Here is a 219,318-nt window from a genome sequence, read left to right on the forward strand (position 1 = left end):
GTGGCATCCGCCCCGGCCGCTGCCGGCCCGGCGCCCACGGCCACGGCCGGCGGTGGATCCGGCCCGGCGCCGGCATTGCCCAGCCCGGCGCCCCTGCCGGCCGCCGAGGCGCCAGGCGCCAGTGTCTTCGACAGCCTCACCAGCAACCCCTGGTTGCTGCCCGGCGCCGGCCTGCTGGCGCTGGCACTCGGCGGCCTGGCGGTGTGGCGGTTGCGCGGCCGGCCGAAGGCGGCCAGCGAGACCTCGTTCCTCGAGAGCCGCATGCAGCCCGATTCGTTCTTCGGCGCCAGCGGCGGCCAGCGGGTGGACACCCGCGACGGCAGCAACAGCAACGCCAGCTCGATGGGCTACTCGCTCAGCCAACTCGACGCCATCGGCGATGTCGACCCCGTGGCCGAGGCCGATGTCTACCTCGCCTACGGCCGCGACCTGCAGGCCGAGGAAATCCTCAAGGAAGCCATGCGCGCCACGCCCGACCGGCTGGCGGTGCGCACCAAGCTGCTGGAGGTGTATGCCAAGCGCCGCGACACCAAGGGCTTTGAGCTGCTGGCCACCCAGTTGTATGCGCTGACCAAGGGCACTGGCGCCGATTGGTCACAGGCCCAGGCCCTGGGCCTGCAGATCGACCCCGACAACCAGCTGTACCAGCCTGGCGGCCACCCCGAGGAGATCATCCTCGATGGCGAGCGGGTGGTCGTGGAGCCGCTCAGCGCCACCACGCAGCCGCATTCCATCCTGGCACCGTCGACCGAGGTGATGCCTGATTCGGAGCTGCCCCAGCTGACCGATCTGGACCTCGACCTGAACCTCGACCTGCCCGACGGCGGCGACAGCGCCCGTGCGATGCAGGCCACCCAGCCGCTGGTGCCCAGCGCCCAGCGCCCGGGCGACCTGAGCCTGGACTTCGACGAAGAGCCCACGATGCCGGTGCGGCGCAAGCAGCCGCCGGTCACGCCGGACCTGGACCTGGATTCGCTCACCATGGATCTGGACGACGGTCCGACCATCAGCCAGCCGACCATCAGCGAGCCCACCGTCAACCTGGGCAAGCGTGGTGGCGACACCACCATCGACTTTGGTGATTTCGACACCACCGACCGTGGCCCGCTGGCCGGCCCGACGACGGTGTCTTCCGGCAGCCTGGACGACGACCCCCTGGCCCGCAAGCTGGAACTGGCCGAGGAGTTCCGCCAGATCGGCGACCTGGAAGGCGCGCGCGACCTGCTGGAAGAAGTGGTGGCCAAGGCCGGCGGCACGCTGCGCGCCAAGGCCCAGGCCATGCTCGACGCCCTGAACTGATGCCGCGCCTGGCCCTCGGGGTCAGCTACCGCGGCGGTGCCTACCGCGGTTGGCAGAGCCAGCCGGGCGGGCAGACGGTGCAGGACGCGCTGGAGGCGGCGCTCACCGCCTTCGTCGACCAGCCGGTGACGACGGTCTGCGCCGGCCGCACCGACGCCGGCGTGCATGCCTTCAACCAGGTGGTGCACCTCGACAGTCCGGTCGAGCGCGGGCCCTTCAGCTGGCTGCGTGGAACCAACCGCCATCTGCCGGCCGACATCGCCCTGCAGTGGGCGCAGCCGGTGCCCGATGACTTCCACGCCCGCTTCCACGCCCGCGGCCGGCGCTACCGTTACCTGCTGCTGGAATCGGCGATGCGCCCGGCGCTGGAGGCCGGCGCCGTCGGCTGGACCTTCCGGCCGCTGGATGCCGAGGCGATGCGCGCCGCGGCGGTGCTGCTGGTCGGCGAGTACGACTTCTCGTCGTTCCGCTCGTCGGAATGCCAGGCGAAGAGCCCGGTGAAGACCCTGCGCGCCATCACCATCAACCGGCGCGGCCCGTACTGGCGCTTCGACTTCGACGGCTCGGCCTTCCTGCACCACATGGTGCGCAACATCATGGGCTGCCTGGTGGCCGTGGGCAGCGGCCGCCAGCCGCCGGGCTGGCTGGGCGAGGTGCTGGCCGCCCGCAACCGCGATGCCGCCGCGCCCACATTTGCCGCCGACGGCCTGTACTTTGCCGGGCCGTACTACGATGCGGCGCTGGGCCTGCCCGAGCACACGCCAGCGATGGACTGGCTGCCCTGAGCAACGATGAGCTTCCACCCCCGCACCCGCATCAAGATCTGCGGCCTCACCCGTGAGGCCGACGTGGACGCGGCCGTCGAGGCCGGCGCCGACGCCATCGGCTTCGTGCTGTATGCCAAGAGCCCGCGCGCCGTCAGCGTCGACCGCGCCGGTGAACTGGCCCAGCGGCTGCCGCCCTTCGTCACGCCGGTGTGCCTGCTGGTCAATGCCGATGCGGCCCTGCTGCAGGCCACGCTGGCGGCGGTGCCGAATGCGCTGCTGCAGTTCCACGGTGACGAAAGCCCGGCCGACTGCGAGGCGGTGCATGCCCGGACTGGACGCCCCTACTTGCGGGCCGCGCGCATGGCGCCGGGCTTCGCTTTGCTAGACTTCGCGGCTGCGCATCCCCACGCGTCGGGCATCCTGCTCGATGCCCACGTCGACGGCTATGGTGGGGGTGGAAAGGCATTCGATTGGTCGCTCATTCCCGCCCGCGTGCCCCGTCCGGTCGTTTTGTCTGGTGGGTTGCACATTGCCAACGTGATCGATGGCATCACGCAGGTGCGGCCCTGGGCGGTTGACGTCTCGTCTGGCGTCGAAGTCGCCAAGGGCCTGAAGGATGCGGCGCTGATGCGCCAGTTCTGCGATGCAGTGCGCGAGGCCGATGCCCGCATTGCCGACGCAGACAGCTGAACCACCCATTGCCCGGCCACTGAGCCGGGCCCGAAGGACACCCATGCTGGACTACCAACAACCCGATGCCCGCGGGCATTTCGGGCCGGTCAACGGATTGAACTACGGCGGCAGCTTCGTCGCCGAGACCCTCACCCATGCGCTGGACGAGCTGAAGGCTGCCTACGCCCACTACAGCCAGGATCCGGCCTTCATGGCCGAGTACCGGCATGAGCTGGCGCATTTCGTCGGCCGGCCCAGCCCGGTCTACCACGCCGCCCGCATGAGCCGCGAGATCGGCGGTGCGCAGATCCATCTGAAGCGCGAGGATGTCAACCACACCGGCGCGCACAAGGTCAACAACACCATCGGCCAGGCCCTGCTGGCCAAGCGCATGGGCAAGCCGCGGGTCATCGCCGAGACCGGCGCCGGCCAGCACGGCGTGGCCACCGCCACCATCTGCGCCCGCTACGGCATGGAATGCGTGGTCTACATGGGCAGCGAAGACGTGAAGCGCCAGAGCCCCAACGTCTACCGCATGCACCTGCTGGGCGCCCGTGTGGTGCCGGTGGAAAGCGGCAGCAAGACGCTGAAGGACGCGCTGAACGAGGCCCTGCGCGACTGGGTGACGAATGTGGAGAACACCTTCTACATCATCGGCACCGTGGCTGGCCCGCACCCGTATCCGATGATGGTGCGCGACTTCCAGCGGGTGATCGGTGATGAATGCCTGGTGCAGATGCCGCAGCAGATCGCCGAACTCGGCGGCCCCGCCGGCCGCCAGCCCGATGCGGTGATCGCCTGCGTAGGCGGTGGCAGCAATGCCATGGGCATCTTCTATCCGTACATCCCGCACGAGAACGTGCGCCTGATCGGCGTCGAAGCCGCCGGCCTGGGGCTGGATTCCGGCAAGCATTCCGCCAGCCTGAGCGCCGGCAGCCCGGGCGTGCTGCACGGCAACCGCACCTACCTGCTGCAGGACGCCAACGGCCAGATCACCGAGACACATTCGATCTCCGCCGGCCTGGACTACCCCGGCGTCGGCCCGGAGCATGCCTTCCTGAAGGACATCGGCCGGGCCGAGTACGTGGGCATCACCGACGACGAGGCGCTGAGCGCCTTCCACCGCCTGTGCCGCACCGAGGGCATCATCCCGGCGCTGGAGTCCAGCCATGCGGTGGCCTACGCGATGAAGCTGGCCGCCACCATGCGCCCCGACCAGCACCTGCTGGTGAACCTGAGCGGCCGGGGCGACAAGGACATCGGCACCGTGGCCGACCTGTCCAATGCCGATTTCTATTGCCGGCCGTCCTGCAAGGGCCAGTCGGTCAAGGGTGGCGTGCAGAACATCGAGGTGCTGCGATGAGCCGCATCCAGTCGACGCTGGCCACGCTGCTGGCCCAGGGCCGCAAGGCGCTGATCCCCTACGTCACCGCCGGTGACCCGTTTTCCGATGCCACCGTCGAGATCATGCAGGCGCTGGCCGATGGCGGCGCCGACATCATCGAACTGGGCGTGCCCTTCAGTGACCCGATGGCCGACGGCCCGGTGATCCAGCAGGCCAGCGAGCGGGCGCTGGCCCGCGGCATCGGCCTGACCCAGGTGCTGGGCTTCGTGCGCGACTTCCGCCGCCACAACACCGCCACGCCGGTGGTGCTGATGGGCTACGCCAACCCGGTGGAGCGCTACGACCAGACCCACGGGGCCGGCCGCTTCATCCGCGATGCGGCCGAGGCCGGCGTCGACGGCCTGCTGGTGGTCGACTACCCACCGGAGGAATGCGCGCAGTTCTCGGCCGACCTGGCGGCGGCCGGCATGGACCTGATCTTCCTGCTGGCGCCCACCAGCACCGAGCAGCGCATCCGCGACGTGGCACGGGTGGCCACTGGCTATGTCTACTACGTGTCGCTGAAGGGCGTCACCGGCGCCGGTCACCTGGACACCGACGCGGTGGCCGAGGCGGTGCCACGCATCCGGGCGCATGTCAAGGTGCCGGTTGGGGTAGGCTTCGGCATCCGTGACGCGGTGACGGCCCAGGCCGTGGCCCGGGTGTCGGATGCGGTGGTCATCGGCTCGCGCCTGGTGCAACTGCTGAACGAGGCGCCGCGGGCGCAGTCGGCAGCGGTGGCCAAGGGCTTCATGGCCGAGATCCGCACCGCACTCGACACGCTGTGAACTTGCTGGAGAGCACCTGATGAGCTGGCTGGAAAAACTGCTGCCACCGAAGATCCAACAGACCGACCCGACCGAGCGCCGCTCGGTGCCCGAAGGCCTGTGGGTGAAGTGTCCGGCCTGCGAGACGGTGCTCTACAACACCGACCTGGCGCAGAACGTCAACGTCTGCCCCAAGTGCGGCCACCACCACCGCATCGGCGCGCGGGAACGGCTCAATGCCTTCCTCGATGCCGAGGGCCGCTGGGAAATCGGCCAGGAGGTGGTGCCGGTCGACCCGCTGAAGTTCAAGGACAGCCGCAAGTACCCCGAGCGTCTGAAGGACGCGCTGGAAACCACCGGCGAGACCGATGCGCTGGTGGTCTTCGGCGGCGCGGTGATGAGCGTGCCGCTGGTGGCCGCCTGCTTCGAGTTCGACTTCATGGGCGGCTCGATGGGCTCGGTGGTGGGTGAGCGCTTCGTGCGGGGCGTGCATGCCGCGCTGGAGCAGAAGGTGCCCTTCGTCTGCTTCACCGCCACTGGCGGCGCCCGCATGCAGGAAGGCCTGTTCAGCCTGTTCCAGATGGCCAAGACCAATGCCGCCCTGGGCCGGCTGGCCAAAGCCAAGCTGCCCTACATCAGCGTGCTGTGCGACCCCACGATGGGCGGCGTGTCGGCCAGCTTCGCCTTCGTGGGCGATGTGGTGCTGGCCGAGCCCAAGGCGCTGGTCGGCTTTGCCGGCCCGCGGGTGATCGAGAACACCGTGCGCGAGAAGCTGCCCGAAGGCTTCCAGCGCGCCGAGTTCCTGATCACCAAGGGCGCGATCGACCAGATCGTCGACCGCCGGCAGCTGCGGCCGACCATCGCCAGCATGCTGGCCATGCTGCAACGCCAGAGCGCCGACGCCGTCAGCTGAGGCCCGCCGCGCCGCATCCACCGGGCCCTGCGTGGGCCCGCTTTCTTTTCCGAGGCCGCTCGTGACCCTGCCCACCACGCTGGACCAATGGCTCGCCCACTGCGAGCAGCTGCACCCCAAGACCATCGACATGACGCTGGAGCGGGTGGCCGCGCTGTGCCAGCGCCTGGGCCTGCAGTTCACCGTGCCGGTGGTGGCGGTGGCCGGCACCAACGGCAAGGGGTCATCCTGCGCGATGCTGGAAGCCATCGCCCTGCAGGCCGGCTACCGCGTCGGCCTGTACATCAAGCCGCACCTGGTGCACTTCAACGAGCGCTGCCGCATCAACGGCGAGATGGCTAGCGACGCGCTGCTGCTCGAGCACTTCCAGGCGGTGGAGGCGGCGCGCCAGGGCATCACGCTGACCTGGTTCGAGTACACCACCCTGGTCATCATGCGGGCGCTGTCGCAGGCGCCGCTGGACCTGGTGATCCTGGAAGTGGGCATGGGCGGCCGGCTGGACGCGGTGAACGCGGTGGACTCGGACGTGGCGCTGATCACCAGCATCGCGCTGGACCACACCGAGTTCCTGGGCGACAACCGCGAGGCCATCGGCCGCGAAAAGGCCGGCATCATGCGCGCCGGCCGGCCCGTGGTGGTCAGCGATCCGCAGCCGCCGGCCAGCCTGCAGGCCCGCGCCACCGAACTGGGCGCCGACCTGCGCCAGCTGGGCGTGGACTTCAACTTCCAGGGCGACAAGCAGCAGTGGGGCTGGCGCGGCCGCAGCACCCGCTTCAACGGCCTGGCCTACCCGGCGCTGCGCGGTGCCAACCAGTTGCTCAACGCCGCCGGCGTGCTGGCGGTGTTCGAGGCGCTGCGCGACCGCCTGCCGGTCAATGCCCAGGCGGTGCGCAACGGCCTGGCGATGGTGGAATTGCCCGGGCGCTTCCAGATCGTGCCGGGCCAGCCCACCCTGGTGCTGGATGTGGCGCACAACCCGCAGTCGGTGGCGGCGCTGGCGCTCAACCTCGATCAGATGGGTTTCTACCCGGCCACGCATGCGGTGTTCGGCGCCATGCGCGACAAGGACCTGGCCACGCTGCTGCCGCACCTGGCGCCGCTGGTCGACCACTGGCACCTGACCGACCTGCCCACGCCCCGCGCCGCGCGCGCCCAGGAGCTGGCGGCACTGGTACAGGCCGCGGCGGGGGGGCGCACCGTCACCATCCACACCCACGCCAGCCCCGATGCGGCGCTGAAGGCGGCCGCTGCGTCGGCAGACCCCGCTGATAGAATCGTGGTCTTCGGATCGTTCTTCACCGTGGGCGGTGTGCTGAAAGACGGCTTGCCCCGTCTGGCGGCCCGGCATCTGGGCTGACAACAAGCCCCGGCGCCGGCCCCGGCGGCCGCAACACCCCTTCACCACCACCGGCTGCGGCCCCTGCCCGCATGGGTCTGCTGTCCCTCTTCCAACGCCAATTCGACGCCGCGGCCGATGCCCCGGCGGCCGAGCCCGATGCCGTCGCGGCGGCCCGCACCCGCGCCCGCCGCCGGCTGATCGGCGCGGCCGTGCTGCTGGGCATCGGCGTGGTGGGCTTCCCGCTGCTGTTCGAGACCCAGCCGCGGCCGGTGCCGGTGAACATTCCCATCGAGATTCCGCGCAAGGACGGCGCCCCGCCGCTGGCCCCGCCCGGGCCCAGCCCGGCGCTGTCGGCCGCATCGGCTGCGGTGGTGGTCCCGGATGCCGAAGCCCCGGCGGCCCGGCCGGCCGAGATCACCGAGCGTGCCGCCGATGCCGGCCGCGAGATCCCGCCGCCGGCCTCGGCGCCCGCAGCGCGCGAGACCGCGGTGGCTGCCGCACCCAAGCCGGCCGTGCCGGCGTCCAAGCCCGCCGCGGCACCCTCCCGGCCTGCACCGGCCACCAATGACGGTGCCCGCGCCGAAGCCCTGCTCAACGGCCAGGCCGCCACGCCGCCAGCCAGCGCCCCCGCGGGCCGAACCGTGGTGCAGGTGGGCGCCTACACCGAGCCGGCCAAGCTGAAGGAAGCGCGGCAGAAGGTCGAGCAGCTGGGCTTCAAGACCTACACCCAGGTGGTGGAGGTCGATGGCACCAAGCGCACCCGGGTGCGGGTGGGGCCGTTCGCCACCAAGGCCGAGGCCGACAAGGCCGCCGCCCGCATCAAGGCCAGTGGCCTGCCGGCGGCCATCCTCACGTTGTGACGGCCACTGCCATGCCCGCGCTCGGCTGGGTCGACTGGACGCTGCTGGCGGTGCTCGGCCTGTCGGTGGTGGTGGGCTTGTGGCGCGGGCTGGTGTTCGAGCTGATGTCGCTGGTGGGCTGGGTGGTGGCCTATGTGGCCGCGCAGCTGTACTCGGCCCAGGTGGCGCCGCACTTGCCGATCGGCCTGCCCGGCTCCGCCTTGAACCTGGGTGCCGGCTTCGCGCTCACCTTCATCGGCGTGCTGATCGCCTGGACGCTGCTGGCCCGGCTGGTGCGCCTGCTGGTGCATGCCACGCCGCTGACCCTGGTCGACCGCAGCCTGGGCGCCGCCTTCGGCCTGCTGCGCGGCGCCGTGCTGCTGCTGGCCGCGGCCACCATCGTCACGCTGACGCCGGCAGCGCGCAGCCAACCCTGGCAGGATAGCCAGGGCGCCGCCCTGCTGCGGGTGGCGCTGCAGGGCATCAAGCCGGTGCTGCCGGCCGAGGTGGCCCGGCACTTGCCGGCCTGAGCCACGTCCCCATCTGCTGTCCCTTCGCCCACGGCGCCCTCCATCTTTCCCAGCCTCCAGGACTCTCCACCATGTGCGGCATCGTTGGCGTGATCTCCAAAGCGCCGGTCAACCAGCTCATCTACGACGCACTGTTGCTGCTGCAGCACCGCGGCCAGGACGCGGCAGGCATCGTCACCATGCAGGGCACGCAGTGCTTCATGCACAAGGCCCGCGGCATGGTGAAGGATGTGTTCCGCACCCGCAACATGCGGGCGCTGCCCGGCCCGGTGGGCCTGGGCCAGGTGCGCTACCCCACGGCTGGCAATGCCTTCAATGAAGAGGAGGCGCAGCCTTTCTATGTCAACGCGCCCTACGGCATCGTGCTGGTGCACAACGGCAACCTGACCAATGCCCATGCGCTGAAGACCGAGCTGTTCGACATCGACCGCCGCCACATCAACACCGGCAGCGACACCGAGGTGCTGATCAATGTGCTGGCCCACGAGATGGAGCGCAGCGGCCGCGACGTGCCGCTGACGCCCGAGCTGGTGTTCCGCGCGGTGCGGGCGGTGCACCAGCGCATCCGCGGCTCGTATGCGGTGATCGCGCTGATCGCCGGCTACGGCCTGCTGGCCTTCCGTGATCCGTACGGCATCCGGCCGCTGGTCTACGGCGTGGCCGAGGGCCCGGACGGTCCGGAGATCATGGTGGCCAGCGAGACCGTGGCGCTGGAAGGCACCGGCCACACCACCGTGCGCGACGTGGCGCCCGGCGAGGCCCTGTTCATCGACCTGGACGGCAAGGTGCATGCCCAGCAGTGCGCCGAACAACCGACGCTGCACCCCTGCATGTTCGAGTACGTGTACCTGGCGCGGCCCGATTCGGTGATCGACGGCATCTCGGTCTACCAGGCGCGGCTGAACCTGGGCGAGACACTGGCCCAGCGGGTGATCAACACCATGCCGCCCAGCGACATCGACGTGGTCATCCCCATCCCCGAGAGCAGCCGGCCCAGCGCCATGCAGCTGGCGCAGAAGATCGGCAAGCCCTACCGCGAGGGCTTCGTGAAGAACCGCTACGTCGGCCGCACCTTCATCATGCCGGGCCAGCAGGCGCGCAAGAAGAGCGTGCGCCAGAAGCTCAATGCCATCGGCGTGGAGTTCAAGGGCCGCAACGTGCTGCTGGTCGACGACAGCATCGTGCGCGGCACCACCAGCAAGGAGATCGTGCAGATGGCCCGCGAGGCCGGCGCCCGCAAGGTCTACATGGCCTCGGCCGCGCCACCGGTCCGTTATCCCAATGTCTACGGCATCGACATGCCGACCTCGGAAGAGCTGATCGCCCACAACCGCACCGTCGAGGAGATCCGCCAGTTCATCGGTGCCGACGCGCTGATCTACCAGGACGTGGACGCGATGAAGCGGGTGGTGGGCGCGCTGAACCCGGCCATCGTCGGCTTCGAGGCCAGCTGCTTCGACGGCCAGTACATCACCGGCGATGTCAGCGTGGCCGACTTCGCCGCCATCGAGGCCCAGCGCACCGCCGCCCGCAAGGACGACGAGGACAGCAACGACCGCACCCGCCTGACGCTGCAGAGCCGGGCCGAGCCCGCCTGAGCCTGCCTCAGTCCCTGACACCGACCATGAGCGACCACGATCCCGAAGCCGCCCGCATCGCCCGCGCCCGGCTGCCCGACGGCCTGCGGCCCGAGACGCTGGCGGTGCGCACCGCCATGGCGCCCAGCCAGCATGGCGAGAACTCCGAGGCGCTGTTCCTCAGCACCGCCTTCGTCCAGCCCGATTCCGAGACCTCGGCCCGGCGCTTCGCCAACAACGAGGATTTCACCTACGGCCGCACCAGCAACCCGACGACGCGCAGTTTCGAGGCACGGCTGGCGGCGATGGAAGGCGCCGAGGCGGCCATCGCCACCTCCACCGGCATGAGCGCGATCCTGCTGCTGGTCATGGGCCTGCTGAAGGCTGGCGACCATGTGGTGTGCTCGCGCTCGGTGTTCGGCTCCACCATCGGCCTGCTGGGCAAGGAGTTCGGCAAGTTCGGCGTCGAGACCACGTTCGTCTCGCAGACCGACCTGGCCGAGTGGCGTGCAGCGCTGAAACCGACGACCAAGCTGCTGTTCGCCGAGACGCCCACCAACCCGCTGACCGAGGTGTGCGACATCGCGGCGCTGGCCGAGATCGCCCATGCGCACGGCGCGCTGCTGACGGTGGACAACACCTTCTGCTCGCCGGCGCTGCAGCGCCCGCTGGCCCTGGGCGCGGATCTGGTGATGCATGCCGCCACCAAGTACCTGGACGGGCAGGGCCGGGTGATGGCCGGCGCGCTGGCCGGGCCGAAGAAGCTGATCGTCGACGTGTTCGGGCCGACCCTGCGCACCGTCGGCATGACGCTTGCGCCGTTCAACGCGTGGGTGGTGCTCAAGGGCATGGAGACGCTGAACCTGCGCATGAAGGCGCAGAGCGAGGCCGCGCTGGCAGTGGCCCGCTGGCTGGAGGCGCACCCTGCCGTCAGCCGGGTGCACTACCCCGGGCTGCCCTCGCACCCGCAGCATGCGCTGGCGATGGCCCAGCAGAGCGGCCTGGGCGGCGCGGTGGTGTCGTTCGATGTGAAGGCCGATTCACCCGAGGCCGCCCGCGCCGCTGCCTTCCGCGTCATCGACAGCACCCGGGTGCTGAGCATCGCCACCAACCTGGGCGACACCAAGTCCATCATCACCCACCCGGCCACCACCTCGCATGGCCGGCTGACCGAGGCGCAGCGCCAGGCCGCCGGCATCGGCCAGGGCCTGGTGCGCCTGGCCGTCGGCCTGGAGCATGTGGACGACATCACCGACGACCTGCAGCGCGGCCTGGGGCTGTGCTGAACCATTCCTGACATGACCCAGCCCACCGTCCGTACCCGCATTGCCCCGTCGCCCACCGGCTTTCTGCACCTGGGCACGGCCCGCACCGCGCTGTATTCCTGGGCCTATGCGCGGCACCACGGCGGCCAGTTCGTGCTGCGCATCGAGGACACCGATGTGGCCCGCAGCACGCAGGATTCGGTCGACCAGATCCTGGCGTCGATGCGCTGGCTGGGGCTGAGCTACGACGAAGGCCCGGTCTACCAGATGCAGCGCCTGGCGCGCTACCACGCGGTGGTGAACCAGATGCTGGCTGCCGGCACCGCCTACAAGTGCTGGTGCAGCCCGGACGAGCTGGACGCGATGCGCGAGGCGCAGAAGGCCCGCGGCGAGAAGACCGGCTACGACGGCCGCTGGCGCCCGGCACCGGGCAAGGTGCTGCCCGCGGTACCCGACGGCGTGCAGCCGGTGGTGCGCTTCGCCAACCCGCCCGACGGCATCGTCACCTGGAACGACCTGGTCAAGGGCCCGATCAGCATCAGCAACACCGAGATCGACGACCTGATCATCCTGCGGCCGGATGGCGTGCCGACCTACAACTTCGCCGTGGTGGTCGACGACTGGGACATGGGCATCACCCATGTCTTCCGCGGCGACGAGCACATCAACAACACACCCTGGCAGATCAACATCTTCAACGCGCTGGGCGCGCCGCTGCCGCAGTTCGGCCATTGCCCGGTGATCCTGGGCGAGGACGGACAGAAGCTGAGCAAGCGCCGCGGCGCCGTCAGCGTCACGGCCTACGAGGAGAACGGCTACCTGCCCGAGGCCATGCTGAACTACCTGGCCCGCCTGGGCTGGAGCCATGGCGACGAGGAACTGTTCAGCCTCGACCAGATGGTGGCCTGGTTCGACGGCAGCCACCTCAGCAAAAGCCCGGCGCAGTGGGATGCCGCCAAGCTCAGCTGGGTGAATGCCCACTACATCAAGCAGGCCGACGATGCCCGACTGGCCGGCCTGGTGGCGGCGCAATTGGCCGGCCGCGGCGTGCAGGCGCCGGCCGATGCGCGGCTTGCGGCGATGTGCGCGCTGTTCAAGGACCGCTGCAACACCACCGTCGACCTGGCCGACTGGCTGCAGATGTATTTCGCCCCGGTCACGCCCAGTGCCGACGACTTGGCTGCCCACCTGACCGACGCGGTGCGCCCGGCGCTGGTGGGCCTGCGCGACCGGCTGGCCAACCTGGCCGATGGCGCCTGGGACAAGGCTGCCATCGCCCAGGCGCTGAAGGACACCCTGGCCGAGCACAAGCTGAAGATGCCGCAACTGGCCATGCCGCTGCGCGCGCTGCTGTGCGGCCGCACCCAGACGCCGTCGGTCGATGCGGTGGTGGCACTGTTTGAACGCCGGACCGTGCTGGAGCGCTTGCAGCACGTTTGAAAGCTGTGCTATAGTCATGGACTCGCTTGAACAGCAACAGGTGAAACCTGTGGGGGTATAGCTCAGCTGGGAGAGCGCTTGCATGGCATGCAAGAGGTCAGCGGTTCGATCCCGCTTACCTCCACCAACTTCAAGTTGATGGCGCTGTTCAAACGATGTCGTGAATTCAGTCCCCTTCGTCTAGAGGCCTAGGACACCACCCTTTCACGGTGATTACAGGGGTTCGAATCCCCTAGGGGACGCCAGATACACCGCCCGCCAACCGGCAGCGGTGGCAAGCAAAGAGCACTTCGGTGCTCTTTTTTGTTTCTGGCGGCGCTGTCGCCGGCGGGCTATCGCCGCACCGCGCGGCGTGCACCATGGGCGCACCCCTCCACTGCCGCGCAGGTGCCCCATGTCCGACACGTCCATCCTCGATCTGCCAGCCCTGGTCGACGACCTGTTCCGCCTGCTGCGGCTGAAGACCACGCCGATCGCGATGCAGCTGTTCGAGCGCGTCGACGACATGCTGGCCGTGCCCAAGATCCGCCGGCCCAAGGGCACCGTGCACACCACCGACCAGATCGTCGGCCAGGCGGCGCGCCTGGGCTTCACCGTGGGCATCACCGTCGACGACCTGGTGGGTCAGCAGTGCGGTGCGGTGATCGGCCTGGCGCCGCAGGACGCCAGCTTCCAGGCGGGCAAGGCCTTCGCCGGCGTCTGGTTCGCCACCGAGGCGGACGCTGCGGCCCACCAGAAGGCGATGACCTGCGTGCCGCATGGCCGCTACACCGCGATGGCGGCGTCGCCGCTGGCCGCCGGCCGCCTGCCGGCGCCCGACATTGCCCTGGTCTATGCCAACCCGGCGCAGATGATCCTGCTGGTCAACGGCCTGCAGTGGGCCGGCTACAAGAAGCTGGAATGGGGCGCAGTGGGCGAATCGGCCTGCGCCGACAGCTGGGGCCGGGCGCTCGCCACCGGCGAGCCCAGCCTGGCGCTGCCCTGCTTTCCCGAACGGCGCTACGGCGGCGTGCCCGACGACGAACTGCTGATGGCATTGAAGCCGGCGCAGCTGGCGCAGGCGGTGGAGGGCCTCAAGCGTCTGTCGGCCAACGGCCTGCGCTATCCGATCCCGCCTTACGGCGTGCAGAACGACGTGCGCGCCGGCATGGCCGCCAGCTACGGCGCGCGCTGACGCAGGGCAGGGCTCAGGTTTGGAGGGTGGCGGCCGATAGCCAGAAGGACGCCACCTGCCAATCCAGCCCCGCCATGTCCACACTGCAAGCCCTGCACTTCTCCGACGCCGGCCTGCTGCCAGCCCTGCAGCAACTGTCCGACGCCGACATCGACACGCTGGAGTTCGGCGTCATCGGCATCGACGCGTCGGGTGTGGTGCGCCGTTACAACGCCTTTGAGTCCCGCCTGGCCGGGCTGTCATCGCAGCGCGTTCTGGGCCATCCGCTGTTCACCGTGGTGGCGCCCTGCATGAACAACTTCATGGTGGCGCAGCGCTTTGTCGACGCTGCCACCGCGGCCCTGCCGCTGGACGTGACCATCGACTACGTGCTGACGCTGCGCATGCGCCCGGTCAAGGTCAAGCTGCGGCTGCTGGCCACGCCGGGCGAGGGCATGCGCTACGTGCTGGTGCTGCGCCCGAGCTGAGCACCGCGCCATGGACGATCAGACGTCACAGGACCACGAGGCGCTGCTGCAGTTCCTGTACATGGCCCCGATCGGCCTGGTGCAGGCACGGCCGGACGGCGAGATCCTGATGGTCAACCCGCTGTGCGCCCAGCTGCTGATGCCGCTGGTCCCCGACGGTTGCCTGGACAACCTGTTCACCGCGCTGCAGGCGGTGGCACCCGACCTGGCGCACCGTGCGGCCAGCTTCCAGGACACCCATGGCCTGGTGTGCGAGGCGATGCAGCTGCCCATCGGCGCCTGCACCGATGGCGCCGCCGGACCGCAGGTGCTGTCGCTGACCCTACTCAAGCTCGACAGCGAGCGGCTGATGGCGGTGCTCAGCGACATCACCCAGGCGGTGCAGCGTGACCGCGCCCTGCGCCACAGCCAGGCCTGGATCCACTCCATCGTCAGCAGCATCAACGACTACGCCCTGCTGCCGCTGGACGCCGAGGGCCGCATCTCGGCCTGGAACGCCAGCGTCGAGCGGCTGACCGGCCACGGCAGCGACCAGGTGCTGGGCCGCCCGCTGGCGCTGTTCTACCCGGACGGCCAGCTGCCGCCGCAGCGCCTGGCCGACCGCCTGCTGGAGGCCGATCTGCACGGCTGGACGCTGGACGAAGGCTGGCGCATGCGCGCCGATGGCAGCCGCTTCTGGGGCAGCTGCCTGATCGCGCCGCTGCACGCGCCAGGCGACCAGCGGCCGGACGAGCGGGCCTACAGCCTGATCATCCGCGACATCACCGACCGCCGCGAGGCCAACGAGGCATTGCGCCGCTCGGTGCTGTGCGACCACCTCACCGGCCTGGCCAACCGCCGCGCCTTCTTCGAGGCGGCCGAGCTGGAACTGCACCGCTGGCAGCGCCAGCCGCGGCCGCTGGCCCTGGTGGCCTTCGACGCCGACCACTTCAAGCAGATCAACGACCGCCACGGCCATGCCGCCGGCGATGCCGTGCTGCGCCACCTGGCGGCCGGGCTGGGCGCCACCTTCCGCAACCTGGACCTGGTGGCCCGCAGCGGTGGCGAGGAATTCCTGGTGCTGCTGCCCGGCACCAATCTGGACGGCGCCCGGGCTGCGGCCTGGCGCCTGTGCCAGGCGGTGGCCGACCGGGAGGTGCTGGTCGACGGCGTGCCGATCCGCTGCACCATGAGCGCCGGCGTGGCGGCCATGGACGCCGAGGTGGATGGCCTGGACGCGCTGATCAAGCGCGCCGACCTGGCGCTCTACCAGGCCAAGGCGCTGGGCCGCAACCGTGTCGAATGCTGGCAGCCCGGCCTGCGGCATGCCGCGCTGGCCGCCCAGGCTGGCTGACGGACCGCCCGACCCATGGCACCGGAGCAGGTGGCCTACGAGGCCTTGGTGGAGTTCCTCTACCGGGCACCGATCGGCCTGCTGCAGGCGCGGCCCGACGGCGAGGTCACGATGATCAACCCGATGTCGGCCCAGCTGCTGATGCCGCTGGCGCCAACCGGCGACCTGGGCAACCTGTTCGACGTGCTGGCGCCGGTGGCGCCGACGCTGCGCGGCCTGGCCGCTGCCCACACCACGCCAGGCAGCGTGGTCTGTGACGGCCTGCGCCTGCCGCTGCCCGCCAGCGATGGCCGCGCGCTGCAGACGCTGGCGCTGAGCATCACCCGGCTGGACGCAGGCACGCTGATGTGCAGCCTCAGCGACGTGAGCCACACCGTGCGCGAGGAGCAGCACCGCCTGGCCCGCCAGCTGCACGACGTGGGCCGCATCGACGCGCTGACCGCGCTGCCCAACCGCGCGGTGGTGCGTGAGCGCATCGCGCAGGCCCTGGCTGCGCAGGCCGATCCATCCGGCGTGCAGCTGGCGGTGCTGTTCGTCAACGCCGATCGCTTCAACCAGATCAACCTCGCCCACGGCACGGCCGTGGGCGATGCGCTGCTGCGCCAGATGGCCCAGCGCCTGGGCGCCACGCTGCGTCCGGGTGATGCGGTGGGGCGCGCGGTGCCACCGGCGTCCACCGCGGCCCGGCTGGGTGGCGACGAGTTCGTGGTGGTGCTCGAGGGCCTGCGCGGCGCCGACGATGTGCAGCGCGTGGCTGCACGCCTGGTGCAGACGCTGTCGCAGCCCTATGCCATCGACGGTCTGGTGCTGCACCTGGGTGTCAGCGTGGGCATCAGCCTGGGCGGCTCGGTGCCCGGCGCCGATGCCGACAGCGTGCTGCAGGATGCCGGCATCGCGATGCGCGAGGCCAAGCGTGCCGGCGGTGCGCGCCATGCGGTGTTCGATCCGGCGATGAAGGTGCGCGCCACCTACCGCGGCCTGGTCGAGACCGAACTGCGCCAGGCGCTGGACCGCGGCGAACTGTTCGTGGTGTACCAGCCCATCGTCTGGCTGGGTGACCACGACGGCGCCGGTGTGGGGGTGGAGGCGCTGGTGCGCTGGCAGCACCCGCTGCGCGGCATGGTGCCGCCGCCGGCCTTCATCGAGATCGCCGAGCAGACCGGCCTGATCGGTGCGTTGGGTGGCTTCGTGCTGGAGACGGCCTGCCGTCAGTTCATGGCCTGGCGCCAGACCCTGGGGCCGCTGGCGCCGCAGGGCCTGTCGGTGAACCTGTCGCGGGCCCAGCTGTGCGAGCCGCACCTGGTGGTGCAGGTGCAGCGCACCCTGGAGGGCAGCGGCATGCCGCCGGGGGCGCTGCAGCTGGAGGTGACCGAAAGCCTGGCCGCGCAGGACGACGCGGTGCGCCAGCGCCTGCAGGCGCTGAAGGCGCTGGGCCTGACGCTGGCGCTGGACGACTTCGGCACCGGCTATTCGTCGCTGTCCAGCCTGCACCAGCTGCCGGTGGACCTGGTGAAGATCGACCGCTCCTTCGTCAGCCAGCTGGAGACCAGCGCCCACCACCGCGCGCTGGTCAAGGCCACGGTGGAGGTGGCGCAGAGCCTGGGCATGGGCACGGTGGCCGAGGGCATCGAGACACCCGGCCAGGCCCGCGTGCTGCAGGCCCTGCAGTGCCAGAAGGGCCAGGGCTACTGGTTCGGCCGGCCGATGCCCGCCGCGGCGCTGGCCGAGTGGCTGGCAGCGCGCCAGGGCGCTGGCACCACAACGGCGGTCACGCCGCCGGTGGCCGCCACACCGGCGGTCACGCCGCCGGCTTGAGCCCCAGCAGCCGCATCGCGTTCTCCTTCAGGATCAGCGGCTTCACCTTGTCCTTGTAGCCGGCCTCGTCGAAGTCCTTCATCCAGCGCTCGGGCGTGATCAGCGGGTAGTCGCTGCCGAACAGCATGCGGTCCTTCAGCAGGGTGTTGCCGTACTGCACCAGCTGCTGCGGAAAGTACTTCGGGCTCCAGCCGCTCAGGTCGATCCACACGTTGGGCTTGTGCAGCGCCAGGCTCAGCGCCTCGTCCTGCCAAGGCCAGCTGGGGTGGGCGATGACGATCTGCATGTCGGGGAAGTCGATCGCCACGTCCTCCAGCAGCATCGGGTTGCTGTTCTGCAGGCGCAGGCCGCCGCCGCAGCGCATGCCCGAGCCGATGCCCGAGTGGCCGCTGTGGAAGATGGCGGGCAGCTTGTACTCGGCGATCACCTCGTACAGCGGCCAGGCCATGCGGTCGTAGGGCAGGAAGCCCTGCACCGTGGGGTGGAACTTGAAGCCCTTGACGCCGTGGCTCTCGATCAGGCGCCGCGCCTCGCGCGCGCCCATCTTGCCCTTGTGGGGATCGATGCTGCCGAAGGCCATCATCATGTCGCTGTTCTTCTGCGCCGCCTCGCAGATCTCCTCGTTCGGGATGCGGCGCCGGCCGAGCTGGCTCTCACTGTCGACGGTGAACATCACCAGGCCGATCTTCTTCTCGCGGTAGTAGGCCACCGTCTCCTCGATGGTGGGCCGGCGGTTGCTGCCGAAGTACTTGTCGGCCGCGCGGTCGTACTCCTCGCCGTAGTTGTCGAACGGGTTCCAGCACGACACCTCGGCATGGGTGTGGATGTCGATGGCGATCAGGTCGTCGATCTTCATGGCGGGCCTTGATGATTAAGAATTGGAAGCAAAAGCAGGGCGTGAGCGCTGGCGCTGCCGGATTCTGCGCTGCTTGATCTGGGCGAAACTTCGGGTTTGCCCTAATCATTCAGTTCATGAATTGAACTATCTTAGTGCCACTCCATAGCCTGGCGCCTCGATGAGTCCTGACTTCACTCCCGTCACCGGCCTGCTGGCCTCGCTGGACCTGCTGGCCATCAGCCAGGCCGATGCCGTGCTGCACATCCAGCTCAACCGGCCGGCCAAGCGCAATGCCATCAGCGACGGCCTGGTGGCGCAGATCCACACCGCCTTCGTCAACCTGCCCGAGACGGTGAAGGCCGTGGTGGTCAGCGGCGCCGGCGCCCACTTCTGCGCCGGGCTGGACCTGTCGGAGCTGGTCGAGCGCGACATGAAGGGCGCCATCCTGCACTCGCGCTCCTGGCATGCGGCCTTCGACGCCATCCAGTTCGGCACCGTGCCGGTGGTGGCAGTGCTGCACGGCGCGGTGGTGGGCGGCGGGCTGGAGCTGGCCGCAGCCTGCCAGATCCGCGTGGCCGAGGATTCGGCCTACTTCGGCCTGCCCGAGGGCCAGCGCGGCATCTTTGTCGGCGGCGGCGGCTCGGTGCGCATTCCGCGGCTGATGGGCACGGCCCGCATGACCGACATGATGCTCACCGGCCGCGTCTACGACGCCGACGAGGGCGACCGCGCCGGCCTGGTGCAGTACCGGGTGCGCGACGGCGAAGGCCTGGCCAAGGGCATCGCGCTGGCGCAGAAGATGGCGGCCAATTCGCCGATGACCGCCTTTGCGGTGATGCATGCGCTGCCGCGCATCGTCGAGCAGTCGCCCAGCGAGGGCCTGTTCACCGAATCGCTGATGGCTGCCGCCGCCAGCAACACGCCCGAGGCGCAGGCACGGCTGCGCGCCTTCCTGGAGGGCAAGGCCGCGAAGGTGACGAAGTCATGAGCAACGCCAAGTACCGCGATGCCAGCGTCGGCGGCTGCGTCAGCGCCACGGCCGAGCACCGGCCGGATGGATCGCTGGTGCTGCGTTCCACCGAGCCGCTGCGCTGGTTCCCCGACCGCCTGACCGACGCGCTGGAGCAGTGGGCCGCCGAAGCGCCCGACCGCACCCTGGTCGCCCGCCGCGGGCCCGACGGCCAGTGGATCCGCATCAGCTATGCGCAGATGCTGCAGCGTGCCCAGGCCGTGGGCCAGGCGCTGCTGGACCTGGGGCTGTCAGTGGACCGGCCGCTGGCCATCCTCAGCGAGAACGACCTGGAGCACTTCACCCTGGCCATGGGCGCGATGTGGGCCGGCGTGCCGTATGCGCCGGTGTCGTCGGCCTATTCGCTGGTGTCGCAGGACTACGGCAAGCTGCGCCACATCCTGGGCGTGGTGACGCCGGGGCTGGTGTTCGCCTCCGATGCCCGCTTTGCCAAGGCCATCGCCACCGTGCTGCCGGCCGATGTGCCCGTCGCGCTGACCGACGGCGCCGCGGAGGCTGCGGCCGACGGCCCGCTGGCCGGCCGCCGGGTGCTGGGCTTCAACGCGCTGCTGGCCGCCGAGCCGGGCGCCGCGTTGGCCGCAGCCCATGCGGCCGTCGGCCCCGACACCATCGCCAAGTTCCTGTTCACCTCGGGGTCCACCAAGGCGCCCAAGGGCGTGGTCAACACCCAGCGCATGGTCTGCGCCAACCAGCAGCAGGTGCGCCAGTGCATGGCCTTCCTGGCCGAGGAGCCGCCGGTGCTGGTCGACTGGCTGCCCTGGAACCACACCTTCGGCGGCAACCACAACATCGGCATCACCGTCTACAACGGCGGCACGCTGTACATCGACGACGGCAAGCCCACGCCCAAGGGCATTGCCGAGACGCTGCGCAACCTGCGCGAGATCGCGCCCACGGTGTACTTCAACGTGCCCAAGGGCTTCGAGGAGATCGCCAGCGCGATGGACACCGACACGGTGCTGCGCGACAGCCTGTTCAAGCGCTGCAAGGCCTTCATGTTCGCCGGCGCCGGCCTGGCCCAGGCGGTGTGGGACAAGCTCGACGCCCATGGCGAGGCGGCGGTGGGCGAGCGGCTGCGCATGGTCACCGGCCTGGGCATGACCGAGACGGCGCCGGCCTGCATGTTCGCGGTGGGCACCGACACCCGCTCGGGCCACATCGGCCTGCCGGTGCCGGGCGTGGAGGTCAAGCTGGTCAAGGACGACAGCACCGGCGGCAAGCTGGAGATCCGCTTCAAGGGCCCGAACGTGATGCCCGGCTACTGGCGCGCGCCCGAGCAGACGGCCGATGCCTTCGACGACGAAGGCTTCTACCGCACCGGGGATGCGGGGCGCCTGATCGACCCCGACGACATCCAGAAGGGCGTGTTCTTCGACGGCCGCACCGCCGAGGACTTCAAGCTCAGCACCGGCACCTTCGTCAGCGTGGGGCCGCTGCGGGCCAAGATCATCGCCGCCGGCGACCCGCTGGTGCAGGACGCGGTGATCACCGGCATCAACCGCGACGACGTGGGCGCCATGCTGTTCCCGCGGCCCGATGAATGCCGCAAGCTGGCCGGCCTGGGCGACGATGTGCCGCTGCCCGAGGTGCTGCACCACCCGGTGGTGCGCTCGCGCTTCCAGCAACTGGCCGACCGGCTGTGGCGCGACGCCACCGGCAGCGCCAGCCGGGTGGCCAGGCTGCATGTGCTGGCCGAGCCGCCGTCCATCGACAAGGGCGAGGTCACCGACAAGGGCTCGATCAACCAGCGCGCCGTGCTGCAGCACCGTGATGCGCTGGTGCAGGCGCTGTACGAGGGCACGGCGGCTGACCCCTTCCTGATTCTTCCGAACAAGGGCTGAGGAGCGACGATGAACATCCAGGGACAAAGCGCCATCGTCACCGGCGGTGGCTCGGGGCTGGGCGAGGCGGTGGCCCGCGCATTGGCCGCCGGCGGCGCCAAGGTGGCGGTGCTCGATGTGAACGCCGCCAACGCGCAGCGCGTGGCAGCCGACATCGCCGGCATCGCCTGCATCTGCGATGTGACCAACAGCGAATCCGTCACCGCCGCGCTGGATGCCGCCACTGCCGCGCACGGCGTGCCGCGCATCGTGATGAACATCGCCGGCATCGGCACCGCCAAGCGCATCATCGGCAAGGATGGATCGCCCGCGCCGCTGGAAGACTTCGAGCGGGTGGTGAAGATCAACCTGATCGGCACCTACAACGTGGCCCGCCTGACGGCCGCCCGCATCGCCGCCACCGAGCCGCTGGACGACGCGCTGAACAGCGGCGAGCGCGGCGTGATGGTCAACACCGCCAGCGTGGCCGCCTTCGACGGCCAGGTCGGCCAGGAGGCCTACAGCGCCAGCAAGGGCGGCGTGGTCGGCATGACGCTGCCGCTGGCGCGCGACCTGGCGCAGTGGGGCATCCGCGTCTGCACCATCGCTCCGGGCATCTTCGCCACGCCGCTGCTCCAGCAGTTGCCGGAAGCCGTGCAGCAGAGCCTGGCCGCCAGCATCCCGTTCCCCAAGCGGCTGGGCGACCCGGGCGAGTTCGCGTCGATGGCACTCGAGATCGTGCGCAACGGCCACCTGAATGGCGAGGTCATCCGCCTGGATGGCGCGCTGCGGATGGCGCCGAGGTGAGCAAGGTTCACGTCCACCGGGTCGAGGTCTGCTTCGGCGACTGCGACCCGGCCGGCATCGTGTTCTTTCCCAACTTCAGCAAGTGGATGGACACCGCCAGCCTGGCCTTCTTCATGGCCTGCGGCATTCCACCCTGGCGCGAGCTGGTGAAGACCCGCGGCATCATCGGCACGCCGCTGCTGGAGATCCACACCAAGTTCATCCAGGCGGCCACCTACGGCGAGACGCTGGAGGTGCACACCAGCATCGAGTCCTGGGCTGCCAAGACCTTCCGCCAGCGCCATGTCATCAAGCGTGGCGACACATTGATCTGCGAGGGCACCGAGGTGCGTGCCTTCTGCGTGCGCGATGCCGACAACCCCGACCGCATCCGCGCCATCCCGGTTCCCGACGACATCAAGGCCCTGTGCACTTGATGCCCACCTGAAGCCCCCCAAGGAGACATCCACCATGACACCGTTCCGCAAGACCCTGGTGGCCGCCGCCACCGCCATCGCCAGCCTGACCGCCGCCGTGCCCGCACTGGCCGACATCACCGTGGGCATCTCGCTGCCGCTGACCGGGCCGGCCTCGGGCCTGGGCATCCCGATGGCCAACTTCTTCAAGCTGTTCCCGGCCACCATCGCCGGCGAGAAGCTCAACGTCATCATCCTCGATGACGCCACCGATCCCACCAAGGGCGTGCAGAACGCCAAGCGTTTCGTCACCGAGGACAAGGTCGACATCATCATCGGCTCTGCCGCCACGCCGGTGGCCGGCCCGATGGCCGCGGTGGCCGCCGAGAGCGGCACGGTGCAGCTGGCCGCCAGCCCGGTGGGCCTGCCGCCCGGCGGCGATGCCTGGACCTTCCGCCTGCCGCAGAGCAACGACGTGATGGCCCATGCCATGGTCAACCTGATGAAGAAGCAGGGCATCAAGACCATCGGCTTCCTGGGCTACACCGATGCCTATGGCGAGCTGTGGCTGAAGGCCATCACCGCCGAGGCCGAGAAGAACGGCATCAAGATCGTGGCCACCGAGCGCTTTGCCCGGGCCGACACCAGCGTCACCGCCCAGGCCCTGAAGCTCACCGCCGCCAACCCGGATGCGATGCTGGTGGTGGCTTCGGGTTCGGGTGCGGCCATGCCGCACAAGGCCATCGTCGAGCGTGGCTACAAGGGCAAGATCTACCAGACCCATGCCGCGGCCACGATGGACCTGATGCGCGTGGGTGGAAAGGACGTGGAAGGCTCGTTCGTGGTCTCCGGCCCGGCCATGGTGGGCGACATCCTGCCCGACAGCCACCCCAGCAAGAAGCTGGCGAAGGACTTCGTCGCCCGCTACGAGAAAGCCTACGGCAACAACACCGCCAACCAGTTTGCCGGCCATGCCTATGACGCGCAGATCGTGCTGGAGAAGGTGGTGCCGGTGGCCCTGAAGAAGGCCAAGCCCGGCACCAAGGAGTTCCGCGCCGCGCTGAAGGACGCCATCGAGACCATGGGCCCCACGCCCTTCGCCCACGGCATGATGAACTGGACCAAGGACAACCACTGGGGCTACACGCTGGACACCGGCGTGATGCTGGTGGTGAAGAACGGCGATTGGGCGTTGGCGAACTGAGCCCACCCCCTACCGGCTTCGCCGGCCCCCTCAAGGGGGCGACGCCAGCGGCCCGGCGAAGCCGGTTCCGCGGCGTCCGTTGGGTTTCGGCGGCGCGGATCAACCGTCGGCGCGCAAGAACAAGGCAGTGATGGACTTCTCGATCGCAAGCATCCTGGCGCTGGACGGCGCCACCAATGGCGCCATCTATGCGCTGCTGGCGCTGGCCACGGTGCTGGTGTTCGCGGTCACGCGGATCATCTTCATCCCCCAGGGCGAGTTCGTCGCCTTCGGCGCGCTGACGCTGGCCATGCTGCAGCAGGGCCTGGTGCCGGGCACGGTGTGGTTCCTGCTGGTGATGGCCGGCGTGGCGGCGGTGGCCGAGCTGGCCGCCGGCCTGAAGGCCCATCTGCCGCCCACCCGGCTGCTGCGCCGGCTGGCCGGCATCGTGGTCTACCCGGTGGCCATCTCGCTGGTGGCGATCTGGGCCGCGCCGCTGAAGCTGCCGCTGCTGCTGCAGGCCTTGCTGACGCTGGCCCTGGTCACGCCGTTCGGCCCGCTGATCTACCGCCTGGCCTACCAGTCGCTGGCCGATGCCAGCGTGCTGGTGCTGCTCATCGTGTCGGTGGGGGTGCACTTCGCGCTGCTGGGCCTGGGCCTGTTCTTCTTCGGCGCCGAGGGCTTCCGCAACCCCAGCTTCTGGGATGCGCGCTTCAGCATCGGCCCGCTCACGCTGAGCGGGCAGACGGTGATCATCTTCCTGGCGTCGGTGGCACTGATCGTGGCGCTGTGGCTGTTCTTCGAGCGCACCTTGCAGGGCAAGGCGCTGCGGGCCACCGCAGTCAACCGGCTGGGCGCGCGGCTGCAGGGCATCTCGTCGGATTCGGCCGGCTCGCTCACCTTCACCGTGGCCGCCTTCATCGGCGCGCTGTCGGGCCTGCTGATCGGCCCCACCACCACCGTGTTCTACGACAGCGGCTTCCTCATCGGCCTCAAGGGCTTCGTGGCGGCGGTGTTCGCCGGTCTGTCCAGCTACCCGCAGGCGCTGCTGGGCGCGCTGGTCGTCGGCCTGCTGGAGAGCTTCGGCTCGTTCTGGGCCAGTGCATTCAAGGAAGTGATCGTGTTCGGTTCCATCCTGCCGGTGCTGTTGTGGCGCAGCCTGCGTGACCCGCATTCGGAGGAGCACTGACATGCAGGCGCTCCACCGCTACGGCTTCTACGGCTTTGCAGCGCTGATGCTGCTGGTGCTGCCGCTGCTGCCGCTGCCGCCGTTCTGGGTGACGCAGCTCAACATGATCGGGCTCTCCAGCATCGCTGCGCTGGGCCTGGTGCTGCTGACCGGCGTGGCCGGGCTCACCTCGTTCGGCCAGGCGGCGTTTGTCGGCGTCGGCGCCTACACGGCCGCCTTCCTGGCCACCAAGCTGGGCATCTCGCCCTGGCTGACGTTGCTGGTCGGCATCGGCCTGAGCGTGGCCGTGGCCCTGGTGCTGGGTGCGATCACGCTGCGCATGTCGGGCCACTACCTGCCGCTGGCCACCATCGCCTGGGGCCTGGCGCTGAACTACACCATGGCCAACATGGACTTCCTCGGCAAGTACGACGGCCTGATGGGCGTGCCGCCGATCACCGTGGCCGGCCTGGCGCTGAACGACGGCAAGGGCATGTATGTGCTGATCTGGGCGTTTGCGCTGGCCGCCGCGCTGGCCGCGCTGCACCTGCTGGACAGCCGGCCCGGCCGCGCCATCCGGGCATTGAAGAGCGGCACCACCATGGCCGAGGCCATGGGCATCTCGACCTTCCGCTACAAGCTGGTGGTGTTCGTGCTGGCGGCCATCCTGGCGGCCCTCTCGGGTTGGCTGTACGCGCACTTCCAGCGCACCGTCAATCCGTCGCCCTTCGGCATCAACAAGGGCATTGAGTACCTCTTCATGGCGGTGCTGGGCGGCGTGGGCCATGTCTGGGGCGCCTTCCTGGGCGCGGGCGTGGTCAAGCTGGTGGAAGACCAGCTGCAGGTGCTGTTGCCCAGGCTGATCGGCACCAGCGGCAACTTCGAGGTCATCGTCTTCGGCATCGTGATGATCGTGGTGCTGAAGTACGCGCCGGAGGGGCTGTGGAGCTTTGTCGCCAAGCGCTTCCCCAAGCCGGCGCGGCAGAAGGACTGGGCCGACGCACCGCCGCTGCCCGCACGCAGCAAGCCGCAGCGCGGCGAGCTGCTGCTGCAGGTGCAGGCGGTGCGCAAGGAGTTCGGTGGCCTGGTGGCGGTCAATGACATCAGCTTCGACATCCGCGCCGGCGACATCGTCGGCCTGATCGGCCCCAACGGCGCCGGCAAGAGCACCACCTTCAACCTGATCACCGGCGTGCTGGGCCTCACCAAGGGCGCTGTGCGCTTCCGCGGCCAGCCGGTGGGGGGGCTGTCGTCGCGGCAGATCGCGCAGGCCGGCATGTCGCGCACCTTCCAGCACGTCAAGATGATCCCGGAGATGACGGTGCTGGAGAACGTGGCCCTGGGCGGCTACCTGCGCAGCCGCAGCGGCACGCTGAAGGCCATGCTGCGGCTCGACCGCAGCGAGGAGCGCGGCCTGTTCGCCGAGGCCGAGGCGCAGCTCCAGCGCATCGGCATGGCCCACCAGATGCATGAGCTGGCCGGCAACCTGGCCCTGGGCCCGCAGCGGCTGATGGAGATCGCCCGGGCGCTGTGCACCGACCCCGCGCTGCTGCTGCTGGACGAGCCCGCCGCCGGCCTGCGCCACCAGGAGAAGCAGGCCCTGGCCGGCGTGCTGCGCCAGCTGAAGGCCGAGGGCCTGTCGATCCTGCTGGTCGAGCACGACATGGACTTCGTCATGGGCCTGACCGACCGCATCGTGGTGATGGAGTTCGGCACCCGGCTGATCGAGGGCACGCCGGCCGAAGTGCAGGCCAGCCCCATCGTGCGTGCCGCCTACCTGGGGACTGAACACTGATGACCGCGCCTCTCTTGCAAGTGCAGGGCCTGCACGCCGGCTACGGCCGCGCCGAGGTGCTGAGCGGCCTGGACTTCCAGCTGGCCCAGGGCCAGGTGGTCACCATCATCGGCCCCAACGGCGCCGGCAAGACCACCACGCTGAACGCGCTGATGGGCGTGCTGCCCAGCCGCGGCCGGGTGGTGTTCGACGGCACCGACCTGGCCGACGTCACGCTGGAAGAACGGGTGATGCTGGGCCTGGCCCTGGTGCCCGAGAAGCGTGAGCTGTTCGGCACCATGCCGGTGGAGGACAACCTGATCCTCGGCGGCTACCGGGCGATGAAGCGCAAGGTGCCGAACTGGCGCAGCGCGCTGGAGCGGGTCTACACCCTGTTCCCGCGGCTGCAGGAACGCCGCATCCAGCTGGCCGGCACGCTGTCGGGTGGTGAGCGTCAGATGCTGGCGGTGGGCCGGGCGCTGATGTCGGATCCCAAGCTGCTGATGCTCGACGAGCCCAGCCTGGGCTTGGCGCCGCTGGTGGTGCGCGAGATCTTCCGCATCATCGAGCGCCTGCGCGAGCAGGGCGTGTCGATCCTGCTGATCGAGCAGAACGCCCGCGCCGCGCTGGAGGTGGCCGACCACGGCTATGTGCTGGAGACCGGGGCGTTCTCGGTGCAAGGGCCGGCCAGCGACCTGGCGACCGACCCGCGGGTGATCGAGACCTATCTCGGCAGCGCACGCAAGTCCGCCTGAGGACACCCGCTGATGTGGACCTACCAGGCCCCGGTGGCCGACATGCTGCACCTGCTGACCCGGGTGCTCGATGCGCCCGCCAGCTGGGCGGCCCAGCCGGCGTTGGCTGACCTGGACGCCGACACCGCGGCAGAAGTGCTGGCCCAGGCCGGCCGCTTTGCCGGCGAGGTGCTGGCGCCCACCAACGCGGCGGGCGACCAGCAAGGCTGCACCTGGTCGCCTGCGGGCGTGACCACGCCGCCGGGCTTCCGTGCTGCGTACCGGGCCTTCGTCGATGGCGGCTGGCCGGCGCTGGCCTGCAGCTCCGATGCCGGTGGCCAGGGCCTGCCACAGGTGCTGAACATGGCGTTGTTCGAGATGCTGGCCGCCGCCAACCATGGCTGGACCATGTACCCCGGCCTGCTGCACGGCGCGTATGAGGTCGTGCTGCACCATGGCACGCCCGAGTTGAAGGCGCTGTACCTCGACCAGCTGGTCAGCGGTGAAGCCCTGGGCACGATGTGCCTGACCGAGCCGCAGGCCGGCAGCGATCTGGGCCTGGTGCGCACGCAGGCGACCGTGGTCGCTGGCGAGGCGGCCAACGGCGTGCCGGTGCAGGTGTCAGGCAGCAAGATCTTCATCAGCGGCGGCGACCACGACCTCACCGTCAACATCGTGCACCTGGTGCTCTGCCGGCTGGCTGGCGCGCCGGCGGGCACCAAGGGCCTGAGTCTGGCCCTGGTGCCGAAGCTGCGGCCCGATGGCGCGCGCAACACCGTGGTCTGCGACGGCATCGAGCACAAGATGGGCATCCACGGCAGCGCCACCTGCCAGATGCGCTTCGATGCCGCCGACGGTTGGCTGATCGGCGAGCCCCACCGTGGCCTGGCGGCCATGTTCCTGATGATGAATGCCGCCCGCCTGCATGTGGCGATGCAGGGCGTGGGCCACCTGGAGGCGGCCACCCAGAACGCCTGGCGCTATGCCAACGAGCGGCTGCAGATGCGCGCCGCCGTGCGCCCGGCTGATGCTGTTGCAGCGCCCGGGCCCGACCCGATCGCCTGGCACCCGGCGATGCGCCGCACGCTGTGGACGCTGCAGGCCCGCACCGATGGCTGCCGCGCCATTGCCTACTGGTGCGCGCTGTTGCTCGACGAGGCCGAACACCACCCCGATGCCGCCCGCCGCGCCACCGCCGCCGGCCATGTGGCCATCCTCACGCCGGTGGCCAAGAGCCTGTTCACCGAGCTGGGCCACCGCAGTGCCGACGAGGCGCTGCAGGTCTGGGGCGGCTACGGCTATGTGCGCGACTACGGCATCGAGCAGACGGTGCGCGACAGCCGCATCGCCATGGTCTACGAAGGCACCAACGAGATCCAGGCCATCGACCTGGTGCAGCGCAAGCTGCTGGACGACGGCGGCGCCCGCGCCCGCGCGCTGATGGCCGACCTGGCCGCCGAGGCCGCGGCCTGCCGCAGCCGGCCGGCGCTACAGCCGTTTGCCGATGCCCTGGCCCAGCAGCTGGCGCTGTGGGAGCAGGCGCTGCAGGCCCTGCAGGCCGGCCGCAGCGCCGATGCCGAGCACCCGCTGCGCGTGGCCGACGATGTGCTGGCCGGCGTCGGCCATGCGCTGCTGGCCTGGGCCTGGGCGCGCATCGCCCGCACGGCGGTGCAGGCCCCTCAGCCCGCGGTGCCTGGGGCCCGGTCGGCCGACCAGTGGCTGCAATCGGCCACCTTCGGCCTGCAGTGGTTGCTGCCGCAGGCCCAGGTGCACTGGCAGCGCGCCACCCAGCCCGGGCTGGCGCTGCCCTTCCTGGCCGCTTGATCGCGCATGCCCACGATGCCGCGCCGCGCACCGCTCGACCAGCCCCCTGAGGCCCGTGCCGCCATGCCGGTGGCACCGTCGACGCGGCGCACCGCAGACCAGCCGCTGTCCCTGGGCGTGCTGTCCGATGTGCTGGGCTACCACGTGGCCCAGGCCGCGGTCACCACGGTCGACATGTTCGAGCGCCACATCGGCCAGCCCTATGGCCTGCGCAAGGTGGAGTACTCGCTGCTGCTGCTGCTGCTGGCCAACGGCCCGCTGACGCCCAAGCGCCTGGGCCAGGCGTTGGCGCTGTCCGGCCCCAACCTCACGCTGCTGCTCGACCGCCTGCAGGACCGCGATCTGCTGCGCCGCGAGCGCAGCGCCACCGACGGCCGCAGCCAGAACATCGTGCTGACCGAAGCCGGCCGCAGCCTCACCCAGGCCGCCGGCGAGGCGGCAGCCCCGATGGAGCGTGAATTGGACGACCGGCTCAGCCGTGCCGAGCGGCTGATGCTGATCGAGCTGCTGCGGAAGGTGGCAGGCCGGTAGTCTTCACCAAGGGGCTCGGCCGATGCCCATGACGCGGCGGTACCACTCGTGGAAGTGCTGCATGCCGTCTTCCATCGGGCTCTGGTAGGGGCCGGCCTCGTCATCACCACGCTCCATCAGGGCGCGGCGGCCGGCGTCCATGCGCAGGGCGATCTCGTCGTCCTCGACGCAGGTTTCCATGTAGGCGGCCTGCTCGCTCTCGATGAACTCGCGCTCGAAGGCGGCGATCTCCTCGGGGTAGTAGAACTCCACCATGTTCACCGTCTTCTGCGGCGCCTTGGGGTACAGCGTGCTCACCACCAGCACATGCGGGTACCACTCGACCATGATGTTCGGGTAGTAGGTCAGCCAGATCGCGCCCTGCTTGGGCGGCTGGCCGTTGCCCAGGGCCAGCACCGCCTCGTGCCAGCGCTTGTAGGCCGGCGAGCCGGCCTGGCGCAGTGAGTCGTTGATGCCCACCGTCTGCACCGAATGGTGCGGGCTGAACTCCCACTTCAGGTCGTCACAGGTGACGAAGCGGCCCAGGCCGGGGTGGAACGGGCCGACGTGGTAGTCCTCCAGGTAGACCTCGATGAAGGTCTTCCAGTTGTAGTCGCACTCGTGCACATGCACCTTGTCGAGCACATAGCCGGTGAAGTCCAGGTCGGCCTTGGGGCCCACCTGGCCCAGCTCGGTGGCGATGTCGCGGCCGTTGTCCTCGAACACCATGCCGTTCCAGGTGCGCGTCTTGTAGCGCTGCAGGTTCAGGCAGGGGTCCTGCTGGAACAGCGGGGCGCCCAGCAGCTCGCCGGTGGTGCTGTAGGTCCAGCGGTGCAGCGGGCAGACGATGTTGCCGCCGCTGTGGCCCGGCGCGGTGTGGCGGGTGTTGCCGCGGCCACGCAGCATCAGCGCCTGGCGGTGGCGGCACACATTGCTGAGCAATTCCACGCCGTTGGCGGTGCGCACCAGGGCGCGGCCTTCGCCTTCCTGGGGCAGGGCGTGGTAGTCGCCCACCTCGGGCACGGCCAGTTCATGGCCGAGGTAGCGCGGCCCGTGCTGGAAGATCAGTTCCAGCTCGCGCTTGAACAGTTCGTCCGAGAAATAGGTGGTGACAGACAGTTGCGACCGCTCGGACCGCTCGTCGAGTCGGTGCGTGCGTGCAAGAGCTTCGAGTCTGGTGCTCAGGTCCGACATGATCCCCGGGATCTCCAGCGTGGATGTCAAGGCCCCCCACCCGGTGGCCCCGCGGATGGGCATGGTCAATGCTGATGAAAACGGCCGCCCCATGGGGGCAGCCGCGCCGCGGATTGTAGCCGTCGACTGTCGCCGCACGGCGACAGGGCGTGTCTAGAATCAATGCTCTGCCAAGAAGTGCGCCCTTTCCCGGGCCACCCGTCCATGCCCCCTTCCGCGCCGCCCGCCGACGACACCAGCCCGCCCCGCGACGCCCCGCGCTACGAGGACGCCCTGGCCGAGCTGGAGCGGCTGGTCAGCGCGATGGAAGGCGGCCAGCTGCCGCTGGATGCCCTGCTCGACAACTACCGCCGCGGCGCCCAGCTGCTCGACCTGTGCCGCGCCCGGCTGCAGGCGGTGGAGCAGCAGGTCAAGGTGCTGGAAGACGGCCAGCTCAAGGACTGGGTGACCGAATGAGCCAGATCGCCTTCGAGACCTGGGTGCAGCAGGAGCTGCAGCGCGTGGAGGCTGCCCTGTCGCGCTGGGTGCCGGCCGACGCACCCGCCGGCCTGGGCCTGGCCATGCGCTACGGCGTGCTCGACGGTGGCAAGCGCCTGCGGCCGCTGCTGGTGCGCGCCGCCTGCGAAGCGGTGGCCGGTGACCTGGCCGCCGCGCTGCGCGCCGCGGTGGCGGTGGAGCTGATCCACGCCTACTCCCTGGTGCACGACGACATGCCCTGCATGGACAACGACGTGCTGCGCCGCGGCAAGCCCACGGTGCATGTGCAGTACGGCGAGGCCGCGGCCATGCTGGCCGGTGACGCGATGCAGGCCCTGGCCTTCGAGGTGCTGACACCCGACGACGGCGATGCCGAGACCATGCCACCCGCGCTGCAGGCCCGGCTGTGCAGCCTGCTGGCCCGCGCCGCCGGCCATGCCGGCATGGCCGGTGGCCAGGCCATCGATCTGGCGTCCATCGGCAAGCCGCTGGCCGAGGACGCGCTGCGCGACATGCACCGCCGCAAGACCGGCGCCCTGCTGCAGGCCAGCGTGCTGATGGGCGCGGCCACCGGCGGCTGCAATCCAACCGCCCATGCCGCGCTCAGCGACTACGGCGCCGCCCTGGGCCTGGCCTTCCAGGTGGTCGACGACATCCTCGATGTCACCCAGTCCTCGGCCACGCTGGGCAAGAGCGCCGGCAAGGACCTGGACGCCAACAAGCCCACCTATGTCACCGTGCTGGGCCTCGACGAGGCCCGCCACCAGGCCCAGGCCCTGCACCAGCAGGCGCTGCAGGCGCTGTCACGCGGCGGCCTGGCCGACGCCGAGCACCTGCGCCTGCTGGCCGACATGGTCGTCGACCGGCACAGCTAACAAGGTTCCCCGCATGCCATCCTCCCTGCTGAACACCCTGAACGAGCCGGCCGACCTGCGCCGCTTGTCGCGTGGCGAACTGGGCCGGCTGGCCAACGAGCTGCGTGATTTCGTCATCCACAGCGTCAGCAAGACCGGCGGCCACCTGTCGTCCAACCTGGGCACGGTGGAACTCACCATCGCGCTGCACTATGTGTTCAACACGCCCTGGGACCGCATCGTCTGGGACGTGGGCCACCAGACCTACCCGCACAAGATCCTGACCGGCCGGCGCGAGCAAATGCCCACGCTCAAGCAGCTGCACGGCATCAGCGGCTTCCCGCGGCGCGCCGAGAGCGAGTACGACACCTTCGGCACCGGCCACTCGTCCACCAGCATCTCGGCGGCGCTGGGCATGGCCCATGCGGCCAAGGTGAAGGGCGAGCACCGCCGCGCGGTGGCGGTGATCGGCGACGGCGCGCTGACCGGCGGCATGGCCTTTGAGGCGCTCAACCACGCCGGCGCGCCGCACGGCGTGGGCCCGGCCGACCTGCTGGTGATCCTCAACGACAACGACATGTCGATCAGCCCGCCGGTGGGCGCGCTGAACAAGCACCTGGCGCGGCTCATGAGCGGCAATTTCTACAGCGCCGCCCGCGAGGGCGCCAAGAGCGTGCTGAAGAACACGCCGCTCTACGAGTTCGCCCGCCGGTTCGAGGAGCACACCAAGGGCATGGTCGTGCCCGGCACCATCTTCGAGGAGCTGGGCTTTACCTACGTCGGCCCGATCGACGGCCACGACCTGGACGCGCTGATCCCCACGCTGGAGAACCTGCGCGACAAGAAGGGCCCGCAGTTCCTGCATGTGGTCACCAAGAAGGGCTACGGCTACAAGCTGGCCGAGAACGACCCGATCAACTACCACGGCCCCGGCAAGTTCGACCCCAGCGTCGGCATCACGCCGCCCGCCAGCGCGCCCAAGATGACCTTCACCCAGGTCTTCGGCCAGTGGCTGTGCGACATGGCCGCGGCCGACGAGCGCCTGGTCGGCATCACCCCGGCGATGCGCGAAGGCTCGGGCATGGTCGAGTTCGAGCAGCGCTTCCCCAAGCGCTACCACGATGTCGGCATCGCCGAGCAGCATGCCGTCACCTTCGCCGGCGGCCTGGCCTGCGAGGGCCTCAAGCCGGTGGTCGCGATCTACAGCACCTTCCTGCAGCGCGGCTACGACCAGCTGATCCACGACGTGGCGCTGCAGAACCTGCCGGTGGTGTTTGCGCTCGACCGCGCCGGCATCGTCGGTGCCGATGGCGCCACCCATTGCGGCGCCTACGACATCGCCTATGTGCGCTGCATCCCCAACATGGCGATGCTGACACCCTCCGACGAGGACGAGTGCCGCAAGGCCCTGTCCACCGCCTTCGCCCGCAACCACCCGGTGGCCGTGCGCTACCCGCGCGGCGCCGGCATCGGCAAGCGGCCCGAGGCCAACCTCGACACCCTGCCCTGGGGCAAGGGCGAGCTGCGGCGCAGTGCCGGCCCGCAGCCGGCGCTGGGCCGGCGGGTGGCCATCCTGGCCTTCGGCACGGTGCTGCATGCGGCGCTGGCCGCCGCCGACAAGCTGGACGCCAGCGTGGCCAACATGCGATTCGCCAAGCCCATCGATGCCGACCTGGTGCTGGAGCTGGCGCGCACGCACGACGCCTTGGTCACGGTGGAAGAGGGCTGCCTGCCCGGCGGCGCCGGCAGTGCGGTCGGTGAATGCCTGGCCGCGGCCGGCGTCAGCATGCCGCTGCTGCACCTGGGCCTGCCCGACGAGTTCCTCGAGCATGGTGACCCGGCCAAGCTGATCGCGCTGGTGGGGCTGGATGCGGCCGGCATCGAGGCCTCGGTGCGCAAGCGCTTCGGCGCCGGGCTGTCGCTGGTCAAGCCTGCCGTCAACGATTGATGCGGCACGCGCCGGTGCTGCAGTGAGCCTCGCCACCGGGCTGATCGACGCCCAGGTGCACGACGCCGTGGCGATGCGGCGTGCGCCGGCATCGCTGCTGCAGCTGGCGCTGATGGACGCGCGCAACCGCACGCTCGGCTGGCTGTCGGCCTTCGACGACCTGCAGTTCCAAGCCGTCTTCGATGGGTTCGACCCGCCCTGGTGGCTGGCCGGCCAGGCGGGCTGGACCCAGGAATTCTGGGTGGCGCGGCATGTGCAGCGCGGCCGCGGCGAAGCGGCCGACCCCGGCGGTTTGCGGCTGGCCTCGGTGCACCCGCAGGCCGATGCCTGGTTCGACCCCGCGGCCAGCAGCCGCGCCACCCGCTGGCAGGCCGGCGGCCCCGATGCCGAGACCTTGCGGCAGTACCTGGCCGACACGCTGGACACCACGCTGGATCTGCTGGACAAGGCCGGTGATGGCGACGAGGCCCTGCATGTCTACCGCCAGGTGCTGCACCACGAAGACCGCCTGGGGGAGCAGCTGGCGGTGCTGGTGCAGGCCCTGGACCTGGCGCCCGAGCGCCAGCAGGCGCTGGTCGAGCGCGGCCTCTGGCCGGCCCTGCCCAGCCGCGCCCGGCGCGAGCCGCTGGTGCTGGGCGGCCAGCGTTTCCAGCTCGGCTCGCCACCCGGTGGCTTCGTGCCGGCTGGTGAGCGCTGGGCGCATGCGGTGCAGGTGCCGGCGTTCGAGATCGATGTGCAGCCGGTGTGCTGGTCGCAGTTCGCCGAGTTCGTCGACGATGGCGGCTACGACGAGCGCCGCTGGTGGAGCGAGGCCGGCTGGGATCAGCTGGAAGCCAGCGGCCGCCGCGCACCGCGCTACGTGGAGCAGGTGTCCGGCGGCGTGCTGGCGCGCCGCGGCGGCCGGCTGCAGCGCCTGCCCGGTGCGCAGCCCGCGCTGCATGTCAGCGCCCACGAGGCCGAGGCCTGGTGCCGCTGGGCTGGCCGGCGGCTGCCGTCCGAGGCGGAATGGGAACTGGCGGCCACGCTGGCCGGCGCGCGCGGCTTTGCCTGGGGCGAGGTGGCCGAATGGGTGGCGGGCAGTGCCCGCGCCTACCCGGGCGGTGCGGCCTGGCCAGCCGATGCCGCCGCCAACCGGGTGCAGCGCGGCGCCAGCGCCTGGGGCAGCCCGCGGCTGCGGCATGCACGCGCCCGTGAGGCCGTGGCCGCCGGGCGCGACGAGGGTTTCGTCGGCTTCCGCAGCTGCGCGGTCTAGCGCCGCTGCAGCCCGGCGCTATTTCTCGACCAGGCCTTCGCGCACCGCCAACCGCACCAGCGAGGTGACGCCGGCCACGCCCAGCTTGGCCATCACCCGGCTGCGGTAGGTGTCCACCGTCTTGGGCGACAGGTGCAGCTGCGTGCCGATGGCCGCGCTGCTGAGGCCGTTGACCACCATGGTGACGATCTGCCGCTCGCGCGGCGACAGGATCGCGAACGGATCGGCCGGCGCGTCGTTGGTCAGCGCCTGCAGCGCCAGGTCGGCCACCTGCGGGCCGAAGAAGCGGCGGCCGGCGGCCACGGTGTCGATGGCCTGCAGCAACTCGGCCGCGCCCGCGTCCTTCAGCACGTAGCCGGCCGCGCCGAGGCGCACCGCCTCGGCCACATGGCGGGGCTGGGCCGACATGGTGAGCACCACGGCCCGGACCGGCGATTCGCGCTTCTTCAGCTCCTGCAGCACCTCGAAGCCGGAGCGCTCGCCCAGGCCCAGGTCCAGCAGCATCACCTGCGCCTGCTGCTGCTGCGCCTCGACGACGGCTTGCGTGGGGTCGCTGCTTTCGCCGACGACCTGGTGGCCGGCGGTCTCCAGCAGGGCGTGCAGGCCGTCCCGCAGGATCAGCTGGTCGTCGACCAGGTAGATGCGGGTCATGGCCGGTGTCCTTCCATGTTGGCCCGAGCGCGTTGCGCAGTGCGCATATGGTGTTCCCTGGAAATGGCAGGCGTCCGTTGCGCCTGACACGACGATACCAAATGCAAGCGCCGTTGATCCGAATTGAAGCAATGCGCGGGAAAACGCGGGCTTGGTGATGGCACCACGCCACGGTCTGATGCGTGCCAACGATGCCGGCTGCCCCTGGGCAACGGCCAGATCCCTGTCCCGCACCTGGCGGGCAATTCCAAGACCCCTGCTGATGAGACCGTCGACTCCCCTGCGCACCACCCTGGCCGCCGCCTGCTGGCTGGCCTGCGCCACCGCCCCGGCCTGGGCTCAGACCGAGACCGTGGTGGTCACCGGCTCGCCGCGTGCCCAGCGGGTCATGGACGCGCCGTTTGCCATCACCAGCATCGATGCCACCGCCTTGCGCAATGCCGGGCCGATGGTCAACCTGTCCGAGGCCCTGGTGGCCGTGCCCGGCCTGGTGGTGAACAACCGCAACAACTACGCGCAGGACCTGCAGATCAGCGCCCGCGGCTTCGGCGCCCGCGCCGGCTTCGGCGTGCGCGGCCTGCGCCTGTACACCGACGGCATCCCCGCCACCATGCCCGACGGCCAGGGCCAGGTGGCCCACTTCGACCTGGCCGGCGCCCAGCGGGTGGAGGTGCTGCGCGGGCCGTTCTCGGTGCTCTACGGCAACAGCTCGGGCGGCGTGATCGCGCTGTTCAGCGCCCCGGTCACCCGTGCCGAGGCCGAGCTGGGCGCCGATGCCGGCAGCTTCGGCCTGCGCCAGGCGCGTGCCAGCGTGGCCGCACCGCTGGGCCAGGGGTTCGACCTGCGGGCCAGCCTGTCGACGCTGGAGACCGATGGCTTCCGCCCGCAGAGCGCGGCCGACCGCCGCCTGGCCAATGTGCGCCTGGGCTGGCAGGGCGCCAGCGACCGCGTCGTGCTGCTGGTCTCCGACCATGCACAGGATGCGCAGGATCCGCTGGGCCTGAGCGCAGCCGATCTGCGTGCCGACCCGCAGGGCACGGCCGCGGTGGCCACCCAGTTCAACACCCGCAAGACCATCGCCCAGACCCAGGCCGGCGTGAACTGGCGCCACCAGTTCGCCGACGGTGGCGTGCTGCGCGAGAGCAGCCTCAGCCTGCACAGCGGCCAGCGCAGCGTGGTGCAGTACCTGGCCATTCCCGCAGCCACCCAGGCCAATGTGCGCCACGGCGGCGGCGTGATCGACTTCGACCGCCGCTACGAGGGCGTCGAAGCCCGTCTGCAGTTCGGCTGGCCCGGCGTGGACGCGGTGGCCGGCGTGGCGCTGGAGCGCCAGACCGACGACCGCCTGGGCTACGAGAACTTCACCGGCACCAGTGCCGCGCCCACCGCGCTGGGCGTGCAGGGCCGGCTGCGCCGCGACGAGACCAACACCGCCGAGAGCCGCGATGCCTTCCTGCAGGCCGACTGGGCGCTGGGCCCGTCGCTCAGCGCCACCGCCGGCGTGCGCAGCGGCCGGGTGGCCATCGACGTGAACGACCGCTACATCAGCGGGCTGAACGGCAACGACAGCGGCAGCCTGCGCTTCGACTACACCAACCCGGTGCTGGGCCTGCGCTACACCGCCGCGCCGGGCTGGGTGCTGCATGCCAGCGTGGCGCGCGGCTTTGAATCGCCCACCCTCGGCGAGCTGGCCTACAGCGCCGACAACTCCGGCTTCAACAAGACCCTGCAGGGCCAGACCAGCCGCCAGGCCGAGCTGGGCAGCAAGTGGCGCAGCGCGGCGCTGGACGTGGACGCCACGGTGTTCGTGGTGAACACCGACGACGAGATCGGCGTGCGCAGCAACACCGGCGGCCGGTCGTCGTTCCAGAACGTGGGCCGCACCAAGCGCCATGGCGCCGAGCTGGCCACCACCTGGCGGCCGGCCACCGGGCTGAAGCTGCAGGCTGCGCTGTCGTGGCTGCAGGCCGAGTACGCCGATGGTTTCAGCACCTGCACGTCGGCGCCGTGCCCCACCACGGCCAATCCGGCCGTGGCGGTGCCCGCGGGCAACCGCATCGCCGGCACCCAGCGCGCCCTGGCCTGGGCCCAGGCGGCCTGGCGCACCGGCCCGCTGGGCGGCGAGTGGGCGCTGGAATGGCGGGCCACGGCCCGCACCATGGCCAACGACCTGAACACCGCCGCCGCGCCGGGCCACGCGCTGGCGCACCTGCGCTGGTCGGGCCGGCTGGCGCTGGGCGCGGCCGATTCGCTGGAACTGCTGGCGCGGGTGGACAACCTGTTCAACCGCGACCATGTCGGCAGCGTCATCGTCAACGATGGCAACGGCCGCTTCTACGAGCCCGGCGCCCCGCGCAGCCTGCTGCTGTCGGCGCGCTGGCAGCACCGGTTCTGAGGCGCAGGGCCATGCAGCGGCGTCACCTGTTGCTGGCGGCCGGGGCGCTGCCGTGGTCGGCAGCCCTGCAGGCCGCGGCGCCGCGGGACCAGTTCGACGGCGACCCCTTCCAGTCCTTCCAGTGGCCCGAGCTGAAGAAGGAATTCCTCGGCCCGCGCGCACGCACGGTGTTCGATGCCCGCGTCAAGGTGCAGGGCCCGGCCTTTGCCGAAGACCCGATGAACGTGCCGATCACGGTGGCGACCGACCTGCCCGGCGTGCAGCGCATCGTGGTGCTGGTCGACCGCAACCCGATCCGCAAGGTGCTGGAGCTGCAGCCGCTGGCCGCCCAGCCGGCGGTGAGCTTCCGCTTCAAGCTGGAGCAGGCCTCGCCGGTGCGCGCCCTGGTGCAGACGGCCGACGGCCTGTGGCATGTGGGCGGCACCTGGGTCGATTCGGCCGGCGGCGGCTGCACGGTCTCCGGCGCCACCCGGGCCGACGGCAGCTGGTCGCAGACGCTGGGCCAGGTCAGCGGCCGGGTGTTCGCAGGCCTGGCCAGCACGCCCGGCGGCGACGCCGCGGCGCGGCTGCGTGTGCGCATCATGCACCCCATGGACACCGGCCTGGTCGGCGGCATCCCGGCGTTCTTCGTCAGCAGGCTCAGCGTGCGCGATGCCGTTGACCGCGAGCTGCTGCGCATCCAGACCTTCGAGCCGGTCAGCGAGAACCCGGTGTTCAGCTTCGACTTCGCCAAGGCCCCGCCCGGGCCGCTGCGCATCGTGGGTGTCGACAACAACGGCAACCGCATCGACAGCAAGGTGGATTGATGCGCCGCTCGATCGTCCCAGGCGCGCTGGTGCTGTGCGCCTCGCTGCTGGCCCTGCCCGCGCCACAACCGGTGTCGGCGCAGCAGGCGCCGGCCGGCCCGCCGCAGGTCAACATCGCCCGGCTCGACTACGGCCTCAAGGCCCGCGCCCTGGCCGATGGCGTGTACGTGGTCGAAGGCGCCAACGCCGACTTCACGCCCGCCAACGGCTGCAACATCATCAACACCGGCTTCATCACCACCGGTGCCGGCGTGCTGGTGATCAACACCGGCACCAGCCGGCTGTATGGCGAGCAGCTGCGCGCGCTGATCGAGCGGACCACGCGCGAGCCGATCGTGCAGGTGCTGCATCTGAACCTGCACCCCGACTACTTCCTCGGCAACCAGGCCTTCGCCAACGTGCCCATCGCCGCCACCGCCGCCACCCGCGCCGGCATGCAGCGCGAGGCGGCCAGCTACGAGACCAACCTCTACCGCCTGTGCGGCGACTGGATGAAGGGCACCGAGGCGCGCCTGCCCACCCAGACCATCGGCCCCGGCCCGCTGCGCATCGGCCAGCGGGAGTTCGAGCTGCGCGAGTACCGCGGCCACACCGCCAGCGACCTGGTGCTGGTCGACAAGACCAGCGGCGTGGCCTTCGTCGGCGGCCTGGTCTTCGCTGACCGCGTGCCCACCACGCCCCATGCCGACCCCAAGGCCTGGCTGGCCACGCTGGACACCCTGGCCGGCCTCAAGCCGGGCACGGTGGTGCCCAGCCACGGCCCGGTGCACACCGGCCTGCGCGGCCTGCAGCAGACGCGTGACTACCTGCAGTGGCTGGACGGCAGCTTCAGCCGCTGGGCCGCCCTGGGCTGGGAGATGAACGAGGTGCTGCGCGCGGCGCCGCCGGAGGCCTTTGCCCGCTGGGCGGCCTGGCCGGCCGAGTACACCCGCAACGTGGCCCACCTGTACCCGGGTTATGAGCGGGCCGTGCTGCAGCGTTCCAAGGGGCCCTGAGCCCCAGCGTCGGTCGCCGGCTGCCACAGCGCCGCCGCCGCCCTGTGCAAAGCTGGAACAGCCTGACTCGGGTTGACCCTGGAATTCGGTGCCGTCGTGGCACCCCGGTGCGGTGGCACGCTTTGTGCCGGGAATTCTTCCTGAAGCACCGGGCCCTGTCACCCGGTGTGACAACCCTCCCGGAGGAGACCACCATGAAACTGAAGCTCTTGAGTCTGCTTGTTCCCCTGTGCCTGGCGTCGATGGGCGCCCAGGCCGCCACCCCGCCGGTCACCGACCGCATGATCGAGGGCGACGCCAGTTCCACTGGCGACGTGCTCAGCTGGGGCATCGGGCAGGAGGGTCAACGCTATTCGCCGCTGAAGACCATCCACACCGGCAACGTGGCCAAGCTGCTGCCCGTGTGGAGCTTCAGCTTCGGCGGCGAGAAGCAGCGCGGCCAGGAAAGCCAGCCGGTCATCCACAACGGCAAGATGTTCGTCACCGCCAGCTACAGCCGCATCTTCGCGCTGGACGCCAAGACCGGCGCCAAGCTGTGGAAGTACGAGCACCGCCTGCCCGACGGCATCATGCCCTGCTGCGACGTGATCAACCGTGGCGCGGCGCTGTACGGCAACCTGGTGATCTTCGCCACGCTCGATGCCCAGCTGGTGGCCCTGAACCAGGACACCGGCGAGGTGGAGTGGAAGGAGAAGATCGACGACTACGCCGCCGGCTACAGCGCCAGCGCCGCGCCGCTGATCGCCGGTGGCCTGCTGCTGACCGGCGTGTCCGGCGGCGAGTTCGGCGTGGTCGGCCGCGTCGAGGCGCGCGACCCGAAGACCGGCAAGATGGTCTGGGTGCGCCCGGTGGTCGAAGGCCACATGGGCAAGAAATTCGACAAGGACGGCAACGCCAGCGACAACGGCGTGTCCGGCACCGCCGGCAAGACCTGGCCTGGCGACCTGTGGAAGACCGGCGGCGCCGCCACCTGGCTGGGCGGCACCTACAACAAGAAGACCGGCCTGGCCTACTTCGGCACCGGCAACCCGGCGCCCTGGAACAGCCACCTGCGCAAGGGCGACAACCTGTACTCCACCAGCACGGTGGCCATCGACATCAAGACCGGCCAGATCGTCTGGCACTACCAGAACACGCCGAACGACGGCTGGGACTACGACGGCGTCAACGAGTTCATCACCTACGACGACGGCGCCGGCAACATCCTGGGCGGCAAGGCCGACCGCAACGGCTTCTTCTACGTCAACGACGCCAAGACCGGCAAGCTGGTCAACGCCTTCCCGTTCGTCAAGAAGATCACCTGGGCCTCGGGCATCGACCTGAAGACCGGCCGGCCGAACTTCACCCCCGACGGCCGCCCCGGCGACCCGACGGCCGGTGCCGACGGCAAGAAGGGCAACGTGGTGTTCGCCGCGCCCAGCTTCTTGGGCGGCAAGAACCAGATGCCGATGGCCTACTCGCCGGAGACCAAGCTGTTCTACGTGCCGGCCAACGAGTGGGGCATGGAGATCTGGAACGAGCCCATCACCTACAAGAAGGGCGCGGCCTACCTGGGCGCCGGCTTCACCATCAAGACGCTGTCCGACGGCCCGATCGGCGCGCTGCGCGCGATCGACCCGAAGACCGGCAAGATCGTCTGGGAAGCACCGAACAACGCGCCGTTGTGGGGTGGCGTGCTGACCACCGGCGGCAACCTGGTCTTCTGGGGCACGCCGGAAGGCTTCCTGCAGGCGGCCGATGCCAAGACCGGCAAGATCCTGTGGAAGTTCCAGACCGGTTCGGGCGTGGTGGCCCCGCCGGTGACCTGGAGCGAAGGCGGCGAGCAGTTCGTGGCCGTGGCCTCGGGCTGGGGTGGCGCCGTGCCGCTGTGGGGTGGTGACGTGGCCAAGAAGGTCAACTACCTCGAGCAGGGCGGCTCGGTCTGGGTCTTCAAGATTCCGAAGTGATGCCCTGACCTGCAGCGGCCCGCGTGGCCGCTGCCCAACCCCGCTGGCACAGGCCGCCCGAGGGCGGCCTTTTCATGCCCGATGTCCAGCCAACCCCCGGAGATTTCCGATGTTCCAAGCCAAACAACCCCGCCGTGTGTTCCTGCTGCGCGCAGCCGCTGTCTCCAGCGTGGTCGCTGCCGGCAGCGCGCAGGCACAAGCCAAGGTCGACGAGGCCGACGAGACCGCCGTCGGCCTGGGCTACAAGCACGACACCACCAAGGTCGACACCAGGAAGTACCCCCAGCACAAGCCCGACCAGAAGTGCAACAACTGCGGCTTCTGGCAGGGCAGCGCCAGCGATGCCTGGGCCGGCTGCGCGATGTTCGGCCGCAAGCAGATCGCCGCCAACGGCTGGTGCGTGGCCTGGAAGAAGATCGGCTGAGCCGGCGCGGAGACAGCCTGGCGCTGAACGGCTGAACTGGCCGGCCGGCCGCCTGTTGATCCGGAGTTTTCCCCACACCCGTGTAGGGAACATTCGCACCGTGGGATCAGTTGTCCCCACAGGAGGTGCACCGGATGGAGTTCTTTCGTTACCACGGCCCCTGGTCCCCAGGTGTGCGGCTGTTCCGCCGGCGGCTGTTCGCCACCAAGGCGCTGATCATCTCGGCGATGTTCCTGGTGCCGGTGGCCACGCTGGGCTGGAGTTATCTGGCCGACAAGGCCGCGGCCATCGGCTTCTCGGCCAAGGAGCGGCTGGGCGTGCGCCACGCCCAGGCGGCGTTGCCGCTGCTGCAGGCCGCGCAGGACCTGCGCCTGCAGGCCGTGCTGTCGGCCGCTGCCGGCACTGCCGCACCCGGCTGGGCGCCGGCGCAGGCCGCATGGCAGGCCGCGCTGCAGCAGCAGGCCGTGGTGGAGGCCGAGCTCGGCCCTGCGCTGGGCACGGCCACCGCGCATGCCGCGCTGCAGGCGGCTGCAGCCGATGTGGGCTGGCAGGCCGGGCAGGCGGATGCCGTGATGGCCCGGCACACCGCGCTGGTGGATGCGGTGCTGGCGCTGATCGGTCACGCCACCGACGGCTCCAACCTGACGCTGGACCCCGACATCGACAGCTACTACGTGATGGACGCGGCCCTGTTCCGCCTGCCGGCGATGCTGGAGATGGCCCAGCGGCTGCGCGGCGCGGCGGTGCTGGCCGGCCAGACCGGCAGTGCCTGGCCGGCGCAGCAGCGCACCGCGCTGGAAGCCGCCGCCGTGCATGCCCACCATGCCGACAACCTGAAGGCCGGCCTGGACAAGGCGCTGGCCGCCAGCCCTGAACTGGCCGAGCCGCTGCGCACCGCCGACTGGCTGGGCCCGGTGCAGGCGCTGGTGGCCAGCACCCGGCAGCAGGTGCTGGCCGGTGCCGAGGCTGGCGCCGACCTGGCCCCCACCGCCGCCGGGCAGGCCGTGCTGGCCGCCCAGCTGCAGGCCAACCTGGGCCTGCTGCAGACGCTGGACCAGCTGCTGGCCACCCGCGTGGCCGGCCTGGAGCGCCAGCGCGCCGCCACGCTGGCCACGGTGGTGGTCTCGCTGTCGCTGGCCGCCTACCTGTTCTATGCCTTCTTCCTGGTCACCCGCGGTGGCATGCGCGAAGTGCGGCGCCATCTGGCGGCGATGACCGGCGGTGACCTCACCACCCAGCCCCAGCCCTGGGGCAATGACGAGGCGGCGCACCTGATGCAGTCGCTGGCCGAGATGCAGGGCGCGCTGCGCCGGATCGTCACCGAAGTGCGGTCCGCCTCCGACAACCTGGTGCATGCCAGCAGCGACATCGCCAGCGGCGCTGCCGACCTGAGCAACCGCACCGAGCAGGCGGCGGCCCGGCTGCAGCAGTCGGCCGCGGCGATGGCGCAGGTGGCCGGCGTCGCCCGCGACACCGCCCAGGGCGCCGAGCAGGCCGCCAGCCTGTCCACCCGCAATGCCGACGCTGCGGTGCGTGGCGGCACGGTGATGGCATCGGTGGTCGAGATGATGGCGGGGCTCGAGGCCTCGTCGGCGCAGATCAGCGACATCGTTGCCACCATCGACGGCATCGCCTTCCAGACCAACCTGCTGTCGCTGAACGCGGCGGTGGAGGCGGCGCGGGCCGGCGCGTCCGGCCGCGGCTTCGCGGTGGTGGCGTCCGAGGTGCGCGGTCTGGCCCAGCGCGCCGCGGCGGCTGCAGGCGAGGTGCGCCGCCTGATCGGCGACAGCGTCGGCCAGGTGGCTGCCGGCGGCCAGGTGGTGCAGCAGGCCGGCGCGTCGATCAGCGAGGCATTGCACAGTGCCCGCCAGATGGATGCGCTGCTCACGCAGATCGCCAGCGGTGCCCGCAGCCAGTCGGCCGGGGTGGACGACACCGCCCGGGCCGTGGCCGCGCTGGATGCGCTGACCCAGGCCAACACCACCCTGGTGGAGCAGACGGCCGCCGCCGCCGCGGCCCTGCACGACCAGGCCGGCGAGCTGGCCACCAAGGTGGCCAGGTTCAAGCTGCCGCAGCCGGCCTGACGCGGCTGCCGGGCGGCGCGGTCCGGGGCGGCCGGCGCCGACAATCGGCGGCATGCAACGACCCGCCCTGCCGCGCCGCAGCCCGCCCCTGGACCTGCCCCGCCTGGTGATGCGCCGGGCCAGCCTGGTGGGCGTCCTGGTGCTGCTGCTGGCCCTGGTGCTGGGCCTGGCCCGCATGGGCGATGACATCGACGATGAGGTGGATGCGGCGATGACCCTGGCCGCCGCCATGGCCCGCCTGGGCCAGCTGGGCCAGACCGATGACCGCAGCGCGCTCGAGGCGCTGCGTGCGCTGCAGGCCGGGCACCCGCTGCGCCACCTGTCGCTGCAGGTGCATGCCCAGGATGGCCGGCTGCTGCTGGGCCCGCCACCGGCCGCGCCCGCGCCCGCACCGCTGCGCTGGCTGCTGCAATGGCACCAGGACTGGCTGTCGGTGCCCGATGACCGCCGCGTGGCCTGGCCGGTGCAGCGTGCCGATGGCAGCCGCTGGTCGGTGTCGCTGGCGGCCTCGCATGACAGCGAGCGGCACGAGGCCCTGGTCAGCCTGCTGGGCATGCTGGGCCTGCTGCTGCTGGCCGTGGCCGGGCTGCTGGCGGCCATGCACTGGAATGTGCGCCGCGCCTTCGCGCCGCTGGGCCGGCTGCTGCAGGCGATTGCCGGCATCGAAGGCCACGACGCCCGCCAGGTGCAGGCCCTGCCGACCATGCCCACGCGTGAGCTGGAATCGCTGGCCGCCGCACTGCGCCACCTGGGCGCCGCGCTGGACGAGGCCGAGGCCCAGCGCCGCCAGCTCAGCCAGCAGGTGCTGACGCTGCAGGAGGATGAGCGCGCCCGCCTGGCGCGCGATCTGCACGACGAGTTTGGCCAGCGGCTCACCGCGCTGCGGGTGGACGCGGCCTGGCTGTCCCGCCGCGTTGCCGGTGATGCCGCATTGCAGCAGGTGGTCGACGGCATGGCCCAGCAGTGCGGCCTGGTGCAGCAGGACATCCGCTCGCTGCTCGGCCGGCTGCAGCCCTTCGGCCCGGCCGCGCCCGGTGCCGCGCCGGCCGAGAGCCTGGCCAACGGCACCGACCTGCTGCAGGCGCTGGTGGACAGCTGGCAGGGCAGCGGGCCCGAGCCCGGCCTGGCCTGCCGGCTGGAGCTGGCCTGGCTGGCCGCCGATGGCCAGCCGCAGCCCTGGCCCGCGGCCGATGCGGCGGCGCTGTGGCTGCCGCGCCCGCTGTGGCTGGCCGTCTACCGCATCAGCCAGGAGGCGCTGACCAACGTGGCCCGCCATGCCGGCGCGCAGCGGGCCGGCCTGCGGCTGCAGCTGCAGGGCGGGCGCCAGCCCGGTGCGCCGCTGCAGCTGCACTGGCAGGCCTGGGACGATGGCTGCGGCCTGCCGCCGCAGGCCACCGCCACCACGCCCCGCGCCGATGCCGTGCTGCCGCGCGGCAACGGCCTGGCAGGCCTGCAGCAGCGGGTGTGGGCGCTGGGCGGCGAGCTGCGCTGCACGGCCTGGCAGCCCGGCAGCGCCCGGCCCGGCCTGTGCCTGGCGGCCAGCTTCGACACCCGGCTGCTGCCGCCGCCACAGACCGCCTGACCCGCCACCGCCCCGTCAGAACGTCAGCCGCAGCCCTAGCCACAGGCTGCGCGGCGCACCGGGCGCAACGAACAGCGCGTCTTCCTCGCTGCCGGTGAATTTGCCACGGGCGTCGAACACCGTCTCGGCCAGCGCGCCGTAGGTCTCGTAGCGCTTGTCCAGCGCGTTCGTCACCCGCGCCACCACGCTGAGCGCCGGCGTGGCCTGCCACTGCAGGCGCAGGTGCAGCAGGGTGTGGCCGGGGATGGAGAGGCGGTGCACCTCGGTGGCGCCGTCTTCCAGCAGGCCGTCCTCATTGCCCTGCACGCCGCGTGACGAGACGATCTGCATGTCGGCCCCCACGCGCAGGCCGCGGCCCAGGGCCCAGTCGGCGCCCAGCTTGGCGCTGTGGCGCGGCAGGCCGGCCATCCTGGTGCCCGGGGTGATGGTGACGTTGCGTTCGCCCATGCGCAGCAGGCCGTGGGCCTGGTAGGTGGCCTGCAGGTGGCTGTAGCTGGCGGTGACGGCTACCGGGCCGTACTGCGCCTGCCAGGACGTGTCCAGCCCCTGGTGCCGGGTGCGCTGGAAGTTCTGGAAGTAGCCCAGCTGGCTGACCGCGCTGACGCTGCGGAAGACGATGTCGTCGCGGTTGTCGGTGCGGAACAGCGCCAGCTCCAGCCGCTGCCCCGGGGCCGGCCGCCAGCGCAGGCCGGCCTCCAGGCTGGTGGCGCGCACCTGCTTCAGGTAGGGGTCGCTCTGCAGGCCCACCGGCAGGCGGCAGGGTTCGTCGGGATCGGCGCAGCCCAGCTCGATGACGGTGGGCACCCGGGTGTTGCGCGCCAGGTTCGCAAACACCGCCAGGCCGGTGCCCACCTGCTGCGTGATGCCCAGCGCCGGGTTCAGGCTGGTGTAGGTGAAGCTCTCCTTGGGCTTGGCTTCCAGCACGCCGGTGTCGTCGTCCACCGTGGTCAGGGTGTTGCTGACGCGGCTGCGGTTGGCGCGCAGCGTGGCGGTGACATGGGTGCCCGGCGCCAGCTGCCAGGTGTCGGTGGCATACAGGCCCAGGTGCAGGCTCTTGCCGGTGACCGAGGCGCTGAGCTCGGCCTCCTCATCGCCGGCCAGCACGCCGCGGCTGGCATCGAAGCGGCCTTCCTGCTCCAGCTGGCGGTAACGCACGCGGCTGGCATCCACGCTGGCGCCCACCTGCCACTGGTGCGCGCCGCTGCGCCGGGCCAGGCTCAGTGCCGCGCCCCAGGCCGACTGGCGGGTGGCGGTGGTATTGAGCGAGGCGTTCTCGTCGGGCACCAGCGGGTCGAAGTCGTCCGCGCCGTCGCCATTCACCGTGTCGCGCCGGCTGTTGCGGGCATAGGCCAGGGCCTGCAGGCGGCTGCCGGCAGCCAGCTGCTGGCTGAGGTTGAACGTGGCCTGGGCCAGGCGGTTCTTCGTGCGGTCGGGGTGGGTGAAGACGGCGCTGCGCGAGGTGGCGTACAGGTCGGGCGTGCGGTTGCCGTCCTCGTCCAGCGTGGCGCTGGGCAGCAGGCCGTTGCCCACCAGGGTGGCGCTGCCACCGAGCAGGCCCACGCTCCAGTCGGTGCCGCCCTGGCTGCGGCCCAACCTGGCCAGCACCAGCGCCTGCCTGCCGGGCGACTGGTCGCGCCAGCCGTTCTCGTCGAACACCGTGCCGCCCACGTAGCTGTGCCAGCCATCGGCATGGCGCTGGCCCAGGCCCACCTCGGCGCGCTGGCGGCCGTGGCTGCCGAAGCCCGCCTCGGCGCGCAGGCCCTCGGCGCTGCGGCCGTCCACCGTCTCCAGCACGATGGCGCCGCCCAGCGTGTTCAGGCCGAAGCTGGGGTTCGCCCCAGGCAGCACGGTGAGCGACTGCAGTGCGAACTCGGGCACCATGTCCCAGTTGATGACATCGCCGAAGGGCTCGTTGATGCGCACGCCGTCCAGGTACACCGACAGCCCCTGCGACGCGCCCAGCAGGCCCGAGGCGCGGTAGCCGCGGTAGGTGAGATCGGCCTGGAACGGGCTGCCCTGGATGTCGTTGACCTGCATGCCGGGCAGGCGGCGGGCCAGGAAGTCGGTCATGTTGTCGCCCTGGGCCTGGTCGAGCGCGCCGCGGCGCACCGTCTGGCTGGCATAGGGCAGCAGGTTGCGGTCGACGCCCAGGCCGGCCAGGGGCGAGGTGCCGATCACCTCCACCTGCGCGGTGGGGGCGTTCTGGGCGGACACGGTGGCGGGCCCGGAAGCGGTGATGGCTGCAATGGCGGCCAGGGCGGTGTGGCGCAGGCGTGGGAACATCAGGAACTGTCTCCTCGTTGTGGTGTTGGAAAGCTGGTGATGCCTCTGCAAAGCATGGGCCCGGGCACCCGGGAAAACTTCCCGATCTGTGCTGGGGAAATCCGGGGATGACAGTGCACGTGATGCTGGTGGACGACCACGCCGTGGTGCGTGCCGGCTACCGCCGCCTGCTGGAGCTGGAGCCCGATTGCGTGGTCAGCGCCGAGTGCGGCGACGGCGATGCCGCCTATGCCCTGCTGCAGCAGCGCCAACCGCCGCCGGTGGACGTGATCGTGCTCGACCTGTCGATGCCCGGGCGCAGCGGCTTCGACCTGCTGCGCCGCATCGCACTGCGCTGGCCCACGCTGCGCCGGCTGGTCTTCAGCATGCACGACAGCCCGGCCATGGTGGCCCAGGCCCTGGCCGCCGGGGCGGATGGCTTCGTCACCAAGAGCAGCCCGCCCGAGGTGCTGGTGGCCGCGCTGCGCCGCGTGGCCGCGGGCGAGCAGCGGGTGCTGTCGCCCGACATCGCCGACGCACCCGCCCAGCCGGCGGCGCAGGCGCCGCACCTGGCCCTGTCACCGCGCGAGTTCCAGGTGCTGCAGGGCCTGCTGGCCGGTGACGCGCTGGACGTGATCGCCGAACGCCTGCACCTGAGCGCCAAGACGGTGTCGAACCACCAGACGCTGATCCGGCAGAAGCTGGGCGTGGGCAATGCGGTGGAACTGCTGCGCTATGCGCAGCTGCACCGCTTGTTCTAGCGGCGCGCGGCCCGCGGCTTCGCGGCCAGACAAGCGGCACTTCCTGTGCGGGCCAGTCGGTTGGCGCGCGGTCACCTAAGGTCACGGCACGGGTTCCGGGCTGCGCTGTGCAGCCTGGCGCGCGCGGAGTCGGCGCATCGATCCCGATGCCCGGTCCCAGGCAACCACATGACGCTCGCAGGAGCATGGAGACGCACGCAATGGCCAAGCTGAAAGCGCAAGAGGAATATGTTCAGATCGACGACATGCCGTGGGCGCCGTTCCCGGATGCGTTCTCGAAGGGCGGCATCACCTGGCGGCTGCTCTATGTCTCGCCCGAGGCCGGCACCTGGACGGCCGTCTTCGCCTGCCCCGCGGGATCCTCGTTCAACGCCCACTTCCACACCGGGCCGGGGGAGTACTTCCTCTACGAGGGCCGGATGGACGTGCGCGGCGGCAAGGCCGCGGGCGGGGACACGGCGGTGGCGCCTGGCTACGGCTTCGAGTCCTCGGGCGCGCGGCACGACAAGACGCAGTTTCCGGTCGACAGCGCCTTCTACATGACCTTCTCCGGCCCGCTGGCCTTCATCAACCCCGATGCGTCGGTGATCGCCAACATCGGATGGGAAGAGGCGCAGGGCGCCTGGCAGGCCCATGTCGACGCGCACAGCGCTGCCCGCAACGCCGCCTGATGCCGCTGCCGGCCGCCGCCACCCAACCGCGGGACGGCGGCCGCTGCCCAACCCCGGGCCGACCACGGCCCCCAGCACCGCCATGTCCTGATGCCCAAGATCATCCACACCATGGTCCGCGTCCTCGATCTCGCGCGGTCGATGCGCTTCTACGCCGACCTGCTGGCCCTGCGCGAGGTGCACAGGCTGGACTTTCCGGACTTCGCGCTGGTGTACCTGCGCAACGATGAGAACGATGTCGAACTGGAGCTGACGCTGAACAAGGGCCGGGCGGAGCCCTACACCCATGGCACGGGCTATGGCCACATCGCCGCCGTGGTGGACGACGTCAACGCCGAACGCCATCGCCTGCGGGCACTGGGCCACGCGCCCGGTGACGTCAACGAGTTCAAGCGCGGCGACGAGCTGCTGGCCCGCTACTTCTTCATCCAGGATCCGGACGGCTACAAGATCGAGGTGCTGGAGCGCCACGGCCACTATCGCTAGGCGACCGCTGCCATACTTGGCCGACACCAGGGCCGTCCAAGACAGCGCGGTGCCAGCGTCGCGGCGCAACAGCGACGGGAACGCACCGCCCAACGGAGACAAGGCATGCATGCTGAACCCCGAGACGATGGCAGCCCCGGCACACGGCGGTGGTCGACGGCCGACGTGTGCCGGTCCGACACGACCGATGCCTGGCAGTCGGCGCTGAACGACAACTACGGTCACTGGCAGGTGACGCAGTCTGTCGGCGCGCAGTTCGCCGCCAGCACCCGCAACCGCGACTTCAATGGCGTGCGTGTGGTCGAGTGCGTGTGCGACCCCTGCACCGGCCGCCGCCTGCCGCAGTTCATCGACCGCGACCCGCAGCCCTACATCGGCGTCCAGATCACCAAGGCCGGCCGCGAGCGGTTCCACCTGGGCGGGGAGGACATCAGCCTGGGTGCCGGCGATCTGGTGATCTGGACCAGCACGCAGGCCGCCGAGTTCACGGTCATGGAGCGGCTGCACAAGGTGTCGCTGGTGCTGCCCTGGTCCGACATCCAGGAGCGGCTGCCGCGCGGCACGCGCTTCAACGGCACGGTCATCGACAGCCGCGTGGGCATCGGTGCGGTGCTGTACTCGCATGTGGACAGCCTGGCGCGCCAGCTCGACCTGTTCACCCAGACCGACCATGCCGCGGTGCGCCGGGCCACGCTGGAGCTGCTGACCGCCGCCATGAGCCACCGGGTGGAAGCACCCCAGCGCGGCCTGGCGATGCGCTACCTCAAGCAGTTGCAGGACTACATCCTGGCGAACCTGCAGGACGAGCAGCTGTCGCCGACGACCGTGGCCACGGCCAACAACATGTCGCCGCGCTATGTGCACATGCTGTTCGCGCAGATCGGGGTGAGCGCGTCGTCGTGGATCCGCCAGCAGCGCCTCGAGCGCTGCCGCGATGACCTGCGCAGCCGCACCTACCGGGACTGCAGCGTCGCCGAGATCGCCTACACCTGGGGCTTCGCAGACCCGTCGCACTTCACGCGCATCTTCAAGCAGCAGTTCGGTGTCGGGCCCCGCGCCTACCGCGAGGCCCAGCCGCGCTGATCAGCCCGCGGTGAAGGTCTGCACCGCGATCCTGCCCTTGCGGATCACGAAGGTGTCGGTCGCCTGGTTCACGAAGGGCTTGGCCTCCCACACCAGGTAGGCCACATCGCCGTCGACCGCCTGCGCGCTGATCTTGAAGGCCTCCCAGAACCCCGGCTTCACCGACTTCAGGAAGCCATCGAAGAAGCCCCGGATCTCGGTGGTGCCCCGGTACTGCTTGTCGTGCGTCAGGATCACCGACGCCGCCGTGTAGTCCTTCATGATCTCGTCCAGACCCTTGGCGAAGGCACCCAGATGGTGGTCCAGCACGGCCTTCGTCGACGGTGTCGCCGCCACGGCGGCCGCGGGCGTGCCCAGCAGCGGCAGCGCAGCCAGCGCCAGCGCGCCTTGCGCGAGCACTTGGCGCCGCGTGTCTTGCAGCGGCAGCGTCGAGGATGGGGTCCTGTCGGTCATGGCTTGTCCTCTGCCAGTGCGGTGAAGGTCTGGATGTGGATCTTGCCGTCGCGCACCAGCAGCGTGTCGGTCGCCATCGCGATGAAGGGCCTGGCTTCCCAGGCGAGGTAGGCCACCTCGCCGCGCACCGCCTGGCGCTGGATCTTGAAGGCCTCCCAGAAGCCCGGGCGGATGCTCTTCAGGAACTCTTCGAAGAAGCTGCGGATGCCGGCCAGGCCGGTGATCGTGCCGCTCTGCAGGACGATGCTCGACTGCTCGGTGTAGTCGGCCACCAGCGCATCGAGACCGAGCGCAAAGGCGTCCAGATGGCTCTCCAACACTTCTTGCGTGCTGCGCACGCGGGATGGTTCCGGGACTGCTGGCATGCTGAGGTTCCTTGTCGTCGGCGCCCCCGCGGGGCCGGTGCGACGCACGATACGCAAGCCCCTGGCGGCACACTGCCGCGCCAGCGAAACCCGGCTTGACCAGCAGCGCAGGCCGCCGGTGCCGGGCTCACTCGCCCTTGCTCGCCAGCCCCAGCCGCTCCACCACCACCCGCTCATGCTCGTACGCCGCACGCAGCGCGCGGCCGTAGTCCTCGGGCGCCAGGTACGCCGGCTCCTGGTCATAACGCGCCAGCTCGGCGACAAACGCCGGGTCCTGCATCGCGGCGCGGAAGGCCTGGTGCAGCACCTGCACCACGTCGGCCGGCATGCCCGCCGGGCCGGCCAGGCCGTAGGGCGACATGGCCACGATGTTGTGGCCCAGTTCCTTCAGCGTGGGCACGGTGGGCCAGCGCTTCGTGCGCTGTTCGCCGAAGGTGACCAGCAGCCGCAGCGTGCCCGCGTCGACGAACGGCGCAAAGCCGTTGCTGTTGACGCCCACCATCACCTGGCCGGCGGCCACGGCCACCATCTGCTCCGACGTGCCCTTGTACGGCACGTGGATGTAGCTGAGGCCGCGCTTGCCGAACAGCTCGTCGATCACCACATGCGGCGTGGTGCCGGCGCCGTTGGTGGCGATGGACAGCGCATTCGGGTGGGCCTTGGCATGGGCGAACAGGTCGTCCAGCGTCCTGAACGGGCTGGCCGCCGGCACCACGATGCCGAAGGTGACGCCCGAGAGCTGCAGGATCGGCGTGGTGTCGCGGATCGGGTCCCACAGCACCTTGCGGGTCCAGGGCGCGCGCAGCACCGTCTGCGGCAGCTGGGCCAGGGTGTAGCCGTCGGGCGCGGCCTGCTGCAGGATGGGCATGGCCAGCGTGCCGCCGGCGCCGCTGCGGTTCTCGATCAGCACCTTCTGGCCCAGGCGCCGGGCGGCGCCCTCGGCCAGCACCCGGAAGGTGAGGTCGGTGGCGCCACCGGCCGGCCAGGGCAGCCACAGCGTGACCGGCCGGGTGGGAAAGCGCTGCGGCGCCTGCGCCAGCGCGGCGCCCCAGGCGGGGCCGAGGGACAGTGCGCCCAGCAGGCCCATCAGCTGGCGGCGGTGGTTCAGTTCCATTCAAGCAACTCCAGTGTCGTCTTGCCGCCGGCCAGGAAGGTGGAATTGGCCGGCTCGGTGCGTTCCAGCTTCACCAGGCCCACGCCCTTGCAATACCACTCGGTGGTGGTCAGCGGCATGTCCTTGAAGCCCACCACCGGATCGGCGAACAGCTTCATCACCGCCGTGCCCTGCACGCGGATGCAATCGCTGAAGCTGCCGGCGCGGGTGGTCAGCTTGTCGCCCAGCGCCTCGATGCGGTAGGTCATGGGCACCGGCTTGTGGGTGTGGCGGATCTCGGGCGGAAAGTCGGCATTGCGGCGCAGCAGGTAGGTGGTGGTGGGGGCCTGCCAGCTGGTGCCCACGGCCAGCGGCATCTTCAGCACGAAGCGTGGTGCCTTGTCGGGTTCGGGCGCTTCCTGCAGGTCGGTCTTGCTGGCCACGCGGTAGATGCCGCTGTCGTCGGCCCGCAGCCAGTAGTCGATGCCGCTGTCGCTGCGGCGGCGCCAGGCGCTGCCGCTCTCGAGCTGGTCGCTGCCCAGGGCGCTCAGCACCAGCGGCTCGCGCTCGACGGTGTTGTTCTCCCATTCGGTGACCTGCTCGTACACCCAGCGCTTGCCCGCCTCCAGCGGAAAGTAGGAGGTGCTGGCCGGTGGGCCGCCGCATCCGGTCAGTGCAAGTGCGGCCAGCCAAGCGGCCGCCGCGGAACCGGCTCTGCCGGGCCGCTGGGGGCGCCCCCCTGGGGGGGAGCGCCGCAGGCGCTTCGGGGGGGAGCTCATTTTTCCGGTAGCTGCGGTGCGGGCATGTCGCGGATCTTGACGGCCTGCTCATCAGCACCCGGCCGCAGCCAGCCGATGCCCTTCTTGCCGGCCTTGGGCTCGGCCGTGCCCATCTGGCTGATGCCCTGGCGGGCCTTCTTCATGCTCTCGTTGAGCAGGGCATGCAGGTCCTTGGTGTAGGCCAGCTTGTAGGCCCGCGGCTGGGCGATGGGCTTGCCCTTGTCGATGGCGTTGACCCAGATGTACAGCGCGCCGGCGGTCTTGCTGGTGGGCTCCTCGATCACCACCGCCAGCAGGGCAAAGCGTTCGGGCAGGGCATCGGGCGTGGGCCAGCCCGACAGGTTGTGCACCACGTCGTCGCCCCAGAAGTACAGCACGGTGACGCCGGCCACCAGCAGGGCCTTCATCCACGCCGGCCAGCGCGACCACAGCAGCGCCAGGGCGCACAGCAGCACCAGGGCGGAGAACGCAAGGATCAGGGCAAGGGACATGGCAGGGTCAGATCCGTTCCACGATGGTCTTCGGCAGCGTGTTGATGTTGGTGACGCCGCCATCGGGCAGCAACGTGAAGCGGGCGGCGGTGGCCTCGTCGCCCTTGCGGGCCACGGTGACCTGGCCGTAGTACACGATCTCGGCGCGCGGGTTCACCTTGACGATGCTCACCGTCACATCCACCGGCTTGCCGTCCTTGCTCTCGTAGTAATGGGCGTTGACGGTGTACTCGCCCGGGGCGATGCCGCGCAGCGTCACCACCTCCTGGTTCAGCGGGTTCACCACCTGCTTGCCGTTGACCACGATGCTGTCGTTGGCCAGGCCGCGGTCGTCGCGGTCCAGGTGCATCAGGCCAGCCTCGCGGGCGCGGAACCACACCAGGTTGCCGCCCGGGTCCTGCACCCAGGCATCGATGTCGTTGGGATTCAGGTCGGGCCAGCTCACCGTGATGATGTACTCGGCCTTGGCCGGGATGTCGCCGGCCTTCAGCGCCTTGGGGTTCATCGCCAGCAGCGCCACGATGAAGCAGAAGACGAACGCGATCAGCATGTTGAACAACATGTCATAGAACGGGTCGACCTCGGCTTCGCGGGTGCGGCGGCGGCTGCGCATGGCTCAGGGCTTGGGCGTGGCGCCGATGTGCAGGCCGGCGCGCTGGCAGTCGGCGACGAAGGCATCGGCATACCGGTCCAGCCGCGTCAGCTGCAGGCCCAGCAGGATGTTGCCCACCAGGCCGACCATGGTTGTCAGCAGCGCAATCCCCAGACCCTGCGTCAGGCTCTTCAGCAGGTCCTGGCTCTGGCTGGCGTCAAAGCTCTGGATGTTGCCGATCTGCAGCGCCAGCACCGAGAAACCGATCACCTTGCCCAGCAGCCCCAGCTTGAGCTGGATGCCGTTGACCCACCAGGCGGTGTGGTGCGGCGCCTGCGCCAGTTCCACCAGCAGGTCCAGCGGTGCGTTGTCGTCCACCGGCCGGGCGCGCAGGGCGGCCAGGTATTCGGCGGCCCAGCCCTCGCCACTGGTGGATGTGGCAACAGCGTGCAGCAGCCGGCGCTGGCGCTGCAGCTCGCGGCTGCGCGCGCCGCACCACAGCGTGCTGGCGAAGAACACCACGATGATCACCAGCGTGATGCCGGTGGGGTCGCTGCTCAGCAGCAGCGCCCACACGCCGCGCATGCCCAGCAGCCAGCTGCCGAACAGCAGCAGCCCGCCCAGGGCCAGCCATTCGAACCAGATCGGTTCGATCTGCAGGCCGTGCGGCCGGTCCGGCGTGCGCGCCGGCAGCGCGTTGGGGTGGGGGCGGTTGAAGAAGGCCATGGTGTGGAAACTCAGCCGCCGCGTTTGGTCAGCTGACCGAAGCCGCGCTGCGGGTCATAGCCCCAGGCCGCCAGGAAGAAGCACAGGGCCAGCGTTCCCAGCACGATGAACGGCGACATGCCGGGGTCCTTGTCGTACAGCGCAAAGCGCATCCACTCCACCGCGTGGGTGAACGGGTTGAAGCGGGCGATCTGGTAGACCCAGGCCGCGCCGGACTCTTCCAGCTTCCACAGCGGGTAGAGCGCGGTGGACATGAAGTACATCGGGAAGATCACGAAGTTCATCGTGCCGGCAAAGTTCTCCAGCTGCTTGATGTGCACGCTCAGCAGCAGGCCCAGCGCGCCCAGCATCAGCGCCGACGACACCGCGGCGGCCAGCACCATCGGCGTGTTGGGTCCGATCACCGGCAGCGTCGTGCCCAGTGCCCAGGCCACCAGCACGAAGGCGGCGGCCTGCGCCAGGCTCAGCACCGCGGTGGCGGTGAGCTTGGCGAACAGGATCCACCAGCGCGGCAGCGGCGCGGTCAGCAGCAGGCGCATCAGGCCCATCTCGCGGTCGTAGACCATGGCCAGGCTGCTCTGCATGCCGTTGAACAGTAGCACCATGCCCACCAGGCCGGGCGCGATGTAGACGTCGTACGGGATGTAGGTGTCGTAGGGCTCGTTGATGGCCACGCCGAACACGTTGCGGAAGCCCGCGGCAAACACCGCCAGCCACAGCAGCGGCCGCACCAGGGCCGACACCAGCCGGCCGTACTGCCGCGCGAACTTGAGAAGCTCGCGCAGCACGATGGCGCGCAGCGCCTGGAGTGCGTGGCTCATCGGGTTTTGCAGAGCTTCTCGGGTGCGTCGGCGCCGATGGCGTCGAGGTTGTTGGTCGGGTGCAGGATGCCCTCGGCCGGCGCGCTGGCGATGACGGCCTGGCCATCGCCCAGCAGCAGCGGCTGGCGCAGCTGGCCGTCCCAGGGGCGGAAGCTCATCGCCACGCCCTTGCTGCCGTCGAGCTCGGCCTTGGCCAGCGCGGTGGCGAAGGCGGCCGCGGGCCCGATCTTGGGGAGTTTGGGTGCCGCCACCGCAGCAGCGATCAGCGCCTTGCCGCCCAGCCAGGCTGACCAGGCATGCGCATCCATCGGTCGGCCTGCGGCGCGGGTGAGCCGGCGGGTGACCTGCGGTGCGCCGAAGCGCTCGTACTTGGCCGACCAGGCCATCGCCACCAGGCCGCCATCGCCCACCACCGGCCGGGGCAGGGCGGTGCGGTAGGGCAGGTTGACGGCGAACTCGCCGTCGGCGTCGACCACCCACACCACGTCGTAGGCCGCGCCGCCGCTGGCGGTGCCGGTCAGCAGCGCGGGGTTGGCCAGGTCGCGCTCGCGCGGGTCGGCCGACAGCTTGAAGGGCTTGCGGCCCACCAGCTTGAGCCCATAGCGCTGGATGGCCGCCGCCGCCACCGCGCCGCGTTCGGCATCGGCCGGGTCCTGGCTGACCAGCAGCAGCACGTGGCGCCAGTTGCGTGTCACCAGGGTCTGGGCGATGGCGTCGGCGCGCATGCGCTCGCTGGGGCCGATGTGCAACAGGTTCCTGCGGCAGTCGACGCCGCGCAGGCGGTCGGCAGCGGTGTAAAGGTTGAGCACCGGCAGCTTGCTGCCGTCGGCGGCGGCCAGCGTCCAGTCGGCCGGCAGGTCGGTCAGCAGCGCGGCGGCGCCGGCCTTCTCGGCCGCAGCGGCGGCGGCCCGGGCGGCGGCGGCATCGGCCACCGGCACAGTGTCCAGCGCCAGGCTGGCGCCAGCGGCGTCCAGTTCCAGCTTGCCTTCCTTCAGCGCCACGGCCACCGCATCGGCTGCCGGGCCCGACGGGTGGCCCGGCACGCCGCGCTCCAGCCGGCTGCGCGTGAGCCGCGGGTCGTCGGCCGGCACCAGCAGCACCGCCTTGAAGGCGGCGGCCTGGGTGGCGGTGGCTGCCAGGGTCAGCAGCGCGGCAGTGGTGATCCTGGCGAGCTTCATTCGACGATGACGACGCTGTGCGGCACGCGGCCCACCTTCACCGTCTTGGTGGCCTTGGCGCTGGCCACATCGACGATGCTCATGTCGTCCGACAGGCCGTTGACCACGTAGAGCGTCTTGCCGGCCTTGTCCAGCGCCACGCCCCAGGCGCGCTTGCCCACCAGCACCAGGTCGGTGGTCTTGCGGCTGGCCACGTCGACGAAGGCCACATGGTTGGCCTTGCCCAGGCTGACGAAGGCGCGCGTGCCGTCGCGCGCCATGGTGATGCCCACCGGCGTGATGTCGGCCGCGCGGGCGCCCTTCACGGTGAACTTGATGGTGTCCAGCACCGTCTGCGCCTTGGTGTCGATGACGGTGACGCTGGCGTCCAGCTCGTTGGTCACCCACAGCTGGGCGCCGTCGGGTGTCAGCGCAAAGCGGCGCGGGCGCTTGCCGGCGGGGATGTTCTTGGCCACCTTGCCGCTGGCCAGGTCGACCACATGCACCAGGCTGGCGACTTCCGACGTGACATAGGCCGTCTTGCCGTCGGGCGACAGCTTCACGCCTTCGGGCTCTTCGCCCACCTTGATGGCGCCGGTGCGCTTGCCGCTGGCCACGTCGACGATGCCCAGCTCGGCGTCTTCCTCGTTGGTGACGTACAGCGTCTTGCCGTCGGCGGTGACGTCGAAAATCTCCGGGTCGCTGCCCAGGGCCAGCAGGCGCACGCGCTTGCGTGTGGCCAGGTCGATCAGGTCGGCCTGGCCCGAATCACCGCAGGCCACCAGCAGGTGCTTGCCGTCGGGCGCGATCTGCATGTGGCGCGGCCGCTTGCAGGTGGCCACGGTGCCGGTGACGGTCTGGGTCTTCAGGTCGACCAGGGCCAGGGCGTTGTCCTTCTCGCTGGACACCCAGGCCGTGCCCTGGGCCTGGGCCAGGGTGGCGGTGAGCAGGGCAGCCGCCAGGGCAGCGCGGTGCAGGGGCAAGGGCAGGGCAAGGGGCATGGTGTCTCCGGACAGGTTCAGGCAGTGGCGCGGATGAAGGCTTCTTCGAGCGTGCCGCCGCCCAGCGCGGCGGCCACGGCGGCTGGCGTGCCATCGGCCAGCAGCCGGCCCCTGTGCAGCACCAGCACCCGGTCGGCGGCCTCGGCCTCTTCCACCAGGTGGGTGGCCCACAGCACGCTGCTGGCGCGGGCGCGCACATCGTCATGCAGGCGCTGGCGCAGGTCGCGCCGGCTCTTCGGGTCCAGGCCGACGGTGGGTTCGTCCATCAGCAGCAGACCGGGGCGGTGCAGCAGGGCACGCACCAGTTCCACCTTGCGGCGGTTGCCGCCCGACAGCTCGCGCACCGCGCGGTCCAGGTCGGTGGCCAGGCCGGCGGTGGTGCAGTCGTCGGTGATGCGCTGGGCGGCCAGCGCGCGCGGCAGGCCGTGCAGGTCGGCATGGAAGCGCAGGTTGCGCGCCACGCTCAGGTCCAGGTCCAGCGACATGGCCTGGAACACCACGCCGATGTGGCGCAGCGCCGCCACCGCCTGGTGGCGCAGGTCGTGGCCGTCCACCTGCACCTTGCCGCCGTCGGCGGCGAACAGGCCGGTCAGCACCTGGAACAGCGTGCTCTTGCCCGCGCCGTTGGGCCCCAGCAGCGCGGCAAAGCAGCCGGGCTGCAGCGTGAACGACAGGCCGTCCAGCGCGGCCCGGGCGCCGTAGCGCTTGGTCAGCTGGTCGATCTGCAGGCGCGGGCCGGCGGTGCTGGGCGTGGGATCGGTCATCGGGCTGCGGTTGTAGCCGCTGCGCCGCCGCCTGCCCATCTGCGGAATGCCCTTGCTTGCTCCAGGCCCGCACACCCGATCACAGCTCGATCTCCATGCCGTCGTAGGCCAGGGCGATGCCGTCTTCGGCCCAGGTGGTGCCGCCGTCGGGGTCGGGCGTGTCGGCAAACAGCACCTTGTGGCGGGCCGGCATGTCGCGCAGCAGCGCCAGCCACGGCGGCGTGCCGACCGCGGCGCCGTCCCCGGGCAGCAGGTTGTCCAGCAGCAGGCAGTCGGCCTCGCGCATCCATTCGAACTCGGTGCTGCCGATCTGCGACAGGCCCGGCGCGCAGAACACCCGCTGGCCGGTGGCCAGGTCCTGCACCGCCAGCGCGATGCTGTCGCCCACCTGCGGTGACTCGCCGCGCGCCGTGGATGCCAGGTGCGGCGGCAGCGGGCTCTGCGTGGCCACCGCGGTGAACTGCAGGCTGGGCATGCCTTCCACCCGGAAGGCCGCCACCCGCCGGTCGCCGGCCACCGGCACCACCCGCCAGTGCACGCTGCAATAGTGCTGCAGCACCGGCAGCACCGGGAGCGCCGTGGTCAGCTGCTCGAAGACGGCTGGCGTGGCGTACAGGTCGATCGGCGCGCCGTCGCGCAGGCTCAGCAGGCCGCCGACATGGTCGACCTGGGCATCGGTCAGCACCACGGCGCGCACCTCGGGCTCGGGCAGGCCGAGGTGGCTGTCCAGCCGCAGGTCGCTGTCGAGCTGGTGGGCCACGCCGGGCGACATGTTGACCAGCACCCAGCGGCCGCTGCCGTTGCCGATGGCCATCACGCCGCGCTCGCGGGTGGAGCCGGCAGGGCTGCCCGGTGCCCGGCGCCGGCGCAGGCTGCTGCCGCCCCGCAGGATCACGATCTTCATGACCGCTGCGTCGGTTGTGCCCGCACCCGCGGTGCGCCGCCCCGTGGCGGGATTGCGGCAAGATGGCTCATGGTTGCACGCCCCTCGGTGTTGTTGTGTTCCGCCGGCTGGCCCGCCGGCGGCGCTTTGGCCGCAGCGCTGCAAGACACATGCCGCCACCGCCGCAGTCCCTGCAGCCCGCGCCTGGGCGACCGGCCGCCGGCCTGCGCCAGGGGGTGTGTGACAGCCTGCCTCCGGAGTGTTCCGTGCTGACACAGGGGCAACCCTTGGTTGGCGGGATTGCGGCGTACCGCCCCATGGCGCAGCGGCTGGCACGGTGGCTGGCCGCCGGCCTGGGCCTGCTGTTGGCCGGGCTGGCCGCTGCGGCCGGTTGCCCTGGCCCAGCGCTGCGCCTGCAGCCGCTGGCGCCCGGCGTGTGGTGGCTGCCCGCAGCCACCGGCGACAGCACGCCGGCCAACCGCGGCCAGGTGTCGAACATCGTGCTGGTGCGCGATGGCCATGGCGCTGCGGCCCGGCTGTGGGCCCTGGGCAGCGGGCCCAGCCCGGCCTTCGGGCGGGCGCTGGCCTGCCAGGTGCGCCGGCAGCTGGGTGCATCGGTCACCGATGTGGTCAGCCCCTGGGCCCATCCCGAACTCGTGCTGGGCGTTGCCGGCCTGCCCGGGCCGTTGCGCCACTGGGCCCACGATGCGGTGGCCCAGGCCATGGCTGCCCAGTGCCCGCACTGCGTGGAGCGGCTGCGCCAGCGCCTGGGCCCGGCCGCTGCCGACCTGGGTCGCGACCCGATCCGCCTGCCGGACCACCGCCTGCAGGGCGAACAGGGCCGGCTGGGCCCGCTGCACTGGTGGCGCCTGCCGCGCAGCGATGGCCGCTGGGTGACGGTGTGGCGCACCGCACCGGCCGGCGCCGCGCCGATCTGGCTGGCCCATGGCCTGCTGCAGGGCAATGGCCCGCCCGATGGCCGCGATGCCGACCTGGCACTGCTGCAGCAGTCGGCCAGGCACCTGGCCGGTTTGGCTGCGGACGACGGGCCGGGCGTGCGTTTCGTGCCCGAGCAGGGCCCGCTGCTGCCGGCCGAGGCGCCGGTGTTGCATGCCGCCTACTGGGCCGGCCTGTTGGACACCGCCCGCGCGGCGGTGGAGCGTGGCGACGACGAGACCGCCCCGCCACCCGGCTGGCCCGGTCTGCAGCGCGGCTGGCAGGCCGCGCCCTGGCATGCCGTCAACTGGCAGCGTGCCTGGCGGCAGGTGGAGCCGGCGGTGCTGGCGGCGCCACCGGCTGCGCCGGCCAGCCGGCCCTGAGCAACGGCTACCTGGGCAGGTTCCAGCGCAGCTTGCGGTAGATGGTGTTGCGGCTGATGCCCAGCCGTTTCGACGCCACCGAGATGTTGCCGCCGGCCTCGTCGACGGCGCGGCGGATGGCGTCGATCTCCATCTCCTCCAGTGACTTCGGCGCGCTGGCCGTCTCGCCGGACCAGCGCGGCGCGGTCGGCTCGGCCGGCGCCACTGGCGCCAGGTCGGCCGGCGGCATGGCGGCCACGGCAGCAGCCTGTGGCGGCAGCACCACCGGCGCGGCGGCAGCGGCCGCCACGCCGGGCGCAGCCTGGGCCGCCAGCGCTTCGTCGAGGAAGTCGTCCGAGAGGTGCTCGCGGGTGATCACCGGCTCGCTGGCGGCCATCACCGCCGCAGTGCGCAGCACGTTGAACAGCTGGCGCACATTGCCCGGCCAGTGGTAGTGCTGGAACAGCTGCAGCACCTCGGCATTGGGTTGCAGGTGGCGGCCGCGGCCGGCCGGCTCGGCCAGCTGGTCGAGGATGCGGCGCACCAGGGCCAGCAGGTCGCTGCGCTCGCGCAGCGGCGGCAGGCGCACGGCCAGGCCGTTGAGGCGGTAGAACAGGTCCTCGCGGAACAGCTTCTGGTCGATCATCTCGCGCAGGTTGCGGTGGGTGGCGCAGATGATGGACACATCCACCGCCACGCTCTTGCTGCTGCCCAGCGGCGTGACCTGCCGCTCCTGCAGCACCCGCAGCAGGTGGGCCTGCAGGGCCACCGGCATGTCGCCGATCTCGTCGAGGAACAGCGTGCCACCGTTGGCCTGCACGATCTTGCCCACCGCGCCCTTGCGGCGCGCACCGGTGAAGGCGCCGTCTTCATAGCCGAACAGCTCGGCCTCGATCAGGGTCTCGGGGATGGAGGCGCAGTTCACCGCCACGAAGGGCTGCTTGGCGCGGGCCGAATCGACGTGGATGGCGCGGGCCAGCAGTTCCTTGCCGGTGCCGGTCTCGCCGAGGATCAGCATCGGGATGTCGCGGTCGAGCACGCGGCGGATCTTGTCGATCACGCTGGCCACCTGGGCGTCGCCGGTGCGCAGCTGGGCCAGGCCGCCGGCCGGTGCCGCGCCGCCGCGGGCAGGGGCCTCGGGCCGCGAGGTGGCTTCGGCCGCCGGGCTGTGCACCGTGCCGACCGAGGGCTCCTGCGCCGTGCTGCCCGACACCGCCTCCGACAGGCTGGCCCACACCGGCCAGTTGAAGCGGGCATGGATGTGGAACTGCCGGCCACCGTTGAGCTGCACCGGCATCGGCGTGGCCAGCGGGCTGCGGAAGCGGTCGACCAGCGCGCCCACCGTGGTGCCGAACAGCGTGGTCAGGCTGTGCATGCGCAGCGCCGCGCCACTCAGGCCCAGCTGCTCCAGCGCACCGCGGTTGGCGCCCACCAGCTTGCCGTCGGCGGCCACCGCCAGGATGCCCTCCATCAGCGTGCCGATGAACTCGACCCGGCTGTGGAAGTGCAGCCGCATCACGTTGCGGTAGTCGTCGGTCAGCCAGTGGTTCTCGATCATGCGCGCCGACATCTTCACCAGCGCCATGGTGTGCTGGTGGAAGCTGCGGTGGTCGCCGGTCACGTCCAGCACGCCCAGGATGTTGCCGCGCGGGTCGAGGATGGGCGCGGCCGAGCAGGTGAGGAAGTGGTTGGCGTGCATGTAGTGCTCGTCGGCATGCACGAGCGTGGGCACCTCCTCGATCAGCGCGGTGCCGATGGCGTTGGTGCCCTTGGTGCTCTCGCTCCAGTTCACGCCCGGCTGCAGCGCCACCTTGCTGGCGCGGGCCAGGAAGTCGTCGTCGCCGATGCTGTGGATGATGGTGCCGGTGGCATCGCACAGCACCACCATGCTCTCGGTGTTGACGATCTGCTCGTAGAGCATCTCCATCACCGGCGCGGCATGGTCGTGCAGGCGCAGGTTGCGATCGCGCACCACCGCCAGGTCGCTGCGGCCCAGCGGGTTGTGGTCGGGGCGTTCGATGCGCGACACGCCCAGGGCGGCGCAGCGCTCGTGGCTCTGGTCGATGGTGTCGACATGGTCGGGGCCGAGCTTCAGGCCGGAGGCGATCGGCCGCACCGGCTCGTCGCCACCGCGGCGCACACCCACGCCACCCACAAATGCCGAATGGAACGGCCCTCGCATGCTGTCACCTCCTGGGCCGTCCGTGGACGGCTTGTCTCCATGGGCCGGCGCTGCTGGCGCCTTGGCTGCCCGTTTGTGTTGGCGCCCGCCGGCCTGTGCTGGCGGTGCGCCACTGTCGCGATCGCAAGAGCCGGGCCGCGGCCGAGTGCTTCAAGTTCGCACACTGCCCGCGTCTGGCGGCGCCGATGGTACGTCCGGCAGGCCGGATCGTTCGAAAACTCAGCAACCCGGTCGGGCATCGCCCGCATCGGCGGGCGTGTCGCTGACCGGACATTCCGTGGCACGCCGATTGCAGTCAATGCCGCCAAAGCTGTTTCAACCCTGGACGGAGACAACCCCATGACCCACCGCTGTACCCTGTTGCCGCGCCGCCTGGCGCACACGGCCGTGCTGGCCGCGCTGACCCTGGCCGCCGGCCTGGCCGCTGCCCACGGCGATGTCACGCCGCAGGCGGTGGACACCAAGGACCTGCCGCCGCTGGGCGAGCAGTGGCGTGCGGAGAACCCGTACCGGCAGAACGACAAGGCGATCAAGGTGGGCACCTCGGCCTACAACCAGAACTGCGCCCGCTGCCACGGGCTGGAGGCCATCTCCGGCGGCATCGCGCCCGATCTGCGCAAGCTGGACAACGACTGCGCCAGCCTGAAGGACGCCAAGAAGAAGGACGCCTGCATCAAGGAGATCGACGACTACTACGTGGCCAGCGTGCGCCGCGGCAAGGTGCGCAACGGCGCGGTCTACATGCCGCCGTTCGAAGGCATCCTGAACCAGGAAGCCACCTGGGCGATCAAGGCGTACCTGGAAACCCGCCGCGAGAAGCCGCTGTGACCCGCCGCCGCGTGCTGCTGGCCGGCGCTGCGGCGCTGGCCACCTCGGCCCTGCCGGCGCTGGCCCAGGACAAGCCCGCGCTGCAGCGCATCCGCGAGCGGGGCAGCCTGGTCGTCGGCGTCTACAACGAGATGCCGCCCTTCCATGCCGGCGGGCAGGGCATCGACGTGGCCCTGGCCGGCGCGCTGGCCCAGGCGCTGGACGTCAAGCTGTCGCTGCTGCCGTTCAATGCCGGCGAGGACATGAACGACGACCTGCGCAACATGGTGTGGCGCGGCCACTACCTGGGCTTCGGCCCGGCCGATGTGCTGCTGCACGTGCCGGTGGACCGGCCGCTGATGGCGGCCAACCCGCGTGTCAGCATCTTCGCGCCCTACTACCGCGAGCGGGTGATGATCGCCCGCGACCTGGCCAAGGTGCCCAGGCTGGAGAGCCTGGCCGACCTGGGCAGCCAGAAGATCGCCGTGCCCGGCCAGAGCCTGGCCGGCTGGCTGCTGATCGGCGCCGACGGCGGCAAGTACCGCGACCAGCTCAACACCCGGCTGAAGGACGGCACCGAGGCCGCGGCCCTGCTGCAGCGCGGCGAGGTGGCGGCCGCCGCCGGCCATGCGTCGGAGCTGGAATCGGTGCTGGCGGGCGATGCCCGCTATGCCATCGAGCCGCTGCCGTCGCCGCGCATGAAGGACGGCTGGGTGATCGGCCTGGCGGTCAAGAAGGAGAGCGACGACCTGGCGCGGGCGCTGCAGGCCGCCGTCAACACGCTGGTCGACAACGGCGAGATGGGCCGCTTCTTCGCGGCCGGCAAGGTGTCCTGGCGCAAGCCTTGAACTGGCCCCCCCCGAAGCGCCTGCGGCGCTCCCCCCAGGGGGCGCCCCCGGCGGCCCGGCAGAGCCGGTTCCGCGGCGGCTGCTTGGTCACCCCGGCGCCGTGGATCGAGCCAATCGGTCAACTCAATTGTTGCTGATCGCGCGCACTTCCTCGATCGAGGTCAGGCCGGCCAGCACCTTCAGGATGCCGTCCTGGCGCAGGGTGCGCATGCCTTCCATCATCGCGGCCTGCTGCAGCTGCTCGGCCCGGGCGCTGGTCTGGATCAGGTGGCGCAGCTCGCGGCTGACCACCAGCAGCTCGTGCAGGCCCACGCGGCCGGCGTAGCCGCTGTTGTCGCAGTGGCTGCAGCCGGGCGCGTGGTGGTGCATCAGCTGGCCGTCCACGCCGAAGCGCTGGGTCCAGTCGGCCAGCAGCGCATCGCCGTCGGGGCGCTGGTTGGCATCGGGGTAGCTGAACAGGTAGCCGTCCACCAGGCCCTGCAGGTCCTCGGGCGTGGCCGGGCGGTGGGTCACGCAGTGCTTGCACAGCCGTCGCACCAGCCGCTGGGCCAGCACCGCCAGCAGACTGTCGGCAAAGCTGAACGGGTCCATGCCCATGTCCAGCAGGCGGGTCACCGTCTCGGGCGCGCTGTTGGTGTGCAGCGTGCTCATCACCAGGTGGCCGGTCAGGCTGGCCTCCACCGCCATGCCGGCGGTCTCGGCATCGCGGATCTCGCCGACCATCACCACGTCGGGGTCGGCACGCAGGAAGGCGCGCAGCGCCTTGGCGAAGGTCCAGTCGATCTTCGGGTTCACCTGCACCTGGCGCAGGCCGGGCTGGGTGATTTCCACCGGGTCCTCGGCCGTCCAGATCTTGCGCTCGGGGGTGTTGATGTGGCCCAGCGCGGCATGCAGGGTGGTCGTCTTGCCGCTGCCGGTGGGCCCCACGCACAGCACCATGCCGTAGGGCCGCTCGATGGCGGTGCGCAGCTTCTCCAGCGTGTCGGGCTGCATGCCCATGCCTTCCAGCGGCAGCGTCTTGGCGCTGGCCAGCAGGCGCATCACCACGTCTTCCAGGCCGTTGGCCGTGGGGATGGTGGCCACCCGCAGTTCCAGCTTCTGGCCCTGCATCCAGCGGCCGAAGTTGATCTTGCCGTCCTGCGGTTTGCGGCGCTCGCTGATGTCGAGGTCGCACATGATCTTGATGCGGGCCACCAGCGCGCTGCGGTAGGTGTGCGGCAGCTCGATGTAGGGCTTGAGCACGCCGTCGCGGCGGAAGCGCACCTGCACCTTCTGCGTGCCGGGCTGGCATTCGATGTGGATGTCGGAGACGCCGCCCTGCTTGGCCTCCATGATCATGGTGTTGATCAGCCGCACCAGCGAGTTGTCGCTCTGCTCGATGGGCGTCTCGTCCTCGCGCGTGCCCGGTGACTGCTCCTGCTCCAGGTTGGCCAGCAGCTTGTTGGCGTTGTCGCCGCCGTCCAGGTCCAGCGTGAAGGCGGCGGCCAGATCGGCCGACGGCTCGATCGCATCCTTGCCCAGGCGCAGGTAGACGCGGTCGATGGCCATGGCCAGCGTGCCGGCCCGCGCCAGCACCGGCAGCACCTTGCACTGGGCGCTGAACTCGATCTCGTCGATGGCCATGCGGGCCGACGGGTCCTCCAGCGCCACCACCAGGCGGCCGGCGCGCATCATCAGCGGCAGGGCGGTCAGCCGCCGGGCGGCAGCCAGCGGCAGCCGCAGCGCGGCCTCGTTCTCCACCGGGAAGGCCGCCACGTCGACGATGGGGTAGCCCATCTTGCGCGACAGCGCAGTCTGCAGGTCGGCACGGGTCACGATGCCGCGGCTGACCAGCAGTTCGCCCAGCGGCAGGCGGCGGTCGGCCGACTGCAGCTTCAGCGCCTCGCCCAACTGGGCCTCGGTGATGAAGCCCAGGCCCACCAGCGCCTCGCCGATGCGCACCATCGGCATCTTGGCCTGCTGGTCGATGGCCTTGGCCAGGTGCTCGGCTGTGGTGATCTGGGCGGCCGTCAGCATGTCGCCCAGCGATGGCGGGCGCGCCACCCGGGCGCTGGGAAGCTCGTCCAGCGCCATCGGCGCGGTGTCCGGTTCGTCGCTGGCGGGTCGCGCGCCGCCAGCCGGTGCCACGTCCACCGCCACCAGCATCGGCCGCGGATACAGGCTGCGCAGCAGGCGGCCGCTGGCGTCGATGGGGCTGAAGGTGAACAGGCCCAGCGGCTTGTCGATCAGGCCGACGCTGGACAGCGTGGTCTCGGTGCCGTCCTTGAAGCGCAGGCGGTAGGGCTGCAGCAGGTTCTGCGGCAGCAGCGGGGTGGTGTCGTCCAGCCGGGCGCCGTCGGCCATCGGCAGCGGCTCCAGCGGGCGCAGCAGGCTCAGCCGGCGGAACTGGGTGAAGCGCAGCGTCAGCGGGTTGCGCCCGGGCGGGATCAGGATCTGCACCTGGCCGGCGTCGGGATCGAAGGCGACCAGGCGGCCGGTGTTGACCTTGCCGTTGGGGCCTTCCAGCTCGCAGGGCTCATGCTCGCCGGTGGCCGGGGGCGCGGCGTAGCCGACGCTCGGCGGGGCCGGCCAGGGCAGGCTGGCGATGGCCGCCCGCAGCGGCCCCGGGGCGATGGGTGGTGGCGGCTCGGCACCGAGCGGCACCAGCGTCAGCGGCGGCAGGGATAGGTCGGACATGGCGGGTTCCTGGCACAGACAGCTGCCCCACGCCACCGGGGCCGCGGCGGCATGTCAGCCGTTCCATGCTAGGTGCCGGTGCCTGCGGCCATCGCCTGAACAGGCGGGCCGCAGCCGGTCAGTTCGCCGTCACGTGCATGCCGTCACATCCGCGCCGGCAGCGCGGTGACGATGCCGGGGAACAGCCAGATCAGCGTCACCGCCAGCACCATCAGGAAGAAGAAGGGCAGTGTCACCTTGGCCAGCCAGCTGATCTCGCGCCCGGTCATGCCCTGCAGCACGAACAGGTTGAAGCCCACCGGCGGCGTGATCTGCGCCATCTCGACCACCAGCACGATGAAGATGCCGAACCAGATCAGGTCGATGCCGGCCTTCTGCACCGTGGGCAGGATCACGCCCATGGTCAGTACCACCATGCTGATGCCGTCGAGGAAGCAGCCCAGCACGATGTAGAACACCATCAGCACCGCCAGCAGGGCCACCGCCGAGAGGTTGAGGCTGCCGATCCACTCGGCCAGGTGGCGCGGCAGGCCGATGTAGCCCATGGCCAGCGTCAGGAAGCTGGCGCCGGCCAGGATCAGCGCGATCATGCAGTACAGCCGGGTGCCGCCCATCAGCGAGTCCCGGAAGGTAGCCCAGCTCAGCGAGCCCTGCAGCGCCGACAGCACCAGCGCGCCCAGCACGCCCACGCCCGCGGCCTCGGTGGCGGTGGCCACGCCGGTGTAGATGCTGCCCAGCACCGCGGCGATCAGCAGCACCACCGGGATCAGGTGGCGGCTCTCGTGCAGCTTCTGCGCCAGGGTCATCGGCGCGTCGGCCGGCGGCACCTTGGCCGGGTTCAGCAGCGCCCACACGCCCAGGTAGCCGGAGAACAGCCCGGCCAGCAGCAGCCCCGGCAGCACGCCGGCCATGAACAGCTTGGCGATCGACACATCGGCCGACACGCCGTAGACGATCATGATGATCGACGGCGGGATCAGCAGGCCCAGCGTGCCGGCGCCGGCCAGCGAGCCGATGGCGATGCTGTCGGGGTAGCCGCGGCGCTGCAGCTCGGGCAGCGTCATCTTGCCGATGGTGGCGCAGGTGGCCGCGCTGCTGCCCGAGACGGCGGCGAAGATGGTGCAGCCGATCACGTTGGTGTGCAGCAGCCGGCCGGGCAGGGCCTGCACCCAGGGCGACAGGCCGCGGAACATGTCGCTGGACAGCCGGGTGCGGAACAGGATCTCGCCCATCCAGATGAACAGCGGCAGCGCGGTCAGCGTCCAGCTGCTGCTCGATCCCCAGATGGTGACGGCCATGGCATCGCCGGCCGGGCGGCTGCTAAACAGCTGCATGCCGATCCAGGCCACGCCCGACAGCGTGAGGCCGATCCACACGCCGCTGGCCAGGATGGCGAACAGCGCGCCCACCAGCAGCACGGTGATGGCGATGTCATTCATTGCGCAGCGGCTCCGCAGAGGCCGGCTGGCTGCGCTGGCCGCGCCATTCCAGCACCAGTTCATCGAGCAGGGCCACCGTCAGCACCAGGGTGCCGGCGGCCATGCCCAGCTGCGGCAGCCACAGCGGCGTGGCGTCGTTGCCGGTGGAGATGTCGTTGAAGGCACGGCTCTGCCAGACCAGCCGCGCGCTGTAGAAGGCCAGCAGCCCGGCCAGGCCGCTGGCAGCGGCCAGGGCCCACAGCTCCAGCGCCCGCCGGGTGGTGCCCTGCAGGGCGCTGAGCAGCAGCGTGACGCGGATGTGCTCGCCCCGCTTGAGGGTGTGGGCCAGCGCCAGGAAGCCGGCACCGGCCATCAGGTAGCCGGCATAGGCATCGGTGCCGGGCAGGTGGAAGCCCAGCGAGCGGCCAGCGATGCCCAGCATCACCATCGCCAGCAGGGCCACCATGCACAGCGCGGCGAGGGCCGCGGCGCCGTCGTACAGCAGGTTCAGCGCGCGCCGCATGCCGGCACAGTCACTTCATGAAGGCGTCGACCAGCGACTTGCCCTCGGGGCCGGCCTTGTCCAGCCATTCCTTCAGCATCGTCTCGCCGACCTTCTTCATGTCGGCCTTGAGCTGCGGCGTGGGCGGCACGATGGCCATGCCGTTCTTCTTCAGCAGGTCCAGGTACTCGGTGTTCTTGGCCTTGCTGGTGGCCCAGCCGCGGGTCTCGGCATCGGCGCCGGCCTTCATCACCGCGGCCTTGGTGGGTGCGTCCAGCGCGTCGAAGGCGGCCTTGTTGACCAGCACCGCGTTCTTCGGCAGCCAGGCCTGGGTGTCCATGTAGAACTTCAGGTGCTCGTAGGTCTTGGTGTCGTAGCCGGTGGCACCGCTGGACATGTAGCTCTCGACCACGCCGGTGGCCATGGCCTGGCTCAGCTCGGCCTGCTGGATGGTGACCGGCTGGGCGCCCACCAGCTCGGCGATGCGGCCGGTGCTGGGGCTGTAGGCGCGCCACTTCACGCCCTTGAGGTCGGCCGCGCTGCTGATCGTCTTCTTCGCGAAGATACCCTGCGGCGGCCACGGCACCGAATACAGCAGCAGCATGCCCTGCTCGGCCAGCTTCTTCTCGAGCAGCGGCTTCTGCACCTTGTAGAGCTTGGCGGCCTCGTCGTAGCTGTCGGCCAGGAAGGGCAGGCCGTCGGCGGCGTAGACCGGCCACTCATTGCTGAAGTTGGCCAGCAGGATCTCGCCCATCTGCGCCTGGCCGCCCTGCACCGCGCGCTTGATCTCGGGCGCCTTGAACAGCGAGGCGCCGGCATGCACGGTGATCTTCAGCTTGCCGGCGGTGGCCTTGTCCACGTCGGTGGCGAACTGCGCCAGGTTCTCGGTGTGGAAGTTGCTGGCCGGATAGGCCGACGGCAGATCCCATTTCACCTGGGCCTGGGCGGTGCCGGCCAGCAGGCTGCCGAAGCAGGCCAGGGCCAGGAGATGGCGGCGGAGGGGGCGGCAGACGGACATCGGGCGAACTCCTGTGGTGGATGTGCGGTGGGGCCAGAGCATATCGGCATCCACAGGTGCACGAGCCGTGCCAGCCGCCGTGGATACTGCGCGCTGCTGCATTCCCAGGCCCCGCGATGTCCCTGCTTCCCCCTTCCCGCTGGCAGTTCTGGATCGACCGCGGTGGCACCTTCACCGACATCGTCGGCCGCCGCCCCGACGGCACGCTGGCCACGGCCAAGCTGCTGAGCGAGAACCCCGGGCAGTACGCCGATGCGGCGGTGGAGGGCATGCGCCGCCTGCTGGGACTGGGCCCGGACGAAGCCATCACGCCCGACCGGGTGGCCAGCGTGAAGATGGGCACCACCGTGGCCACCAATGCCCTGCTGGAGCGCAAGGGCGACCGCACCGCGCTGGTGATCACCCGCGGCTTCGGCGATGCGCTGCGCATCGCCTACCAGAACCGCCCGCGGCTGTTCGACCGCCACATCGTGCTGCCCGAGCTGCTGTACAGCGCCGTGGTCGAGGCCGACGAGCGGCTGGATGCCCAGGGCCAGGTGCTGCAGCCGCTGGATGCGGCCGCGCTGCGCGTGGCGCTGCAGCCGCTGTTCGAGGCCGGCATCCGCGCCTGCGCCATCGTCCTGCTGCACGGCTGGCGCAACCCGGCGCATGAGCTGGCCGCCGCCGCCGTGGCCCGGGCCATCGGCTTCAGCCAGGTCAGCGTCTCGCACCAGGTCAGCCCGCTCATCAAGCTGGTGCCGCGCGGCGACACCACCGTGGTCGATGCCTACCTCAGCCCGATCCTGCAGCGCTACGTGGACAGCGTGGCCAGCCAGATGCCGGGCGTGCCGCTGTACTTCATGCAGAGCTCGGGCGGGCTGACCGAGGCCCACCGCTTCCAGGGCAAGGATGCCATCCTGAGCGGCCCTGCGGGTGGCATCGTCGGCATGGTGCGCACGGCGCTGGCGGCCGGGCACGGCAAGGTGATCGGCTTCGACATGGGCGGCACCAGCACCGATGTGAGCCACTACGCCGGTGTCTTCGAGCGGGCCTTCGACACCCAGGTGGCCGGCGTGCGCATGCGCGCGCCGATGATGGCCATCCACACCGTGGCCGCCGGTGGCGGCTCGGTCATCGCCTTCGACGGCGCCCGCCTGCGGGTGGGGCCCGAATCGGCCGGCGCCCACCCCGGCCCGGCCGCCTACCGCCGCGGCGGCCCGCTGGCGGTGACCGATGCCAACGTGCTGCTGGGCCGCCTGCAGCCGGCGCACTTCCCGGCGGTGTTCGGTGCCGATGGGCAGCAGCCGCTGGATGGTGAGGTGGTGCGCCGGCAGTTCGACACGCTGGCCGCACGCATCGCCCAGGCCACCGGCCGACCGGCCACCGCCGAGATGGTGGCCGCCGGCGCGCTGCAGATCGCCGTGGCCAGCATGGCCAATGCGATCAAGCGCATCTCGGTGGCGCGCGGCTACGACGTCACTGCCTACACCCTGCAGTGCTTTGGCGGTGCCGGCGGCCAGCATGCCTGCGCGGTGGCCGATGCGCTGGGCATGCAGCAGGTGCTGATCCACCCGCTGGCCGGCGTGCTGTCGGCCTATGGCATGGGCCTGGCCGACCAGATCGCGATGCGCGAAGCCTCGGTGGAACGGCCGCTGGACGCTGCCGGCCTGCAGGCCGCCCGCGAGCGCCTGGTCACGTTGACCGACGCCGCGGTGGCCGAGGTGCAGGCCCAAGGCGTGCCGCCCGACCGCATCCAGCCGGTGCAGCGCCTGCTGCTGCGCTACCAGGGCACCGACACCGCGCTGGCCGTGCCGGTGTCGGCCGACAGCACCATCGCCAATCTGGTGGCCGGTTTCGAGGCGGCCTACCGCCAGCGCTTCGCCTTCGGCATGCCGGGGCGCGCGCTGGTGATCGAGGCTGCGTCGGTCGAGGCCATCGGCGCAGCTGAAGCGGTGCCCGATGGACCGGCGGCCACCGTGGCCTTGCCGCGCGACGCCACGCCGCTGGCCACGGTGCGCATGCACTGTGCCCTGGACGACGGCAGCGCCGAGGCCTGGTGTGATGCCGGGCTGTTCCGGCGCGAAGCCCTGACGCCTGGCGCCCGCGTCGCCGGCCCGGCGGTCATCACCGAGGCCAACGCCACCACCGTGGTCGAGCCCGGCTGGGCCGCCACCGCCACCGCCCGGGGTGACCTGCTGCTGCAGCGGCTGCGCCCGCGGGCGCAGCGCCAGGCGGCCGGCACCCAGGCCGACCCGGTGATGCTGGAGGTGTTCAACAACCTGTTCATGAACATCGCCGAGCAGATGGGCCTGCGGCTGCAGAACACCGCCCACTCGGTCAACATCAAGGAGCGGCTGGACTTCAGCTGCGCGCTGTTCAGCGCCGACGGCGCACTGATCGCCAACGCGCCGCACATGCCGGTGCACCTGGGCAGCATGGGCGAGTCGATCAAGACGGTGATCGCCCGCAACCCTGCCATGCAGCCGGGCGATGTGTACGTGCTGAACGACCCGTACCACGGTGGCACCCACCTGCCCGACGTGACGGTGGTGACGCCGGTGTACCTGGACGATGCCGCCACCTGCCCGCAGTTCTACGTCGCCAGCCGCGGCCACCATGCCGACATCGGCGGCAGTACGCCCGGCTCGGTGCCGCCGTTCTCGAAGACCATCGACGAGGAGGGCGTGCTGATCGACAACCAGTTGCTGGTGCGTGGCGGCCGCCTGCTGGAAACCGAGCTGCGCACGCTGCTGGCCAGCGGCCCCTGGCCGGCCCGCAACCCCGACCAGACCATCGCCGATCTGCGGGCCCAGATCGCCGCCAACGAGAAGGGCGTGCAGGAGCTGCGCGCGATGGTGGCGCAGTGGGGCGAGCCCACCGTGACCGCCTACATGCAGCACGTGCAGGACAACGCCGAGGAATCGGTGCGCCGGGTGATCACGGCGCTGAAGGACGGTGCCTTCACCCTGCCGATGGACAACGGCGCGCAGATCCAGGTGCGGCTGACGGTGGACGCGGCCCGCCGCGCCGCCACGCTCGACTTCACCGGCACCAGCGCGCAGACGCCCGACAACTTCAACGCGCCCAAGGCGGTGACGATGGCGGCGGTGCTGTACGTGTTCCGCAGCCTGGTCGACGACGACATCCCGCTGAACGCCGGCTGCCTGAAGCCGCTGCAGGTGATCGTGCCCGACGGCTGCCTGCTGAACCCGCGGCCGCCGGCAGCGGTGGTGGCGGGCAACGTGGAGACCTCGTCCTGCGTGACCAATGCGCTGTACGGCGCGCTGGGCGTGATGGCCGCCAGCCCCTGCACGATGAACAACTTCACCTTCGGCAATGACCGCCACCAGTACTACGAGACGATCTCCGGCGGCTCGGGCGCCGGGCCCGGCTTCGACGGCACCAGCGTCGTGCAGACCCACATGACCAACAGCCGCCTCACCGACCCGGAGGTGCTGGAACTGCGCTTCCCGGTGCGGCTGGACAGCTACGCCATCCGCCCCGGATCGGGTGGCGCCGGCCGCTGGCGCGGTGGCGATGGCGGCGTGCGCCGCGTGCGCTTCCTGGAGACGATGACCGCGTCCATCCTCAGCAACGGCCGCCACCATGGCGCCTTCGGCGGCGACGGCGGTCAGCCCGGTGCGCCCGGCATCAACCGGGTGGAGCGGGCCGACGGCACGGTGGAGGCGCTGGACTACATCGGCTCGGTGACGGTGCAGCCAGGGGATGTGTTCGTGGTCGAGACGCCCGGTGGTGGCGGATGGGGGCAGGCATGAGCGTGCAGCGGGTGCTGGTGACGGGCTTCGAGCCCTTCGGTGGCGAGACGATCAACCCGTCGTGGGACGTGGCGCAGGCGCTGCACGGCCAGGTGCGCGGCGGCGCCACCATCACCGCGGTGCAGCTGCCCTGCGCCTTCGCCACGTCGTTGCCGGCGCTGCGCGCGGCCCTCCGCCGCCACCGGCCGCAGCTGGTGCTGAGCCTGGGCCTGGCCGGCAGCCGCTCGGCCATCAGCCTGGAGCGGGTGGCCGTCAACCTGTGCGATGCCCGCATCCCCGACAACGCCGGCGCCCAGCCGGCCGGCACGCCGGTGGTGGCCGGCGGCCCGGCGGCCTGCTTCACCCGCCTGCCGGTGAAGGCGCTGCTGCAGCGGCTGCAGGCGGCGGGCCTGCCGGCCGAGCTGTCGCTGAGTGCTGGCAGCTTCGTCTGCAACCAGGTGATGTACGGCCTGCTGCATGCCTTGCGCCGCCAGCCCGGCGTGGCCGCCGGCTTCATCCACCTGCCGCCGCTGCCCGCGCAGGCCGCCGCCCATCCGGGCAGCCGGCCGCTGGCGCTGGCCGACCAGGTGCGCGCGCTGGAACTGCTGGTGGATGCGCTGGTGCCCGGCCTGGACGAATTGCACATTCCTGGCGGCCGCACCGACTGACCGGCGGCTGACAGCCGTCAAGTCCCCGCACCAGCTGGCCGATATGGCGAAGACCGGTGGACAGCCGCGGCCTGCGGCCGTGTCCGGCCGGCCATCCACACCACCGCCATTGGAGTTTGCCCATGAAGAAGTTCGCCCGCTGCCTGTCCCTGGCCATTGCTGCCGCCGTGCTGTCCGTTCCGGTTGCCGCCGAAGTGAAGAACGCCACCAAGGACGAAGCGCTGGCCATGATCAAGAAGGCGGTCGCCCACTACAAGAAGGTCGGCAAGGACAAGGCCCTGGCCGACTTCAGCGCCAAGGGCGGGCCGTTCACCGACCGCGACCTGTATGTCTACACCGCCGACCTGACCGGCAAGGTCACCTCGCACGGCGCCAACGAGAAGCTGCTGGGCCGCGACCTGATGCAACTGAAGGATGCCGACGGCAAGCTGTTCATCGTCGAGATCCTGGACAAGGCCAAGGCCGGCAAGACGGGCTGGACCGACTACAAGTGGGTCAACCCGGTCAGCAAGGACATCGAGCAGAAGTCCGCCTACTGCGAGCCGCTGGATGCCCAGGTGATCTGCGCTGGCGTCTACAAGTGAGCGGCCGGCCGACTGACCGGACGAGGAGGTGCTGATGTCGAGCCAACTCACGGTGTCGCAGCGGTTGTCGCTGGGATTTGCGGTGCTGGCGCTGCTGCTGCTGGCGGTGTGCGCGGCGTCCTGGTTGACCGTCAACCGCACCCAGGACATGGTATCCGGCGACTTGCGGCAGGCGCAGGACCGGCTGGCCCGCGCCAACGAGATGGTGCAGCTGGTCTTCGAGCAGGATCTGCATCTGCGCCAGGTGGGCCTGGTGACCGATCCGCCGACGATGGAGCGCCATGCCACCCTGGTGCGTCAGGCTGGCGAGAAGCTGGAGAAGATGCTCGATGCCCTGGGCAACGAGCCGGACCTGAGCACCGCCGAGAAGGCGCTGCTGGGCGAGGTGCGCAGCCTGCACGACAAGAGCAAGCCGGTGCTCAAGCGGGCGATGAACCTGGCACTGATGGTGATGCAGGAGGATGCCGCCAAGGTGATCACCGGCCAGCTCGACCAGTTGTCGCAGCAGCGGCGGGACCGGCTGCTGGCCTTCAACACGCTGCAGCGTGAGCAGGCCAGTGCCGCGGAGGCCCGCATCGGCGCCAGCAGCCGCCATGCGTCGGTCGCGATGCTGGTGGCCGCCGTCGCCGGTGTGCTGCTGGCCGCAGTGGCCGGCGTGCTGTGCACCCGCTCGGTGGTGCGGCCGCTGCAGGCCGCGGTGCAGGCCGCGCAGCAGCTGGCCGACGGTGACCTGCGGGTGCGCCTGGACAGCAGCCGTCGCGACGAATTCGGCCAGCTGCTCGGCGGCATGAACCGCATGGCCGAATCGCTGCGCGGCGTGATCGGCACGATGCGCAGCTCGGCGGAGTCGGTGCGCAATGCCTCGGCCGAGATCGCCGCCGGCAACCACGACCTGTCGTCGCGCACCGAGCAGCAGGCCAGCAGCCTGCAGTCCACCGTGTCGACGGTCGCCGAGCTGGGCGCCTCGGTGCGCCGCAATGCCGAGGCGGCCCAGCAGGCCACCCGGCTGGCGGCCGACGCCTCCGGCGTGGCCAGCCAGGGCGGTCAGCGGGTGGGCGAGGTGGTCAGCACCATGGACGAGATCAGCCAGTCGTCCAGGCGCATCGCCGACATCGTCGGCGTGATCGACGGCATCGCCTTCCAGACCAACATCCTGGCATTGAATGCCGCGGTGGAGGCAGCGCGCGCCGGCGAGCAGGGCCGCGGCTTTGCGGTGGTGGCCGGCGAGGTGCGCAGCCTGGCCCAACGCAGCGCCGGCGCGGCCCGCGAGATCAAGACCCTGATCAGCGCCAACGTCGAGAAGGTGGAAAGCGGCACCCGCCTGGTGGCCGATGCCGGCAGCACCATGTCGGACATCGTGCAGTCGTCCGAGCGGGTGGCGGCCATCATCAGCGAGATCAGCCAGGCCACGCAGGAACAGGCCAGCGGGCTGGAGCTGGTCAGCGGCGCCGTGCAGCGCATCGACGAAGCCACGCAGCAGAACGCGGCGCTGGTGGAACAGAGCGCGGCTGCCGCCAGCAGCCTGCAGGACCAGACCGTCCGTCTCAACGAGGCGGTGGGCGTGTTCCAGGTCGCCGATCAGTCCTCGGACCGGTAGGCGCGCCAGCGGTCCAGCGCCTGGCGCATCACGGCCTGCTGGTCGCGGAAGCGCCGGCAGCCGCCGCAGGCCAGCCAGTGCAGCCGCAGGGACAGCGCTTCCAGCGCGTCCAGCGGCCGGTCCTGGCTCTCCAGCACCAGGCGGGTGACGTCGCGGCAGCTGCGGCGGATCTTCATGGCGGGCTGGGGCGGGGCAAGGTGTTCAGGTCGGCTGGGCGCTGTTGAACCAGCGCTGCTGCAGGCATTCCCGCAGCCGCAGCCGCGCCCGGTGCAGCAGCACCCACAGGTTGGTCGCGGTGATCTGCAATTCCTTGCAGATTTCGTCGGTGCTCAGCTCCAGCCACTCGCGCATCATGAACACCCGGCCCTGTGCCGGCGGCAGGTGGTCCATGCAGGCCTCCAGCACCTCGAAGAACTGGCGCTGGCCCAGGTGCGCCTCGGGGCTGCCCCAGTCGGGCGGCATGGCGCGCCAATGGTGGCCTGCGGCGCTGTCGAACAGGCTCTCGTCCAGGTCCTCGCCGTCGTCGGTGGTCAGCACCGTGGCCTCGCGGGCATGGCGGCGCAGCTGGTCGACGACCTTGTTCTTCAGCACCGCCACCAGCCAGGTCTTGAGCTGGCTGCGGCCGGCAAAGCTGTGTGGCTTCTCCAGCGCGGCCAGCAGGGTCTCGCTGACGGCGTCCTCCGCCCAGGCGTCGTTGCGCAGCTGGCTGCGGGCAAAGCGCAGCAGCTGCGGGCGCAGCGCCTCCACCTGGGCGGCGAAGTCGACGCCGTCGTTCATGCCTGCGCCCAGTCCGCCGGCTCCAGCACGATGGGCTGGCCGTGCGGCGTGCGGTCGGCGGCGTGGTCCCAGGCGCGGGCGCAGCGCGCCAGCTCATCGGCCTGCGCGGCGCCCTTGGCGGCCACCAGCGTCTCCAGCGCGGCCAGCCAGTGGTGGTAGTAGGTATCGCCCAGGTCGGCATCGCCGGCGGCCTGCGCAGCGGCGATCTGCGCCGACAGCGCCGCGGCCCATTCCGGCCAGGTGAACAGGCCCTGCTGGTGCAGCTGCAGCACCATCGCGAAGGCCTGGGCCATCCAGGGTTCGGCGAAGACCGGGGCGCTGTCGTCGCCCAGCGGCAGGCCGGGGCAGCTGGCCAGATCCATGGTCATGCAGGGTCTCCGTCGTCGGGCTGCAGGTAGCTCTCCCAGGCATCCACCGACACCTGCAGGCCCGGCTGGGCCTCGGGGCCCCACAGCGTGGCGCCGTCGAACACCACGGTGTACAGCCACTGCGGCTGCTCGCCCCGGCCCTGGGCGTTGGTGTCGGGGAACACATGGGCGCCATGCAGCCGGGCGATGGTGCCGCGCCGGCCCTGCGCATAGCCGGGCAGCCGGCTGTGGTGGTCGACATGGCCGGCCCGGGTGCGCACCGCATCGCCCACTGCAAACCGGGCCGGACCAGGCGCCGGGCGATCGGTGGGCGAGCCCTTGGCCAGCACCGCCGGCACGGCATCGGCCAGCAGCTTGCGCGGCAGCGGCTTCGGCGGGTGCAGCAGCCGGCCGGCGGCCACTTCATCGGCACCCACCAGGCCGCGTTCGGCCATCAGGCGTTCGATGCCCGCCAGCCAGATGCGGTAGTAGCTGAGCCGGGCGTAGTCGGGCATGGTCTCGCGGGCCGAGCGGCTCTGGTCGATGTTCCAGGCGCCGGTGGCGCCCATGGCGAGGGTCAGGGCCAGGGCCTTGGGCTCGAAGGCTTCGTGCCAGAACTCGCCTTCGGCCTCGGGTGTCACCGGGCCATGACCGGGCTGGCCGCCCAGGTCGGCGTGGAATGCGTAGCTCATGCCTGCGGGCTCCTGGCCAGGCCGGTGCCGATCATCGAATCCCGCGTCACCAGGTCGGCCAGCTGGTCCTCGGTCAGCCCGTCGGTGCCCGCCGGCCGCTGCGGGATGACGAGGTAGCGCACTTCCGCCGTGCTGTCCCAGATGCGGCACTGCGTGGCCTCGGGCAGCTGCACGCCGAAGTCGGCCAGCACGCCGCGTGGGTCTTTCACCGCCCGGCTGCGGTAGGGCGCGCTCTTGTACCAGGTGGGCGGCAGGCCCAGCACGGTCCAGGGGTAGCAGCTGCACAGGGTGCAGACCACCAGGTGGTGGGTGTCGGGCGTGTTGAACACCGCCACCATGTGCTCGCCCTGGCGGCCGGTGTAGCCCAGGCTGGCGATGGCGGCGGTGGCATCGGCCTCCAGCCAGGCGGCAAAGGCCGGGTCGGCCCAGGCCTTGGCCACCACCCGGGCGCCGTTGCGCGGGCCGATCTTGGTCTGGTAGGTGTCGACCAGCACATCCAGCGCGGCCGGATCGATGTAGCCCTTCTGGGTCAGCACCGTCTCCAGCGCGCGCACCCGCAGGTCCATGGCGTCGAGATGGCTCATGCCATCGGCGTGGTCATGATCGTGGTCGTGGCTCATGGCAAAACCCTCAGAACGCGCCCGTCGGCGTTGTCAGTCAGCAAGTAGAGCAGCCCGTCGGGCCCTTGACGCACATCGCGGATGCGCTCGTTCAGGGACTGCAGCAGGCGTTCCTGCGCCACCACCTTGTTGCCGTCCAGCGTGATGCGCACCAGCGCCTGGCCACGCAGCGCGCCGATGAACAGGTTGCCCTTCCAGCCGGGGTAGCGGTCGCTGGTCAGGAAGGCCATGCCGCTGGGGGCGATCGAGGTGGGCACCCAGTGGGCCTGCGGCGCCACCACGTCGGCCCGCTCGGTGCCGTCGCCGATCTTGGTGCCCAGGCCGTAGTTGCGGCCGAAGGTGATCACCGGCCAGCCGTGGTTGCCGCCGCGCTGCACCAGGTTCAGCTCGTCGCCGCCCTGGGGGCCGTGCTCGGTGGCCCACAGGTCGCCGGTGGCGGGGTGGATGGCTGCGCCCTGCACATTGCGGTGGCCCCAGCTCCAGATCTCCGGGCGGGTGCCGGCCCTGCCCACCAGCGGGTTGTCGGCCGGCACCTTGCCGTCGGCCTCGATGCGCACGATCTTGCCCAGGTGGTTGTCCAGCGTCTGCGCATCGTCCTTGCGGCTGAAGCGGTCGCCCAGGGCGATGAACAGCCGGCCGTCGCTGCCGAACACCAGGCGGCTTCCGAAGTGCAGCTTGCTGGCCACCTTGGGCAGCTGGCGGAACACCACGGCCACCTCGGCCAGTCGCTCCGCACCCGGGGCGCCGTCCAGCCGGGCGCGGGCCACGGCGGTGCCGTTGGCGTCGCCGTCGGCGGCGGCCTCGCTGTAGCTCCAGTAGACCAGCCGGTTGCTGGCAAAGCGGGGGTCGACCACCACATCGAGCAGGCCGCCCTGGCCCTCGGCCACCACCGGTGGCAGGCCGGGCAGCGGCGGGCCCAGCTTGCCGTCGGCAGCGATCACCCGCATGCGGCCGGCCCGCTCGGTCACCAGCATGCGGCCGTCGGGCAGGAAGGCCAGGCCCCAGGGGTTGACCAGACCATGGGCCACCACGGCCACCTTGGGCGCATTGCCCTGCGCCGCGGTCAGCGCCGGGGCCAGCAGGCCGGGCGTGGCCAGCAGGGCCAGGGCCTGGCGGCGTGTGGTGGTGGCGCGGGGGGATGGCATCGGCGGTCTCCGGGGCAAGGTCAGGACAGGGAGGATGTGGGGGCGAAGGCGGCTTCCACCACCATCTGCAGGCGCTGCTGGCCCTGGAATTCATCCAGGTTCAGCCGGTAGGCCAGCTGCACCCGCGCGGGCAGCGGCTCGGCATGGCCGAACCAGATGGCGTCGCGCAGCGTACCGGCATGGCGCACCCGCAGCTTCAAGTGCTTCTCGCCGACCAGGCGCTGCTGCAGCACGTCCACCTCGTCGCAGAACACCGGCGCCTCGAAGCCCTGGCCCCAGACCTGGGCGTCCAGCGTGGCCACGGTGGCGGTGTTGAACCACTCGCCGCCCAGCGGGCCGTCGGTGGCCACGCAGCGCTGCAGCGCGGCCGGCTGCAACGCCTCGGCAGCCACTTGCTGCAGTGCGCTGGCGAACAGCGGCCAGTCGGCCTCGGCCAGGGTGCAGCCGGCGGCCATCGCATGGCCACCGAAGCGCAGCAGCACGCCGGGGTGGCGCTTGCTGACCAGATCGAGCGCATCACGCAGGTGGAAGCCGGCGATCGACCGGCCCGAACCCTTCAGCAGCCCGTCCTGCCCGCGCGCCAGCACGAAGGTGGGCCGGTGCAGCCGGTCCTTCAGCCGCCCGGCGACGATGCCGACCACGCCTTCATGGAAGTCGGGGTCGAACAGCACCAGCGCGGGCGGTGTCTCCTGTCCGGCGGGCTGGCGGGCCAGCAGCGCGTCCAGCAGCACCTCGGCCTGGGTGGCCATGTCGGTCTGCACCTCGCGGCGCTGGCGGTTGATGGCGTCCAGCGCCTGGGCCAGCTCGCCGGCGCGGGCCGGGTCGTCGGTCAGCAGGCACTCGATGCCCAGCGTCATGTCCGACAGCCGGCCGGCGGCATTGATGCGCGGGCCCAGGGCAAAGCCGAAGTCGAAGGCGGCGGCCCGTGCCGGCACCCGGCCGGCAGCGGCGAACAGCGCCGCCACGCCCGGTTGCATGCGCCCGGCGCGGATGCGCTTCAGGCCCTGCGCCACCAGGCGGCGGTTGTTGTCGTCGAGCTTCACCACATCGGCCACCGTGCCCAGGGCCACCAGGTCGAGCAGGGCATCCAGCCGCGGCTGCTGGTCGGCGGCGAAGGCGCCGCGCGCGCGCAGCTCGGCCCGCAGCGCCAGCAGCACATAGAACACCACGCCCACGCCTGCCAGGGCCTTGCTGGCGAAGCCGCAGCCGGGCTGGTTGGGGTTGACGATCACATCGGCGGCGGGCAGCTGCACCGTGCCGTCGGCGCCCAGCGCAGGCAGGTGGTGGTCGGTCACCAGCACCTGCAGGCCCAGCGCGCGGGCATGGGCCACGCCGGCGCTGCTGGCGATGCCGTTGTCCACCGTCACCAGCAGCTGCGGCGGCGTGGCCGGGGTCTGCGCCAGGGCCAGATCGACGATGGCCGGCGTCAGGCCGTAGCCATGCACCAGGCGGTCGGGCACCACGTACTGCAAGGTGTCGGGTGCGGCGCCCAGCAGGCCCAGGCCACGCAGGGCCACGGCGCAGGCGGTGGCGCCATCGCAGTCGTAGTCGGCCACGATGCAGATGCGCCGGTGTGCGGCGATGGCATCGGCCAGCAGCACCGCGGCCTCGGTGGCGCCTTGCAGCTGCGCAGGCGGCAGCAGCCGGGCCAGGCCGTCGTCCAGATCGTCGGCGCTGCGCACGCCACGGGCGGCGAACAGCCGGGCCAGCAGCGGGTGCACGCCGGCCTGTTCCAGGGCGAAGGCGACGCGCGGCGGAACGTCGCGCCGGGTCAGGGTCTGCGGCGGCACGTCCCGGCGCTGCAGCGTGGGGCTGGTCACAGCGCCTCCAGCACCGCGGTGGCCGACGGCGGCTGCCAGCGGCCGGCCAGGCGCTGCCACAGGCCCTGCCGGGCGGGCATGAAGGTCTGCGCGAAGCGTTCGCCGCACAGGGTGAGCCGCACGTCGCCACCGGCGCGGGCCAGGGCGTCGATCGGGCCGGCGTCCAGCGCCCGCCAGGCCTCGCACCAGGCGGCCCAGTCCTCGTCCAGCGCGGGCTGGCGCAGGCGGTCGTCCACCTGCGCCGAGGGCGGCGGGGAGGCCCCGTCGGGCAGGCGGCCGCAGTGGCTGAGCCAGACGCTGTTGACCGTGGGCAGGCCGGCAGCCTCGCGCGCATCGTTCAGCGGGTGGGTGTAGAGCAGCATCTGCACCTCGTTCTGCAGCCGGCGGATCAGCCGCGCATCGCCGTGGCCGGGCAGCCAGCGGTCGATGTTGCGGCCGACCACGCGGTCCAGCGCGGCGGTGGCCAGGCCGTCGAACAGCGGGTGGCTGGCCAGCCATTGCAGCGGGCCGGTCGGGTGCAGGGTGAAGCCCTCGCTCTCGAACAGGGGGCGCACGGCGTCGAGCAAGCCGCGTGATGCCGCGTCGTCCAGCTGCAGGGCCCAGGGGGCCGTCAGGCTGACCTGGTCGGTGCCCACGTGCAGGTGTACAGGCGTCAGCAGGCCCCAGGGCTGGCTGGCGTCCAGGCCCAGCGCGGCGGCCTGGCGGGCAGCCAAGGGCAGGGCGGCATCGGGACCGGCTGGCCAACCCCAGGCCGTGGCCAGGGCCTGCTCATGCGGCGGGTTCAGGCTGTGGGCGTCGCTGCCCAGGCGTTGCCCCGGCTGCAGCCGGGCCAGCAGCTTCTCCAGCCGCGGCAGGGCCAGCGACTGCAGGGCCTGGTGGCCTGCCTCGGAGACAGTGCCGGCGAAGGGGACGATCAGGTGCATGTGCGACGCATTATCCGGGCCGGGCTCTGGCCGGCGCCGCGGCGGGCCCACTGTTAGCATCCCGCGCCTATGGCTTCTTCCCCTGGCCGGCCCGCATGAACTGGCCCTATGAATGGCAGATCGGCTGGCGCTACACCCGCGCCGGTCGGGTCGGTCGGCGCAACGGCTTCATCTCCTTCATCTCGCTGGTGTCGATGCTGGGCATCGCGCTGGGCGTGGCGGCGCTGATCATCGTGCTGAGCGTGATGAACGGCTTCCAGAAGGAAGTGACCGACCGCATGCTCAGCGTGGTGGCCCACATCGAGGTGTTCGACGTGCAGGGCAATGCCCTGGCCGACTGGCGCGCCACCGCCGCCGCCGCGCAGAAGAACCCCGCCGTGGTGGCCGCCGCGCCCTTCATCACGCAGCAGTCGCTGATCGCCCGCGGCGACGAGATGCGCGGCGCCATCGTGCGCGGTGTCGACCCGGCCGAGGAACTGAAGGTGACGCCGCTGGCCGCGCAGATGGCCCAGAGCGGCCTGCTGGGCCAGCTGCAGCCCGGTGCCTGGCGCATCGTGCTCGGTGCCGAGCTGGCACGCCAGCTGCGCGTGCGGGCCGGCGACAGCGTCACCCTCGTGGCACCGGGCGGCCAGGTGACGCCGGCGGGCACGGTGCCGCGGCTCAAGAGCTTCACCGTGGCCGGCACCTTCGACGCCGGCCACTACGAGTACGACAGCGGCCTGGCGCTGATCCATGTGGAGGACGCGGCCCGCCTGTACCGGCTGGACGGCCCCAGCGGCGTGCAGCTGAAGCTGGCCGACCTGCACCAGGCCCGCGCCGTGGCCCAGCAGCTGGTCGACAGCCTGCAGCCCGGCCTGCTGGTGCGCGACTGGACCCGCACCAACCGCAACTGGTTCGACGCGGTGCAGCTGGAGAAGCGGCTGATGTTCATCATCCTGACGCTGATCGTCGCGGTGGCGGCGTTCAACCTGGTCAGCACCCTGGTGATGACGGTGACCGACAAGCGCGCCGACATCGCCATCCTGCGCACCCTGGGCGCCAGCCCGCGGTCGGTGATGGGCATCTTCGTTGTGCAGGGTGCGGCCAGCGGGGTGATCGGCACGCTGTCGGGTGTGGCTTTCGGCCTGCTGGTGGCGCTGAACATCGGCACCCTGGTGCCGGCGCTGGAGCGGCTGCTGGGCGTGGCCTTCCTGCCCGGCAGCATCTACGTGATCAGCCGCATGCCCAGCGACCCGCGCATGAGCGACGTGCTGCCGATCACGCTGATCTCGCTGCTGCTGGCCTTCCTGGCCACGCTGTACCCCAGCTGGCGCGCCAGCCGCGTCAATCCGGCGGAAGCCCTGCGCTATGAGTGAGCCTGTGCTGCGCTGCGAAGGCCTGGGCAAGCGCTTCACCGAAGGCGGGCTGGATGTGGCCGTGCTGCAGGGCGTGGGCCTGCAGGTGGCGGCCGGCGAGACGCTGGCCATCGTCGGCGCCTCGGGCTCGGGCAAGAGCACGCTGCTGCACCTGCTGGGCGGGCTGGACGCGCCCAGCACCGGCAGCGTGCACCTGATGGGCCGCGACCTGGCCACGCTGGGCCAGGCCGAACAGGGCGCCTGGCGCAACCGCCACCTGGGCTTCGTCTACCAGTTCCACCACCTCCTGCCTGAGTTCACCGCGTTGGACAACGTGGCCATGCCGCTGCGCATCCGCCGCGACAGCGTGGCCAGCGCGCAGGCGGCGGCGCGCGAGGCGCTCACCGCGGTGGGCCTGGCCGCCCGGCTGGACCACCGGCCGGCGCAGCTGTCGGGCGGCGAGCGCCAGCGCGTGGCCATCGCCCGTGCGCTGGTGACGCGGCCGGCCTGCGTGCTGGCCGACGAGCCCACCGGCAACCTCGACCGCAGCAGCGCCGACGCCGTGTTTGCGCTGATGCTGCAGCTGGCCCGCGAGCGCGGCACCGCCTTCGTGCTGGTGACGCATGACAGCACCCTGGCGGCCCGCTGCCAGCGCGTGCTGCGCCTGGAGCAGGGCCGGCTGGAACAGCCCACGGCGGCCTGACGGCCTGTCCACCGTCGGGACGATGCAGGGCGCACCGGCGGAACGCCGCTCGGTGCAAATTGGCGGCCTGTGCCACGCCACGCCAGGAAACGCCCATGTCCTGCCTCATCGATCCGCCGCTACAACCTGCCAACCGAACGGTCCGCGAGCCCGCCCCGTTCGGCCCCATCGTGCTGGCCAGCGGCATGGGCCAGGGGCCGACACCGCTGGCCGCCTTCGATGCCGCCTTGCGCGACACCGGCGTGGCCAACTACAACCTGATCTGCCTGTCGTCGGTGATCCCGCCGGGCGCGCAGCTGCAGCGCGGGCGCTGGCACACGCCGCCATCGGCCTGGGGCCAGCGGCTGTACGTGGTGATGTCGCAGATGCGTGAGGAGCGGCCCGGCCACAGCGTGCATGCCGGCATCGGCTGGGTGCAGGAGCCGCGAAGCGGCGCCGGCCTGTTCGTCGAGCTGCATGGCGACGATCCCGACCGGCTGCAGCATGATCTTCAGCGCACGCTGCAGGCGATGCAGGCCGGCCGCGGTATCGATTTCGGCCCGGTGCACACCGAGATCGCCAGCGCCACCTGCCACGACCAGCCGGTGTGCGCGCTGGCCATCGCGGTCTACGGCAGCAGCCCATGGTGAGCCAGGCCGCCGACGCCGCGCCGCTGCGCAGCGCGATGGACCGGCTGCATCAGACGCTGTGGTTCGAGGCGCTGGGCCTGGTGCTGGTTGCACCGCTGCTGGCCTGGACCACCGGCGGTGACGCGGTGGAGTCGGTGGGCCTGCTGGTGGCGCTGTCGCTGCTGGTGATGGCCTGGGCGGCGATCTACAACACGCTGTTCGACCGCTGGGAGTGGCGCCGCCACCGCCGCGTGGCCAGTGACCGCCCAGCCAGCCTGCGCACCCTCCACGCGATCGGTCTCGAGGCCACCGTGGTGCTGATGAGCTGCCCGCTGATCATGGTCTTCACCGGCCTGGACTTCTGGCCGGCCCTGGGCCTGGACCTGGCCCTGAGCGCCGTGTACGCCGCCTACGGCTGGGTCTTCCATTGGGGCTATGACCGGCTGCGGCCGGTGGGCGGCTGAGACGCACCGGCGCACGCCGGGCTGCGAGCGCCCTTGCACCCGCGGTGGACAGGGCGCCATGCCCGGTTCAGCCGATTGACAGCGTGACCGGCAAGCGCACACTGCCCCGCACCCCAACACCACGGCCCGCGAAACGGGCCGGTCAACGAGGAGAACCGCATGCTGTTCGATGTCTTGAAGCACTCCGCCATTGCCGTTGCGCTGTGCGCTGCCGGCATGGCCGTCGTCTCGGCCCAGCAGGCCGATGAGCGCCCGTTCGCCATCGAAGGGCGCACCTTCGTCAACCAGGGCGCGTTTATCGCCGCCGGCCACCGCTGCGGCACGCCGCAGCATGACGACGAGCGCATGTCCGAGGTCGACCGGGTGCTGGCCGCGCACAAGGCCAAGCTGCAGAAGTGGGCCAAGCCCGGCGATCCGACACCGCAGGCCGCTGGCGGGGTGATCAATGTGTATGTCCACGTGATCACTGCCAGCAACGGCACCGGCGCACCCACGTCGCAGCAGATCACCAACCAGATCAATGTGCTGAACCAGGCCTACGGCGGGCAGTGGACGTTCAACCTGGTGCAGACCACGGTCACCGCCAACACGGCCTGGTACACGATGCAGCCCGGCACCACCGCCGAGCGCGACGCCAAGAACGCGCTGCGCCAAGGCACCGCGGACGACCTGAACATCTACCTGGCCAACATCGGCGGCGGCCTGCTGGGCTGGGCCACCTTTCCGTCGGACTACACCCGCAGCCCGATGATGGATGGCGTGGTGGTGCTGACCGCGTCGCTGCCGGGCGGCAGTGCTGCGCCCTACAACCTGGGGGACACCGGCACCCATGAGGTGGGCCACTGGATGGGCCTGTACCACACCTTTCAGGGCGGCTGCGCGCGGCAGGACACGGGCGGTGACGGCGTGGCCGACACGCCGGCCGAGAAGTCACCCGCTTACGGCTGCCCGACAGGGCGCGATTCCTGCAAGAACCTGGCAGGCCTCGACCCGATCAGCAACTTCATGGACTACACCGACGATGCGTGCATGAACACGTTCTCGAATGGGCAGTTCAGCCGCATGGCGACCGCCTTCGCCAGCTACCGCGCGGGCAAGTGAGCCGCCTCAGCGCGGCGGCTGCCAGTCCACCAGCGGATTGCGGCCGTCGTCGCAGACCCAGGCCACCACCCGCCAGCCCGGTCGCAGCCGACCGGCTGCCGTGGTGATGCGCGCCCAGTCGGCAGCCTGGAACGGCTGGCCGGCCAGCATGAACCAGCGTGCCGCATCGCCCTGGCCGGGATGGCGGATGCGCACGGACTCGGTGGTGTCCCAGTCGGTGCGGATCTGCAGGTCGGTGTGGTCGCTGTGCCGGCTGTAGCGCAACACGCGCCCGTCGTACGAGGTCAGATGATCGCGCGGGCAGCCCGCCTCATCCGGTGGTCGCGACCGCGGCGCTGCGTCGCCCGCTGGCTGCGCCTGCGCGGCTGCGGTGGCCAGCACCACGGCCAGTCCGCAGGCGGCGGCGCGGCGCGGCGTCAAAGAACCCGTCCGAACCACCACACGCTCAGGCCGGCGGCCAGCACCACCAGCAGGGCGCCGGCGGCCGCGAACAGCGCGCTGACCTCGGTCTCCTTGGTCTCCACCACCAGCCGGCTGGAGAGGCCCTGGTAGACCTGCTTCAGGTCCTCGGCCGTGCCGGCGTAGAAGTAGTTGGCACGGGTGGCGTTGGAGATGGCCTTCAGCGTCTCCTCGTCCAGCTTCACCCGCATGCTCCAGCCCTCGAAGCCGATGGTCTCGCCGGCCTTGGTGCCGATGCCCACGGTGAACACCTTCACGCCGCGCTCGGCCGCCATCTTGGCGGCTTCCATCGGATCCGGCCCGGTCGTGCGCTGGCCATCGGTCAGCAGGATCACCGCAGCCGATCCGTAGCTGCCCGGCTCCACCGGCTCGAACGGCTTCCTGGCCTTCTTCTCCTCGGGTGAGGCCGGCATCGCCCGCGCGCCGGTGATCTGGCTCAGGTCGATGCCTTCATCCGGGAAGATCGTCGCCAGCGACAGGATCAGGCCCGAGCCGATGGCCGTGGCCCGCTGCATCTGGAAGCGGTCGATGGCCGCCACCACGTCCTCGCGGCTGACGGTGGGGGCCTGCACCACCGCGGCCGTGCCGGCGAAGCTGACCACGCCCACCCGCACCGAGCGTGGCAGCCCGGCGACGAAGGCCTTGGCGGCCTCCTGCGCGGCCACCATGCGGTTGGGCTTCACATCGGTGGCGCGCATGCTGCCCGACACATCCATGGCCAGGATGATGGTCTGGTCGCGCGCCGGCAGCTTGAGCTTGACCACCGGCCGCGATGTGGCGAACAGCAGCAGGCCGACGGCCAGCAGCAGCAGCAGCGGCGGCACATGGCGGCGCCAGCCCGGGCCGCTGCCCAGCGCCTGGCGCACGATGGCCACGCTGGCCAGCCGCACGCTGTTCTTCTTGCGCCGCGCCAGCAGGCGCAGGTACAGCAGCACCAGCGCCGGCAGCAGCAGCAGGGTCCACAACCAATCGGGCCAGAGCAGGGTCATGGCGGTTCCTCGGGTTCAGGCCGCAGCCGGCGTGCGCAGCGCCGCCGGCATGCGGTGGCCGCTGACAGCCCGCCCGCGCTGGCGGCGCAGGGCCACGTAGCGCAGCAGGGCGGCCAGCAGGTCTTCGTCGGTGGCCAGCTCCAGCACGTCGACGCCGGCGCTCTGCAGCTGGTCGCGCAGGGCTTCCTCGTGCTGCGCAGCCATGGCCTCGAAGCGTTCGCGGAAGCCGGCGTCCTGGGTGTCGACCAGCAACTGCTCGCCGGTCTCGGCGTCCTCCACCGTCAGCAGGCCGATGTCGGGCAGGGCCAACTCCAGCGGGTCGACCAGGCGCACCGCCAGCACCTCGTGCCGGCGCGCCAGCCGGCCCAGCGGCGTGGCCCAGCCGGGGTCGCTGATGAAATCGCTGACGACGAACAGCAGCGACCGGCGCCGCACGATGCCCTCGGCCCGGCCCAGCAGGTCGGCCAGCCGGGTGGGCGCGGCCGTGCCGCCCTGGCCGCGGGGTGCCGACGCCGGCGGTTGGCGCATGCGGGCCAGCAACTGCAGCACCTGGCTGCGGCCCAGGCCGGGCGGGACCACCACCAGCCGCAGACGCGCATCGGCCGCGCCGGGGTGGTACAGGATGGCGCCGACCCGGTTGCCGTGGCGGGTGAGCAGCCGGGCCAGCGCGGCCACGAAGCCTTCGCTGAGGCCCAGCTTGGTCTGGTCGGCCGAGCCGAAATCCACGCTGCCCGACAGGTCGAGCAGGAACCAGGCGGTCAACTCCCGGTCCTCGGTGAACTGGCGCACATGCGGCACCTGCAGCCGGGCGGTGACGTTCCAGTCGATGTGGCGCACGTCGTCGGCATGCTGGTACTCGCGCAGGTCGGCCAGGTCGAGCCCGGCGCCCCGCCACAGCGTGCGGTAGTCGCCCTGCAGCAGGCCGTCGAGGCGGCGCAGCACCGTCCATTCCAGACGGTGCAGCAGCGGCTCGGCAGCGCTGCTGCCGGTGGCGGCTGGGGTGGCGGTCGTGGCCACGGCGGTCAGGTCGATTGGTGCTGCAGCGGCTTGTCAGGCAAGGGCAGCTTGGCCATCACCTTGGCAATCAGCGCATCGGCGGTCAGGCCCTCTGCCAGCGCTTCGTAGCTGAGCACCATGCGGTGGCGCAGGCAGTCGGCGGCCAGGTCGCCCAGGTCTTCGGGCAGCACATAGCCGCGCCCGCGCATGAAGGCCAGCGCCCGCGCCGCTTCCACCAGGGCGATGCTGGCGCGCGGGCTGGCGCCGTAGCTGAGGTACTTGGCCAGATCGCCCAGACCGTGCTTGTCGGGCCGGCGGGTGGCGCCCACCAGCTTCACCGCGTACTGGATCAGACTGGGGTCGACATACACCTGCCGACACTGCTGCTGCAGCTCGGCCAGCTGGGTGGTGCTGGCCACCGGTGTGGCGGCCAGTGGCGGGCCGATGACGCGTTCGACGATGACGAACTCTTCCTCGTCGCTCGGGTAGTCGACCAGCACCTTCATCATGAAGCGGTCGACCTGGGCCTCGGGCAGCGGGTAGGTGCCCTCGGTCTCGATCGGGTTCTGGGTGGCCATCACGATGAAGGGCGCGGGCACCTTGTGCGTCTCGCCGGCAATCGTCACCTGCCGTTCCTGCATCACTTCCAGCAGCGCGCTCTGCACCTTGGCCGGCGCGCGGTTGATCTCGTCGGCCAGCAGCAGGTTGGCGAACACCGGCCCCAGCGTGGTGCCGAACTCGCCGGTCTTCTGGTTGTAGATGCGCGTGCCCACCAGGTCGGCCGGCACCAGGTCGGGCGTGAACTGGATGCGCTTGTAGCTGCCGCGCAGCGTGCCCGCCAGGGTGCGCACCGTCAGCGTCTTGGCCAGGCCCGGCACGCCCTCGACCAGCAGGTGGCCCTGGGCCAGCAGGGCGACCATCACCCGCTCCAGGAAGCGGTCTTGTCCGACGACGACACGCTTGACCTCGTAGAGGATGCGCTCCATCAGCTGGGCGGTTTCGGCGGCGATGACGGGTGGGTTGGACATGGCGTGGCAGTCAGGTCAGAAAGGAGGCAGGCCGGCGCCGGCGGCGGCGTTCTCGATGGGCACGGCAAAGCCGATGCCGATGAAGGTGCGCTGTTCGTTCGGGTTCATGATGGCGGTGACGATGCCCACCACATGGCCGTCCATGGTGATCAGCGGCCCGCCGGAATTGCCCGGGTTGGCCGCCGCGTCGAACTGGATCAGGTTGGTGAGGATGCGGCGTCCCTCGGGCGAGCGGAACTCCCGCTTCAGGCCCGAGACCACGCCTTGCGAGGCCGATGGCCCGATGCCGAAGGGGAAGCCCACCGCCATCACCGCCTCGCCAGGCGCGAGGCCGCTGGTCGAGCGCATGGTGGCGGCATGCAGGTCGTCGGGGATGGTCAGCGCCTGCAGCACCGCCAGGTCGTTCTCGGGCATCAGGTTCACCACCCGGGCCTCGCTCTGGCTGCCGTCGGAGAAGGTGACGGTGATCTTGGCCGCGCCGTCGACCACATGCAGGTTGGTCAGGATCAGGCCCTTGTCGACGATGACCACGCCGGTGCCGACACTGCGGCCGCCGTGCGGGTCGGCATCCTCGCTGTCAGGCGCGGGCACCACCGGTTTGCCGCCCTTGGCCGTCTTCTGCAGCGGTGCAGATGCGGCCGCAGGCGGTTCGCCCACCACCCGCACCACCGACGGCAGCACGGCCTCGTACGCCGCCAGGCCAGGCGCCTGCAGCGGCTCCTTGGCGATGGACTCGCGCAGTGCGGCATCGATCTGGTCGATGCCCAGCGGGCGCTGCACCTTGGCTGTCCAGGCCGGCCAGCCAGCGATCAACATCGCCAGCACCAACCCGGTGGCCCACAGCCAGCGCTCATGCCGCAGCAGCCGCTGTCGCCATGTCGGCCGGGCCGATGGCGGAACGTCGGCTGGTGGCATGTCGGACGCGGGCGGGCGGCCGGCGGCAGCCGCTGCGAGCGGCGCAGCCGGTGCCGGCGCAGGGCCGGCGGCGCGGGCAGGGGATCGGCTGTAGATCGAGGGGCGTGCCATCGTCACCGGCTCCGGCAGCCGCCAGCGGGCCACCTGCACAACACCCTATCACGGCCAGCCGGCGTCTGCAGCCGCACGGAGATGCCGACGCGGTGCTGCATCATGGGGGGCATGACGCCGGTCTGGATCGACACCCATTGCCATCTGGACGCGCCGGAGTTCGATGGCGACCGTCCCGCGGTGCTGGCCCGCGCCCGCGCCGCCGGCGTGGCCCTGCAGGTGCTGCCAGCGGTGATGGCAGCCCACTTCGACACCGTGCGCGCGATGGCCCATGCCCACGGTCTGGCCTACGCGCTGGGCATCCACCCGTTGTACGTGGACCGCAGCGTCGACGCCGACCTGGACATCCTGGCCGACGCCCTGGCCCGCCACCGAGACGACCCGCGCCTGGTGGCGGTGGGCGAGATCGGGCTCGATCACTTCGTGCCCGGGCTGGATCTGGTGCGTGCCGAGCGCTTCTACCAGGCGCAGCTGCGGCTGGCGCGGGATGCGGGGCTGCCGGTCCTGCTGCATGTGCGGCGCTCGGCCGACGGGCTGCTGAAGGGACTGCGCCGCATGCCGGTGCCTGGCGGCATCGCGCATGCGTTCAATGCCAGCGATGCGCAGGCTGCGGTGTTCGTGGCCATGGGGTTCCGCATGGGTTTTGGCGGCGCCATGACCTTCGAGCGTTCGCTGCAGATCCGCCGTCTGGCCGGCAGCCTGCCGGCCGACCGGCTGGTGCTGGAGACCGACGCGCCGGACATCCCGCCGCACTGGCTGTACCGCACCGCGGCGCAGCGGGATGCGGGCGAGGCCACCGGCCGCAACGAGCCGGCCGAGTTGCCGCGCATCGCCCACACGCTGGCCGGGCTGCGCGGCTGGAACCTGGCGGAGACGGCCGCCGCCACCAGTGCCAACGCGGTGGCGGCGCTGCCGCGGCTGGCCGGTCTGCTCAGTCCCGCGCGCGCGGCGTGATCGGGGTCTCGGGCACCGGGTAGCCGGCAGCGCCGAAGGTGGCGACGATGGCCTTGTGGGTGTCGAAGTACACCTGCCAGTAGTGGTTGTTGTGGGTGTAGGGCCGCACGCACAGCAGCGGGCCTTCGGGCGAGAAGCCGGTGATCTCGATGTCGGGTGCGGGCGTGGTGGCCACGTTGGGGATCAGCGTGATCGAGGCCTTCAGCCGGGCGATGGCGTCCAGCGGGTCGACGCTGTTGGCCACCTTGGCCATGCAGTCCACCCGGCGGTAGGGCAGGGTGGTGTAGTTCTGGATGCTCTCGGAGAACACCTTGTTGTTGCCGACGATGGTCATCACGTTGTCGGGTGTGATGATGGTGGTGCCGAACAGGCCCACCTCGTGCACCGTGCCGGTGACGCCGCCGGCCTGCACGAAATCACCCACCTTGAACGGCCGCAGCACCTGCATGAACACGCCGGCGGCAAAGTGCGTCAGCAGGCCGCCCCAGGCGGTGCCGATGGCGAGACCGGCGCCGGCCAGCAGGGCGGCGAAGCTGGTGGTCTTGACGCCGAAGATGTCGAGGATGGCCAGCACCAGCACGACGTTCAACACCACGTTGAAGATCGAGCGAAGGTAGTTGGCCAGCGTGGCATCCACCTTCTTGCCGCGCTCCAGCGCCGCGCCCACCGCGCGCAGCACCAGGCCGATCAGCCAGCGGCCCACAATCCAGGCTGCCAGCGCGCCCAGGATCTTCAGCCCGAAATCCGCGCCCTGCGTGGTCAGAAAAGTGACGATGGTCTCGACGTTCATGCGCAATCACTCCTGTCTGTTGTATGGCCTCCCCCTCGGGCGGCGCGCGATGATGGCACCGGCTCCGGGCCGATTCAACCAGCAGCATCCAGCCCCATGCCGCTGAACGCCGTTCAACTTGGGGATGGTGCGGTGCAGCACAGCCGTGCCAAGCCGCCGCTGCAGGGCCTGGCCGCGGTGGCCGGGCCGGACACCCGCCTACTGCTGCTGGGCAGCTTTCCCGGCGTGGCTTCGCTGGCGGCGCAGCAGTACTACGGCCACCCGCGCAACCAGTTCTGGCCGCTGCTGTCGGCCATCTGGAACCTGGACCTGGTGGCGCTGCCCTATGCCGCACGGTTGGCAGCGATGCAAGACCGGGGGCTGGGCCTGTGGGATGTCCACGCCAGCTGCCACCGGCAGGGCAGCCTGGACAGTGCCATCCGCGGTGCTGTCCCGAATGACCTGCCTGGCCTGGCCGCGCGCCTGCCGAAGCTGCAGGCCATCGCCCACAACGGCGGCGAATCGGCGCGGGCGATGCGGGTGACGGCGGCGCTGGGCCTGCCGGTGCACCGGCTGCCGTCGAGCAGCCCGGCCAATGCCAGCTGGTCGTTCGAGCGCAAGCGGGCGTCCTGGGCCGCGGTGTTCCACCAGCACGGGCTGGCATGATGACCAAGAAGACACAGACCCACCTGGCCGGCGCCACCATCAGCGAGTTCGATGGGGTGCGCTACCTGCACCTGGGCACCGATTGGGTGCAGGGTGCGATGCGCATCCGCAGCCCGCGCAAGCTGGAGCTGGAGTACATCCAGCGCATGATGGCCTGGCTGCTGTGGCGGCCCAGCGATCAGCTGGGCCAGGGCCATGCGGTGCAGCTGGGCCTGGGCGCCGGCGCCATCACCCGCTTCAGCCACCAGGTGCTGCGCTGGCGCACCACCGCGGTGGAGATCAACCCCAGCGTGGTGGCCGCCAACCGGCTGTGGTTCCAGTTGCCGGCCGACGATGACCGTCTGCAGGTGGTCGAGGCCGACGCCGCCCGCTGGGTGCTGGACGATGCCCACCTGCAGACGGTGGACGCCCTCTGTGTCGACCTCTACGACCACGAGGCCGCCGCACCGGTGCTGGACGACGAGGACTTCTACCGCGCCTGCCGCGGCCTGCTGGCGCCGGGCGGGCTGATGGCGGTGAACCTGTTCGGCCGCGACAGCAGCTTCGACCGCAGCGCGGCCCGGGTGGCCGCCGCCTTCGGCGCCGACCAGCTCTGGCAGCTGGCGCCGACGGCCGAGGGCAACACCATCCTGGTGGCCGGCCGCGACGTCGCGGTGCCCGACCGCGAGACATTGACAGCCCGGGCGGCGGTGATCGAGGCGCGCTACGGCTTGAAGGCCGGAAAGTGGCTGCGATTGTTGCGGCCGTATCAGGCGCATGGGGCTTGATGGCGGTATGGGGCTCGTTGCGGTCTGAGGTTCTGCGCGATCGCGCCGGGCCGGGAGGGCCTGCTTTGCTCCATGTCCCCCGTCCTACACGCCGCAAGCGGCGCATAGGACTCCGCCTTCACTTCCGCAAAGCAGGCCCTCCCGGCCCGGCGCTCAGGCACCACTGTGACCTTCGCCGCGCGCGGAGACGGTGGCTGGACGAGGGCGTCGGGTATCTGGCCGACGTAAGTATTGGGAGGAGGGCCGGAGGCCCGGGGGACATGGAGTCGGCCAGGTACCCGGCGGCCTCGGCCTCGCGCCAAACAAGGCATGGCCGCTACGAGCCCACACGCGTCACTCCCCCGAGACCTTCCCCCGCAGCGCCTTCACCTGCCCGCGCTGCACCTTGCCCTCGACCCGCCGCCGTTGCGATCCCCGGGTGGGCTTCGTGGCGCGCCGGGTCTTGGCCACATGGGCCGCATCGGCGATCAGCGCGGCCAGCCGTGCCAGCGCATCGGCCTTGTTGCGCTCCAGGCTGCGGTGGTCCTGGGCCTTGATGACCACCACGCCATCGCTGCTGATGCGCTGGTCGCCCAGGGCCAGCAGGCGTGCCTTCAGCGCGTCGGGCAGGCTGCTGGCATGGATGTCGTAGCGCAGGTGCACCGCGTTGCTCACCTTGTTGATGTTCTGCCCGCCCGCGCCCTGGGCGCGGATGGCGTTGAACTGGCACTCGTCCTCGCGCGGGTGGCCTGACGGGGCTGGCATCATCGACGCCTGGTGGCGTGTTGACAGGGACAGGAGCGGCGCATGTTCGGTGTGATGGACTACGGGGCCTTCGTGGTGGCGGTGATTGTGTTCCTGGCCATCCCCGGGCCGGGCAACCTGGCGCTGGTCACGTCCACCGGCAAGGGCGGGCTGACCGGCGGGCTGGCGGCCACGCTGGGCGTGATCGCCGGCGACCAGGTGCTGATCTGGCTGGCCGTGGCCGGCATGGCGGCGCTGCTGTCGACCTCGCCGTTGCTGTTCTCGTCGGTGCAGTGGCTGGGCGCGGCCTACCTGGCCTGGCTGGGCTGGATGATGATCACCGCCAAGCCGGGCGACAAGCCGGTGCTGCAGATCCGCGCCGGCCAGTACTTCCGCCAGGCGCTGATGATCACCCTGCTCAACCCCAAGGCCATCGTGTTCTACATGGCCTTCTTTCCGCTGTTCGTCGACCCGGCGCGCCACCAGGGCCTGCTCACCTTCGGTGTGATGGCGGCCACGGTGGCGGTGCTCACCTTCCTGTACGGCGCGCTGGCGGTGGGCCTGACGCTGCACTTTGCCGAACGGCTGCGCGCCAACCCGGTCGCCACCCGCTGGCTGAACCGGCTGGCCGGCACGCTGCTGGTGGGCTTCGGCATCAAGCTGGCACTGTCACGCTAACCTGCACAGGGGGTGGACCCGCTGGGCCGCCGCCGGCTTTCGTGTCAGCATGCGGGCGGAGGTGAGCGATGCAGAACCTGATCTACCTGATCATCATGGCGCTGGCCGGTGGCGCCGGCTGGTATGCCGGCAGCTGGAAGGGGCGTGACGCGGTGGAGGCCGTGGCCAAGGCCAAGGTCGTGGCCGAGGAAGCGGTGGCCGCGCGCGACAAGATCGAGCGTGACCTGAAGGCCAGCCAGGCCGACCTGGTGGCCAAGTTCGAGCAGGCCCAGCAGGCCCGCGATGCCAACCATGCCAAGGTGACCGACGAGCTGAAGACCGCGCTGGCCAACAGCGACAAGACCGTGGCCGATCTCAAGCGCACACGCGACGGCAAGCAGACGCAGATCCGCCAGAACACCGCGCTGATCGACAACCCCGCCACCAGCGCCGCCGAGCGTGACCGCCTGCTGGCCGAGAACAGGCGGCTCAGCGACGAGGTCGCCCGCCAGCAGGCCCAGATCGCCGGCTTCGAATGCGCCAAGGTGCCGGTGCCCGACAAGCTGCTGTCGCCGCTGCAACGGAGCTGACGCCATGGCCCGCCGCACCATCCCGTTCCTCACCGTCCCGTCCGCCCTGCTGGCCCTGCTGGCCCTGCTGCTGGCCGGCTGCGCCCCCACCGTGCCGGTGGTGGTGGCGCCGGTGCAGTGCCCCGACGCCGACGCCGTGCTCACCCAGCGCTGCAGCGCGCCGCAGGCCATACCCGACGGCGCCACCTACGGCGCCGTGCTCGAGCTGCACCAGGCCGACCGCAAGGCCCTGCGGGATTGCGCCGAGCGGCATGCCGCGCTGGTGCAGTCGGCACTGAACTGCCGCAAGGCGGTGCAGGACTACAACGCCTCGCTGGACGAGGTGAACCGCCGCATCGCCAACAAGCCTTGAGCGCGGTGCCGGCCGGCGCCGCCGGCAGGGCATAGGATCGGGCGTCTCTCCAACGCCCACGGATCCCATGGCCACCAGCCTGCTTGTCCTGCTCGACGACATCGCCAGCGTGCTGGACGACGTGGCCACCATGACCAAGGTGGCCGCCAAGAAGACCGCCGGCGTGCTGGGCGACGACCTGGCGCTCAATGCCCAGCAGGTGGCCGGCGTGCAGGCCGACCGCGAGCTGCCGGTGGTGTGGGCGGTGGCCCGCGGCTCGGCCATCAACAAGGTGATCCTGGTGCCGGCGGCGCTGCTGATCGCCACGCTGGCGCCCTGGCTGATCACGCCGCTGCTGATGCTGGGCGGTGCCTACCTGTGCTTCGAGGGCGTGGAGAAGCTGGCGCACAAGTACCTGCACAACCCGGCCGACGATGCCGCCGAGCGCGCCGCGTTGAAGCAGGCGCTTGCTGACCCGACGCTGGACCTGGTGGCGCTGGAGAAGGACAAGATCAAGGGCGCGGTGCGCACCGATTTCATCCTGTCGGCCGAGATCGTGGTGATCTCGCTGGGCACGGTGGCCGATGCGCCGCTGGCCCAGCAGGCCGCGGTGCTGGCCGGCATCGCGCTGGTGATGACGGTGGGCGTCTACGGCCTGGTGGCCGGCATCGTCAAGCTCGACGATGCCGGACTGTGGCTCACCCGCCAGGCCAGCGCGGCGCAGCAGGCGCTGGGCCGCGGCCTGCTGGCCTTTGCGCCCTGGCTGATGAAGGCGCTCAGCGTGGTCGGCACGCTGGCGATGTTCCTGGTCGGCGGCGGCATCCTCACCCACGGCCTGCCGTGGCTGCACCATGCCATCGAGGGCCTCACCGCCGGCGCCGGCGCGGTGGCCGGCTTCCTGGTGCCGCTGCTGGCCGATGCGCTGGTGGGCGTGGCGGCCGGCATCGTGGTGCTGGCCGCGGTGATGGCGGTGCAGCGGATGCGTGGCGCGGCGCCGGCGCACTGATGCGGCGCGGTCAGCGCGCTGCGGCCACCGCCTGGCCCAGTTCGATCACCGCCAGCGCGTAGTAGCTGCTCCAGTTGTAGCGGGTGACGGCATAGAAGTTCTGCGTGCCGGCCACATGGCTGGGTGCGGCGTCGCCGTTCTGCAGCTCCACCAGCGCCATCGGGCCAGGGTGGGCGGCACCGGCGGCGTCCAGCACCGCACCGCGCTCGGCCATTTGCGCCGCGGTGAAGCTGGGCAGGATGTCGGGCGCCAGCAGGGCGGCGCGGTCGGCGGTGTCGACCGGCGGCTTCACCGCGTGGTGCGTGGGCATGCCGCGCTGCCAGCCGTGCTCGGCCAGGTAGTGGGCCACGCTGCCGATCACGTCGGCCGGGTTGTTGGCCATGTCGATGTGGCCATCGCCATCGAAGTCGACCGAGAACCGGTTGATGCTGCCGGGCATGAACTGCCCCAGGCCGATGGCACCGGCGAACGAGCCCTTGATCGACGTGGGCGCGACCTGCTCGGTGTGCGCCAGCCGCAGGAACTGGCCCAGCTCGTCGCGGAAGAAGTCGCTGCGGTCCTTGCGGCCCTTGGGGAAGTCCAGGCTCAGCGTGGCCAGTGCATCCAGCACCCGGAAGTTGCCGGTGACGCGGCCATAGAAGGTCTCCACGCCGATGATGCCCACCACGATGTCGGCCGGCACGCCGTAGCGCTCGGCCGCGGCATCCAGCCAGCGCTGGTGCGTGGCCCAGAAGGCCACGCCGGCGCGCACCCGCTCGGGCTCGATGAAGCGGGCGCGGTAGGCCGCCCAGTTCTTGGCCGTGCCGGCCGGCGGCGGCATGATCAGCCGCGCCACCGCCGGCTGGTAGCGGGCCTGGGCCAGCTGGGCACGCACCCAGTCGGGCGCCAGTCCATGCTGCTGGGCCAGCTGGTCGGCCAGGGCCATGGCATCGTCGCGCCGGCCGTAGGTGACGGCATCGGGCGCGTTGTCCGACTGGATCTTGGGGCTGGAGACGCGGCGCTGCGCCGCCTTGGACGGCTTGGCGGCTGGCGTGGCCTTGGCGGCCTTGGCCGGCCGGGCCTCGCCCCGCACCGCCGGCGAGCTGACGGCCTGGGCCGCCACCGGTGCCGCCGGCATGGCCCCCAGCGTCAGCGCCAGGCTGGCGATGGCCACGGCCCGGGTGGTGGAGCGGCGGGCGGTGGCGGCAGGCGGGACGGCGGGCATGGGCCGGATTATCCGGCGGCCGACCCGCGCAACCGGGCGGCTTCGGCCGACACCCGGGCCCACCAGCGCCGGTCGGGCAGCTGCGCCTGGGCACCGGGGGCATAGCGCCAGCGGTCCAGCGCGTCCAGCGTCTGCGCCAGGGCTTCGCCGCCCGGGCCGTGGCGGTCGCGCACCATGGCGGCCAGGGTGCGCGGCGGGTGGTGCGGCTGGGCATCGACGCCGATGCCACGCAGCCGCGCCGCCAGCAGGCCCTGCAGCCGCTGCCAGGGATCCTGCCGGCGGCGGTCGATCCAGGCCCACACCGCGCCGGCGCTGGCCGCCAGCGACAGCACGATCACCAGCGCCCGCGCCACATCGGCCCAGTCGGGCTGGCGCACGCCCAGCTTGGCCAGCAGGTCGAACTGCCGGGTGCGCGAGTAGCCCATCACCCACTGGTTCCAGCGGCTGTCCAGCAGCTCCCAGGCGCGGCGCAGCTGCGTGGCCAGCGCCGGGTTCATGCTTTGCAGCGCGCCGGCCACCAGTCCCGGCTGCGGCGGCAGCTGGCGGCTGGCGCGCACCCGCTCCGGCGCGACGGCGGCGGTGGGGTCGGCCCGCTGCCAGCCGGCGCCGGGCAGCCAGTACTCGGCCCAGGCATGGGCATGGCTCTGCCGTACCACCCGGAAGCCGTCCGCATCGGGCGGCTCGGCGCCCTGGTAGCCGGTGACCACCCGCGCCGGCACGCCCAGCGCCCGCATCACCACCACGAAGGCGGTGGCGAAGTGCTCGCAGAAGCCTTCGCGGCGGTCCAGCCAGAACTCGTCGATGGCATCGCGGCCGTAGAGGCCCGGCTGCAGCGTGTACACATAGTTGGCCTGGCGGATGTGGGCCAGCACCGCCGCGGCCAGGGTGCGGGCGTCGACATCGCCCAGCTGCGTCCGCAGCTGCCGCGCCCAGGCCACGGTGCGCGGGTTGAAGCCGTCGGGCAGGTCGCGCAGCGCGGCCAGTTCATGCGGCGGCAGCTGCTGGCCATGGCTGAAGTAGGGCCAGGCGCGGGTGCGCAGGCGCAGGCGTTCACCCACCAGCCGGTCGGTGTGCCACAGCAGGTCGGCGCCCTGCCACAGCACCCAGTCGGGCAGCTGCTGCTGCATGCCGGCATCTGGCGGTGTGGCCTCCAGCAAGGGCAGCAGCGGCAGGCGGATCGGCTCGAGCATCAGCTCGTAGTCGACCGGGTTGCCGGCAGGGCGCAGGTCCGGCGGCCGCTGCAGGTTGCGGCGGGCTGCGAAGATCGACGGCTGCCATTCGGTGCCGTCGAAGCGCGACAGCACCGGGCCGCGGAAATACAGCGCCTCGTTCGGCGGCTCGGCACCGCTGAAGCGGATGCGGAAGGCGATGGTCTCGTCGTTGGCCAGGTCGGCCACACCGCCCAGGCGCAGCGTGCCCGACAGGCCGGTGCGGCCACCGGCATCCTGCGGCAGGCCCCACAGCGGGCCGAAGCGCGGGAACAGCACGAACAGCGCCACCATCAGGGGCAGGCCCAGCAGCGCCGAGCGTGCCGCCACCGCGGCGGCACGCCACAGCGGCGGCTTGCCCACCGGCATGTGGGCCAGCACCAGGGCGGTGAGCAGGCCCCAGGTGGCCACCCCCATGTGCAGCGCGGTCAGCAGCGATTGCGAGTACAGGCAGTGTGTCAGCACCAGGAAGAAGCCGAGGAAGAAGATCACCATCGCGTCGCGGCGGGCGCGCAGCTCCAGTGTCTTCAGCGCCATCAGCACCACCAGCAGGGTGACGCCGGCCTCCTTGCCCAGCAGGGTGCGCTCGGTCCAGGCCGTCAGACCGATGGCCAGCGCCAGCACCGCGGCCACCTTCCAGCGGCTGGGCAACTGGCCGCTGGACAGCGCCAGCTGGGCCCGCCATCCCAGCACCACCACCGTCAGTGCGCCGCACCAGGGCGCCAGGTGCAGCAGGTGGGGCAGCACCGTCCAGCCGATCAGCACCAGCTGGAACAGGGTGTCGCGGGTCTCGCGCGGCCACTGGCGCCAGGTGCCCAGGCGGGCACGCAAGGCTTGGCGGGGCAGGGGGGTGGCGCTGTCGGCCATGGTCAGCCCCGCGCTGGCGACCACAGCGCCAGCGCCTCCAGCGCGCTGCGCCGCTGGCCCTCGCCGCTGGCCTGCGGCAGCTCCTGCCCGGGCAGGCGCAGCCCGAAGCCCAGGCCGCTGCGCTCGGCCGCCAGCACCCAGGCCGCCAGGCGCGACAGCCGCGCCTCGGCATCCAGTGCGCCAGTGGCGGCGTAGTCCAGCACCAGGGCCTGGGCGGCACTGGCGCTGGTGTCACGGCTGACCAGCTCGCCGGTGCGGGCCACCTTCTTCCACACCACCTGGCGCAGCGGGTCACCGCGGCGGTAGGCGCGCACGCCTTCAAATTCGCCGCCGGTGCCGCTGCGGGCCTGCAGCTCATGGCCGCCGCTGGGCTGGCCGGGCGGCAGCGGCTGGGCCGGTGTCTCGGGCGCCGGGTAGACCAGGGCGGTGGCCGCCGGCCGCCACACCGTCCAGGCGCGGAACAGGCCCAGCGGGAACTGCGTCTCCACCCGCAGCGTGGGCAGCGGGTGCCGGCCGCGCCGCGCCGGCGTGAAGCGCAGCCGCATCAGCGTGCTGCCCTGGGCCGGCACATCGCAGTGGGCGATGCCGGCCTGGCGGTCGCCGTACAGGCCCAGGCCGACGGCATGGCGCTCGCCGCCGGGGTTGTCCAGCACCACCTCCAGCGTCGCCGGCTCGCCGGCGAAGACCGGCGGTGGCGGCTTCACTCGCAGCTGCAGCCGGCGCAGGTTGCCGTGGGTCTGGTGCATGGCGGCCAGCGCCGCGCCGCCGAGCAGGAAGGTCAGCGCATAGCCCAGGTTGAGCTGGTAGTTCACCGAGGCCAGCAGCATCACCAGCAGGGTGATGCAGAAGCCCCAGCCGGCCTTGGTGGGCAGGATGTAGAGGTTGCGCTGGGTCAGCACCCAGCTGTCGCTGCGCGGCAGCCGGTTCTCGAACCAGCGCCGGACACGGCCGCGGATCACGGGATGCCGACAGCTTCGATCATGGCCCGCACCTGCTCCACCCGGCCGCGGCCGGCGCTGCCCACCGGCACCAGGCGGTGCGCGGCGGTCTGCGGCAGGATGGCCTGGATGTCGTCGGGCGCCACGTAGTCGCGCTGGGCCAGCAGGGCGCGGGCGCGGGCGGCGCGCAGGATGGCGATGCCGGCGCGCGGGCTCAGGCCCTCGGCAAACCACTGGCCTGACCGTGTGGCGGCGATCAGCGCCTGCAGGTAGTCCAGCAACGCGTCCGACGCATGCACCTGCTGCACCGCCGACTGCGCCAGCACCAACTCGGCCGGCGTCATCACCGCGCCCAGGCTGGCCACCAGGTGGCGGCGGTCCACGCCGGCCAGCAGCGCCCGCTCGCTGGCCCGGTCGGGGTAGCCCAGGGTGATGCACATCAGGAAGCGGTCGAGCTGGCTTTCCGGCAGCGGATAGGTGCCGAGCTGGTCGCTGGGGTTCTGGGTGGCGATCACGAAGAACGGCTTGGGCAGCGGCCGGGTCTCGTTCTCCACCGTCACCTGCTGCTCTTCCATCGCCTCCAGCAGCGCGCTCTGGGTCTTGGGGCCGGCGCGGTTGATCTCGTCGGCCAGCAGCACCTGGGTGAACACCGGGCCGGGGTGGAAGCTGAAGGCTTCCTTGCTGCGCTCGAACACGCTGACGCCGATCAGGTCGGACGGCATCAGGTCGGCGGTGAACTGCACGCGGGAGAACTTCAGCCCCAGCGAGACCGCCAGCGCATGCGCCAACGTGGTCTTGCCCACGCCTGGCAGGTCTTCGATCAGCAGGTGGCCACCGGCCAGCAGGCAGGCGATGCAGTCGGTGATCTGCGGCTCTTTGCCGACGATGACCGTGCTAATCTGACTTGTGAGCCGCGCCAGGCGCTGCGCAAGGTTGGAATCAGCCATCGGCGGCACCATACCGGAAATCATTTCGAGACAACGATGTCCACTGCTTACTACAGCCACGCCGAGTGCCGTTTGCACGACATGGGCGATGGCCACCCCGAGTGCCCGCAGCGGCTGGACGCCATCGCCGACCAGCTGCTGTCCTCGGGGCTGTCGATCGCGCTGGACCAGCGCGAGGCGCCGCTGGCCACGCTGGAGCAGGTGGAGCGCGCCCACTCGGTCAACTACGTCACCCAGCTGCGTGAATTCATGGAGCAGGTGCAGGCCAGCGGCGAACCGCGCCACCTGGATCCGGACACCGTCGTCGGCCCCGGCACCTGGCGCGCCGCGCTGCGCTCGGCCGGCGCGGCCGTGGCGGCCACCGAGGCGGTGGTGCGCGGCGAGGTGGAGAACGCCTTCTGCGCCATCCGCCCGCCCGGCCACCATGCCACGCGCAGCGAGACCATGGGCTTCTGCTTCTTCAACAACGTGGCCATCGCCGCCCGCCATGCGCTGGACGTGCTGGGCCTGGAACGCGTGGCGATCATCGATTTCGACGTGCACCACGGCAACGGCACCGAGGACATCATTGCCGGCGACGAGCGGGTGCTGATGGCCAGCTTCTTCCAGCACCCGCTGTACCCGGGCAGCGGCGCCGTGCCCATGGGCACCAACATGGTCAATGTGCCGGTGCCGCCGTACACCCGCGGCATGGCGGTGCGCGAGCTGATCGACGTGATGTGGATGCCGCGGCTGGAGGAGTTTGCGCCGCAGATGCTGTTCATCAGCGCCGGCTTCGACGCCCACCGCGAGGATGACCTCGGCCAGCTGGGCCTGGTGGAGGCCGACTACGAGTGGATCACCCGCCGGCTGAAGGACGTGGCCGACCGCCATTGCAACGGCCGCATCGTCTCCTGCCTGGAGGGCGGCTATGCGCTGAGCGCGCTGGGCCGCAGTGTCGTGGCGCATGTGCGGGTCCTGGCCGATGTCTAGCCCCCTGCCGATGGAGTGCGCCGCGGCATGAACGGCGTCGACTCCTTCCCTGAACTCATCACCGCCCTGACCCGACCGACCGCCCTGCTGGAGCTGGGGCTGTTGGTGGGGTGTCTGGGCGTGGCCTGGGCCATCTGTGCGCTGCTGCGGCCGAAGGACGCCCCGCCCGACCCGGATGGCGTCGACACCGCGCAGGCCGCCCAGGGCGGCATCTGGTTCGGCCGCCGCGGCTTCGACGGTGCGCTGTTCCCAGTGCTGGCGCTGGCGCTGGCGGTGGCCGCGCGGGTGCTGATGCGCGACCACATCCCGGTGGCGGTGTTCAAGGTGGCGGTGCCGGTGCTGCTGAGCCTGGCGCTGATCCGCGTCTCGGTGCGGGTGCTGCATGCGGCGTTTCCGGCGTCGGCCGTGGTGCGGGCCTTCGAGCGCACGCTGAGCTGGGGCGTGTGGATCGCCGCGGTGCTGTGGACCACCGGCCTGCTGCCGGTGCTGCTGACCGAGATGGAGGCCATCAGCTGGAAGATCGGCGGTGCGCCGGTGTCGCTGCGCAGCCTGATCGAGGGCGGGCTCAGCGCGGTGGCGGTGCTGCTGGTGATGCTGTGGCTGTCGGCCACCATCGAGCAGCGCCTGCTGCGCGCCAGCAGCATGCACCTGAGCGTGCGCAAGATTGCCGCCAACGCCACCCGGGCCATCCTGCTGCTGGTGGGCCTGCTGATCGCGCTGTCGGCCGCCGGCATTCCGCTGGGCGCGCTGGGGGTGATGGGCGGCGCGGTGGGCGTGGGCATCGGCCTGGGTCTGCAGCGGCTGGCGGCCAACTATGTGTCGGGCTTCGTGATCCTGGCCGAGCGCAGCCTGCGCATCGGCGACACGGTGCGGGTGGATGGCTTCGAGGGCCGCATCAGCGACATCACCACCCGCTACACCCTGATCCGGGCGGCCAACGGGCGCGAGTCCATCGTGCCCAACGAGATGCTGATCACCCAGCGGGTGGAGAACTTCTCCTATGCCGATCCGAACGTGGCCATCAGCACCCTGGTGCAGGTGGCCTATGGCACCGATGTGCCGGCGCTCACGCCGAAGCTGCAGGCGGCCATGGTCACCGTGCCGCGGGTGCTGAAGGTGCCGGCGCCGGCCGTGCAGCTGAGCAACTTCGCTGCCGACGGGCTGGAGCTGACCCTGGTGTTCTGGATCGGCGACCTCGAGAACGGCCAGGGCAATGTGCGCAGCGAGGTCAACCTGGCGGTGCTGAACCTGCTGCAGGCCGAGGGCATCGAGATCCCGTTCCCGCAGCGGGTGGTGCGCGGCCTGCCACCGGCCGGCCCCGCCGCGGCGGCCGAGGCGGCTGGCTGAGCCTGCCTCAGGCCGCCACCGGCAGCAGCGGAATCCGGCCTGCCGCGCTGCGGCGGGCCAGCAGGTCGAACCAGTCGACCAGCGGCGACGGTTGCCGCTGCAGGCTGGCCAGCGCCGAGCCCACCAGATCACGCAGCGCCGGCAGGCCATGTGCGGTGTAGGCCGCCAGCAGCGCATCGCCGGCATCGGCCAGGCTGCCGATGTCGTGGCGGCTGTCAAAGTCGTAGGCGATGGGCTTGAGCCGGCCGGTCTCGGTCACGACCAGCGGGTTCACCAGGTCGGACAGGCGGCGCGGGGCGTCACCGTCGGCGCAGCGGGCCAGCAGCGCGGCATAGGCCTCCCGCTGCTGCCACAGCCGCTGCGCCGGTGCCAGGTCGCACTGCACCAGCACGTCGGGCGCCAGTTCCTGCTGCAGGGCCAGCATCACCAGGTACAGCCGCTGCAAGTCGACCGGGCTGCAGAAGCGGTTGCTCTCCAGCTGCTGGGCGCGGCCGGCGGCGGCCACCGGCCGCACCTGCAGGGCGCGTGCGCCGCGGGCCACCAGATGCTCGGCCAATTCAGGCAGGTCGGGCAGGGCCTCGCGGGTGACCGACACCGCTGCCGCCACCGGCCGGCCACGGTCGGCCTGGCGGGCCAGGGCGTCGCTCGCGCGGGCGAAGGCATCGCTGCGGCCACGCAGCCGGTTGTGCACTGGGGCCAGGCCATCGAAGCTGATGGCGATGCCGTCCAGACGGTCGAGCACCGCGTCATGCCGCGGGCCGTGTCGGCCGTCGGCCAGCAGGCCGTTGCTGATCAGGGTGACGCGCAGGCCGGCATCCTGGCTGGCGGCCACCAGCTCACCCAGCTGCGGGTGCACCAGGGGCTCGCCGCCCGACAGGCTGACCTGGTCGTAGCCCTGGGCACGCAGCCAGGGCAGGGCGGCGCGCCACGTCGCCGCGTCCAGCCCGGGCCCCTGCTGCGGCGACGAGCTGGAATAGCAGTGCGCGCAGGCCAGGTTGCAGGTCAGCGTGGGGTGCAAGTGCACCACCCGCCCGGGCAGGAAGCCCGAGCGGGTGGGCTGCACCGGCTCAGAAGCCGGCGCCACGGGCCACCTGGTTGATGACCTTGCCCTGCAGCTCGTCGACCTCGAAGCCGACGCGCACATGCCAGCGGTCCCAGTCGATGATGCCGTAGGGGAACACCTCCAGCCCGGCCACGCCGCGCTTGCGGAACATGTCCAGGTCGGGCGTCTTGTCGGTGAAGTAGTCGATGCAGATGCCCACCGCGCAGGGGTTCCAGCGGTGCATCACCAGGCCGTCGATCAGCAGCCGATCGGTCAGCCGGGTGATGGCGGCATCGGTCAGCTTGTAGCTGGCCAGGCGGGTCGACAGACGCTTGGCCAGATCCTTGGCCGGGGGGTTGGCAGTTGCCATGGTGCGCTCTCCTTCGGGTTGCAGGGTGCAGGCCCTGCACCGGCCCGGTTGGGCGGCACAAAGCCTGGCTGCAGCTTAGGGAGCGCACCCGCGGTGGCCATCCACCGCGCGGGCGAGGGAACGGCGCGCCGGTCCCTCTTCAAGCGGAGGTTCAGCCCGCCACCACCGGGATGCCGGCGATCTTCGCCTTCCATTCCTTCGGGCCGGTGTCGTGCACGCTGGTGCCCTGGCTGTCCACCGCCACGGTGACCGGCATGTCCTTCACGTCGAACTCGTAGATGGCCTCCATGCCCAGGTCGGCAAAGCCCAGCACCTTGGCGCCCTTGATGGCCTTGGCCACCAGGTAGGCCGCGCCGCCCACGGCCATCAGGTAGGCGCTCTGGTGCTTGCGGATGGCCTCGATGGCCACCGGGCCACGCTCGCTCTTGCCGATCATCGCGATCAGCCCGGTCTTCGCCAGCATCATCTCGGTGAACTTGTCCATGCGGGTGGCGGTGGTGGGGCCGGCCGGGCCCACCACCTCGTCGCGCACCGGATCGACCGGGCCGACGTAGTAGATGACGCGGTTGGTGAAGTCCACCGGCAGCGGCTCGCCCTTGGCCAGCATGTCCTGGATGCGCTTGTGCGCGGCATCGCGCCCGGTCAGCATCTTGCCGCTGAGCAGCAGGGTGTCGCCCGGCTTCCAGCTGGCCACCTCGGCAGGGGTCAGGGTGTTCAGGTCGACCTGGCGGCTCTTGTTGTAGTCGGGTGCCCAGGTCACGTCGGGCCACAGGTCCAGGCTGGGCGGGTCGAGGTAGACCGGGCCGCTGCCGTCCAGCACGAAGTGGGCATGGCGGGTGGCCGCGCAGTTGGGGATCATCGCCACTGGCAGGCTGGCGGCGTGGGTGGGGTAGGTCTTGATCTTGACGTCCAGCACCGTGGTCAGGCCGCCCAGGCCCTGCGCGCCGATGCCCAGCGCGTTGACCTTCTCGTACAGCTCGATGCGCAGTTCTTCCAGCTTGTTCGACGGGCCGCGCGCCAGCAGCTCGTACATGTCGATGTCGTCCATCAGCGCTTCCTTGGCCAGCAGCACGGCCTTCTCGGCGGTGCCGCCCACGCCGATGCCCAGCATGCCCGGCGGGCACCAGCCGGCGCCCATCGTCGGCACCGTCTTGAGCACCCAGTCGACGATGCTGTCGCTGGGGTTGAGCATCTGCATCTTGCTCTTGTTCTCGCTGCCGCCGCCCTTGGCGGCCACGGTCACGTCCACCGTGTTGCCCGGAACCACCGTCATGTGGATGACGGCCGGCGTGTTGTCCTTGGTGTTCTTGCGGGCGAAGATCGGATCGTCCAGCACGCTGGCGCGCAGCACGTTGTCGGGGTTCAGGTAGCCCTGGCGCACGCCCTGGTTCACCACATCCTCGATGCTGCCGTTGAAGCCCTCCCAGCGCACGTCCATGCCGATCTTCAGGAACACGTTGATGATGCCGGTGTCCTGGCAGATCGGCCGGTGGCCGGTGGCGCACATCTTGGAGTTGGTCAGGATCTGAGCGATCGCATCCTTGGCCGCCGGGCTCTGCTCACGCGCGTAGGCCCGTGCCAGGTGGGCGATGAAATCGGCCGGGTGGTAGTAGCTGATGTACTGCAGCGCGGCGGCCACGCTCTCGATCAGGTCGGCTTGGCGGATGGTGGTGGTGTTGAGGCTCATGGCAGAGAGCGCCGGCGTGGCGCCGTGGTCAACAAGGGAACTTTGCAGTGTAGAACGCACACCCAGGCGGTGGCCTGACATGTCCGACCGGGCTTCTACACTGGCGCGCGCCGCAGCCCGCGCTCTCAGAACACGAACAACACCGCCTGCATGAGCCCGCTCGCCCTCGTCGTCCTGCTGCCGCTGCTGCTGGGCACCACGCTGTGCTGGGCCGCGGGCCGCGCCGGCACGCCGGCCGCGCGGCGCGCCACGGCCTGGCTGGCGGCCGCCGTCACCGGCGCGGCGCTGGCGCTGCTGCTCGGCCAGGCCGGCGCGGTGTTCGGCGGCCAGGTGCTGCTGGCGCAGGCCGAGTGGCTGCCAGCCCTGGGCCTGAACCTGGGCCTGCGGCTGGACGGCCTGGCGCTGATGTTCGCGCTGCTGATCACCGGCATCGGTCTGCTGATCATCCTGTATGCCGCCTGGTACCTGCATGACGATGATCCGGCGGGCAAGTTCTACAGCCTGCTGATGCTGTTCATGGCAGCGATGCTGGGCATTGCGCTGTCGGACAACCTGTTGCTGCTGGTGGTGTTCTGGGAGCTGACCAGCATCTCGTCCTTCCTGCTGGTGGGCTACTGGGGCCACAAGGCCGAAGCCCGCGCCGGCGCCCGCATGGCGCTGGCCGTCACCGGCGGCGGCGGCCTGGTCATGCTGGCTGGCGTGCTGGTGCTGGGCCACATCGGCGGCAGCTACGAGCTGTCGGTGCTGCTGCAGCGTGGCGCCCAGGTGCAGGCCCATGCGCTGTACCCGGTGGCGCTGGGCCTGATCCTGGTGGGCTGCTTCACCAAGAGCGCGCAGTGGCCGTTCCACTTCTGGCTGCCCGAGGCCATGGCCGCGCCCACGCCGGTGTCGGCCTACCTGCACTCGGCCACCATGGTCAAGGCCGGCATCTTCCTGCTGCTGCGGCTGTACCCGGTGCTGGGCGGCACCGCGCTGTTCGAGGGCGTGGTGGCCACCGTGGGCCTGGCCACCATGGTGTTTGGCGCCTATGTGGCGGTGTTCAAGCACGACCTGAAGGGCCTGCTGGCCTATTCCACCATCAGCCACCTGGGGCTGATCGTGTTCCTGATCGGGCTGGACACCCCGCTGGCCGAGGTGGCGGCGGTGTTCCACATCCTCAACCACGCCACCTTCAAGGCCGCGCTGTTCATGACGGCCGGCATCATCGACCACGAGACCGGCACGCGGGACATGCGCCGCCTGGGCGGCCTGCTGAAGTTCATGCCCTGGACGGCCACGCTGGCGATGGTGGCGGCGGCGTCCATGGCCGGCGTGCCGCTGTTCAACGGCTTCCTGTCCAAGGAGATGTTCTTCACCGAGGCGGTGGCGGGCCAGGCCAATTTCGCCTTCGGCCTGCTGGTGCCGGTGGCCGCCACGCTGGGCGGCATCTTCTCGATGGCCTATTCGCTGCGCTTCATCCACGACGTGTTCTTCAACGGTCCGCCGGTCAACCTGCCCAAGCCGCATCCGCATGAGCCGCCCTGGATGATGAAGGCGCCGGTGGGCCTGCTGGTGGTGCTGTGCCTGGTGGTGGGCCTGCTGCCGGCGGCCACCTACGGGCCGATGGTGCACCTGGCCGCCACTGCAGTCCTTGGCACGGCGCCGCCGGCCTACACCCTGGCCATCTGGCACGGCTTCAACCTGCCGCTGGGCATGAGCGCGGTGGCCCTGGTGGGCGGCGTGGCGATGTACTGGGCGCTGCAGCGCCGCTTCCACCTGCACCTGCACCACCCGCGCGGGTTCACCGGCCGGCTGCTGTTCACCCGGGCGATCGACGGCCTGTTCAGCCTGGCAGGGCGTCTCACGGCCCGGCTGGAGATCCAGTCGCTGCAGCGCCATCTGGCCTGGACGCTGGGCTTCGCGCTGCTGCTGGCCATCTGGGCCTTCACCACCGGGCAAGACAGCGCGCCGGCCACCGGCACCCGCCCGCTGTTGCCGGCCACGCTGCCGGCGGTGGCGGCCTGGTTGCTGCTGCTGGCCGCCGGCGGCGCGCTGGTGCTGGGCCACCACCAGCGGCTGCGGGCGGTGGTGCTGGTGGGGGTGGTCGGCCTGGTCACCTCGCTGGCCTTCGTCGGCCTGTCGGCGCCCGATCTGGCGCTGACCCAGCTGTCGGTGGAGGTGGTGTCCACCGTGCTGCTGCTGATGGGCCTGGCCCTGCTGCCGCCGACCACACCGCGGGAATCGAGCGCGCTGCGCCGCTGGCGCGATGCCACGCTGGCCATCGGTGGCGGCGCCGGCATGGCCTGGCTGAGCTGGCTGCTGATGACCCGCGGCCATGATTCGATCAGCTGGTTCTTCCTCGACAAGTCGGTCTCCGAGGGCGGCGGCACCAACACCGTCAACGTGATCCTGGTCGACTTCCGTGGCTACGACACCTTCGGCGAGATCACCGTGCTGGGCATCGCCGCGCTGGGCGTGCTGGCGCTGATGGACCGCTGGCGGGTGCGCCGGCCCACGGCCGACGCCGACGGCCGGCCCTGGGGCTTTGCCCCGCCGCCGCTGCTGCTGCAGACCGCCGCCCGCCTGGTGCTGCCGCTGGCCATCGTGGTCAGCCTCTACATCTTCTGGCGCGGCCACAACCTGCCGGGCGGTGGCTTCATCGCCGGGCTGCTGACGGCGGTGGCGCTGGTGCTGCAGTTCATGGCCATGGGCCAGCAGCGGGCCGAGGCCCTGCTGCACGCGGCCGGCGGCCAGCGCTTCGTGCAGGCCGTGGGCATCGGGCTGGGCATCGCCTGGCTGACCGGCATCGGCGCCTTCGTCTTCGGCCGACCGTTCCTCACCAGCGCCTTCGGCCACCCGGTGGTGCCACTGCTGGGCGAACTGCCGCTGGCCACCGCGGCGCTGTTCGACCTGGGGGTCTACATCACCGTGGTGGCGTCGACGCTGCTCACGCTGTCGGTGCTGGGCGCCGCCAGCAAGGAAGGGCAGCGACCATGATCTCGATGGAATTCCTCTTCGCCACCGGCATCGGCTTCGTCACCGCCTGCGGCATCTGGCTGCTGCTGCACGGGCGCAGCTTTCCGGTGGTGCTGGGCTTGGGCCTGCTGGGCTATGCGGTCAACGTGTTCATCTTCGTGATGGGCCGGCTGTGGCAGAACGCGCCGCCCATCCTGGGCCAGGACGGGCGCGCCATCGCCGACCCGCTGCCCCAGGCCCTGGTGCTGACCGCCATCGTGATCGGCTTCGCCACCACCGGCTTCGTGATCGAGCTGGCGCTGCGCAGCCGGGCCGAGAACGGCAGTGACCACGTGGACGGGCGCGAGCCCGGCCACCCGTCTCGTTCTGATGGGCGCGAGCCCGGCCAGCCGCCGGAGGCGCCCAAGTGACCGGGCTCGCCCAGCACCTGCCCGTGCTGCCGGTGCTGCTGCCGGCCGCCACCGCCATGCTGCTCTTGCTGCTGGGCGATGGCGGTGGTGGCAGCGGCGTGGGTGGCCATGGCCACCGCCGTCTGCTGTGGGCGCGCCGGCTGGCCCTGCTGTCCACAGCCCTGGGCCTGGGCCTGGCCGTGCTGCTGCTGCGCCAGGCCGACACCGGCGCGCTGGCGGTCTACCGGCTGGGCGACTGGCCGGCGCCGTTCGGCATCGTGCTGGTGGTCGACCGGCTGTCGGCGCTGATGCTGGTGCTGACCAGCGTGGTGGCGCTGCCGGTCCTGGTCTATGCCAGCGGCGGCTGGGACCAGCACGGCCGCTACTTCCATGCGCTGTTCCAGTTCCAGCTGATGGGCCTGAACGGTGCCTTCGTCACCGGCGATCTGTTCAACCTGTTCGTGTTCTTCGAGGTGCTGCTGATCGCCAGCTATGTGCTGATGCTGCACGGCGGCGGTGCCGAGCGGCTGCGCACCGGCCTGCACTACGTGGTGCTGAACCTCTGTGCGTCGGCGCTGTTCCTGATCGGCGTGGCCATGGTCTACGCCCTGACCGGCACGCTGAACTTCGCCGATCTGGCGCTGCGGGTGCCGCAGGTGCTGGGGCCCGATGCCGCCATCCTGAAGGCTGCGGCGCTGCTGCTGCTGGTGGTGTTCGGCTTCAAGGCGGCGCTGGCGCCGCTGTCGCTGTGGCTGCCGGCCACCTATGCCGCGGCCAGCCCGCCGGTGGCCGCGCTGTTCGCGATCATGACCAAGGTCGGCGTCTACGCCATCCTGCGGGTGCACGGCGTGGTGTTCGGTGATTTCACGCCGGCCGGGCCGGGCGATTCGGCCGCCCTGGTGGCCCAGCCGGTGCTGCTGCCGCTGGCGCTGGCCGGCAGCGTGGTGGCGGTGCTGGGTGCGCTGGCGTCGCACACCTTGCCGCGGCTGGTGGCCTGGCTGACGGTGGCCTCGGTGGGCACCATCCTGGCGGCGCTGGGGCTGCATGGCGTGGCCGCGTGGTCGGCCGGCCTGTTCTACCTGCTCAACAGCACGCTGGTGGTGGCCGGGCTGTTCCTGCTGGCCGAGCTGGTGGCGGCGCAGCGGGGCGAAGCCGGTGGCCGGCTGGAGCCGGCGTCTGCGGTGGCACAGCCGGTGCTGCTGGGCGGGTTGCTGCTGCTGGCAGCAGCCAGCGCGGCCGGCCTGCCTCCGCTGCCGGGCTTCATCGGCAAGGTGATGCTGCTGCAGGCGGCCTGGGGGCAGGGCGCCGCGGTGGCGCTGTGGGTGGTGGTGCTGGGCGTGGGCTTCCTCACGCTGCTGGGCCTGGCGCGGGCCGGCAGCGTGCTGTTCTGGCATGTGCGGCCCGACCTGCCGGCCACCACCGCCGGCGGCAGCCCGCGCATGGTGGGGGCCACGGTGGCGCTGGTGGCCGCCAGCGTGCTGCTGAGCCTGGCCGCCGCGCCGGTCACCCGCTACACCGATGCCACTGCGCGGCAGCTGACCGACCGCGCGGCGTATGCCCGCGCGGTGCTGCCCGAGCTGGGCGGCGAGCGGGCGGTGACGGTGCGGCCCTACACCGGTGAGCGACCGTCCGCCGCAATACCGCCTGCTGCGGGAGCCAGCCGATGAAGCCGACCGGCGTCTGGCCCCGTCCGCTGCTGTCGGCCCTGGTGGCGGCCAGCTGGCTGCTGCTCAATCAGAGCCTGTCGCCGCCGCAGCTGATCACCGCCGCGCTGCTGGCCTGGGGCCTGCCGCGGCTGCTGCACGGCTTCCTCGGCCCGGCGGCGCAGGTGCACGCCTGGGGCACCGTGCTGCGGCTGATCGGCCTGGTGCTGTGGGACATCCTGGTCTCCAACATCGCCGTGGCGAAGCTGGTGCTGCTGCCCGGCGCCCGGCCGCAGCCGCTGTGGGTGCCGGTGCCGCTGGACATCCAGCACCCGGTGGCGGTGTCGCTGTTTGCCACCATCATCACCACCACGCCGGGCACGGTGTCCTGTGTGGTCGACCTGGCCGGCCGGCAGATCCTGGTGCATGCGCTCGATGGTGCCGATCCGGCCGCCATGGCGCAGCAGATGAAGCAACGCTACGAACAGCCGCTGCGGGAGATCTTCGAACCATGATCCTCGGATACGCCCTCGACCTGGCCACCGGTGCGGTGGCCCTGGCCATGCTGCTGTGTGGCTGGCGCCTGCTGGCCGGGCCGTCCCTGCCGGACCGGCTGCTGGCGCTGGACACCCTGGCCATCAATGCGGTGGCGCTGGTGGTGCTGCTGGGCCTGCGCTGGCAGACCGGCCTGCTGTTCGAGGCGGCGCTGATCATCGCGATGCTGGGTTTCGTGTCCACCGTGGCGGTGGCGCGCTTCGTCACCCGTGGCGACGTGGTGGAGTGATGGCGATGCACGACCTGCCCTTGTGGCTGGAAATCGGGCTGTCGATGCTGCTGCTGGTGGGCGGTCTGTTTGCGCTGGTGGGATCGGTGGGGCTGCTGCGCTTCCCGGATTTCTTCATGCGCCTGCATGCGCCCACCAAGGCCACCACGCTGGGCGTGGGTGGCCTGCTGCTGGCCAGCATGGTGGCGGCCTGGTGGCGCGGTCAGACCGGCGCGCCCGAACTGATGATCACGCTGTTCCTGTTCGTCACCGCGCCGGTGTCGGCCAGCCTGATGGCCAAGGCCGCCATCCATCTGGGCCTGGCCTCGCGGGCCGGTGCCGCGCCGGTGGATGCCGACCCGGCGCCGCCGCCGCGCTGACCGACCGGCTGCATCCGATGCCCTGGACGGCGATCAAGGCGCGGCTGCGCCGCCTGCTGCCCGAACCCGACACCCTGGCGCAGAACCGCTGGCTGCGCTGGCTGGGCCCGGCGCTGCACCACCCGCGCCTGTGGCACATGAGCCGGCGCGGCATCGCGCTGGGCGCCGCCATCGGGGTGTTCTTCGGTTTCCTGATCCCGCTGGCGCAGATCCCTGTGTCGGCCGCCTTCGCCGTCGCGCTGCGCGCCAATGTGCCCACCGCCGTGGCCAGCACGCTGGTGACCAACCCGATCACCTTTCCGCCGGTGTACTACGCCGCCTGGAAGGTGGGCGGCGCGATCCTGGGCGAGGCCGGGCCGGCACCCGGTCGTGCGCAGGCCGAACCCCCGCCCGCCGAGGCCAGCGGCAACTGGCTGCAGCGCACCTGGGCCAGCCTGCAGCGGGTGGGCAAGCCGCTGGTGCTGGGGCTGGCGATCTTCGCCTGCGGCTTCGGGCTGCTGGTCTACCTGCTGGTGCACCTGGGCTGGCGCGCCCAGGTGCGCTTCAAGCGCTGGCGGCGCACGCGGGCGGCGGCCCGCTGAGGGCTGTCCGGCGCCGTCAGCGCCGGGTGGCGGCCGGCTTGATCAGCACCACCATCAGCGTCACCACTGTCAGCGGCGCCACGAAGCCCAGCATCGCTGCCGAGAACGGCTGTGCGGCGCTGTGCTGCTGGGCCTGCAGCACCAGCCAGGTCACATAGGCGGCGTAGTACGCCACGAACAGGCCACCCTCCCAGCGGGCGATCTCGCGGCCGCTGACGAACACCGGCAGGCAGGCCAGGGCCACGGCCACCATCACCCACAGGTCGAAGGCCATGGCCGCCGGCGGCACCGGCAGGCCGCTGCCCGAGGCCAGGCCGGCCAGGCCCAGGCAGCCCAGGATGTTGAACACGTTGCTGCCCACCACATTGCCCACGGCGATGTCGCGCTGGCCACGGATGGCCGCCATCACCGAGGTGGCCACCTCGGGCAGCGAGGTGCCGGCCGCGACGATGGTCAGGCCGATGACGAGGTCGCTGACACCCAGCGACTTCGCGACCGTGACGGCGGCGGTCAGCAGCGCCTGCGAGCCGGCCACCAGCAGCACCAGGCCGCCGACGATCAGCACGAACTGCGCCGGCAGCTTGGCGTCCCAGTCCTGCGGTGCAGCGGCGGCGGGCAAGTCGTCGGTCTGCGCTGCGGCCTGCGCCGTCTGCGCCCGCGACTGGCGCACCAGGAACACGGTGTAGCCCACCTGCAGCGCGAGCAGCAGGGCCGCGTCGCCCAGGCCCAGCCGGCCGTCCAGCGCCATCACCAGCAGCAGCACCGAGACGCCGATCATGATCGGCACCTCCTGGCGGATCAGCTGGCGGTCGACCACCAGCGGCGTGATCAGCGCCGCCACACCCAGGATGAACAGCACGTTGAAGATGTTGCTGCCCACCACGTTGCCCACCGCCAGGTCGGCCTGGCCCTGCAGGGCGGCGCCCACCGACACCGCCACCTCGGGTGCGCTGGTGCCGAAGGCCACCACCGTGAGGCCCACCACCAACGGCGACAGGCCGAACGACAGCGCCAGCTTGGAGGCACCGCGCACCAGCAATTCAGCCCCGGCCACCAGGCCCACCAGGCCGGCGATGAACAGGCCGGCGGTGACCAGCATGGTCAGTGCGAGCCCGGCTGGGCGGCCGGATGCATGATCCGGTCGGCCAGCGCGATGGCCAGCGCCGAGAACAGGAAGGCGACGTGGATGATCGTCTGCCAGAGCAGCACCTTCTCGGTGTAGTTGGCGGCGTTGATGAAGGTCTTGAGCAGGTGGATGGAGCTGATGCCGATGATGGCGGTGGCCAGCTTGACCTTCAGCACCGAGGCGTTCACATGGTCCAGCCACTCGGGCTGGTCGGGGTGGCCGTCGAGCCGCAGGCGGGAGACGAAGGTCTCGTAGCCGCCGATGATCACCATGATCAGCAGGTTGCTGATCATCACCACGTCGATCAGCGCCAGCACCACCAGCATGATGATGGTCTCGTTCAGCGCCTTGATCGGCTGGTAGCCGGTGATCTTGCCGTCGGGCCCGAAGATCGGCGCGGCCTGGTAGCCGGTGCTGGTGACCAGCGTGGCCAGCGCATCCTGGTTGCCGAAGGCGGCCTCGATCAGGTGCACCAGCTCCAGCCAGAACTGCCAGACATAGACGCCCTGGGCCAGGATCAGCCCGATGTAGAGCGGCAGCTGCAGCCAGCGGCTGGCGAAGATCAGGCGTGGCAGTGGCGACATGCTGGTGTTGGAGGTCTGGGGGTGCTGTGCCATGGTGTGACGCCGGCTTCGGGGATTTCCCGGAGATTCTAGGTGGCTGCCTGTGACGGGCTGGCCGGCACGGCGCTTGCGCTGCATCATCGGCGACCGCGCGCACCGGTGGCGGAGTCAGGCGTTCGTCAGCCCCTCTGCCTAAGGTGCTGCCCAGGACGCTGCCATCCGGCAAGCCGCCGTTCCACCGCCAGACACCAGGAGACGACAATGACCGCTGAAGGCCCGACCGAGCTCAAGACCTACCTGCCCTCGGCCGCCGCCATGGCCGGCGCCCATGTGCAAGGCATGGCTGCCTATGACGCCTTGTGCGCAGAGGCCGAGGCCGACTACGCAGGCTACTGGGCCCGCCATGCCCGCGAGCTGCTGACCTGGAAGACGCCCTTCACCCAGGTGCTGGACGACAGCAATGCGCCGTTCTTCAAGTGGTTTGCCGACGGCACGCTGAACGCCAGCGTCAACTGCCTGGACCGCAATGTCGAGCGCGGCCTGGGCGACAAGACCGCCATCATCTTCGAGGCCGACGGCGGCGAAGTCACCCGCACCACCTACAGCCAGCTGCTGGCCCGCACCTGCCAGATCGCCAACGGCCTGCGCAGCCTGGGCGTGCAGAAGGGCGACCGGGTCATCATCTACATCAGCATGTCGATCGACGGCGTGGCCGCCATGCAGGCCTGCGCCCGCATCGGCGCCACCCACTCGGTGGTGTTCGGCGGCTTCAGCGCCCAGAGCCTGCGCGACCGCATCGAGGACACCGGCGCCGTGGCGGTGATCACCGCCGACCACCAGGTGCGCGGCGGCAAGCAGCTGCCGCTGAAGAGCATCGTCGACGAGGCCCTGGCCATGCCGGGCTGCGGCTCGGTGAAGAACGTGCTGGTGGTCAAGCGCAGCGGCGCCGACATCGCGATGACCGCCGGCCGCGACCAGTGGATGGCCGACGTGGCCGACCGCCAGCCCACCACCTGCGAGCCCGAGTGGGTGGGCGCCGAGCACCCGCTGTTCCTGCTGTACACCAGCGGCTCGACCGGCAAGCCCAAGGGTGTGCAGCACAGCACCGGCGGCTACCTGCTGCATGCGGCGCTGACCACCAAGCTCACGTTCGACCTGAAGCCCGACGACGTGTTCTGGTGCACCGCCGACATCGGCTGGGTGACCGGCCACACCTACATCACCTACGGCCCGCTGGCCCTGGGCGGCACCGAGATCGTCTTCGAGGGCGTGCCCACCTACCCGGATGCCGGCCGCTTCTGGAAGATGATCCAGGACCACAAGGTCAGCATCTTCTACACCGCGCCCACGGCCATCCGCAGCCTGATCAAGGCCGCCGAAGCCAACGACAAGGTGCACCCCAAGAGCTACGACCTGTCCAGCCTGCGCATCCTGGGCTCGGTCGGCGAGCCGATCAACCCGGCCGCCTGGGAGTGGTACCACCTGCATGTGGGCGGCGGCCGCTGTCCCATCGTCGACACCTTCTGGCAGACCGAGACCGGCGGCCACATGATCACGCCGCTGCCGGGCGCCACGCCGCTGGTGCCGGGCTCGTGCACGTTGCCCTTCCCGGGCATCCAGGCCGCGGTGGTCGACGAGACCGGCAAGGACGTGCCCAACGGCCAGGGCGGCATCCTGGTCGTCAAGAAGCCGTGGCCCAGCATGATCCGCACCATCTGGGGCGACCCCGAGCGCTTCAAGAAGAGCTACTACCCCGACGACTTCAAGGGCCAGTACTACCTGGCGGGCGACGGCGCGATCCGCGACGCCAAGACCGGCTACTTCACCATCACCGGCCGCATCGACGACGTGCTGAACGTCAGCGGCCACCGCATGGGCACGATGGAGATCGAGAGCGCCCTGGTCAGCTGCACCGAGCTGGTGGCCGAGGCCGCGGTGGTGGGCCGGCCCGACGACACCACCGGCGAGGCGATCTGCGCCTTCGTGGTGCTGAAGCGCCCGCGCCCCACCGGCGATGAGGCCAAGGCCATCGCCAAGCAGCTGCGCGACTGGGTGGGCAAGGAGATCGGCCCGATCGCCAAGCCCAAGGACATCCGCTTCGGCGACAACCTGCCCAAGACCCGCAGCGGCAAGATCATGCGCCGCCTGCTGCGTTCACTGGCCAAGGGCGAGGCGATCACGCAGGACACCAGCACGCTGGAGAACCCGGCGATCCTGGACCAGTTGGGCGAGAACCTCTGACCCAGGGCGGGCGCAGGCCCGCAGCTGAAACGGCCTGTGCCTCAGCCGGCAGCAGCGCTGCGCCGACGGGCTGCCACCCCGATCAGGCCCAGCCCTGCGGCCAGCATCACTATGCTGGCGGGCTCCGGCACCGGTTGCGCCAAGGCGATGCCGATGGTGAGGGTGCCGCTGCTGGTGCCGTCCAGGTTGATGGCCATCGAACGTGCGTCCGGCAGCGAGATCGACACGCCAAACCCCGTGGCGTGGTTCAGCGTGAAGGATTGGATGTCGTGATCGAACCCGGAGATCACGTAGCCATCGAATCGGCTGCCAGACCCGATGTATCCAGATGTGACATTGGCAGTCAGTTGGATTTCGTACGCTTCGGGGTTGAAGGTCGTGACACTCAGGGTGCCGCTGTTGACGACCCAGCTCACCTGATCGCTGGTTCCTGCGGCCACCACCGTGTCGGGGATCGGCGCCAGGTATTGGGTCGCGGTGTTTGGATAGGCCCGCAGGAACGACAGCGTGTCGCCCAGGAGATTCACGTCGGCCAGCGCTGCGCTGGTCGACAGTGCCAACGTGGCCGCAGCCAGTGCGCGGGATGTGGTGCTCTGCAGGGACATGGCGGTGTCCTTCCTTGGCTGTTGGGGTCTGGGCGGCGGGCCTGGATCGCCAACGACCCGGCTCCGGTCGGTCATTGCGTTGGGCATCCGAGCTGACGACAGATCCTGGCGGCGTGGGGTACGTCTGGCCTCCTGCATGTTGTGGAGCACCCCGCAACTGGGGGGCTGAGGTTCTGGGCACCGCGTCAGGCTGACGCCGTCGCACCGTCAAATACCCCCCAGATTCGGGGGCGGGGCTGCGTGCCCGCGGTTTCCGGCATGGCCGACCGGGCCCGTGTGCGCCGGCAACTCGGCACAATTTGAGTGACTTCGATTCCTGGCGTGTCGCCTCCGGGCTGCGGCACCGCCATGGACTGGGCGATCTGCCCCGTGTTCACCGACGCTCGCCGATGCCCGTTCCCGATTTCGATGCCACCGTGCGGAGCCTGTACCTCGCTGCCACCGGTGCGGCGCTGTGGGACGGCGCGCTGGCGGCCCTGCGCGACGGGCTGGGCGCTGCCGCCCTGGAGGTTCAGCAGGCGCCGGCGTCTGCCACGGCGGGCCGAATGGCCGATCCCGACCCACGCTGGGCCCATGGCCCGGCGGCCGGCACGCCCGGGCACATTGCCCGGCTGCAACTTCGGCCGCAGGCGGGTGCGGCCGTCGCGCTGCAGATCAGCTGGTCAGGCCACCAGGCGCCGGACACCACCACCCGCACCTGGCTCGACCGCCTAGCGCCGCATCTGAACGACGCACTGCGGGCCGACGCCCGGCTGCGGCAGCTGCCGGCGCGGGCGCAACTGGGCCAGCTGCTGCTGGACACGCTGCCGCACCCGGCCTGGCTGCTGCGGGGGGACGGCTGCATCGCCGGCGCCAATGCCGCGGCCCGGCAGCCTCGCGTCCCGCCGCGCTGGCTGCAGTCCGCCGGGCCGGCGCTGCTGCTGCCGACGCCTGCCGAGCAGCAGGCTGTCGATGCGGCGCGGCTGCAGGCGCTGGCGTCTGACGCGAGACGGCCGGTCATGGCCACGCTGGCAGGCGTGGATGCCAGCAGTGGGGCCGGCGCACAGGCGGCGCGGGCGCGCTGGCTGATCCGCCGCCTGGATGCAACCGCCGACGATCCGGTGCTGCTGGCCATCCTGTTCGATCCGGATGCCGGCAGCGCCAGCAAGTCAGGTGCAGGCACCATCACGCTGTCCGCCCCCGCGCTGGCGGGCACCTTCGGCTTCACCCCGGCGGAGTCCCGGGTGGCCGTCTGGCTGGCCCAGGGCTGCACCGTGCGCGAGATCGCCATCTTGCTGGATGTGGCGCCCAGCACCGTGCGCAGCCATCTCGACGCGGTGATGGCCAAGCTGGGCGTGGACCGCAAGCTGGATGCGGTGCGTCTGCTGGTGCAGGGCGGTTGGATGTGGCGCGACATGCAAGCAGAGGGAGCCGTGGATGCGTGAGGCAGCAGTGGACGCGCTGGTGCGCGGTGTGTGGGCGGCAGCCACCGGGGAGGCGAGCTGGGTGGATGCGCTGGATCCGGTGGCCAGGCACTTCCGGGCGCGGATGGCCGTGGTGCAGCGCTTCGACCTGGCCAACCACCGTGTGCTGGCCATCGAGTCCGGCGGCGCGCCGGACCTGGAGGACGGCGTTCTGCAGTACCTGCGCCAGTTCCACCAGCTGGATACGCGCAAGGCCAGCCTGCTGGAGGGCCGCCTGGTGCCGCACGGCGGCTGGTACCACGACCACGAACACCTCGACGAGCAGTTCGTGGCGGGCGATCCGTTCTACCAGCACTTCCTGCCGGCCTATGGCTGCCGCTATGTGTCTGGCCGCACCCACGCACCGGCGCCGGACCAGGCCTGCCTGTTCGCCCTGGAGCTGGCGCCCGACCGCGGGCCGCTGGACACCGACGAGCGCGCCGAGCTGGACCGCCTCGGCGGCCACCTCGACGAGGCGCTGCGCGCCTACGAGCGGCTGCGCCGTGCGCAGGCGCAGGTGCTGGCCGGCCACCAGCTGCTGCACACCTTCGCCCAGCCGATGTGGCTGATCGACACCGACCGCTTCGTCCACGACGCCAATGCGGCTGCACGGGCCGAGGCGCAGCAGGCGCGGCTGCTCGCCCAGCGCGGCCCGCACCTGGTGGCCACCGCCGGCCGGCTGGAGACGGCGCTGCTGGCGGCCGTGCACCAGCTGCGCGGCCAGCCGCATGGCAGCCGGCAGGTGCTGCAGCACCGCCCGGCCGGCGCCGCCCAGCCGCTGTGGCTGCACCTGTCGCTGCTGCAGCCGCAGTTGAGCGCCGGCGCCTTCGGTGCCCAGGCGATGGTGCTGGTGACCCTGTTTGATCCGCAGCAGGTACCGGCCTTCGACCCCTATGCGCTGTCCAGCCTGCTGGACCTGACGCCCACCCAGGCGCGCGTGGCCACCGGCCTGGCACAGGGCCACACCGTGGCGCAGATGGCGGCTGCCAGCGGCACGGCGGTGGCGACGGTCCGTTCGCACTTGTTCAGCGTGATGCAGCGGGTGGGCGCCAACCGTGGCGATGACCTGGTGCGCCGCCTGCACGACGGCCACCTGCTGTGGGGCGCGACCGGCGCCTGAGCGGCCGGCGCAGGCTCAGGCCGCCAGCCGCTCCAGCGCCCACTGCAGCGCGCGGGCGTCGCTGCTGGCGCGGTGCCGGCCGATGCCCAGCGCGGCAAAGGCCTGCTGGCGCTCGGCGTCCAGCCGGGCCAGGCGGGCGTCGTCGAGCAGGCGGTTCACCGATTCCAGCTTGAAGCGCGGCACCAGGCCGGCTTCCTCGAACAACAGGCCCAGCCAGGCGTAGTCATGGGCCCAGCCGTCGCAGTAGACGGTGCGGCCGGCCAGATCGGCATTCAGGCGGCGGGCCACCTCGGCCACCGCGCGGCCGTGCTGCAGCAGCACCGGTCGGGCGATGCCGTGCACCCGCTCGGCCTGCTCGTCCCAGTGCTGCCAGTCGTCGGCCGGGCGCACGAGGCTGCACCAGGCCTGGCCATCCTCGCGCACATAACCGATCTCGATGGGGTAGCTGTGCCGACCGAAGCCCGAGGCCTCGATGTCGAGCACGCAACGCTGGGCATCCTGCATCGGACCGCACGATAACCCAGCGCGGCCCGACCCAGGCAAACAAAAGCCCGCGCAGTGGCGGGCTCGAGCGGGAGCGGGTGCTCAGCTCACTTGATCGACAGCACCCAGGTGGCGAGCTGCTTCGCTTCGTCGGCGCTGACCTGCGGGTTGGCCGGCATCGGGATCGCGCCCCAGTTGCCCTTGCCCGGCACGCTGCCCTTCTGGATGCGCTCGGCCAGCTGGGCGACGGCGTCCTTCTGGCCGGCGTATTTGGCGGCGACATCCTTGTAGGACGGGCCGACCAGCTTCTTGTCGGCGGCATGGCAGGCCATGCAGCTCTTCTTCTGGGCCAGTTCCATGCTGGCCTGGGCGGGCACGGCCAGCAGCATGCCCAGGGCGGCAGCGGCAAGCGCGAAGGGGGTCTTCATGGAGTCCTTTCAGGGGCCACAGCCGGGAGCGGCTGCACTACAGTGTCTTCAATGCAGTTTAGCCCGCACCGGTTGACAGCCACCCGCTGCAACCCCGGGCCGCGCAAGGGGACCAAGGCATGTGGCTCGTGGTGGTGGGGGTGGTGCTGTCGGGGCTGAAGCTGGCCGGTGTCGGCTTCGTGGCCGGCTGGTCGTGGTGGCTGGTGCTGGCGCCGTTTGCGCTGGCGGCGGTCTGGTGGAAGGTGGCCGACATGACCGGCATCACCCAGCGCCAGGCGATGGCGCGGGAAGATGCCCGTGCCGCCCAGCGCCGCGAGGCGCAGTTCGAGTCGTTGGGCATGCGCCCGCCGTCGGCCGGCCGCCCGGCCAAGCCCGAGCGGTCCAACCGCGCCGACAACTGAGCGCTCAGAACTTGTCGAGCACGGCGCCCGAGCTGGCGCTGCTGGCGTTGTGGGCGAACTTCGCCAGCACGCCGCGGGTGTAGCGCGGCGCCGGCTTCTTCCACAGCGCACGGCGGCGGGCGATCTCGGCATCGTCGACGTTCAGCTGCAGCAGCAGCCGGTGCGCGTCGATGGTGATGGCATCGCCTTCCTGGATCAGCGCGATCAGCCCGCCCTCGGCGGCCTCGGGCGCCACATGGCCCACCACCATGCCCCAGGTGCCGCCGGAGAAGCGGCCGTCGGTGATCAGGCCCACGCTCTCGCCCAGGCCCTGGCCGATCAGCGCGCCGGTGGGCGCCAGCATCTCCGGCATGCCCGGGCCGCCCTTGGGGCCCAGGTAGCGCAGCACCATCACGTCGCCGGCGACGATTTTCTTGGCCATGATGGCCGCCAGCGCCGATTGCTCGTCGTCGAACACCCGCGCCGGGCCGGTGATCACCGGGTTCTTGAGACCCGTGATCTTGGCCACGCAGCCTTCGGGCGACAGGTTGCCCTTCAGGATGGCGAGGTGGCCTTCGGCATACAGCGGGTTGCTGACCTTGCGGATCACCTTGTTGTCGGCGGCCACCGGCGGCACGTCGGCCAGGTTCTCGGCCACGGTCTTGCCGGTGATGGTCATGCAGTCGCCATGCAGCAGGCCGGCGTCCAGCAGTTCCTTCATCACCGCGGGGATGCCGCCGGCATGGTGCAGGTCGATGGCCAGGTACTGGCCGCTGGGCTTCAGGTCACACAGCACCGGCGTCTTGCGGCGCACGCGTTCGAAGTCGTCGATGGTCCATTCGACCTCGGCCGCATGGGCGATGGCCAGGAAGTGCAGCACCGCGTTGGTGCTGCCGCCGGTGGCCATGATCACTGCCACCGTGTTCTCGATGGCCTTCTTGGTGACGATGTCGCGCGGCTTCAGGTCGGCCTTGACCGCCTCCACCAGCGTGGTGGCGGCCGTGCGCACCATGGTGACGATCTCGTCCTCGACATTGGCCATGGTGCTGGCGTAGGGCAGGCTCAGGCCCAGCGCCTCGAAGGCCGAGCTCATGGTGTTGGCGGTGTACATGCCGCCACAGCTGCCGCTGCCCGGGATGGCCCGGCGCTCGATCTGGCAGAAGTCTTCCTCGCTCATGTTGCCGGCGGAGAACTGGCCCACCGCCTCGAACACGCTGACGATGTTCAGGTCCTGGCCCTTGTACTTGCCCGGCAGGATGGTGCCGCCGTAGACATAGATGGCCGGCACGTTGGCGCGCAGCATGCCCATCATGCCGCCGGGCATGTTCTTGTCGCAGCCGCCGATCACCAGCACGCCGTCCATCCACTGGCCGCCGACGCAGGTTTCCACGCAGTCGGAAATCACCTCACGCGAGACCAGGCTGTACTTCATGCCCTCGGTGCCCATGGCCATGCCGTCGGAGATGGTGGGCGTGCCGAAGATCTGCGGGTTGGCGCCGGCTTCCTTCAGGCCGATCACCGCCGCATCGGCCAGGCGCTGCAGGCCGCTGTTGCAGGGGGTGATGGTGCTGTGGCCGTTGGCCACGCCGATCATCGGCTTGCCGAAGTCGCCCTCGGTGTAGCCCATGGCGTAGTACATGCTGCGGTTGGGCGCGCGGGCCACGCCTTCGGTGATGTTCTTGCTGCGGCGATTGCTGCTCATGGGGAGTCTCCTGGCACGGTGGTTCGGCGAAGGCCGCGAGGTTAATCGCCGGTTGCATGTATCGTCCAATCTATTTGTCGACATGCAAACTGTGGGTGGAGCGTATCAATGATCGAGTTGCGGCTGTGGCGCCAGTTCACCGCGCTGGCCGAGGAACTGCACTTCGGCCGCGCCGCCGCCCGCCTGCACATGACCCAGCCGCCGCTGACCCAGGCCATCCAGGGGCTGGAGCGGCAACTGGGCGTGCCGCTGTTCGTCCGCACCCGGCGCAGCGTGGCGCTCACGCCCGCCGGGCTGGCGCTGCTGCCGGCGGTGCGCCGCCTGCTGGCGGCGGCCGAGGCGCTGCCGCAGGTGGCCCAGGCCGCCGCCGCCGGCCTGGCCGGGCAGCTGCGGCTGGCCTTCGTGTCCAGCGTGGCCTACGGCCCGCTGCCCGAATGGCTGCGCAGCTTCCGCGAAGCGCACCCCGACGTGGTGCTGCAGCTGCGCGAGGCCACGCTGGACGTGCAGCTGGCCGCCTTCGACGCCGACGAGATCGACGCCGGCTTCCTGCTGCATGCACTCGGCGCGGTGCCGCCGGGCTTTGCCGCCTGGCCGGCGCTGACCGAGCCGCTGGTGATGGCGCTGCCGGCCAGCCACCCGGCGGCCGCGCGGCCGGTGCTGCACCTGGCCGATGTGGCGGCCGAGCCGCTGGTGATCTTTCCGCGGCAGATCGCGCCGTCGCTCTACGACGCGCTGCTGGCCGCCTACCGCGCCCGCGGCGCCACGCCGCAGATCGCCCAGGAGGCGATCCAGATGCAGACCATCGTCAACCTGGTGTCGGCCGGCATGGGCCTGGCCTGGGTGCCCGAGGCGGTGACGCGGCTGCAGCGCCCGGGGGTGGTCTACCGCGCGGTGGCCGACGCGCCGCTGCGCTGCCAGACCAGCCTGGTCTGGCGCGAGCAGGGCCCGCCGGTGGTGCAGCGCTTCGTGGCGCATGTGCAGGGGGCGCCGGCCGGCGCGGCGACAATGGCCCGCTCCGCCGCCGACCCCGGCACCTGACGCCTTCCACAGGACGCTTCCCACGATGCTGCAGCATCCCCAGTTCGACCCGGTGGCCCTGTCCCTGGGTCCGGTGCAGATCCACTGGTACGGCCTGACCTACCTGGTCGCCTTCGGCCTGTTCATGGCGCTGGCCGCCGCGCGCGCCCGCCAGCCCTGGTACGCCAATGCCGGCTGGAGCCGGCGCGATGTGGAAGACCTGCTGTTCTGGGGTGTGCTGGGCGTGGTGCTGGGCGGGCGCATCGGCTATGCGCTGTTCTACAAGCCCGGCCAGTACCTGGCCAATCCGCTGGAGATCCTGATGGTGTGGAAGGGCGGCATGTCCTTCCACGGCGGCATGCTGGGCGTGATCGTCGCGATGGTGCTGTATGCCCGCAGCCGCGGCCGCCGCTGGCTGGAGGTGACCGACCTGATCGCCCCCTGCGTGCCCACCGGCCTGGCCAGCGGCCGCATCGGCAACTTCATCAACGGCGAGCTGTGGGGCCGCCCGGCCGACCCCAGCCTGCCCTGGGCGATGGTGTTCCCGCAGTCGGGCACCGATGTGGCGCGCCACCCGTCGCAGCTCTACCAGTTCCTGCTGGAGGGGCTGCTGCTGTTCGTGCTGCTGTGGCTCTATGCACGCCGGCCGCGCGCCACGGGCCAGGTGTCCGGTGCCTTCCTGGTCGGCTATGGCGTGCTGCGCTTCATCGCCGAATACTTCCGCGAGCCCGACAGCTTCCTGGGACCGCTGGCGCTGGGCCTGAGCATGGGCCAGTGGCTGTGCCTGCCGATGATCGCCGCCGGCGCGGCACTGTGGGCCTGGGCGGGGCGCCAGGGCCAGACCTTGCGTTGAGACCACCATGAGCCGACAGATCTTCCTCGACACCGAAACCACCGGCCTGAACCCCGAGAGCGGCGACCGCATCGTCGAGATCGGCTGCATCGAGATGGTGAACCGCCGCCTCACCGGCGAGACCCGCCATGTCTACCTCAACCCCGAGCGCAAGGGCAACGAGGAGGCCATCAGGATCCACGGCCTGACCGACGCCTTCCTGGCCGACAAGCCGAAGTTCGCCGAGGTGGCCGACGACATCCTGGGTTTCCTGCAGGGCGCCGACGTGGTGATCCACAACGCTGCCTTCGACGTCGGCTTCCTCAACGCCGAGCTGAAGCGCCTGGGCCGGCAGCCGTTCCACACCGTGGCCGCCAGGGTGACCGACACCCTGCTGATGGCCCGCGAACTGTTCCCCGGCAAGGCCAACAGCCTGGACGCGCTGTGCAAGCGGCTGGAGGTTGACAACACCCACCGCACCTTCCACGGCGCGCTGCTGGACGCCGGCCTGCTCGCCGAGGTCTACATCCGCCTGACCCGCGGCCAGGATTCGCTGGTCATCCAGGCCGACGAGGCCCGCCCCGGCCAGACGCTGGCGGTGCCGCAGCTGGACCTGGCCAGCTTCAGCCTGCCGGTGATCGCGCCCGATGCCGACGACATCGCGGCCCACGCGGCGGTGCTGGCCGATCTGGACAAGGCCAGCGGCGGCAAGACCGTCTGGCGCACATTGGCAGCCTGAAAATCTGTGGCATAATCGCGGGCTTGTCGCCGTAGACCAACGGCGGCAGCCGGGATGTCTTCCCCCAGATTCCCGGGCGGTTAGCTCAGCGGTAGAGCACTGCCTTCACACGGCAGGGGTCGCAGGTTCGAACCCTGCACCGCCCACCAGATGCAAAGCCCCGCAAGTCATCGACTTGCGGGGCTTTTGTCTTCTGGCCGCCGGCCTCTCAGGCCCCGCTCACTGCGGTTGCAGGTTGATCTGCCTCGCGATGGCGCGGTAGCGCGCGGTCTCGGCATCGAAGAACCGCGCTGATTCGGCCAGCGTCATCGGCGCGGCGGCCACTTGCGTCTGCGCTGCCAGCTGCGTGCGCACCGCCGGATCCTGCAGCGTCTTGCCGATGGCCGCATGCAGGCGAACGACGACATCCTCCGGTGTGCTTCTGGGCACCATGAAGCCGGTCCAGATCTTGTAGGAGAGGTTCTTCAGCGCCTGGCTCTCGCTGGCCGTCGGCAGGTTCTTCAGCAGTTCCGAACGCTGCGCACCGAGTTGCCCGATGACCTTCAGCCGCCCCTGGTCGGCCAGCGCGCCCATGGCGGCGCTGTACACCAGCACGGCAAAGTCGACCTGGCCGCCCGCGATGTCCTGCAGCAGCGGGGCATTGCCCTTGTACGGCACATGCGCCAGCTTGATGCCGGTCTGCGCCTGCACGTTCTCCAGGATCAGGTGGTAGAGCGAGCCCACGCCCACGCTGCCGTAGGTCAGCGGCCGGTCCGCCGACTTGCGCGCCAGCGCGATCAGCTCATCCACGTTGCCGGCGGGCAGGTCCTTGCGGGTCACGAAGACCATCACCGCGTCTGCGACCGGGTGGACCAGCCGGAAGTCCTCGGTCTTGAGCTTCACCGCGGCATTGGCCAGCGGCGACAGGATCACCTCGTTGGGCGACCCCTGGAAGATGGTTTGGCCATCGGCCGCGGCCGCCAGCACCTTCTGCGCTGCCAGGGCGCCGCTGACGCCGCCGAGGTTCTCCACCAGCACCTGCTGCCCCAGTTCCCGCCCGAGCGGCTGGAAGAAGATGCGGGCGATCGCGTCCGAGGGCCCGCCCGCCGGGTACGGGACCATCAGGTTGACGGGCTTGGCGGGCCCGCCCTGCGCCAGGGCGGCGGCGGCACCGAGCAGCAGACCGGCGAGCAGGGTCAGCGAGCGTCGGACGTTCTTCATGGGAGTTCCTTCAGTCGGGTGGCAGAGGGGGGATCGGTGGGCGACTGTAGAAGTCCGATCATCCAACGTCCAATGCATTGTTGGAGCCGATATGATGAGTCGAATGCATTCACATTCCAGGTAAACCCGATGACCCTGGTTCAGCTTCGGCACCTGATCTCGCTGGCGCAGAGCGGCTCGTTCACCAAGTCGGCCGAGTCGCTGTTCCTGACCCAGCCCGCGCTCAGCCGCAGCATCCGGGCCCTGGAAGAGGAGCTCGGCCAGCCCCTGTTCGACCGGGTGGGGCGGCGCAGCGTGCTGACACCCTTCGGTGCCGAGGCGCTGCAGCGCGCGCGGCAGCTGGTGTTCGATGCCGACGAACTCGCGCGCAGCGGCCGCCAGATGCTCGAAGGCCGCTCGGGCACGGTGCGCATCGGCCTGGGCTCGGGGCCCGGCGCGATGCTGATGACCCCGCTGCTGAAGACGATGGCGACATCGCACCCGACCGTGCACCTGGACATTGCCCGCGGCCACACCGACGTGCTGGTGCGCCGCCTGCGGGAGCGCGAGCTGGACGCGCTGGTGGTCGACGCCCGCTCGCTGGTGCCCGCCGCCGACCTGCGCGTGGCCAACCTGGTCGAGATGCGGGGCGCCTGCATGGTGCGCGCCGGCCATCCGCTCACCCGCTGGTCCGGCCCGTTGCGCTTCGACACCCTGCGCCAGTTCCCGATCGCGTCGACGCCGCTCAGCGACGAGGTCGCGCGCTCGCTGGTCGAGCGCTACGGGGCGGCGGCCCATCCGGGCGAGTGTGTCACCCTGCGCTGCGAGGAGATCGCCAGCCTGGTGGAGGTGGTGCGTGACAGCGACGCGGTGCTGATCGCCATCCGCGCCGCGGCGCCCGAGCTGACGGAGCTGGTGCTGAGCCCGGCGATGGGCACCACGGCGCGCTTTGGCATCGTCACGCTGGCCCGCCGGGCCGAACCACCGGGTCTGCCGGTGGTGCGCAAGCTGGTCGCACAGCTGATGCGTTAGCGGCGCCGCACGCGCCGGCCGCCCGCTTGGCCTGCCGTCAGCCGCCCGGCGGCCGCAGCGCCGTCAGGCCCAGGCTGTGCGCCAGGCCGCGCAGGCGGCTGAGCTGCGCCTCGACCTCCTGCGCCAGCGGCGCACCGGTCAGCGCCAGCGGCTGCATGCCCAGCGCCTGCACCCGCGCCGCATGGGCCGGGCTGCGCAGGGCCGTCTCCAGCTGCTCCAGCACCGGCGCCAGCTGCGCGGCCGGGTGGTCGGCCGGCGCATACACGCCGCGCAGGATGGGCCAGCGCAGGTCCACGCCCTGTTCCTCGGCGGTGGGCACCTGGGCCAGCCGGCCGGGCAGGCGCGCCGGCGCCAGCGTGGCCAGCAGCCGCACCGGCACGCCCTGGGCCAGCGGCGCCATCAGCTCGGCCACATCGCCGCACAGCACCTGCACATGGCGGTCCTGCAGGGCGCGCAGCGCATCGCCGCCGCCCTCGAAGGCCACGCAGCGCAACCGCTTGTGGCTGACACCGGCCGCGCGCGCCAGCAGCGCCGCCTTCATCCAGTCCTGGCTGCCGATCGTGCCGCCGGTGGCAAAGGCCACGGCCGCTGGCTGGCGCCGCAGGTCGGCCAGCAGCGCAGCCAGCGTGGGCCAGGGCGCATCGCGGTGCACCGCCACCACGCCATGGTCCTGCGCCAGGCCGGCCACCCAGCGCAGGCGCTCTGGGCGCCAGGGACCGAAGCGGCCCTGGGCGATGTTGAGCAGGGTGCCGGTGGAGAAGGCCACCAGCTCCCGTGACTCGGGCCGGCCGCCGCGCACCACCTCGCTGTAGGTCAGCGCGCCGATGCCGCCGGGCTGGTAGACCAGGCGCGGTGGCGGGCCGGGCTGGGCCAGCAGGGCCTGGGTCAGCTGGCAGGTGAGATCAAAGCCGCCGCCGGCCTTGGACGGCACCACGCACTGCACCACGCCGGCCTGTGCCGCCGGCCAGGTGGGCAGCAGGCCCAGCGCCAGCAGCGGTCGCCGCCTCATGCCGTCCCCCAGACCAGGCTGGCGCGCAGCCCCTGGCCACCGTCGCCGGGCGCCAGGTCCAGCCGGCCGCCGTGGCGCTCGGCCACGGCGCGGGCCATGGCCAGGCCCAGCCCGGCGCCGCGGCTGCCGCGGCCCTTGGCGAAGCGCTCGCCAGCGCGCCCGGCCAGCGCCGCCGGCAGGCCGGGCCCGGCATCGACCACGCCCAGGCGCCAGCCGCCGCCGGGCAGGGCGGCCGCCTCGATCGTGACCGGCCCGCCGCCATGCACCAGCGCGTTGTGGGCCAGGTTGGCCAGGGCCTCGCGCAGCAGCAGGGCGTCGCCGCGGGCCGGCACCGGCGCCTCCTGCGCATCCAGGCCGAAGTCGATGCCGGCACCGCGGGCCAGCGGCAGCAGCGACAGCGCCACCTCGCGGGCCAGCGCGCGCAAGTCCACGCTGTCGGCCTGCAGCGCGCCGGCATCGGCGCGCGCCAGCGACAGCAGCTGGTTGGTGGCCCGGGTGGCATGGTCCAGCTCGTGCGACAGCGCATCCATCGCCGCCTGGGCGCGGCCGGGGTCGGCCTCGCGCCGCGCATAGTCGAGCTGGGCGCGCAGCGTGGTCAGCGGCGTGCGCAGCTGGTGCGAGGCATCGTCGATGAACTGGCGGCGGGTCTCGGTCAGCGCCGACACCCGCGCCACCTGGCCGTTGATGGCCTCCACCAGCGGCACCAGGTTCACCGGCAGGTCGGCCACCGACAGCGGCTGCAGGTCGTCCGGTGCCCGGCGGCGGGTGGCCTCGGCCAGCGCGCGCACCGGCCGCAGCGCCCAGGCCGAGGCGCCGCCCACGGCCAGCACCAGCACCGCCAGCACCACCGCATCACGCGCCAGCGCCTGGCGCACGAAGCCGGCGGCAAAGCGTTCGCGCGCGTCGGTGGCCTCGGCCACCTGGATCAGCACATGCCGGGCACTGCCCACCGGCGGTGCCAGCGCGCGGCGCAGCACGCCCACGCGCACCGGCTGGTCCATGTAGCGGGCGTCGTAGAACACCGGCTGGCCCTCAGCCAGGGCCTGGTCCGGCAGCGGCAGGTCGGGCGCGCCGATCTCGACCAGGCCATCGTCGGTGGCCACGCGGTAGTGCACCGGGCCGCTGGCGCTGAGCGCGAAGAATTCGAACAGCGGGTAGGGCTGCTCCACCGACAGCCCGCCGCTGGCGGTGGAGACGTTCTGGTCCAGGCCCTTGATGGCGCCCAGCAGCGAGCGGTCGAAGGCCGCGTTGGCCGCACGCAAGGCATCGCTGCGGGTGGTCCACAGGCCCAGCGCCAGCACCAGCAGCATGCCCGGCAGCAGCACGCCCAGCAGCCGCGCCTCAAGCGTGAGCGGTCGGGTCCGATTCCAGCGCATAGCCCAGGCCGCGGTAGGTGACGATGTGCACGCCACTGCCGTCCAGGCGGCGGCGCAGGCGGTGCATCAGGGTGTCCAGCGCGGCGGGCTGCACGTCCTCGTCGTCGCCGAACACCCGCTCCAGCAGCTGCTGGCGGCCCATCGGCTCGCCGCTGCGCACGATCAGCGCCCGCAGCAGGCCCTGCTCGCGCGGCGACAGCGCCAGCACCTCGCCGGCCAGGGTGAACTGGCGCAGTGCGGTGTCGAACTGCAGCGGCCCGCAGGCCAGCCGCGGCCGCTCGCTGCCGCGGGCGCGGCGGATCAGCGCGGTCAGCCGGGCCTCCAGCTCCGCCAGGGCAAAGGGCTTGGGCAGGAAGTCGTCGGCCCCGGCGTTCAGCGTGTCCACCCGCTCGGCCAGCGAATCACGGGCGGTGAGCACCAGCACCGGCAGCGGGCTGTGGCGGGCCCGCAGGCGGCGCAGCAGGCTGTGGCCGTCGCGCCCGGGCAGGCCCAGGTCGAGCACCAGGGCGTCGTAGGCGCCGTTTTCCAGCGCCTGCTCGGCGAGCCGTCCGTCGTCGCGCCAGTCGACGCGGAAGCCCGACTGCTCCAGCGCCTTGCTGAGCCATTCGCCCAGGGCGTGTTCGTCTTCGGCCAGCAGGATCTGCATCGCGGCATTGTGCGGTGGCGCCGCCGCCTGGACTGAAAGGTGATTGAGAGGTTGGTGCAGGCACCATCCGGCCCCACAACAATCGACCGGAGACATGCATGCAGCGTTCGCCCACCCCCCGCCGTGACTTCCTGCGCCTGGCCGCGCTGGCCAGCGGCAGCGCCCTGGTGCCGCGCCTGGCCAGCGCCTCGGACGCCTGGCCGAGCAAGGCCATCCGCTTCGTCGTGCCCTTCGCGCCCGGCGGCAGCAGCGAGATCGTCGCCCGCGCCAGCGCCTTCGAGCTGAGCAAGCTGCTGGGCCAGAGCGTCTTCGTCGACAACAAGCCCGGTGCCGCCGGCAACGTGGCCATGCAGGAAGTGGCGCGTGCGGAGGACCAGCACACGCTGATCCTCGGCCACATCGGCACGCTGGCGGTCAACCCGTTCATCTTCGACAAGCTGCCCTACGACCCGAACAAGGATTTCCGCGCGATCTCGCTGCTGGCCAAGGTGCCCAGCCTGTACCTGGTGCGGCCCGACCTGCCGGTGAAGAACCTGAAGGAGCTGATCGCCTTCGCCAAGAAGAACCCCGGCAAGCTGAACTACGGCTCGGCCGGCAACGGCAGCGCCGGCCACCTGGCGATGGAGTACCTGAAGATGGCCAGCGAGACCTTCATGCTGCACGTGCCCTACCGCGGCACCGGCCCGCAGCTGACCGACCTGCTGGCCGGCCGGCTGGACGCCGCCAGCGTGGGCGCGCCGGCGGTCATGCAGTTCATCAAGACCGGCAAGCTGCGCTGCATCGCCACCGGCACGCCGCAGCGCCTGCCGCAGCTGCCCGATGTGCCCACCGTGGCCGAGCAGGGCTACCCCGGCTTCGAGATGACGCAGTGGTACGGCCTGATGGCGCCGGCCTCGCTGCCGCAGGCCGCGGCCGACAAGCTGGCCACCGCCGCCGCCGCCGCGATGCGCCAGCCCTCCACCACCGAGAAGCTGGCTGCCGATTCGGCCATCGGCGTGGGCGGCACGCCGGCGGAGTTCGCCCGCTTCATCGCTGCCGAGCAGCAGCGCTGGAAGGTGGTGGTGGCGCGCGCCAAGATCAAGCCGGACTGACCCGCCCGGCCGCTGCGGTATCGTCAGGCACGAATGGCGGCGCGGCCGCCCGCTGCTGTCTGCCCACCGCCATGCATCCTGTCCTTGACGACCTGAGCCGCACCTTCGTGGCCGGCACGCCGCACATGCGTGAATCCGGCATGGCCATCACCGCGCTGTCCACCGGCCGCGGCACCATGGTGCTGCCGGCCCGTGCCGACTGGGTGGGCGATCCGGTGCGCCAGGTGCTGCACCCGGGCGTGCTCACCGTGCTGGCCGATTCGGCCTGCGGCCTGGCGGTGGGTGCGGCGCTGGACAAGCGCGTGCCCTATGCCACGCTCGACCTGCGCATGGACTACCTGCGCCCCGCCGGCCCCGACCACGATGTGCATTGCGAAGCGCATTGCTACCGGCTGACACGCAGCGTGGCCTTTGCGCGGGCCGATGTCTGGCAGGCCGACCGCAGCCAGCCGATCGCCACCGCCCAGGCCACCTTCATGCTGTCGACGCCCGGCGGGGCATCGCCGCGGCAGGCTGGTGCGGCGGCCGCGGCGTCTGCCGTGCCAGCCTGGCAGGCGCCGGCCGACAGCCTGCCGGTGCTGCCCGGCCTGGCCATTCCGTATGTCGACTACCTGGGCATCCGCATGGCACCGGGGGGCGATGCGCCGCTGTTCCGCATGCCCTACCAGGCCAAGCTGATCGGCAACCCCAACCTGCCGGCGCTGCACGGTGGCGTGGTGGCCGGCTTTGCCGAGACCGCCGCGCTGCTGCACCTGTCGCAGGCCCTGGGCGGCGCCAAGCTGCCCAAGGGCATCGACTTCTCGGTCGACTACCTGCGTGCCGGCCGGCCGGTCGAGACCTTCGCTGCCTGCGAGCTGGTGCGGGTGGGCGCCCGCGTGGCGCTGGTGCAGGTGCGCTGCTGGCAGAGCGATCCGGCCACGCCGATCATCGTGGCGCGCGGGCACTTCCTGCTGACTGCGCCTGAAGGCGCCGCCGACGCCGGCTGAGCCCGGCAGGTCAGTCGAAACCGCCGGCCTGCATCGCAGCGAGGGTGTCGCGGATCAGGTGCCCGGCGATCGAGAAGCGCGGCGGGATGCCGGGCAGCGCATCCAGCGGGAACCACTGCGCATCCTCGATCTCGCCGGCCTGCGGCACGATGGTGCCGCCGGTCCAGCGGGCGGTGAAGGCCACCATCAGGCTGTGCGGGAACGGCCAGCTCTGGCTGCCGTGGTAGCGCAGGTTGTCGACGGTGACCGACACCTCCTCGGCCACCTCGCGGTGCACGCATTCCTCCAGCGATTCACCGGCCTCGACGAAGCCGGCCAGCGCGCTGTACATGCCGCGGGCGAAGTGCGGCGAGCGGGCCAGCAGCAGCTCACCCGGCCGCCACACCAGGGCCATCATCGACGGGCTCAGCCGCGGGTAGCTGGCATGCCGGCAGGCCGGGCAGATGCGGGCGCGCTCGCCGGGCTGCAGCTCGGTGGGCGTGCCGCAGACGCCGCAGAAGCGGTGGGCGCGGTCCCATTCCAGCACCTGGGCGGCGCGGCCGGCCAGGGCGCTGAGGCGCGGCTCCAGCGCCATCATCGCGGCGCGCAGCGGGCGCGGCTCCCAGCCGGGCGGCGGCTCGGGCAGGGCCACGGCCCAGCAGTCGGCGCCGGCCAGCGTGCCCAGGTAGTGGCGCCCGCTGGCACCACCCAGCAGCGCGGCCAGCGCCAGGCCGCCCACCGGCCCGGCCAGCGGCTCGCCGGCGGGCAGCAGCAGGTCACGCTGCACGAAGGCGAAGCACCAGGCTTCGGGCGAGGGCTGGGCCGGGGGCTGGCTGGCGGGGACGAAGGGCATGGCGGGCGGCAGGTCGGGTGGACCACCGATCATCGCCGATGGCCCGGGGCAAAGCCGCCCAGGAAGCCGCGGTCGATGCGGTCCTTCCAGCGCCACACCCAGCGGCCGGAGGCCCACAGCCGGCCGCGGCTGGCGATGGCACGGCCGTCGCCGGTGGCCAGCAGCACCAGGAAGCGCTGCTGCGGCACATAGCCGTCCGGGGGCGGGCCGCCGGCCACGGCGGCGCGCAGCTGGGCCGTCAGCACCGGCCCCTGGCGCACCGCAAACACGCCGGCCTTGGCCAGCGCCGGCTGGAAGGCCGCGCAGTCACCCACGGCGAACACCCGCGGGTGCGACACCGAGCGCAGCCGCGCATCCACCTGGATGAAGCCGCCGGCATCCACCGCCAGGCCACCGCGGCGCGCCGCGTCACGCTGCCAGGGCTGGGCCAGCGCGCCGGTGGCCCACAGCAGCAGGTGCTGGCCGGCAGCGGTGGCCGCCGTGCAGGCGGTGCCCAGCTGCAGCTGCACGCCGGTGCGCTGCAGCACCCGGGTGGCCGCCGCCACCGCGCCGGGCGCCAGGCCGGGCAGCAGCGCCCGGCCGCGCGACACCAGCGTGGCCTGCACCGGCCGGTCGGGCCGCAGCGCAAGCAGCCGGGCCCGCGCCGCCAGCAGGGATTCGAAGCCCGCCGCGCCGCCGCCCACCGCCATCAGCCGCAGCGGCTGGCCGGCCGGTCCGTCGGCGTGGGCGGCCAGGGCGGCATCCCAGGCAGGCTGCAGGCGGGCCAGCGGCCGCAGCGCCAGCACCGGCGCGCCCAGGTCGGCCGGCGGCTCCAGGGTGGAGCCGGTGTTCAGCGACAGCCAGTCCCAGGCCAGCACCTCGCCGCTGGCCAGCGTGGCGGTCTGCGCGGTGGCGTCCAGCGCCACCAGGTCGGTGGCCAGCAGTCGGGCGCCGGCCGCGGCGGCCAGCGCCGCCACGTCGATGCAGATCTCGCGCCAGGCATAGGCGCCGCCCAGCCAGCCCGGCACCATGCCCGAGTACGGCGCCAGCGGCCCCGGCGACACCAGCACCAGCTCGACCCCCGGCACCGGCTGCTGCGCCCAGCTGCGCAGTACCTGGGCATGGGCATGGCCCGCGCCCACCAGCAGCAGCCGGGTCACCGGGACGGCGCGTCGTTCAGCGCCCAGTCGTAGTCCAGGAAGCCGATCGGCACCTGGGCGCTGCGGATGCGGACGCGGTCGGCCGGCGCATCGGCCAGCAGGTCGGCATGGGCGGCCAGGAAGGCCGGCAGCGAGGCGATGCCCTGGTGGCCCAGCCGGAAGTCCTCGCCGTACCAGTCGAAGATCTTCGACACCTGCAGCCGGCCGCCGGCGGTGTCCCAGCGGTTGCGGGTGCGGTCGGACATGAAGCGGCGGGTCTGCTCGGCCAGCTGCGCGTCCAGCCGGTCGCCGGTGAAGGCTTCCTCGCGCAGCATCGGGCAGCCGATGCTGGCGCAGTTGACGGCGAAGTGGATGCGCGGATCGTCGTACCGCCCGCGCGCGCGCAGGCGGCCGTGCTCGATGTCGTCCAGGCTCAGCGTCTGGCCCAGCAGCGGGATCCACTTCGGCTTCCAGGGGTTGCTCAGCAGGCTGCCCAGGTCCTTGATCGAGGCCAGTCCGGGGTACTTGCCGAGGATCAGCTCCACGGTGAAGGCGTTGTAGGCATTGATCAGGAAGGCCATCTGCTGCGCCTTGCCGAAGCCGGCGAAGGCGGCGGCGTCCACCGCCGACAGGCTGGCGAGGTAGGCCTTCAGCGCCGGCCGGTCGGTGGCCATGCCGGCGTAGCGCACCTGCGAAGCCTGGCCACCACGCAGCAGGACCACGTGCTTCTTCAGCAGGGCGGTCCAGGCGGCATGGCTGTGGTCCAGTGCCTGGGCCGCGGCGGGTGCGGCCAGCCACGGCAGGGTGGTGGTGGCCAGCAGCCACTGGCGGCGCGTCGGGTGGGTCATGGGGAGCTCGGCGATGGGGGCCGACAGCAGGCGCGCCGCCGGTCGCCGGAGCTTACAGGCGTCGGCTCAAGCATGATGCCGGGATGTCCAGTGCCCTGCCTGCCACCAGCCACCTGCCCGCCCGGGCCGACTGGCTGCCGGCCGCCGCAGGCTGGCGGCTGCAGCTGGCCGGTGACTGGGCCGCCGGCGCCGGCTCCTGGCCCGAGCCGCCCGCCGGCCTGGGCCCGCAGACGCCGGTGGCCTTCGACACCGCCGCGCTGCAGGCCTGGGACAGCGGCCTGCCGGCGCGGCTGTGGGCACTGTGCGCCGTGCTGCGGCAGCAGGCCGTGCCGGTCGATCTGGATGGCCTGCCGCCCGGCCTGCGCGGCGCCCTGCAGCTGGCGCAGGCCGATCCGGCGCCACCGCAGCGGCCGGCCACCGGGCCGCGGCCGCCTTCGGAGGCCGCCATCACCGTGGCCTTCTTCGGAGACGTGCTGCTGGCCCTGGGCCGCTGGCTGCGCGGCCAGGGCCGGGTGCGTGGCGCCGATGTGCTGCAGCAGCTCGACGAGACCGGCCCGCGCAGCCTGCCCGTCGTGCTGCTGACCTGCGGCCTGGTGGGCCTGATGCTGGCCTACATGGGCGGCGCCCAGCTGGGCCGCATCGGCGCCCAGGGCTACCTGGCCGACGTGGTGGCGGTGGGCATGGTGCGCGAGCTGGCCGGGCTGATGACGGCGGTGATCCTGGCCGGCCGGGTGGGCGCGGCCTTTGCGGCCGAGCTGGGCAGCATGCAGGCCGGCGAGGAGATCGACGCACTGCGGGTGCTGGGCGTCGACCCCGTCACCCACCTGGTGCTGCCACGCCTGCTGGCCCTGCTGCTGATGGCACCAGCGCTGATGGCCTGCGGCGCGCTGGCCGGCGTGGCCGCGGGCTGGCCGCCGGCCGTGCTGGCCTACGGCGTGACCTCGGCCGAGTACTGGCACCAGGCGCTGCGGGCGCTGAACTTCACCCACCTGTGGATCGGCCTGTTCAAGGGCATGCTCTACGTGGCCCTGGTGGCGGTGGCCGGCTGCCGCTGCGGCCTGCATGCCGGCCGCAGCGCCCAGGCCGTGGGCCAGGCCACCACGGCGGCGGTGGTCAAGGCGCTGGTGTGGGTGGTGGCCGCGGCCACCGGCACTACCATGGTCTTCACCAACCTCGGTTTTTGATGCTGCAGTCTCCGCCCACCCCCATGCCCCGGATCCAGGTGCGCGGCCTGGCCATCCAGGCCGGCGGCCGCCTGGTGCAGCAGGGGCTGGACTTCGACGTGCAGGCCGGCGAGGTGCTGGTCATCATGGGCGCCAGCGGCTGCGGCAAGAGCACGCTGCTGCGCCACCTGGTGGGGCTGCAGCGGCCGGTGGCCGGCACGGTGCGCATCGACGGCGACGACCTGCATGCCGGCAGCGCCGCCGCGCAGGCCGCACGCCGGCGCCGTTTCGGCGTGATGTTCCAGGCCGGCGCGCTGTGGAGCGCGATGAGCCTGGGCCGCAACCTGATGCTGCCGCTGCAGCTGTTCACCGGCCTGGACGATGCCGAATGCGCCCGCCGTGCCCGCTACAAGCTGGCCCTGGTGGGGCTGGACGGTGCCTTCGACCTGGCGCCGGCGGCGCTGTCGGGCGGCATGCGCAAGCGCGCGGCGCTGGCCCGGGCCCTGGTGCTGGACCCGACCCTGCTGTTGCTGGACGAGCCCGGCGCCGGTCTCGATCCGGCCAACACCGCCCGGCTGGACGAGCTGGTGCTCAATCTCAGGCACCATCTGGGCACCACGGTGGTGATGGTCACCCATGAGATCGCCAGCATCTTCGCCGTGGCCGACCGCGCCCTCTTCCTCGATGACCATGCCATGACCATGACCGCGCTGGGCCCACCCAGGGATCTGCTGCACAGCGGCCCGCCGGCAGTGCGCGCGTTCCTGCAGCGTGGGACCGGACCATGAACGCAGCCGCCTGGCGGGTGGGCGCGCTGGCGCTGGCCGGCATCGTGCTGCTGGGTCTGGCCATCGCCGCGGTGGGCGGCCAGTGGTTCAGCCCGCGCGACCGGGCGGTGATGCGCTTCGAGCGCTCGGTCTACGGCCTGAACACCGGCGCGCCGGTGGTGCTGCGCGGCGTGCGGGTGGGCCAGGTCACCGCGGTGGGCCTGGCGCCGGCCGCCGGCGGCGGGCTGGCGATGCCGGTGACGGCCGAGTTCGACCGCGCCCTGCTGCGCGACCTGCTCGGCGCCGATGCCCCGGCCGACGGCCCCGCGCTGCCGCTGCTGGTGCAGCGCGGCCTGGTGGCACGCCTGTCCACCCAGAGCCTGCTGACCGGCCTGCTGTATGTCGACCTGGACCTGGTGCCCGGCCGGCCGGTGGCCGCCGCCGCGCCCGGCGCGCTGCCGGCGATTCCCACCGAGGCCACCCGCCTGCAGACGCTGCAGGCCCAGCTCGAAGGGCTGGACCTGGCGCAGATCGGGCAGGACCTGGCCGCGGTGGCTGGCGCCGCCCGACAGCTGCTGGCCGGGCCCGAGGCGCGCCAGCTGCTGCAGCGCAGCACCGACGCCGCTGTCCAGCTGCAGCAACTGGCCCAGACGCTGCAGCAGCAGCTGCCGCCGCTGGCCCGCAGCGCCGAGGCCACGCTGGCCGACACCCGCCGCAGCCTGGCCACGCTGCCGCCGGCGGCCGCCCAGGTGGGCGCGGCTGCGCAGCAAGTGGGTGCGGCAGCCTCGGAGGCCCAGGCGCTGGCCCAGGGCCTGGCGCAGGCGGCGCCGCCGGCGCTGGCCGAGGTGCAGCGTGCCGCAGCGGCACTGGGCCAGGCCGCCGAGACCTTGCGCACGGCTGCCGCCGACGACTCGGTGCTGCGCCTGAATGCCGACCGCGCGCTGCAGGACGTCGCCCGCGCCGCCCGTGCGCTGCGCGAGCTGGGCGAACTGCTGGAGCGCCAGCCCGACGCCCTGCTGCGCGGCCGCGCCAGCGCCCCCTGATCCACCCGAGGCCCCCGTCCGCCATGCACCCGCTGCCCCATCCCTTGCCCCAGCCCCAGGCGGGCCGCCGTGCCGTGGCGGTCGGCCTGCCTGCGCTGCTGGTGGCGCTGCTGGCCGCCGGCTGCGCCGGCCCGTTGCCGCCGGTGCAGTGGCTGCGCCTGCCGGCCGAGCCAGCAGGCGCAGCGGCGGCCGTGGCCCGCCCCGCGGCCGGCCCGGCCTGGCAGCTGATGGCCCCGGTGCCGCTGCCCGGACACCTGGACCGCGACGCCCTGCTGGTGCCGCAAGGCCAGGCCGGCCTGCAGCCGCTGGGCGGCGCCCGCTGGGCCGAGCCGCTGCGCGATGCCGTGCCGCGCCTGCTGCGGCAGGACCTGGGCCGGCTGCTCGGCGCCCCGCCGTGGACCGCGCCGCTGCCGCCCGGCGTGCGGCCGGCACGCCAGCTGCGGCTGGAGATCAGCGTGCTCGATGTTGGCGCCGACGGCCGCAGCGTGCGCCTGCAGGCCCGCTGGAGCCTGGCCGATCCCAGCGGCACCACGGCGCCGCAACTGGGCGAGGCCGCCTTCATCACCAACGCCAGTGGTGCCGATGCCGACGCGCTGGCCGTGGCCCACCGGCAGGCGCTGTGGCAGCTGGCGCAGCGCATCGCGGCCACGCCCTGAAGCGTCGCTGACAGTGCTGGCTCAGCCGGCGTGCAGTGCCCGCAGGGCCGGCGCCGCGGCCAGCGTGGCGGCGTGGCCCGCGTCGATGGCGCGGCGGCGGAAGGCCTCGGTCATGCTGACCCAGTAGCCGAACTCCGGGTGCAGCAGCACGTCGGCCAGCGCGGCATCGGGCGCGGTGAGGGCGCGCTTGCGCAGGTCGCTCTCGCGGTAGCGCTGGGCGCCGGCGGGTGCCCGGTCCTCGTGGGCCGAGGCGTCGACCGCCAGCACCCGGGTGGCGCCGGCTGCACGCGCCAGCCGCACCGGCAGCGGCATGCGCAGGTCGGCATCGGCAAAGGCCTCGCCGCGGATGGTGACCGGTGTGAACTGGCCCTCGATCGCGGCCGATGCCTGCACCGCCAGGCCGGCGTGGCCGCGGTTGAAGCCCAGCACCGCGCCGTCGCGCAGCCGCTGCACGGCGCACAGCACCGGCGTGGGCAGGGCCTGCAGCGGCCGGCCGCCCACCGCCTGCTGCACCCAGCTGGCCAGGCCGGTGGCCGCCAGGCGCTGCTGGCTGCCCGGTGCCCAGCGCACCAGTTCCCAGGGCTGCAGGCCGAGCGCGGCGCGCTCGATCGCCTCGGCCGGCACGCCGGCCGCGCACAGCGTGCCCACCAGCGCACCGGCCGACGCGCCGACGATCAGGTCCGGCCGCAGCCCCAGCTGGTGCAGCGCCTTGACCACGCCCACATGCACGAAGCCGCGTGGCCCGCCGGAGCTGAAGATCCAGGCCACCCGCGGCGTGCGCGCCAGCGGACCGGCCTCGGGGGCGTCAGGGCCGGTGTGGTCCTGGTCGGGCTGCAGCGCGCAGCCGGGCAGCAGCGTGGCGGCGCCCAGCGCGCTCGCCGCGCCCAGCCAGCCGCGGCGGGTGGGGCCGCTCAAGGCTTGGCGGTGCGTGCCGCGGCCACGCGGCGGGCCAGTTCCTCGCCGCTGGCGTAGTGCGGCACGCGGAACACCAGGCGCTTGCTGCGCTGCCAGAAGCTGTTGCTGCCGGCCACTTCCTCGGCCCAGTACTTGTCGGCCAGCCGGCGGTTGCCCGGCACGTCGAGCAGGAAGGCATCGCGCGAGCCGGCGCCGCCGAAGATGTAGAGCTTGCCGTCGATGATGCGCCAGGCGTCGGCATCGCCGCCCCAGGGGATGCCGTAGACGATGCCGTTGGCGCAGAAGCCGCCGAACTGCGGCAGGTACTTCTGCGGTGCGGCATCGAACAGCGCCTTGTGCGCCGCGCTGGCGAAATGGAAGCTGACGCCCTGGTACTGGCTGCGGAACTGCGGCTGGCCCATGGCGTGGCGGTTCTCGGTGAAGTAGGCCACCACGTCATGGCCGTCCAGCATCACATGGGCATCGCTGCCCACCGCGCTGGCGCGCACCGGCGCCAGCGGTGAATCGGGGTTCTGCGCGCGCATGGCGGCGCAGCCGCCCAGCAGCAGCGCGGAAGTGGCCAGCAGGGCCAGGGCCAGGCGGCGCCAGACGGGCGCGGTGCGGGTCAGGGTGGGTGTCATGTCGGTGCTCCAGGGACCAGGGGATGGGAAACGGCGGACAGGCCCTCGGCCGGCAGGCGCAGGCCCAGGCGGTCGGCATAGGGCGCCGGCCAGCCGAGCAGGGCGCTGGCTGCCTCGGCGCGGCGCCGCAGGTGGGCCTCGTCGCGGCCGTGCAGGTGCAGGATGCCGTAGCGGTGGCTGCCCAGCCACTTGAAATCGCGCGCCAGCGCATGGCCGCTGCGGGGGTAGGTGAACAGCATCGCATCGGGAAAGCGGCGGGCCAGCGCCGCACGCTGGGCGGCATCCGGCATCGGCGGCGTGCTGCCGGGCTGGAAGGCGCGGTAGACCAGGCTGGCGGCCGCACCGCCCACCGGCGGCTGGCGTGGCAGCGTGGCCGGGTCCTGCCCCATCGCCAGCGCCAGCGACATGGCATGCGGATCCAGCCCCTGCACCCGCAGGTACAGGTCGGAAAACTGGCTGGCCAGCCGCGGGTTCACCTCGATCACCGTCAACCGCTGGCTGGCGGCGTCGTAGAAGAACTCGATGTTGAACAGGCCGTGGTCGAAGCCGACCGCAGCCAGGAAGCGCTGCGCCACATCCAGCGCCCGTGCCTGCACGGCCACGGGCAGGCGGCTGGGGAGCTCCCAGCGCATGAAGGCCTGGGTGCCGGGGTACATCACCGCGTCCACCACGCCCAGCGCATGGGCGCGGCCCTTGTGCACCCAGCCGTCCAGGTTGAACTGCGCCGCCTGCACCGGCGCTTCCAGCAGCAGCCGGTGGGCGCTGCCGGCCTGCGGCAGGCGCTCCCGCACCACCCGCTCGAAGGGCTCGACCAGCCGGCGGATCACCCACAGCTCGCGCCGGCCGAAGCGGGTGTGGCGGTGCAGCTCGTCCTGGCTGTCGACCCGCCGTGCCAGCACCGAGAACGCCGCCTTCACCGGCTTGACGTAGATGGGGTAGTCCAGGCCGCCAGGCACCGGGCCGCCGTAGCAGGCCTCCAGCGGGGCGAACGGCAGGTTGGCCTCCGGGCAGACCTGCTGCAGCACCTGGCGCGCATGCAGCTTGTGCTGGCAGGCCAGCACCGCCGCCACCGGTGTGCCGGGCAGGCCGGCAGCCTCGGCCACCAGGGCGGCGGCCAGCGCGCCGAACTGCTCATGGTGCGAGACCACGCCGGCCCAGCCGCGCGCCCGTGCCCGCCGTGCCTGCGCGGTGGCAAAGCGCTGCAGGTCGAAGCCGATCAGCCGTGCGTTGCTCGGGAAGGAGAACAGGTCGAAGCCGGCGCTGTCGATGGCGACCACGCCGGCCTGGCGCGCGAAGCCCAGCGCATCCCAGTCGTGGTTGAACAGCACGCCGACTCGGGTCATGTCAGTTGCAGTCGCGCGCCAGCCGCACACCGCTGAACTGCCAGCGCGCATCGGTGGGGAAGAAGTTGCGGTAGCTGGGGCGGAGGTGGCTGCGCGGCGTGGCGCAGGAACCGCCGCGCAGCACCATCTGGTTGACCATGAACTTGCCGTTGTACTCGCCCACCGCGCCGGTCCAGGGGCGGTAGCCCGGGTAGGCGGTGTAGGGGCTGGCGGTCCATTCCCACACATCGCCGGCCAGCTGTTGCAGGCCGTCGCCCGTGTCGGCCGCCGGCAGCGGCCGCAGTGCGCCCGATTCCAGCAGGTTGCCGCTGGCCACCGCCTGCGGCCAGGCAGCCTGGGCGGCGGCTTCCCACTCGGCCTCGGTGGGCAGGCGCGATGGCGGGCTGTCCGGGTGCTGGGCGGCGTGCCAGCGGGCGAAGGCATCGGCCTCGAACCAGCTGACATGGCACACCGGCGCGCCGGCCTGCAGCGGCTGCAGACCGCGCAGGCTGAACACCTGCCAGTCGAACGGCCCAGGGCCGCCGCGGCGCCAGTGCAGCGGCGCGGCGACCTGCTGCTGGCGCACCCAATCCCAGCCGGCCGACATCCACCAGCGCGGGTCGGCATAGCCACCGTCGGCGATGAAGGCGGTCCAATCCCCCTGGCTCACAGGCCGGCTGGCCAGCGCATGCGGCCGCAGGTGCTGTGCATGGCGTGGCTGCTCGTTGTCGAAGGCGAAGCCGCCCGCGGCATCGCCGATCTCGACCAGGCCGCCGGGCTGGCCGATCCACCGCAGCGGGGCGGCGGGCCCGGCTGGCACCGGCGCTGCCGGCAAGGGCAGGTACAGCGGCGCCAGCGGGTTGCAGGACAGCAGGTGCAGCACGTCGGTGAGGACCAGCTCCTGGTGCTGCTGCTCATGCTGCAGCCCCAGTTCGACCAGCGCGGCCACGCCGGGCGGCAGCGGCAGGGACAGCAGCGTGGCCATCTGCTCGTCCACCGCGGCCCGCCAGGCGCGCACCGTGGCCAGGTCGGGCCGCGTCACCAGGCCGCGCTGGGCCCGCGGGTGCTGGGCGCCGACGCCGTTGTAGTAGCTGTTGAACAGCACCTTGAACGCCGGATCGAAGGGCCGGTGCCCAGCCACATGCGCCGCCAGCACGAAGGTCTCGAAGAACCAGGTGGTGTGGGCCAGGTGCCACTTCACCGGGCTGGCATCGGGCATCGACTGCACCTGGCAGTCGGCCTCGCTCAACGGCGCGGCCAGCGCCAGCGACTGGCTGCGCACCGCCCCGTAGCGGTCGGCCAGCGCCGGATGGGGCGGCAGATCCAGGCGGGCATTCATGGCGAGATCAGGCGGCCGTGCGCGATGTAGCCCATGCCGCCCTGCGTGCTGCCGACATGAAAGTCCTGGCAACGCGCGGCCACCTTGTCCCACGGCTGCCAGAGGTCGGTCGCGCGGGCGTTGTAGGGGCGGTTCTTCAGCCAGGCCAGCAGGTTCAGCGGCCCGGTCCACCAGGGGAAGAACTTCATGCCGGCCATGGCGATGCGGGCGCCGGGCCTGGCCTGGCGCAGCAGGTTGGTGACCGCCTGCGGGCTGCGGGTGATGTCATGCACGTAGTTGAACAGCAGGGCATCGGGCGCATGGGGCAGTTGTACGTCCTCCGCGGCGCTCTGGATGTGCCACAGCTGCGGCCAGCCGTGCTGTTGCACACGGCGCTCGGCCAGCGCGAACATGTCGGGGCTCTGCTCGACGGCCAGCACCCGCCCGCCGGCACCCACCGCCTGCAGCAGTGGCGCATAGCTCAGGCCGGTGCCGGCGCCCACGTCCAGCACCACGTCGCCGGGCCGCAGCTGCAGCAGGGCGATGGTGCGCAGCCGCAGCGCCATGGTGCGGCGGGCCGATGCGTCGTAGCCGGCGGCATGGCGCCGGTAGCGTGCGATCGACAGCTGGTTGTCCGGGTGCATCGTCAGGTGGAGGCACGGGAGGCGAGGTGCATGCCCACCACGCCCAGGATGATCAGGCCGGCGCTGGCCACCTTCAGCGCGGTGGCCGGCTCCTGGAACCACAGGTAGCCGATGGCCGCGGTGGCCAGCGTGCCCACGCCAGACCACACGGCATAGGTGACGCTGAGTCCCAGCACGCGGATGACCATCACATTGAGGCTGAATGCGCCCGCATAGAACACGAAGATCAGCACCGACGGCGTGAGCCGGCTGAAGCCGTCGGACAGGCGCATGCAGGTCGTGCCGCCCACCTCCAGCAGGATGGCCAGGGCCAGCACCCACCAGGCCTGGGTGACGGAGAGCAGGGGCAGGGTGGAGAGCATGATCGCGCACCAGGGTGATCGGTGGAAGGCGGCGGGAAGTTACACCGCCGCCAGGGTTTGCGGGTAAACACCAGGTCCGGCCTGGCGGCGCGGCGGCGGGCTCAGCGCATCAGCCAGCGCCGGCTGCCGTAGCTCAGGCCGTCGACCACGCCCACCAGCAGCAGCATGGCGCCCAGCACGGTGGCGGTCTTGGCCATGTGGAACAGCCCCATGTGGAAGGCCAGCAGCTGGCCCAGTCCGCCGGCACCCACCACGCCCAGCACGGCGGCGGCGCGGATGTTGTTCTCCCAGCGGTACAGGGTGTAGCTCAGCAGCTGCGGCAGCACCTGCGGCAGGGTGGCGTACAGCGCCACCCGCCACTTGCCGACACCCTGGGCGCGCAGCGCGTCGCCAGGACCAGACGGCGCGTTCTCCATCGCTTCGGCGAACAGCCGGCCGAGCACGCCGGTGGTGTGCGCCGCCAGCGCCAGCGTGCCGGCCAGCGGTCCGAGGCCGGCGGCGATCAGCAGCAGGCCGGCCCACACCAGCTCGGGCACGGCGCGCAGCAGGTTCAGCAGGCCGCGGGTGGGCGTGCGTGCCCAGGCCCGCTCGCCGGCCTGCAGGCGGCTGGCCGGCAGGGCCAGCAGCAGGCCGCCGGCGGCGGCCAGCGCCGTGCCCAGCGCCGACATCGCCAGCGTTTCCCAGGTGCCCAGCGCCACCTTGCGCAGGAACTCGGGCGAGGTGTCGGGGGGGAAGAACTCGCCGATGAAGCGGCCCATGCTGCGCGCCGCCTCCAGCGAGAAGAACTGCGCCCACTGCAGGTCCAGGCTCCAGAAGCTGGCCACCACCAGGGCCAGCACCGCCAGGGTGAACCAGCAGGCCCGGCAGCGTGCCTGCCACAGCGGCGGCGGCAGCAGGTGGGGTGGCGTGCCGCTGCTCATCCCAGCCCCCGCCGCAGGCCGGCGCTCACCCGGTCGGCCAGCGCCACCAGGGCGACAAACACCGCCAGCATGGTGAAGACCTCGCCGCCGTTGAACATCTTCATCGAGTTGTCCATCTGCTGGCCCAGCCCGCCTGCGCCGACGAAACCCAGCACCACCGAGCTGCGGATGGCGCACTCCCAGCGGTAGACGGTGTAGCTGGTCAGCTCGGCCGCGTTCTGCGGCAGCAGGCCGTAGAACAGCGCCTGGCCGCGGCCGGCGCCGTTGCGCAGCAGGGTCTCGGTGGCATGCGGGTCGCCGCTTTCCAGGATCTCGGCATACACCTTGCCCAGCATGCCGCCGTAGGTCAGCGCGATGGCCAGCACGCCGGCGGTGGGCCCCAGGCCGACCACCCGCACGAAGACCAGCGCCCACACCAGTTCGGGCACGCTGCGCAGCACCACCAGCAGCCAGCGCACCGCCTGGCGCAGCCAGAACGGCCCGCGCGCCATGCGCCCGGTCAGTGCCGACACCGACAGCACCCGCACCGCCAGCAGCGACAGCGGCACCGCCAGCACCAGGGCCAGCACCAGGCCGGCGGTGGCAATGGCCACGGTGCGCCAGGCCTCGCGGGCCACCAGGGCCAGGAACTCGGCCGAATGTGCCGGCGGCAGGAAGCTGGCCAGGAACTGGCCGGTGACCTTCATGTTGTCGGCCGACAGCAGCGTCCAAGGCCGGAACTCGGTGGCCACGCCCAGCGGCCACAGCACCACCAGCGCCGCACCCAGCCAGAACAGCCGGCCCAGCCAGGCCGGGTCATGCTGCGGTGCGCCGCGGGCGGCGGAGGGCAGGGCGCTCATCGGCAGTGCATCACCACCGGTGCCGGGCGCGCCTGCGCCGGCTGGTCGGCCGCGGGGGCGGCACCGTGCAGTTCCGCCTCGTGCTGGTCGTAGAGGCGGGCCAGATGGTCGGGCGTGACCTGGGCCGCCGGCAGGTCGAAGGCCAGCGCGCCGTCGCGCAGGCCGATCACCCGGGGGAACTGCGCCAGCGCCACCTCCACCTGGTGCAGCGTGGCCACCAGGGTGATGCGCCGGTCCGCGGCCTCCTGCACCAGGCTGTGGATGGCCTGGCGCGACCGCGTCGGGTCCAGCGCCGACAGCGGCTCGTCGACCAGCCACAGCGTGGCCGGCGCCACCAGGGCGCGGGCCAGGCCCACGCGCTGGCGCTCGCCGCCGCTGAGCCGGTCGACGCGGTCGAACAGCTTGTCGGCCAGGTCGAAGCGGGTCAGCGCAGCATGGGCCGCAGGGATGTCGCTGGGATAGAACAGCGAGCGCAGGCTGGCCCAGGTGCCCAGCGCCGGCAGGCGGCCGGCCAGCACCGCGGTGACCACCCGCTGGCGCGGTGGCAGGGGCGGCACCTGCGGCGCCAGCAGCAGGCGGCCGCGCAGGCGCTGCAGCGCGGCGCGCGGCAGTGCCCAGGGGTCGGTGCCGTCCAGCCGCAGCCGGCCGCTGTCCGGCGGCAGGGCGCAGGCCATCACCTGCAGCAGGGTGGTCTTGCCGGCGCCCGAAGGGCCGATCACCGCCACCTGCTCGCCGCTGGCCACCCGCAGGTTCAGGCCCTGCAGCGCCGGCCCAGCGCCGGCGCGCGCCGCCGGGTGGCGTGCGGCCACCCCTTCCAGATCGAGCTGCACCGTGGCGTCAGATCAGGCCGGCGCTGCGGCCCGCGGCCTCGATGCCCTTGTAGTTGTCGGGCGTGGTGGGGATGTAGCGGGTGGCGCGGTTGAGCTTGAGGATCTCGGCGCCCTCGGGCGTGGCCGGGTCGATGTCCAGCAGCGCCTTCTGCAGCTTGTTGCGCAGGTCCACCGGCATGTCGGCATGCACCGACCAGTTGTAGTTGAAGAAGGTGGGCGTGGTGTAGAACACGTCGACCGCCTTGGTGTCGACCTTGCCCTCGCTGGTGAACTTCTTCCACACGGTGATGTCGAGTGCGGCCGCATCCACCTTGCCGCTGACCACCGAGGCGATGGTGGCATCGTGCGCGCCGCTGTAGGCCACGCGGCGGAAGTCCTTCTCGGGATTGATCGACGCCTGCAGCAGGAAGTGCCGCGGCATCAGGTGGCCCGAGGTGCTGCTCTGCGAGCCGAAGCTGATCTGCTTGCCCTTGAGGTCGGCCAGGGTCTTGATGCCTGAATCCGTCTTGGCGATGAACACCGACTGGAAGCGGGTGTCCTCCTCGCGCTGGGCGATCGGCACCACCTTGCCGCCCGAGCGGATGCTGGCCTGCACGAAGGTGAAGCCGCCGAACCAGACCAGGTCGACCTTCTTGTTGACCAGGGTCTCCACGGCGGCGGGGTAGTCGCTGACCGGCGTGAACTCCACCTTCATGCCCAGCTTCTTCTCCAGGTAGCTCGCGATCGGGCCGAACTTGCGCACCTGCTCGGTGGCCGCCTCCTCGGGGATGGTGGTCACGCGCAGCACCTGCTGGGCGGCGCTGTAGGCGCTGAAGGCGGCCAGGGCGCAGCCCAGCAGGACATGGCGCAGGCGGATGGTGGACAGGCGGTTCATCGGTGGGTCTCCAGGTCGTTCGGCGGTCAGGGGTGTGTCTCGCAGGCCGCCACTCTAGCCGGGTCGACCTGCTAGAGTGAATTGACGATGCACAACACCCCGCAATTCATCCAGCTGCACCAGGCCGACCATGCCAGCCTGGCCGCCGAGGCCACGGCCGGGCTGCTGGCGCCAGCAGCGGCGGTGTCGCCCAAATTCTTCTATGACGCGCTGGGCTCGCGGCTGTTCGATGTCATCACCGAGCTGCCCGAGTACTACCCCACCCGCACCGAGGCCGCCATCGTCGACCAGCATGGTCCGGCCATTGCCCAGGCGGTGCTGTCGGCCTGCGGCAGCGCGCCGGTGATGGTCGACCTGGGTGCGGGCAACTGCGCCAAGGCGGCCCGGCTATTCCCGCTGCTGGAGCCGCGCCGCTACGTGGCGGTGGACATCTCGGTGGACTACCTGCGCCAGGCCCTGCACGACCTGCAGCGGCGTCACCCGGCCATGGGCCTGGCGGGGGTGGGCCTGGACTTCTCCAGCCAGCTGCAGCTGCCCGCCGGCCTGGTCGACGGCCCGGCGCTGGTGTTCTACCCGGGCTCGAGCATCGGCAACTTCAGCCCCGATGCGGCGCTGCAGCTGCTGCGCCAGGCACGCACCCTGGCCGCCGGCGGCGCCATGCTGATCGGCGTCGACCTGGTCAAGCCGGTGGCCCAGCTGGAGGCCGCCTACGACGACGCCCTGGGTGTCACCGCGGCCTTCAACCTGAACCTGCTGAACCACTTGAACCGCCTGCTCGGCAGCGATTTCCAGCTGCGCGACTGGCGCCATGTGGCGCTGTTCGACGCTGTGCAGTCGCGCATCGAGATGCACCTGGCGGCGCGCCAGGCCACCACCGTGCGCTGGCCCGGCAGCGTGCGCGTGTTTGCCGCAGGCGAACGCATCCACACCGAGAACTCGTACAAGTGGACACCCGCGGCGTTCACTGCCCTGCTGCACCGCGCCGGCTTCGCGCAGGTGCAGCACTGGACCGACCCGCAGGGCTGGTTCGGCGTCTGCCTGGCGTCTGGCTGAGCGGGCACGGGACGGCCCGGCGCTCACAGCGCGCAGCTGCGGAAGCCGGCCGGCACGTCGGTGCGGTGGCCCGGGAAGAAGTTGCGGTAGCGCGGATGCTTCATGCGCGGCTGCGTCATGAACGAGCCGCCGCGCAGCACCGGCCGGCCGTCGAACCAGGGCGCGGAATAGTCGCGGTACGGATGGGCACGGAAGCCGGGGTAGGGCGCGAAGCCGCTGGCCGTCCATTCCCACACATCGCCCCAGCGGAAGGCGCCAGGCTGGCTGATGGCGGCGCATTCCCATTCGGCCTCGGTGGGCAGGCGGCGGCCGGCCCAGGCGCACCAGGCAACGGCCTCGTGGGCGCTGAGGTGGCAGGCCGGTTCGGCCAGGTCCAGCGCCCGCCATTGGCCGTGCCGCCACTGTTGCCACTGGCCGTCCTGCTGCCGCAGGTGGCGCGGGGCGGCGGCACCGGTGGCCTGGCGCCAGGCCCAGCCATCTGCCGACCACAGCCGCGCATCGGCCTGGCCGCCGCTGTCGACGAAGGGCAGGTAGTCGGCCCAGCGCAGCACCTGGGCATCGATGCGGCAGCCCGGCAGCGGCACCGGGTGGGCGCCCAGCTCGTTGTCGAAGGCGAAGCCGGCGGTGCCGTGGCCCAGCAGCCAGCTGCCGGCCGGGCAGGCCAGTGCCGGGCCGGGCGCTGGCAACTGCGGCGCCTGCCAGCGTGGATCGTCCACCGCGATGCCCAGCGCCCGTGCCATGTAGAGGCCGGCCTCGTGGTGCATGTCCTCGTGCAGCAGCGCCAGGCGGAAGAAGTACAGCCCGTCGTCACCGGCGTGGTCCAGCCGGCCGAGCAGCGACAGCGTGTCACCGAGCTGTGCTGCCAGGTCGGCACGGGTCGCGGCGGCATCGGGCAGCGGCAGCGCCCAGCGGCTGGCATGCGGCACCGCGCTGCTGTCGTACAGCGCATCGGCGCCGGCCCGCAGCGGCGCGCTGCGCGGTGCGGCCGGGTCGGCCGCGGCACCAGCCAGCCGTTGCGGGTTGCGGGCCAGCCAGTACTCCTGGAACCAGCCGATGTGGCCCAGTTCCCACAGGGGCGGGTTCAGCGTGGCCTGCTGCGGAACCTGCAGCCCCGGCAGCGCCTGCTGCAGGCGCTGGAAGTGCAGCAGGGTGTCGGCGCGGCTGGCCTGCAGTGCCGCTGCCAGCGCGGCGGCATCGCCGTGGCGCGCCACCAGCGCAGCGGGGTGGGCACCGATGGCATCCGGTGCGTGGGTGGCTATGCTGTCAGGGTGCATCGTCGCAAACTCGTCATCGTCACACCCGCGCTGGCCGATGCCAACAACGGCAACTGGCAGACCGCCAGGCGCTGGCGTCAGATGCTGGCGCCAGCTTACCGCGTGCGGCTGGCCGCGGCTTGGGATGGCGGCGACGATGACCTGATGGTGGCCCTGCATGCACGCCGCTCGGCACCGTCGGTGGCGGCCTGGCGGGCGGCCCAGCCGCGGCGGCCACTGCTGCTGGTGCTGACCGGCACCGACCTGTACCGCGACATCCACGCCGACGCCGATGCCCGCCGGTCGCTGCAGACAGCCGATGCGCTGGTCGTGCTCAACGCGTTGGGCGCGCGCAGCCTGCCGGCCGATCTGCAAGCCCGCTGCCATGTCGTGCTGCAGTCCTGCCCGGCCCGCCAGCCGCTGCCGGCCAAGCCGCAGCGCCACCTGCGGGCGCTGATGGTCGGCCACCTGCGCGACGAGAAAGACCCGCTGACCTACCTGCGCGCCGCCGCCCGCCTGGCCGGCCGTGCCGACATCCGCCTCGACCACATCGGCGGCGCGCTCGATCCGGCCCTGGGCGCGCAGGCCCGGGCGCTGGCGGCTGCCCAGCCCAGCTACCGCTGGCTCGGGGCGCTGCCGCATGCGGCCACCCGCCGGCGCATCCAGCAGGCCCATCTGCTGGTGCATCCCAGCCGCATGGAAGGCGGCGCCCATGTGGTGATCGAGGCACTGCGCAGCGGCACGCCGGTGCTGGCCTCGCGCATCGACGGCAACCTCGGCCTGCTGGGCGCCGACTGGCCGGGTCTGTTCGACCCCGGCGACGATGCCGCGCTGGCCGCCCTGCTGCAGCGCACCCGCGACGATGCCGCTATGCTCCCGGCGCTGGCCGAGCGGGCCGCGCAGCGGGCGCCGCTGTTCGCGCCCGCAGCCGAAGCCGCCACCCTGCAGGCCCTGGTGGCCGGCCTGCTGACGACGCACCCCATTCCAGGAGACCACCGATGACCACCGCCTACACCCCGCCGGCCGGCGAACCGCGCCTGACTTCGCTGTCCCATGGCGGCGGCTGCGGCTGCAAGATCGCCCCGGGCGTGCTCAGCGAGATCCTCAAGGGCACGGCTGCGCTGCCGATCCCGCCAGAGCTGATGGTGGGCATCGAGACCGCCGACGACGCTGCCGTCTACAAGCTCAACGACGAGCAGGCGCTGATCGCCACCACCGATTTCTTCATGCCCATCGTCGACGATCCGTTCGACTTCGGCCGCATCGCCGCCACCAACGCCATCAGCGACGTGTATGCGATGGGCGGCCGCCCGATCCTGGCACTGGCGCTGGTGGGCATGCCGATCAATGTGCTGAGCACGGCCACCATCGGCCGGGTGCTGGAGGGCGGCGCCTCGGTGTGCCGCACCGCGGGCATCCCGATCGCCGGCGGCCACACCATCGATTCGGTGGAAGCCATCTACGGCCTGGTGGCCCTGGGCCTGGTGCACCCCAGCCGCGTCAAGCGCAATGCCGATGCCCGTCCCGGCGACCTGCTGGTGCTGGGCAAGCCGCTGGGCGTGGGCGTGATGAGCGCGGCGCTGAAGAAGGGCGTGCTCGATGCCGCCGGCTATGCCCAGATGATCGACAACACCACCCGGCTGAACACCCCTGGCCCGGCGCTGGCGGCGCTGCCGGGCGTGCATGCGCTGACCGATGTCACCGGCTTCGGTCTGGCCGGCCATGCGCTGGAGCTGGCCCGCGGTGCCGGCTGCACGGTGCACATCGACTGGGCCAGCGTGCCCTTGCTGCCCGGCGTGCATGCCATGGCCGGGCAGGGCTTCGTCACCGGCGCCTCGGGCCGCAACTGGGCCGGCTACGGCAGCGAGGTGTCGGTGGCCGCGCGGCTGGGCGATGCCGACCGCGCCCTGCTGACCGATCCGCAGACCAGCGGCGGCCTGCTGGTCTCTTGCACGCCGCAGGCCCTGCCGGCGGTGCTGGCGATCTTCCAGGAGCAGGGCTTCGGCCAGGCAGCGGTGGTCGGCCAGGTGGCTGCCGGCGGCAGCGGGCCGCGCCTGGTGGTGGGCTGACCGGCGGTGGACTTCCGGCACATCCGCCTGCACACCGACGGCCGTCTGGCCACGGTGCAGCTGCACCGCCCGGCCGCGCGCAATGCGATGAGCGTGGCGCTGATGCGCGAGCTGACCGCCGCCGCCCACGCCCTGGCCGAGCGCACCGACATCGATGCCGTGCTGCTGACCGGCGATGCCACCTGCTTCACCGCCGGCGCCGACCTGAAGGACACCGCCGGCTGGGCCGATGAAAGCCTGTCGCTGGTCGAGCGGCGCGAGATCGCCGGCGTCGGCTGGCGCCTGTGCAAGGCCTGGGAGGAGCTGCCCCAGGTCACCATCGTCGCCATCGAGGGCTACGCCGTCGGTGGCGGGCTCGCGATTGCCGTGGCCTGCGACTGGCGGGTGATGGCCGACAACGCCTTCGTCTCGCTGCCCGAGATCGCCCTGGGCATCCCGCTGACCTGGGGCGCGATCCCGCGGCTCACCGCGCTGGTGGGGCCGTCGCGGGCCAAGCGGCTGACCATCCTGTGCGAGCGCCTGGGCGCGGCCGATGCACTGGCCATGGGCCTGGTCGACGATGTCACGCCGCCCGGCGGCGCGCTGGCCAAGGCGGCTGCGCTGGCGCAGCAGGTGCTGGCCATGCCGGCAGCGGCGGTGCGCATGAGCAAGGCCACGGTCAATGCCGTGGCCACCGCCGGCCACCTGGCGGCCGGCCACATGGGGCTGGACCAGCTGATGCTGGCCGGTGCCAGCGTGGAATCGAAGGCGGCCCGGGCGGCCGCGCTGAAGCGGCGCTGAAGGGGCGCTGAAGGGGCGCTGAGTCTCGGCCGGCGCCCACCGCGCCGGCAATCCTGCACTGCCGGCGGCCCGGACAATGCGCCGATGCCGTCTGCCGCCCGTCCGCCCGCCGCCGCCCTGTCGGGCACCGCCTTCGCCACGCTGCTGCTGATCGCGCTGATGATGGGCGCCAACCATGTGGCGGCGCGGCTGGCCTTCAACCACGGCGTGGACGTGGCCACCGCGGTGATGTTCCGCAGCGGCATCACCGCCCTGGTGGTGGGCGCCCTGGTGCTGGCCACCGGCGTGCCGCTGGCACTGAGCAGCCGGCAGCGCCGCGCCATGCCGGCCATCGGTCTGCTGGTGGCCGTGCAGAGCCTGTGCCTGTATTCGTCGGTGGCGCGGCTGCCGGTGGCGCTGGCGCTGCTGGCCTTCAACACCTACCCGCTGTGGACGGCGCTGTGGGCCCGGGTGGTCTACCAGCACCGGCCCGAGCCGCGGGTGCTGCGCGCCATGCCGGTGATGCTGCTGGGCCTGGCCCTGGCGCTGGATGTGTTCGGCGCCGCCTCCGGCCTGGGCGCGGCCGGCCAGTGGGCGCAGATCGGCGTGGGCGTGGCCTTTGCGCTGGCCGCAGCGGCCACCTTCGGCCTGGCCCTGGTGCTGACCCAGCACGAGGCGGCCGACCTCGATGGCCGCCTGCGCACCGCGCTGACCATGGCCCAGGTGGGCCTGCTGGCGGCCGCCGGCGTGGCCTGGCAGGGCGGCCCGCACCTGCCCGCCGATGCCGCCGGCTGGCTGGGCCTGGGCGCGCTGACCTTCCTCTACGGCACCGCCTTCACCATCATGTTCACCGTGCTGCCGCGGCTGGGCGTGGTGGGCAACTCGGCCATCATGAACGTGGAGCCGGTGTTCGCCCTGGTGCTGGCCTGGGCGCTGCTGGGTCAGCGCATCGCCGCGGTGCAGGTGGCCGGCGGCCTGCTGGTGGTGGCCACGGTCATGTGGCTGGGGCTGCGCCGCAGGTAGCCGTCGTCAGAACTCCACCACCTCGGCCTTCACGCCCTTGCCGGCCAGCAGCACCCGGGCGCGCTCGGCGTCGACCAGGCTGGTGAACGGCCACCAGGCGGCGCGCCACAGGCCCTGGCTCTCCAGCAGTTCGCCATGGCCGGGCGCCGAGCCGTCCATGCGGCCGGCGGCGGCCTTCATCAGCGCCAGGCTGCCGGCGGCGGTGGCGCGCTGGCGGCTGGCCGGGCCCACCACGGCGTAGACCGGGCCGGGCAGCAGGGTGGCCGGCGGATCCGGCGGCGGCTCGCCGCGCAGGCGGGCCGCTTCCACCCGGGCGAGGTACCGCTCCTCGTCGGACAGCGCCGGCCGGATGTCGGCCTGGGGTTGCGAGGCGGCAGCCTCCGGCGGCGCTGCAGCCAACATGGTGGCGCCGTCGGTGGCGCTGCTGGCGGCGCTGGCCGGCGGTTCGGCGGCGCTGGCGGCGTCGGCCAGCAGTGCCGCCGATGCCGCAGCCGAAGCGGCCGCCACCGGTGGCGCCGAGGCCGCAGCCAGCGGCGCCGAGGCCGCCGACGCGGGTGCCGCGGCCAGCGCGGCGGCATCGTCACCGGAGGGCCCACCGTGCAGCGGCCGCAGCGTCCAGCCCAGGCCCACCAGCGCCACCGCCGCCACCAGGCCCACGCTGCCCAGCCGCGCCCGGCTGTAGGCCCGCGGGCCGAGGATGCTGCCGTCGGCGCCCACCAGCACACGGATGCGGCGGTCGCCCACGCCGATGGCCGCGGTCAGCACATGCAGCGGCAGGTCATGCGCCAGCCCCTTGCCGCGCAGGGCGGTCAGCCGGGTCCGGTCGGCGTCGATGCGGCGCTGCGGCCAGTCGGCCGGTGCCAGCGGCTGCGGCTGGCCATGGCGCTGGGCCCAGCGTGCCACCCGGCCCGGCCGCAGCGGCCAGATGAATTCCCGGCTGAAGGCGGCGCGCAGTGGCGGCAGGCCCGGTTGCCGGCCGGTCAGCAGGCGCCGCACGGCCGCCACCAGCCGCTGCCAGCGGCTGCCGGCGGGGGGCGCGGGCAGGTCGTCCGGCAGCGGCAGGGCACCGCCGGCGGCCTGGTGCGCCGCGGCGCGGCGCGCCACCGCGCGGGCCAGTGCCGATTCGGGCACGCTGCCGTGCGGCGGTGGGTAGACCGCAGCGGGTGCCACGTCGTGCAGTACCGGCAGCGCGGCGCCAGGGGGCGGTGTCGGTTCGGCCGCATGGGCCTCGGCGAGGCTGGCGTCGGCTTCCGGGATGGCCTGCGCGGTGATCGGTGCAGCGGCCTCTGCCGCCTCGGTGGCCGCGGGTCCATCGCCTTCTGCGGGCGTGTCGGCGGCCAGGTCCGCGGGCGCGTCTGCATCCGCCACCGCGTCGCCATCGAGCAGCGGGATCACCAGCGCGGCTTCGCCGTCCTCCGCGTCGTCAAGCGGTGCCGGCGCACCAGCCGTGGCGGCTTCGCCGCCGGTCTCTGCGCCCGCTTGCGCCGCGGCGAACAGGTCGGCATGGTCTTCCGGCAGCATCGACTGCACGTCCAGGCCGTCAATCGGCCCCGCTTCCGGCGCTGCCGCCGGTTGCAGCCGTTGCTGGCGCTGCGCCAGCGCCTCGGCCAGCGTGGGCCCACCCGCGGGCACCGGGGCGGGCGGCGCCGCAGGCGCGGGCGCCACCGGCGCGCCCGCCAGCGGCTGGGCGCTGGCGAACGGCAGCACCACCTCGCCGATGCTGTGCACCTGCGAGGCATCGATGCGTCGTGCGAGCGGGTGGCGGTTGTGCCAGGCCACCACACGCGCCGTCAGCTCGTGGAGGCGGGGCGCTTTCATGATGTGCCCGGATTGTTGGCGCCACCCCGTGGCGCCAAGCCGGCATCAAAGCCCGGAAAACAGGGCTGTTCCCGCGCCAGTCCGCCCAGCAGGCGGTCTGGCCCCGTTACATCCCGGCGTAGTTCGGACCGCCGCCGCCCTCGGGCGTGACCCAGACGATGTTCTGCGTCGGGTCCTTGATGTCGCAGGTCTTGCAGTGCACGCAGTTCTGCGCGTTGATCTGCAGGCGGTCGCTGCCGTCGTCGTTCTTGACGAACTCGTAGACGCCGGCCGGGCAGTAGCGGCTCTCGGGCCCGGCGAACCTGGCCAGGTTGATGCCCACCGGCACGCTGGCATCCTTCAGCGTCAGGTGCGCTGGCTGGTTCTCTTCATGGTTGGTGTTGCTGACGAACACCGAGCTCAGCCGGTCGAAGGTCAGCTTGCCGTCGGGCTTGGGATAGACGATCTGCAGGCAGTCGGCCGCCGGCTTCAGCTTGGCATGGTCGGGCACGCTGTTGCGGATGGTCCAGGGCGGCACCCAGTTCAGCTTGGGCATCAGCCACTGCTCGATGCCGGTCATCAGCGTGCCCACCAGGTGGCCCTTCTTGAACCAGGGCTTGAAGTTGCGGGTCTGCATCAGCTCGGCATGCAGCCAGCTCTTCTCGAAGGCTTCCGGGTAGGCGCTCAGCTCGTCGTGGCTGCGGCCGGCGGCCAGGGCCTCGGCCACGGCCTCGGCGGCCAGCATGCCGGTCTTGATGGCGGCATGGCTGCCCTTGATGCGGGCGGCGTTGAGCATGCCGGCGTCGCAGCCGATCAGCGCGCCGCCCGGGAACACCAGCTTGGGCAGGCTCTGCAGGCCGCCGTTGTTGATGGCGCGGGCGCCGTAGCTGATGCGCTTGCCGCCTTCGATGTGGGCGCGGATGGCGTGGTGCGTCTTCCAGCGCTGCATCTCCTCGAACGGGCTCATCCAGGGGTTCTGGTAGTCCAGCCCCAGCACATAGCCCAGCGTGACCTTGTTGCCTTCGAGGTGGTAGAGGAAGCCGCCGCCGAAGCTGCCGTCCTCGATCGGCCAGCCGCTGGTGTGCACCACCAGGCCGGGCTGGGCCTTGTCGGCCGGCACTTCCCAGAGCTCCTTGATGCCGATGGCGAAGCTGGGCGGATCGCGCCCGTCATCGAGCTTGTACTTGGCGATCAGCTGCTTGCCCAGGTGGCCGCGGGCGCCTTCGGCAAAGATGGTGTACTTGCCCAGCAGCTCCATGCCGAGCTGGAAGTTGTCGGTCGGCTCGCCGTCCTTGCCCAGGCCCAGGTTGCCGGTGGCCACGCCGCGCACCCGGCCCTGGTCGTCATAGAGCACCTCGGCGCCGGTGAAGCCGGGGAACACCTCGACGCCCAGCGCCTCGGCCTGCTCGCCCAGCCACTTGACCACCGCGCCCAGGCTGATGACGTAGTTGCCCTCGTTGTGGAAGCAGGTGGGCATCAGCCAGTCGGGGATGGTGGCGGTGCCGTCGGCCGTCAGCTGCAGCAGCTGGTCCCCGGTGACCGGCTGGTGCAGCGGTGCGCCGAGATCGCGCCAGTTCGGGATCAGCTCGTTGATGGCGATCGGGTCCATCACCGCGCCCGACAGGATGTGCGCGCCGGGCTCGCTGCCCTTTTCGAGCACCACCACCGAGATCTCGCGGCCCTGGGTGGCCGCCACCTGTTTCAGGCGGATGGCCGTGGCCATGCCGCCGGGGCCGCCGCCGACGATCACCACGTCGTATTCCATGGCCTCGCGCGGGCCGAACTGGGCCAAGATCTCCTGCGGTGTCATCCCGATGTTCCTGTGTGGTGGGGTCTGGCCGGCGGCCCGGGGCCTGCGGCGGCAACAACCCGGCATTCTAACCCGCGGCACCTGAAAATAGCACGGTCGTGCTTTTTTGATCGGCGTGTCCGCTGCGTGGCAGCCAGCCCGCGCGCAGCATGGCCGAAGCAGCGGCTTGCAGGCAGTTTCCGGCGCAGTTCGCCGCTTGGGTGCACCGGGCTTGCAGTAGGCTCGTGACGGTGCCGGGGTCTGTCAGACCGGCGATCCCCCCATGCCCGCCCGCCATCCACGATGCGTCTGACCCCGCCCGAACCGCCCGAACTGCTGCCGGCGACTGCCACCGCCGAACGGCGGGTGCAACTGGCGCTGTGGGCCAGCGGCGAGAGCGTGTGGGAATGGCAGGCCGCCACCGGCCAGGTGCGGGTGGATGCCGCCGAGGGCCCGGATGCACCGTTCGGCGGTGTCGCCCTGGGCATGTCGCTGGACGAGTTCCTCGGCCGCGCCCATCCCGACGACATGCCGGCCATGCGCCTGGCCTGGCAACTGCACCTGCGCGGCGCCCATCCCGACATCGATGTCAGCTTCCGCATCCCCGACGCCAACGGCCGGGTGCGCTGGCTGCGGGTGCGTGGCCGGGCGCTGGAGCGCGACAGCCAGGGCCGGGCCCGGCATGTGCTGGGCACGCTGAAGGACGTGACTGCCCAGCGCGACGCCGAGGAATCCCTGCGCCTGATGGCCCATGCCTTCAGCAGCACCCGCGACGCGATGGCGGTGATCGACCCGCAGTGGCTGGTGCTGGAGGTCAACGAGGCGCTGGTGCGCCTGGCCGGCGAGGACAGCGGCCTGATGCCGGGCTCGGACCTGCGCCAGTGGCTGCAGATCGACGACAGCGTGCTGGCGCAGGTGCTGACCGACGGCATGTGGCGCAGCGAGCGCGCGATGCGGGTGGACGAGGCCGGCAGCACCGTGCCGGTGGAGGTGTCGATCACCGCGGTGCTGGCCAGCGACGGCCGGCGGCACTGCTACCTGGTGGCATTGCATGACCTGCGCCAGCAACGCCAGACCGAGGCCCGGCTGCAGCGCATGGCCATGGTCGACGACCTGACCGGCCTGCCCAACCGGCTGGCGGCGCAGTTCCGCATCGACGAGGCGCTGGCGGTGCCGCAGCCGCAGTTCGGCATCCTGTTCATCGACCTGGATGGCTTCAAGGAGATCAACGACTCCTACGGCCACGAGCATGGCGACCAGATCCTGGCCCTGGTGGGCCAGCGGCTGCGCAAGAGCCTGCCGGAAGACGCCTTCCTGGCGCGCTGGGGCAGCGACGAGTTCCTGGTGGTGCTGGCCCCGGGCAGCGGCGACACCGAGGTGCGCGCCTCGGCCCAGGTGGTGCTGGCGGCGCTGGCCGGGCGCTTCGACGTCGGCCTGCACGAGGTGCGCATCACCCCCACCATCGGCGCGGTGCTGGCGCCGCAGGACGGCACCGACTTCAGCGTGCTGCTGCGCAAGGCCGACTCGGCCATGTACGCCGGCAAGGAACGCGGCCGCAACTGTCTGGTGTTCTTCGATGGCAGCCTGGACGGCGATGCCCAGCGCCGGGTGCGCATGACCAGCCTGCTGCGCATCGACACCGACCGCAACGGCTTCCGCTTCGTGGCCCAGCCCAAGGTCGACGCCTCCGGCCGCCCGGTGGGCGCCGAGCTGCTGATGCGCTGGACCACCGAGGCCTTCGGCAGCGTCTCGCCGGTGGAGTTCATCCCGCTGGCCGAGAAGGTGGGCCTGATCCAGCTGATGGGCCGCCATGCCGCCCATGCCGCCGCCCAGCTGGCGGCCGCCTGCGCCGAGCTGGGCCATGCGCTGCCGGTGGCCGTGAACCTGTCGCCCAAGCAGCTGCTGCAGCCCGGGCTGGACGGCCTGCTGCTGCATGCCTGCCGCCGCTACAACGTCAAGCCGGCCATGCTGGAGCTGGAGCTGACCGAATCGGCCCTGGTGCACAACATGGACATCGTCACGCCGATGCTGCACCGGCTGCGCAGCCACGGTTTCAGCCTGGCGCTGGACGACTTCGGCACCGGCTACTCGTCGCTGAGCTACCTGCGCCACCTGCCGTTCGACAAGGTCAAGATCGACCGCAGCTTCGTGATGGACATCGAGCGCGACCCGGCGGCCAGCCGGCTGCTGGAGAGCATCGTGCAGCTGTGCAAGGTGCTGGGCATGCGCACCGTGGCCGAGGGCGTGGAGACGGCCCAGCAGCTGGCCGCGCTGACCGCCATGGGCGTGGACGAGTTCCAGGGCTACCACTTCGCGCGGCCGATGCCGGTGGACGACTGGCTGGCCATGCTGCGCGCCAGCGGCGGCAGCGGTCCGCGCCTGCCGCTGCAGGGGGGCGTGCTATCGTGATTTGCAGGCGGGATGGCCGCGCTGCCGGCGTCGGCCTGGCGGGCCATCCACCGTTTCTCCACCGCTGATCGGCGCTGCGCCGACGGGGCTTCCACCATGAGCTACAACATCGATCTTTCCGGCCGCGTGGCCTTCGTCACCGGCGCCTCCAGCGGGCTGGGCGCCCACTTCGCCCGCACCCTCAGCCAGTCGGGCGCCGCCGTGGTGCTGGCCGCCCGCCGCACCGACCGGCTCAAGAGCCTGCGCGCCGAGATCGAATCGGAAGGCGGCGACGCCCACGTGGTCGAACTGGACGTGACCGACCCCGACAGCATCAAGTCGGCCGTGGCCCATGCCGAGACCGAGATGGGCACCATCGACATCCTGGTCAACAACTCGGGCGTCAGCACCACCCAGAAGCTGGTGGACGTGAGCCCGGACGACTTCGACTACGTGATGGGCACCAACACCCGTGGCGCCTTCTTCGTGGCGCAGGAGGTGGCCAAGCGCATGATCGCCCGCAGCCGCGGCGCCGCGCCCGGCACCTTCACCGGTGGGCGCATCGTCAACGTGGCCTCGATGGCCGGCATGAAGGTGCTCAGCCAGATCGGCGTGTACTGCATGAGCAAGGCCGCGGTGATCCACATGACCCGCGCGATGGCGCTGGAGTGGGGCAAGTTCGGCATCAACGTCAATGCGCTCTGCCCGGGCTACATCGACACCGAGATCAACCACCACCACTGGCAGACCGAGGCCGGCCAGAAGCTGATGAACATGACCCCGCGCAAGCGCGTGGGCAAGCCGGCCGACCTGGACGCCGCGCTGATGATGCTGTGCGCCAACGAGAGCCACTTCATCAACGGTGCCATCCTGTCCGCGGACGATGGCTTCGGTGTTTGATCGGGATCCGACATGGCGCGTGCACTGACGCCCCTGGAAGCCCGCGTGCTGGGCGTGCTGGTGGAAAAGCAGGCCACCGTGCCCGACACCTACCCGCTGAGCCTGAACAGCCTGGTGGCCGGCTGCAACCAGAAGACGGCGCGTGATCCAGTGCTCAACGCCAGCGAGTCCGACGTGCTGGCCGCCATCGATGGGCTGAAGAGCCAGAGCCTGGTCTTCGAGACCAGCGGCGGGCGGGTCAGCAAGTACGAGCACAACGCCGCCCGTGGCCTCAACGTGCCCGGCGCCGCGGCGGCGCTGCTGGCGGTGCTGATGCTGCGCGGCCCGCAGACGGTGGCCGAGCTGCGCGCCAATGCCGAGCGGCTGCACCGCTTTGCCGACATCTCCAGCGTCGAGGGCTTCCTCAACGAGCTGGCCGACCGCTACCCGCCACGCGCGGTGCTGCTGCCGCGTGCGCCCGGCGCGCGCGAGCCGCGCTGGGCCCACCTGCTGTGCGGCGAGGTGCAGATGACCGCCGAGCGCGCCGCCGGCGGCGGTGGCAGCGACGAGGATGCAATCAGCGTCGGCGAGCTGGTGGCGCTGAAGGCCGAGCTGTCGCGCCAAGGGGCCGAGCTGGCCGAGCTGCGCGCCCTGGTGCTGCGCATGGCCGGCGAGCTGGGCATCGAGGCGCCCGGCGAGACCAAGCCCGCCTGAGCACCGCGCCCGGCGGCGGCCGGTTCAGCGCGTCCGCGTCGGAATCTGGTTGAACGGCATGCCGCGGTCGGCGCGCATGTCGGCCGGCAGGCCCAGCACCCGCTCGGCGATGATGTTGCGCAGGATCTCGTCGGTGCCGCCCTCGATGCGGGTGGCCGGCGAGCGCAGCAGCATCGCCTGGAAGCGCGCCGCCGCGGTGGGCTGCGCCGCATCCACCAGCACGCCCGACGGGCCCTGCAGGTCCATCGCGAACGCCGCGATCTCCTGCAGCGTGGTGCCGGCCACCAGCTTGCCGATCGAGTTCTCCGGCCCGGGGATCTGGCCACGGCTCAGCGCCGAGATGCTGCGCCAGGCGGTGTACTTCAGGCCGCTGGTGCGCACGGCCCATTGCGCCAGCTTGCTGCGCACGGCGGGGTCGTCGACCGCCAGGCCGTCACCGGTGTCGAACTCGCAGCAGAAGTCCAGCATCTCCGGGAAGCCGGTGGGCATGCCCGCGCCGATGGACATGCGCTCGTTCATCAGCGTGGTCAGGGAGACCTTCCAGCCCTGGCCCACCGCGCCCAGGCGCTGGTGGTCGGGGATGCGCAGGTCGGTGAAGAACACCTCGTTGAAGCCCGACTGGCCGTTGACCTGCTTGATCGGCCGCACTTCCACGCCGGGGCTCTTCATGTCGAAGAAGAACATGGTCAGGCCGTCGTGCTTGGCCACGTTCGGGTCGGTGCGGGTCAGGATCATGCCGTGGTCGCTGTAGTGCGCGCCGCTGGTCCAGATCTTCTGGCCGTTGATCACCCACTCGTCGCCCACCTTCTCGGCCTTGGTGCGCAGGCCGGCCAGGTCCGAGCCCGCCACCGGCTCTGAAAACAGCTGGCACCAGATCTCCTCGCCCGAGGCCAGCGGCGGCAGGAAGCGCTGCTTGTGCCGCTCTTCGGCAAAGGCCATCAGGGTGGGCGCGATCATGCCCTGGCCGATCAGGAAGATGCCGGCCAGCTTGCCGTACACACCTTCCTCCTGCTGCCAGATCACCCGCTCGATCGGGCTGGCACCGCGGCCGCCGTATTCCTTCGGCCACTGCAGGCAGGCCCAGCCGGCGTCGCGCTTCTTCTTCTGCCAGGCCTTGCTCTCGGCGATGGCATCGCCGCCCGGAAGCGGGCTCTGGCCGTAGCCGGCCGCGGCCAGCGCGGCATGCAGGTGCTTGGGGGCGTTGGCGTCGATCCAGGCACGGGCCTCGGCACGGAACGCGGCTTCCTGGGGGGTGTCGTCGAAGTTCATGGTGTGTTCCTTGTTCCGCCGTTCAGGCCGCGTTGCGCTTGGCCACCAGGTGGCCGACCAGGCGGTCTTCCCATTCGCTGAGGCTGCCCAGCTGCAGTGCCAGCAGGTTGGCGCGGCGGTAGTGCAGGTGGCAGTCGAAGGCCCAGGTGAAGCCCATGCCGCCGTGCACCTGGATGTTGTTGCGGGCGCAGTGCTGGTAGGCCTGGGTGGCGCTCACGCGGGCGGTGGCGGCGGCCTCGGCCAGCTCGGGCGCATCGCAGCTCAGCGCCCAGGCGCCGTAGAGGGCGTTGCTGCGGGCCAGCGTGGCCGACACGTACATGTCGGCCAGCATGTGCTTGATGGCCTGCAGGCTGGCGATCGGCCGGCCGAAGGCAAAGCGCTCCTGCGCATAGTCGCAGGCGGTCTGCAGCGCCTTGTCGGCGCCGCCCACCTGCTCGAAGGCCATCAGCACCGCGGCGCGGTCCAGCGCGCTGGCCACCAGCGCAGCACCGGCGCCGGGCGCGCCCAGCGGCTCGGCCTCGGCGTTGGTGAAGCTGATCTGCGCCTGGCTGCGGGTGGGGTCGATGCCGGGCAGGGCGGTGCGCTGCACGCCGGCGCTCGTCAGGTCGACGATGTGCAGGGACAGCGCGTCGCCCGCGCCATCACGCGTGGCGACGATGGCGATGTCGGCGATGGCGCCGTCGGCCACCGGCTGCTTGCTGCCGCTGAGCCGGCCGCGCTGCACGCTGCTGGCGATGCGGCCGGCCTGCACCCGGCCGGGCTGCTCGGCCAGCGCCAGCGTGCCGATCAGCGCGCCGCTGGCCAGGCCGGGCAGCCAGCGCTGCTTCTGGGCATCGGTGCCGGCGCGCAGCAGCAGGTCGGCGGCCAGGCCGATCGACGACGAGAACGGCACCGGCGCCACCGCGCGGCCCAGTTCCTCGGCCACCACGCACAGCTCCAGGTAGCCGGCGCCGCTGCCGCCCAGGTCATCCGGAATGGCCGCGCCCAGGTAGCCCTGCTCGCCCAGGCCCTTCCACAGCGCCGTGTCGTGGCTCTGCGGCCCGTCCAGCACGGCGCGCACCGCCTGGGAGCTGCAGTGGTCGCTCAGGTAGCGGCGGGCCTGGTCCTTCAGCTGTTGCTGGTCGGGCGAGAAGTCGAAGTCCATGGGTGTCCTCGGTGCGGGGTGCAGCGGGCAGTGTGCGATGCGGCCGCCGTGCGCTTCCGTCGCTCACGAGACATCACGGCGCGCCGGCTGCACCGGATGATGCGGCGCAGTCATCGCCGAATGACACGACGGTTTCAAACCGCAGGAGACAGGAGCGCCGATGGACCCGACCGCCCCGCCGCAGACCACCACCACGCTGGACGCGGGGGTGTTGCTGCTCACGTTGAACCGGCCCGACAAGCTCAATGCCTACACCGCGCAGATGGGCCGCGAGATCACCGCCGCCTTCCAGCGCGCCGATGCCGACGATGCGGTGCGGGTGGTCGTCGTCACCGGTGCCGGCCGCGCCTTCTGCGCCGGGGCCGACATCTCCGACGGCGCCGGCAGCTTCGGCGACACCGACAAGCTGTTCGGCGATGCCGGCAAGGATGCTGCCGCGCCGCGCCAGGGCGGCGGCTTCATCGAGGCCATCTTCCACTGCCGCAAGCCGAGCATCGCCGCCATCAACGGCGCGGCGGTGGGCGTGGGCCTGACGATGACGCTGCCGATGGACATCCGCCTGGGCAGCAGCACCTCGCGCTACGGCTGCGTGTTCACCCGCCGCGGCCTGGTGCCCGAGGCCGGCAGCGGCTGGTTCCTGCCGCGCATCGTGGGCCTGCCGCAGGCGCTGCGCTGGTGCTACAGCGGCCGCGTGTTCGACGCCGCCGAGGCCGCGCACGGCGGCCTGATCGAGGAGCCGCTGGCGCCCGAGGCGCTGCTGCCCAAGGCCATGGAGATCGCCCGCGAGATCGCCGACCACACCGCGCCGGTGGCAGTGGCCGTCACCCGCCAGATGCTCTGGCGGCTGTCCGCCGAGCCGGCGCCCTGGGGCACGCTGGGCGTGGATGCCGCCATCAACGTGCACCTGGGCGCCGGTCCGGATGTGCGCGAGGGCGTGGCCGCCTTCCTGGAGAAGCGCGCGCCGCAGTTCCCCGGCAAGGTGTCGACCGACATGCCACCGCAGGTGCCGTGGTGGCCGCAGGCATGAGCGCCGACCCGGGCGGTGCCGCCGCCCTGCAGGCCGGGCTGGATGCGCTGCTGCCGCGGCTGCTGCCCGGCGTGCAGCGCTGCGCCGGGCTGCAGCGGCTGTCGGCCGGCGCCACGCTGCAGACCTGGTCGTTCGACGGAGTGGGCGAAGGTGGCGTGCAGCACGGCCTGATCCTGCGCCGCTCGCCGGGCGGCCTGCGCGGCAATGAATCGCTGTCGCTGACGCTGGAAGCCGAGCTGGTGCGCGGCCTGGCCGGCAGCGGCGTGCCGGTGGCCGAGGTGCTGCACACGCTGCAGCCGGCCGACGGCATCGGCGACGGCTTCATCATGCGCCGCATTGCCGGCGAGACCATTGCCCGCAAGATCCAGCGCGATGCGCCCTATGCCGAGGCCCGCCGCGTGCTGGTGCAGCAGCTGGGCGCCGCGGCCGGTGCGCTGCACCGCCAGCCACTGGACAGGCTGCCGGCGCTGCCGGTGCGCAGCACCGCCGCCACGCTGGAGGCGTTGACGCGCCGCTGCCATGCGATGGCCCAGCCCGATGCGGTGTTCGAGTGGTCGCTGAAATGGCTGGAGCGCCACTTGCCCGCCGAGCCGGCGCGCCTGCACCTGGTGCATGGCGACTACCGCCTGGGCAATGTGATCGTCGGTGAAGAAGGCCTGCGTGCCGTGCTCGACTGGGAGATCGCCCACCTGGGCGACCCGGCCGAGGACCTGGCCTGGGTCTGCCTGCCGCCCTGGCGCTTCGGCCAGATCACCCAGCCGGTGGCCGGCCTGGGCCAGCGTGCCGAACTCTTTGCCGCCTGGCAGCAGGCCACCGGCGAGGCGGTCGATCCGCAGCGGGTGCGCTGGTGGCAGGCCGCCGGCAGCCTGCGCTGGGGCCTGGGCTGCGCCGGCATGCGGGATTGGTTCGAGAGCGGGCGCGACCCGTCGGTCGAGCGCGCCATGATCGCCCGGCGGGTGTCCGAGAACCAGGTCGACCTGCTGCGGCTGCTGGATTCGGAGGATGCCTGTGCTTGACCACCCCCGCGGCCCCGCGCTGCTCGACGCCGTGGCCACGCTGCTGCGCGAGGTGCTGCAGCCGCAGCTGCAGGGCAACGCCGCCTTCCAGGCCCGGGTGGCCGCCAATGCGGTGGACCTGGCCGCCCGCGAGATGCGCCTGGGCCCCGCCGCCGATGCCGCCGCGGCCGACCGCCTGCAGGCGCTGCTGCAGCACCGCGGTCCGCCCGACGCGCTGGCGACCGACCTGGCGCTGGCCATCCGCAGCGGCGCCATCGACGACCAGGACCCGGCCCTGCGCGCCCACCTGTGGGCCAGCACGCTGGACAAGCTGGCCATCGACCAGCCGAGTTATGCCCCTTACCGCCGCGCCGTGCAGCTGCGCGCCGACCCTGCCCAACCCACCCCGGAGTGAGACACCATGGACTTCAACCTGCCCCACGAGCTGACCGAGTTCCTGAAGAACCTCGACCGCTTCATCGACCAGGAGATCAAGCCGCTGCAGGCGAAGGACGACAACGAGCGCTTCTTCGACCACCGCCGGGAATGGGCGCGCACCGATTTCGACAACGGCGGCCTGCCGCGCCCTGAATGGGAGGCGCTGCTGCAGCAGTGCAAGAAGATCGCCGACAAGGCCGGCTTCTACCGGCTGAGCCTGCCCAAGGAATTCGGCGGCCAGGCCATCGGCAACCTCTGGATGAGCGTGATCCGCGACCACCTCGCCAGCAAGGGCCTGGGCCTGTTCAACGATCTGCAGAACGAGCATTCGGTGGTCGGCAACTTCCCGATCATCGTGATGCTGCGCGACTTCGGCACGCCGGCGCAGAAGGACAAGTTCATCACCGGCCAGCTGGAGTTCAAGACCCGCATCACCTTCGGCCTGACCGAGCCCAACCACGGCAGCGACGCCACCCACATGGAGACCAAGGCGGTGCGCGAGACCCGCAACGGCGTGGACGGCTGGCTGATCAACGGCGAGAAGATGTGGACCACCGGCATGCACACCGCCACCCACTGCGCGCTGTTCGCCCGCACCAGCGGCCAGCCGGGCGATGCGCGGGGCATCACCTGCTTCCTGACGCCATGCGACAGCCCGGGCGTGAAGATCGAGGAATACCTCTGGACCTTCAACATGCCCACCGACCACCCGCGGGTGAGCTTCACCAACGTGTGGGTGCCCGCCGATGCGATGTTCGGCGAGGAGGGCCGCGGCCTGCCGCTGGCGCAGAGCTTCGTGCACGAGAACCGCATCCGCCAGGCGGCCAGCAGCCTGGGCGCGGCGGCCTTCTGCGTGGCCGAGAGCGTGCGTTACGCGCGTGAGAGGAAACCCTTTGGTGAGGAACTGGCCCGCAACCAGGGCATCCAATTTCCGCTGGTGGAGCTGGCCACGCAAGTGGAGATGCTGCGCCTGCTGATCCGCAAGACCGCCTGGGAGATGGACCAGATGCCCCACCCCGAGGTGGAGAAGAAGCTCAGCGACAAGGTCTCGATGTGCAACTACTGGGCCAACCGCCTGGTCTGCGAAGCGGCCGACCGGGCCATGCAGGTGCACGGCGGCATCGGCTACAGCCGGCACAAGCCGTTCGAGCACATCTACCGCCACCACCGCCGCTACCGCATCACCGAAGGGTCCGAAGAGATCCAGATGCGCAAGGTGGCCGGCTTCCTGTTCGGCTACATGGGGCCGAACAAGTTCTGACCAGTGCGCCGCGGCTCCTGGTTTTCCAGCGGCGCTGGTTTTCGCGGATTGCCCAGGCCGGGGCGATCACGCAACGTCTTGCGACCCGACCCGTTTGTTCCCACTGATAGGAGACATGCATGAAGACCCTCAGAAGATGGATGCTGACCGCTGGCCTGTCGTTGATGACGGCCTTGGCCGCCACCCCCGCCAGCGCGCAGGAGACCTGGAAGCTGGGCACCGCCGCCCAGCCCGGCTCGGTGCTCTACGACATCGTGATGAAGTTCATCAACGATTTCAACGCGGCCTCGGGCAACGAGCTGAAGCTGGAGTACCAACTGATCGGCAACGAGCAGGAGATGCACCAGCAGGTGGTGCGCGGCCGCATCCAGCTGGGCGCCTCGTCGTTTGCTGGCGGCTCGATCCTGGTGCCCGAGGGCGCGGTGTTCAACACCCCCTACCTGTGGCGCAACGACGAAGAGCGCGCCTGGGTGACCGACAACTTCGGCCTGCCGGTGGCCAAGAAGCTGTATGCCGAGAAGGGCCTGGAGCTGATCCTGGTGGCCGACGTCGGCTGGAACGACATGGTCTGCAAGAACGCCTGCCTGACGCCTGATTCCCTGAAGGGCCAGAAGATGCGGGTGTCGCCGTCACAGGCCTCGCGCATCGTGTTCAAGCAGCTGGGCGCCAACGGCGTGCAGATGCCGCTGACCGAATTCTGGCCCGGCCTGCAGAGCGGCCTGGTGGTCGGCGGTGACCTGCCCTTCCTGTTCTACGTCACCACGCCGGCCGCCCAGAGCGCGCCGCACTATGTGCTGACGCGCCACTACCACCATCCCAGCACCTTCATCATCAACAAGGGCCTGTTCGACGGCATGAAGCCCGAGCTGCGCGCCAAGCTGCTGAAGGCCTTGCCCGACGCCAACTGGGCGCGCAAGCAGGTGGCCGACACCGAGGGCCCGAAGATGAAGGAATTCGTCGCCAAGGGCGGCTTCGTGCACCAGCTGACCGACGCCCAGCGCGAGGCCTGGGCCGCCGTCATCCGCCCGGGCCAGGCCGAGATGGTGCAGGCCATCGGCGGCAAGGCGCAGGAAGTGATGGACGCGCTGAACAACGGCAAGAAGGCCTGGGCCGAGAAGTTCGGCAAGAAGTGAGGCCGGGCACCGCCCCGGGGCTCGGGAAGACCCTGGGGCGAATCGTCTGAACCGACGGTGGCAAAGCGCACTCTGTTTGCCACCATCCCCTCAGTGGTTGGATGCGGCCCGCGTGGCCGCATTTTCCTGTGTCCTTCCTGAAAACCGTCCATCCATCACCCGACTGGAGTCGCCGATGAAATCGCTGCTTGCGCTGTCCCTCACCTGCCTGAGCCTGGCCTGTGCCAGCTCCGCCGCCCTGGCACAGAAAACCTGGAAGGTCGGCTCGGCCGCCCAGCCCGGCTCGGTGCTGATCACGTTCGTCGACGAGACGGCCCAGAAGATCGGCGAAGGCACCAAGGGCGAAGTCAAGGCCGAGCGCCTGTTCATCGGCAGCGAGCAGGAAGCCACGCAGCAGGTGGTGCGCGGCCGCATCGAGATCGGCAGCATCTCCTACACCGGCACCTCCGGCCTGGTGCCCGAGGCCGCGGTGCTGAACATGCCCTACGTCTGGAACAGCACGGCCGAGAAGGATTTCGTCACCGACAAGTTCGCGCTGCCGGTGCTGCGCAAGATCTACGATTCCAAGGGTCTGGTGCTGCTGGGCCTGGGCGAAGTGGGCTGGAACGACGTGGTCTGCAAGAAGGCCTGCCTGACGCCTGATTCGGTCAAGGGCATGAAGGTGCGCATCGCCCCGTCGCCGGCGTCCAAGATGTTCTGGACCTCGCTGAACGCCAACGGCGTGCAGATGCCGCTGTCCGAGCTGTTCCCGGCGCTGCAGAGCGGCCTGGTGGATGCGGCCGACCTGCCCTTCCCGTACTACGTCACCACGCCGGCGGCGCAGAGCGCGCCGCACTATGTGCTGACGCAACACCTGCACCATGGCAGCGTGATCGTCGCCAACAAGGCGGCCTGGGAAACGCTGACGCCGGCGCAGAAGCAGGTGGTGCAGGCGTCGATGCCCGATGTGGTCCGCATGCGCAAGGCCGTGGCCGACGAGCTCGTGTCGAAGATGGACGAGTTCAAGAAGAAGGGCGGCTTCGTGCATGAGCTGACCGCCGCCCAGCGTGCCGAATGGCGCAAGCTGGTGCAGCCCAACCAGGAGGCCCTGATCAAGGACATGGGCCCGGGGGCGCCCGAACTGTGGGCTGCCATCCAGAAGGGCAAGGCCGAGTACGCCGCCAGCGGCGGCAAGTGAGCCGCCCCATGCCACGCTCTGCAGGATGACCCATGCAAGCAGTCCAGAAATTCTTGAAAGCGCTGTGGACGGTGGAGGCGACGATCTGCGTCGCTGCCTTCTGCGCCACCGCGCTGGCGCTGATGGCCGACGTGCTCGCCCGCGAGTTCTTCGGCAACGGCATCTTCGGTGCCCAACGCTTCGCGGTGTGGGGCAATGCGATTTCCGGGCTGCTGGGTTTTGCCCTGGTCACGGCCGAGCGTGGCCACCTGCGGCCGCAGTTTGCCGACAAGCTGCTGCCCAAGGCACTGGAGCCGCATGCCGACCGCATCGGTGAAGTGCTGTCTGCGGTGATCTGCCTGGGCATGGCCTGGTATGCGGTGAAGTTCGTGCAGAGCTCGGCCGCGCTGGGTGAGCGTGGCATGGCCATCCCCATCCTGGTGTGGCCGATCCAGCTGGTGCTGGTCTGGATGTTCCTGTCGTCGGCGCTGCGCCACCTGGCATTCGCCCGCTGGCCGGAACTGCGCCCCGTGCCGCGCTCGGAGGTGCCGTCATGAGCTGGCTCATCCTGCTGGTCCTGATCGTGGCGCTGCTGGCGCTGCGGCAAAGCCTGGTGCTGGTGTTCGCCGTCGCGGCGGGCTACATCCATGTCTTCATCGCCAACAGCAAGCTGGAATTCCTGATCCAGGACTTCTGGTTCACGGTCGACCGCGAGGTGCTGCTGTCGATTCCGCTGTTCATCCTGGCCGGCAACGTGATGTCGCGCGGCACCATCGCCCAGCGGCTGATCGGCTTCATGACGACGATCACCTCGCCCATCCCGGGCGGCATGGGCATCGCCTGCATCCTGAGCTGCGCGGCCTTCGCGGCCATCAACGGCTCGTCCATCGTCACCATGCTGGCCATCGGCTCGGTGATGTACCCGGCCATGGTGTCGCGCGGCTACAGCAAGAGCTTTGCGCTGGGCGCGGTGGCCTCGGCCGGCACGCTGGGCATCATCATCCCGCCGTCGATCCCGCTGATCCTCTACGGCATCATGACCGAGCGGAACATCGCGCAGCTGTTCGTCGCCGGCATCGGCCCGGGCCTGCTGCTGACGTTCATGTTCGCGATGTACTCGTTTGCCGTCAACCGCAAGATCGGCCGCGAGCGCTACACGCTGCAGCAGGCCTGGAAGTCGTTCACCGACGGCATCTTCGCGCTGATGCTGCCGGTCATCATCATCGGCGGCATCTACTCGGGCTACTTCAGCCCGACCGAATCCGCCGCGGTGGCGCTGGCCTATGCGCTGTTGATCGAGTTCTTCGTGCACAAGCGCGAGAAGCAGCCCGAGCGGCCGGCCGACACCGGCGGGCTGGCCGGCCTGCGCTACTTCTTCGCCACCCGGGCGATGAACGGCAAGGAACTGATCGAGACGGTGCTGGAGACCACCCGGTTGCTGGCCACGCTGCTGCCGCTGCTGTGCATTGCGGGCAGCCTGAACACCATCCTTGACCACTCGGGCGCGCCCAAGCAGATGGTCGAGTACATGGTCAGCGCCATCGACAACCGCTGGATGCTGATGTTCATGATCAACATCCTGCTGCTGATCGTGGGCTGCCTGATGGACGCGGGCTCGGCGATCCTGATCCTGGCGCCGCTGCTGGAGCCGCTGGCCGTGGCCAAGGGCTTCGACCCCATCCACTTCGGCATCATCATGATCGCCAACCTGGAGATCGGCTATCTGACTCCGCCGGTGGGCCTGAACCTGATCGTGGCGATGGCGGCGTTCAAGGAATCCTTTGCCGTCATCTGCAAGGCCGTGATCCCGTTCATCATCATCATGGTGGTGTGGCTGACGATCGTGGCCACAGTGCCGGCCATCTCGCTGTACCTGGTGGGCAAGTAGCCCGCCAAGGGCCCGCCGGCGGGCTGCAGGGCGGTGTGCCCGCGGTTCAGCCGGGGTTGAACGACATCACGCGGCCCCGGTTGTCGGTGCGGCAGACGAAGCGCGCACCCGACATCCGGATCACGAACTCCCAGGTGCCCGGGCGCACCTCGGTGCTGCGCTCGATGGTGCCGTCGGTGGCGCCCTGGCTGCTGTTCTGCATCATGCACATCGCCGGGTCCGGCGCCTGCGGGCGGCCCCCGCCATGCGATGGCCGGTCCGGCGGCATCGGCGGACGGCCGCCGTTGTCGCATTCGCTGTTGTTCACCGGGCGGATGGTCTGGAAGCGGCCATCGGCCACCCGCACCTCGATGCAGCCGCGCTGCGGCGTGCGCCAGAACACGAAGCGGCCGCCCGGCGCGCTCTGGTTGCGGGTCTCGCGGTAGCCGCGCCGCTGCAGTTCCGATTCGCCGCTGGAGGCGCGCACGCCCACCAGGTCGCCGTGGCCGTTGCCGTTGGGGCCGCCAGGGTTCGGATGGCCGCCATTGCCCCAGCCGCCGCCCTGGCCAGGCCGGTCGTTCCAGCCGTCGCGGGTCTCGAACACGCCGCCGCAGCCGTCGGTCACATAGAGGCCCTGGCGCGTCTCGTCCCAGTTGCGGCCCTTCACGCAGGTGGTCTTGCTGATCTGCCGCACCAGCACCACCTCGCCGCGGCCGCGCAAGCTGCAGTCCTCGCGCTGGTTGTTGCGGGACTGGCAGGTGACGCTGGCGGCCAGAGCCGGCCCGCCCAGCAGGAGCAGGGCGGCCGCGGCGGCCAGACGATGGTAGAAGCGTCGCATGGTGGTGTGCCGGACAAAAGTGGAGGCCAGGCGATGCTAAGCGCGCCAGCGCCCGGGATCCAGCCGCCGCGCTCAACCCGCCAGCAGCTTGTGCACCAGCTCGGGCGTGGTGGCCGCGCCCACCTTGCGCATCAGGCGGGCGCGGTACACGTCCACCGTGCGCGGGCTGATGCCCAGGCGCTTGCCGATCAGCTTGCTGGTCAGGCCGTCGATCAGCAGGGCGGCGATCTCGCGCTCGCGGGCGGTGAAGTCCACCGTCAGCTTGCGCTTGGCCGACAGGTCCTCGAACGCCCAGATGCCGGCGGCATGCGGCTGCGCCGGGTCCAGCGCCCGGCCGGTGACATGGCACCAGAACAGCGTGCCGCGCTGCGGGCCGTCCAGCCGCTTCATCACCCGGTCGTCGGCATACCAGCCCTGGGCATCCAGGCTGGCGACGATGCGCGCGCCGGTGCGCTCGAATTCATCGGTGCTGGGGTACAGCACCTCGAAACTCTGGCCCACCAGCTGGTCGCGCTGGGCGCCGAACATCGCCAGCAGCTGCCGGTTGCAGTCGACGATCTGCCGCTGGCGGCTGAGCACCAGGCCGATGGGCGCGAGATCGAACGCCGTCCGGTAGTCCAGCGCCGGAGGCGTCACAACAGCGCGTAGGTGGTGGTGGCGTGCGCGGCCAGCCTGCCGCCGGCGTCCAGCACCTCGATCTCGCCGAAGACCAGGTTCTTGCCCAGGCGCAGCACCCGGCCGATGACCTTGGCCTCGCCGGCGGCATCGGTGCGGCTGCCGGCGATGGGGCGCAGGAAGCTGGTCTGCAGCTGCACCGTGGTCATCGGCTGGAAGCCGCCCAGCTGGCTGCTGATGGCCAGGATCATCGCAGTGTCGGCCGCGGCCATCACCGTCTGCCCGCACAGCACGCCGCCCACATGCACATGCAGCGGCACGATGGGCAGGGCCAGCGTCACCTCGCCCGGGCTGGCGCTGAGCACCCGCATGCCGAGCTGCGCCACCCAGGGCGACACCAGGTCGGTCAGCATGGCCTGCAGCGCAGGCAGGTCGGTCAGTGGCGTGGCCGGCATCACGGGGCTCCTGGGGGTTTAGGCGATTTTACGTAACGACTACGTAATGCATTAAGCAGTACGCTCAGCGCCGCCGGCCGGTTGTGTGCCCGTGCCGGCGCCACCCCCACCACCTTCAGCGAAGGGCCCTCCCCGATGAACAAGATCTTTCCCAGTGCGGCGGCAGCGCTGGACGGCATCGTCGCCGACGACCAGCTGCTGGCCGTGGGCGGCTTCGGCCTGTGCGGCATCCCCGAGGCGCTGATCGACGCGCTGCGCGATTCCGGCAGGAAGAACCTCACCGTCATCAGCAACAACGCCGGTGTCGACGGCTTCGGTCTGGGCAAGCTGCTGGAGACGCGCCAGATCAGCAAGATGATCAGCAGCTACGTGGGCGAGAACAAGGAGTTCGAGCGCCAGTACCTGGCGGGCGAGCTGCAGCTGGAGTTCACGCCCCAGGGCACGCTGGCCGAGAAGCTGCGCGCCGGCGGCGCCGGCATCCCGGCCTTCTTCACCCGCACCGGCGTGGGCACGCTGGTGGCCGAGGGCAAGGAGCTGCGCGAGTTCGACGGCCACACCTACGTGATGGAGCGCAGCCTGGTGCCCGACGTGGCCTTGGGCAAGGCCTGGAAGGCCGACAAGAGCGGCAACCTGGTGTTCCGCCGCACCGCGCGCAACTTCAACCCGGCCGTCATCATGGCCGGCAAGATCAGCGTGGTGGAGGTGGAGGAGATCGTCGAGACCGGCAGCCTGGACCCGGACAGCATCCACCTGCCCGGCATCTACGTCAGCCGCCTGGTGCTGAATGCCACGCCCGAGAAGCGCATCGAGAAGCGCACCACCAAGCAGAACCCGAAGGGAGTTTGAGATGGCCTGGACCCATGACCAGATGGCCGCCCGCGCGGCCCAGGAACTGCAGGACGGCTTCTACGTCAACCTCGGCATCGGCCTGCCCACGCTGGTGGCCAACTTCGTGTCGCCCGACATCGAGGTGTGGCTGCAGAGCGAGAACGGCATGCTCGGCATCGGCGCCTTCCCCGACGAGAGCGAGGTCGACCCCGACCTGATCAACGCCGGCAAGCAGACGGTGACCACGCTGCCCGGCAGCAGCATCTTCGGCAGCCACGACAGCTTCGCCATGATCCGCGGCGGCAAGATCAACCTGAGCATCCTGGGCGCGATGCAGGTCAGCGCCCGTGGCGACCTGGCCAACTGGATGATCCCCGGCAAGATGGTCAAGGGCATGGGCGGCGCCATGGACCTGGTGGCCGGCGTGGCCCGGGTGCTGGTGCTGATGGAGCACGTGGCCAAGAAGAAGGACGGCAGCATCGACCTGAAGATCCTGCCCGAGTGCACCCTGCCGCTGACAGGCAAGGCGGTGGTCAACCGCCTGATCACCGACCTGTGCGTGCTGGACGTGACGCCGGCCGGCCTGAAGGTGGTGGAGCTGGCCCCCGGGGTATCGCCGGAGGAACTGCAGCAGAAGACCGGCGTGGCGCTGGTCTTCTGATCAGCGGCCCGGGCCGGCCAGCGCCCGCGCGCAGTCGGCCACCAGCTCGGGCCCCTTGTAGATCAGCCCGGTGTAGACCTGCACCAGGTCCGCCCCGGCGGCGATCTTGGCCTGGGCATCGCGGCCGCTCAGCACGCCGCCCACGCCGATGATCGGGTAGCCGCTGCCCAGCGCCGCCCGCAGCTGGGCGATCACCCGGTTGCTGGCCTCGAACACCGGCCGGCCGCTCAGGCCGCCGGCCTCGTCGGCATGCGGCAGGCCGGCCACGGCCTCCCGGGCGATGGTGGTGTTGGTGGCGATCACGCCGTCGATGCCGTTGTGCCGCAGCGTGGCCGCGATCACGCCGACCTGCGCCTCATCGAGATCGGGCGCGATCTTCACGAACATCGGCACCTGGCGGCCATGCTGCCTGGCCAGCTGCTGCCGGCGCTGCTGCAGCGCGCCCAGCAGCGCGTCCAGCGCTTCGTCGCTCTGCAGCGCGCGCAGGTTCTTGGTGTTGGGGCTGCTGATGTTCACCGTCACATAGTCGGCATGCGGGTACACGCCGTCGAGGCAGGCCAGGTAGTCGCTGGCGGCATCCTCGATCGCGGTGGCGGCGTTCTTGCCGATGTTCAGGCCCAGGATGCCGCCCGCGGCGCGGAAGCTGCGCGCCCGCTGCACATTCGCCAGAAAGGCCGCCAGGCCCTCGTTGTTGAAGCCCAGGCGGTTGATCAGCGCATCTTTCGCCGGCAGGCGGAACATGCGCGGCTTGGGATTGCCCGGCTGGCCCTTGGGCGTGACCGTGCCCACCTCGATGAAGCCGAAGCCCATCGCGCCCAGGCCGTCGATGCAGCGGCCGTTCTTGTCCAGGCCGGCGGCCAGGCCGATGCGGTTGGGGAACTTCAAGCCGGCCACGGTGACCGGGTCGGCCACCCGGGGCTGCTGCCACAGGCATTGCAGCGGCGTGTTCTGCAGCGTGGCGATGGATTCCAGCGTCAGCTCATGGGCGCGCTCGGGGTCGAGCCCGAACAGGAAGGGGCGGGTCAGCGCGTAGGGGATCAAAGCCATAATCCCGGATTGTCCCAGAGGGGCTGCAGCGCCCCGTTTTGCGCCATGAACCAGGATGAATTGAAGGCCCAGGATGCCCAGAACGCGCTGAAGGCGCTGGTGGGCCGCGCCGCGTTGGATGTGGTGGTGCCCGGCACCGTGGTGGGCGTGGGCACCGGCTCCACCGTCAACTGCTTCATCGACGCGCTGGGCACGATCAAGGACCGCATCGCCGGCGCCGTCAGCAGCTCGGTGGCCAGCACCCAGCGGCTGCAGGCGCTGGGCATCCGGGTGCTGGACGCCAACGAGGTCGAGCGCATCCCGGTCTACATCGACGGTGCCGACGAGATCGACCACCGCGGCCACATGGTCAAGGGCGGCGGCGCGGCGCTGACGCGCGAGAAGATCGTGGCCGACCTGGCGGAGCGCTTCGTCTGCATCGCCGACCAGAGCAAGCTGGTGGACGTGATGGGCCGCTTTCCGCTGCCGGTGGAGGTGATCCCGATGGCGGTGGCGCAGGTGGCGCGGCGTTTCGCGGCGGCCTACGGCGGCGTGGCCACGGTGCGTGCCGGGGTGACCACCGACAACGGCAACCTGATCCTCGACGTGCGCGGCCTGCAGATCAGCGACCCGCTGGCCATGGAGACCGAGGTCAACCAGTGGCCCGGCGTGGTGACGGTGGGCATCTTCGCCCGCCACCGCGCCCGGCTGTGCCTGCTGGGCACGCCCACCGGCGTGCAGCGCCTGTCATTCGACTGACGGCCGCGCCGCCCGCCGCACCGCGCGGGAACCGAAGCGCGCCACGTCCAGCGCATCCACCAGCGCTGCCGGCACGGGCAGCGGGTCGCCGGTCAGCCAGGCCGCCAGCAAGTCGGCGCCCAGCGGCGCCTGGGTGATGCCGCGCGAGCCCAGCGCGGTGAAGACGGCCAGCCCGGGCTGGCGCGGCACCCGACGCGGCTGGTCGGCCGGGCGGCTGGATGCGGTGCCCGCGGCCGGCAGCGGGCCCAGCAGCGGCAGGCGGTCGCTGGCCAGCAGGCGCCAGCCGACACGGCCGTCCAGCTGGCCTGCATTCGCCGGGGGCGACCAGCCCGTCAGCCGGGCCAGCGTGGACAGGTTGTGCTGGTGGTCGGCCCAGCGCACCGTGGGGTCGGCATCGCCGCGCTGCGACGTGGCGCCGCACAGCAGGCGGCCATCGGCCAGCGGCAGCACATAGCCGGCATCGGCCACTGGGCGGGGCAGGGTGGGTGCACCCGGCAGGCCGGCCGGCAGCAGCGTGGTCTGGCCGCGCACGGTCTGCAGCGGCCAGTCGGCGCCGGCCAGACGCTGCGTGTCGGCGGCGTTGCACAGCACCACCGCATCCACCTCGGCCAGCACCTGGCCATCGGCACCCAGCAGCCGCCAGCCGGCCGGTGTCGGTTGCAGCGCCTGCACGGTGGTTCCCCAGCGGCAGGCGATGCCTGGGTGCTGCAGCCAATGGGCGGACAGCGCTGCCGGCGCCGCCCAGCCACCGCCGGGGTACAACCAGGCGGCCCCCGCGCCTTGGGGCTGCACCTGCAGGTAGTCGGGCGGCAGGGCCAGGTTGTCCAGCAGCTGCTGCATCGCTGTGGATGTCAGCGCTTGCTCACCACGCAACAGGCCGTGCATGGCGCCCGGCACCGCACCGCTGTCGATCAGCGGCTGCAGCACCCGTGCCGCCTGCAGTGCTGCGGCGCGCAGCCAGCGGGCGTGGACACCGTCCTGCGCATGCACGACGCCGTGGAACAAGCCGCCGGCGTTGCCTGATGTCTCGCGCGCGGGGCCGGCTTGCCGGTCGATCACCTGCACCGCCAGGCCGCGGCGGGCCAGCGCCGCGGCGGTGGCTGCGCCGGCCAGGCCGGCACCCACCACGGCCACCGTCTGCACGCCGGTCAGCGGCTGGCGGCCGGGTGGCGCCGGCGGCGTGAAGCGGGGCGCGAACACGCCGGCGGTCATCTCCCGCTTGCCGCCCCAGCCCGGTCGCTTCTCCACCTGGAAGCCTGCTGCCTGCAGGCCCTGGCGCACCGCGCTGGCCACGCTCCAGGTGGCCAGGGTGGCGCCGGGCGCGGCCAGGCGCGGCAACTGGCGCAGGCGCCAGGGATCCCACATGGCCGGGTTGCGATCGGGCGCGAAGCCGTCGAGGTAGAAGGCGTCGGCCTGCAGCACCAGCTCGGGCAGCACCTGGGCGATGTCGCCGAAGGCCAGCAGCAGCCGCACCCGGCCGCCGGCCAGGTCGACGAGGTGCATGTCGGGTGTCAGCGGCGGCCAGGCGCGCAGCAGCTCGGCGGACAGCGCCGGCAGCGGCGACGCGGCATGGGCACGGGCCATGTCGTCACGCCGCGGCGGGTGCTTCTCGATGACCACGTACCACAGCGTGTCGCAGCGCCGGGCGTCCTGCTGCCAGGCATCCCAGGTGGCCAGGAAGTTGTGGCCCAGGCCGAAACCGGTCTCCAGCACCACGAAGCGCCGGCGCCCGGCCCAGCGCCCGGGCAGGCCGTTGCCGGCCAGAAAGACATGGCGCGCCTGGCCCAGTGCGCCGGCGCGGGCGTGGTACAGGTCGCCGAAATCGGGTGCGCTGGGCACCTGCGCATCGCTGAAGTCGATGCGCGCCGGCTGCAGCGGGCCCCAGCTCACACCGGCTGCGACTGCCGCGCCAGCCAGCGCAGCAGCGCCGGGCGGGCGCGTGTCAGGCCGCGGTAGTCCAGCACCGCGTCGCTCATCGAGGCCAGCGCATCGTGCACCCGTGCAGCCTGGGCCGGCATGGCGAAGGCGCGGGTCAGCGGCGTCACATTCACCAGGATGGTGAACACCGACTGCCGCGCACCGGGCACCGGGATGAAGGTCTGGCGCTCGGTGCGGAACCAGGTCTGCGCGGCCAGCTGGTCGTCGTCCAGCCCCGCGGCCCAGCGCGCGGGGTCCACCCGTTGCGGATGTCCGTGCAGGCGGGGGTGGGCGGTCAGGGTCCAGACAAAGCGCTCCCACGGCTCGCTCGACGTGACCAGCTTCACCAACTGCGGCGCGGCGCCGACGATCAGCCGGTTGTCGGCCACCGGCGCATGGGCCTCGGCGAAGCTGCGGCCCACCTTCTCCTCGGGCGCCCACATCGACGGCAGTGCCACCGCCAGCCAGGGCAGGGTGCCGGTGGCGCCGTCGACCACCGCAAAGTCCTCGGCGAAGGCCAGGCTCAGCAGCGCGGCGCGGCGCCAGGGGCGGTCGATGGCCAGCAGCAGCGGCCCGATCTCGGGCAGCACGTCGCCATGGGCCTGTGGCTGCTCGTCGGCATCCAGCGTCCAGCCCAGCCAGGGCGCATGCCATCGGCCGCCGTCGATCTGCAGCGCCTGGGGATGCTCGGCGGCCGCGTGGTTGGCCAGGGCCTGCAGGGCCGGCCCGGGGTCGAAACCGGTGGCGCCCAGCAGCGCCTGCGGGGCATGGGCGCCCAGCACGGCCAGCTTCTCGCCCAGGTGGCCCGCCGGGCCGCCCGGGCCCGGACGCAGCGGCGTGAGCTGCTGCGCACCCGGCGCCAGCCGGCGCAGCCCGGGCTGCATGCGGTGCGGCAGGTGCACCGCGGCGTCGAAGTCGAAGGCCATGGCAGGAACGGTATCACCGCCGCGCGGGCAGCAAAAAGGGCACCGAGGTGCCCTTGTTGGCCAAGCGCAGAGAGTGATCAGACGCGCTTGCGGTACTCGTGCGTGCGGGTGTCGATTTCGATCATGTCGCCCTGGGCGACGAAGATCGGCACCGGGATCTCGAAGCCGGTGGCGATCTTGGCCGGCTTGAGCACCTTGCCCGAGGTGTCGCCCTTGACGGCCGGCTCGGTCCAGGTCACTTCACGCACCACGCTGGTGGGCAGTTCGACCGAGATGGCCTTGCCGTCGTAGAACACCACTTCCACCGGCATGTTGTCTTCCAGGTACTGGATGGCGTCGCCCATGTTCTCGGCTTCCACCTCGAACTGGTTGTAGTCGCCGTCCATGAAGACGTACATCGGGTCGGCGAAGTAGGTGTAGGTGCACTCCTTCTTGTCCAGGACGATCTGGTCCATCTTGTCGTCGGCCTTGAACACCGTCTCGGTGGCCTGGTTGTTCAGCAGGCTCTTGAGCTTCATGCGCACGGTGGCCGAGTTGCGGCCGCCGCGGGAGTATTCGGTCTTGAGCACGACCCACGGGTCCTTGCCCTGCATGATGACGTTGCCGGCGCGGATTTCTTGAGCGATTTTCATGGGGGTTCCCGGGGATGTGGACCGGTGGTGGCCAGCCGAGCTGCGACGTGCGCAGCGGGCTTGACTGGCGACAATGACGCCGGTCGGCGTGAAGCAAAGCCCGCGATTTTAGCCGGATTTCATGGCCATCCGGCTGCCGGCGAAGGCCAGCAGCTGGGTGACCAGGTCGGCCTGGGCGTGCAATCCGGCCTGCCAGCGGCGCTGTTGTGCGGCCCAGGCGGCCAGGTCGGGCAGGGCCAGCGGCTGGTCGTCGGCGGCCGTCTCCAGGCCGTTGACCAGCCGCTGCGCCCGGCGCACGGCGGTGGCCAATGGCGCCGGCGCGCCGGCCAGCAGCCGGTCCATCCAGGCGTCCAGCTTGGACGCATGGGCGCCGTCGCTCTGCGGGTAGATCTGCCACAGCACCGGACCGGCGCCCACCAGCTGGGCGCGCACGAAGGAATCCTCGCCGCGCACCAGGGCCAGGTCGGCGGCGGCCAGCAGCTGGTCGAAGTCGGTCTGCGGCAGCCAGGGCAGGGCCTGTGCGCGCAGGCCCGGCGGCAGGGGTTGGCTGGCCAGCTGTGCCTGCAATGGCCCCTGGGGCAGCCACAGCAGCGTGGGCGGGCCGGCCAGCGCGGCCAGCAGGGCCGGCAGCGCCGGGTTGGCATAGCCGAACAGCAGCACCGCGCGTTCGCCGTCGGCTGGCGCCCAGCCGCGCTGCGCCAGCCAGGCGCGGGCTGCGGCGGCGGTGGGCGGCGGCGGGTGCTGCAGCAGCCCGCCGGTGGCCGGCGTGAAGCCGGGGTAGAAGAACCAGGTGTCCAGGCCGGCGCCGGGGCCGCTGAAGCGCGGCGAGCGCAGGCCGTGGCTGCGCTCCACATAGGCCTCCGCGCTGAGGTATTCGAGGTTGATCCACACCGGGGGCTGCGGCTGTGCGGCCATGCGGGCGACAAAGCCATCGGGCGGCGCCGCGCCGAAGGTTTCGACGACCACGTCGCCTGGCTCACTGGCCTGCGCGGCCGCATCCCAGGCCTGCACTGTGACACCCGGCGCGCCACCCGGCGCCAGCCAGGCCAGCGCGCTGGCATCGTCGATCCACAGCCGCACCGTGTGGCCGCGGGCGGCCAGCGCGCTGCTGAGCCGCCAGCTGACGCCGACATCGCCGAAGTTGTCGATCACCCGGCAGAACACATCCCAGTGCCAGCGCTCCATCTGCGGAATTGTGGCGCGGCGGCAGAATCCGACACCGCCGCCCCTGCCCACCGATGACCCCGCCCGACACGCCCGCGAACACCGACACGCCCGACGCTTCGGCCGCGCGCGCGCCCGCGCCCGACCGTGAACGCCTGCTGGCCGAGGTGGCCGCGCTGCCCAGCCTGCCCGGCGTCTACCGCTACTTCGACGCCCAGGGCAACGTGCTGTACGTGGGCAAGGCGCGCAGCCTGAAGAAGCGGGTGGCCAGCTACTTCCAGAAGGACCACGGCGGCACTCGCATCGGCCACATGGTGGGGCGCATCGCCCGCCTGGAGACCACGGTGGTGCGCACCGAGGCCGAGGCGCTGCTGCTCGAAAACAACCTGATCAAGACGTTGAACCCGAAGTTCAACATCCTGTTCCGCGACGACAAGAGCTACCCGTACCTCAAGCTGCAGCGCCATCCGTTCCCGCGCATCGCCTACTACCGCGGCGCGGTGGACCGCAAGCACACCTACTTCGGCCCCTACCCGGGCGCCTGGGCGGTGAAGGAGACCATCCTGCTGCTGCAGAAGGCCTTCAAGCTGCGCACCTGCGAGGACACGGTATACGCCAACCGCAGCCGGCCCTGCCTGCTGTACCAGATCCGCCGCTGCTCCGGCCCCTGCGTGGGCCTGATCACGCCGGAAGACTACGGCCGTGATGTCAGCAACGCCGAGCGCTTCCTGCTCGGCGCCACCGATGAGGTGATCGGCACGCTGCAGGCGCAGATGATGGCCTATGCCGATGCGCTGGAGTTCGAGCGTGCCGCCGAGGTGCGCAACCAGATCAGCGCGCTCAGCCGGGTGCTGCACCAGCAGAGCATGGAGGAGAGCAGCCTCACCTCGGTGCGCGACCGCGATGTCGACGTGCTGGCCGTCAAGGTGCAGGGCGGCCGTGCCTGCGTCAACCTGGCGATGGTGCGTGGCGGCCGCCACCTTGGCGACCGCGCCTACTTTCCCGCCCATGTGGAAGACGCCGCTGCACTGACCGCCGACGAGGCCGAGGAGCGCAGCAGCGCGCTGACGGTGGAGCAGCAGGTGCTGGAAGCCTTCATCGCCCAGCACTACCTGGGCGTGGCACCGCCCGGCCTGCTGGTGCTGAGCTGCCCGGTGGCGCCCGAGCTGCTGGCCGCGCTGGGCGAGCAGACCGGCAGCAGGATCACCGCCCAGCACCAGCCGCGGGAGCAGCGCAAGCTCTGGCTGGAGATGGCCGAGAAGGGCGCGCAGATCGCGCTGGCGCGGCTGCTGTCGGAAGAAGGCAGCCAGCGCGAGCGCACCCGCGCGCTGGTGGAGGCGCTGGACCTGGTGGTGGAAGACCTGGATGCGCTGCGCATCGAGTGCTTCGACATCAGCCACACCGCCGGTGAGGCCACCCAGGCCAGCTGCGTGGTCTACGAGGGCCATGCGATGCGCCCCGCCGATTACCGCCGCTTCAACATCGACGGCATCACCGGCGGCGACGACTATGCCGCGATGCGCCAGGTGCTGACCCGCCGCTATGCCAAGGTGGCCGAGGCCCGCGGCATCGCCCAGAAAGCCGGCGAGATGGCCGCCGATGCCGCCAACAGCGTGCTGCCCAAGGCCCTGCGCCTGCCCGACCTGGTGCTGGTGGACGGCGGCCGCGGCCAGGTGGCAATGGCGCGCGAGGTGTTCGCCGGCCTGGGGCTGGACCTGTCGCTGATCGTCGGCGTGGAAAAGGGCGAAGGCCGCAAGGTCGGCCTGGAAGAGCTGGTGTTTGCCGACGGCCGCGAGAAGGTCTACCTGGGCCATGATTCGGCCGCGCTGATGCTGGTCGCGCAGATCCGTGACGAGGCCCATCGTTTCGCCATCACCGGCATGCGCGCCAAGCGCGCCAGCGTGCGCACCGGCGGCAGCAAGCTGGAAGACATCGCCGGCGTCGGCCCGAAGAAGCGCGCCAAGCTGCTGCAGCGCTTCGGCGGCATCCGCGGTGTGGCGGCAGCGAGTGTGGAAGACCTGTGCAGCGTGGAAGGGGTGTCGCATGACCTGGCCGAGGCGATCTACCGTGCGCTGCACTGAGCCCGCACTGCGGACGCCGGAAGGCGTTCGCAGGCTGGCGAAGGCCTGGCGGCGATACAAGCCGCCAGGCTCTGAGCCCGCACTGCGGACGCCGGAAGGCGTCCGCAGGCTGGCCTGCCTGGCTGGCGTGCTGCTGTGCGCCGGCTGCAGCCAGACGCCGGCACCGCCGGTGGCTGCGCCACCCGCGGCCACCGCGCCGCCGGTGGCAAGCACGGCGCAGCCGCCCGCCGCCCCGCCGGCCCAGGCCCAGCGCCCACCCGCGGCGCCGCCGCCCTGGCGCCATGCGCGTGACTGGGACGACTACCGCCACCAGGCCGCGCTGCGCATCCTGGCACTCAACCCCGACGGCACCTACACCGGCCCGGTGCACCAGCCGGCGCTGGCGATCCCGGTGCTGGAGGTCGAGCTGAACCGCGACGGCAGCGTGCGCCGCATCCAGGTGCTGCGCCGGCCCGGCCAGGCCACCGACACGGTGCAGCTGGCCATCGATGCGGTGCAGCGCGCGGCCCCGTTCGGCGCCGTCGGCCACCTGCCGCGGCCCTGGCGCTTCACCGAGACCTTCCTGTTCGACAACCAGCGCCGCTTCAAGCCGCGCACGCTGGACCTGTAGCGTCAGCGGGCTGGCAGGGCCGTCCTGCACAATGGCCCCATGTTCCTCACGCTGCCGACACTGCTGACCTGGGCGCGCATCGTCGCCATCCCGCTGCTCGTCGGTGTGTTCTACCTGCCGCTGGACGCCGCCACCCGCAACCTGGTGGCGTCGGTGATGTTCGTGGTCTTCGCGCTGACCGACTGGCTCGACGGCTGGCTGGCGCGCAAGCTGAACCAGACCTCGGCCTTCGGCGCCTTCCTCGATCCGGTGGCCGACAAGTTCCTGGTCTGTGCGGCCCTGCTGGTGCTGGTCGACCTGAGCCGGGTGCATGTGCTGGTGGCCCTGGTCATCATCGGCCGCGAGATCGCGATCTCGTCGCTGCGGGAATGGATGGCGCAAATCGGCGCCTCGCGCAGCGTGGCGGTGCACATGCTGGGCAAGCTGAAGACGGCCACGCAGATGACGGCCATCCCGTTCCTGCTCTACGACGGCGCGCTGTTCGGCGTCATCGACACCCGCATCTGGGGCACGGTGCTGATCCTGGTGGCCTGCGTGCTGACGATCTGGTCGATGGTGTACTACCTGCAACGCGCCTTGCCCGAGATCCGCGCCAAGGCCCGATGAGCGCCGCCGCCAGCGGCCGCCAGCTGGCCTGGCTGGCCGCGATGCCCTGGGTCTTCGTGGCGATCTGGAGCACCGGCTTCGTCGTCGCCCGGCTGGCCATGCCGCATGCGCCGCCGCTCACCTTCCTCAGCTGGCGCTATGCCGCCTCGCTGCTGGCCTTTGCCGTGTGGATCGCGCTGGCCCGGGCGCCCTGGCCGCAGGGCCGGGCGCAGTGGGGCCACCTGGCGGTCAGCGGCGTGCTGATGCATGCCGGCTACCTGGGCGGCGTGTGGGCTGCCGTGAAGCTGGGCATGCCGGCGGGCACCACGGCGCTGATCGTCGGGCTGCAGCCGCTGTTCACCGCGTTGTGGGTCAGCCGGGTGGCGGTGGCCGGGCAGCCGGCCGTCACCGCCACGCAGTGGGCCGGCCTGCTGCTGGGCCTGGCGGGGCTGGTCACCGTGGTCTGGCCCAAGCTCAACCTGGGCGAGGTGACGCCGGCCAACCTGGCGCTGGCGCTGCTGGCGCTGGTGTCCATCACCACCGGCACCCTCTACCAGAAGCAACATGTGTTGCCAGCCGATGTGCGCACCGGCAACTTCGTGCAGATCGCCGCGGCGCTGGCGGTGTCGGCGCCGCTGGCCTGGCTGGAGCCGGGCACGCTGGTCTGGCATCCCGATCTGCTGGTGGCGCTGGCCTGGTCGGTGCTGGTGCTCACGCTGGGCGGCAGTTCGCTGCTGATGGTGCTGATCCAGCGCGGCGCGGCCACCCGCGTCACCAGCCTGCTGTACCTGGTGCCCCCCTGCACCGCGCTGCTGGCCTGGTGGCTGTTCGGCGAGCGCATGGCCGCCTCCGGCTGGGCCGGCATGGCGCTGTGCGCCGTCGGCGTCGGGCTGGTGTTGCGGCCTCCATCGCGCTGATGGCAGCTGCGGCTGCAAAGGATTTCACGCCGTCTGTCATCCCCGGGATTGCCATGCCTTCGAGCCCTGGGCTGGGGGGGTGTGAATCCACCTAAACTGCCCGGCGCGCGCTTGACACCGCCAGGGGTGGCCGCTGTAATGAACCGCAGCCCATCCTTGATCCTGCGCCCGCCCATACAGTGTCCCGACAAGTGCCCGAGCACCCGCCGCAACACCAGCCGGCCGGCTCGAAGCGCACCAAAGAGACAGCACCGAGAGGGAGTGATTTCGTGAACAAAGCCGAGCTGATCGACCACATCGCCACGCAGGCGGACATTTCCAAAGCCGCCGCCACGCGGGCGCTGGAGGCGATGATCGGCGGCGTCAAGTCCACCCTCAAGAAGAACGGCAGCGTGTCCATCGTGGGCTTCGGCACCTTCGCCGTGACCAAGCGTGCCGCCCGCTCGGGCCGCAACCCGCGCACCGGCGCGGCGATCAAGATCAAGGCCGCCAAGGTGCCGAAGTTCCGACCCGGCAAGGGCCTGAAAGACGCACTGAACTGACGGCCTGGCAGGGGCACCGCCCAAGCGCGGCGCCCGGATGCCTGACAATGCCGGGTTGCGGGTGCTTAGCTCAGTTGGTAGAGCGGCGCCCTTACAAGGCGTAGGTCGGGGGTTCGAACCCCTCAGCACCCACCACCGCATCATCCGGCCACGCGGCTGCCGCAAGGCGTGCCATGGCGTTGTCAGTGCCCTCCCGAGGCTGTCACCATGTTTGATTTCGTCCGCAAGCACAACCGGCTGTTCCTCGGCCTGATCCTGATCCTGATCCTGCCGTCGTTCGTGGTCTTCGGCATCCAGGGCTATTCGGGCATGACCGAAGGCGCCAATGCCGCGGTGGCCCATGTGAACGGGCAGAAGATCACCCAGGCCGAGTGGGATGCCTCGCACCAGGAGCAGGCGCAGCGTGTGCGCCAGCAGCGGCCCGAGATCGACCCCAAGCTGCTCGATTCGCCCGAGGCCCGCGCGCAGACGCTGGACGCCCTGGTGCGCGAGCGGGTGCTGGCCGTGGCCAGCGACAAGCTGCACATCGCCGTGAGCAACGAGCGGCTGCAGCGCCTGTTTGTCACCGACCCGCAGTTCGCGATGCTGCGCAACGCCGACAACAGCATCAACAAGGACCTGATCTCCGCCCAGGGCATGAGCGTGGCTGCCTTCGAGCAGCGCCTGCGCCAGGACCTGACGCTGCAACAGGTGCAGGGCGGCATCACCGGCTCGGTGCTGGCCGCAGCCGCACCGGTGAACCAGGCGCTGGACGCGCTGCTGCAGCGCCGCGAGATCCGCTTCACCCGGTTCAATGCGCCCGACTACCTGGCCAAGGTGGCACCCACCGATGCCGACATCGAGGCCTACTACAAGCAGAACGAAGCCAGCTTCCGCGCACCCGAGCAGGCCAGCATCGAGTACGTGGTGCTCGACCTGGCGGTGCTGAAGAAGACCGTGGCCGTGCCCGAGGAAGACCTGCGCAAGTACTACACCGAGAACGCCAGCCGCTACACCGCGGCCGAAGAGCGCCGCGCCCGGCACATCCTGGTGCAGGCGGCCAAGGACGCACCGGCCGACGTCAAGCAGAAGGCCAAGGCCAAGGCCGATGGCCTGCTGGCCGAGGCGCGCAAGAACCCGGCGGGCTTTGCCGAACTGGCCAAGAAGAATTCCGACGACCCGGGCTCGGCGCCCAACGGCGGCGACCTCGACTTCTTCGGCCGTGGCGCGATGGTCAAGCCCTTCGAGGATGCCGCCTTCGCGATGAAGCCGGGCGAGATCAGCAACGTCGTCGAGTCCGACTTCGGCTACCACATCATCCAGCTGGAAGCGGTGCGCGGCGGCGAGAAGAAGCCGTTCGAGGCGGTGCGGGCGGCCATCGAGGAAGAAGTGCGCCAGCAGGGCGCCACCCAGAAGTGGGCCGAGGCGGCCGAGCAGTTCACCAACACCGTCTACGAGCAGGCCGACAGCCTGCAGCCGGTGATCGACAAGCTCAAGCTCGAGAAGAAGACGGCCACCGTGCGCCGCCAGCCGCTGCCCGGTGCCAGCGGCCCGCTGGTGTCGGCCAAGCTGCTGGATGCCGTCTTCGGCAACGACGCCATCAAGAACAAGCGCAACACCGACGCGGTCGAGACCGGCCCCAACCAGCTGACCTCGGCCCGTGTGCTGCAGCACCAGCCGGCCCGCACCCTGCCGCTGGCCGAGGTGCGCGACCAGGTGCGCCAGCGCCTGGTGGCCAGCCAGGCCGAAGCCCTGGCCCGCAAGGACGGCGAGGCCCGCCTGGCGCAGCTGAAGGCCGACCCGGCAAATGCAGCAACTGCGGGCAGCCTGACCGGCCCGGCGGTGGTCTCGCGCGCGCAGCCGGGCGACCTGTCGCGCACTGCGCTGGAAGCGGTGCTGGCCGCCGATGCGACCAAGCTGCCCGCGGTGGTGGGTGTCGCCCTGCCGGGCGAGGGCTACCTGGTGGCGCGCATCGACAAGCTGATGCCGCGTGACATCCAGCCCGAGGAGAACACCGCACTGAAGGGCCAGTACGCCCAGGCCTGGGCCCGTGCCGAGGCGGAGGCCTACTACCGGGCGCTGAGCACCCGCTACAAGGTCAGCAAGCAGGTGGATCCGGTGGCTGCCGCGGCGGCCGCCTCCGCGCCCAAGCCCTGACCACAGCGCGCCGCGCTATACTCTCGGGCTCGACGGTGGCTGTAGCTCAGTTGGTAGAGTCCCAGATTGTGATTCTGGTCGTCGTGGGTTCGAGTCCCATCAGCCACCCCAGACATTGAACGCACAACGGCCCTTCGGGGCCGTTGCTGTTTGCAGGCCGGCCCCGGGGCGGTTGTCGGTGTTGCCTGGCGTGGCGTCAGCAGGCGCCTGCCGGCCGGGTGACCGTGGCCCCTGCCGTGCCGGCCGGATGCGCCGGCGCCACGCCCGAGGCATCGGCCGGCGAGCGTCCCCTGGCCGGCAGCGCGGCCAGCTCGGCGATCTTCTGCCGGCCCAGCTGGGCCATGTGCACCTCGTCGGGCCCGTCGGCAATGCGCACGAAGCGGTTGATCGACCAGAAGTAGGCCAGTTCGGTGTCGTCGCTCACGCCCATGCCGCCATGGGCCTGGATGGCGCGGTCGATCACCGTCTGCGCCATCGACGGGGCCACCACCTTGATCGCGGCGATCAGGTCCTTGGCCACCTTGTTGCCGTGCTTGTCCATCATGTCGGCGGCCTTCAGCGTCAGCAGCCGGGCCTGCTCGATCTCGCAGAAGCTGCGCGCCACGTCCTGCCGGATGCTGCCCTGCTCGGCCAGCTTGCGGCCGAAGGCGGTGCGGCTGTCCACCCGGCGGCACATGGTCTCCAGCGCCCGCTGCGCCTGGCCGATGCTGCGCATGCAGTGGTGGATGCGGCCCGGCCCCAGCCGGCCCTGGGCGATCTCGAAACCGCGGCCCGGGCCCAGGATCAGGTTGGATTTGGGGACGCGCACGTTGTCGAAGCGCAGCTCCGCCTCGCCGCCGGGCGAGTTGTAGCGGCCGAACACCTTCTGGTTGCGCACGATGGCCAGGCCTGGCGTGTCGCGCGGCACGATCACCGTGCTGTGCTGCTGGTGGCGGCTGGCCTCTTGCTGGTGGCGGCCCATCACCAGCAGCAGCGTGCAGCGCGGGTCCATCACGCCGCTGATCCACCACTTGCGGCCGTTCAGCACCAGGTGGTCGCCGTCGTCGTCGATGCGCAGCGCCACGTTGGTGGCGTCCGACGAGGCCACCTGCGGCTCGGTCATCACATAGGCCGAGCGGATGGCCCCGGCCAGCAGCGGCTGCAGCCACTGCGCCTGCTGCTCGGCGCTGCCGTAGCGGGCCAGCACCTCCATGTTGCCAGTGTCGGGCGCCGCGCAGTTGAACACCTCGGCCGACCAGGGCACACGGCCCATGAGCTCGGCCAGCGGCGCGTATTCCAGGTTGGTCAGGCCGGGGCTGATCGCACCGTACTCATGCGGCAGGAACAGGTTCCACAGCCCCTGGGCGCGGGCCTCGGCCTTCAGCGCATCCAGCCCTGGCCAGTGCTGCCACAGGTGTGCGGGGTCGTCCACCCAGTCGTCATGCGCGCGCTCGGCCGGGTAGATGTGGCGGTCCATGAACGCTTCCAGCTGGGCCAGCAGCGTCTTCACCTTGTCGGAATGGTCGAAGTTCATCGTGGTCTCCCAGGTCAGCGGGCCAGCGACAGGCCGCCGTCGCAGTTCAGCGTCTGGCCGGCCATGTAGGCGGCCAGCGGCGAGGCCAGGAACAGCACCGCGCCGGCCATGTCCGCCGGCGTGCCCAGGCGGTGCATCGGGATGCTGGCCAGGGCGCCTTCCAGCCGTTTGGGGTTCTGTGTGGTGATCTTGGTCAGCTTGGTGTCGACCAGCCCCGGCGCCATGCCGTTGACGCGGATGCCCTCGGGTGCCCAGGCCACGCCCAGGGTGCGCGCCAGGCTCATCGCGCCGGCCTTGGACGCGGCATAGGCCGGGTTGCCCACGTTCGAGCCGCCCAGCCCCGCGATCGAGCTGACGATGATCACCTTGCCACCTTCACGCCCCGCCGTGGGCAGCAGCGCCGGCTTGAAGCGGCGGCAGCAGTGCATCAGGCTGTCGAGGTTGACGGCCATCACCCGGTCCCAGCCGGCGCGTTCGAACTCGCCGCGCTTGTAGACCACCGTGCCCTGGCACAGCACCAGCACGTCCAGCGTGGCGCCGTCGCCGCCAGGCTGCGGCGCACGCTCGATCTGCTCGGGGTCGCCCACGTCGACGCTGGCGTAGTGCAGGCCGGTCAGGTCGGAGCCTTCCTCGCCGGCATAGTCGGCCGCGCTGGCCCGGGTGCCCCACACATGCACCTCGGCACCGCGCTGGCGGAAGGCATGGGCCACGCCATTGCCGATGCCGCTGGAGCCGCCCACGACCAGCACGCGCTGGCCACTGAAATCGGTGTCGGCTGTCATGGCGGTCTCCTGGTGCGGCGGTCTGCGCGCGCTGTGGTGGTGGGATGCACGATGCCCGCTGCACCACCGCGGCCACAGTCACACGCATGACATGGCCAGCCGACCGGCCGGCACGGCTCAGCGGGGCGGGGGCTCGCCGCTGCCCGGGCTGAGCGGCGCCTGCACGCTGCAGCGGATGCCCTGCGGCGTGCGCACCTCCCACCCCACCTGGCCGCCCAGCAGCTTCACCCGCTTGCGCACGCCGCCCAGGCCCAGGCCATGGGCCCAGGCCGCCGGCTGCTGGCCGATGCCGTCGTCGCTGACCTGCAGCGCCAGGCGGCCCCGGTCGAAGTGCACGCTGATCTCCACCTGGCTGGCCTGGGCGTGGGTGATGATGTTGTTGACCAGCTCGCGCAGCACCCGTGTCAGGCCCGACCACTGCACCGCCGTGAGGGTGATGTCGCGGTCGGCCGAGAAGCTCCAGTGCAGGCTGCAGCCGGCGGCGTTCAGGCGCTGGGTGATGTCGGCCTTCCACTCGGCCGCCGCATGCGACAGCCGCTGGTTGCCGGCCGCCAGGCCGCGGGTCAGCGTCTTCAGGTCCTGCAGCGTGTGGCGGATGTACTCCTCGATCTCTTCATTCGGCGCCTTGTACATCAGCGTCAGCAGCCGGGCGCCGATGTCGTCGTGCAGGTCTTGCGCGATGCGGGCGCGTTCCTCGGCGCGGCCATGCTCGACGGCGCGGTCGTAGGCGACGGCGCGGCCCAGCTGTTCCAGCAAACGCTCGCACAGCAGGCCATCGGCCTGGGTGAACAGTCGCCGGCCCTGCTGGGCATGGCGCAGCACCAGCGCGCCGCTGGGCTGGCCCGGCAACTGCGGCACCGGCACCACCAGGGTCGTGCCATCGGCTGCCACCCGCACCCGCGAGGCGCTGCGTTGGCTGCGCGCCACCTCCAGCGGATCGAACACCTCGCGCAGCAGCGTGCCCAGTTGCTGCACGGCCTCGTCCGGGGATTGCTCCAGCGCCCGCGCGGCGCGGTAGACGCTGTCGAACATGCGCTCGGCATTGCGCGGCCCGGGCCCGGCCAACTGCTGCAGCACCCAGGGCCGGGCCGCCAGGTACACGCCCAGCGACACCACCAGGGCCAGACCCAGGGCGGCCAACGGATGCAGGCCGAAGATCGCCAGGAACAGCAGCGTCAGCGAGGCCGCCACCGTGCTGACGCCGGCCAGCAGCGCAAATTCGCGCAGCACCTGGCGCGAGCGCGAGAGAAACGGCCCCAGCATCAGCAGCGACGCCAGGAACACCGTCCAGGCCAGTGCGCCCAGGGCCGCCAGCGGGCCTGGGATGCGGCTCTCGTCGCCGGCCAGCGCCAGGGCCAGGCTCGACAGCAGCAGCGTGGCCGTGGCGGCCAGCACCAGGCGCTGCAGCAGCCGGGCCAGCGGGTGGCGCGGCTGCCCGCGCCGGCGCCGCAACACCAGCGCGGCGGCCAGGCCGGCCAACAGCAGCACGCCCTGGGCCCACCACCACAGACCGGCCTGCTGGCCAACCAGCAGCCACACCAGGGTCGACAGCGCCACCGCCCAGGCCAGCGGCGCCAGCGGGCGGGACCAGGGGTGTCGACGCGGGTACAGCAGCAGCACATGCACCAGCCCGGCGGCGGTCACCAGATCCAGCGTCAGACGCCAGGCCAGGTCAGCCTGTTCCAGCCCCGCCGGCACGCCCAGGCCGGGCAGGCTGCCAGCGGCGATCAGCAGCAGGTTCAGGCACTGCGCCACGGCCAGCCCCATGTACAACTGGGCGGCGCGGCCCGGCTGGGCCAGCAGCGCCACCGCGGCCGCCAGGTACAGCGCCAGCGCCAGCGCACACACGGCCCAGCACAGCGCGCCCAGGCCACCCAGGCCACGCGGGCGCGGCGCCACCGCCAGTTGCAGGCCGCCGTCGAACTGCGCCAGCACCTGCGGCTGGCGCAGCGCCTGGCCCAGCCAGCTGCGCAGGGCCAACAGGTCCTGGCGCGCGGCGTCGTCGGCCACCCAGCGTGGAGAGTGGGGCAGCAGCGCGGGGCTGGCCGCCAGGCGGCGGCCATCGGGCAGCACCAGGGCCTGCAGCCGCTGGCCAGCGGCCGGCAGCGTTGCGGCATCGCTGCCGGCCAGCAGCGTCAGGCGGCCGCCGCCCGCGTCATGCAGGTGCAGCGGCAAGTGGGGTTCCGAGGCCAGCATCCGCAGCCACAGCGCCACCACCGCGGCGCCCAGCAAGCCCAGCCACAGCAGCCGGCGCACGCGGTCGGCAGGCGGATGGGGGCGCGTGCGCCGGCCGCCGCCGACAGCAGTGTCCACCCATTCGGAATCCGGGGGCGGCCCGGCGTCCGGGCCGGTGGTCGGCAGCGGCGCGACCACGGCCATCGCTCAGCCGGCGCTCACACCAGGCCCTGCTTGGTGGCCAGCACCGCCGCTTCTGCCCGGCTGGACACGTTGAGCTTCTTGTAGATGGACTTGATGTGGTCGTTGACGGTGAACCACTTGATGCCCATCAGGCTGGCGATCTCCTTGATCGTGAAGCCCTTGCTCAGGTAGGTGAGCACCTCGCTCTCGCGCGGGGTGAGGCGCTCGTGGTCGGGCACCTTGCCGATGGGCACCGGCGCGCTGGTGGTGCTGAGCAGGTCGGGCGAGGTGCTGAAGCCCGAATCGGGCGCGGCGCGGTCGGCCCGGCCGCCGGAGCGGAAATGCGTCAGCAACCGGCGGGCGATGGCCGGCGACAGCGGCGGCTGGCCGCGCACGATCTTCTGCAATTCCTCCACCAGCACCTCGAAGCGGTCTTCCTTCAGCAGGTAGCCGTCGGCGCCGCACTGCAGTGCCGGGAACAGGTGGTCGTCGTCCGAGTACAGCGTGGTGACGATCTTGGTGGCCGGGTACTGGGTCAGCTCGGACAGCAGCTCCATGCCGTTGCCGTCGGGCAGTTCCAGGTCGACCAGGATCAGCTTGAACGGATCGACGCCATGCAGCCCGCTGGCACCACCGGTCAGGCTGATCTGTGCACGCGCGCTCTCCAGGTCACCGGCTTCGGTGATGGCGATGGTGTCGCTGAAGCTTTCACGCACCACCCGGCACAGGAAACTGCGTGCAACCGGGTTGTCTTCGAGGATGAGGACCTTCACGGCCATGGCTGGTTCTCCCGCTGCGCATGCTAGCGCAGAAGAATGGCCGGACGGTGGCCGTTCTCATCCCTGGCATGCAGGCCAGGCGCACGCTGACGACGTTTGTTACGGTTGCAGCAGCACCAGCTTGCCCACCACCTGGCGCGCGCCCATGCGGGCATAGGCGGCATGCAGGTCCGCCAGCGGCATGGTCTTGTCCATCACCGGGGTGACCTTGCCTTCGGCATACCACTGCGCCAGCTGCTGCAGGTCGCGCTGGAAGGCCTGCGGCTCGCGGCGCACGAAGTCGCCCCAGAACACGCCGACGATGGCCGCGCCCTTGAGCAGGCTCAGGTTCAGCGGCAGCGCCGGGATGCCGCCGCCGGCGAAGCCCACCACCAGGTAGCGGCCGCGCCAGGCGATGGAGCGGAACACCGGCTCGGCCAGGTCGCCGCCCACCGGGTCGTAGACCACGTCGGGGCCCTTGCCGCCGGTCAGTGCCTTCAGCGCGTCGCGGATGTTCTCGGTGCTGTAGTTGATGGTGGCGTCGGCGCCGATCTCCTTGCACAGCGCGCACTTGGCGTCGGTGGAGGCGGCGGCGATCACCCGGGCGCCGGCCGCCTTGGCGATCTGCACCGCTGCGGTGCCCACGCCGCCGGCCGCGCCGAGCACCAGCACCGTCTCGCCGGCCTTCAGCTGGCCGCGGTCCAGCAAGGCATGCTGGGTGGTGCCGTAGGTCATCAGGAACGCCGCGCCGTGCTCGAAACTCATGCCCGCGGGCATGGGCACCAGTTTTTCGGCCGGCACCACCGCGTGGGTGCCGAAGCCGCCGGTGCCGCCGATCACCATCACCCGGTCACCGGGCTTGACGTTGGCCACGCCGTCGCCCACCGCTTCCACCACGCCGGCGTATTCGCTGCCCGGCACGAAGGGCGGCGTGGGCTTGAACTGGTACTTGTTCTGGCAGATCAGGATGTCGGGGAAGTTCAGGCTCGACGCCTTCACTGCCACGCGGGCCTGGCCGGCGCCGGGCTCGGGGGTGGGCACTTCCTCCCATTGCAGGGCGTCGGTGCCGGTGGGGTTGTGGCAGATCCAGGCGTGCATGGGAATTCCTTTTTTGGGCTGTCGGCAAGGGTGTTGGATGTTAGGCACGGCGGCTGCATCGCCCCCGTCGCCCGGGTGACGGGTGCCTACAATCGCCAACCCATGAAGATCCTGATCGCCAACGACGACGGCTACCTGGCCCCGGGCCTGGCCGCGCTGGTGCAGGCGGTGCAGGGCCTGGGCGACATCGAGGTGATCGCACCCGAGCAGAACGCCAGCGGCACCTCCAACGCGCTGACATTGAACCGGCCGCTGCAGGTCTTCAGCGCCGGGCCCGGCCAGCCTGGGGTGCGCTTCATCAACGGCACGCCATCCGACTGCGTGCACGTGGCGATGACCGGCCTGCTGGGCTACCGGCCCGATCTGGTGCTCTCGGGCATCAACCAGGGCGCCAACATGGGCGACGACACGCTCTACTCCGGGACCGTGGCCGCTGCGATGGAGGGTTACCTGTTCGGCGTGCCGGCCATCGCCTTCTCGCAGACCGAGAAGGGCTGGGCCCATCTGGACGCCGCCGGCCGGGTGGTGCGCCGCCTGGTGCAGCAGATCCTGGCCGACGGCCTGCCGGCCGAGCCCTTCCTGCTGAACGTGAACATCCCCAACCGCGCCGATGCCGATGCGCTGCCGCAGCAGGTCACCCGGCTGGGCCGCCGCCATGCCAGCGAGCCGGTGATCCGCCAGACCAACCCGCGCGGCGAGCCGATCTACTGGATCGGCCCGGCCGGTGACGCCCGGGAGGCCGGCGCCGGCACCGATTTCCACGCCACCGCCAGCGGCTGCGTCTCGATCACGCCGCTGCAGGTCGACCTGACCGACCATGCCCGGCTGGGCCACTGGCGCACCCGGCTCGGGGGCGGCGCATGACGGCTGGCAGCGGCGGCGCCAGGCCGCCGCGTTTTCCGCTGGCGCTGGACCAGGTCGGCCGCAGTGCCAGTGCGCCCAAGCCGCGCGAGCCGCTGCGCCCGCAGCGCCACCTGCATGAAGCTGCCAAGGACGCCCGCGCCCGCCCTGCGCCGCAGGGTCTGGGGCTGGATTCGGCCCTGGTGCGCCAGCGCATGGTGCAGCGCCTGCGCGCCGAGGGCATCCGCTGCGAGCCGGTGTTTGCCGCGATGGAGCAGGTGCCGCGCCACCATTTCGTCGACACCGCGCTGGCCATCCAGGCCTACGAGGACACCAGCCTGCCGATCGGCCATGGCCAGACGATCTCCAAGCCGTCGGTGGTGGCCCGCATGATCGAGCTGCTGTTCGAGGGCCGCAGCGCGCGCGATGCCGGCCACCTGGGCCGCGCGCTGGAGGTGGGCACCGGCTGCGGCTACCAGACCGCGCTGCTGGCCCAGCTGGCCCGCCGGGTGGTGTCGATCGAGCGGCTGCGCCCGCTGTTCGACAAGGCCCAGACCAACCTGTCGGCCTGGCTGCCCCGCCGCGAGCTGGACCAGGTGCGCCTGGTGTTCGCCGACGGCATGCTGGGCCATCCGCCGAACGCACCCTACGACAGCCTGATCGCCGCCGCCGGCGGCGACGAGCTGCCGGCCGCCTGGCTGGACCAGCTGGCCGTGGGCGGCCGTCTGGTGGCGCCGATGCACCGCAGCGGCGGCCGCGGCCAGGTGCTGGTGGTGGTCGACCGGCGCGAGAGCGGCCTGGTGCGCACCGAGCACGAGGCGGTGCACTTCGTCCCCCTAAAATCAGGCACCGTTTGATCGGGCCACCGGCCCCGCCCGCCAACATGCATTCCACCGCCCGCCTGCCGAATCTGTTGTTGCTCTGCGGGCTGGTGTGGCTGGCTGGGTGTGCCGGCACGCAGAACAAGGCGCCGGTCGAGGAGCGCCAGCCCACCCGCCAGGCCGCCAAGCCGCTGCCGGCGCCGGTGGCCAGCACGCCGCCGCTGGCTGCTCCGGCCGATGCCGTGAAGGTGCTGCCCGGTGCCGAGAACGCCGGCAAGCCCGGCTACTACACCGTCAAGCCCGGCGACACGATGATCCGCATCGGCCTGGAGCAGGGCCAGAACTGGCGCGACATCGTGCGCTGGAACAGCATCGAGAACCCCAACCTGATCGAGGTGGGCCAGGTGCTGCGGGTGGTACCGCCGCAGGCCGACGCCACCGCCCTGGCGAGCCAGGCCGTGGCGCCAGCCAAGGTCGAGAGCAAGCCGCTGGATGCCAAGCCCGCCGCCGCCGCCTCCACCGCTGCCCCGGCACCGGCCGCAGTGGTGGCGCCGGCTGCCGCACCGGCCAACGACGACGAGCCCGCCTGGGCCTGGCCGTCCGCCGGCTCGGTGCTGGCCGGCTTCGAGGAAGGCAAGCAGAAGGGCCTGGCCATCGCCGGCAAGGCGGGTGATCCGGTGCTGGCCGCCGCCGATGGCCGCGTGGTCTACGCTGGATCGGGGTTGCGCGGTTACGGCAACCTGGTCATCGTCAAGCACAACAACACCTACCTGACCGCCTACGCCCACAACCAGACCCTGCTGGTCAAGGAAGACCAGGCGGTGCGGCGGGGCCAGAAGATCGCCGAGATGGGCTCCAGCGATGCCGAGCGGGTGCAGCTGCACTTCGAGATCCGGCGCCAGGGCAAGCCGGTCGATCCGGCCAAGCTGCTGCCGGCGCGCTGACCCCCGCGCCTGCCGTGCGGCCCGCCACCGGATCAGCGTTTCCCTGATGCCTGGGGCGCCGGGGCGCCGCTAGCATGCGCGCAGGCGCCGCCACCCGGCGTGCGCACCGGAGACAACGCCCCATGAAGATTGCATCCCTCACCCTGGCCGTGCTGGCCGCCGTCGGCATCGGTGCCGCGAACGCACAGACCCAGGGCGTCAGCAAGACCGAGATCGTCATCGGCACCATCCAGGACTTGTCCGGCCCGGTGGCGGCCTTCGGCAAGCAGTCGCGCAACGGCATGCAGCTGCGGGTGGACGAGATCAACGAGCAGGGTGGCATCGCTGGCCGCAAGCTCAAGCTGCTGGTGGAAGACGCCGGCTACGACCCCAAGCGCGCCGTGCTGGCCGCGCAGAAGCTGGTCAACCAGGACAGGATCTTCCTGATGGCCGGCCACATCGGCACCGCCCACAACAACGCGGCCATGCCGGTGCAGTTCGAGAAGAACGTCATCAACTTCCTGCCCATCACCGCTGCGCGCGAGATGTACGAGCCCTTCCACAAGCTGAAGTACTCGTTCGCCGCCACCTACTTCGACCAGATCCGCCTGGCCGCGCCCAAGCTGGCCAAGGACAAGGGCGTGAAGAAGCCCTGCACGATCTACCAGGACGATGAGTTCGGCCTGGAAGTGCTGCGCGGCGCCGAGGCGGGTCTCAAGACCGTGGGGCTGGAGCTGGCCGAGAAGACCAGCTACAAGCGCGGCGCCACCGATTTCTCGTCGCAGGTGGCCCGCATGAAGGCCAGCGGCTGCGACATGGTGATCCTGGGCACCATCATCCGCGAGACCATCGGCACCATCGGTGAATCGCGCAAGACCGGCTTCAACCCGGTCTTCCTGGGCAGCAGCGCCAGCTACACCGATCTGATCCACAAGCTGGGTGGCAAGCCGATGGACGGCCTGTACGCCACGATGACGGCGCAGCACCCGTACCTGGACGAGGCCTCCCAGCCGATGCGCTTCTGGGCCAACAAGTACAAGACCAAGTTCAACGAGGACCCGACGGTCTTCTCGGTCTACGGCTACACCATCGTCGACCTGTTCGCCAAGGCAGCGCAGAAGGCCGGTGCCAACCTGACGACCGAGAGCTTCATCAAGGCCATGGACACGCTGACGGTCGAGCCCGACATGTTCGGCTCGCCGCAGACCACCTTCACCGCCACCAAGCGGCTGGGCAACGACCTGTCGCGCGTGTCGCAGATCGTCGACGGCCGCTGGAAGGTGGTGGGCGACTACATCAAGCCGTGATCCTGGCTCGTCCATGACCAGGCCGCCTGCGGGCGGCCTTTTTCATGCCCGGATAATCGGCGGATGACAACCAACAGTGAATGGCTGCAGGTCGAATCGCTCGACCTGGACGCCCAGGGCGTGGCCCGCAATGCCGAGGGCAAGGTGGTGTTCATCGAGGGCGCATTGCCCGGCGAGCAGGTGCAGGTGCGGGTGGGCCGCAGCAAGAACGCCTGGGAGCAGGGCGAGATGACGGCCCTGCGGCGCGAGAGTTCGCAGCGGGTGCGCCCCGGCTGCCCGCACTTCGGCCTGCACCCGGGCGCCTGCGGCGGCTGCAAGATGCAGCACCTGGATGCGGCGGCGCAGCTGGCCGTCAAGCAGCGGGTGCTGGAGGACAACCTGCAGCACCTGGCCAAGGTGCAGCCCGCGCAGTTGCTGCGCCCGATCCACGGCCCGGCATGGGGCTACCGCTACCGCGCCCGGCTGTCGGTGCGGCATGTGGCCAAGAAGGGCACGGTGCTGATCGGCTTCCATGAGCGCAAGAGTCGCTACCTGGCCGACATGCAGGTCTGCCCGGTGCTGCCGCCCCACGTCAGCGCGATGTTGATGCCGCTGCGGGCGCTGATCGGCAGCATGGACCAGCGCGACCGCCTGCCGCAGATCGAACTGGCCATCGGCCAGCGCACCGACGGCCTGGTCACGGCCCTGGTGCTGCGCCACCTGGAGCCGCTGACGGCCGCCGATGCCGATCGGCTGCGCACCTTTGCCGCCGACCACGGCGTGCAGTGGTGGCTGCAGCCCAAGGGCCCCGATACGGTGCACCTGCTGGACGCCGTCGGCCCCGAACTGGCCTACGCGCTCCCGGAATACGGCATCACGATGCCGTTCAAGCCGACCGACTTCACCCAGGTGAATCACCCGATCAACAGCGTGCTGGTCGGCCGGGCGGTGCGCCTGCTCGATCCTGGCCCGGCCGAACGGGTGATCGACTGGTTCTGCGGCCTGGGCAACTTCACCCTGCCGCTGGCCACCCGCGCCGGCGCGGTGCTGGGCATCGAGGGCAGTGAAACGCTGGTGCAGCGTGCCCGCGACAACGCGGCGCGCAACGGACTGTCTGCCAAGACGCAGTTCGCCGCCCGCAACCTGTTCGAGCTGACCGCCGACGACCTGGTGGCCCAGGGTGCGGCCGACAAGTGGCTGGTCGATCCGCCACGCGAAGGCGCGTTTGCGCTGGCCAAGGCGCTGGCCGACCTGCATGCCGAACCACGGGAGGGCTGGCAGCCGCCGCAGCGGATCGTCTATGTCAGCTGCAACCCGGCCACGCTGGCGCGTGACGCTGGCCTGCTGGTGCACCAGGCCGGCTACCGCTGCGTGGCGGCGGGGGCGGTGAACATGTTCCCGCACACGGCGCATGTGGAGAGCATGGCGGTGTTCGAGCGGGCGTGACCCAGCCGCACCGGCCATGAAAAAAGGCTCCCGAGGGAGCCTTTCCTGTGGGCGGTGACTGCTTATTCGCGTTCGCCGCCAGCGATGCCCAGGATGGCCAGCAGGCTCTGGAACACGTTGTAGATGCTCAGGTAGATCGACAGCGTGGCGCTGATGTAGTTGGTCTCGCCGCCGTCGATCACCCGCTTGATGTCGAACAGGATGAAGCCGGAGAAGATCACGATGGCCAGCACCGACAACGTCATCATCAGGGCCGTGCTCTGCATGAAGATGTTGACGATGCCTGCAGCCAGCAGGATCAGCGCACCGACGAACAGGAACTTGCCCATGCCCGTCAGGTCACGCTTGATCACCGTGGCCAGGGTGGCCATGCCGATGAACACCACGCCGGTGCCGGCAAAGGCGGTCATCACCAGCGATGTGCCGTTCTTGAAGCCCAGCACCACGGCCAGCATGCGTGCCAGCATCAGGCCCATGAAGAACGTGAAAGCCAGCAGCACGGGCACGCCGGCGGCCGAGTTCTTGGTCTTTTCGATGGCGAACATGAAACCGAAGGCGCCGGCCAGGAAGATGATGGCCGACAGGCCGTTGCCCAACGCGGCGGTGATGCCGGTGGACACGCCCACCCAGGCGCCCAGCACGGTGGGCACCATCGACAGCGCCAGCAACCAGTAGGTGTTGCGCAGGACGCGGTTGCGATCAGCGGCCAGCTTGCCCGCCGAGCCGAAGCCGGGCAGGGTTTGCAGGCGTTGTTCGTTCATGTGGAGACCTCCAAAAGGTTGTCAGGGATGCGGCTCTGATCCGCGGACGCATTCTAAGTTCCGCAGATGTGTCCGCACTGGGCGGGTGCCAATCACCCGGACGCGCTGGGGCACACTGCCGGATTTCCATTTTCGGAGCTTCCCATGCAGACCAAATCCGTGTTGACCCTGTCCGACGTGCGCGCCATCGCCCAGGCCGCCGAAGCCGAGGCCCAGGCCAATGGCTGGGCGGTGACCATCGCCATCGTCGACGACGGCGGCCACCTGCTGTGGCTGCAGCGTCTGGACGGCGCCGCGCCGCTGTCGGCCCACATCGGCCCGGCCAAGGCCCGCACCGCGGCGCTGGGCCGGCGCGATAGCAAGGTCTACGAGGACATGATCAACCAGGGCCGCACCAGTTTCCTGAGCGCGCCCACCCTGGAAGGCATGCTCGAAGGCGGGGTGCCGATCCTGGTGGACGGCCAGTGCGTGGGCGCGGTGGGCGTCAGCGGCGTGAAGAGCAGCGAAGACGCGCAGATCGCCCGCGCCGGGATCGCTGCACTCGGCTGAACCTGGATCCGATCGGGGCAAACCCGAACAGGCTATAATTCCGAGGTTTACCCGCCACCACCGCAGCCTAGCGAAACTCCTGCGAAGTTTCCCTCCGGACTTCCTGCCCAGGGCCTTGCCGACACCACGTCGGTGCGGCTCCATGCGAGCGGAGCTGGGCGTGCGCGACTTCCGGAGCCAATTCTCTTGCTGCCTGTTCTGCCCCCCGCACTTCTCGCCCTTGCAGACGGCACGGTCTTCCAGGGCATCTCCATCGGCGCCGCCGGGTTCACCGTGGGCGAGGTGGTGTTCAACACCGCCCTCACCGGTTACCAGGAAATCCTCACCGACCCCAGCTACTGCCGGCAGATCGTCACCCTGACGTATCCGCACATCGGCAGCTACGGTGTCAACGAGGAAGACGTCGAAGCCACGAAGATCCATGCCGCCGGCCTGATCATCAAGGACCTGCCGGTGCGCATGTCCAACTTCCGCGCCACCAGCACGCTGGACGCCTACCTGCAGCGTGAAGGCACGGTGGCCATCGCCGGCATCGACACCCGACGGCTGACCCGGGTTCTGCGCACCAAGGGCGCGCAGAACGGCTGCATCACCAGCTTCGCAGCCGGTCACAGCATCACCCAGGCCGACATCGACGCCGCCATCACCCGCGCCCAGGGCGCGCCCAGCATGGCCGGGCAGGACCTGGCTCAGGTGGTGTCGGTGAACCAACCCTACGCCTGGTCCGAGACCGAATGGGCGCTGGGCAGCGGCCACGGCACCTTGTCGGACGCCCGCTTCCACGTCGTGGCCTACGACTTCGGCGTCAAGCGCAACATCCTGCGCATGCTGGCCAGCCGCGGCTGCCGCGTCACCGTGGTGCCGGCCCAGACGCCGGCTGCCGAGGTGCTGGCGCTGCGCCCCGACGGCATCTTCCTGAGCAATGGCCCGGGTGACCCGGAACCCTGCGACTACGCCATCACCGCCGCCCGCACGCTGATCGACACCGGCATTCCCACCTTCGGCATCTGCCTGGGCCACCAGATCATGGCGCTGGCCTCGGGCGCCAAGACCTTCAAGATGAAGTTCGGCCACCACGGCGCCAACCATCCGGTGAAGGATCTCGACTCCGGCAGGGTATCGATCACCAGCCAGAACCACGGCTTCGCGGTCGACGAGACCAGCCTGCCGCCCAACCTGCGCCCCACCCACATCAGCCTGTTCGACAACACGCTGCAGGGCCTGGCCCGCACCGACAAGCCCGCGTTCTGCTTCCAGGGCCACCCGGAAGCATCGCCCGGCCCGCACGACATCGCCTACCTGTTTGACCGCTTCACGACGCTCATGTCCGAAGTGAAGGCGGAGAAGAAGAATGCCTAAGCGCACCGATCTGAAAAGCATCCTGATTATCGGCGCCGGGCCGATCATCATCGGCCAGGCCTGCGAGTTCGACTACTCGGGCGCCCAGGCCTGCAAGGCGCTGCGCCAGGAGGGCTACCGCGTCATCCTGGTCAACAGCAACCCGGCCACGATCATGACCGACCCCGACACGGCGGACGTGACCTACATCGAGCCCATCACCTGGCAGGTGGTCGAGAAGATCATCGCCAAGGAGCGCCAGGCCCGGCCCGACGACAAGATGGCGGTGCTGCCCACCATGGGCGGCCAGACGGCGCTGAACTGCGCACTCGACCTGCACAAGCACGGCGTGCTGGCCAAGTGGGGCGTGGAGATGATCGGCGCCAACGAGCACGCCATCGAGAAGGCCGAAGACCGCCTGAAGTTCAAGGACGCGATGACCAGCATCGGCCTGGGCTCGGCACGCAGCGGCATCGCCCACAGCCTGGAAGAGGCCTGGGCGGTGCAGAAGCGCATCACGGCGGAAATCGGCGGCACCGGCTTCCCGATGGTCATCCGCCCCAGCTTCACGCTGGGTGGCACCGGCGGCGGCATCGCCTACAACCCGGAAGAGTTCGAGACCATCTGCAAGCGCGGCATCGACCTGTCGCCGACGAACGAACTGCTGATCGAGGAGAGCCTGATCGGCTGGAAAGAGTACGAGATGGAGGTGGTGCGCGACCGCGCCGACAACTGCATCATCGTCTGCGCCATCGAGAACCTCGATCCGATGGGCATCCACACCGGTGACAGCATCACCGTGGCCCCGGCCCAGACGCTGACCGACAAGGAATACCAGCTGCTGCGCAACGCCAGCATCGCCATCCTGCGCGAGATCGGCGTGGACACCGGCGGCAGCAATGTGCAGTTCTCGATCAACCCGAAGGACGGCCGCATGGTCGTCATCGAGATGAATCCGCGGGTGTCGCGTTCGTCGGCACTGGCCTCCAAGGCCACCGGTTTTCCGATCGCCAAGATCGCCGCCAAGCTGGCGGTGGGCTACACGCTGGACGAGCTGCGCAACGACATCACCGGCGGTGCCACGCCAGCCAGCTTCGAGCCCAGCATCGACTACGTCGTCACCAAGATCCCGCGTTTCGCCTTCGAGAAGTTCCCGGCCGCCGACCCGCACCTGACCACGCAAATGAAGAGCGTGGGCGAGGTGATGGCCATGGGCCGGACCTTCCAGGAGAGCTTCCAGAAGGCCCTGCGTGGTCTGGAGACCGGCATCGACGGCCTGACCGAGCGCAGCACCGACCGCGACGAGATCATCGAGGAGATCGGCGAAGCCGGCCCCGAGCGCATCCTGTACGTGGCCGATGCCTTCCGCATCGGGCTGTCGCTGGACGAGATCTTCGAAGAGACGGCCATCGACCCGTGGTTCCTGGCCCAGATCGAGGACCTGGTGGCCACCGAGACGCAGCTGCAGGCCCGCACCCTGGCCAGCCTGAGCGCCGCCGAGCTGCGCTGGGCCAAGCAGAAGGGCTTCTCCGACAAGCGCCTGGGCAAGCTGCTGAACAGCAACCAGCATGACGTGCGCCGCGCCCGCCATGCGCTGGGCGTGCGCCCGGTCTACAAGCGGGTGGACACCTGCGCGGCCGAGTTCGCCACCCAGACCGCCTACCTCTACAGCTGCTACGAGACGGTGGACGGCGAGTGCGAGGCCGAGCCCACCAACCGCAAGAAGATCATGGTGCTCGGCGGTGGTCCCAACCGCATCGGCCAGGGCATCGAGTTCGACTACTGCTGCGTGCATGCCGCACTCGCCATGCGCGATGACGGCTACGAGACCATCATGGTCAACTGCAACCCGGAGACGGTGTCCACCGACTACGACACCAGCGACCGCCTCTACTTCGAGCCGGTGACGCTGGAGGACGTGCTGGAGATCGTGGCCAAGGAGCAGCCGTTGGGCGTGATCGTGCAGTACGGCGGCCAGACGCCGCTGAAGCTGGCGCTTGACCTGGAGGCCAACGGCGTGCCGATCATCGGCACCAGCCCCGATTCCATCGACATCGCCGAGGACCGCGAGCGCTTCCAGAAGCTGCTGCACACCCTGGGCCTGAAGCAGCCGCCCAACCGTACGGCGCGCACCGAAGAAGCCGCGCTGCAGCTGGCGCAGGAGATCGGCTATCCGCTGGTGGTGCGCCCCAGCTACGTGCTGGGCGGCCGCGCGATGGAGATCGTGCACGGCGACAAGGACCTGCAGCGCTACATGCGCGAGGCGGTGCGCGTCAGCGAGAAGTCACCCGTGCTGCTTGACCGCTTCCTGGACGACGCCATCGAGGTCGATGTCGACTGCATCAGCGACGGCACGGCCGTGATGATCGGCGGCATCATGGAGCACATCGAGCAGGCGGGTGTGCACTCGGGCGACTCGGCCTGTTCGCTGCCACCCTACACCCTGCCGAAGAAGCTGCAGGACGAGCTGCGCCGCCAGACCACCCAGATGGCGCTGGCGCTGAAGGTGGTGGGCCTGATGAACGTGCAATTCGCCATCCAGGGCAGCGTGGCGGGCGATGGCGACGACGCCACGGTGTACGTGCTGGAAGTCAACCCGCGCGCCTCGCGCACCGTGCCCTACGTCAGCAAGGCCACCGGCCAGCAGCTGGCCAAGATCGCCGCGCGCTGCATGGCGGGCCAGAAGCTGGCCGACCAGACCAGCCGCGACGGCAAGCCGCCGCGCGAGGTGATTCCGCCGTACTTCAGCGTCAAGGAAGCGGTGTTCCCGTTCAACAAGTTCCCGGGCGTGGACCCGATCCTCGGCCCCGAGATGCGCTCGACCGGCGAGGTGATGGGCGTGGGCACCACCTTCGGCGAGGCCATGCTCAAGAGCCAGCTCGGCGCCGGCTCGCGCCTGCCCACCAAGGGCACGGTGGTGATCACGGTGAAGAACGGCGACAAGGACCGCGCCGTGGCCGTGGCGCGGGATCTGGTGGCGCTGGGCTTTGCGGTGGTGGCCACCAAGGGCACGGCGGCGGCCATCGTCGCGGCCGGCGTGCCGGTGAAGGTGGTCAACAAGGTCAAGGACGGCCGGCCGAACATCGTCGACATGGTCAAGGCCGGCGAGATCCAGCTGGTCTTCTCCACCGTGGACGAGACCCGCACCGCCATCGCCGATTCGCGCCACATCCGCACGGCGGCGCTGGCCAACCGCGTCACCTACTACACCACCATGGCCGGCTGCGAGGCGGCCACCGAGGCGCTGAAGCACCAGCAGGGCCTGACGGTGAAGAGCCTGCAGGAACTGCACGCCGAGTTGCACTAAACTCGCGCCCTCCCGTTCCGCCGCATTGGCACCCGGCCCTGGCCGGCGTCCAGCGCGGCGGATTTGTTTTGTCCGCTGTCATCGTCTGCAGGAGGCCCGCATGGCCACCATCCCCCTCACCAAGCGCGGTGCCGAGAAGCTCAAGGAAGAGCTGCACCGGCTCAAGACCGTGGAGCGCCACGCCGTGATCCAGGCGATCGCCGAGGCGCGTGCCCAGGGTGACCTGTCGGAGAACGCCGAGTACGAGGCGGCCAAGGACAAGCAGGGCTTCATCGAAGGCCGCATCCTCGAGATCGAGGGCAAGATGGCTGCTGCCCAGGTCATCGATCCCGCCGCGCTGGACGCCGGCGGCCGGGTGGTGTTCGGTGCCACCGTTGACCTGGAGGAAGAATCCTCCGGCCAGGAAGTCACCTACCAGATCGTCGGCGACGACGAGGCCGACCTGAAGCAGGGTCTGATCTCGATCAGTTCGCCCATTGCCCGGTCGATGATCGGCAAGGAAGCCGGCGACGTGGCCGAGGTGCAGGCGCCCGGTGGCGTGAAGCGCTACGAGATCGTCGAAGTCCGCTACATCTGACCGAGGTGCTGCTGGAACGCCTGCGCCGCCTGCTGCCCGGCCTGTGGGCGGGCATGTTGTTGTGCATCGCCGCCATCGCGGCGCCGGCGGCGTTTGCGCTGCTGGAGCGGCCGGTGGCCGGGCAGGTGGTGGGCTGGCTGTTCCAGCGCGAGGCCTGGACCAGCGTGGTGCTGGCCGTGTTGCTGTTGGCGATCGAACGGTCCCGTGCCCGGGCGGCAGCCGCGACGGGTCAGGGGTCGGTGTTGAGCACCGAGATCCTGCTGCTGCTGGGCACGGTGTTCTGCACCGTGGCGGGCTACTTTGCGCTGCAGCCGCTGATGGCCGCCGCACGCGCAGGGCAGGGCGCACTCAGCTTCGGGCAGCTGCATTTCATCAGCGTGGGGTTCTTCGTCGCCAAGCTGCTGTGCATCCTGGCGCTGGCCTGGCGGGCAGCTGGCGCCCGCCGCTGATTTCAGTCAGCGGCCTTCTTCTTGACGCTGGTCACCCGCTTCTGCACCCGCTTGATTTCGCCGCCAGCGGTGACACGCTGGTTGCCGAACACGGTGATCTTCTTGATCTGCGCGCGCTGGCTGCCACTCTTGCTGAACTTGAGGATCTTCACCACCCGCGGGCCGGCGCCGCGGTCGTCACGCACCTCGGCCTTGGGCTTCTCGGGGATCGGGCGCCACAGCACCAGCAGCTTGCCGATGTGCTGCACCGGCGCGGCGTTCAGCCGGTCGGCCAGGCTGGCCAGCGCGGCTTCGCGGTCGGGGCGGCTGTCGGAGAACATGCGCACCTTGATCAGGCCGTGGGCCTTCAGCGCCAGGTCGGCTTCGCGCACGACGGCGTCGGTCAGACCCTGGTCGCCGATGAGCACGACCGGGTCCAGGTGGTGGGCGTCACCGCGTTTTTCTTTGCGTTGGGCGGGCGTCAGATGAATGGCAGGCATCGCTCTATTATCTCCTCGTCATGAAAATCGACTCCAAGAGCAAGAAGATCAACAAGGCGTGGGTCAACCAGCACGTCAACGACCCGTACGTCAAACTGGCCCAGCGGGAGGGTTACCGTGCCCGCGCCGCCTACAAGCTCAAGGAGATCGACGAGACGCTGGGGCTGGTCAAGCCCGGGCAAATCGTGGTCGATCTCGGGTCGGCGCCCGGTGCCTGGAGCCAGTACCTGCGGCGCCGCTTCGCACCGAAGACCGCCGGCACCGGCGGTGCGGCGGTGGGCGAGCTGCTGGGCACCATCATTGCGCTGGACATCCTGCCGATGGAGCCGATCGAGGGCGTGTTGTTCATCCAGGGCGATTTCCGCGAGCAGGCGGTGGCCGACCAGCTGCACGCGGCGGTGGCCGGCCGGCCGGTTGATCTGGTGGTGTCGGACATGGCGCCCAACCTGTCGGGCATCGAGTCGGCCGATGCGGCGCGCATCGAGCACCTGGTGGAGCTGGGCCTGGATTTCGCCCGCGGGCATCTCAAGCCCGGTGGTGCGATGGTGGCCAAGGTCTTCCACGGCAGCGGCTACGACCAGCTGGTGCAGCTGTTCAAGCAGCAGTTCCGGGTGGTCAAGCCGATCAAGCCCAAGGCCTCCCGCGACAAATCGGCGGAAACCTTCCTGGTCGGCATGGGTCTCAAGGCCACTTGACCCAGCGCAGGAACCGGTGGGATCGCCCCAAATTCGTCCCGAATTCACCCTGTTCTCGGCAGGTGTCGGGCCCCTGGGCCCGGGGCTTGACTGGACTAGAATCAGCCCCATCTGTTGTCAAGCCGGGTGGGTTCGCAGGCGCTGCGGGCGCATCCCGTTTCTTGATTTGCAGAATGATTGGCTGAAGGAGCCGCGGTGAACAATCAATGGTTCTCGAAGGTCGCTGTCTGGCTGGTGATCGCACTCGTGCTGTTCACCGTGTTCAAGCAGTTCGACCGCGGGGTGTCTTCGGGTCAGGTGATCGGCTATTCCGAGTTCCTGGACGAAGTGGCGGCGCGCCGCATCAAGTCGGTGGTGTTGCAGGAAGGCCAGGGCGGCACCGAAATCATCGCGCTGACCACCGATGACAAGCGCATCCGTGCCACCGCCACCTACCTCGACCGCGGTCTGGTGGGTGATCTGCGCAACAACAACATCAAATTCGACGTCAAGCCGCGTGAAGAGCCCTCGCTGCTGATGAGCCTGCTCGTTAGCTGGGGCCCGATGCTGCTGCTGATCGGCGTGTGGGTGTACTTCATGCGCCAGATGCAGGGCGGCGGCAAGGGCGGTGCCTTCAGCTTCGGCAAGAGCAAGGCCCGCATGCTGGACGAGGCCAACAACTCCACCACCTTTGCCGACGTCGCCGGTTGCGACGAGGCCAAGGAGGAAGTGAAGGAACTGGTCGACTTCCTGAAGGACCCGCAGAAGTTCCAGAAGCTGGGCGGGCGCATCCCGCGCGGCGTGCTGCTGGTGGGCCCGCCCGGAACCGGCAAGACCCTGCTGGCCAAGGCCATCGCCGGTGAAGCCAAGGTGCCGTTTTTCAGCATCTCGGGCTCCGACTTCGTCGAAATGTTCGTCGGCGTGGGTGCGGCCCGTGTGCGCGACATGTTCGAACAGGCCAAGAAGAGCGCGCCCTGCATCATCTTCGTCGACGAGATCGACGCAGTGGGCCGCCACCGCGGTGCCGGCCTGGGCGGCGGCAACGACGAACGCGAGCAGACGCTGAACCAGATGCTGGTCGAGATGGACGGCTTCGAGACCAACCTCGGCGTGATCGTGATGGCGGCCACCAACCGGCCCGACATCCTGGACCCGGCCCTGCTGCGCCCCGGCCGCTTCGACCGCCAGGTGTATGTGACGCTGCCCGATGTGCGTGGCCGCGAGCAGATCCTGAATGTGCATATGCGCAAGGTGCCGATCGGCCAGGACATCCGTGCCGACATCCTGGCGCGCGGCACCCCGGGCTTCTCGGGTGCCGATCTGGCCAATCTGGTCAACGAAGCGGCATTGTTCGCCGCGCGCCGCAGCGGGCGCGTGGTGGAGATGGTCGACTTCGAGAAGGCCAAGGACAAGATCATGATGGGCCCCGAGCGGAAGTCCATGGTGATGCCCGAGGAAGAGCGCCGCAACACCGCCTACCACGAGGCTGGCCATGCCTTGGTGGCGCGCCTGATGCCCAAGACCGATCCGGTGCACAAGGTCACCGTCATTCCGCGCGGCCGTGCGCTGGGCGTGACGATGCAGCTGCCCGAGGGTGACCGCTACAGCATGGACAAAGAGCGCATGCTCTCCACCATCTCGGTGCTGTTCGGCGGCCGGATCGCGGAAGAAGTGTTCATGCACCAGATGACCACCGGCGCCAGCAATGACTTCGAGCGCGCCACCGCCATCGCCCGCGACATGGTCACCCGCTACGGCATGACCGACGAGCTGGGTCCGATGGTCTATGCCGAGAACGAGGGCGAGGTGTTCCTGGGCCGGTCGGTCACCAAGACGACCAGCATGTCGGAAGAGACGATGCGCAAGGTCGATTCGGTGATCCGCCGCATCATCGACGAGCAGTACACCATCGCCCGCAAGCACATCGAGGACAACCAGGACAAGATGCACGCGATGGCCAAGGCGCTGCTCGAATGGGAAACCATCGACGCCGACCAGATCGACGACATCATGGACGGCAAGCCGCCGCGCCCGCCCAAGGACTGGACACCCAACCCGCGCACCGGCGGTTCGGGCCCGGCCAGCGGTGGTGGCGCGGTCAACACCGACGGCGCACCGGCCACCGCAGCCTGACGCTGCGGCCGGCGACAGTGACACGGGGCCCTTGGGCCCCGTTCTCGTTCCGGCCGAGACACCCACCGACGCCCCACGCCATGCATTGGCAGACCACCCGCCACCGCATCGCCCTGGACCAGCCGTTGGTCATGGGCATCGTGAATGCCACGCCGGATTCGTTTTCCGACGGCGGCTTGCATGCCGATGCGCCATCGGCCCAGGCGCACTGCGAGCGCCTGGTGCGCGAGGGCGCGCACATCCTCGACATCGGTGGTGAATCCACCCGCCCGGGCGCCCGCACGCCCGACCTGGCGGAGGAACTGGCGCGGGTTCTGCCGGTGTTGCGCCATGCCGTCACCCTGGGCGTGCCGGTGTCGGTCGACACCAGCCGGCCCGAGGTGATGCGAGCGGCGCTCGACCTCGGCGTGGACATCATCAACGACGTGCGGTCGCTGGCCCGGCCCGGCGCGCTGGCGGTGGTGGCCGACCACCCGGCTTGCGGTGTGTGCCTGATGCACATGAACGGCGAGCCTGGCGTGATGCAGCGGGATCCGCACTACGACGGCGATGTGGTCGACAGCGTGGTGCACTGGCTGCGCGACAGGCGCGCCGCGGTGGTGGCCGCCGGCGTGGCCGCCGAGCGCATCACGCTGGATCCGGGCATCGGATTCGGCAAGACAGCGGCACACAATTGGGAATTGTTGCGCCGCCAGCATGTTTTGCTGGCCTTGGATCAGCCGTTGCTGGTCGGCTGGAGCCGAAAATCCACCCTGGGGCAGTTGACCGGGCGGCCGGTGGACGGCCGCCTGCCGGCCAGCCTGGCGGCGGCGCTGGCCGCCGTGCAGCGCGGTGCCAAGGTGGTGCGGGTGCACGACGTGGCCGCCACCGTGGATGCACTGCAGGTCTGGGCGGCTGCCGGCCTGCCCGAGACAACATCAACACAGGGACAAGACAGACCATGAGCAGACGCTACTTCGGCACCGACGGCATCCGCGGCACCGTGGGCCAGGCCCCGATCACGCCGGATTTCATGCTGCGCTTGGGTCATGCGGTCGGCCGCGTGCTGCGCCGCAGCATCAAGCGGCCGACCGTGCTGATCGGCAAGGACACCCGCATCTCGGGCTACATGATCGAAAGCGCGCTGGAGGCCGGCCTGGTGTCGGCCGGTGTCGACACGCTGCTGACCGGCCCGCTGCCGACCCCGGGCGTGGCCTACCTGACCCGCGCGCTGCGGCTGGACCTGGGCGTGGTGATCAGCGCGTCGCACAACGCCTATCCCGACAACGGCATCAAGTTCTTCTCGGCCAAGGGCGAAAAGCTCCCGGATGACTGGGAGAAGGCAGTGGAAGCCGCGCTGGAGGAGACGCCGCAGTGGGCGGATTCGGCTTCGCTCGGCAAGGCCAGCCGGCTGCGCGATTCCCACGGCCGCTACATCGAGTTCTGCAAGTCCACCGTCGACAAGGACATGTCGCTGCGCGGACTGAAGGTGGTGGTGGATGCCGCCCACGGTGCGGCCTACCAGGTGGCGCCCGACGTGTTCCATGAACTTGGCGCCGAGGTGGTGGCCATCGGTTGTGCGCCCGACGGCACCAACATCAACGATGGCGTCGGCGCCACCGCGCCCCAGGCCCTGGTGGCCGCGGTGGCCCAGCACGGTGCCGACTATGGCGTGGCCCTGGATGGCGACGCCGACCGGCTGCAGCTGGTCGACCGCAGTGGCCGGTTGTTCAACGGTGACGAGCTGCTCTATGCGATGGTGGTGGACCGCCTGGCCCAAGGCCAGGCCGTGCCCGGCGCGGTGGGCACGCTGATGACCAACATGGCGGTGGAACTGGCGCTGCGCGCGCGCGGCGTGCCGCTGGTGCGTGCCAAGGTGGGCGACCGCTATGTGCTGGAGGAACTGGCCGCGCGCGGCTGGCTGCTGGGCGGGGAAGGCTCGGGCCACCTGCTGGCGCTGGACAAGCACACCACCGGCGACGGCATCGTCAGCGCGCTCCAGGTGCTGCAGGCCATCCAGCGCGCCCAGGCCTCGCTGGCCGACCTGCTGGCCGATGTGACGCTGTTTCCGCAGACGCTGCTGAACGTGCGCCTGCCCAGCCTGGCTGGCTGGCAGGACAACCCGCACCTGGCAGCTGAAACCCGCCGGGTGGAGGCGGAGTTGGGCGACGCCGGCCGGGTGCTGATCCGCGCCTCGGGCACCGAACCGGTGCTGCGGGTGATGGTCGAATCACGTGATGCGGCCCAGGGCCGGGCACTGGCCGAGCGGCTGGTCGCGGCGTCCCGGCGCTGAGCGCCGCGCCGCCGTGTGACGGTGGCATGACAGGCTGATGCCCCGGCGGCTGGTTTGTGACAGTCGGTCATCGACTTGTCACATGCCCTGCCTACAGTGCTGGTTGTTGCCAAAACAGCCACTTCTGCACTGAAAGGCCCCTGCCCATGACCACCAACCCGCTGCGCGCCACCCTGCTGGCGCTCTCCCTGACGTTGCCGATGGTGCCCGCCACGGTGCTGGCCCAGGATGTGACCGGTGCCGGCGCCACCTTCCCGGCGCCCGTGTACGCCAAGTGGGCCGACGCCTACAACAAGGCCACCGGCGCCCGCATCAACTACCAGTCGGTCGGCTCCGGTGCCGGCATCCGCCAGATCAAGGCCAAGACGGTCGATTTCGGCGCCACCGACATGCCGCTGACCGACGAAGAGCTGGCCAAGGACGGCCTGCTGCAGTTCCCCACCGTGATCGGCGGCGTGGTGCCGGTGATCAACATCAAGGGCATCGCCCCGGGCCAGGTCAAGCTGACCGGCGCCGTGCTGGGCGACATCTACCTGGGCAAGGTGACCAAGTGGAACGACGCCGCGCTGACCGCGCTGAACCCCGGCGTGCCGCTGCCTGATGCCGAGATCTCGGTGGTGCGCCGTGCCGACGGCTCGGGCACCAGCTTCATCTTCACCAACTACCTGAGCAAGGTGAACGCCGAGTGGAAGGCCAAGGTCGGCGAGGGCACGGCGGTGAACTGGCCGGTGGGCGCGGGCGGCAAGGGCAATGAAGGCGTGGCCGCCTTCGTGCAGCGCCTGCCCAACTCGATCGGCTATGTCGAGTACGCCTACGTCAAGCAGAACAAGATGACGTTCACGCTGATGCGCAACAAGGATGGTCAGTTCGTCGCGCCTGACGACACCGCCTTCAAGGCCGCCGCCGCCGGTGCCGACTGGAACAAGACCTTCTACCAGATCACCACCGACCAGCCCGGAAAGACCGCCTGGCCGCTGACCAACCCGACCTACATCCTGATGTACAAGACCCAGGACAAGCCGGCCAGCGGCTCCAACGCGCTGAAGTTCTTCGACTGGGCGTTCACCAACGGCGACAAGGCCGCCGACGACCTGGACTACGTGCCGCTGCCGGATTCGGTCAAGGCCCTGGTGCGCAAGCAGTGGGAAACCCAGATCAAGGATGCCGGCGGCAAGCCTGTGGCCTTCAAGTGACGCCTGCGGGCTGACCGGGCGCAGCAGCAGCGCACTTCTCCCCTACAGTCGCGTGGAGCCACCGTGGCCGCAACCTTCCCCGCCAATCCAGCCACTGACCGCGTGACACCACAGCAGCAGCCCCCCCAGCGCCGCCGCGTCGCCCCCTGGGGTGACGCGTTGTTCTCTGGCCTGGCCCATGGCGCCGCCTGGCTCACCTTGGCCCTGATGGCCGGCATCATCGTCTCGCTGTTCGTTGGCGCGGCGCCGGCCATCCAGGAGTTCGGCCTGGGCTTCCTGTGGTCCACCGAATGGGATCCGGTCAAGGAGAAGTTCGGCGGCCTGGTGATGATCTACGGCACGCTGATGACGTCGTTCATCGCGCTGGTCATCGCCGTGCCGGTGAGCTTCGGCATCGCGCTGTTCCTCACCGAGATGTCGCCCGGCTGGCTGAAGCGGCCGCTGGGCATCGCCATCGAGCTGCTGGCGGCGGTGCCGTCCATCGTGTACGGCATGTGGGGCCTGCTGGTGTTCAGCCCCATCCTCAGCACCTATGTGCAGCAGCCGCTGCAGAAGCTGCTCAAGGGCGTGCCCTTCCTGGAAACCCTGGTCTCCGGCGCGCCGGTGGGCATCGGCATCCTGTCGGCCGGCATCATCCTGGCGATCATGGTCATCCCGTTCATCGCGGCGGTGATGCGCGACGTGTTTGAGGTGACGCCACCGATGTTGAAGGAATCGGCCTACGGCCTGGGTGCCACCACCTGGGAGGTGGTGTCCAAGGTGGTGCTGCCGTACACCAAGACCGGCGTGGTCGGCGGCATCATGCTGGGGCTGGGCCGCGCGCTGGGCGAGACCATGGCGGTCACCTTCGTGATCGGCAACTTCAACCAGCTGGATTCGCTGTCGCTGTTCGAGGCTGCCAACAGCATCACCTCGGCACTGGCCAATGAATTTGCCGAAGCAGGCGAAGGTCTGCACCAGGCCTCGCTGATCTACCTCGGCCTGGTGCTGTTCTTCATCACCTTTGTCGTGCTCAGCCTGTCCAAGCTGCTGCTGACCCGCCTGCGCAAGAACGAGGGCACCCGCTCATGAGCGTCAACGCCGCCGCCGCCTTCACGCCTGCCCAGCAGGCCAGCCGTCTGGCCATGCACCGCCGCCGCAAGGTGGTGAACGTGATCGCGCTCACCCTGTCGCTCAGCGCCATGGCCTTCGGCCTGTTCTGGCTGGT

At 71.1% G+C, this 219,318-nt stretch carries 211 protein-coding genes and 5 tRNA genes (1 of these 216 only partly in view); 130 read left to right on the forward strand and 86 right to left on the reverse strand.

The features are described from left to right. The 18 genes from FFT10_RS11200 to FFT10_RS11285 form a co-directional block, all read left to right on the forward strand. On the forward strand, window positions 1-1,299 hold a 1,299-nt coding region (locus FFT10_RS11200; protein ID WP_306446571.1), incomplete at its 5' end, for a motility hub landmark protein FimV. After that, window positions 1,299-2,084, forward strand: coding sequence for a tRNA pseudouridine(38-40) synthase TruA (truA, locus tag FFT10_RS11205; protein WP_137732918.1), 786 nt, complete (start codon window positions 1,299-1,301; stop codon window positions 2,082-2,084). The genes FFT10_RS11200 and truA, both read left to right, overlap by 1 nt. A 6-nt stretch (window positions 2,085-2,090) precedes the next feature. Next, entirely contained in the window at window positions 2,091-2,756 is a 666-nt protein-coding gene (locus tag FFT10_RS11210; RefSeq protein ID WP_137732919.1) for a phosphoribosylanthranilate isomerase, read from the forward strand. A gap of 43 nt (window positions 2,757-2,799) precedes the next feature. Beyond that, window positions 2,800-4,101 carry a tryptophan synthase subunit beta gene (gene trpB, locus FFT10_RS11215; protein ID WP_137732920.1) on the forward strand — a complete coding sequence of 434 codons (1,302 nt, stop codon included), beginning with the start codon at window positions 2,800-2,802 and terminating at the stop codon, window positions 4,099-4,101. Further along, window positions 4,098-4,910 carry a tryptophan synthase subunit alpha gene (gene trpA / locus FFT10_RS11220; protein ID WP_137732921.1) on the forward strand — a complete coding sequence of 271 codons (813 nt, stop codon included), beginning with the start codon at window positions 4,098-4,100 and terminating at the stop codon, window positions 4,908-4,910. The genes trpB and trpA overlap by 4 nt, the downstream gene beginning before the upstream one ends. 19 nt (window positions 4,911-4,929) lie before the next feature. Beyond that, on the forward strand, window positions 4,930-5,802 hold the full coding sequence (gene accD, locus FFT10_RS11225; protein WP_137732922.1) for an acetyl-CoA carboxylase, carboxyltransferase subunit beta: 873 nt from the start codon (window positions 4,930-4,932) through the stop codon (window positions 5,800-5,802). A gap of 61 nt (window positions 5,803-5,863) precedes the next feature. After that, a complete protein-coding gene (gene folC / locus FFT10_RS11230) occupies window positions 5,864-7,159 on the forward strand; it encodes a bifunctional tetrahydrofolate synthase/dihydrofolate synthase (RefSeq protein ID WP_137732923.1) in 1,296 nt (431 codons plus the stop codon). Between the two features lie 71 nt (window positions 7,160-7,230). Continuing rightward, window positions 7,231-8,001, forward strand: coding sequence for an SPOR domain-containing protein (locus FFT10_RS11235; RefSeq protein WP_137732924.1), 771 nt, complete (start codon window positions 7,231-7,233; stop codon window positions 7,999-8,001). A gap of 11 nt (window positions 8,002-8,012) precedes the next feature. Further along, window positions 8,013-8,510, forward strand: a complete 498-nt coding sequence (locus FFT10_RS11240; protein ID WP_137732925.1) for a CvpA family protein — start codon at window positions 8,013-8,015, stop codon at window positions 8,508-8,510. A gap of 71 nt (window positions 8,511-8,581) precedes the next feature. After that, window positions 8,582-10,108: an amidophosphoribosyltransferase gene (gene purF / locus FFT10_RS11245; RefSeq protein WP_137732926.1), complete on the forward strand. Its 1,527-nt coding sequence runs from the start codon at window positions 8,582-8,584 to the stop codon at window positions 10,106-10,108. Window positions 10,109-10,134: 26 nt separating this feature from the next. Continuing rightward, window positions 10,135-11,373 (forward strand): O-succinylhomoserine sulfhydrylase, encoded by a 1,239-nt coding sequence (locus FFT10_RS11250; protein WP_137732927.1) that lies wholly within the window; start codon window positions 10,135-10,137, stop codon window positions 11,371-11,373. Between the two features lie 12 nt (window positions 11,374-11,385). After that, window positions 11,386-12,792 (forward strand): glutamate--tRNA ligase, encoded by a 1,407-nt coding sequence (gene gltX, locus FFT10_RS11255; protein WP_137732928.1) that lies wholly within the window; start codon window positions 11,386-11,388, stop codon window positions 12,790-12,792. A gap of 51 nt (window positions 12,793-12,843) precedes the next feature. Continuing rightward, window positions 12,844-12,919 (forward strand) — tRNA-Ala (locus FFT10_RS11260). A 42-nt stretch (window positions 12,920-12,961) separates the two neighbouring features. Continuing rightward, window positions 12,962-13,037 (forward strand) — tRNA-Glu (locus FFT10_RS11265). A gap of 149 nt (window positions 13,038-13,186) precedes the next feature. Beyond that, window positions 13,187-13,966 carry a DUF169 domain-containing protein gene (locus FFT10_RS11270; RefSeq protein WP_137732929.1) on the forward strand — a complete coding sequence of 260 codons (780 nt, stop codon included), beginning with the start codon at window positions 13,187-13,189 and terminating at the stop codon, window positions 13,964-13,966. Window positions 13,967-14,040: 74 nt separating this feature from the next. Further along, entirely contained in the window at window positions 14,041-14,433 is a 393-nt protein-coding gene (locus tag FFT10_RS11275; protein WP_137732930.1) for a PAS domain-containing protein, read from the forward strand. A gap of 10 nt (window positions 14,434-14,443) precedes the next feature. Further along, window positions 14,444-15,766: a sensor domain-containing diguanylate cyclase gene (locus FFT10_RS11280; RefSeq protein WP_137732931.1), complete on the forward strand. Its 1,323-nt coding sequence runs from the start codon at window positions 14,444-14,446 to the stop codon at window positions 15,764-15,766. 15 nt (window positions 15,767-15,781) lie between these two features. Further along, on the forward strand, window positions 15,782-17,581 hold the full coding sequence (locus FFT10_RS11285; RefSeq protein WP_137732932.1) for a putative bifunctional diguanylate cyclase/phosphodiesterase: 1,800 nt from the start codon (window positions 15,782-15,784) through the stop codon (window positions 17,579-17,581). On the opposite strand, the gene FFT10_RS11290 is transcribed toward FFT10_RS11285, so the two are convergent. Continuing rightward, window positions 17,565-18,437 (reverse strand): amidohydrolase family protein, encoded by an 873-nt coding sequence (locus FFT10_RS11290; protein ID WP_137732933.1) that lies wholly within the window; start codon window positions 18,435-18,437, stop codon window positions 17,565-17,567. The genes FFT10_RS11285 and FFT10_RS11290 overlap by 17 nt on opposite strands. Before the next feature lie 160 nt (window positions 18,438-18,597). Between FFT10_RS11290 and FFT10_RS11295 the strand changes: the two genes are divergently transcribed. The 10 genes from FFT10_RS11295 to FFT10_RS11340 all read left to right on the forward strand — a co-directional run bounded on the left by FFT10_RS11295 (window position 18,598) and on the right by FFT10_RS11340 (window position 29,685). Continuing rightward, a complete protein-coding gene (locus FFT10_RS11295; RefSeq protein ID WP_137732934.1) occupies window positions 18,598-19,407 on the forward strand; it encodes a crotonase/enoyl-CoA hydratase family protein in 810 nt (269 codons plus the stop codon). Next, window positions 19,404-21,290 carry a feruloyl-CoA synthase gene (locus tag FFT10_RS11300; protein ID WP_137732935.1) on the forward strand — a complete coding sequence of 629 codons (1,887 nt, stop codon included), beginning with the start codon at window positions 19,404-19,406 and terminating at the stop codon, window positions 21,288-21,290. Before FFT10_RS11295 ends, FFT10_RS11300 begins: the two co-directional genes overlap by 4 nt. Before the next feature lie 9 nt (window positions 21,291-21,299). Then, on the forward strand, window positions 21,300-22,076 hold the full coding sequence (locus FFT10_RS11305) for an SDR family NAD(P)-dependent oxidoreductase (RefSeq protein WP_137732936.1): 777 nt from the start codon (window positions 21,300-21,302) through the stop codon (window positions 22,074-22,076). Continuing rightward, window positions 22,073-22,492 carry an acyl-CoA thioesterase gene (locus tag FFT10_RS11310; protein ID WP_137732937.1) on the forward strand — a complete coding sequence of 140 codons (420 nt, stop codon included), beginning with the start codon at window positions 22,073-22,075 and terminating at the stop codon, window positions 22,490-22,492. Before FFT10_RS11305 ends, FFT10_RS11310 begins: the two co-directional genes overlap by 4 nt. 34 nt (window positions 22,493-22,526) lie before the next feature. After that, window positions 22,527-23,675 (forward strand): ABC transporter substrate-binding protein, encoded by a 1,149-nt coding sequence (locus FFT10_RS11315; protein ID WP_137732938.1) that lies wholly within the window; start codon window positions 22,527-22,529, stop codon window positions 23,673-23,675. 130 nt (window positions 23,676-23,805) lie between these two features. Next, window positions 23,806-24,843 (forward strand): branched-chain amino acid ABC transporter permease, encoded by a 1,038-nt coding sequence (locus tag FFT10_RS11320; RefSeq protein ID WP_137732939.1) that lies wholly within the window; start codon window positions 23,806-23,808, stop codon window positions 24,841-24,843. Between the two features lies 1 nt (window position 24,844). Further along, window positions 24,845-26,617: a branched-chain amino acid ABC transporter ATP-binding protein/permease gene (locus tag FFT10_RS11325; RefSeq protein ID WP_137732940.1), complete on the forward strand. Its 1,773-nt coding sequence runs from the start codon at window positions 24,845-24,847 to the stop codon at window positions 26,615-26,617. After that, on the forward strand, window positions 26,617-27,351 hold the full coding sequence (locus FFT10_RS11330; RefSeq protein ID WP_137732941.1) for an ABC transporter ATP-binding protein: 735 nt from the start codon (window positions 26,617-26,619) through the stop codon (window positions 27,349-27,351). The genes FFT10_RS11325 and FFT10_RS11330 overlap by 1 nt, the downstream gene beginning before the upstream one ends. A 12-nt stretch (window positions 27,352-27,363) precedes the next feature. Further along, on the forward strand, window positions 27,364-29,154 hold the full coding sequence (locus tag FFT10_RS11335) for an acyl-CoA dehydrogenase family protein (protein ID WP_137732942.1): 1,791 nt from the start codon (window positions 27,364-27,366) through the stop codon (window positions 29,152-29,154). Window positions 29,155-29,160: 6 nt separating this feature from the next. Beyond that, complete coding sequence (locus FFT10_RS11340) at window positions 29,161-29,685, forward strand: MarR family winged helix-turn-helix transcriptional regulator (RefSeq protein ID WP_228027069.1); 525 nt, start codon at window positions 29,161-29,163, stop codon at window positions 29,683-29,685. A 3-nt stretch (window positions 29,686-29,688) separates the two neighbouring features. Here FFT10_RS11340 and FFT10_RS11345 read toward each other — a convergent pair whose 3' ends face one another. Further along, window positions 29,689-30,858, reverse strand: a complete 1,170-nt coding sequence (locus tag FFT10_RS11345) for an aromatic ring-hydroxylating oxygenase subunit alpha (protein WP_137732943.1) — start codon at window positions 30,856-30,858, stop codon at window positions 29,689-29,691. A gap of 204 nt (window positions 30,859-31,062) precedes the next feature. Here FFT10_RS11345 and xseB point away from each other — a divergent pair, with 204 nt between their 5' ends. From xseB to FFT10_RS11365, 4 genes are read left to right on the forward strand one after another with little or no spacing between them, the layout of a single operon-like run. After that, entirely contained in the window at window positions 31,063-31,314 is a 252-nt protein-coding gene (gene xseB, locus FFT10_RS11350) for an exodeoxyribonuclease VII small subunit (RefSeq protein WP_137732944.1), read from the forward strand. Further along, window positions 31,311-32,210 (forward strand): polyprenyl synthetase family protein, encoded by a 900-nt coding sequence (locus FFT10_RS11355; protein ID WP_137732945.1) that lies wholly within the window; start codon window positions 31,311-31,313, stop codon window positions 32,208-32,210. Before xseB ends, FFT10_RS11355 begins: the two co-directional genes overlap by 4 nt. Before the next feature lie 13 nt (window positions 32,211-32,223). Then, window positions 32,224-34,137, forward strand: a complete 1,914-nt coding sequence (gene dxs, locus FFT10_RS11360) for a 1-deoxy-D-xylulose-5-phosphate synthase (RefSeq protein ID WP_137732946.1) — start codon at window positions 32,224-32,226, stop codon at window positions 34,135-34,137. A 22-nt stretch (window positions 34,138-34,159) separates the two neighbouring features. Further along, entirely contained in the window at window positions 34,160-35,389 is a 1,230-nt protein-coding gene (locus FFT10_RS11365; RefSeq protein WP_228027070.1) for an SUMF1/EgtB/PvdO family nonheme iron enzyme, read from the forward strand. Between the two features lie 18 nt (window positions 35,390-35,407). Here the strand turns inward: FFT10_RS11365 and FFT10_RS11370 are convergent, their stop codons facing one another. After that, entirely contained in the window at window positions 35,408-36,040 is a 633-nt protein-coding gene (locus FFT10_RS11370; protein ID WP_137732947.1) for a response regulator, read from the reverse strand. Window positions 36,041-36,302: 262 nt separating this feature from the next. Between FFT10_RS11370 and FFT10_RS11375 the strand changes: the two genes are divergently transcribed. From FFT10_RS11375 to FFT10_RS11405, 7 genes are all read left to right on the forward strand, one after another. Continuing rightward, the gene (locus FFT10_RS11375) at window positions 36,303-38,435 is read left to right on the forward strand and encodes a TonB-dependent receptor family protein (protein ID WP_137732948.1); all 2,133 of its coding nucleotides are present in this window, start codon (window positions 36,303-36,305) and stop codon (window positions 38,433-38,435) included. Window positions 38,436-38,446: 11 nt separating this feature from the next. Beyond that, a complete protein-coding gene (locus FFT10_RS11380) occupies window positions 38,447-39,241 on the forward strand; it encodes a quinoprotein dehydrogenase-associated SoxYZ-like carrier (protein WP_137732949.1) in 795 nt (264 codons plus the stop codon). After that, window positions 39,241-40,236, forward strand: a complete 996-nt coding sequence (locus FFT10_RS11385) for a quinoprotein relay system zinc metallohydrolase 1 (RefSeq protein WP_137732950.1) — start codon at window positions 39,241-39,243, stop codon at window positions 40,234-40,236. The genes FFT10_RS11380 and FFT10_RS11385 overlap by 1 nt, the downstream gene beginning before the upstream one ends. Before the next feature lie 194 nt (window positions 40,237-40,430). Continuing rightward, a complete protein-coding gene (locus tag FFT10_RS11390) occupies window positions 40,431-42,182 on the forward strand; it encodes a PQQ-dependent methanol/ethanol family dehydrogenase (protein WP_137732951.1) in 1,752 nt (583 codons plus the stop codon). Between the two features lie 109 nt (window positions 42,183-42,291). Further along, window positions 42,292-42,606 carry a high-potential iron-sulfur protein gene (locus FFT10_RS11395; protein ID WP_137732952.1) on the forward strand — a complete coding sequence of 105 codons (315 nt, stop codon included), beginning with the start codon at window positions 42,292-42,294 and terminating at the stop codon, window positions 42,604-42,606. A gap of 134 nt (window positions 42,607-42,740) precedes the next feature. Beyond that, window positions 42,741-44,690 carry a methyl-accepting chemotaxis protein gene (locus FFT10_RS11400; RefSeq protein ID WP_137732953.1) on the forward strand — a complete coding sequence of 650 codons (1,950 nt, stop codon included), beginning with the start codon at window positions 42,741-42,743 and terminating at the stop codon, window positions 44,688-44,690. Window positions 44,691-44,742: 52 nt separating this feature from the next. Continuing rightward, window positions 44,743-46,272, forward strand: a complete 1,530-nt coding sequence (locus tag FFT10_RS11405) for a sensor histidine kinase (protein ID WP_137732954.1) — start codon at window positions 44,743-44,745, stop codon at window positions 46,270-46,272. Window positions 46,273-46,287: 15 nt separating this feature from the next. On the opposite strand, the gene FFT10_RS11410 is transcribed toward FFT10_RS11405, so the two are convergent. Next, window positions 46,288-48,555, reverse strand: coding sequence for a TonB-dependent receptor (locus FFT10_RS11410; protein ID WP_137732955.1), 2,268 nt, complete (start codon window positions 48,553-48,555; stop codon window positions 46,288-46,290). A gap of 107 nt (window positions 48,556-48,662) precedes the next feature. Here FFT10_RS11410 and FFT10_RS11415 point away from each other — a divergent pair, with 107 nt between their 5' ends. From FFT10_RS11415 to FFT10_RS11430, 4 genes are all read left to right on the forward strand, one after another. After that, a complete protein-coding gene (locus tag FFT10_RS11415) occupies window positions 48,663-49,295 on the forward strand; it encodes a response regulator transcription factor (protein ID WP_137732956.1) in 633 nt (210 codons plus the stop codon). Between the two features lie 200 nt (window positions 49,296-49,495). Next, entirely contained in the window at window positions 49,496-49,966 is a 471-nt protein-coding gene (locus FFT10_RS11420; RefSeq protein WP_137732957.1) for a 2,4'-dihydroxyacetophenone dioxygenase family protein, read from the forward strand. 90 nt (window positions 49,967-50,056) lie between these two features. Continuing rightward, window positions 50,057-50,452 (forward strand): VOC family protein, encoded by a 396-nt coding sequence (locus tag FFT10_RS11425; RefSeq protein WP_137732958.1) that lies wholly within the window; start codon window positions 50,057-50,059, stop codon window positions 50,450-50,452. Between the two features lie 105 nt (window positions 50,453-50,557). Further along, entirely contained in the window at window positions 50,558-51,535 is a 978-nt protein-coding gene (locus FFT10_RS11430; protein WP_137732959.1) for a helix-turn-helix domain-containing protein, read from the forward strand. On the opposite strand, the gene FFT10_RS11435 is transcribed toward FFT10_RS11430, so the two are convergent. From FFT10_RS11435 to FFT10_RS27785, 12 genes are all read right to left on the reverse strand, one after another. Beyond that, a complete protein-coding gene (locus FFT10_RS11435; RefSeq protein WP_228027071.1) occupies window positions 51,536-51,988 on the reverse strand; it encodes a nuclear transport factor 2-like protein in 453 nt (150 codons plus the stop codon). It lies immediately after the preceding gene. After that, window positions 51,985-52,326: a nuclear transport factor 2 family protein gene (locus tag FFT10_RS11440; RefSeq protein WP_228027072.1), complete on the reverse strand. Its 342-nt coding sequence runs from the start codon at window positions 52,324-52,326 to the stop codon at window positions 51,985-51,987. Before FFT10_RS11440 ends, FFT10_RS11435 begins: the two co-directional genes overlap by 4 nt. A gap of 154 nt (window positions 52,327-52,480) precedes the next feature. Beyond that, window positions 52,481-53,467: a Bug family tripartite tricarboxylate transporter substrate binding protein gene (locus FFT10_RS11445; RefSeq protein WP_137732961.1), complete on the reverse strand. Its 987-nt coding sequence runs from the start codon at window positions 53,465-53,467 to the stop codon at window positions 52,481-52,483. Continuing rightward, entirely contained in the window at window positions 53,458-54,054 is a 597-nt protein-coding gene (locus FFT10_RS11450; RefSeq protein WP_228027073.1) for a hypothetical protein, read from the reverse strand. Before FFT10_RS11450 ends, FFT10_RS11445 begins: the two co-directional genes overlap by 10 nt. Window positions 54,055-54,221: 167 nt before the next feature. Beyond that, complete coding sequence (locus tag FFT10_RS11455) at window positions 54,222-54,716, reverse strand: hypothetical protein (RefSeq protein ID WP_137732962.1); 495 nt, start codon at window positions 54,714-54,716, stop codon at window positions 54,222-54,224. 7 nt (window positions 54,717-54,723) lie between these two features. After that, window positions 54,724-55,329: a hypothetical protein gene (locus tag FFT10_RS11460; RefSeq protein ID WP_137732963.1), complete on the reverse strand. Its 606-nt coding sequence runs from the start codon at window positions 55,327-55,329 to the stop codon at window positions 54,724-54,726. Between the two features lie 3 nt (window positions 55,330-55,332). Further along, window positions 55,333-56,034 (reverse strand): hypothetical protein, encoded by a 702-nt coding sequence (locus tag FFT10_RS11465; protein WP_228027074.1) that lies wholly within the window; start codon window positions 56,032-56,034, stop codon window positions 55,333-55,335. Between the two features lie 11 nt (window positions 56,035-56,045). After that, on the reverse strand, window positions 56,046-56,855 hold the full coding sequence (gene pedC / locus FFT10_RS11470) for a lanthanide ABC transporter permease protein PedC (RefSeq protein WP_137732964.1): 810 nt from the start codon (window positions 56,853-56,855) through the stop codon (window positions 56,046-56,048). Continuing rightward, window positions 56,852-58,033, reverse strand: a complete 1,182-nt coding sequence (locus FFT10_RS11475; RefSeq protein WP_137732965.1) for a type 1 periplasmic-binding domain-containing protein — start codon at window positions 58,031-58,033, stop codon at window positions 56,852-56,854. Before FFT10_RS11475 ends, pedC begins: the two co-directional genes overlap by 4 nt. Next, a complete protein-coding gene (locus FFT10_RS11480) occupies window positions 58,030-59,013 on the reverse strand; it encodes a PQQ-dependent catabolism-associated beta-propeller protein (RefSeq protein ID WP_137732966.1) in 984 nt (327 codons plus the stop codon). Before FFT10_RS11480 ends, FFT10_RS11475 begins: the two co-directional genes overlap by 4 nt. Window positions 59,014-59,030: 17 nt before the next feature. Next, the gene (gene pedB, locus FFT10_RS11485; protein ID WP_137732967.1) at window positions 59,031-59,777 is read right to left on the reverse strand and encodes a lanthanide ABC transporter ATP-binding protein PedB/LutE; all 747 of its coding nucleotides are present in this window, start codon (window positions 59,775-59,777) and stop codon (window positions 59,031-59,033) included. A gap of 79 nt (window positions 59,778-59,856) precedes the next feature. After that, window positions 59,857-60,681, reverse strand: a complete 825-nt coding sequence (locus FFT10_RS27785) for an MBL fold metallo-hydrolase (protein WP_162520776.1) — start codon at window positions 60,679-60,681, stop codon at window positions 59,857-59,859. 296 nt (window positions 60,682-60,977) lie between these two features. On the opposite strand from FFT10_RS27785, the gene FFT10_RS11495 reads away from it, so the two are divergent. Continuing rightward, window positions 60,978-61,979, forward strand: a complete 1,002-nt coding sequence (locus FFT10_RS11495) for a hypothetical protein (protein WP_162520777.1) — start codon at window positions 60,978-60,980, stop codon at window positions 61,977-61,979. 7 nt (window positions 61,980-61,986) lie between these two features. Here the strand turns inward: FFT10_RS11495 and FFT10_RS11500 are convergent, their stop codons facing one another. Further along, complete coding sequence (locus tag FFT10_RS11500) at window positions 61,987-64,140, reverse strand: sigma-54-dependent Fis family transcriptional regulator (protein ID WP_137732970.1); 2,154 nt, start codon at window positions 64,138-64,140, stop codon at window positions 61,987-61,989. Between the two features lie 339 nt (window positions 64,141-64,479). Here FFT10_RS11500 and pedF point away from each other — a divergent pair, with 339 nt between their 5' ends. Both pedF and FFT10_RS11510 read left to right on the forward strand, forming a co-directional pair. Further along, on the forward strand, window positions 64,480-64,968 hold the full coding sequence (pedF, locus tag FFT10_RS11505; protein WP_137732971.1) for a cytochrome c-550 PedF: 489 nt from the start codon (window positions 64,480-64,482) through the stop codon (window positions 64,966-64,968). After that, window positions 64,965-65,795, forward strand: a complete 831-nt coding sequence (locus tag FFT10_RS11510) for a substrate-binding periplasmic protein (protein ID WP_228027075.1) — start codon at window positions 64,965-64,967, stop codon at window positions 65,793-65,795. The genes pedF and FFT10_RS11510 overlap by 4 nt, the downstream gene beginning before the upstream one ends. 123 nt (window positions 65,796-65,918) lie before the next feature. Here FFT10_RS11510 and FFT10_RS11515 read toward each other — a convergent pair whose 3' ends face one another. The 4 genes from FFT10_RS11515 to FFT10_RS11530 all read right to left on the reverse strand — a co-directional run bounded on the left by FFT10_RS11515 (window position 65,919) and on the right by FFT10_RS11530 (window position 71,409). After that, window positions 65,919-68,471 (reverse strand): GspE/PulE family protein, encoded by a 2,553-nt coding sequence (locus FFT10_RS11515; RefSeq protein ID WP_174246097.1) that lies wholly within the window; start codon window positions 68,469-68,471, stop codon window positions 65,919-65,921. Between the two features lie 143 nt (window positions 68,472-68,614). Next, window positions 68,615-69,910, reverse strand: coding sequence for a TRAP transporter large permease (locus tag FFT10_RS11520; RefSeq protein ID WP_137732972.1), 1,296 nt, complete (start codon window positions 69,908-69,910; stop codon window positions 68,615-68,617). Then, window positions 69,903-70,412 carry a TRAP transporter small permease gene (locus FFT10_RS11525; RefSeq protein ID WP_137732973.1) on the reverse strand — a complete coding sequence of 170 codons (510 nt, stop codon included), beginning with the start codon at window positions 70,410-70,412 and terminating at the stop codon, window positions 69,903-69,905. The genes FFT10_RS11520 and FFT10_RS11525 overlap by 8 nt, the downstream gene beginning before the upstream one ends. A gap of 10 nt (window positions 70,413-70,422) precedes the next feature. Continuing rightward, window positions 70,423-71,409, reverse strand: coding sequence for a TRAP transporter substrate-binding protein (locus FFT10_RS11530; RefSeq protein ID WP_137732974.1), 987 nt, complete (start codon window positions 71,407-71,409; stop codon window positions 70,423-70,425). Window positions 71,410-71,525: 116 nt separating this feature from the next. On the opposite strand from FFT10_RS11530, the gene FFT10_RS11535 reads away from it, so the two are divergent. The 4 genes from FFT10_RS11535 (at window position 71,526) to FFT10_RS28745 (ending at window position 77,992) form a co-directional block, all read left to right on the forward strand. Beyond that, window positions 71,526-75,164: a hydantoinase B/oxoprolinase family protein gene (locus FFT10_RS11535; RefSeq protein WP_137732975.1), complete on the forward strand. Its 3,639-nt coding sequence runs from the start codon at window positions 71,526-71,528 to the stop codon at window positions 75,162-75,164. Further along, a complete protein-coding gene (gene pcp / locus FFT10_RS11540; protein WP_228027076.1) occupies window positions 75,161-75,811 on the forward strand; it encodes a pyroglutamyl-peptidase I in 651 nt (216 codons plus the stop codon). Before FFT10_RS11535 ends, pcp begins: the two co-directional genes overlap by 4 nt. 122 nt (window positions 75,812-75,933) lie before the next feature. After that, complete coding sequence (locus tag FFT10_RS11545; protein ID WP_137732976.1) at window positions 75,934-76,395, forward strand: cache domain-containing protein; 462 nt, start codon at window positions 75,934-75,936, stop codon at window positions 76,393-76,395. Window positions 76,396-76,429: 34 nt separating this feature from the next. Continuing rightward, complete coding sequence (locus tag FFT10_RS28745; protein ID WP_137732977.1) at window positions 76,430-77,992, forward strand: methyl-accepting chemotaxis protein; 1,563 nt, start codon at window positions 76,430-76,432, stop codon at window positions 77,990-77,992. Here FFT10_RS28745 and FFT10_RS11555 read toward each other — a convergent pair. From FFT10_RS11555 to FFT10_RS11590, 8 genes are read right to left on the reverse strand one after another with little or no spacing between them, the layout of a single operon-like run. Further along, window positions 77,974-78,168: an anti-sigma factor family protein gene (locus tag FFT10_RS11555; RefSeq protein ID WP_137732978.1), complete on the reverse strand. Its 195-nt coding sequence runs from the start codon at window positions 78,166-78,168 to the stop codon at window positions 77,974-77,976. The two genes, FFT10_RS28745 and FFT10_RS11555, sit on opposite strands and share 19 nt — an antisense overlap. Window positions 78,169-78,193: 25 nt before the next feature. Then, window positions 78,194-78,769 carry a sigma-70 family RNA polymerase sigma factor gene (locus tag FFT10_RS11560; RefSeq protein ID WP_137732979.1) on the reverse strand — a complete coding sequence of 192 codons (576 nt, stop codon included), beginning with the start codon at window positions 78,767-78,769 and terminating at the stop codon, window positions 78,194-78,196. Further along, window positions 78,766-79,137, reverse strand: a complete 372-nt coding sequence (locus FFT10_RS11565; protein ID WP_137732980.1) for a nitrile hydratase accessory protein — start codon at window positions 79,135-79,137, stop codon at window positions 78,766-78,768. Before FFT10_RS11565 ends, FFT10_RS11560 begins: the two co-directional genes overlap by 4 nt. After that, entirely contained in the window at window positions 79,134-79,808 is a 675-nt protein-coding gene (gene nthB, locus FFT10_RS11570; RefSeq protein ID WP_137732981.1) for a nitrile hydratase subunit beta, read from the reverse strand. Before nthB ends, FFT10_RS11565 begins: the two co-directional genes overlap by 4 nt. After that, window positions 79,805-80,428, reverse strand: coding sequence for a nitrile hydratase subunit alpha (gene nthA, locus FFT10_RS11575; RefSeq protein ID WP_137732982.1), 624 nt, complete (start codon window positions 80,426-80,428; stop codon window positions 79,805-79,807). The genes nthB and nthA overlap by 4 nt, the downstream gene beginning before the upstream one ends. Then, window positions 80,425-81,573, reverse strand: coding sequence for a PQQ-dependent sugar dehydrogenase (locus tag FFT10_RS11580; RefSeq protein WP_137732983.1), 1,149 nt, complete (start codon window positions 81,571-81,573; stop codon window positions 80,425-80,427). Before FFT10_RS11580 ends, nthA begins: the two co-directional genes overlap by 4 nt. A 20-nt stretch (window positions 81,574-81,593) precedes the next feature. Beyond that, a complete protein-coding gene (recJ, locus tag FFT10_RS11585; RefSeq protein ID WP_228027077.1) occupies window positions 81,594-83,393 on the reverse strand; it encodes a single-stranded-DNA-specific exonuclease RecJ in 1,800 nt (599 codons plus the stop codon). Beyond that, window positions 83,390-84,316 carry a hypothetical protein gene (locus FFT10_RS11590; RefSeq protein WP_137732984.1) on the reverse strand — a complete coding sequence of 309 codons (927 nt, stop codon included), beginning with the start codon at window positions 84,314-84,316 and terminating at the stop codon, window positions 83,390-83,392. Before FFT10_RS11590 ends, recJ begins: the two co-directional genes overlap by 4 nt. Window positions 84,317-84,411: 95 nt before the next feature. Here FFT10_RS11590 and FFT10_RS11595 point away from each other — a divergent pair, with 95 nt between their 5' ends. From FFT10_RS11595 to FFT10_RS11615, 5 genes are all read left to right on the forward strand, one after another. Beyond that, window positions 84,412-85,671, forward strand: coding sequence for a lipoprotein-releasing ABC transporter permease subunit (locus tag FFT10_RS11595; RefSeq protein WP_137732985.1), 1,260 nt, complete (start codon window positions 84,412-84,414; stop codon window positions 85,669-85,671). Continuing rightward, window positions 85,664-86,353, forward strand: coding sequence for a lipoprotein-releasing ABC transporter ATP-binding protein LolD (gene lolD / locus FFT10_RS11600; protein ID WP_137732986.1), 690 nt, complete (start codon window positions 85,664-85,666; stop codon window positions 86,351-86,353). Before FFT10_RS11595 ends, lolD begins: the two co-directional genes overlap by 8 nt. Window positions 86,354-86,448: 95 nt before the next feature. Further along, window positions 86,449-86,982 (forward strand): pyruvoyl-dependent arginine decarboxylase, encoded by a 534-nt coding sequence (locus FFT10_RS11605; protein ID WP_137732987.1) that lies wholly within the window; start codon window positions 86,449-86,451, stop codon window positions 86,980-86,982. After that, a complete protein-coding gene (locus FFT10_RS11610; RefSeq protein WP_137732988.1) occupies window positions 86,976-87,425 on the forward strand; it encodes a PACE efflux transporter in 450 nt (149 codons plus the stop codon). Before FFT10_RS11605 ends, FFT10_RS11610 begins: the two co-directional genes overlap by 7 nt. Before the next feature lie 159 nt (window positions 87,426-87,584). After that, window positions 87,585-88,526, forward strand: a complete 942-nt coding sequence (locus FFT10_RS11615) for a zinc metalloprotease (RefSeq protein ID WP_228027078.1) — start codon at window positions 87,585-87,587, stop codon at window positions 88,524-88,526. A 6-nt stretch (window positions 88,527-88,532) separates the two neighbouring features. On the opposite strand, the gene FFT10_RS11620 is transcribed toward FFT10_RS11615, so the two are convergent. From FFT10_RS11620 to FFT10_RS11640, 5 genes are all read right to left on the reverse strand, one after another. After that, the gene (locus tag FFT10_RS11620; RefSeq protein ID WP_137732989.1) at window positions 88,533-88,793 is read right to left on the reverse strand and encodes a hypothetical protein; all 261 of its coding nucleotides are present in this window, start codon (window positions 88,791-88,793) and stop codon (window positions 88,533-88,535) included. Window positions 88,794-88,942: 149 nt separating this feature from the next. Beyond that, on the reverse strand, window positions 88,943-89,974 hold the full coding sequence (locus FFT10_RS11625; protein ID WP_137732990.1) for a VWA domain-containing protein: 1,032 nt from the start codon (window positions 89,972-89,974) through the stop codon (window positions 88,943-88,945). A gap of 15 nt (window positions 89,975-89,989) precedes the next feature. After that, the gene (locus FFT10_RS11630; RefSeq protein ID WP_228027079.1) at window positions 89,990-90,991 is read right to left on the reverse strand and encodes a DUF58 domain-containing protein; all 1,002 of its coding nucleotides are present in this window, start codon (window positions 90,989-90,991) and stop codon (window positions 89,990-89,992) included. 5 nt (window positions 90,992-90,996) lie between these two features. After that, entirely contained in the window at window positions 90,997-91,998 is a 1,002-nt protein-coding gene (locus FFT10_RS11635; protein WP_137732991.1) for an AAA family ATPase, read from the reverse strand. Window positions 91,999-92,013: 15 nt separating this feature from the next. Then, complete coding sequence (locus tag FFT10_RS11640) at window positions 92,014-93,024, reverse strand: S1C family serine protease (protein WP_137732992.1); 1,011 nt, start codon at window positions 93,022-93,024, stop codon at window positions 92,014-92,016. 111 nt (window positions 93,025-93,135) lie between these two features. Between FFT10_RS11640 and FFT10_RS11645 the strand changes: the two genes are divergently transcribed. Further along, window positions 93,136-93,978 carry a TatD family hydrolase gene (locus tag FFT10_RS11645; RefSeq protein ID WP_137732993.1) on the forward strand — a complete coding sequence of 281 codons (843 nt, stop codon included), beginning with the start codon at window positions 93,136-93,138 and terminating at the stop codon, window positions 93,976-93,978. Here the strand turns inward: FFT10_RS11645 and FFT10_RS11650 are convergent. Continuing rightward, window positions 93,956-94,768, reverse strand: a complete 813-nt coding sequence (locus tag FFT10_RS11650) for a mechanosensitive ion channel family protein (protein WP_137732994.1) — start codon at window positions 94,766-94,768, stop codon at window positions 93,956-93,958. The two genes, FFT10_RS11645 and FFT10_RS11650, sit on opposite strands and share 23 nt — an antisense overlap. 96 nt (window positions 94,769-94,864) lie before the next feature. Between FFT10_RS11650 and FFT10_RS11655 the strand changes: the two genes are divergently transcribed. Together FFT10_RS11655 and FFT10_RS11660 are read left to right on the forward strand one after the other, a co-directional pair. After that, window positions 94,865-95,413: a DNA-deoxyinosine glycosylase gene (locus FFT10_RS11655; RefSeq protein WP_137732995.1), complete on the forward strand. Its 549-nt coding sequence runs from the start codon at window positions 94,865-94,867 to the stop codon at window positions 95,411-95,413. Then, the gene (locus FFT10_RS11660) at window positions 95,413-96,180 is read left to right on the forward strand and encodes a class I SAM-dependent methyltransferase (protein ID WP_162854856.1); all 768 of its coding nucleotides are present in this window, start codon (window positions 95,413-95,415) and stop codon (window positions 96,178-96,180) included. Before FFT10_RS11655 ends, FFT10_RS11660 begins: the two co-directional genes overlap by 1 nt. Before the next feature lie 333 nt (window positions 96,181-96,513). Here the strand turns inward: FFT10_RS11660 and arfB are convergent, their stop codons facing one another. Then, a complete protein-coding gene (gene arfB / locus FFT10_RS11665; protein ID WP_137732997.1) occupies window positions 96,514-96,924 on the reverse strand; it encodes an alternative ribosome rescue aminoacyl-tRNA hydrolase ArfB in 411 nt (136 codons plus the stop codon). Between the two features lie 42 nt (window positions 96,925-96,966). On the opposite strand from arfB, the gene FFT10_RS11670 reads away from it, so the two are divergent. From FFT10_RS11670 to FFT10_RS11685, 4 genes are all read left to right on the forward strand, one after another. Next, on the forward strand, window positions 96,967-97,581 hold the full coding sequence (locus tag FFT10_RS11670) for a LysE family transporter (protein ID WP_137732998.1): 615 nt from the start codon (window positions 96,967-96,969) through the stop codon (window positions 97,579-97,581). 68 nt (window positions 97,582-97,649) lie between these two features. After that, window positions 97,650-98,150, forward strand: a complete 501-nt coding sequence (locus tag FFT10_RS11675) for a hypothetical protein (protein ID WP_137732999.1) — start codon at window positions 97,650-97,652, stop codon at window positions 98,148-98,150. Between the two features lie 4 nt (window positions 98,151-98,154). Next, the gene (gene lysC / locus FFT10_RS11680; RefSeq protein ID WP_137733000.1) at window positions 98,155-98,502 is read left to right on the forward strand and encodes an Rz1-like lysis system protein LysC; all 348 of its coding nucleotides are present in this window, start codon (window positions 98,155-98,157) and stop codon (window positions 98,500-98,502) included. Window positions 98,503-98,569: 67 nt separating this feature from the next. Further along, window positions 98,570-99,487 (forward strand): DUF808 domain-containing protein, encoded by a 918-nt coding sequence (locus tag FFT10_RS11685; protein WP_137733001.1) that lies wholly within the window; start codon window positions 98,570-98,572, stop codon window positions 99,485-99,487. Between the two features lie 10 nt (window positions 99,488-99,497). On the opposite strand, the gene mltB is transcribed toward FFT10_RS11685, so the two are convergent. Genes mltB through FFT10_RS11705 form a run of 4 tightly spaced genes read right to left on the reverse strand, consistent with a single transcriptional unit; the run spans window position 99,498 to window position 104,663 of the window. Next, window positions 99,498-100,691 carry a lytic murein transglycosylase B gene (gene mltB / locus FFT10_RS11690; protein WP_137733002.1) on the reverse strand — a complete coding sequence of 398 codons (1,194 nt, stop codon included), beginning with the start codon at window positions 100,689-100,691 and terminating at the stop codon, window positions 99,498-99,500. Window positions 100,692-100,699: 8 nt separating this feature from the next. After that, complete coding sequence (locus tag FFT10_RS11695) at window positions 100,700-102,766, reverse strand: transglutaminase TgpA family protein (RefSeq protein WP_137733003.1); 2,067 nt, start codon at window positions 102,764-102,766, stop codon at window positions 100,700-100,702. A gap of 2 nt (window positions 102,767-102,768) precedes the next feature. Then, window positions 102,769-103,725: a DUF58 domain-containing protein gene (locus FFT10_RS11700; protein WP_137733004.1), complete on the reverse strand. Its 957-nt coding sequence runs from the start codon at window positions 103,723-103,725 to the stop codon at window positions 102,769-102,771. Beyond that, the gene (locus tag FFT10_RS11705; protein ID WP_137733005.1) at window positions 103,722-104,663 is read right to left on the reverse strand and encodes an AAA family ATPase; all 942 of its coding nucleotides are present in this window, start codon (window positions 104,661-104,663) and stop codon (window positions 103,722-103,724) included. The genes FFT10_RS11700 and FFT10_RS11705 overlap by 4 nt, the downstream gene beginning before the upstream one ends. A gap of 24 nt (window positions 104,664-104,687) precedes the next feature. Here FFT10_RS11705 and FFT10_RS11710 point away from each other — a divergent pair, with 24 nt between their 5' ends. After that, on the forward strand, window positions 104,688-105,623 hold the full coding sequence (locus tag FFT10_RS11710; RefSeq protein WP_137733006.1) for a histone deacetylase family protein: 936 nt from the start codon (window positions 104,688-104,690) through the stop codon (window positions 105,621-105,623). 27 nt (window positions 105,624-105,650) lie between these two features. Then, a complete protein-coding gene (locus FFT10_RS11715) occupies window positions 105,651-106,970 on the forward strand; it encodes a mechanosensitive ion channel family protein (protein WP_137733007.1) in 1,320 nt (439 codons plus the stop codon). 7 nt (window positions 106,971-106,977) lie between these two features. Here the strand turns inward: FFT10_RS11715 and FFT10_RS11720 are convergent, their stop codons facing one another. The 3 genes from FFT10_RS11720 to FFT10_RS11730 all read right to left on the reverse strand — a co-directional run bounded on the left by FFT10_RS11720 (window position 106,978) and on the right by FFT10_RS11730 (window position 110,069). Next, window positions 106,978-108,054, reverse strand: a complete 1,077-nt coding sequence (locus tag FFT10_RS11720; protein ID WP_162520778.1) for a radical SAM protein — start codon at window positions 108,052-108,054, stop codon at window positions 106,978-106,980. Continuing rightward, on the reverse strand, window positions 108,038-108,382 hold the full coding sequence (locus FFT10_RS11725) for a hypothetical protein (RefSeq protein WP_137733009.1): 345 nt from the start codon (window positions 108,380-108,382) through the stop codon (window positions 108,038-108,040). Before FFT10_RS11725 ends, FFT10_RS11720 begins: the two co-directional genes overlap by 17 nt. A gap of 151 nt (window positions 108,383-108,533) precedes the next feature. Then, a complete protein-coding gene (locus tag FFT10_RS11730; protein ID WP_137733010.1) occupies window positions 108,534-110,069 on the reverse strand; it encodes a fumarate hydratase in 1,536 nt (511 codons plus the stop codon). A gap of 150 nt (window positions 110,070-110,219) precedes the next feature. Here FFT10_RS11730 and FFT10_RS11735 point away from each other — a divergent pair, with 150 nt between their 5' ends. The 7 genes from FFT10_RS11735 to FFT10_RS11765 are packed head-to-tail and all read left to right on the forward strand — an operon-like array spanning window position 110,220 to window position 116,780. Next, entirely contained in the window at window positions 110,220-113,045 is a 2,826-nt protein-coding gene (locus FFT10_RS11735) for a monovalent cation/H+ antiporter subunit A (protein ID WP_137733011.1), read from the forward strand. 5 nt (window positions 113,046-113,050) lie between these two features. Then, window positions 113,051-113,434: a Na+/H+ antiporter subunit C gene (locus FFT10_RS11740; protein ID WP_228027088.1), complete on the forward strand. Its 384-nt coding sequence runs from the start codon at window positions 113,051-113,053 to the stop codon at window positions 113,432-113,434. Beyond that, entirely contained in the window at window positions 113,431-115,080 is a 1,650-nt protein-coding gene (locus FFT10_RS11745) for a monovalent cation/H+ antiporter subunit D (RefSeq protein ID WP_137733013.1), read from the forward strand. The genes FFT10_RS11740 and FFT10_RS11745 overlap by 4 nt, the downstream gene beginning before the upstream one ends. Beyond that, the gene (locus tag FFT10_RS11750; protein ID WP_137733014.1) at window positions 115,077-115,571 is read left to right on the forward strand and encodes a Na+/H+ antiporter subunit E; all 495 of its coding nucleotides are present in this window, start codon (window positions 115,077-115,079) and stop codon (window positions 115,569-115,571) included. Before FFT10_RS11745 ends, FFT10_RS11750 begins: the two co-directional genes overlap by 4 nt. Further along, window positions 115,568-115,840, forward strand: coding sequence for a K+/H+ antiporter subunit F (locus FFT10_RS11755; RefSeq protein ID WP_137733015.1), 273 nt, complete (start codon window positions 115,568-115,570; stop codon window positions 115,838-115,840). Before FFT10_RS11750 ends, FFT10_RS11755 begins: the two co-directional genes overlap by 4 nt. 5 nt (window positions 115,841-115,845) lie before the next feature. Further along, complete coding sequence (locus FFT10_RS11760) at window positions 115,846-116,199, forward strand: Na+/H+ antiporter subunit G (RefSeq protein WP_174246098.1); 354 nt, start codon at window positions 115,846-115,848, stop codon at window positions 116,197-116,199. Between the two features lie 17 nt (window positions 116,200-116,216). Next, a complete protein-coding gene (locus tag FFT10_RS11765; RefSeq protein WP_162854857.1) occupies window positions 116,217-116,780 on the forward strand; it encodes a DUF2062 domain-containing protein in 564 nt (187 codons plus the stop codon). Window positions 116,781-116,796: 16 nt separating this feature from the next. Here the strand turns inward: FFT10_RS11765 and FFT10_RS11770 are convergent, their stop codons facing one another. After that, a complete protein-coding gene (locus FFT10_RS11770) occupies window positions 116,797-117,879 on the reverse strand; it encodes a calcium/sodium antiporter (RefSeq protein ID WP_137733016.1) in 1,083 nt (360 codons plus the stop codon). 2 nt (window positions 117,880-117,881) lie between these two features. Then, window positions 117,882-118,523, reverse strand: a complete 642-nt coding sequence (locus FFT10_RS11775) for a TIGR00645 family protein (RefSeq protein WP_137733017.1) — start codon at window positions 118,521-118,523, stop codon at window positions 117,882-117,884. Between the two features lie 207 nt (window positions 118,524-118,730). On the opposite strand from FFT10_RS11775, the gene acs reads away from it, so the two are divergent. After that, the gene (acs, locus tag FFT10_RS11780; RefSeq protein WP_137733018.1) at window positions 118,731-120,710 is read left to right on the forward strand and encodes an acetate--CoA ligase; all 1,980 of its coding nucleotides are present in this window, start codon (window positions 118,731-118,733) and stop codon (window positions 120,708-120,710) included. Window positions 120,711-120,751: 41 nt separating this feature from the next. On the opposite strand, the gene FFT10_RS11785 is transcribed toward acs, so the two are convergent. Further along, window positions 120,752-121,315, reverse strand: coding sequence for a PEP-CTERM sorting domain-containing protein (locus FFT10_RS11785; protein ID WP_137733019.1), 564 nt, complete (start codon window positions 121,313-121,315; stop codon window positions 120,752-120,754). Between the two features lie 389 nt (window positions 121,316-121,704). Here FFT10_RS11785 and FFT10_RS11790 point away from each other — a divergent pair, with 389 nt between their 5' ends. Continuing rightward, window positions 121,705-122,739, forward strand: coding sequence for a helix-turn-helix transcriptional regulator (locus FFT10_RS11790; protein WP_137733020.1), 1,035 nt, complete (start codon window positions 121,705-121,707; stop codon window positions 122,737-122,739). Then, window positions 122,732-123,877 carry a helix-turn-helix transcriptional regulator gene (locus FFT10_RS11795; protein ID WP_137733021.1) on the forward strand — a complete coding sequence of 382 codons (1,146 nt, stop codon included), beginning with the start codon at window positions 122,732-122,734 and terminating at the stop codon, window positions 123,875-123,877. The genes FFT10_RS11790 and FFT10_RS11795 overlap by 8 nt, the downstream gene beginning before the upstream one ends. A 15-nt stretch (window positions 123,878-123,892) precedes the next feature. Here the strand turns inward: FFT10_RS11795 and FFT10_RS11800 are convergent, their stop codons facing one another. Together FFT10_RS11800 and FFT10_RS11805 are read right to left on the reverse strand one after the other, a co-directional pair. After that, window positions 123,893-124,381 carry a 3'-5' exonuclease gene (locus tag FFT10_RS11800; RefSeq protein ID WP_137733022.1) on the reverse strand — a complete coding sequence of 163 codons (489 nt, stop codon included), beginning with the start codon at window positions 124,379-124,381 and terminating at the stop codon, window positions 123,893-123,895. An 86-nt stretch (window positions 124,382-124,467) separates the two neighbouring features. Beyond that, window positions 124,468-124,788 carry a c-type cytochrome gene (locus FFT10_RS11805; protein WP_137733023.1) on the reverse strand — a complete coding sequence of 107 codons (321 nt, stop codon included), beginning with the start codon at window positions 124,786-124,788 and terminating at the stop codon, window positions 124,468-124,470. A gap of 119 nt (window positions 124,789-124,907) precedes the next feature. On the opposite strand from FFT10_RS11805, the gene FFT10_RS11810 reads away from it, so the two are divergent. Next, the gene (locus tag FFT10_RS11810) at window positions 124,908-125,189 is read left to right on the forward strand and encodes a TIGR04438 family Trp-rich protein (protein WP_137733024.1); all 282 of its coding nucleotides are present in this window, start codon (window positions 124,908-124,910) and stop codon (window positions 125,187-125,189) included. A 4-nt stretch (window positions 125,190-125,193) separates the two neighbouring features. Here the strand turns inward: FFT10_RS11810 and ilvD are convergent, their stop codons facing one another. Next, the gene (ilvD, locus tag FFT10_RS11815; RefSeq protein ID WP_137733025.1) at window positions 125,194-126,870 is read right to left on the reverse strand and encodes a dihydroxy-acid dehydratase; all 1,677 of its coding nucleotides are present in this window, start codon (window positions 126,868-126,870) and stop codon (window positions 125,194-125,196) included. 108 nt (window positions 126,871-126,978) lie between these two features. Here ilvD and FFT10_RS11820 point away from each other — a divergent pair, with 108 nt between their 5' ends. The 4 genes from FFT10_RS11820 to FFT10_RS11835 all read left to right on the forward strand — a co-directional run bounded on the left by FFT10_RS11820 (window position 126,979) and on the right by FFT10_RS11835 (window position 129,607). Next, complete coding sequence (locus FFT10_RS11820) at window positions 126,979-127,908, forward strand: LysR family transcriptional regulator (RefSeq protein WP_137733026.1); 930 nt, start codon at window positions 126,979-126,981, stop codon at window positions 127,906-127,908. Window positions 127,909-127,933: 25 nt separating this feature from the next. Further along, on the forward strand, window positions 127,934-128,740 hold the full coding sequence (lgt, locus tag FFT10_RS11825; RefSeq protein WP_137733027.1) for a prolipoprotein diacylglyceryl transferase: 807 nt from the start codon (window positions 127,934-127,936) through the stop codon (window positions 128,738-128,740). Between the two features lie 7 nt (window positions 128,741-128,747). Further along, window positions 128,748-129,458 (forward strand): DNA polymerase III subunit epsilon, encoded by a 711-nt coding sequence (dnaQ, locus tag FFT10_RS11830; RefSeq protein WP_137733028.1) that lies wholly within the window; start codon window positions 128,748-128,750, stop codon window positions 129,456-129,458. Window positions 129,459-129,532: 74 nt separating this feature from the next. Next, window positions 129,533-129,607: transfer RNA gene (locus tag FFT10_RS11835), tRNA-Val, on the forward strand. 70 nt (window positions 129,608-129,677) lie between these two features. Here FFT10_RS11835 and FFT10_RS11840 read toward each other — a convergent pair. Then, complete coding sequence (locus tag FFT10_RS11840) at window positions 129,678-130,658, reverse strand: tripartite tricarboxylate transporter substrate binding protein (RefSeq protein ID WP_137733029.1); 981 nt, start codon at window positions 130,656-130,658, stop codon at window positions 129,678-129,680. A gap of 129 nt (window positions 130,659-130,787) precedes the next feature. On the opposite strand from FFT10_RS11840, the gene FFT10_RS11845 reads away from it, so the two are divergent. Continuing rightward, the gene (locus FFT10_RS11845; RefSeq protein ID WP_137733030.1) at window positions 130,788-131,669 is read left to right on the forward strand and encodes a LysR family transcriptional regulator; all 882 of its coding nucleotides are present in this window, start codon (window positions 130,788-130,790) and stop codon (window positions 131,667-131,669) included. Window positions 131,670-131,706: 37 nt separating this feature from the next. Here the strand turns inward: FFT10_RS11845 and FFT10_RS11850 are convergent, their stop codons facing one another. From FFT10_RS11850 to FFT10_RS11860, 3 genes are read right to left on the reverse strand one after another with little or no spacing between them, the layout of a single operon-like run. Beyond that, window positions 131,707-132,678 carry a Bug family tripartite tricarboxylate transporter substrate binding protein gene (locus FFT10_RS11850; protein WP_137733031.1) on the reverse strand — a complete coding sequence of 324 codons (972 nt, stop codon included), beginning with the start codon at window positions 132,676-132,678 and terminating at the stop codon, window positions 131,707-131,709. Beyond that, window positions 132,675-134,054, reverse strand: coding sequence for a sensor histidine kinase (locus tag FFT10_RS11855; protein ID WP_228027080.1), 1,380 nt, complete (start codon window positions 134,052-134,054; stop codon window positions 132,675-132,677). The genes FFT10_RS11850 and FFT10_RS11855 overlap by 4 nt, the downstream gene beginning before the upstream one ends. Continuing rightward, a complete protein-coding gene (locus tag FFT10_RS11860; RefSeq protein ID WP_137733032.1) occupies window positions 134,020-134,700 on the reverse strand; it encodes a response regulator in 681 nt (226 codons plus the stop codon). Before FFT10_RS11860 ends, FFT10_RS11855 begins: the two co-directional genes overlap by 35 nt. A 98-nt stretch (window positions 134,701-134,798) precedes the next feature. Here FFT10_RS11860 and FFT10_RS11865 point away from each other — a divergent pair, with 98 nt between their 5' ends. Then, window positions 134,799-135,791: a Bug family tripartite tricarboxylate transporter substrate binding protein gene (locus FFT10_RS11865; RefSeq protein WP_137733033.1), complete on the forward strand. Its 993-nt coding sequence runs from the start codon at window positions 134,799-134,801 to the stop codon at window positions 135,789-135,791. Between the two features lie 71 nt (window positions 135,792-135,862). Further along, window positions 135,863-136,777, forward strand: a complete 915-nt coding sequence (locus tag FFT10_RS11870; protein WP_137733034.1) for a PaaI family thioesterase — start codon at window positions 135,863-135,865, stop codon at window positions 136,775-136,777. 10 nt (window positions 136,778-136,787) lie between these two features. Here FFT10_RS11870 and nudC read toward each other — a convergent pair whose 3' ends face one another. The 3 genes from nudC to FFT10_RS11885 are packed head-to-tail and all read right to left on the reverse strand — an operon-like array spanning window position 136,788 to window position 139,575. After that, entirely contained in the window at window positions 136,788-137,609 is an 822-nt protein-coding gene (gene nudC, locus FFT10_RS11875; RefSeq protein WP_174246099.1) for an NAD(+) diphosphatase, read from the reverse strand. A 29-nt stretch (window positions 137,610-137,638) separates the two neighbouring features. After that, window positions 137,639-138,748 carry an FAD-dependent oxidoreductase gene (locus FFT10_RS11880; protein ID WP_162520779.1) on the reverse strand — a complete coding sequence of 370 codons (1,110 nt, stop codon included), beginning with the start codon at window positions 138,746-138,748 and terminating at the stop codon, window positions 137,639-137,641. Beyond that, window positions 138,745-139,575, reverse strand: coding sequence for a DUF547 domain-containing protein (locus tag FFT10_RS11885; protein WP_137733036.1), 831 nt, complete (start codon window positions 139,573-139,575; stop codon window positions 138,745-138,747). The genes FFT10_RS11880 and FFT10_RS11885 overlap by 4 nt, the downstream gene beginning before the upstream one ends. An 83-nt stretch (window positions 139,576-139,658) precedes the next feature. On the opposite strand from FFT10_RS11885, the gene FFT10_RS11890 reads away from it, so the two are divergent. The 4 genes from FFT10_RS11890 to FFT10_RS11905 are packed head-to-tail and all read left to right on the forward strand — an operon-like array spanning window position 139,659 to window position 143,204. Beyond that, window positions 139,659-140,759, forward strand: coding sequence for an MlaE family ABC transporter permease (locus FFT10_RS11890; RefSeq protein WP_137733037.1), 1,101 nt, complete (start codon window positions 139,659-139,661; stop codon window positions 140,757-140,759). A gap of 23 nt (window positions 140,760-140,782) precedes the next feature. Continuing rightward, on the forward strand, window positions 140,783-141,526 hold the full coding sequence (locus tag FFT10_RS11895; RefSeq protein WP_228027081.1) for an ABC transporter ATP-binding protein: 744 nt from the start codon (window positions 140,783-140,785) through the stop codon (window positions 141,524-141,526). After that, the gene (locus FFT10_RS11900; RefSeq protein WP_137733039.1) at window positions 141,523-142,548 is read left to right on the forward strand and encodes an MlaD family protein; all 1,026 of its coding nucleotides are present in this window, start codon (window positions 141,523-141,525) and stop codon (window positions 142,546-142,548) included. The genes FFT10_RS11895 and FFT10_RS11900 overlap by 4 nt, the downstream gene beginning before the upstream one ends. A gap of 23 nt (window positions 142,549-142,571) precedes the next feature. Continuing rightward, on the forward strand, window positions 142,572-143,204 hold the full coding sequence (locus FFT10_RS11905) for a PqiC family protein (protein WP_137733040.1): 633 nt from the start codon (window positions 142,572-142,574) through the stop codon (window positions 143,202-143,204). Between the two features lie 21 nt (window positions 143,205-143,225). On the opposite strand, the gene FFT10_RS11910 is transcribed toward FFT10_RS11905, so the two are convergent. From FFT10_RS11910 to FFT10_RS11955, 10 genes are all read right to left on the reverse strand, one after another. Further along, complete coding sequence (locus tag FFT10_RS11910; RefSeq protein ID WP_137733041.1) at window positions 143,226-144,119, reverse strand: patatin-like phospholipase family protein; 894 nt, start codon at window positions 144,117-144,119, stop codon at window positions 143,226-143,228. After that, complete coding sequence (locus FFT10_RS11915; protein WP_137733042.1) at window positions 144,116-144,739, reverse strand: YHS domain-containing (seleno)protein; 624 nt, start codon at window positions 144,737-144,739, stop codon at window positions 144,116-144,118. The genes FFT10_RS11910 and FFT10_RS11915 overlap by 4 nt, the downstream gene beginning before the upstream one ends. Continuing rightward, window positions 144,736-146,082 (reverse strand): ATP-grasp domain-containing protein, encoded by a 1,347-nt coding sequence (locus FFT10_RS11920; protein ID WP_137733043.1) that lies wholly within the window; start codon window positions 146,080-146,082, stop codon window positions 144,736-144,738. Before FFT10_RS11920 ends, FFT10_RS11915 begins: the two co-directional genes overlap by 4 nt. Window position 146,083: 1 nt before the next feature. After that, window positions 146,084-147,400, reverse strand: a complete 1,317-nt coding sequence (gene egtB / locus FFT10_RS11925) for an ergothioneine biosynthesis protein EgtB (RefSeq protein ID WP_137733044.1) — start codon at window positions 147,398-147,400, stop codon at window positions 146,084-146,086. Continuing rightward, window positions 147,397-148,023, reverse strand: a complete 627-nt coding sequence (locus FFT10_RS11930; protein WP_137733045.1) for a class I SAM-dependent methyltransferase — start codon at window positions 148,021-148,023, stop codon at window positions 147,397-147,399. Before FFT10_RS11930 ends, egtB begins: the two co-directional genes overlap by 4 nt. A 2-nt stretch (window positions 148,024-148,025) precedes the next feature. After that, a complete protein-coding gene (locus FFT10_RS11935) occupies window positions 148,026-148,385 on the reverse strand; it encodes a DMT family transporter (RefSeq protein WP_137733046.1) in 360 nt (119 codons plus the stop codon). A 101-nt stretch (window positions 148,386-148,486) separates the two neighbouring features. Further along, window positions 148,487-149,305, reverse strand: coding sequence for a phosphonate ABC transporter, permease protein PhnE (phnE, locus tag FFT10_RS11940; RefSeq protein WP_137733047.1), 819 nt, complete (start codon window positions 149,303-149,305; stop codon window positions 148,487-148,489). After that, on the reverse strand, window positions 149,302-150,144 hold the full coding sequence (locus FFT10_RS11945; RefSeq protein ID WP_137733048.1) for a PhnE/PtxC family ABC transporter permease: 843 nt from the start codon (window positions 150,142-150,144) through the stop codon (window positions 149,302-149,304). Before FFT10_RS11945 ends, phnE begins: the two co-directional genes overlap by 4 nt. Next, a complete protein-coding gene (locus tag FFT10_RS11950; RefSeq protein ID WP_137733049.1) occupies window positions 150,141-150,974 on the reverse strand; it encodes a phosphonate ABC transporter ATP-binding protein in 834 nt (277 codons plus the stop codon). Before FFT10_RS11950 ends, FFT10_RS11945 begins: the two co-directional genes overlap by 4 nt. A gap of 7 nt (window positions 150,975-150,981) precedes the next feature. Continuing rightward, window positions 150,982-151,848, reverse strand: coding sequence for a putative selenate ABC transporter substrate-binding protein (locus tag FFT10_RS11955; protein WP_137733050.1), 867 nt, complete (start codon window positions 151,846-151,848; stop codon window positions 150,982-150,984). 87 nt (window positions 151,849-151,935) lie between these two features. Here FFT10_RS11955 and egtD point away from each other — a divergent pair, with 87 nt between their 5' ends. Next, window positions 151,936-152,901, forward strand: a complete 966-nt coding sequence (gene egtD / locus FFT10_RS11960) for an L-histidine N(alpha)-methyltransferase (protein WP_137733051.1) — start codon at window positions 151,936-151,938, stop codon at window positions 152,899-152,901. A gap of 23 nt (window positions 152,902-152,924) precedes the next feature. Here egtD and senA read toward each other — a convergent pair whose 3' ends face one another. Continuing rightward, window positions 152,925-154,175 (reverse strand): selenoneine synthase SenA, encoded by a 1,251-nt coding sequence (gene senA / locus FFT10_RS11965; protein WP_154694083.1) that lies wholly within the window; start codon window positions 154,173-154,175, stop codon window positions 152,925-152,927. Here senA and senB point away from each other — a divergent pair. The 4 genes from senB to FFT10_RS11985 all read left to right on the forward strand — a co-directional run bounded on the left by senB (window position 154,170) and on the right by FFT10_RS11985 (window position 158,005). Then, entirely contained in the window at window positions 154,170-155,156 is a 987-nt protein-coding gene (gene senB, locus FFT10_RS11970; protein ID WP_154694084.1) for a selenoneine biosynthesis selenosugar synthase SenB, read from the forward strand. The two genes, senA and senB, sit on opposite strands and share 6 nt — an antisense overlap. Further along, window positions 155,153-156,223, forward strand: coding sequence for a selenide, water dikinase SelD (gene selD / locus FFT10_RS11975; RefSeq protein WP_137733054.1), 1,071 nt, complete (start codon window positions 155,153-155,155; stop codon window positions 156,221-156,223). Before senB ends, selD begins: the two co-directional genes overlap by 4 nt. A 6-nt stretch (window positions 156,224-156,229) precedes the next feature. Then, window positions 156,230-157,003 carry an enoyl-CoA hydratase/isomerase family protein gene (locus FFT10_RS11980; protein WP_137733055.1) on the forward strand — a complete coding sequence of 258 codons (774 nt, stop codon included), beginning with the start codon at window positions 156,230-156,232 and terminating at the stop codon, window positions 157,001-157,003. Between the two features lie 84 nt (window positions 157,004-157,087). Continuing rightward, entirely contained in the window at window positions 157,088-158,005 is a 918-nt protein-coding gene (locus tag FFT10_RS11985) for a DMT family transporter (RefSeq protein WP_137733056.1), read from the forward strand. A 6-nt stretch (window positions 158,006-158,011) separates the two neighbouring features. On the opposite strand, the gene FFT10_RS28010 is transcribed toward FFT10_RS11985, so the two are convergent. Together FFT10_RS28010 and FFT10_RS11995 are read right to left on the reverse strand one after the other, a co-directional pair. Next, complete coding sequence (locus FFT10_RS28010) at window positions 158,012-159,823, reverse strand: hypothetical protein (protein ID WP_194150899.1); 1,812 nt, start codon at window positions 159,821-159,823, stop codon at window positions 158,012-158,014. A 106-nt stretch (window positions 159,824-159,929) separates the two neighbouring features. Continuing rightward, window positions 159,930-161,612, reverse strand: a complete 1,683-nt coding sequence (locus FFT10_RS11995) for an electron transfer flavoprotein-ubiquinone oxidoreductase (RefSeq protein WP_137733057.1) — start codon at window positions 161,610-161,612, stop codon at window positions 159,930-159,932. Window positions 161,613-161,894: 282 nt separating this feature from the next. Between FFT10_RS11995 and FFT10_RS12000 the strand changes: the two genes are divergently transcribed. The 3 genes from FFT10_RS12000 (at window position 161,895) to FFT10_RS12010 (ending at window position 165,572) form a co-directional block, all read left to right on the forward strand. Then, window positions 161,895-164,000, forward strand: coding sequence for a putative bifunctional diguanylate cyclase/phosphodiesterase (locus tag FFT10_RS12000; RefSeq protein WP_137733058.1), 2,106 nt, complete (start codon window positions 161,895-161,897; stop codon window positions 163,998-164,000). 96 nt (window positions 164,001-164,096) lie between these two features. Further along, window positions 164,097-164,879 carry an SDR family oxidoreductase gene (locus FFT10_RS12005; RefSeq protein ID WP_137733059.1) on the forward strand — a complete coding sequence of 261 codons (783 nt, stop codon included), beginning with the start codon at window positions 164,097-164,099 and terminating at the stop codon, window positions 164,877-164,879. 12 nt (window positions 164,880-164,891) lie between these two features. Then, entirely contained in the window at window positions 164,892-165,572 is a 681-nt protein-coding gene (locus FFT10_RS12010; protein WP_137733060.1) for a YceH family protein, read from the forward strand. Window positions 165,573-165,596: 24 nt separating this feature from the next. Here the strand turns inward: FFT10_RS12010 and FFT10_RS12015 are convergent, their stop codons facing one another. Both FFT10_RS12015 and FFT10_RS12020 read right to left on the reverse strand, forming a co-directional pair. Further along, the gene (locus tag FFT10_RS12015) at window positions 165,597-166,841 is read right to left on the reverse strand and encodes an acyl-CoA dehydrogenase (protein WP_137733061.1); all 1,245 of its coding nucleotides are present in this window, start codon (window positions 166,839-166,841) and stop codon (window positions 165,597-165,599) included. Between the two features lie 22 nt (window positions 166,842-166,863). Further along, window positions 166,864-167,985, reverse strand: a complete 1,122-nt coding sequence (locus tag FFT10_RS12020) for an acyl-CoA dehydrogenase family protein (protein ID WP_137733062.1) — start codon at window positions 167,983-167,985, stop codon at window positions 166,864-166,866. A 160-nt stretch (window positions 167,986-168,145) separates the two neighbouring features. On the opposite strand from FFT10_RS12020, the gene FFT10_RS12025 reads away from it, so the two are divergent. The 8 genes from FFT10_RS12025 (at window position 168,146) to FFT10_RS12060 (ending at window position 175,883) form a co-directional block, all read left to right on the forward strand. After that, window positions 168,146-169,012 carry an enoyl-CoA hydratase-related protein gene (locus FFT10_RS12025; protein ID WP_137733063.1) on the forward strand — a complete coding sequence of 289 codons (867 nt, stop codon included), beginning with the start codon at window positions 168,146-168,148 and terminating at the stop codon, window positions 169,010-169,012. Beyond that, entirely contained in the window at window positions 169,009-170,028 is a 1,020-nt protein-coding gene (locus FFT10_RS12030; protein ID WP_137733064.1) for a phosphotransferase family protein, read from the forward strand. Before FFT10_RS12025 ends, FFT10_RS12030 begins: the two co-directional genes overlap by 4 nt. Beyond that, window positions 170,015-170,422 (forward strand): DUF6285 domain-containing protein, encoded by a 408-nt coding sequence (locus FFT10_RS12035; RefSeq protein ID WP_162520780.1) that lies wholly within the window; start codon window positions 170,015-170,017, stop codon window positions 170,420-170,422. The genes FFT10_RS12030 and FFT10_RS12035 overlap by 14 nt, the downstream gene beginning before the upstream one ends. Window positions 170,423-170,428: 6 nt before the next feature. Further along, a complete protein-coding gene (locus FFT10_RS12040) occupies window positions 170,429-171,706 on the forward strand; it encodes an acyl-CoA dehydrogenase family protein (protein ID WP_137733066.1) in 1,278 nt (425 codons plus the stop codon). A gap of 119 nt (window positions 171,707-171,825) precedes the next feature. Beyond that, window positions 171,826-172,839 (forward strand): TRAP transporter substrate-binding protein, encoded by a 1,014-nt coding sequence (locus tag FFT10_RS12045; RefSeq protein ID WP_137733067.1) that lies wholly within the window; start codon window positions 171,826-171,828, stop codon window positions 172,837-172,839. Between the two features lie 175 nt (window positions 172,840-173,014). Further along, complete coding sequence (locus FFT10_RS12050) at window positions 173,015-174,016, forward strand: TRAP transporter substrate-binding protein (RefSeq protein ID WP_137733068.1); 1,002 nt, start codon at window positions 173,015-173,017, stop codon at window positions 174,014-174,016. Between the two features lie 32 nt (window positions 174,017-174,048). Next, a complete protein-coding gene (locus FFT10_RS12055; protein WP_137733069.1) occupies window positions 174,049-174,552 on the forward strand; it encodes a TRAP transporter small permease in 504 nt (167 codons plus the stop codon). After that, entirely contained in the window at window positions 174,549-175,883 is a 1,335-nt protein-coding gene (locus FFT10_RS12060) for a TRAP transporter large permease (protein WP_137733070.1), read from the forward strand. The genes FFT10_RS12055 and FFT10_RS12060 overlap by 4 nt, the downstream gene beginning before the upstream one ends. A 46-nt stretch (window positions 175,884-175,929) precedes the next feature. Here the strand turns inward: FFT10_RS12060 and FFT10_RS12065 are convergent, their stop codons facing one another. The 3 genes from FFT10_RS12065 to FFT10_RS12075 form a co-directional block, all read right to left on the reverse strand. After that, window positions 175,930-176,700 (reverse strand): DUF3011 domain-containing protein, encoded by a 771-nt coding sequence (locus FFT10_RS12065; RefSeq protein WP_137733071.1) that lies wholly within the window; start codon window positions 176,698-176,700, stop codon window positions 175,930-175,932. A gap of 72 nt (window positions 176,701-176,772) precedes the next feature. Beyond that, window positions 176,773-177,336, reverse strand: coding sequence for a PAS and helix-turn-helix domain-containing protein (locus FFT10_RS12070; protein ID WP_137733072.1), 564 nt, complete (start codon window positions 177,334-177,336; stop codon window positions 176,773-176,775). After that, window positions 177,333-177,770, reverse strand: a complete 438-nt coding sequence (locus tag FFT10_RS12075; protein WP_137733073.1) for a PaaI family thioesterase — start codon at window positions 177,768-177,770, stop codon at window positions 177,333-177,335. The genes FFT10_RS12070 and FFT10_RS12075 overlap by 4 nt, the downstream gene beginning before the upstream one ends. 135 nt (window positions 177,771-177,905) lie before the next feature. On the opposite strand from FFT10_RS12075, the gene FFT10_RS12080 reads away from it, so the two are divergent. Then, complete coding sequence (locus FFT10_RS12080) at window positions 177,906-178,616, forward strand: CoA transferase subunit A (RefSeq protein WP_137733074.1); 711 nt, start codon at window positions 177,906-177,908, stop codon at window positions 178,614-178,616. Between the two features lies 1 nt (window position 178,617). Continuing rightward, a complete protein-coding gene (locus tag FFT10_RS12085) occupies window positions 178,618-179,259 on the forward strand; it encodes a 3-oxoacid CoA-transferase subunit B (RefSeq protein WP_137733075.1) in 642 nt (213 codons plus the stop codon). Here the strand turns inward: FFT10_RS12085 and FFT10_RS12090 are convergent, their stop codons facing one another. Further along, window positions 179,260-180,306: a quinone-dependent dihydroorotate dehydrogenase gene (locus FFT10_RS12090; RefSeq protein ID WP_137733076.1), complete on the reverse strand. Its 1,047-nt coding sequence runs from the start codon at window positions 180,304-180,306 to the stop codon at window positions 179,260-179,262. Window positions 180,307-180,351: 45 nt separating this feature from the next. Between FFT10_RS12090 and rpiA the strand changes: the two genes are divergently transcribed. Then, on the forward strand, window positions 180,352-181,044 hold the full coding sequence (gene rpiA, locus FFT10_RS12095; protein WP_137733077.1) for a ribose-5-phosphate isomerase RpiA: 693 nt from the start codon (window positions 180,352-180,354) through the stop codon (window positions 181,042-181,044). Here the strand turns inward: rpiA and mnmC are convergent. The 4 genes from mnmC to earP all read right to left on the reverse strand — a co-directional run bounded on the left by mnmC (window position 181,033) and on the right by earP (window position 185,704). Beyond that, complete coding sequence (gene mnmC / locus FFT10_RS12100; RefSeq protein ID WP_137733078.1) at window positions 181,033-182,934, reverse strand: bifunctional tRNA (5-methylaminomethyl-2-thiouridine)(34)-methyltransferase MnmC2/FAD-dependent 5-carboxymethylaminomethyl-2-thiouridine(34) oxidoreductase MnmC1; 1,902 nt, start codon at window positions 182,932-182,934, stop codon at window positions 181,033-181,035. The two genes, rpiA and mnmC, sit on opposite strands and share 12 nt — an antisense overlap. Next, window positions 182,931-183,887 (reverse strand): heme-dependent oxidative N-demethylase subunit alpha family protein, encoded by a 957-nt coding sequence (locus FFT10_RS12105; RefSeq protein WP_137733079.1) that lies wholly within the window; start codon window positions 183,885-183,887, stop codon window positions 182,931-182,933. Before FFT10_RS12105 ends, mnmC begins: the two co-directional genes overlap by 4 nt. 77 nt (window positions 183,888-183,964) lie before the next feature. Next, window positions 183,965-184,519 carry an elongation factor P gene (gene efp, locus FFT10_RS12110; protein ID WP_137733080.1) on the reverse strand — a complete coding sequence of 185 codons (555 nt, stop codon included), beginning with the start codon at window positions 184,517-184,519 and terminating at the stop codon, window positions 183,965-183,967. Between the two features lie 108 nt (window positions 184,520-184,627). Next, window positions 184,628-185,704, reverse strand: coding sequence for an elongation factor P maturation arginine rhamnosyltransferase EarP (gene earP, locus FFT10_RS12115; RefSeq protein ID WP_137733081.1), 1,077 nt, complete (start codon window positions 185,702-185,704; stop codon window positions 184,628-184,630). Between the two features lie 53 nt (window positions 185,705-185,757). Here earP and uvrC point away from each other — a divergent pair, with 53 nt between their 5' ends. From uvrC to FFT10_RS12155, 8 genes are all read left to right on the forward strand, one after another. After that, a complete protein-coding gene (gene uvrC / locus FFT10_RS12120; RefSeq protein WP_137733082.1) occupies window positions 185,758-187,764 on the forward strand; it encodes an excinuclease ABC subunit UvrC in 2,007 nt (668 codons plus the stop codon). A gap of 127 nt (window positions 187,765-187,891) precedes the next feature. Continuing rightward, window positions 187,892-188,374: an energy transducer TonB family protein gene (locus FFT10_RS12125; protein ID WP_228027082.1), complete on the forward strand. Its 483-nt coding sequence runs from the start codon at window positions 187,892-187,894 to the stop codon at window positions 188,372-188,374. 39 nt (window positions 188,375-188,413) lie between these two features. After that, entirely contained in the window at window positions 188,414-188,980 is a 567-nt protein-coding gene (gene pgsA / locus FFT10_RS12130) for a CDP-diacylglycerol--glycerol-3-phosphate 3-phosphatidyltransferase (protein WP_137733083.1), read from the forward strand. Beyond that, complete coding sequence (locus FFT10_RS12135; RefSeq protein ID WP_137733084.1) at window positions 188,977-189,876, forward strand: DMT family transporter; 900 nt, start codon at window positions 188,977-188,979, stop codon at window positions 189,874-189,876. Before pgsA ends, FFT10_RS12135 begins: the two co-directional genes overlap by 4 nt. Before the next feature lie 269 nt (window positions 189,877-190,145). Further along, on the forward strand, window positions 190,146-190,418 hold the full coding sequence (locus FFT10_RS12140; protein ID WP_137733085.1) for an HU family DNA-binding protein: 273 nt from the start codon (window positions 190,146-190,148) through the stop codon (window positions 190,416-190,418). 59 nt (window positions 190,419-190,477) lie between these two features. After that, window positions 190,478-190,553, forward strand: a tRNA-Val gene (locus FFT10_RS12145). A 72-nt stretch (window positions 190,554-190,625) separates the two neighbouring features. Continuing rightward, window positions 190,626-192,554: a SurA N-terminal domain-containing protein gene (locus tag FFT10_RS12150; protein ID WP_137733086.1), complete on the forward strand. Its 1,929-nt coding sequence runs from the start codon at window positions 190,626-190,628 to the stop codon at window positions 192,552-192,554. 35 nt (window positions 192,555-192,589) lie between these two features. Continuing rightward, window positions 192,590-192,665: transfer RNA gene (locus FFT10_RS12155), tRNA-His, on the forward strand. Window positions 192,666-192,750: 85 nt separating this feature from the next. On the opposite strand, the gene FFT10_RS12160 is transcribed toward FFT10_RS12155, so the two are convergent. From FFT10_RS12160 to FFT10_RS12180, 5 genes are all read right to left on the reverse strand, one after another. Beyond that, complete coding sequence (locus FFT10_RS12160) at window positions 192,751-194,067, reverse strand: acyl-CoA dehydrogenase family protein (RefSeq protein WP_137733087.1); 1,317 nt, start codon at window positions 194,065-194,067, stop codon at window positions 192,751-192,753. A gap of 14 nt (window positions 194,068-194,081) precedes the next feature. Further along, a complete protein-coding gene (locus FFT10_RS12165; protein WP_137733088.1) occupies window positions 194,082-194,849 on the reverse strand; it encodes an SDR family NAD(P)-dependent oxidoreductase in 768 nt (255 codons plus the stop codon). Window positions 194,850-194,966: 117 nt separating this feature from the next. Beyond that, window positions 194,967-197,162 carry a sensor histidine kinase gene (locus FFT10_RS12170; protein WP_162520781.1) on the reverse strand — a complete coding sequence of 732 codons (2,196 nt, stop codon included), beginning with the start codon at window positions 197,160-197,162 and terminating at the stop codon, window positions 194,967-194,969. Window positions 197,163-197,242: 80 nt separating this feature from the next. Continuing rightward, window positions 197,243-197,986, reverse strand: a complete 744-nt coding sequence (locus FFT10_RS12175; protein WP_137733090.1) for a LuxR C-terminal-related transcriptional regulator — start codon at window positions 197,984-197,986, stop codon at window positions 197,243-197,245. Window positions 197,987-198,085: 99 nt separating this feature from the next. Next, window positions 198,086-199,063: an NADPH:quinone oxidoreductase family protein gene (locus FFT10_RS12180; protein ID WP_137733091.1), complete on the reverse strand. Its 978-nt coding sequence runs from the start codon at window positions 199,061-199,063 to the stop codon at window positions 198,086-198,088. A 102-nt stretch (window positions 199,064-199,165) separates the two neighbouring features. On the opposite strand from FFT10_RS12180, the gene surE reads away from it, so the two are divergent. The 5 genes from surE to rlmD all read left to right on the forward strand — a co-directional run bounded on the left by surE (window position 199,166) and on the right by rlmD (window position 204,379). Next, window positions 199,166-199,927 carry a 5'/3'-nucleotidase SurE gene (surE, locus tag FFT10_RS12185; protein WP_137733092.1) on the forward strand — a complete coding sequence of 254 codons (762 nt, stop codon included), beginning with the start codon at window positions 199,166-199,168 and terminating at the stop codon, window positions 199,925-199,927. Then, on the forward strand, window positions 199,924-200,760 hold the full coding sequence (locus FFT10_RS12190) for a protein-L-isoaspartate(D-aspartate) O-methyltransferase (protein ID WP_137733093.1): 837 nt from the start codon (window positions 199,924-199,926) through the stop codon (window positions 200,758-200,760). The genes surE and FFT10_RS12190 overlap by 4 nt, the downstream gene beginning before the upstream one ends. A 26-nt stretch (window positions 200,761-200,786) precedes the next feature. Next, a complete protein-coding gene (locus FFT10_RS12195) occupies window positions 200,787-201,668 on the forward strand; it encodes a peptidoglycan DD-metalloendopeptidase family protein (protein WP_137733094.1) in 882 nt (293 codons plus the stop codon). Window positions 201,669-201,790: 122 nt separating this feature from the next. Beyond that, window positions 201,791-202,954, forward strand: a complete 1,164-nt coding sequence (locus FFT10_RS12200) for an ABC transporter substrate-binding protein (protein WP_137733095.1) — start codon at window positions 201,791-201,793, stop codon at window positions 202,952-202,954. Window positions 202,955-203,017: 63 nt separating this feature from the next. Then, on the forward strand, window positions 203,018-204,379 hold the full coding sequence (rlmD, locus tag FFT10_RS12205) for a 23S rRNA (uracil(1939)-C(5))-methyltransferase RlmD (RefSeq protein ID WP_137733096.1): 1,362 nt from the start codon (window positions 203,018-203,020) through the stop codon (window positions 204,377-204,379). Window positions 204,380-204,441: 62 nt separating this feature from the next. Here rlmD and FFT10_RS12210 read toward each other — a convergent pair whose 3' ends face one another. Continuing rightward, the gene (locus FFT10_RS12210) at window positions 204,442-205,140 is read right to left on the reverse strand and encodes a Bax inhibitor-1/YccA family protein (RefSeq protein ID WP_137733097.1); all 699 of its coding nucleotides are present in this window, start codon (window positions 205,138-205,140) and stop codon (window positions 204,442-204,444) included. 144 nt (window positions 205,141-205,284) lie between these two features. Here FFT10_RS12210 and FFT10_RS12215 point away from each other — a divergent pair, with 144 nt between their 5' ends. The 5 genes from FFT10_RS12215 (at window position 205,285) to FFT10_RS12235 (ending at window position 211,360) form a co-directional block, all read left to right on the forward strand. Then, a complete protein-coding gene (locus tag FFT10_RS12215; protein WP_137733098.1) occupies window positions 205,285-205,689 on the forward strand; it encodes a GlcG/HbpS family heme-binding protein in 405 nt (134 codons plus the stop codon). A 186-nt stretch (window positions 205,690-205,875) separates the two neighbouring features. Beyond that, the gene (carA, locus tag FFT10_RS12220; protein ID WP_137733099.1) at window positions 205,876-207,048 is read left to right on the forward strand and encodes a glutamine-hydrolyzing carbamoyl-phosphate synthase small subunit; all 1,173 of its coding nucleotides are present in this window, start codon (window positions 205,876-205,878) and stop codon (window positions 207,046-207,048) included. Beyond that, window positions 207,041-210,334: a carbamoyl-phosphate synthase large subunit gene (carB, locus tag FFT10_RS12225; RefSeq protein WP_137733100.1), complete on the forward strand. Its 3,294-nt coding sequence runs from the start codon at window positions 207,041-207,043 to the stop codon at window positions 210,332-210,334. Before carA ends, carB begins: the two co-directional genes overlap by 8 nt. Before the next feature lie 100 nt (window positions 210,335-210,434). Then, the gene (greA, locus tag FFT10_RS12230; RefSeq protein WP_137733101.1) at window positions 210,435-210,911 is read left to right on the forward strand and encodes a transcription elongation factor GreA; all 477 of its coding nucleotides are present in this window, start codon (window positions 210,435-210,437) and stop codon (window positions 210,909-210,911) included. 5 nt (window positions 210,912-210,916) lie between these two features. Beyond that, window positions 210,917-211,360: a DUF4149 domain-containing protein gene (locus tag FFT10_RS12235; protein ID WP_228027083.1), complete on the forward strand. Its 444-nt coding sequence runs from the start codon at window positions 210,917-210,919 to the stop codon at window positions 211,358-211,360. Between the two features lie 2 nt (window positions 211,361-211,362). Here the strand turns inward: FFT10_RS12235 and FFT10_RS12240 are convergent, their stop codons facing one another. Then, on the reverse strand, window positions 211,363-211,839 hold the full coding sequence (locus tag FFT10_RS12240) for a YhbY family RNA-binding protein (RefSeq protein WP_137733102.1): 477 nt from the start codon (window positions 211,837-211,839) through the stop codon (window positions 211,363-211,365). A 20-nt stretch (window positions 211,840-211,859) separates the two neighbouring features. Here FFT10_RS12240 and FFT10_RS12245 point away from each other — a divergent pair, with 20 nt between their 5' ends. From FFT10_RS12245 to pstA, 7 genes are all read left to right on the forward strand, one after another. Then, the gene (locus FFT10_RS12245) at window positions 211,860-212,534 is read left to right on the forward strand and encodes an RlmE family RNA methyltransferase (protein WP_137733103.1); all 675 of its coding nucleotides are present in this window, start codon (window positions 211,860-211,862) and stop codon (window positions 212,532-212,534) included. 195 nt (window positions 212,535-212,729) lie between these two features. Next, complete coding sequence (gene ftsH, locus FFT10_RS12250) at window positions 212,730-214,646, forward strand: ATP-dependent zinc metalloprotease FtsH (protein WP_137733104.1); 1,917 nt, start codon at window positions 212,730-212,732, stop codon at window positions 214,644-214,646. Between the two features lie 80 nt (window positions 214,647-214,726). Next, a complete protein-coding gene (gene folP / locus FFT10_RS12255) occupies window positions 214,727-215,590 on the forward strand; it encodes a dihydropteroate synthase (RefSeq protein WP_137733105.1) in 864 nt (287 codons plus the stop codon). Continuing rightward, entirely contained in the window at window positions 215,587-216,918 is a 1,332-nt protein-coding gene (gene glmM / locus FFT10_RS12260; RefSeq protein ID WP_137733106.1) for a phosphoglucosamine mutase, read from the forward strand. Before folP ends, glmM begins: the two co-directional genes overlap by 4 nt. A gap of 146 nt (window positions 216,919-217,064) precedes the next feature. After that, a complete protein-coding gene (pstS, locus tag FFT10_RS12265; protein WP_137733107.1) occupies window positions 217,065-218,111 on the forward strand; it encodes a phosphate ABC transporter substrate-binding protein PstS in 1,047 nt (348 codons plus the stop codon). Window positions 218,112-218,213: 102 nt separating this feature from the next. Continuing rightward, a complete protein-coding gene (gene pstC / locus FFT10_RS12270) occupies window positions 218,214-219,182 on the forward strand; it encodes a phosphate ABC transporter permease PstC (protein ID WP_137733108.1) in 969 nt (322 codons plus the stop codon). Next, window positions 219,179-219,318: the beginning of a phosphate ABC transporter permease PstA gene (gene pstA / locus FFT10_RS12275; RefSeq protein ID WP_137733109.1), read on the forward strand. 745 nt of this gene lie beyond the right edge of the window; only the first 140 of its 885 coding nucleotides appear in the window; it begins with the start codon at window positions 219,179-219,181; its stop codon lies beyond the right edge, outside the window. The genes pstC and pstA overlap by 4 nt, the downstream gene beginning before the upstream one ends.

This window comes from Pseudaquabacterium pictum, assembly GCF_005403045.1.
Taxonomy (GTDB): Bacteria; Pseudomonadota; Gammaproteobacteria; order Burkholderiales; family Burkholderiaceae_C; genus Pseudaquabacterium; species Pseudaquabacterium pictum.

What these genes read in the sequence shown, in the direction of transcription:
- truA (WP_137732918.1), top strand. Translation starts at nt 1,299, where the DNA reads ATGCCGCGCCTGGCCCTCGGGGTCAGCTACCGCGGCGGTGCCTACCGC.
- FFT10_RS11210 (WP_137732919.1), top strand. Translation starts at nt 2,091, where the DNA reads ATGAGCTTCCACCCCCGCACCCGCATCAAGATCTGCGGCCTCACCCGT.
- trpB (WP_137732920.1), top strand. Translation starts at nt 2,800, where the DNA reads ATGCTGGACTACCAACAACCCGATGCCCGCGGGCATTTCGGGCCGGTC.
- trpA (WP_137732921.1), top strand. Translation starts at nt 4,098, where the DNA reads ATGAGCCGCATCCAGTCGACGCTGGCCACGCTGCTGGCCCAGGGCCGC.
- accD (WP_137732922.1), top strand. Translation starts at nt 4,930, where the DNA reads ATGAGCTGGCTGGAAAAACTGCTGCCACCGAAGATCCAACAGACCGAC.
- FFT10_RS11235 (WP_137732924.1), top strand. Translation starts at nt 7,231, where the DNA reads ATGGGTCTGCTGTCCCTCTTCCAACGCCAATTCGACGCCGCGGCCGAT.
- FFT10_RS11240 (WP_137732925.1), top strand. Translation starts at nt 8,013, where the DNA reads ATGCCCGCGCTCGGCTGGGTCGACTGGACGCTGCTGGCGGTGCTCGGC.
- purF (WP_137732926.1), top strand. Translation starts at nt 8,582, where the DNA reads ATGTGCGGCATCGTTGGCGTGATCTCCAAAGCGCCGGTCAACCAGCTC.
- FFT10_RS11250 (WP_137732927.1), top strand. Translation starts at nt 10,135, where the DNA reads ATGAGCGACCACGATCCCGAAGCCGCCCGCATCGCCCGCGCCCGGCTG.
- gltX (WP_137732928.1), top strand. Translation starts at nt 11,386, where the DNA reads ATGACCCAGCCCACCGTCCGTACCCGCATTGCCCCGTCGCCCACCGGC.
- FFT10_RS11270 (WP_137732929.1), top strand. Translation starts at nt 13,187, where the DNA reads ATGTCCGACACGTCCATCCTCGATCTGCCAGCCCTGGTCGACGACCTG.
- FFT10_RS11275 (WP_137732930.1), top strand. Translation starts at nt 14,041, where the DNA reads ATGTCCACACTGCAAGCCCTGCACTTCTCCGACGCCGGCCTGCTGCCA.
- FFT10_RS11280 (WP_137732931.1), top strand. Translation starts at nt 14,444, where the DNA reads ATGGACGATCAGACGTCACAGGACCACGAGGCGCTGCTGCAGTTCCTG.
- FFT10_RS11285 (WP_137732932.1), top strand. Translation starts at nt 15,782, where the DNA reads ATGGCACCGGAGCAGGTGGCCTACGAGGCCTTGGTGGAGTTCCTCTAC.
- FFT10_RS11290 (WP_137732933.1), bottom strand. Translation starts at nt 18,437, where the DNA reads ATGAAGATCGACGACCTGATCGCCATCGACATCCACACCCATGCCGAG.
- FFT10_RS11295 (WP_137732934.1), top strand. Translation starts at nt 18,598, where the DNA reads ATGAGTCCTGACTTCACTCCCGTCACCGGCCTGCTGGCCTCGCTGGAC.
- FFT10_RS11300 (WP_137732935.1), top strand. Translation starts at nt 19,404, where the DNA reads ATGAGCAACGCCAAGTACCGCGATGCCAGCGTCGGCGGCTGCGTCAGC.
- FFT10_RS11305 (WP_137732936.1), top strand. Translation starts at nt 21,300, where the DNA reads ATGAACATCCAGGGACAAAGCGCCATCGTCACCGGCGGTGGCTCGGGG.
- FFT10_RS11315 (WP_137732938.1), top strand. Translation starts at nt 22,527, where the DNA reads ATGACACCGTTCCGCAAGACCCTGGTGGCCGCCGCCACCGCCATCGCC.
- FFT10_RS11320 (WP_137732939.1), top strand. Translation starts at nt 23,806, where the DNA reads ATGGACTTCTCGATCGCAAGCATCCTGGCGCTGGACGGCGCCACCAAT.
- FFT10_RS11325 (WP_137732940.1), top strand. Translation starts at nt 24,845, where the DNA reads ATGCAGGCGCTCCACCGCTACGGCTTCTACGGCTTTGCAGCGCTGATG.
- FFT10_RS11330 (WP_137732941.1), top strand. Translation starts at nt 26,617, where the DNA reads ATGACCGCGCCTCTCTTGCAAGTGCAGGGCCTGCACGCCGGCTACGGC.
- FFT10_RS11335 (WP_137732942.1), top strand. Translation starts at nt 27,364, where the DNA reads ATGTGGACCTACCAGGCCCCGGTGGCCGACATGCTGCACCTGCTGACC.
- FFT10_RS11340 (WP_228027069.1), top strand. Translation starts at nt 29,161, where the DNA reads ATGCCCACGATGCCGCGCCGCGCACCGCTCGACCAGCCCCCTGAGGCC.
- FFT10_RS11345 (WP_137732943.1), bottom strand. Translation starts at nt 30,858, where the DNA reads ATGTCGGACCTGAGCACCAGACTCGAAGCTCTTGCACGCACGCACCGA.
- xseB (WP_137732944.1), top strand. Translation starts at nt 31,063, where the DNA reads ATGCCCCCTTCCGCGCCGCCCGCCGACGACACCAGCCCGCCCCGCGAC.
- FFT10_RS11355 (WP_137732945.1), top strand. Translation starts at nt 31,311, where the DNA reads ATGAGCCAGATCGCCTTCGAGACCTGGGTGCAGCAGGAGCTGCAGCGC.
- dxs (WP_137732946.1), top strand. Translation starts at nt 32,224, where the DNA reads ATGCCATCCTCCCTGCTGAACACCCTGAACGAGCCGGCCGACCTGCGC.
- FFT10_RS11370 (WP_137732947.1), bottom strand. Translation starts at nt 36,040, where the DNA reads ATGACCCGCATCTACCTGGTCGACGACCAGCTGATCCTGCGGGACGGC.
- FFT10_RS11375 (WP_137732948.1), top strand. Translation starts at nt 36,303, where the DNA reads ATGAGACCGTCGACTCCCCTGCGCACCACCCTGGCCGCCGCCTGCTGG.
- FFT10_RS11380 (WP_137732949.1), top strand. Translation starts at nt 38,447, where the DNA reads ATGCAGCGGCGTCACCTGTTGCTGGCGGCCGGGGCGCTGCCGTGGTCG.
- FFT10_RS11385 (WP_137732950.1), top strand. Translation starts at nt 39,241, where the DNA reads ATGCGCCGCTCGATCGTCCCAGGCGCGCTGGTGCTGTGCGCCTCGCTG.
- FFT10_RS11390 (WP_137732951.1), top strand. Translation starts at nt 40,431, where the DNA reads ATGAAACTGAAGCTCTTGAGTCTGCTTGTTCCCCTGTGCCTGGCGTCG.
- FFT10_RS11395 (WP_137732952.1), top strand. Translation starts at nt 42,292, where the DNA reads ATGTTCCAAGCCAAACAACCCCGCCGTGTGTTCCTGCTGCGCGCAGCC.
- FFT10_RS11400 (WP_137732953.1), top strand. Translation starts at nt 42,741, where the DNA reads ATGGAGTTCTTTCGTTACCACGGCCCCTGGTCCCCAGGTGTGCGGCTG.
- FFT10_RS11405 (WP_137732954.1), top strand. Translation starts at nt 44,743, where the DNA reads ATGCAACGACCCGCCCTGCCGCGCCGCAGCCCGCCCCTGGACCTGCCC.
- FFT10_RS11410 (WP_137732955.1), bottom strand. Translation starts at nt 48,555, where the DNA reads ATGTTCCCACGCCTGCGCCACACCGCCCTGGCCGCCATTGCAGCCATC.
- FFT10_RS11415 (WP_137732956.1), top strand. Translation starts at nt 48,663, where the DNA reads ATGACAGTGCACGTGATGCTGGTGGACGACCACGCCGTGGTGCGTGCC.
- FFT10_RS11420 (WP_137732957.1), top strand. Translation starts at nt 49,496, where the DNA reads ATGGCCAAGCTGAAAGCGCAAGAGGAATATGTTCAGATCGACGACATG.
- FFT10_RS11425 (WP_137732958.1), top strand. Translation starts at nt 50,057, where the DNA reads ATGCCCAAGATCATCCACACCATGGTCCGCGTCCTCGATCTCGCGCGG.
- FFT10_RS11430 (WP_137732959.1), top strand. Translation starts at nt 50,558, where the DNA reads ATGCATGCTGAACCCCGAGACGATGGCAGCCCCGGCACACGGCGGTGG.
- FFT10_RS11435 (WP_228027071.1), bottom strand. Translation starts at nt 51,988, where the DNA reads ATGACCGACAGGACCCCATCCTCGACGCTGCCGCTGCAAGACACGCGG.
- FFT10_RS11445 (WP_137732961.1), bottom strand. Translation starts at nt 53,467, where the DNA reads ATGGAACTGAACCACCGCCGCCAGCTGATGGGCCTGCTGGGCGCACTG.
- FFT10_RS11455 (WP_137732962.1), bottom strand. Translation starts at nt 54,716, where the DNA reads ATGTCCCTTGCCCTGATCCTTGCGTTCTCCGCCCTGGTGCTGCTGTGC.
- FFT10_RS11460 (WP_137732963.1), bottom strand. Translation starts at nt 55,329, where the DNA reads ATGCGCAGCCGCCGCCGCACCCGCGAAGCCGAGGTCGACCCGTTCTAT.
- FFT10_RS11465 (WP_228027074.1), bottom strand. Translation starts at nt 56,034, where the DNA reads ATGGCCTTCTTCAACCGCCCCCACCCCAACGCGCTGCCGGCGCGCACG.
- pedC (WP_137732964.1), bottom strand. Translation starts at nt 56,855, where the DNA reads ATGAGCCACGCACTCCAGGCGCTGCGCGCCATCGTGCTGCGCGAGCTT.
- FFT10_RS11475 (WP_137732965.1), bottom strand. Translation starts at nt 58,033, where the DNA reads ATGAAGCTCGCCAGGATCACCACTGCCGCGCTGCTGACCCTGGCAGCC.
- FFT10_RS11480 (WP_137732966.1), bottom strand. Translation starts at nt 59,013, where the DNA reads ATGCCCCTTGCCCTGCCCTTGCCCCTGCACCGCGCTGCCCTGGCGGCT.
- pedB (WP_137732967.1), bottom strand. Translation starts at nt 59,777, where the DNA reads ATGACCGATCCCACGCCCAGCACCGCCGGCCCGCGCCTGCAGATCGAC.
- FFT10_RS27785 (WP_162520776.1), bottom strand. Translation starts at nt 60,681, where the DNA reads ATGAAGATCGTGATCCTGCGGGGCGGCAGCAGCCTGCGCCGGCGCCGG.
- FFT10_RS11495 (WP_162520777.1), top strand. Translation starts at nt 60,978, where the DNA reads ATGGCGCAGCGGCTGGCACGGTGGCTGGCCGCCGGCCTGGGCCTGCTG.
- FFT10_RS11500 (WP_137732970.1), bottom strand. Translation starts at nt 64,140, where the DNA reads ATGCGAGGGCCGTTCCATTCGGCATTTGTGGGTGGCGTGGGTGTGCGC.
- pedF (WP_137732971.1), top strand. Translation starts at nt 64,480, where the DNA reads ATGACCCACCGCTGTACCCTGTTGCCGCGCCGCCTGGCGCACACGGCC.
- FFT10_RS11515 (WP_174246097.1), bottom strand. Translation starts at nt 68,471, where the DNA reads ATGTCCGACCTATCCCTGCCGCCGCTGACGCTGGTGCCGCTCGGTGCC.
- FFT10_RS11520 (WP_137732972.1), bottom strand. Translation starts at nt 69,910, where the DNA reads ATGAATGACATCGCCATCACCGTGCTGCTGGTGGGCGCGCTGTTCGCC.
- FFT10_RS11525 (WP_137732973.1), bottom strand. Translation starts at nt 70,412, where the DNA reads ATGCGGCGCGCGCTGAACCTGCTGTACGACGGCGCCGCGGCCCTCGCC.
- FFT10_RS11530 (WP_137732974.1), bottom strand. Translation starts at nt 71,409, where the DNA reads ATGTCCGTCTGCCGCCCCCTCCGCCGCCATCTCCTGGCCCTGGCCTGC.
- FFT10_RS11535 (WP_137732975.1), top strand. Translation starts at nt 71,526, where the DNA reads ATGTCCCTGCTTCCCCCTTCCCGCTGGCAGTTCTGGATCGACCGCGGT.
- pcp (WP_228027076.1), top strand. Translation starts at nt 75,161, where the DNA reads ATGAGCGTGCAGCGGGTGCTGGTGACGGGCTTCGAGCCCTTCGGTGGC.
- FFT10_RS11545 (WP_137732976.1), top strand. Translation starts at nt 75,934, where the DNA reads ATGAAGAAGTTCGCCCGCTGCCTGTCCCTGGCCATTGCTGCCGCCGTG.
- FFT10_RS28745 (WP_137732977.1), top strand. Translation starts at nt 76,430, where the DNA reads ATGTCGAGCCAACTCACGGTGTCGCAGCGGTTGTCGCTGGGATTTGCG.
- FFT10_RS11555 (WP_137732978.1), bottom strand. Translation starts at nt 78,168, where the DNA reads ATGAAGATCCGCCGCAGCTGCCGCGACGTCACCCGCCTGGTGCTGGAG.
- FFT10_RS11560 (WP_137732979.1), bottom strand. Translation starts at nt 78,769, where the DNA reads ATGAACGACGGCGTCGACTTCGCCGCCCAGGTGGAGGCGCTGCGCCCG.
- FFT10_RS11565 (WP_137732980.1), bottom strand. Translation starts at nt 79,137, where the DNA reads ATGACCATGGATCTGGCCAGCTGCCCCGGCCTGCCGCTGGGCGACGAC.
- nthB (WP_137732981.1), bottom strand. Translation starts at nt 79,808, where the DNA reads ATGAGCTACGCATTCCACGCCGACCTGGGCGGCCAGCCCGGTCATGGC.
- nthA (WP_137732982.1), bottom strand. Translation starts at nt 80,428, where the DNA reads ATGAGCCACGACCACGATCATGACCACGCCGATGGCATGAGCCATCTC.
- FFT10_RS11580 (WP_137732983.1), bottom strand. Translation starts at nt 81,573, where the DNA reads ATGCCATCCCCCCGCGCCACCACCACACGCCGCCAGGCCCTGGCCCTG.
- FFT10_RS11590 (WP_137732984.1), bottom strand. Translation starts at nt 84,316, where the DNA reads ATGCACCTGATCGTCCCCTTCGCCGGCACTGTCTCCGAGGCAGGCCAC.
- FFT10_RS11595 (WP_137732985.1), top strand. Translation starts at nt 84,412, where the DNA reads ATGAACTGGCCCTATGAATGGCAGATCGGCTGGCGCTACACCCGCGCC.
- lolD (WP_137732986.1), top strand. Translation starts at nt 85,664, where the DNA reads ATGAGTGAGCCTGTGCTGCGCTGCGAAGGCCTGGGCAAGCGCTTCACC.
- FFT10_RS11605 (WP_137732987.1), top strand. Translation starts at nt 86,449, where the DNA reads ATGTCCTGCCTCATCGATCCGCCGCTACAACCTGCCAACCGAACGGTC.
- FFT10_RS11610 (WP_137732988.1), top strand. Translation starts at nt 86,976, where the DNA reads ATGGTGAGCCAGGCCGCCGACGCCGCGCCGCTGCGCAGCGCGATGGAC.
- FFT10_RS11615 (WP_228027078.1), top strand. Translation starts at nt 87,585, where the DNA reads ATGCTGTTCGATGTCTTGAAGCACTCCGCCATTGCCGTTGCGCTGTGC.
- FFT10_RS11625 (WP_137732990.1), bottom strand. Translation starts at nt 89,974, where the DNA reads ATGACCCTGCTCTGGCCCGATTGGTTGTGGACCCTGCTGCTGCTGCCG.
- FFT10_RS11635 (WP_137732991.1), bottom strand. Translation starts at nt 91,998, where the DNA reads ATGTCCAACCCACCCGTCATCGCCGCCGAAACCGCCCAGCTGATGGAG.
- FFT10_RS11640 (WP_137732992.1), bottom strand. Translation starts at nt 93,024, where the DNA reads ATGGCACGCCCCTCGATCTACAGCCGATCCCCTGCCCGCGCCGCCGGC.
- FFT10_RS11645 (WP_137732993.1), top strand. Translation starts at nt 93,136, where the DNA reads ATGACGCCGGTCTGGATCGACACCCATTGCCATCTGGACGCGCCGGAG.
- FFT10_RS11650 (WP_137732994.1), bottom strand. Translation starts at nt 94,768, where the DNA reads ATGAACGTCGAGACCATCGTCACTTTTCTGACCACGCAGGGCGCGGAT.
- FFT10_RS11655 (WP_137732995.1), top strand. Translation starts at nt 94,865, where the DNA reads ATGCCGCTGAACGCCGTTCAACTTGGGGATGGTGCGGTGCAGCACAGC.
- FFT10_RS11660 (WP_162854856.1), top strand. Translation starts at nt 95,413, where the DNA reads ATGACCAAGAAGACACAGACCCACCTGGCCGGCGCCACCATCAGCGAG.
- arfB (WP_137732997.1), bottom strand. Translation starts at nt 96,924, where the DNA reads ATGCCAGCCCCGTCAGGCCACCCGCGCGAGGACGAGTGCCAGTTCAAC.
- FFT10_RS11670 (WP_137732998.1), top strand. Translation starts at nt 96,967, where the DNA reads ATGTTCGGTGTGATGGACTACGGGGCCTTCGTGGTGGCGGTGATTGTG.
- FFT10_RS11675 (WP_137732999.1), top strand. Translation starts at nt 97,650, where the DNA reads ATGCAGAACCTGATCTACCTGATCATCATGGCGCTGGCCGGTGGCGCC.
- lysC (WP_137733000.1), top strand. Translation starts at nt 98,155, where the DNA reads ATGGCCCGCCGCACCATCCCGTTCCTCACCGTCCCGTCCGCCCTGCTG.
- FFT10_RS11685 (WP_137733001.1), top strand. Translation starts at nt 98,570, where the DNA reads ATGGCCACCAGCCTGCTTGTCCTGCTCGACGACATCGCCAGCGTGCTG.
- mltB (WP_137733002.1), bottom strand. Translation starts at nt 100,691, where the DNA reads ATGCCCGCCGTCCCGCCTGCCGCCACCGCCCGCCGCTCCACCACCCGG.
- FFT10_RS11695 (WP_137733003.1), bottom strand. Translation starts at nt 102,766, where the DNA reads ATGGCCGACAGCGCCACCCCCCTGCCCCGCCAAGCCTTGCGTGCCCGC.
- FFT10_RS11705 (WP_137733005.1), bottom strand. Translation starts at nt 104,663, where the DNA reads ATGGTGCCGCCGATGGCTGATTCCAACCTTGCGCAGCGCCTGGCGCGG.
- FFT10_RS11710 (WP_137733006.1), top strand. Translation starts at nt 104,688, where the DNA reads ATGTCCACTGCTTACTACAGCCACGCCGAGTGCCGTTTGCACGACATG.
- FFT10_RS11715 (WP_137733007.1), top strand. Translation starts at nt 105,651, where the DNA reads ATGAACGGCGTCGACTCCTTCCCTGAACTCATCACCGCCCTGACCCGA.
- FFT10_RS11725 (WP_137733009.1), bottom strand. Translation starts at nt 108,382, where the DNA reads ATGGCAACTGCCAACCCCCCGGCCAAGGATCTGGCCAAGCGTCTGTCG.
- FFT10_RS11730 (WP_137733010.1), bottom strand. Translation starts at nt 110,069, where the DNA reads ATGAGCCTCAACACCACCACCATCCGCCAAGCCGACCTGATCGAGAGC.
- FFT10_RS11735 (WP_137733011.1), top strand. Translation starts at nt 110,220, where the DNA reads ATGAGCCCGCTCGCCCTCGTCGTCCTGCTGCCGCTGCTGCTGGGCACC.
- FFT10_RS11740 (WP_228027088.1), top strand. Translation starts at nt 113,051, where the DNA reads ATGGAATTCCTCTTCGCCACCGGCATCGGCTTCGTCACCGCCTGCGGC.
- FFT10_RS11750 (WP_137733014.1), top strand. Translation starts at nt 115,077, where the DNA reads ATGAAGCCGACCGGCGTCTGGCCCCGTCCGCTGCTGTCGGCCCTGGTG.
- FFT10_RS11755 (WP_137733015.1), top strand. Translation starts at nt 115,568, where the DNA reads ATGATCCTCGGATACGCCCTCGACCTGGCCACCGGTGCGGTGGCCCTG.
- FFT10_RS11760 (WP_174246098.1), top strand. Translation starts at nt 115,846, where the DNA reads ATGCACGACCTGCCCTTGTGGCTGGAAATCGGGCTGTCGATGCTGCTG.
- FFT10_RS11765 (WP_162854857.1), top strand. Translation starts at nt 116,217, where the DNA reads ATGCCCTGGACGGCGATCAAGGCGCGGCTGCGCCGCCTGCTGCCCGAA.
- FFT10_RS11770 (WP_137733016.1), bottom strand. Translation starts at nt 117,879, where the DNA reads ATGCTGGTCACCGCCGGCCTGTTCATCGCCGGCCTGGTGGGCCTGGTG.
- FFT10_RS11775 (WP_137733017.1), bottom strand. Translation starts at nt 118,523, where the DNA reads ATGGCACAGCACCCCCAGACCTCCAACACCAGCATGTCGCCACTGCCA.
- acs (WP_137733018.1), top strand. Translation starts at nt 118,731, where the DNA reads ATGACCGCTGAAGGCCCGACCGAGCTCAAGACCTACCTGCCCTCGGCC.
- FFT10_RS11785 (WP_137733019.1), bottom strand. Translation starts at nt 121,315, where the DNA reads ATGTCCCTGCAGAGCACCACATCCCGCGCACTGGCTGCGGCCACGTTG.
- FFT10_RS11790 (WP_137733020.1), top strand. Translation starts at nt 121,705, where the DNA reads ATGCCCGTTCCCGATTTCGATGCCACCGTGCGGAGCCTGTACCTCGCT.
- FFT10_RS11795 (WP_137733021.1), top strand. Translation starts at nt 122,732, where the DNA reads ATGCGTGAGGCAGCAGTGGACGCGCTGGTGCGCGGTGTGTGGGCGGCA.
- FFT10_RS11800 (WP_137733022.1), bottom strand. Translation starts at nt 124,381, where the DNA reads ATGCAGGATGCCCAGCGTTGCGTGCTCGACATCGAGGCCTCGGGCTTC.
- FFT10_RS11805 (WP_137733023.1), bottom strand. Translation starts at nt 124,788, where the DNA reads ATGAAGACCCCCTTCGCGCTTGCCGCTGCCGCCCTGGGCATGCTGCTG.
- FFT10_RS11810 (WP_137733024.1), top strand. Translation starts at nt 124,908, where the DNA reads ATGTGGCTCGTGGTGGTGGGGGTGGTGCTGTCGGGGCTGAAGCTGGCC.
- ilvD (WP_137733025.1), bottom strand. Translation starts at nt 126,870, where the DNA reads ATGAGCAGCAATCGCCGCAGCAAGAACATCACCGAAGGCGTGGCCCGC.
- FFT10_RS11820 (WP_137733026.1), top strand. Translation starts at nt 126,979, where the DNA reads ATGATCGAGTTGCGGCTGTGGCGCCAGTTCACCGCGCTGGCCGAGGAA.
- lgt (WP_137733027.1), top strand. Translation starts at nt 127,934, where the DNA reads ATGCTGCAGCATCCCCAGTTCGACCCGGTGGCCCTGTCCCTGGGTCCG.
- dnaQ (WP_137733028.1), top strand. Translation starts at nt 128,748, where the DNA reads ATGAGCCGACAGATCTTCCTCGACACCGAAACCACCGGCCTGAACCCC.
- FFT10_RS11840 (WP_137733029.1), bottom strand. Translation starts at nt 130,658, where the DNA reads ATGAAGAACGTCCGACGCTCGCTGACCCTGCTCGCCGGTCTGCTGCTC.
- FFT10_RS11845 (WP_137733030.1), top strand. Translation starts at nt 130,788, where the DNA reads ATGACCCTGGTTCAGCTTCGGCACCTGATCTCGCTGGCGCAGAGCGGC.
- FFT10_RS11850 (WP_137733031.1), bottom strand. Translation starts at nt 132,678, where the DNA reads ATGAGGCGGCGACCGCTGCTGGCGCTGGGCCTGCTGCCCACCTGGCCG.
- FFT10_RS11855 (WP_228027080.1), bottom strand. Translation starts at nt 134,054, where the DNA reads ATGCGCTGGAATCGGACCCGACCGCTCACGCTTGAGGCGCGGCTGCTG.
- FFT10_RS11860 (WP_137733032.1), bottom strand. Translation starts at nt 134,700, where the DNA reads ATGCAGATCCTGCTGGCCGAAGACGAACACGCCCTGGGCGAATGGCTC.
- FFT10_RS11865 (WP_137733033.1), top strand. Translation starts at nt 134,799, where the DNA reads ATGCAGCGTTCGCCCACCCCCCGCCGTGACTTCCTGCGCCTGGCCGCG.
- FFT10_RS11870 (WP_137733034.1), top strand. Translation starts at nt 135,863, where the DNA reads ATGCATCCTGTCCTTGACGACCTGAGCCGCACCTTCGTGGCCGGCACG.
- nudC (WP_174246099.1), bottom strand. Translation starts at nt 137,609, where the DNA reads ATGCCCTTCGTCCCCGCCAGCCAGCCCCCGGCCCAGCCCTCGCCCGAA.
- FFT10_RS11885 (WP_137733036.1), bottom strand. Translation starts at nt 139,575, where the DNA reads ATGACCCACCCGACGCGCCGCCAGTGGCTGCTGGCCACCACCACCCTG.
- FFT10_RS11890 (WP_137733037.1), top strand. Translation starts at nt 139,659, where the DNA reads ATGTCCAGTGCCCTGCCTGCCACCAGCCACCTGCCCGCCCGGGCCGAC.
- FFT10_RS11895 (WP_228027081.1), top strand. Translation starts at nt 140,783, where the DNA reads ATGCCCCGGATCCAGGTGCGCGGCCTGGCCATCCAGGCCGGCGGCCGC.
- FFT10_RS11900 (WP_137733039.1), top strand. Translation starts at nt 141,523, where the DNA reads ATGAACGCAGCCGCCTGGCGGGTGGGCGCGCTGGCGCTGGCCGGCATC.
- FFT10_RS11905 (WP_137733040.1), top strand. Translation starts at nt 142,572, where the DNA reads ATGCACCCGCTGCCCCATCCCTTGCCCCAGCCCCAGGCGGGCCGCCGT.
- FFT10_RS11915 (WP_137733042.1), bottom strand. Translation starts at nt 144,739, where the DNA reads ATGACACCCACCCTGACCCGCACCGCGCCCGTCTGGCGCCGCCTGGCC.
- FFT10_RS11920 (WP_137733043.1), bottom strand. Translation starts at nt 146,082, where the DNA reads ATGACCCGAGTCGGCGTGCTGTTCAACCACGACTGGGATGCGCTGGGC.
- egtB (WP_137733044.1), bottom strand. Translation starts at nt 147,400, where the DNA reads ATGAATGCCCGCCTGGATCTGCCGCCCCATCCGGCGCTGGCCGACCGC.
- FFT10_RS11930 (WP_137733045.1), bottom strand. Translation starts at nt 148,023, where the DNA reads ATGCACCCGGACAACCAGCTGTCGATCGCACGCTACCGGCGCCATGCC.
- FFT10_RS11935 (WP_137733046.1), bottom strand. Translation starts at nt 148,385, where the DNA reads ATGCTCTCCACCCTGCCCCTGCTCTCCGTCACCCAGGCCTGGTGGGTG.
- phnE (WP_137733047.1), bottom strand. Translation starts at nt 149,305, where the DNA reads ATGAGCAGCGGCACGCCACCCCACCTGCTGCCGCCGCCGCTGTGGCAG.
- FFT10_RS11945 (WP_137733048.1), bottom strand. Translation starts at nt 150,144, where the DNA reads ATGAGCGCCCTGCCCTCCGCCGCCCGCGGCGCACCGCAGCATGACCCG.
- FFT10_RS11955 (WP_137733050.1), bottom strand. Translation starts at nt 151,848, where the DNA reads ATGAACCGCCTGTCCACCATCCGCCTGCGCCATGTCCTGCTGGGCTGC.
- egtD (WP_137733051.1), top strand. Translation starts at nt 151,936, where the DNA reads ATGCACAACACCCCGCAATTCATCCAGCTGCACCAGGCCGACCATGCC.
- senA (WP_154694083.1), bottom strand. Translation starts at nt 154,175, where the DNA reads ATGCACCCTGACAGCATAGCCACCCACGCACCGGATGCCATCGGTGCC.
- selD (WP_137733054.1), top strand. Translation starts at nt 155,153, where the DNA reads ATGACCACCGCCTACACCCCGCCGGCCGGCGAACCGCGCCTGACTTCG.
- FFT10_RS11985 (WP_137733056.1), top strand. Translation starts at nt 157,088, where the DNA reads ATGCCGTCTGCCGCCCGTCCGCCCGCCGCCGCCCTGTCGGGCACCGCC.
- FFT10_RS28010 (WP_194150899.1), bottom strand. Translation starts at nt 159,823, where the DNA reads ATGAAAGCGCCCCGCCTCCACGAGCTGACGGCGCGTGTGGTGGCCTGG.
- FFT10_RS11995 (WP_137733057.1), bottom strand. Translation starts at nt 161,612, where the DNA reads ATGACACCGCAGGAGATCTTGGCCCAGTTCGGCCCGCGCGAGGCCATG.
- FFT10_RS12000 (WP_137733058.1), top strand. Translation starts at nt 161,895, where the DNA reads ATGCGTCTGACCCCGCCCGAACCGCCCGAACTGCTGCCGGCGACTGCC.
- FFT10_RS12005 (WP_137733059.1), top strand. Translation starts at nt 164,097, where the DNA reads ATGAGCTACAACATCGATCTTTCCGGCCGCGTGGCCTTCGTCACCGGC.
- FFT10_RS12010 (WP_137733060.1), top strand. Translation starts at nt 164,892, where the DNA reads ATGGCGCGTGCACTGACGCCCCTGGAAGCCCGCGTGCTGGGCGTGCTG.
- FFT10_RS12015 (WP_137733061.1), bottom strand. Translation starts at nt 166,841, where the DNA reads ATGAACTTCGACGACACCCCCCAGGAAGCCGCGTTCCGTGCCGAGGCC.
- FFT10_RS12020 (WP_137733062.1), bottom strand. Translation starts at nt 167,985, where the DNA reads ATGGACTTCGACTTCTCGCCCGACCAGCAACAGCTGAAGGACCAGGCC.
- FFT10_RS12025 (WP_137733063.1), top strand. Translation starts at nt 168,146, where the DNA reads ATGGACCCGACCGCCCCGCCGCAGACCACCACCACGCTGGACGCGGGG.
- FFT10_RS12030 (WP_137733064.1), top strand. Translation starts at nt 169,009, where the DNA reads ATGAGCGCCGACCCGGGCGGTGCCGCCGCCCTGCAGGCCGGGCTGGAT.
- FFT10_RS12035 (WP_162520780.1), top strand. Translation starts at nt 170,015, where the DNA reads ATGCCTGTGCTTGACCACCCCCGCGGCCCCGCGCTGCTCGACGCCGTG.
- FFT10_RS12040 (WP_137733066.1), top strand. Translation starts at nt 170,429, where the DNA reads ATGGACTTCAACCTGCCCCACGAGCTGACCGAGTTCCTGAAGAACCTC.
- FFT10_RS12045 (WP_137733067.1), top strand. Translation starts at nt 171,826, where the DNA reads ATGAAGACCCTCAGAAGATGGATGCTGACCGCTGGCCTGTCGTTGATG.
- FFT10_RS12050 (WP_137733068.1), top strand. Translation starts at nt 173,015, where the DNA reads ATGAAATCGCTGCTTGCGCTGTCCCTCACCTGCCTGAGCCTGGCCTGT.
- FFT10_RS12055 (WP_137733069.1), top strand. Translation starts at nt 174,049, where the DNA reads ATGCAAGCAGTCCAGAAATTCTTGAAAGCGCTGTGGACGGTGGAGGCG.
- FFT10_RS12060 (WP_137733070.1), top strand. Translation starts at nt 174,549, where the DNA reads ATGAGCTGGCTCATCCTGCTGGTCCTGATCGTGGCGCTGCTGGCGCTG.
- FFT10_RS12065 (WP_137733071.1), bottom strand. Translation starts at nt 176,700, where the DNA reads ATGCGACGCTTCTACCATCGTCTGGCCGCCGCGGCCGCCCTGCTCCTG.
- FFT10_RS12075 (WP_137733073.1), bottom strand. Translation starts at nt 177,770, where the DNA reads ATGCCGGCCACGCCACTGACCGACCTGCCTGCGCTGCAGGCCATGCTG.
- FFT10_RS12080 (WP_137733074.1), top strand. Translation starts at nt 177,906, where the DNA reads ATGAACAAGATCTTTCCCAGTGCGGCGGCAGCGCTGGACGGCATCGTC.
- FFT10_RS12085 (WP_137733075.1), top strand. Translation starts at nt 178,618, where the DNA reads ATGGCCTGGACCCATGACCAGATGGCCGCCCGCGCGGCCCAGGAACTG.
- FFT10_RS12090 (WP_137733076.1), bottom strand. Translation starts at nt 180,306, where the DNA reads ATGGCTTTGATCCCCTACGCGCTGACCCGCCCCTTCCTGTTCGGGCTC.
- rpiA (WP_137733077.1), top strand. Translation starts at nt 180,352, where the DNA reads ATGAACCAGGATGAATTGAAGGCCCAGGATGCCCAGAACGCGCTGAAG.
- FFT10_RS12105 (WP_137733079.1), bottom strand. Translation starts at nt 183,887, where the DNA reads ATGGCCTTCGACTTCGACGCCGCGGTGCACCTGCCGCACCGCATGCAG.
- efp (WP_137733080.1), bottom strand. Translation starts at nt 184,519, where the DNA reads ATGAAAATCGCTCAAGAAATCCGCGCCGGCAACGTCATCATGCAGGGC.
- earP (WP_137733081.1), bottom strand. Translation starts at nt 185,704, where the DNA reads ATGGAGCGCTGGCACTGGGATGTGTTCTGCCGGGTGATCGACAACTTC.
- uvrC (WP_137733082.1), top strand. Translation starts at nt 185,758, where the DNA reads ATGACCCCGCCCGACACGCCCGCGAACACCGACACGCCCGACGCTTCG.
- pgsA (WP_137733083.1), top strand. Translation starts at nt 188,414, where the DNA reads ATGTTCCTCACGCTGCCGACACTGCTGACCTGGGCGCGCATCGTCGCC.
- FFT10_RS12135 (WP_137733084.1), top strand. Translation starts at nt 188,977, where the DNA reads ATGAGCGCCGCCGCCAGCGGCCGCCAGCTGGCCTGGCTGGCCGCGATG.
- FFT10_RS12150 (WP_137733086.1), top strand. Translation starts at nt 190,626, where the DNA reads ATGTTTGATTTCGTCCGCAAGCACAACCGGCTGTTCCTCGGCCTGATC.
- FFT10_RS12160 (WP_137733087.1), bottom strand. Translation starts at nt 194,067, where the DNA reads ATGAACTTCGACCATTCCGACAAGGTGAAGACGCTGCTGGCCCAGCTG.
- FFT10_RS12165 (WP_137733088.1), bottom strand. Translation starts at nt 194,849, where the DNA reads ATGACAGCCGACACCGATTTCAGTGGCCAGCGCGTGCTGGTCGTGGGC.
- FFT10_RS12175 (WP_137733090.1), bottom strand. Translation starts at nt 197,986, where the DNA reads ATGGCCGTGAAGGTCCTCATCCTCGAAGACAACCCGGTTGCACGCAGT.
- FFT10_RS12180 (WP_137733091.1), bottom strand. Translation starts at nt 199,063, where the DNA reads ATGCACGCCTGGATCTGCCACAACCCCACCGGCACCGACGCCCTGCAA.
- surE (WP_137733092.1), top strand. Translation starts at nt 199,166, where the DNA reads ATGAAGATCCTGATCGCCAACGACGACGGCTACCTGGCCCCGGGCCTG.
- FFT10_RS12190 (WP_137733093.1), top strand. Translation starts at nt 199,924, where the DNA reads ATGACGGCTGGCAGCGGCGGCGCCAGGCCGCCGCGTTTTCCGCTGGCG.
- FFT10_RS12195 (WP_137733094.1), top strand. Translation starts at nt 200,787, where the DNA reads ATGCATTCCACCGCCCGCCTGCCGAATCTGTTGTTGCTCTGCGGGCTG.
- FFT10_RS12200 (WP_137733095.1), top strand. Translation starts at nt 201,791, where the DNA reads ATGAAGATTGCATCCCTCACCCTGGCCGTGCTGGCCGCCGTCGGCATC.
- rlmD (WP_137733096.1), top strand. Translation starts at nt 203,018, where the DNA reads ATGACAACCAACAGTGAATGGCTGCAGGTCGAATCGCTCGACCTGGAC.
- FFT10_RS12210 (WP_137733097.1), bottom strand. Translation starts at nt 205,140, where the DNA reads ATGAACGAACAACGCCTGCAAACCCTGCCCGGCTTCGGCTCGGCGGGC.
- FFT10_RS12215 (WP_137733098.1), top strand. Translation starts at nt 205,285, where the DNA reads ATGCAGACCAAATCCGTGTTGACCCTGTCCGACGTGCGCGCCATCGCC.
- carB (WP_137733100.1), top strand. Translation starts at nt 207,041, where the DNA reads ATGCCTAAGCGCACCGATCTGAAAAGCATCCTGATTATCGGCGCCGGG.
- greA (WP_137733101.1), top strand. Translation starts at nt 210,435, where the DNA reads ATGGCCACCATCCCCCTCACCAAGCGCGGTGCCGAGAAGCTCAAGGAA.
- FFT10_RS12240 (WP_137733102.1), bottom strand. Translation starts at nt 211,839, where the DNA reads ATGCCTGCCATTCATCTGACGCCCGCCCAACGCAAAGAAAAACGCGGT.
- FFT10_RS12245 (WP_137733103.1), top strand. Translation starts at nt 211,860, where the DNA reads ATGAAAATCGACTCCAAGAGCAAGAAGATCAACAAGGCGTGGGTCAAC.
- folP (WP_137733105.1), top strand. Translation starts at nt 214,727, where the DNA reads ATGCATTGGCAGACCACCCGCCACCGCATCGCCCTGGACCAGCCGTTG.
- glmM (WP_137733106.1), top strand. Translation starts at nt 215,587, where the DNA reads ATGAGCAGACGCTACTTCGGCACCGACGGCATCCGCGGCACCGTGGGC.
- pstS (WP_137733107.1), top strand. Translation starts at nt 217,065, where the DNA reads ATGACCACCAACCCGCTGCGCGCCACCCTGCTGGCGCTCTCCCTGACG.